Below are 212,393 nucleotides of genomic sequence, written 5' to 3' on the forward strand. Positions count from 1 at the left end.
ATTAATGACATTGCCGGCTTGCCTAAAAGTAAATACTCAGTACACCAGACAACACATGATTCATACGATCATCCGCAGCGGTGCGGATGTATTGATTCAGGTAGCCCCACTCTGTCTTCACACTGGCAGAAAACTCATGGGATATACCCAGAAACAACCGGTTCTGATCAAAGCCACTGCGAGCGCCCCAATCAGTATGGTTGGTATTGATAAACACCTCGTCCCACGCCACGGCACCCCATTTCCCGCCCAGAGGATGCGTGATGCGCACCATTTGCCGCAGGCGGTAGCCGGTATCCTCAAACTGTTCAACACGCCGCTCTTCCAGGCGAGTACGGGCAGACACCGCCGTAGAACCGACAGGCTCAAACGCATAGAGAAGCTGTTGCCACAAGCGATGCTCGTCGCGAATATCCCCGCTATCCAGATAGTTCCTGACATAGCCGTAGCCCAGCCAGACACTCAGGTTTTTGGATACCTTGTAGTTGATGGCAGGGCGTAGCAGCAGACTGTCCATCTGCTCGGCATTCTCACGCAATCGCGGTTGAATCTCAGCATACCAGCGCCAGCCGTCTGCAGGCAGACTGCCCTGCATGGTCAAGTTGAGCCATAGCCGGTTGTCTTCATCGGTAGCGGCAGCCGCCAGGCTGGTAAAGCCGAGGCTGCCGATAACGAACAGATAGCGCAGGAAAATGCGGGGCATCATCATGCCTGCACCAGCTCGGCCATCTCATCCACCGACAAGACCTGGTTGACATTGAGGATGATCACAAATTTCTGATCAACCTTGCCCATGCCATCAATAAAGTCGGTGCGTATTTTTGCCCCGAACGATGGCACTGGCTCTATCTGGTCGCTGGCGATTTCCAGGACTTCATTGACGGCATCCACCATCACGCCGATCACCTGCTGCATCTCTTCGTGGTCCACTTCAATGATCACGATGCACGACTTTCTCGAGATGGCCGCCTCGCCACGCGAGAAGCGAGCCGCCAGATCTATCACCGGCACCACGGCTCCGCGCAGATTGATCACTCCGCGGATAAACGACGGCATCTTGGGCACAATGGTGAGATTGCCGTATTCGATAATCTCCTTGATGCTGAGGATATTGATGGCAAACACCTCTGCCCCCAGCACAAACGTCAGGTACTGCTGCTGATCTTCCAGCGCGCGCCCAGCGGGAACGAGACTCTGTCCGCTGGTCACTTCATGCTTGACTGTTTCCGCCATGATGGGCTCCTTAGAATTTCACAAACTCAGAGTCCTCGGCATCATCCATACTCGCTGAAGCGTGAGGGGCTGGCGCAACGTAAGCACCTTTCGACTTGGCCACTTTTTTGGGGGCGGCACGCTGGAAGGAGGAGCCCGTGTCGCGAATATTGAAGAAGGCGATCAACTGTTGCAGCTGCTCGGCCTGGCCGCTCATTTCCTCGGCGGTCGCGGCCAGCTCTTCACTGCTGCTGGCGTTCTGCTGGGTGATCTGGCTCATCTGGTTCATTGCCACATTGATCTGCGCAGCGCCACTGCTTTGCTCCTGGCTGGCGGCGGTGATTTCCTGCACCAGATCACTGGTCTTGTTGATGTTGGGCACCATTTCTTCCAGGAGCTTGCCGGCTTTTTCCGCCGTGCCTACGCTGTTGGATGCCAGCTCGCCGATTTCCTGTGCGGCCACCTGGCTACGCTCAGCGAGCTTGCGTACTTCCGCCGCTACCACGGCAAAGCCCTTGCCATGCTCACCGGCGCGTGCCGCTTCAATGGCGGCATTCAGTGCCAGCAGATTGGTCTGGTACGCGATGTCGTCAATGATGCTGATTTTGTTGGCGATGCTCTTCATGGCTTCCACGGTCTGCACCACGGCGGTACCACCTTCATTGGCATCGGTAGAGGCTTTGGCCGAGATGCCTTCGGTAACTTTGGCGTTCTCGGTGTTCTGATTGATGGAAGCGCTCATTTCCTCTACTGAAGCACTGGTTTGCTCCACACTGGCCGCTTGTTCGTTGGTGGCTTGCGACAAGCTCTGAGCAGTGGAGCTCACCTGCTCGGATGCACTGGCAATACCATCGGCAGCACTGCGCACCTCACTGACGATGCCGGAGAGTTTTTCCACCATGGCCTTCATCGCCGCCAGCATGCTGGTAGTGTCACCAGGCTTGGTTTCCACCTGCATGGAAAGATCGCCCGCTGCCACTCTGCCAGCAACTTCCGCTGCATAGTTTGGCTCGCCCCCCAGTTGCTTGAGCAAGTCGCGAGTAATCAGAACACCGATAACGGCCACCACAATCAGCACAACGACGGTAATGATCATCGAATTGAGAACGGCCGTACGCTGAATCGCCATGGCTTCTGCAGAGGCGTTATTCCCGATTTCGACGTTGTATCCACGGGCACCATTGATCGCGTCGTACACCTTGGCAAACACATCTTTGGAGGCAAATGTGAGCTTGCGTGCATCCTCGATTTTATTGGCCCGCGACAAGCCAAGAAGCTGCTCTCTGGTCGTGTCGTATTCTTTCAGGGTGACGCGAATATCCTTGATCAGCGAAGCATCTTTGGCATCGGTGATATTGTTTTTTTTCGTAGGTGTCCAACCCCTCATTCATCTTGGCTCTATGCTCCAGGATGGTTTTATCCAGCTGCGTCATGACCGAATCATCGGTATTGATAATGTGCTGATACACCGTTTCCTGCATATCCGAGTAGGCTTTGCTGACGTCGTCCAGTATCACGATACTGGGTACGGTATTGATCGTCACATAATTGGTTTTCTCAAAAACCTGATTGATGTAGTACTGCCCGCTCACGGCAAGAATAATCAAGCCAAGAATGGCAATTGAGAGCAATACGATCATTTTTTTCGCAACTGTGAGTTTCATTTTGGTCTCCAGAGACTAGAGTTTTTAAGATTAAATAGCCGTTGCTAAAATGTTTATTCAGTTGGCATCAGAAATTTGTGCGTTCGCTGCATGCTCAGCCTCCTGCATCATGCTTGGCACATCCACAATCAGGGCAACGCGACCGTTGCCAAGAATGGTGAAGCCACCAATTCCCCTGATTTTGTTGAGCACCTTGCCAAGCGGCTTGATCACGGTCTGTAATTCCCCCATTAATTGATCTACGACTATCCCCATTTTGCGATCACCAAACTGGACCACGACCACATTCTCCCGGCGAGGCGGCTCGCCAGTTATCTCAAAGTGCTTGCGCAAGCGCAGGTAAGGCAGCACTTCGCCACGCAGATTAATGAAGTCGGCATCGTTTTCCGCGTTGTGGCCGGCCTGGGTGACTGGCAATTCAATGCATTCAATCACCATATCCAGTGGCACAACGTAAGAAGAGTCACCAACCTCTACCAGGAAGCCATCAATAATGGCGAGTGTGAGTGGCAAACGTATGCGCATGGTGGCGCCTTCGCCCAGCACCGACCGGATCTCGACCGTGCCACGCAAGGCTTCGATATTGCGACGCACCACATCCATGCCCACACCGCGACCGGAAAGATTGCTGACCGCATCGGCGGTTGAAAAACCGGGCTCGAATATCAGGTTGTAAATTTCATTTTCACTAAGAATCTGGTCCGGCTTGATCAGCCCTCGCTCCACAGCCTTGGCAAAAATCTTGTCTTTGTTAAGGCCGCCACCATCGTCACTGACTTCGATGATGATATTGCCCGAGTCGTGATAGGCATCGAGCTTGAGGGTGCCCACCACGGGCTTGCCGCGGGCAAGGCGCACTTCGGCGGGCTCGATGCCATGGTCCATGGAGTTGCGGACCAGGTGGGTCAGCGGGTCGCCGATTTTTTCCACCACGGTTTTATCGAGCTCGGTTTCTTCACCGCTTATTTCCAGCTGAATATCCTTGCCCAGCTCGGCCGATACATCGCGCACCACGCGCTTGAACTTGCTGAAGGTGCCACCAATCGGCACCATGCGCAGTGAAAGTGCGGAGTCACGTATGGTTTCCACCAGACGCGAAATGGTGGAGGTGGATTCCAGCAAATGGGGCAGGGCTTCTTTCTGGGCGATGAGGCTGGCTCCCGAGCTGGCAATGATCAGCTCGCCCACCAGATTGATGAGTTGATCCAGTTTGTTGGCATCCACGCGTATCAGGCTGGCTTCTGCCGTTTTCACGTCCTTGACGGCTTTTTGCTTGTCGAGGGCGGCAGCCACCACCACTGGCTGCACCACATTCTGCTCGATCAGCACCTCGCCGATCGGCTTGGCTTGATCAGGGGACTCGACCTCCCGCTGGCTGGCAAGACCATCTTCCAGCTCCTGGCGGGTGAGGGTGCCGCATTTGATCAGCAGCTCGCCCAGACGCATATCGTCGGCGGGCATGCTTTGTATCAGCTCTATGTATTCGGAGATCTTGCTGCGTGGCGGCAGGATATGGATCAGGCTGCCTTCGCGCACGAAATCAAATACGCTTTCAATCTCGGCTTTGTCGGCGTTGGAACTGAAGCTGATCTCGAAACCGAGATAGCACGTTTCAGGGTCCATGGCGTCCAGCGGCGGCAGGGTATCGGTCAGGGTGATGATGCTGACCACTTTGCCCAGCGTGCCCAGATAGCGGATGAAAGAGAGCGGATCCATGCCATTGCGCAAGACATCCTGATTGAAGCGCAGCGACAGGTGCCAGTTATCGGTTTCTACCGGCGTGCCGCCTTCGGATTCATACGGGGCATCGTGCTCGACCGGCAGCGTGGAGGCGCTGGGCGGCGGGGTATCACTGAGGTAGATGGAGAGGCCGGCTTGCAGGATGGCGGAGCCTTCGAGCAGATCGTTGTCGGGTTCCTTCAGCTGCTCCAGATAGCTCACCAGCAGGCCGATGTGATCACAGACCTGCAGCATGAGGGCAACCAGTGGCGGGTCCAGCGGGATTTCGTTATTGCGTACCTTGTCCAGCACGCTTTCGGCCACGTGGACAAAAGACACGATGTGGTCGAGACCAAATAACCCGGCAGAGCCCTTGATAGTGTGAGCCGCGCGAAAAATGGCGTTGATCGCTTCTTCGCTGGCCGGGGCTTCTTCTGCCGACAACAAGGCAGCTTCCATGCTTTCAAGCAGCTCGCGACATTCAATGATGAATGTCTGCATTGCATCATCTAAACTCATTACAACCCCCAAAAACTATCGTTATTATTCGCTTGCAGTCAGTACAACCTGATCGCCGAAAAAGCCTGCCAGGTCGGTCGCGTCCAGCACTTGCTGCACTGTCTCGCTATGGCCGGTAATGCTTAATGTGGACCCGGTTTGCTGCGATCTCAGCTTGGCCGAGACCAGCAACTGCAAACCCGATGTATCAATTTCCGTGACATTGGTGAGGTCGAGTTCCAGCGTGTGGCACTGGGTGACCGGCGGCAGGAGGGCGGCGTGGTATTCGGCTGCCTCGAAAATCGTCATTTCACCTTCAATGACGACATGGCCCATGGCTCCATTAATGTGGACAGTTATCGTCATGGCATCGCTTTCGTAAGTATCGAAGCCTGAGAAATGCTCAGGGCATGATGAGCTTGGAAACCGCCATGAGCAGCTGCGCAGGCTGGAATGGCTTGACCACCCATGCCTTGGCGCCAGCAGCCTGGCCTTCCAGCTTTTTGCTTTCCCCGGCTTCGGTGGTCAGCATGATCACCGGTGTGAATTTGTAAGCAGGCAACTGCTTGACGGCCTTCACAAAGGTAATGCCATCCATATTCGGCATATTCACATCACTGACAATGAGGTGCACTTTCTGACCGGTAAGCTTGGACAAAGCGTCCTTGCCATCTGCACCTTCCAGCACGCTGTATCCCGCGCCTTCCAATGCCAGTCGTACCACTTGCCGCAGCGTCGTTGAGTCATCGACGATCATGACTGTTTTGGACATTTACTTCCCCTCTTTGAACATGGACTAAAAATGGGCTAAAAAAACGTGATTTCGTTGTCTGCATCGTTATTCGGCAATGCGGCAACCGAAGCATGACCACTGTGGATATTGGTCTGCTCGGGCATGGTGTAACTGTTCTGCATGCGGCCCAGCCAGGATTGCGGATCAATGTAAGCGGTGCCGGAGGCCACCTCCTGATGCAGCATGTTCAGCTGCTCTGACACATTGGCCAGAATCTGGCTTACCCGATCCTGAAACTGCAGCGACACCAGCACTTGCGCAATCTCGCCGCCGATGTGCTTGCTTTCGCTGCGGGCGGTCTCGGCAGATGCCGTCAGCTCATCGGCCTGATGCTTGAACTTGCCCAGCACATCGTTGATGGCAGTTTCGGCGTTTTGCACCATGAGCTGGTCGTTTTCGGAGTACTGCTTGGACATGGCCAGGGTTTCGGCGATACCGCCATTCACGCTCTGTACCTTGTCGGCAATGTTTTTGCCTACGCGGGCCGAGTTGCTGGAAAGCTTGCGCACTTCATCCGCCACCACGGCAAAGCCACGGCCGAGCTCACCGGCGTGAGCCGCTTCAATGGCGGCATTGATCGCCACCATATTGGTCTGCTTGGCGATCTGGCCTACCGTATTGGCCAGCTCCTGCAACTCGCGGGTCACACTGGCTAGCTGCTGCACGGTATTGAGCAGGATTTTTTTTTCTTCGAGGGAGTTACGCAGGCTGGTGGTGATGTCGTTCAGTTGGGACTGGCTATCGCGCAGCAGGCTGACGATGCCATGTTCACTGTCATTGCCCTGCGAGGACTTGATGGCGTTATTGATGCGCTGTGAGAGATTGGAGAAACGACTGACGAGCTGGCCGACCTCCTCCTCGGTATGTTGCCGGGCAAACTCCACCTGCCCCGACCATATCGGCAAAGCACTGTAGCAAAGATCTGAAAGCCCTACGATTTCAGTCTGCCCTGCCTCCTGCATGGCATCTTGCGCGGAGGTCATACTGTTGTCGTTTCCACTCACAATTAAATCCTTATTTATCAGGCAGCATAAAAGACTGCTCTTGTCGGGTGACAGGGTGTCAACCGTCTTAATGAGGATTTTCCCGGTATTTCCACAATGCAATCCATTGATCAACAACAGGAAAAGAGTGCAGTTTGCTCAATCAGCACCACCAGCCTGGCGATGCTGAACGCTGTATTTGAATCCCCAGATATCAAAGTCACCAGCACCCGTATTATCTTCGCGCACTGTGTCAGCAGCGTTTAACTCAGATTACGGTCAGCGATTGCGATTCTTTAAAAAGATTTTGATTTAATTGGAAAATTTAGCTGCCAAACTGCCCGAAAAACGTGGAAAAACCCATAAGATACAATTTGTTACAAATTTATTGGCACCCCAGCCAAACAAGGTTGAATCGTTATTAGTTATTCAACCTTGAATAGCATGGACATTTATTTTGCATAATCTCGCAGACCATGCGAGATAGAGAAGTGCTTACTTGCGGATGAAAGCCATGGAAGCTGGCTAGTGACCACCGAGGGCTTTATACAGGTTGATCTTGTTGACCAATCCCAGCTGTTTCAGCTTTACCAGCTGCTGATCGGACTCAAACAGGCTGCGTTGTGCATCCAGCAGCTCCAGGTAATTCGCCACCCCGCGCTCGTAGCGACGCGTGGCAAGTCGCAGGCGCTCGCGGTCCGCCTCGGCGATGCGGGATTGCAGGGCGATCTCGTCATCAATCTGGCGGCTGACTACCAGCACATCGGCCACTTCACGAAATGCGGTTTGTATGGCTTTTTCGTACTCGGCCACGGCCACATCCTTGCGCACCACGGCCAGATCAAGACTGGCCTGGTTACGGCCGGCATTGAAAATCGGCAACACCAGTTGCGGGGTAAAACTCCACACGCGATCACTACCACCGCCAAACAGGCCCAGCAGATCATCGTTGACCAGCCCGGCGCTGGTGGTGAGTTGAATGCGCGGGAAGAAAGCCGCCCGTGCGGCGCCGATATTGGCATTGGCCGCGATCAGCCGGTGCTCGGCGGCACGAATATCCGCGCGCTGCTCCAGCAGTTGCGAAGGCAAGCCGGGAGCCACGGTTTCCACCTGCACGCTGTGGAGCGGCTTGGGCGGCATGGCGCTGGCAGGAGCCTTGTCGCCCGTCAACAGGTGCAAGGCATTGATCGCCAGCGCTTGCTCGCGCGCCAGTGCCGAAACACTGGCCTCGGCGCTACTGGCCTGAATCTCGGCCGTTTTCAGTTCAATGGCATTATCCAGTCCGCCTTCATGGCGCCGCTTGATTCTGCTCAGCGAAGCCCGGCGCGATTGCAAGGTGTCTTGTGCCAGCGTCAACCGTTCGTTCAGCGCCAGCAGATTCACATAAGCCGTCGCCAGCTCGGTGACCAGGCTGGTTTGCACGCTCTCACGAGCATCCTGCATGGAATAAAACTGCTCCAGCGCGGCGCTGGAAAGATTCTTCACCCGCCCAAAAAAGTCGAGCTCGAAATCGGTGACATTGACGCCCGCGCGGTAGTAATCCGTATCGAATTTCTGGCCCTGCGTCAGCACACTACGGCTGCGTTCATAACCCAGCGTGCCGTTGATGGTGGGCAGGCGGTCGGCTTTCTGAATGCCATATTGCGCACGCGCCTCTTCAATGCGCAACACGGCAATGCGCAAGTCGCGATTGTTTTCCAGCGCCAGCTTGATCAGCGCCTGCAGGTCGGGATCCTGAAAGTAATGCACCCAGTCCAGGGCAAACTCGGCGGCTTGGGGCTCTGTCGCCACCGGATAGGCTTCAGGCACAGGCAATGCAGGCCGCGCATACTGAGGCGCCAGCGAGCAGGCGCCCAGACTCAGTGAAACCAGCACGGCGATAAGCCACGGCAAGCTTGTTCTCATACGGATGCTGCGTCCTTGTTGGTCGGTTGAGACAGTGGTGGGCGTTTGATATAGCGTCCGAGCAATACAAAGAAAAGCGGAACCAGGAAGATTGCCAGCACCGTGGCAGAGATAATCCCCCCCAGCACACTGGTGCCGATAGCCGACTGCGCGCCAGAGGCAGCACCTGTCGCCAGTGCCAGCGGCAATACGCCTACGCCGAACGCCAGCGACGTCATCACGATAGGACGCAAGCGCTGACGCGAGGCTTCGAGGGTGGCGTCGATGATATTCATGCCGCCTGCATACAGATCCTTGGCAAATTCCACAATCAGGATGGCGTTCTTGGCCGACAGGCCTATGGTCGCAATCAGGCCCACCTTGAAGTAGATATCGTTCGGCATGTCGCGCAAGGTGACGCCGAGCAACGCCCCCAGCACGCCGAGCGGCACCACCAGGATGACCGATAGCGGAATCAGCCAGCTTTCATACAAGGCCGCCAATGCCAGGAATACAATGAGGATGGACACCGCAAACAGCATGGTGGCCTGACTGCCGGAGAGCTGTTCTTCATACGACTGGCCGGCCCATTGAAAGCCGATGCCCTGGCCCAGTTGTCGGCTCAGGCGTTCCATTTCATTCATGGCCTCCCCACTGCTGCGGCCGGGGGCAGCGCTGCCATTGATGGTAAATGAGGGGTAGCCATTAAAGCGCGTAAGTTGGGGTGCGCCCGTAGTCCAGGTCATGGTGACAAACGAAGATAGCGCGACAAACTCGCCTTTGGCGTTTCGTACCCGAAGATTATTGAGGTCATCCAGGCTCTGGCGACTATGGCCTTGTGCTTGCACGATGACCCGCCTGATCTGGTTACCATAGACAAAATCGCCGATGTAATTGGAACCGAACATGGTGGCCAGCGTATCGTTGATCTCATCCATGCTCACGCCGAGTGCGCTCGCCTTGCGGCGGTCGATATCCAGCCGCACCAGTGGCGCATCCGGCATGCCGGCAAACATGAGGTTGGTCAACGCCTCATTCTTGGCGCCATTCGCCAGCAGCTTGTCGCGCGCTTCGGCCAGCGCCTGCATCCCGATATTGCCCCTGTCCTGCAAGCGCATGTCAAAGCCGCTGGTTGAGCCAAGCTCAGGCAGAGGCGGTGCATTCAGGGCAAAAATGGTCTGGTTGGGCCGCCCGTAAAACTGCATGTTCACCCGTTCCACTATCGCTTTCACCTGCTGCTCGACGGCGGTACGTTCCTTCCAGTCACGCAATGTCACGAACAACATGCCGCTGCTGGTGCCCGTACCGTAAATGCTGAAGCCACCGACTTCAAACACATATTCAATCGGCTCAGTTTTTTGCAGATGCTGGCTGATTTCACTCAGCACGGCGTCGGTCTCCGCCATGGTAGCGCCCTGCGGCAGCATGACCACCACCATGAAGTTACCCTGGTCTTCATCCGGCAGAAATGCCGTCGGCAAGCGCACAAACAACAGCGCGACCACCGCCAGGAGGCTGCCGTAGACCACCATCCAGCGTATGGGCTTTTGCAGGATTTTTTTGGTGCGCCCCTGGTAATGTTCGGTCAGCCAGGCAAAGCGGCGGTTAAACCAGCCGAAGAAGCCACGATGGCCATGCGAGCCGCCTTGGGGAATCGGTTTCAGCAAGGTGGCGCAGAGCGCAGGCGTCAGCGACAGTGCGAGGAAAGCGGAAAAGGCGATGGACACCGACAGCGATAAAGAGAACTGCCGGTAGATATTGCCGACCGCACCGCTGAAAAATGCCATGGGGATGAACACCGACACCAGCACGACCGTAATGCCGACAATGGCACCGCTGATCTGCGACATCGCCTTGACGGTGGCTTCATAAGGCGAGAGTCCCTCTTCTGCCATCAGGCGCTCGACGTTCTCCACCACCACAATCGCATCGTCCACCACGATACCAATCGCCAGCACCATGCCAAACATGGTCAGCACATTGATGGAAAAGCCCAGCGCATACATGACGCTGAAAGTGCCCATGAGCGCTATCGGCACCACCACGGTAGGAATCAGCGTGGCACGGAAATTCTGCATGAAGAGATACATCACCAGAAACACCAGGACAATAGCCTCGATCAGGGTGTGCAGCACTTTTTCAATCGAGATACTGACAAAGGCCGAGGTGTCGTACGAAATCTGATAAGTCACGCCATGCGGGAAGTACAGCTGCAGTTCATCCAGCGCCGCGCGTATGCGTTTGACCGTGGCCACGGCGTTGGAGCCAGGGGCCATCTTGATCGCCATGCCCGCTGCGTTTTTGCCATTCACCTTGGATGAGAACGAGTAATCGCTACTGCCCAGCTCCACCCTGGCGATATCTTTGACCAGCAAGGCCGAACCATCGGCATTGGTGCGCAGTTGCACATTGCCAAAGTCTTCTGGCGTGGCAAGCACGGCTTCAGACTCGATGGAGGCGCTGATGGGGGCGTTCTCCGGTACGCCATTGGCGCCGATCTGACCGATAGTGACGCGCGCATTGTAGCTGCGGATGGCCGAGGCAATATCCGAGGCCGTCACGTTGAGCGCCGCCATTTTTGTCGGGTCGGGCCAGATACGCATGGCGTATTCCGGACTGAAGGACTGCACCTTGCCCACGCCCTGTACGCGCCGCAGCGTCTGGATCACATTGGCCGAGGCGAGCTCGCCCAGGTCTACCTCGCTGGTTGCCGGGTCATCCGCCGTCAGAGAGACGATCAGCTGAAAACTGTCCGCCGACTTTTCCACGGAAATCCCATTGCGGCGCACAATTTCCGGCAGCCGCACTTCGATGGTTTTCAGGCGGTTCTGCACATCCACTGCGGCGAGGTCAGGGTTCACACCCTGCTTGAAAGTAAGACTGAGCCCGGCCGAGCTCTGGCTGCTGGTGGCCGAGATATACATCAGGCCTTGCACCCCGTTCATTTCACGCTCGATTACCGAGGTGACGGTTTCTTCCACCACCCGTGCAGAAGCGCCAGGATACGTCGCACTGATGTTCACCACGGGCGGCGCAATATCCGGATACTGGGCAATCGGCAGCCCGCGTATTGCCAATATGCCGGAGAGGATGATCAACAGTGCGATCACCCAGGCGAACACCGGGCGGTCAATAAAAAATCTAGCCATAAATTTGCCTTGGGTTCTTCAAGCGGAGTGCATCAGGGAGTCTGGCCTGCGGCCGGGGTGACGTTTACCTTCGCCCCCGGTGCCAGTGTCGCCACGTTGGTGGTCACCACGCGATCGCCTGCTTTCAGCCCCTTGACCACGATCCACTCGCGCCCCTGCATGCCGCTGGTTTGCACTTCCACCGGCACCACCTTGTCATCCTTGTCCAGCGTCATCACCTGAGCCGATTGTGCGGTTCTGATCAGGGCATCCCGCGGAATCAGGATGGCATGTGGATTCACGGCCTGATCCAGCTTCACCTGCACATAGGCGCCGGGGAAAAGCTCGCGGTCCGGATTGTCAAACAGGGCGCGCATGGCGACCGAATCCGTCGTGCTGTTGACCGCAAGGTCAGAGAAGTAGAGCTTGCCCTTGTGGGTATACTCCGTGCCATCCGGCAGGATCAGACGCACGGTAACCTGCCCCTGTTTCTTGCCTTGCACCTGGCCGGCGCGCATCGCGCGTTGCAGCGCCATGACATCCGCCGCCGGTTGCGAGAAATTCACGTAGATCGGGTCGATCTGGTCTATGGTGGTCAGCGGGGTAGGACTATCCTGCCCGACCAGCGCGCCCTCAGTCACCAGTGCACGCCGGGCAATGCCATCAATCGGCGCCGTCACCCGCGCATACCCCAGATCCAGATTGGCCCGGTTGAGCCTGGCTTTGGCAGACAGCAGGGCAGCGCGTGCCGCCAGCTCTTCCGAAGCGGCCACCTTGTAATCGCGCTGACTCACCGACTGGTCGCTGACCAGATCCTTGTAGCGTTCCAGCTTGTCCAGGGCATTGAGATGATTGGCTTCGGCCTGCGCCAGTGCGCCCGCCGCATCCTCACGCGCCGCCGATAGCAGTTCGGGGTTGATCAGGAACAGCCGCGTGCCTTTTTTGACCTCCTGGCCTTCCTGATAAACACGTTCAGTGACAATGCCCGCCACACGGGCCCGCACTTCCGCTTGCCGATATGCTTCCAGACGGCCAGGAATCTCGGCCTCCATGGTCACTGGCGTTTCCGTCACCTGGATGACCTGCACTTCCACCGGGGCAGCGCCAGCCGATGCCGCCTGGTCGCCAGAAGAGCATGCGCTCATCAGCCCAAGCACCGACACCGTGAAAAATACTCTCCGCCACCCTGCTGGAGAAACACCCATATTTGAAAATTCCAACTGAAAAGAATGGGGCATCATAGCCCAGCGCCGATAATCAATCAATCGTGACTGATTAATTATCGGTGTATACTACGCGCTTCGATTCCTGCGAGTTCATGCCTTGGCACGCAAAACAAAAGAAGACTCCCAGCGCACCCGCGACCTGATCCTGGACGCTGCCGAACATGTCATTTACGAGCGCGGCATGAGTCTCACCACCATGGCCAATATTGCGGATGCAGCCCATGTGTCACGCGGTGCCGTCTATGGGCATTACAAGGGCAAAGTGGAGTTGGCGATTGCCATGGCCGAGCGCGCCATCCATCACGCCCCTTCAGTGGAGCGGGGCCCGGAAGAGCCCGCGCTGGTGTACCTGAAACGCTACTGCCTGCACGAAGTGCACTCCTACATCGACGCCAGTTCGCTGCAGCGCGTGCTGTTCATTCTCTACGTGCGCATAGACGACACACCTGAACTGGTCAGCATACGCGAGCGCTGGGAACAAAAACGCGCCGCCGTCATTGCGCAGTGCCTGCAAGCCGCCATACAGGAAGGCAGCCTCGCCGCCGATAGCGATGTCGCGCTTTATACGCTGTATGTCCAAGCGCAGATTGAAGGCATCTTCAGCATTCTTTTTTTCAATCACGACACCACGACAGATAAATGGGATATCGCCGAGCGCCTCTGCTCCATGGGGCTGGAGCGGCTTACCCTGTCGGCAAGACCCTAGCGCTTGCAGCATTCCACCCTGGCGGCGTGCAGCGTCGCGTTGCCACACCCATCAGCCCAGTAGGGCGACAAACTGCTCCAGCGGCAAGGGCTTGCTGAACAGGTAGCCTTGCGCTTGCGGGCAACCCATCTTATGCAGGTAATCGGCCTGCTCCAGGGTTTCAACCCCTTCTGCCACCACGTTTTTATTCAGGTTGCTTGCCAGTGAGACGATGGCCTGCACGATCAGCGCGCGTTCCGCGTTGTCCGTAATATCGCTGGTAAATGAGCGGTCGATTTTCAGTTCGCGCACCGGAAAGCGATGCAGATAGCTCAGGGCAGAATAGCCGGTGCCAAAATCATCAATCGAGATACACAAGCCCATGGCACTGAGACTTTGCAGCATGTGCTGGATGTTGTCGGTGTTTTCCAGCAGCAGGCTTTCGGTGATTTCCAGCTTGATCCAGTCGGTATGACAGCCTGTCTCGGTGAGAATGGTTTGTATGGAAGATACCAGGTCATTGTGCAGGAACTGGCGGGTGGATAAATTGACTGCGACGGTCACCGGCTCCCTGCGACCGCTATTCAGCGCTACCGCGACCTGACAGGCAGAACGGAGCACCCATTCACCTATCGGGATAATCAGCCCGGTCTCTTCGGCGATACCAATGAACTTGTCTGGCATGATGAGTTTGCCCGACTCAGGCTGCCAGCGCAGCAAGGCTTCGGCACCAATGATCTCGCGTGTGGCAAGGTCAACCAGCGGCTGGTAATGCAGCAAAAACTCTTCTTTTTTGAGCGCAAAGCGCAGATTGGTTTCCACCTCGCGCCGCTCGGCGGCCTTGATCGTCAGATCTGTCGAGTAGAACTGAAAATTGTTGCGCCCCAGATGCTTGGCATGAAACAGCGCCGAGTCGGCGTACTTGAGCAAGTCGTCCACGGCGTGACTGTCCGAAGGGTAAGCCGCAAGGCCCAGGCTGGCCGTGACAAAGACATCATGACCCTCTACCAGAAAGGGCTGGTCAAACGCCTGCAACACCTTGTCAGCCACGCGGGTGATGTTTTCCGGCACACGCATTTCAGAGACCAGAATACCGAACTCGTCACCGCCCAGGCGGGCGACCGTATCATAAGGCCGCACGCATTTTTCCAGGCGGTTGGCGACTTCACATAACAGCACATCGCCCAGCGCGTGACCCAGGGTATCGTTGATTTCCTTGAAGCGATCCAGATCAAGCATGATGAGCCCGAATGGATAAGCATGGCGCTCGGCTTCAGCGATGGTCTGCCCGATGCGGTCGATCAGCAGCGCACGATTGGGCAGTTTGGTCAGCGTATCGAAATACGCCAGGTGGTGTATGCGTTCCTGATATTCGTAAGTTTCGGTGACATCCTGCCCCATGCCGATCACGGCAATCGGCGCACCGGCCGCGTCCAGCTCGGCGGCCAACCAGATATGGATGATCTTGCGCGCGCCATCCTGCGCATGCCAGTGCATATCCATCGCCGCTGCCCGACCTGTGCGAAACACCTCGCTCACTGCCTTTTCATAGCCATAAGCCGAATCGCCACCGGGAAACTCGCTGGGCGTTTTCCCCAGCAGCATGGATTCATTTACGCCATAAAAACTGACGGTTTTCTGGTTAACAAAGGTGCGCCTGCCATGGGCATCAAAACGCACGATGAGGTTGGGAGAGTTTTCGATCAGGGAGTGGTATTCGCGTTCACGGCGGATGGCGTCGGTCACATCCCGCGCATATCCCAGCGTGCCTTCGACTTTGCCATCAATGACCAGACGGGATTTATAGGATTCGATCCAGATATCCTGGCCATCGGCGGTACGCAGCCGGTTGAGGGTGCCCACGGGCTCTTCACTGGCCATGGCATGCCGGTCGCCTTCCACATACTCCTGTGCCAGCGCCGGATCAAAAAAGTCATAATCCGTTTTACCTTCCAGCTCACGCGGCGAAGAAACGCCGGCGACACGTGCGTATTCACGATTGACGGCCAACAGGCGACTGTTCGTGTCTTTCAGCCAGACCATGAATGGAAAGTTATCCAGCAAGGTGCGCAGATATTTTTCTCTAGCCGTTATTTTTTCTTGCGCACTATCCAGCATCAAGGACCCTTTTCAGCAAATTCAACAGCAATAAAAGAGGACAAGCCTGTGATGAACATCACTAAATTGTTAGCAATGTAATACGTTATCGGGCATGAAGTGAATAACTTTTATGGAGGTCTGCATAAATATTTGCACACCTGATATGGCACAAGATAACTTCATATAGCGGAACGGCTTTATTTCATAAGCTCAGCCGGGATGAATGCCAGAACCAACATTTTCAGGTGTGGGGCCAGCCCTCATCCGGCCTGTCGCCGCGCATCATTGACAAGGGTCTGGGCGGTCCTGCACCGGGGTGATCCATACATAATCATATTGGCGACGCAACTCATCGCGCCGGGTGTTCAGCCCGGGAGTCTCCTCAACGAAGCCGACCACGCGCAACTGGCGCTCAGGCAACAGGGCCCGAAACATGACGGGGATTCCATAATCGCGCCGCACATGGTTATTGCCCGCCACCAGCACCGCCATGCCAGAACCCGCGTCGCGCAGGGCACTGAACATGGCGGCATCACGTGCGCGTTGCGCGAGCAGCATGGCAGGCAAATGCTGCGGCGGCAGCTGACCACAATGCCCATCGAGCAGATCCTGATTCAGCGTCGCCACCGCAGGCGGCGACAGGGGTGCCTGCTGGAGAATGCCTGCCAGCGTCGTCGGCACGGCAGACGCGCCCTGCCGCGCAATACTTCTGGCTTGCTCGGGTGCCAGATTGCCACCAGTGAGCGATATCCCGGCCTCGCGCATGGCGGCAAACAAGCCCTCATGCGCGGGCCACTGCCAGCTTTTTGCATTGAATCCGGCGCGCTCCAGATCGGTCAGCAATGGGCCATCCCACTGCACCGTCTGCCCGGATGGCAGATGTTCGGCGACAACGTGGACCATGGGTTTATAACCCTTGAGCTGCTTCAGCAGTTCGCCACGCCGCTGATGCTGCAGCGCATTGTCATGGACTTCGCCCAGCAACAGCACATCCTGCTGCGCGAGATCAGCGGCCAGCTGGACGGTCGACACCTCCTCCCCGTTCGTCAGGTTGATAATCCGCTCGGCAGCCACTGCAGGCATCGCGCTGAAAAGCCCCATCATCAGCCAGTTGAACAAAACCGCACCTTGCCACATCGCCCTCTCCTCACTCCATTTTCACTATTGCCACTCAACCTGACGCACGCCAGGCCTGATGGTTCAGTCAGTGCAATGCATACATAAGTTATGCAGGCTGCTCACACGGAACCGGCCATGGATACTCGCCCCTAAGCAGACAAGATAAGCAGGCCCTCATGGAGGGCGCAACAGGAGAATCTCATGGATCAGGAAATAGCCGGCAAGCTGGATGACATCAATACCACCCTAAAGCATATCCATCAGCATATGCTGTGGGTGTTCTGGCTGGTTGCCGTGTTTGCGCTGTTGTACTTCGGGCTGTTGATATACCTGCTGGCCTAAGCTGGCGCCACATCATCGTGATGGATCAGCCCATCCCCATAACCACATTAACGAGAGCCCATCATGACCACACTACCGATTCCTGACGAACAAGCCGCGCTGGCAGCCTTGTTGCGCCAGCAGCAAGCTGCGGGGGGAACCGAATCGCTATCGACAGAAACACTGGGGCAGTACATCTGCTTTTGCAAACTTCGCGGGTTCTGCGCGGACAAAAACGCCGAGAGCTGTCTGCGCGAGCGCAATCTGTATCAGGCGTTTGTTGACGCCGGGCGTTGAGCAACGCTTGAAAGGGGAGGTAGCGATTACTCGGACGCCACAATGCGTTCCACCAGCCGGCCGACCAGGGGCGCCACCAGCAAAATGGCCAGAAAAACCACAGGCCATGCGGTGCAGAAGGCATGCCACCACTCTCGCATGAAACCGGCATGCCAGCCCAAATGCCGCAGTGTGAGCGTGCCGGAAACCAGCATGACACTGAAAGCGGACATCACTGCGGCAAACACAATCGGCCGAAAACGGCGCGGTACTTTCCAGGACATGAGCTACCCCTCAAGCAATATCAACATGCACATGAAAAAACATGGACTCGGGAGCGTGCCCGAGCCCATGCTGTTCAGCAGGATTACTGACGCACGGCTTGCAGATAGCGGGCGGCCGGTTGTTTGTGCGAAAGATTGGGGCGCAGATGATTGCGCGCATCCACCAGGCGTGTCCAGTCGGACGCTTCGGGCAAGGAAGGAATAGTCACCACTTCGCCCAGATCAAGCCCGACCAGCGCTGCATCGACCATGGTTTCGGCTGGCATAACGATCTCTTGTGGCAAATGATTGACAGAGAAACCGGCACGATCCCACAACTCGGTATGTGTGGCGCCCGGCAGTACGGCCTGCACACGCACGCCCTTGCCGGACAACTCGTGATGCATGGATTCGCTGAGATTCAATACATAGGCCTTGCTGCCGCTATAGCTGCCATTCAGCATGTCCGGCGCCAGCGCCACAATCGATGCGATATTGATGATGGTGCCATTGCCGCGCTTGACGAAACTGGTGGCAGCCGCTGCAGCCAGATGTGTCAGCGCGGTGACGTTGAGCGAAATCATGGTGTCGATCTGGTCCAGGTTGGAATCCAGCAGCGAGGTCACCGCGGCACTACCCGCATTATTCACCAGCACGCTGATGTCGCTATCGGCGAGCAGCTTTTGCTTTACCTGCTCCAGGTCCTGTTTGCGCGTCAGGTCAGCGCCCAGGATTTCTACCTGACGCCCCGTGGCGGCGTGCAATTTGTCGGCCAGTGCTTGCAGACGGGTGGTATCACGCGCTACCAGCACCAGATCGTAACCGCGTCTGGCCAGGCGATCTGCATAAACAGCGCCGATGCCGGAAGATGAACCCGTAATGAGTGCCTTGCCTTGAGTAGACGTCGTCATGTGTTTCTCCTTGATAAATAAATTCAAGTGGGTGTTTGAATAAGCCATTGACGAGAGTCAGTATATGCACGTAATCTATGACTTAAATGTCATTTAACCCACCTTTTGAGACATCATGATGCGTATCGGATTTGTGGTATTCCCCGGCTTTCAGATTCTGGATCTGGCAGCCATGACCGTCTTTGAAATGGCCAACATGGTCAGCCAGCAGCCAGTGTATGAGCTGCATCTGCTATCCGAACACGGCGGTGCCGTGACCAGTTCAGCCGGGGTTGCAGTGCATACGGAAGCATTCGATGCGCATGCATACGATACCGTCATCATGATGGGCAGCATCGGCATCCATTCGGCCAGCCCAGGCCTGCTCGGCTATCTGCAACAGGCACACAGCGGCAGTCGCCGCATTGCCAGCATATGCACCGGCGCTTTCATCCTGGCTGAAGCGGGCCTGCTGGACGGGCTGCGCGCCAGCACCCACTGGCGCCATGCGCGTGAATTGCAGCGCCGTTACCCCAAAGTCAAGGTGGAAGAAGATCGCATCTTCATCCGCGAGGGCAAGGTATGGACCTCGGCAGGCATGACGGCCTGCATAGATTTATCGCTGGCACTGGTAGAGGCCGACATCGGGCTGGATGCTTCGCGCACCATTGCCCAGCGCATGGTGGTGTACCACCGGCGCACGGGTGGCCAATCGCAGTTCTCGGCACTGCTGACGCTGGAACCCAAGTCCGACCGCATCCAGACCGCCCTGACCTACGCCCGTAGCAACCTGCACAAGCCTTTGTCCGTGGAAGACCTGGCCGATGTCGCCCACCTGAGCCCGCGCCAGTTCAGCCGGGCTTTTCGCGCCGAGACCGGGCAATCACCCGCCAAAGCCATTGAAAACCTGCGCGTGGAAGCGGCCAAATCCATGATAGAAACCGCGCGGCACCCGATAGACGTGGTGGCACGGGAAACCGGTTTTGCCGACCCCGAGCGCATGCGCCGGGCCTTCATCCGCACGCTGGGGCATCCACCTCAGGCCATCAAACGCATGGCTCGCTTGCAAATCCATTGAGCGCAGACACGCTCCCTGCAGTAGGGCAGATATCACTCCAGCTACCCGGCGATACGCTGCATATTTGGTCTAAAATATGAACACAAGCCCATGACACAGGACAAGGCGTCACCCGCCACTATGAGTAACCCGGTAAAACCCCTTGAAGAAGACAGCACCGTCTATAAAACCCTGCTGGAATCCACCAAAGCGATTCCCTGGAAAATAGACTGGCGCACCATGACATTCAGCTACATCGGTCCGCAGATCGAAACGCTGCTGGGATGGGCCCCTGAGAGCTGGGTGAGCGCAGGCGACTGGGCAGCGCGTATGCATCCCGAAGACCGTGAATGGGTAGTGGATTATTGCGTGTCGCAATCGCGCTCCGGGATTGATCACGAAGCAGACTATCGTGCGCTGACCAAGGATGGCGAATACATATGGATCCGCGATGTGGTGCATGTGCTGCGCAATGCGGATGGCGAAGTCGAAGCGCTGATCGGCTTCATGTTTGATATCAGCGAGCGCAAGAAAACGGAAGAGAAACTGCTGCAATTGCAGAAAGAGCTGGAAGAGCTGTCATTTCAGGATGGCCTGACACGTGTCGCCAATCGCCGCATGTTCGATTCCATCATTCAGGTGGAGTGGACCAATGCCAGGCGCAACAGCCAGCCGCTGTCACTCATCATGCTGGATATTGATTACTTCAAGCAGTACAACGACCACTACGGACATATTCAGGGCGATGACTGCCTGAAGCAGGTGGCGGAAATACTGAGCAGTGCGGGTACACGTGCGAACGACTTTTTTGCGCGCTTTGGCGGAGAGGAGTTTGTCCTGGTGCTGCCGCAGACCGATAGCGACGCTGCCAAAAAAATTGCCGAACGCTGCCGCAAGCTGATTTTCAAGGCGCAAATTCCGCATGCCAAATCCCTGATCGGCCCCGTACTTACCATCAGCGTGGGTGTGGGCACCGTGATCCCTGGCTACCAGGATGAGTCTTTGGACTTTATCAACACGGTGGACCAGCGGCTCTATCAGGCCAAGCAGCTGGGCCGTAACTGCATCATCAGCGGCAACTAATTCTCAAGGCGCGCTTCTGGGCTCCCACAGTGGCTCGCCGCCGGCATCAAGATAGGTCAGGTACACCCGCAAGTCGAACTCCAGCTGGTGGTACTGCGGCTCCATGTAGCAGCATAACTGGTAAAACGCCTTGTCGTGGTCGCGCTCCTTGAAATGCGCCAGCTCGTGTACCACGATCATGCGCAAAAAGGCTTCCGGCATGCTGCGAAAAAGCCCCGACACATGCAGTTCGCGCTTGGCTTTGAGCTTGCCGCCCTGCACCCGTGAAATGGCCGTATGCGTACCCAGTGCATGACGCACGATATGCAGTTTGCTGTCGTATGCCACCCGGCTGAGTTGACCACTATTGCGCAGGTACTCGTCTTTTATCTTCACCACAAAATCGTACAGGCCCCTGTCGGTACGGATGGCATGCGGCTCAGGGTATTTCGCCAGAAAAATCTCCGCGAGTTTTCCCTGGCGGATAACATCCAGTGCCTGTGTGACAAGGCTGGCCGGATAAGCGGCAAGATAATGGCTGGTAGGCGTCAAAGGCGGCATGATGGACAGGTAAAAAGGGCTGCTGCATTTTACACCGCCCCATGCTGATCGCAGACTATTGCACATCCCCGGCAAGTTGTTTAGGCTTGCAGTTCACGCACCCGAAGGGCCTAACAATAATAAGCAGGGCATGGGGTTTGCTCACGTCAGGCGACCGATAGCGTCGCCCCATCCCTCTTGAAATATTGGCACAACCACATTGCGCGCCGCTCTCGACATCAGCCATAAAAGCTTCGCCACCGGTGCATTAAACCGCGTAGTGGCAGGCTGGCTGTGGCTTCAAGCCAAGCGCATTTTCATGGTGCGCATGATGCTATTTGCCCTGCTGGGGCTGCCCGCCATATCAGCCTATACCCAGCCGCAAACCTTGCGCGTCGTTACTGATGACAATTATCCACCCTACCTGTTTCGCGATGCCAGCGGTCATCTTGAAGGTTACCAGATGGATATCTGGAAACGCTGGGAGCAGGAAACCGGCATCAAGGTTGAGCTGATCGCCACCCACTGGGATCAGGCCCAGCAAGCGTTGCTCAACGGAGAGGCGGATGTCATCGACATGATCTTCCGCACGCCGGAGCGCGATGCGATCTATGATTTTTCACAGCCTTACGCAAATCTCCCCGTCGCCATCTACAGCCATGCCAGCATTCCCGGCATTGCCTCCGCGCATGACCTGCGTGGGTTTCTGATTGGTGTGCAGGCAGGCGATGCCTGTATTGAACGACTGCGGGCGGACTCCGTGACCAATTTCAAGCTTTATCCGGATTACACATCCCTGATCAAAGGCGCGCTGGATGAGCAGGTCAAGCTGTTCTGCATGGATGAGTACCCAGCCAATTACTACCTTTACAAACTGGACCCTACGCAACAATACCGCAAAGCCTTCCAGCTGTATCAGGGGCAGTTTCATTATGCGGTGAAAAAGGGCGCCACCGACACACTGCAGCTGATTGAAAGCGGCATGGCGCGGATTCCGCGTGAAGACAAGATCGAAATGTTCCAGAAATGGGTGGGGCAATCGCCGGTACTGCTGCCTTATAGCCGCTATATCGCGCCAGCACTGGGCTTGTTGAGCCTGGTGGGGGCGATCGTCCTGCTATGGATTTTCCTGTTGCGCAGAAGCGTTAAAACCAAAACCGCCGAGCTTGCCAATCAGCACCAGCGATTACAGCAAATTATTGATGGCACGGCGGCTGGGACCTGGGAGTGGGATATACGGCGCGGCGACTGTATCGTCAATGCGCGCTGGGCGGAGATGCTGGGCTATACGCCAGATGAGCTGGAGCCTTGCACCGCTGACAGTTGCCGTGCGCTCTGCCACCCGGATGATCTTGAACAGCTGGTACAGGCATTGGAAGCGCATCTCAGGGGTGAGACCGATTACTTTGCCAGCGAATCCCGCCGTCGCCATAAGAACGGGCACTGGATCTGGGTGGCAGATCGCGGACGGGTTACTCATCGATCAGTGCAGGGTGAAGCGCTGACCATGAGTGGTACGCGGCTCGAGATCACCAAGCTCAAGCACGCCGAAACGGCGCTAAAACAGGCGGTGGAACAACAAAAAACCTTTATCCGGCAGGCGCCGATCTGTGTCGCCATGTTTGATCGAGATATGCGCTACCTCGCCTGCAGCAACCAGTGGCAACAGGAGTTTGGTTGCCCCAATGGCAGCCTGCTTGGCTTGAACCACTATGAAGCACACCCCGACATACCCGAAAAATGGCGCCTGGCGCATCGACGCGCCCTGGCGGGTGAGCGGCTGGAAGAGGAAGAGGATTTGTGGGTACGAGCGGATGGCCAGCATTTATGGACACGCTGGATGATCACGCCCTGGCTGGATGACCACCAGACCATACAGGGCATCATCATCGCCTCCGAAAACATTTCTGCGCGCAAACAAGCCGAAGAAGAGCTGCGCCTGGCGCATACGGTATTCGAGCACAGCAGCGAAGCCATGCTGGTGACCGATGCCGATAACAACATCATCACCATCAACCCGGCGTTTAGCGAAATGACGGGGTACTCGCTGGAAGAAGTCATCGGCAAAAACCCCAAACTCCTGAGCTCAGGACGGCAAGGCAAAGAGTTTTACCAGGAGCTGTGGAATACCCTGGAAACCGCCGGAGAATGGAGTGGTGAGATCTGGAATCGCCGCAAGAGTGGGGAAGAATATGCCGAATGGCTGACCATCAATAATATTTACGGCGAAGACGGCAAGCTGTTCCGCCGGGTGGCGCTGTTTTCGGATATTACCGAGAAAAAACGCGCCGATGCATTGATCTGGAATCAGGCCAATTATGACCTGTTGACGCAACTGCCCAACCGCCGTCTGTTCAGCGACCGCCTGCAGCAAGAGATCAAAAAATCGCAGCACGACCATAGCCAGTTTGCGCTGCTGTTCATTGATCTGGATCGCTTCAAGGAAGTGAACGATACCTTGGGCCACAGTCACGGTGATTATCTGCTGATCGAAGCATCGCATCGCATTCAGCGGCACCTGAAAGAAACCGATACCGTCGGGCGGCTGGGTGGCGATGAATTTACCGTGATCATTGCCAACCTGCCTGACCCCAGCGTGATGACACTGATCGCGCAACGCGTGCTGGACGCCCTTGCCGCGCCCTACGATCTGGAAGGTGAAATCGTCTATCTCTCTGCCAGCATTGGCATTACGGTGTTCCCTGAAGATGCGACCACGAGCGCCGAGTTACTGAAAAATGCGGATCAGGCCATGTATGAAGCGAAAAAGAATGGCCGCAACCGCTTCAGTTTCTTCACCCCCATGATGCAGGCGATGGCGCAGGCCCGCATGCGCATGATGCGCGATCTGCGCAATGCGCTGGGTTTGAACCAGTTCACGGTCTATTTCCAGCCGATTGTGGATCTCACCAGCCAGCGCATCCACAAGGCAGAAGCGCTGATCCGCTGGCAACACCCGGAACTGGGCTTTATCAGCCCCGCTGAATTCATTCCCCTGGCCGAAGAAACCGGCCTGATACACGAGATAGGCGACTGGGTGTTCCAGCAATCAGCGCAGCTGGTCAAACAATGCATTCCGATGGCGGGTGACAATTTCCAGGTGAGCGTGAATAAATCCCCAGTGCAGTTCCGCGATCGCACCCAGGCGCATCAGGACTGGATGGAATACCTGAGCAGGCTTGGGCTAAGCGGTCACAATATCGTAGTAGAGATTACCGAGGGCCTGCTGCTCAATGCCGACAGCGGCATCTCGGACAAACTGCTGCATTTCCGGGATGCTGGCATGCAGGTGGCCATTGATGACTTCGGCACGGGCTACTCGTCACTGTCCTATCTCAAGAAGTTTGATATTGATTACCTCAAGATAGACCAGTCATTCGTGCGCAACCTGTCAGGAGAGGGCGAGGATCTGGCCTTGTGCGAAGCGATCGCCACCATGGCGCACAAGCTGGATTTGCGCGTGATCGCCGAGGGCGTGGAAACCACCACACAACGCGATCTGCTTGCCCAGATCGGGTGCGATTACGGGCAAGGCTACCTGTTCTCAAAACCCGTACCGGCCGATGAATTCATGCAATTGCTGGAACGATCCACCGCCTGATCATGCCTAACAGACATATACTGCACATCGGCAGCCTGCCTGAATAAAAACGACAACAAGAGAAGGGAGACACCATGCCTTACAAGTTTTTGATGTTTTACTTTATCTCTCTCGGCATTTGCTCGCTGTCCACCATCTACAAAACCAGCTGTTTCAAGAACATGCTGTGCCGCCAGATACTGGGCAATATGTTCTGGAGCCTGATCCCCATCGCCAACACCTTCAAGGCCGTGTTGTGGATTTATTCCATGATCGTCGATGCCTGGCGGCGACGCCATGGAGCAACGCCACCAGGCTGATAGCGGCATTTATCAGGTAAATCTGCGTAAACGCTTAGGCCGCCATGTAGGCATGCACTTTTTGCGTCAGCCATTCCATGAATGCCAATAAACGCCGCGACAAGTGACGTCGGTGCGGATATAGCAGTGACACCGGCATAGGCTCTGGCTTGAATTCCGGAAGCAGTTCTAACAGTTCGCCCCGCTGCAGATAAGTCCGAACCGCCACGAGCGGCACCTGGATAATACCAAGCCCGGCCAGACAGGCCATGCTGTAGGCGGCGGAATTATTGACCGTCACCCGCGCAGGAACCAGGCAATGCCGGCTCACCCCCGCTTCCAGATATTCGAACGCGGAAGGCTTGGCGCCTAGCACCGAAACATAGTGCACCATGTAGTGAGCGGCGAGGTCTTCCAGGGCCATCGGCATTCCGTATTGGCGAATATAGGCGGGGCTGGCGCAATTCACCATCTCTAAGGTGCCTAGATGCCTTGCGACCAGCCCCGACTCCGTTAGCACTCCCACCCTTACCACACAGTCAAAACCTTCACTGATCGGGTCTACTCGCCGATCCGTACTGCTGAGTTCGATTTCAATGCCAGGATGGCGCTGCATGAATTCCGGTAGCTGGGGTATTACCAGGTTATGGGCCATGTTCAGCGGCATATCCACCCGCAAGCGGCCGCGTAGCAGGGTTTCTGTTTGCTGGAAAAGACTCTCTACTTCGTCCACCTCGGCCAGCAAATCCTTGCAGCGCTCATAAAACCGCTGACCATCCTGCGTAAGTTGCACTTTGCGCGTCGTTCTATGCAAAAGCCTCGCCCCCAGGCGAGCCTCCAGCTGGGTTACTGCATTTGAAATGCTGCCTTTGGGTAATCCCAGGCTATCAGCCGCCTGAGTAAAACTCGCCAGCTCAGCTACCCGTATAAATACCTGCATGGCATCCAGCTTGTCCATACACGCCCCATTAGCATGAAATTTTGAACAGTATAACTACTTGGCGGCCGTTTATTCTCGCCAAAGATGGCAATAGACTGTTCACCAGCACGATTCATCACCCACATTTCAAAGGAGCATCATCATGACAAGCAAGATCGCGATAGTGACGGGAAGCAGCCGCGGGCTGGGTAAAAGCATGGCACTCTGCATCGCCGCCAAGGGTCAGGACGTCATCCTGACCTATCGCAGCCAGCGCGCGGAAGCAGAAGCTGTGGTCAGCAGCATTGAGGCCATGGGCAGAAAAGCGGTGGCACTGCAGCTGGATGTAGGCGACAGCGCTTCTTTTGCTCAATTTGCCCAGGAGGTGAAACAGGTGCTGCAGTCCCACTGGCAGCGCGATACCTTTGATTTTCTGGTCAACAACGCGGGTATCGGCATCCATGTCCCGTTCACCGAAACGACAGAAGAAGCCTTTGATACGCTGGTGAATATCCATTTCAAAGGCGTATTTTTCCTGACGCAGAAGCTGCTGGGGCTGATGGCAGATCAAGGGCGCATCATCAACATCTCCAGCGGTCTGGCACGCTTTTCCTTGCCTGGTTATTCGGCCTACGCTGCCATGAAAGGCGCCGTGGAAGTCTTGACGCGTTATCTGGCAAAAGAGCTGGGGCCACGCGGCATTACCGTGAATGTGGTGGCGCCTGGCGCCATTGAAACTGACTTTGGGGGTGGCACGGTACGCGATAACGCCGAGGTCAATCAATTCGTGGCCAGCCAGACTGCCCTGGGGCGCGTGGGCTTGCCCGACGATATCGGCCCCATGGTGGCATCGTTATTGTCGGATGAGAATCGCTGGGTAAATGCCCAGCGTATTGAAGTCTCAGGCGGGATGTTTGTGTAGCCAGCCCTGCGTATTGCTCAAGGCTCTATCTTGAAACCGGCATCGACCCAGGCATCGATGCCGCCCTTGAGTGGCCGCACCTTGTGATAACCCCGCTTGATGAGCAGCTTGGCCATTTTGGCCGCGGTCACGTCATTGGGGCAGGAACAGTAGAGCACGATATCCGTATCGATATCGGTATCAATAAACACGCTATCAATGGTGTCCTCGGTCATGCTGAGCGCGCCTGGAATACGGCCATCGCCTTGCAGGTGTGCGGGCCGGGCATCCACAATCACCGGACGCGAGCCGCTTTTCAGCATGGTGTCCAGTTCATCCACCGAAATGCGCGCCATGCGCAACGACTTGATAAAGCGGTGCCGCTCCCACCATTTGTTGAGAATAAAGGCCACCAAGGCAATACCCAGCAACAGGGCACCCCATTTGCCCATCTCGCTCAGAATATCCAGCAACTCATCAATGGCACTGCTGAACAAGGTGCCAAGCACAATAGCCGAACCTGCCCAGATGGCAGCCCCCAGGCTGTCAAAAATGATAAAGGTCGTGGCCCGTGTACCGACGGTACCGGCCAATGCGCTGGACACCGACGCAAAGCCAGGAATGAATTTGCAGAACAGCAGCGCAGGTGGCCCTATGCGCAGATACACCGATTCCGTCTGCCGCACACAGGAATCGGGCGACAGGGAAATGCGGCATAGCTTGCTCATGACCCGGCGGCCAAAACGGCGGCCGGCAAAATACCAGGCCAAGTCTGCCAGTAGCGAGGCGATGACCGCGGTCAGCAACAATTGCGCCGGGCTATATTGGCCTTGGGTCAGCATAGCGCCCGTCACCAGCAAGGTGGGGTAGGCAGGAATAGGTAAGCCGATCTGCTCAAGAAACACATTGGCAAACACAATCAGCAAGCCGTATTGCTGAAGCAGATCAAGCAAATGCTGCATGGATTACCTCGACTTCAATGCGTCAGCGATCTTCTGGTCGGTCTTGTACTGGCTGAGCGCGTACACCGCCCAGAGGGTGGCGGGCAGCCAACCGATGAGCGTGACTTGCAGAATCAGACAGACGATGCCTGCGATGGGACGGCCAATGGTGAAAAATGTCAGCCAGGGCAGAATAAGGGCAATCAGTAAACGCATGTCAGCAACCTATATGAAATGTTAACGCCCCCTATATTAACAGCCTCTACCAGCTTGCGGACCCGTAGCTGGACAAGATCGCACACGCAATGCCATGCCGCTTTGACCTTATAACCCATGTCGGACGCGCACCCTATGCTCACCCTGGCGCTGATCATGCATACAAGCGTCAGGGAAATCAGGATAATGCTAGCGCTCGCAAGATAACCCTCGCTATGGAAGGAGCCCTCTGTGGAAGCCTGGCAAAACATCAACCTCCTGTCGCTACTCGATACCCTGATCAGCCTTAGCACGGCATTTGTACTGGGCAGCCTGATTGGCTTTGAGCGCCAGTATCGGCAGCGAACAGCAGGGCTACGCACCAATGTGCTGGTGGCGGTGGGTGCCGCCATCTTTGTCGACATGGCGAACCGACTGACCGGGCATGAAGGGTCGGTGCATGTGGTGGCATATGTCGTGTCGGGGATAGGTTTTCTCGGGGCAGGCGTCATCATGCGCGAACAGGGCAATGTGCGTGGCCTGAACACCGCGGCCACCTTGTGGGGCTCCGCGGCGGTGGGTGCCTGCGCTGGCGCTGATCTTCTGCTGGAATCCCTGCTGGGTGCGCTGTTTGTCCTGGCCGCCAATACCCTGTTGCGGCCCGTGGTCAACCGTATCAACCGCCAGCCCATGGACACCCCGGCCGTGGAGCTGACCAATACGGTTTATGTCATCGCGGCGCGCACGCATCAGAAAGAAGCCATGTACCTGCTGGAGCAGGCGCTGGAGCAAACCGGCTATCCGCTGCAAGCGCTGGTCATGCATGCCTTTGGTGAAAACGAAATTGAAATTGAAGCGACGCTGGCGGCCACCTCCGTCGATGGTCCGGTGCTGGATCAGCTGATCGACCAACTGAAGCAGAGCCCGCATGTTGGGCAGGCGTTCTGGAGCCCCAGCACCACGGATTAAGTGAGCGTCTGCTATCGTGAAAACCAGCGACTGGCATAGAGCGCCAGGCCACTAGCCACGCCGCCGTGCATATTGCCGGTCACCAGCGGCATGTCGTCACCCATCACGTTGCGGATTGCCTGCTGTATGACGGGAGAGACGGCCGAGCCCCCAGTCAGATAGGTTTTATCAATGTGGACGCCAGCACCAGCGCGTGCTTCTTCGATCACCTTGCGAATTTTTTCTGTAGATTGCGTAATCGCCTGCTGCATCTGCTCGCGATTCATGCCGAGCTGCAACTCAGGCGCCACAAAATCCACATTGATATTCGTCTCAGCCGCATCCGTCAGGCGGATTTTGGCCTGCTCGGCGCTGCGTACCAGACTGTGGGTCAGGCGTTCGCGCCAGACCTTGTACAAGCGGCGGCGCGCTTCATCCGGCTCGCCATGTACCGGCATTTCAAACCGGTTGTAAAAGGCATGCTGACTGGGAATGCTGTTGACGGAAATGGCATCAAACGCCTTGTGATGCAACTCGCCATCCTTGCCAAAGGAGGGCATGATCTGGTGCCAGCCGATGTGAATATCGAGATCGGTACCGCCGATGCGGGTACCGGCATATGACAACAGGTCAGCACTACGATCCGCGCTCGCCCGCGCATCCGGCCCCACGCGCACCACGGAGCAATCGGTGGTACCACCGCCCACATCCACCACCAGCAACACTTCGTCATTCACCAGGCCGTTTTCGTAATCCAGCGCTGCGGCCAGCGGCTCATACATGAAGATCACATCCTGCAAGCCCGCTGCCTGCGCGGCTTCGCGCATAATAGTGAGCGCCTGCTCATCCCCGCGTTCGCCGTATACGCCATGATAACGAATGGGACGGCCTATCACGGCCTGCTGCAAGGGCATGCCGCTCGCGACCCGCGCCTGTTGCATCAGCCGCTCCAGCATGCGGCTGATGATGACGGTGAAAAAATCCAGCTGGTCGCGGCTGAGATCGCTGCCCAGAAATACCTTGGGGGACTTCACATACAGCCCGTCGGTGGGACCTTCGGTATGCGCTTGAATGGCGGCACGGCCAAACAGCAAGTCGCGGGCATCGCCCAGCTGCTGGCGCAGCGTCATGCGCGCATCGTCGTCTTCATCCAGATGGTCCGGGCGCTGGCGATAGACCGCCGAGGGCAGATAAACACTCTCGCCCTCCAGCGGCAACAAGGTCACCACGCCATTCTGCGCCACCCCCACTGAAGAGTTGGACGTTCCGTAATCGATCCCGCAATGCATGCGCGGCCCCATCTGACAAAAGAGCAGGATTCTACCATTTGTGCTGCCATCAACGTCGCCTTAGACCAGCATCTGAGCTTGCTTAAAGTTGCCTGAGTGCGCATCTCCCTAGCGTCATTCGGCCAGCCTGGCAAGCAATCAATTTTTAAGGTGGGTGGTCATGAAGCCACGGGAAGAACAGGTGACTGGGGTAAAATTCTCTGTTTTTGAGTACGCACCATGTGGTTCAAAAACCTCCAGATTTATCGCATCTCCCAATGGAACACCCCAGCTGAAGCACTGGAAGAACATCTCGCACGTCACGCCCTGCCAGACACACCCACTTCTGAAATGCAGCAGGCTGGCTGGATTGCGCCTGCCGGCCCCGGCAAGCCATTTGTGCATGTGCAAGGTCAGCAAGTGCTTATTGCGCTGTGTGTGGAAAAGAAAATCCTGCCTGCCAGCGTCATCAATCAATATGCCAAGGCACGCGCGCTGGAGCTGGAAGAACAGCAAGGCTACAAACCCGGGCGCAAGCAGATGAAGGAGCTGAAGGAAGCGATTGCCGATGAGCTAAGGCCACGGGCATTTTCATTGCGTCGCACTATTTATGCGTGGCTGGATCTTGCCAATGGCTGGTTTGTGGTGGATGCCGCCAGCGCCGCCCTGGCGGATACCTTGTTGGAGCAATTGCACAAATCTGTGGATGGTTTTTCCTTGCGCCTGATCAAGACCAACCTTTCGCCGACCAGCGCCATGACAGGATGGCTGGCGGGGAATGAAGCCCCTTATGGTTTCAGTGTGGATCGTGATTGCGAATTGCGTGCGCTGGGCGACGACAAGGCTACTGTGCGTTATGTGCGCCATGACCTCGAAGCCGAGGAAATCCGTAAACATATTCAGGGCGGCAAGCAGGTGACACGGCTAGCCATGACCTGGCGTGATCGCATCGCTTTTGTATTGAATGACGTACTGCAGATTAAACGACTGGAAGTGCTGGATGTACTGAAAGAAGCGGCGGCGGATGTCGCTGCCGAAGAAATGTTCGACAGCGACTTTGTCATGATGAGTGGTGAGCTGAGTCAGCTCTTGCCCGAACTATTGTCAGCGCTGGGCGGTGAAGTCGACACAACACCCAAACCTCAGGCGGCTGCCGCCTAACGTCTCAGGCATCTGTAGAAACCGCCTGATCGCTGTGTTGAGGCAGCACGATCCCGGACGCCGGGTCCTGCAAGGCCTCAATCTCGATCAGCGGTGCCCAGGAGTTAATCGCGCCGAATACCGTGGCGAAGGATACATCGGCAGCATCGCGACCCGTGCCAAGTCGTATCAAGCCCAGGCGCGGCGAGATGCCCGTTGGTTCAAACACGTACCAGCGATCGCCCAGATACACCTCAACATAGGCATGAAAATCATGCGGACCACTCGCCGGGTCTGAACCGTAATCCACGCCCGTCACAAAGCGAGCAGGCATATTCAAAGCGCGGCACAACGCAATCATCGCATGGGAAAAGTCACGGCATACCCCGGCTTTCTGCTCGATGACATCGGTCGCCGCGCTCATGCTGTTGGTGCTTCCCGGCAGATAGGCCAGGTTGCCATGCACCCAGTCACATACCGCCTTTACACGCGCATACCCGCGCGGCAGATGGCCGAACTGCTGGTTGGCAAAGGCTTGCAATAGATCAGACTGGCAATAGCGGCTGGGGTAAAGGTAGCGCAGATATTGAATGGGGATGTCAGTAATCGCCACTTCTTGCAAGGTGTCGGGAGCTTCCAGTTGATGGTCGACTTCCACCGTCGCGGAATAATGCACCTCCAGTGGCCCGGCCTCGGCCTGACAACGCACATAGCGCGTGCCATAGAACGTATCTTCGTAGAGTTCGTATCGCAATGGCTGGCTGAAAGTCAGGCGCTCGTTCATGACAGACTGATTCGCTGTCTGCGCAGCATGCACATTGAGGATGAAATCGGTCCTGGGGTCCAGCACTTCGTATTTGAGGCTGATGGCCAATTGCATTTTGATCATGATGGTATCTTGAAATAGGGATACCCCATGATACGTTAGTACTTACTCAGGGAGCATCGGCATTTCGCCGATAAATGTATCCGTGCCATCCTACAAAACTGGCAGGAAATAGGGAAAGGTCAGGCAGTAGTATTGATGTTCTGGCCGAGATGATCAGGCAGATTTTGTACTGGTGGCAAAGAGTTAATCAGACCCATCGCCGCAGACTCCTGGGCATCCAATGCCTTTTTAAGCACATTCATGGTGACGGCCTGTCCGACCCGTGTCTCTGCCATGCTTGCTGCTACGGTAGCGCTGCCAACTGAATCCATACAATTCTCCTCATCTACACTACTGTATCGGCAGGCTTTGTACGTTCTTTAGGGCTGTCATGAAAAAAACTTGCTCAAGCCCGGCAAAACTTGTTTTTGTACTGGTGGTCTTTTGATTGCAGGGCCTGATTCATCGCGAGCTTCTGCTAGACTTCGTAAGAAAGCACGGCCAGTCATGGGTACTCCACAGGCTGGCAATGCATTCAACTAACGCCACCGCCCAATAACCCCTATATCCAAGGTCATGATGCTGTCATTCGATAATCGCCTGCTAAACGAACTCCCCGGTGACCCGATACAAGGCGCCCAGCTACGCCAGGTGCATGGCGCCCTCTGGTCGCGGGTGGATGCCACGCCGGTAAGCGCCCCCCGGATGCTGGCGTGGTCACCCGAAATGGCGACCACGTTAGGACTCACTGCGGCGGATATGCAATCAGATGCCATGCTGCAGGCCCTGTCCGGCAATGGCTTGTTGCCCGGCATGCAGCATTACGCCACCTGTTATGGCGGCCATCAGTTTGGTAACTGGGCCGGGCAGCTGGGCGATGGCCGCGCCATTTTTCTGGGGGAAACCGTGAATGCGGCTGGCGAACGCTGGGAGCTGCAACTGAAGGGCGCAGGAGCCACGCCGTATTCTCGTCGCGCCGATGGTCGGGCGGTATTGCGTTCTTCCTTGCGCGAATTCTTATGCAGCGAAGCCATGTTCCACCTGGGCATCCCCACCACGCGAGCACTGAGCCTGGTGGCGACAGGCGATAGCGTGATTCGCGACATGTTTTACGATGGTCACCCGGAACGCGAGCCAGGCGCCATCGTCTGCCGCGTTGCACCTTCGTTCATACGCTTTGGGCATTTTGAGCTGCCTGCATCGCGCGGGGATATTGATCTGCTGCGCCGCCTGACCGAATTCACCATGCAACGCGACTTTGCCGACATGGCTTTCCCCGTCGATATGCCGCTGCATGAGCGCGTGCCCATCTGGTTTGGCGAGGTGTGCCGGCGCACGGCCCTGCTGATGGCGGAGTGGATGCGTGTAGGGTTTGTACATGGCGTCATGAACACGGACAACATGTCCATCCTGGGGCTCACTATTGATTACGGCCCCTATGGCTGGATAGACAATTTTGATCCCGGCTGGACACCCAATACCACCGACGCCTCTGGCCGACGCTACTGCTTTGGCCGTCAACCCGATATCGCACGCTGGAACCTGGAACGGCTGGCAGAAGCGCTGGCGCTTTTGTTGCCCGAGCCTGCACCCATTGCCGAGGGCCTCGGCATATTTGACAGCACCTATGGTCAGGCATGGAGCCAGGGCCTGGCCGCCAAATTCGGGCTGCGCGACTGGCAGGACGATGATGCCGCCTTGATGAGCGAAATTTTCGAATTGATGACCCGGGCGGAAGTCGACATGACCATGTTCTTCCGCCTGCTGGGCGATATGGATATGCAAGCACCCAAAGCCGAAGCGCTACGCCCAGCGTTTTATCGCGAAGAATTGTGGCAGGATTTCCACCCGCCCCTCTACTCCTGGCTGCAACGCTACGGCGAGCGGCTAAAACACGACAACCTGTCCCAGACAGCACGACGAACCGCCATGCACAAAGTGAACCCACGCTTTGTGCTGCGCAATTATCTGGCCCAGCAGGCGATTGACCTGGCCACCGAGGGCGACACCACCATGCTGCAGCAACTGTTCAGCGCCATGCGGCAACCCTACGATGAGCTTCCGCAGCATGATGCGCTTTATGCCTTGCGGCCAGATTGGGCGCGGCAGAAAGCCGGTTGCTCCATGCTCTCTTGCAGCTCATGAAGGGCTGGCCTACATCCACATTTTCTGTGGATAAGTATGTGGGCTCGCTGCGGAAGGTGACGCCAAGTACATGATGCAATAGCGAAGCCTCGGCATTGGTCACAATTGTGTCATCTCATGCCAGCGTGCAGCCACGATAATGCTGGGTCTGACAGGTTCGTGCCAGAGCTTGGGCCTTAGCCAGCTGCTCCGGTGTCATCTTGGCTTCGAGATACATGAGTATTTTCTTGCGCTTGGCGCTACGCCCATGGGCATCCTGCGGATTTTCAGCTGCGAGCCAGATCCACATATACCCATTCACCATACTGGCCGGCACGCCTTCCCCTTCCAGATACATATTGCCGAGATTGAACTGGGCGTCGCCATCCCCTTGCTCGGCCGCCAGGGTGAACCATTTCAGTGCTTCCGGGATGTCCTGCGGGACAACATCCCCTCGCAAGTAAACAATGCCCAGATTAAGCTGCGAACGCACATGGCCTTGCTCGGCGGCCTTGCGATACCACTTGATCGCCTCGTCGTAATCCATGGCAACCCCGCCATCACGACGGAAATAAATTACGCCCAGCGCATATTGCGCTTCGGCAAAGCCTTGCTCCGCGGACTGTCGATACCACTTCACCGCTTCCTGTGGACTTTCCGGAACGCCGTCGCCCCGGGCATACATCAGCGCAAGGTTGTACTGGGCTTTGGCATCACCCGCCGCCGCCAATTCACGGTACATAGCCGCCGCCTGCGCAAACTTGCCCGCGTCTACCGCCGCCTTGGCTTCGTCCAGGCTGGCCGCTACAACGGTGACGGGCAATAGCAAGGCCACACATACGAGATACCCCAATAAACGTTTCACCATCGCCTCCTGGCAGCTTATAAGTCATTTTTAGCCACCACAAACCCACTTGGCCGGATGGCAGTCTTGTATACAGCTCTGTATGGGCAAGCCATCTTGCCCAATAGTTCCGCCATCGGGATCCGCAACGAAGCTCAGCGAACAGGTCTGTGGCATGCAAGCCGCGCCAGTGCTTAAGTAGGCGCAGTCACCGCTTTTAATGGATAATCTGTACTGTGCCTGTTTGCACAATTTTCCTGCACCACTGCCATTGATACAGGAACCCCGTTCCCGAAAGCCAACGCGACATGCTGACCGATGTATTACTGATTATTTTTGCCGGATTGCTGGTGTTGTTAAACGGATTTTTTGTGGCCGCAGAGTTCGGCCTCGTCAAACTCCGTGCAACCCGCGTGCGCGCCATGGCCAAGACCTATGGCTGGCGCGGCCGCATACTTACTCGCGTGCATGGGCAGCTGGATGCCTATCTCTCGGCATGTCAGCTGGGCATCACCCTGGCCTCGCTGGGACTGGGCTGGGTAGGCGAACCAGCGTTTGCCGAGCTGCTTACGCCATTGCTGCAGGCAGCAGGCATTGAGAGCCCGCGTATTGTCCATCTGGTGGCATTCTCGCTGGCGTTCTTCATTATTTCCTTCCTGCATATCGTGGTGGGCGAGCTGGTGCCCAAATCACTGGCGATTCGCTCTGCCGAAAAGATCGGTCTGTGGACGGCACCTGCGCTGTATGGGTTTTACTGGGTCATGTACCCCGCAATCTGGATACTCAACCACAGCGCCAATCTGGTATTGGGTGTGCTGGGGCTGCAAAGCGCAACCTCGCACGACTCGCATTACTCGGCGGATGAGCTCAAGGTCATCCTGCGCAGCTCGCGCGCTGACGATAAATTCAGCCGTAGCGAGTGGCGCGTGCTGGCACAGGCCATCGACTTCCGCGAGCTGGATGTCGCGGATGTAATGCGCCCGTTCCACGAAGCCGTGGTATTGCATGAAGGCGACAGCCTGGAGACCAATCTGCAAAAAATCGTGCAACAGCGCTACAGCCGCTACCCCTACATGGAAACCTCCGGTGAGGTCATCGGCATCATCCACCTGAAAGACCTGTTTGTCGCCCAGCACAAAGGCCGCCTGGACGATATAGAAGACCTGGTACGGCCGATTGCCATGGTGTCACCAGAACTGCCGGCGACGGAGCTTTTCAGACGCTTTCAGCAGGGCGCACCGCACTTTACCGTGGTAGGTTATGAGGGCAGCCCGCCGGTCGGCTTTGTCACGCTGGACAACCTGCTCAGTGCACTGGTCGGCGAAATACGCGATGAATTCAGGCAATCGCTCAGCGAGTGGACAAAACTCGATGATGGCTCGTTACTGGGCAAAGCCAGCCTGCCGATTCCAACGCTGGAACGTACGCTGGGGATTGATATAGATTCCAACGCGGCGGATAGCGTCGGCGGACTCATCCTGTGGAAACTTGGGGATTTGCCCGAGGAAGGACAAAAGATCGAGTTCGACCAGTTCAGCATTGTGGTCAAAAAGATGGTGGGGCCACGCATATTGCTGGTGCGGGTGTACCCCAAATTTGATGATGAGCTGGGACTGGGTGGCTAACGGGAATAAGCTTTGGAAACAGCTGTCAAAACTTTGGCGTGACAAACAGCAGGCAATAAAAAACGGAGCACTAGGCTCCGTTTTTCACATCAAACCTAATACAGGATTAGGCTTTTTGAATGTTCGATGCTTGCTTGCCTTTAGGGCCATCGATGACTTCGAAAGAAACGCGATCGTTGTCTTTCAGGCTCTTATAGCCGGTGTCGGCAATTGCCGAGTAGTGCGCGAACAGATCGCTGCCACCGTCATCGGGAGTAATAAAGCCGAAGCCTTTAGAATCATTGAACCACTTCACAATACCTGTTGCCATTTTGATACTTTCTAACTAAAAGGGAGGCTCCCCGAAAGTTTGAATAAAAACCATATAAAACAAATTATTAATTCTTAATTACAAACGCCTGAAAAAGGTTTTACGCAGTAATCAGCACCCTGTCAATCAATATTTAAATTTATTTGCTTGGGCGCGAATCAAAAACAGCTCAATAAGTACGACGGCGGGGCACGAATGCACCACGGTTTTCAATGTGGCGAAAGGTGATACGGCCCTTGCTGACGTCATAAGGCGACAGCTCCAGCGTGACCTTATCGCCTGCCAGAATGCGGATATTGTTCTTGCGCATCTTGCCGGCAGTGTAGGCCACCAGTTTGTGACCATTTTCCAGAGTGACCAGGAAACGGGAATCCGGCAGGATTTCGGCAACTACGCCGCTCATTTCAATTAGTTCTTCTTTTGCCATCGCTGACCCATCCTTTTAGTAAATTAAAGTTCGTGTTGTGAAAATGTTGTCGACCGATACAACATCCGGGACAAACACGCGAGGCAAGAAAGCGAAGACATGTGCACCAGAAATGGCAACGCACAAGGAAGACTATTTTTTACCAAGTGCAGCACTATGCGCCAAGTTGACTACTTAAGCAATGAAAAAAGCCATGACAGCCTCCAATAATCAGCAGCTTAGCCGCATAAACCCTAGATGGGCATGGGGTTTACAGTCAGCTTGCGCTAGAATGACGGCTGGATTATTTGCCGGGCTGATTTCCGGCGTTCACTTGAATAAATGATGCCTGCCATGCGAAAAGAAACCTTTATCTTCCTGTCCAGTTCGGCCGTGGTCCTGATTATCATCGGCATCATGCTGGAGCTGGGTGTTGCTCAGCAACGCGCATCCATTATCACCACACGCTACGCCCACTGCGAAGAAGCGCCTTCACTTCCGGGCACGCCCTCGAGCGAGGGTTGCCAGCTTCATGTTAAGGACTACACCAAGAATGGCGATCTGCTGGTTTTTCTGGACCAGAACAACCAGCAGGGCATGTTGCCCATCACTGCCGTCAAGTCCATTGTGGCGCAAGCTGCACCACCATTCAGCATTTTCCGCAACATCTACCTGCTGATCGGCTTGCTATTGCTGCCCCTCAGCCTCGTGCTATACCGTCTGAGCAAACGTTCCCAGCCCATCGCCTGATACCCTTAAGAGCATGGAGGACGGCACTCCTGCCGTATCAGGCCTTCTCATTTCTCCCACTGCAAAACAGCTTTAACCTGGTTGTCATCAATCTGGCACAAAGTCTGCTTATGATTCAAGTGTCATCCACGTTTAAGCAATGTTCAGTTAGGAAGGAGTGATCATGATTATTACCCACACCTATAACGGCTACGAACTAAGCGCTACGTTTTACCAGAAAGCCGAACGTTACTACCCCTCTGTCAGCATCATCGCACTGCACGACGACAAGCGCAGCTCTGTCATGGCCCCCCCATGCCCAGGCAACGGCTTTGGCAACAAGGACGACGCCTTGATGCTGGGCATCGGTTTTGCACGCGATGCGGTCGATGGCAAGATCAAGAACTTTTGCATGGAAAGTCTGCAATTCAAAAAATCTGCCTGATTACCGATCTTCGCCCTTTTCCTTGCGACACCTCCGTCGCTGGCTAACGACGGCCACAATAAAATCTCAACTCGCTGGCTGCCTAGGGCAGTCTTTATTTTTTCACTTTAACGATCACGCCTAAGTTAGCATTTTGTAACATTTTTACACACGCTCGAAAAAACTCTTACAAAGCGTTACACCGCTGTCATCGTTAAGCAATAACCACCCGCTATGATGCATACATGGTTTCTGCTGGTTAAGCATCCAGCAGAAACTGGCTGATCTGGCTACGTCATCCAAACTGACTACAGATCACCCTGATTGCTTATCTCTCTCTTCAAGTTGTTTGTTCCACGCCTCCGCCCGGGTTCCCGGGCATTTTTTTGCCTGTCGTTCGCGGAACGAGCCAGGTTCACAATGAAGTTCACATCCTTAAATGGGTCTGTTTATAATTAATGCCGTTCATCACCCTGGATTCCCATCATCAGCTCGCTCCCCGATCACATTTGGAAGACTCTGGCACTCAGTGCGGACCCCGATACTTCTGATCGGCCAGTAGTCGCTCTCAGCGTCAATCACGCCAAAGGGCAGCATGTGGAAACGCATTCCCACGAGCGCGGGCAATTGATGTTCGTTGTCTCGGGCAGTATGCGTATTACGACAAACGAAGGGGCATGGATTACCCCACCGGGGCGGGCATTCTGGGTTCCAGCAGGTATTCTGCACAGTGTGGTTTACCCGCAACCCGCCCGTCTGCACACGGCCTATATCCGCCATGATCTGCTGGAAAGCCTGCCCGCCAGCTGTCGGGTGCTCAAGCTTTCGCCCTTATTGCGCGAACTGGTAATCCGGGCCGCGGCTTCGGGATGGGAATATACGGACGACAGCCCACAGGCTCGGATGATGCAGGTGCTGATAGACCAGATCGCTCAGGAAAAAGAAGCGCCGCTGTTTTTACCGGAAGCACGCGATCATCGCGTACGCCGTGTCACACAGGCCTTGCATGAAAACCCGGGCGACACGCGCCCTCTTGAGCAATGGTGTCATCTGGCCGGGGCCAGCTCGCGCACGCTGTCACGCCTCTTCATGCAAGATACCGGCATGACCTTCACGGCCTGGCGCCAGCAGCTATGCCTGATCAGTGCGGTTGAGCTGCTGATGGAAGGGCAGAGCGTCACCCAGATTGCACTGCGACTTGGCTACGCAAGCACTGGCAGCTTTACCAGCATGTTCAGCCGTGTCATGGGCACCCCACCCACGGCTTACCTCAATCGCTGGGAACAGGCCTAGCCCGCTTTCTTTTCGGATGCAGCTGCATCCTGCTTGATCAGCACCTTGGTGCCATCAGCAATGCCATCCGGCGGGTTATCGATGATACGGTCTGTCGCCGATATGCCATCACTGAGTTCCAACGCACTGCCTAAATCACGGGCGACGGTAATCGCTTTGCGCTTAACGGTGCCATCGTCACCTACCACAGCGACCTGCATGCCTTTTGCATCAAAAATCAGGGCACTCGCGGGGATACTGAGCCGGGATGCCTGACCTTGCAGGTTAAAGCTGACGCGGGCATAACTGCCCGGCAACAGCTTGCCGTCGGCGTTGTTCAGGCTGAGTTGCATCAGACTGGTGCCAGAGCTGGCATCCACTGATTGTGAAGCAGACACCACTTTTGCCTGAAATACCTGGCCTGGCTGCTCCGGCACCGTAACATCGGCAGAATCACCCGGCTTTATACTGCCAAGATAAGCCTGCGGCACACTGACATACAGGCGCAGGCGACGATTGTCAGACACCACAAACAACGCAGGCCCGGTGCCGCTTCCGACATTGATCAGTGCGCCGGTATCGGTATTCCGCGAGGTCACCACACCATCAAACGGGGCCACAATCCGCGCAAATGCCTTGGTCGCCACCAGGCGATCGAGATTGGCCTGTGCCGATTGCAACAGCGCCTGTTTGGCGGCGTAGTCACCTACCTTTTCGTCGACTTCCTGATGCGATACCGAATTGGTATCAAGCAAGGATTGCAGTCGCTTGGCCGTAATCGCTGCAAGGTCAACATTCGCCTTGGCGGTTGCCACTTCTGCACGCGCCTGCAGCAACTGCTGATCCAGATCCGGCGTTTCAATTTCCGCAATCAGTTGCCCGGTCTTCACGGGAGTGCCTATATCGGCCTTCCATGATTTGAGATAACCACTGACACGCGCATACAGCGGTGCTGTAGCAAAAGCCTCAAACCGTCCGGGCAATTCCAGAGGCTTGCCTCCCGTGATTTCGGTAGCGTTAATCACGCTGACTGAAATCGCCGCCTGCTGCTCGGTCCAGCTCTTGAGCGTGCGTGTGTTCTGGGCACGGGCGGTAATTCCAACGATTAATACGCCCAGCAATACGACGCCGACAATGACGGCGCCTATGCGTAATGAGGGTGGCGTCTTATGAGTTTCAGATGACATGCGGCTCTCCATTTACATGTGCCTGGGACGCAGCAGGTTTAAAGCGTGCGTGCACCATGCTAAATACGACAGGTACAAAAATCAGTGTGGTGACCGTGGCAAACAGCAGCCCACCAATCACGGCACGGCCCAGCGGCGCATTCTGCTCGCCGCCTTCTCCAAGGCCCAGGGCCATGGGGGCCATGCCTATCATCATCGCCAATGCGGTCATCAGCACCGGACGGAATCGTACAAAACCTGCCTCCAGGGCCGCTGCCGTGGCATCGCCCAGCACCTCCAGGCGCTCGCGGGCAAAGCTGATCACCAGCACACTATTGGCCGTGGCGACCCCCATGCACATGATCGCCCCAGTCAGCGCCGGAACAGACAAGGGCGTAAAGGTCGCAAACAGCATCCAGATAATGCCGGCGATCGCCGCTGGCAAAGCGCTGACAATCACGAATGGATCGCTCCACGACTGGAAGTTGACCACGATCAGCAGATAAATCAGCACGATAGCGCCCAACAGACCGAACAGCAGCCCGTTGAATGAGCGCTCCATGGTCTGCACCTGGCCCATCAGCGCCACGGTGCTGCCTTTGGGCACATCCTGCGCGGTCTCATCCAATATCTTGCGGATATCGGCGGCCACGGCGCCCAGGTCTCTATCCTGTGTGCTGGCATGCACCTGGATCATGGGCTGGATATCGTACTGGCTGACGATGGCATTGGCCCGATCGCGGGTAAAGGTGGCTACACCGCCCAATATCGGCGTGACTTCACTCGCACTGCCGCTCATGGGCAGGTTTTCCAGCTTGGAAAGCGAATTCATCTGGTACTGCGGCGTCTGCATCACAATCGGGTACGACACGCCATTGGCAGGATTAAGCCAATAGGTAGGCGCCACCTGGCTGCTGCCGGCCAGATTGACGATGACGTTATTGGTGACATCGCGCGTGGTCAATCCAAGCTCTTGCGCTCGCGTGCGGTCCACATCAATCTTGAACACCGGACTGCTACGTGACTGCTGAATGCGCGCATCGGCAATGCCAGGCACCTGACGTATGCGCTCCAGCAGCTTGTTGGCATAGTCAAAATTGGCTTCGCGGTTGGCCCCGCGAATCTGGATATCCACTGGTGCTGGCGAACCAAAATTCAGGATCTGGCTGACGATGTCGGCAGGCGGGAAGGAAAAGGTGGTGCCCGGGAATTGCCGTGGCAAGCGCTCACGCAAGGCTTTCACATAGTCCGCCGTTGGCTGGTGGCCTTCTGCCAGCGCAATCTGGATATCACCATCCTGCGCGCCAATGATGCCGGTGTTGTTGTAGGTCAGGTTGATCGAGCTGATCGGCTGGCCAATGTTATCCACCATGGTCACAATCTCGTGCGCGGGAATCACCTCGCGGATCGCCGCCTGAATCTCTGCAAACTGCGCAGCGGTTTCCTCCAGACGTGTGCCGACAGGCACGCGCACATGCATCAGTATCTGCCCGCCGTCTACCGCTGGAAAGAAGTTGCGGCCGAGGAAAGGCACCAGCGCAAATGACAGCATGACAAAAGCCATAAAGCCAATGACGAACTTCTTGCGGTTACGCATGGCAACATGCAACCAGCCGTGATAGCCCTCGCGCACGCGCTCGAAGCGCTCCTCAAAACCACGCTGAAACCTGACCAGCGGATTGCGGGATGGTGGCATGGTGGCATGCGTACCGTGCAAATCTGTATGGGGCGCATGCGGCTTGAGCAGGTACTTGGCCATGGTGGGCACCAGCGTACGTGACAAGATGAACGAGCTGACCATGGCAAAAATCACCGCCTCAGCCATGGGCACGAACAGGAAGCGTGACACCCCTTCCAGCAGGAACATCGGCACGAAAACGATACAGATACAAAGCAGCGACACGAACGCCGGTGTCACGATCTGCGCCGCCCCATCAAGAATGGCCGGCTCCACCTGCTTGCCTTGCTCCAGATGCCAGTTGATGTTCTCGATGGTCACCGTCGCATCGTCCACCAGAATACCTACCGCCAGCGCCAGACCGCCCAGTGTCATGATATTGAGTGTCTCGCCAAAGGCATTCAGCGCAAAAATGGCGCCCAGAATGGAGAGCGGAATAGACACCGCAATAATCACGGTAGAGCGCCAGCTGCCCAGGAACAGCAGAATCATCAGGCTGGTCAGCACCGCCGCAATCGCACCTTCAAACGCCACACCCTTGACCGCAGCGCGTACAAAGATGGACTGGTCATTGATAGGCACCGCTTCGAGATTATCCGGCAAGGTCGGTTTGATTTCCTGCAAGCGGGCCTTGACCCCGGAGACAATATCCAGCGTGGACGTCGCGCCGTTTTTCAGCACCGACATCAGCACGGATTTAGCGCCATCCACGTGCACGATATTGCTTTGCGGCGGGTTACCATCGCGCACGGAGGCTACATCACGAATATACACTGTGGCACCATTAACCACTTTGATCGGAAAGTTGCCAATATCATCCATGGACCCCGCGGCATTATTCAGCTGCAAGGTGTATTCCTGCACACCGATTTTCTGCGTACCGACTGGCAAAATCAGGTTCTGGGCAGCCAGGGCATTGGCAACATCCTGCGCGGCCAGGCCACGGGCCTGCAAGGCCGTCGGATTCAAGTCGATTTGCACCTGCCGCGTCTTGCCCCCAAAGGGGTAAGGCACCGCAGCCCCCGGTACGGTCACCAGCCGCGTACGTATGGTATTCAGGCCAAGATCGCCCAGTTGCTGCTCGGACAAGCCTTTACCGGAGAGCGCAATTTGCAGGATGGGCACCGTAGAGGCGCTGTAATTGAGGATCAGCGGTGGCGTCACGCCGGAGGGCATCTGTCGCAGAATCACCTGCGATACGGCGGTCACCTGGGCATTGGCCGTGGCGATGTTCACCCCGGGCTGGAAGAAAATCTTGACGATGCCAAAGCCGTTATACGAGTTGGCTTCGATGTGCTCAATGTCATTCACTGTCGTGGTGAGTACGCGCTGATACACCGTGGCGATGCGCCCTGCCATCTGATCTGGCGGCATGCCAGTGTATTGCCAGGCCACCGCAATCACCGGAATGCGAATCTCCGGGAAAATATCCGTCGGCATGCGCAGCGCAGACAGAATGCCCAGTATCAGCAGCAGGATAGCCATCACGACAAACGTATAGGGGCGCTTAAGTGCAATCTGAACAATGCTGAACATACGAACTTTCAAAACGCCTTGCGGCGTCTACACAAGTGATCAATAGGAAATACCACGAGGATAATGCCAGGATTCCATGACAGGATAAGCATTACCGCAGCTGAACATTATGCGCAGTCAGCCCGTCTCGTGCTTGGGCAATCCTGCCATATTATTCAACTTTTACGCTAACTATTATCGTTACGCGCAGAATTCTTAGGAATGCTTATTGTGCGAGACCCGCTTCTTGTGGAGCAATCTCTTGCGCCATATCGGGCGCCAGAGCCTGCAATTGGCTGAGCAATGTCAGCATACGGTTAGACTCTCCCTGCTGGCGCGCAATGTGTGCTTCTGCCAACAGGCTGGCACTATGCCGCGGATTGGCCTGCAATACCTGCCGGTACAAGGCATCTGCCGCGGCAATATTGCCAAGACGCTCTTCCGCCAACGCCTTGTAGTAAACCGCCTCCACGGTATGCGGCTCCTGCAGTGCCCATTCGGTGGCTATTCTCAGCACATCGTCCCATTCCTCGTTTTGCATGGGGATCACCACCCGCATCAGGTAAGGGCGCTGATTTTCTGGCGCATCCCATAACGGCCTGCCGTTCTGGCTCACATGCTCGGCCTCGGGTGCCTGCAGCAACGCCTTGATCCACTTCGCCGGCATGCTGTAGTAGTAGCTATGCCGCCCAGGGCTTTTAAAGGTATTGAGTCCGATCAGCTTGCCTTCGCTGTCAAACAGCGCACTGCCGCTGGCGCCCAGTACAAAGGAGGAGGACGTACGAATAATGGCAGCATCATCCAATGGATAGAGTGCCTTGATGGTACCGAAGGTGGTTTGCGGTTTGGGCGGCCCGCCAGGAAATCCGATGGCAAACACATCCTGCTCGTATTGCAATGGTTCGTCATCGCCCAGTACCACCGGTTTTAATGGCAAATATTCCACGCGCAACACGCAGATATCGTGACGCCAATCTTCACGCACGGCCACTGGCGCATAGGTTTCACCTCGCGCCGCCACGTTGATGCCATTCGCATCTGCCAGCACATGGCAATTGGTCGCCACCAGATTTTCTGCAACGACTACGCCAGAACCTATGCCATGACCGCCACTTTTGGTCACAGTATGTATTTTGACGATGGATCCTTTGAGCGCAAAAATCAGCTCGGCGGGAGGCTCGGCGTCCGCCCAGGATGGCAGGCTGACGAGCGTTAAAAGCACGCACAGGGATTGGTAAATTCGCATGGTCGCTCTCCAGCCATACTACGCATTTCAGGGCATGCACGCCGCTCAACTGGGAGAGCGTGGTTGCAGTCTAAGGGATTATGGTTATGTTATGAGGCCGCCCCATCCTGCAATCAACGCATGAGATGAGGCGGCCTTGAAGCCGCTGACCGCAGAACCGGGGAGACCGCAGCTAGCGACTACATAGTGATGGACTACCTGCTGACGCCCAGGTTCAATTTAAGCGGCACCTGTCCACCATCCCCGCTCACTGCATCGGTAGCACTTTGTGCAAGCCGCGACGGCGCCAGCCCTGCTGATTGCTGCAAATATTGTTGCACACTGGCGGCACGTGCATTCGCCAGGTCTTGCAGGGCACTATCTGGAATATTCACGCCATCTTTCAGTTGCTGCAGCATGCTGTCATACGCCGCTGGGTCTTCCGGTTTGGCGATTTCCAGATAATCCTTGAGCTTACCCAGCACGCCGCGCTTTTTGGCATCCGGACCGCGCTCTTGTGCCAATTGGAATACCGCCGACTGCACGTTGGGATTATGCAGATCGACCGGGCCCGGCTGCTCATTCGGCGCCAGTTTCAGCCCCATGCGCTGCGCCACATCCCGGCGGATCGCCTGCTCCTGCAACGCCTTCCTGTCCACTGCCGCGTCATAGGCCGGTGTCACGGTCAGCGTCAATGCCGGACGTTTTGCCATGGCATTTGCCACCAGCTGCAATTTTTCCTGCTCGGGGGGTGCCAGCGCTGCACTGGCAGGATCAAACACCACCGCCTCCAGTTTGTCGGATTGGATGCCCAGCAAATTGCCAAGCGCGCGGAAGGGGGCCGTCGCGATTTTGCCAAGTACGTTCACAAATGCTTTCCAGACGATCTTGCCGTAGCTGAATTGCGGATCATCCAGGCTGCCCGATACAGGCAAGTTGAGATCAATGATGCCATCGCTGTCTTCCAGCAAGGCAATCGCCAGATCGAGGGGCAGATTGACCGCATCCGGACTATCCACATGCTCCCCCAGCCGCAATTTGTTGATGACAAATTTGTTTTCCCCGGTCATCTGCCGCTGTTTGATCTTGTATTCCAGATCCACCGACAGCTTGCCCGATTCAATGCGGCGCCCGGCAAACTTGCCGGAATACGGCGTCAGGCGGTTCATTTCAAGGTTGCGGAATGTCAGCTTGAGATCGGTAAAGTCGGTCGCCTTGAATGGTTGCAAGGAGCCACGAATGCGGGCCGAGCCATACTCATCCACCTTGCCGTCCAGCTCCACCTGTGCGGTGGTATTGGGGTCCGTCGACAAGCCATTGATCACGCCTGACAGGCTGTTGATATAGGTACCAAACTGTGGCTTGAGCGAGTAATCCGCAAACTCCAGACGTGCGCGATCTATGCGTACCCGCGAAATGCTGACCGGGAAGGTGGATGAATCCTTGGCACCAGCTGACGCCGTTTTGCTTGTGGCCTTGGCTGGCGCTTTACTTATGGTGGCTGGGGGCGTATTCGCTTTTGCCGCCGCAGGCGGATTCACAGGCTGGCTACGCATCATGCGCTGCACATTCAGCGTTTTGTCTTCATGAATAATGAACTTGCCCTGCGGCTCCACAATGCGCAGCTCGTCCATATGCAAGCGGTCAGGACCCAGGCTGAGCTTAAGGCTATCGCTACCCAGGGTTTTCCAGGCCAGGAAGGTCGCGCCGCCATTTTCTTCAGCAATCGCCAGCCTGTCCACGGCAAAGCCGCCTTTGAACTGCGCATTGAATGCCTGGTCAGCCTTGAGGCCGAGCTGGCCATTCAGCCTGACAGCACCGTCATTCAGCCGCAACAGGGCGAACTGATTGATGTAAGGCGCCAGCGGCTTCAGCGACAAGGCATCCAGCGCCAGTTTGAGGTCTGCCTTGAATGGTGACAGTGTGAGCTTGCCATCCGCACTGAACTGCCCGCCCTGCTTGATCTTGAAGCCAGCCTTGACGGGAATGCTACGGCCAAGATCCAGCGAAACATCCTTCAGCTCTATCCCAGCATGCTCGATATCCAGCACCACCGGCTTGCCTGGCGTGCTATCTTCCACGTGCACACTGGCATCTTCCAATGCCAGCCTGGGCAGACTCAACTTCCAGGCCGGGCTTGATTTTGCTGCAGAGCTTGCATGGCTGGAGGGTTTCCCGGCGGGCGATGAAGCGGCAGCTTGTCCACTGGCAGCTCCGCTTCGTGTTTCCAGCATGGCCTGCCAGTTCAGCGGCTGACTGGCGGAGCGCAACACCTGGGCCTGCAAACCACTGAGCACCACCGCGCCAAGACTGAGCGATTGCGCGTCCACATCCACGGCGCCATCCTGCACCTGCAGACTGGACAATGTGGCTGCTGGCTGAGGATAGAGCGCGGATTGAAGCAGCACCGGGCCAACCCGGCTTTGAATATCACGCAACTGCAGCTTGCCTTCGGTATTGCCCAACCCAAGCTCCAGATTGAAGTCTTTGAGCGCCACATCCATGGGGTGAACAAAACTGGCATCGTGATATTCCGCCCGCCAATCCGCCAGATGCAAGTGGGCAATATCGAACGTAAATGCCTGCCTGGCAGCAGCGGCCTCGGGAGCGGGGCTGCCTGTTTGCGCGGGCTCACTGGAGGCAGGTGGTATCAGCGATTGCCAGTCCAGACTGCCATTATTGCTGCGGGCGGCCTTGATATGCCCTGCTTGCAAGACGGCATCTGCCACCAGCAAATGCTGGTGCGCAAGGTCATAATTGATGCCTTGTATATCTATCGCATCGAGTTGAAACAGCGTTGTTTTTGCCTGCTGCAGTGCCAGTTCCTGCATGCCCAGACGCATGTTCTTGAATGTCAGCTCCGTGCCTTTACGCATGGAAAAATCCAGGCGTGGCATGGCCACGGATAGCTGTTTCAGATGCAATTGCGCTGGGCCGTGCTGGCCTTGCACTTCAGCTGCCACATTATCCAGTGCGAGCTTGAGGTCCTGCACGATGGCTTCTGGTGTCGGGTCTTGCTGCTCGGCGCTTTTCACCATGGCAAAGCTGTAGGTCAGCTGGCTTTGCAATTCGCCCTGCGTCAGGCGCACAGGCAAGGCCTGATGTTTGACGATCTGCATCAAGGGGGCCAGCTTGATCCCTTGCAGTTCCAGCACGCCTTGTGACACCAGCGGATTAAGTCCGATATCACCCTTCCATTTCAAGCTACCGCCGTCGGCGGGCAATTTCGCCACGATCAGATAATCGCCTCTATCTTCAGGCAGGGTAGACAAGCCATCCAGCTCCAGACCCAGCGGCTGCAATGCCAGCTCGAAAGGCTGGGGACGGTTGCGTTCCACATAGGCGACATTTCCGCCTTCGATCAAAATATGATCAATCAGCAAGCGCGGCATGCTGGTGGATGGCGTGTCATCCTTGTCTTCATTTAGCTTGGCAATGAGATCGGCCCAATTCAGCCGTCCATCGGTGCCAATCTCGACATCCACATGTGGTGCGCTCAGGCGAATATCCTTGATACGCCACGCAAAGCGAAACAGCCCGCTGGTTTCAAGATTGACATACAGGCGGTCAAAGCTCGCCAGTGGGGCGCCATTTTTCTGGTTCAGCTTGAGTTGATCTATCGTCAGGATCAGACGCAAAGGGTCAAACCTGACATGCTCGACACTGGCCTGACTGGCCAGTTTGTTCTCGGCTACCCAAGGCAGAATGCGGCGCGCCAGAGGGTCTACCGCAAAATAGGCAAACAGCAGATAGGCTGCAACGAGGCCTGCAAAAATCTTGAATGGGGTGGTGAGCAGTAGCGCCCTGATTCTGCTTAACATGGCAGTCTCCTTCTTTTTCGGCAGTATAGAACATGCACCGGTCTGGGGCGACCTTGCTTTTTGCGAAGTGTAATACGCAACTTGAACACTCAGCCGGACGACTGAAAGCGTTGACGCGGTATGCTGACAACCATAAAATGAGAACCATTCTCATTAAAACAACATGCGCATGTCCGCTCAACACTATGCCGTTGTGCACGCACTTTATCGTGACCATCATGGCTGGCTTTCCCATTGGTTGCGAAACAAGCTGGGCTGCACCCAGCAAGCAGCTGACCTCGCCCAGAACACCTTCATCCGCGTGCTGCAATCGCGGCAACTCATGCAATTGCAGGAACCTCGCGCATTTCTTACCGTATTGGCCAAGCGCGAACTTTATACCTTCTGGAGACGACGCGAACTGGAGCAAGCCTATCTGGAAGCGCTTGCACAGCAACCTCAGGCCAACCAGCCTTCTCCTGAAGACATGCTGCTCATACGCGAAGCCATAGCCGCGCTCGATCAGTTGTTGAATGGCCTTCCCCCCAAGATCAGGCAAGCTTTTTTGCTGAGTCGGCTGGATGGGCTAACCCATGTGCAGATTGCGGACTCGATGGGCAAATCCGTCGCCACCATTGAGCGCTACATGAAGCAGGCTTTGCTGCACTGCTATCTGGCGGCCCGATGAAAAATACAAACCCGATTGCCAGTGAGGCGATAGATCCTGTGGTACTGACCGCCATCGACTGGATGGTCAGGCTGGACAATGGCCATGCCTCGGCAGATGTAAAAGCTGGGTTTGACCACTGGATAGCGGCGAACGACCGCCATCGCCAGGCCTGGCAGGAGATGACGCGCGCCTTGCAACCAGCCAGTCAGTTGCAATCCGCCCAGCATCAGTCGCCTGCACAGCTTTCTGTCATTCGTGAGGTATTAAGCGCGCCACCATCGCCTCAGCGCCGACGCCTGCTGAATGGGATGGCCCTGGTGTTTGTCGGCCTGGGAACCGCCTATCTGCTCAAGCGTTCGCCAACCGGCATGGCACTGAGTGCCGATATCACGACAAGCACTGCAGAACGTAAAACCGTCATTCTGGCGGATGGCAGCCAATTGACGCTGGATGCCGAGTCTTCCATCGACCTCCATTTCAGCGCAGGCAAGCGATTGCTGACATTACATTCCGGCGCTTGCATCGTTCAAGTGGCAACAGATCCCACTCGCCCTTTCACCGTCGCCACAGCCCACGGTTCCGTCACGGCTCTGGGCACCCGCTTTATGGTACGCCGCCAGCCAGACCGCAGTCTCGCGTTGGTACTGCAACACAGCGTTATGCTGGCCGCTGGCGAGCAACAGCAACCCTTGTCGGAGAACGAGTCCGCGTGGTTCGACAGTAAAGGGATATCGCCCGAGCGCGAGGACATGCATTCTTATGCGGCATGGGAAGATGGCGTACTTGATGTGCGCAACCAATCTCTGGGCGAAGTCGTGGAAGCGCTACGTGCCTATCGTAAAGACTATCTTCGCGTGTCGCCCGCGGCGGCTCAACTGCGGGTGTTCGGGGTATTTCAGTTGGACGATGCAGAACGCAGCCTGCGAACGCTGGCGCAAGCCCTCCCTATACGCATCACGCACTATGGACCTTGGCTTACGCTCATTGATAGCCGTTGATTGCAAAATCCTGATGCATTTTTGAGGGGTTTTCCCTGACTCGCTGGACATGGTGTTTGTAAATCCAAATCACCAATCGCTTCAGGGAGCTATAACATGACATTACCTATTTTCAAGCCCAGGCTTATCAGCCTGGCCATTTCGCTGGCTCTCACCGGACTGCCAGCCTGGGCCGAGCCTTTCACCACGAATCTGACCGCAGGCGCCCATGCCACGCACAATTACGACCTGCCAGCGGACAAGCTGGATGAAACGCTTATCCGCATTGCCCGTCAGAGTGGAAAGTCGATCGCCGCCGATCCGGCGTTGTTAAGAGGGAAGTTGGCCCCTGCCATTCACGGCTCACTGACCGCCGAGCAAGCGCTGGAGAAAGCGCTCTCCGGTAGCGGATTGCAAGCAGTGACAACAGAAGCCGGCTTTAGCCTGAAATCCGTGGCGGTCGATTCAGGCGCCGCTGTCGAAACCTTGCCGGAAGTGTCGGTGCGAGCGGCTGCGGAGCAAACTGCCACCACCGAAAACAGCCACGCCTACACGTCCAACGTGGTGTCCATCGGTAAAGGTGAACAACGCCTGCGGGATATTCCGCAGTCGCTGAGCATTGTGACGCGCCAACGCATGGACGATCAGAACATGACTACCGTGGCAGATGCGATGCAACAAACCACTGCGATGACGGTAGTGAATTACGGCAGTAATACCGCGGGCATTTCCGTACGGGGTTATGGGCTGGACGTGATTCAAATTGATGGGATCCCGGTGCAGGATAGCCAAGGCGCATGGGGAACCAGTTCGCTGGACCTGACAACTTACGATCGTATTGAAGTATTGAGAGGTCCGGCAGGAATGCTACAAGGAACCGGCGAGCCTGGCGGTACGGTGAATCTGGTACGCAAACGTGCGATGGCAGATTACGCGATCAAAACCAGCTTACAAGGCGGCTCCTGGGATAATTATCGCGGTGAATTTGACGTGACGGGTGCGCTCGATAGCGAAGGCAAAGTGCGTGGGCGCGTGGTTGCCATGTATCAGGACAAGAAGTCGTTTGTTGATCATGATTACGCGCGCAAACCCCTTATATACGGCACACTGGAATTCGACCTGACACCGAGAACCACACTATCCATTGGCGCCACCATTACCAGCATGGATTCACGTCCCACCTTTGGTCTTCCCACGTATGCGGATGGACGTGTGGCCGATATCAGCCGTTCTACCTATATCGGCTCCGGCTGGGATAACAAACACGAGAACAGCAACAGTTACTTCCTGGAGGCCGAGCATAAACTCAACAGCGGCGGAGAACTCAAGCTACGCGCCAGCGCTCTGGAACGTCGTTACGATCTGGAAACAAGTGCGTTTGGTGACTCCTATATTGATGCCGCGGGTAATTTTGATCGTGTTCTGCTGGCCAGCAAAGGCAAAACCAGCGATTACGGCCTGGATGCATATCTCACCCAGCCATTCACTGCGCTAGGGAAAGAACATAACATTCTCATTGGTTTGAACTCGCGCGTGTTTAACTCCAACACCGCCTATGCGCAGGTATATGGCTCCACACAAAACATCTTTACGCCGACGCGCACGGTGGCAAAACCCGATTTCATCTACGAACCCGCCGATATTTACCAAACCACCCAGACGGGTGTGTATGGCCAAACCCGACTGCAAGTACTCGACAACACCAAACTGATACTGGGCGGACGTCTGAGTAACTGGAAAAACGAAAGCAAAAGTTCTGCAGATGGGGATGCCAGCATCACGCATGAGTTCACCCCCTATGCCGGGCTGGTCTTTGATATCAGCAAGCAATACTCGCTGTATGGCAGCTATAGCGATATCTTTCAGCCGCAAACCGTGTTGAGTGCCGATAAAAAAATCCTGAAACCGCGCACAGGTAAACAATATGAAGTCGGCATCAAGGGGGAACTGCAGGATGGCAAGATCAACCTGCACGCGGCGCTGTTTCGCATCAACGACGAAAACCGTGCCATGACAGACCCTAACAATCCGAATTACTCCATTTCCGCAGGAGAAGTCCGCAGTCAAGGCTTTGAGTCCGAGATCAGCGGTCGCCTGCGCTCAAACTGGGATGTCATGGCAGGCTATGCCTATACCGAAACCAAATACCTGAAAGCGGAAGAAGCTAACCAAGGCCTGGTATTTTCCACCTCGACACCCAAACATAACGTCAAGCTCTGGAATAAATACCGGCTTTCTGAAGCATGGGCCATTGGCAGCGGATTGAATATCAGTAGTGGCGTTTATGCATATGACGGCACCACGAAATGGGAGCAGGGTGGATATGTACTGGCCTCAGCCCAGGTCAGCTATCGCATTGACCCGCATTGGGAGCTAAGCCTGACGGGGAACAACTTGTTCGACAAAGCCTATTATTCACGCATGGAGGGCTGGGCGCGCCAGAGCTATTTTGGCGACCCGCGAAATGTCATGTTGACCTTGCGTGGCAATTTCTAGGGCTTGATATCTGCAAATCACAAGGGAGGAAGTGAATGGCCATTCATCCTGGAGTAGAGAATTTTTCACAACCACCACTACTCAATTGACAATCATTCTCAATTGGATCATGATGAATTCACCAAGACATCATCTCCCGTCAAGGTACGTCAGAAACTGGCTGGTGACCCTTAAACGCCAGCCAGCTTTCTGATTCCCAACCTGCCCCATGTCCCTCCACCAAAGGGCAATATTCCTTTCAAGCCACATGAAACGCCTCTATTTACTCTCATGAAAATCATGAGCCGAGTTTCATGAGTTTGGCGCTTAAACGAACACATCGCTACACCGCATAATGGTTTCGTCAAACGCCCAAGCGTTTAACTCTCCAAAGTTTTGAATTTCAACGGTTACAAGGGCTATTACTATGTGGATCAAACCAGAAGTAACAGAAATGCGTTTTGGCTTTGAAGTGACCATGTACGTTTGCAATCGCTAATCTGCCAGAGAGCAGGGACATAACTGGCATAGTGTTGCCAGCGTGAAACAGGAGCCTAGGCTCCTGTTTTTTTATCTGAAATACGCCATTCGCACGCATTTTAATTTTCCGAAAACCTCTCCCGGCAAGCTAAAATAAAGAACATTACATTAAAAAACCGTTTCATTACTTTAGCTGGAGGATTCTCATGCTGATTCAAAGCCACATTGTTGACCTGCCGACACCCACCGGTGTCATGCGTACCTATGTACACCGCCCAAAAAGCGAAGGTCGTTTCCCGGCTATCCTGTTTTATTCAGAAATTTTCCAGCAAACTGGCCCGATTGAACGCGCGGCGAAAATCATGGCAGGCCATGGCTATGCCGTGTTGGTACCCGAAGTATTTCATGAGCTTAATCCGATTGGAACGGTCCTGGCTTATGACGATGCAGGTCGTGACAAAGGCAATGCAGACAAGTCAGCCAAGGATGTCCAAGGCTACGATACCGATAACGAAGCGATGATCACCTACCTCAAGCAACAAGCGTGGTGTAGCGGCGACATTGGCGCGATGGGTTTCTGCATTGGCGGCCATCTGGCATTCCGTGCAGCACTCCAGCCTGAGATCAAGGCAACCGCCTGCTTCTACGCCACGGATCTGCATACAGCGGTGATCCCTAACAAACCAGGCCAGCACAGCATGGAGCGTCTGGCGGATATCAAGGGTGAACTGCTGATGATCTGGGGCAAGCAGGACAACCATATTCCTACCGCAGGTCGCGCCGACGTTTATCAAAAACTGACGGAAGCAAATCTTTCCTTTACCTGGCATGAGTTTAATGGCCAGCATGCTTTCATGCGCGATGAAGGGGAACGCTACGACCCTCAGCTTGCCAATACCGGCTATCAGCTTGCCTTGCAACTGTTCGGCAATACGCTGAAAAAAGGCTGATGTTAAGAAAATCTTGGCACTGGTACCATTTAAGTGTCTGGAGCTGAACAAAAAAGGCTGGAAACCTGTGGTGGTTTCCAGCCTTTTTCATATTCAAAATAGCAATGTGACATTTTTTGACCATCCCCCTTTTTTTATTAATTTCACCTTGAGGCAACACGTCAACTTTCTTGAGTCAAAATCCACAGGCTGAAAAATTCAATAGAAATCATTTATTTAATAAATACTTATGCAAAAGCAAGCAATAATCTCTCCTTGCATAAGTATTAAAGACAAGTTGCCAACCCTTTGCAAAAATATTCAATGTGCACAATCACAGAATATTTTAAAAAAATTTGTATTTGAAGTGCCGCAAAGCTTGCCAGACTAGGTTAAGATAGGCGCTCCATCCAACAACCTTGATTGAAAACACTATGAACAAACAAGAATTGATTGAAGAAATTGCAACAAGCGCTGGTATTAGCAAGGCTGCCGCTGGCAAGGTGATTGATGCATTCACCAGCAGTGTTACTGGCGCTTTGAAGAAGGGTGACTCCGTAACCCTGATCGGCTTCGGTACCTTCGCAGTTTCGGAACGCGCTGCCCGTACTGGCCGCAATCCGCAAACCGGTAAAGAAATCAAGATTGCTGCACGCAAGGCTCCAGCCTTCCGCGCTGGCAAGGCTTTGAAGGATGCCCTGAACTAAGCTGAACCACGGTTCTTCAGTCAGGTAAAAACGCCAGCAAATGCTGGCGTTTTTTTATGCCCCTCAGACGTTAATCAGAGCTTGCCTGTGGGCTTTGTACACTTCTCTGTTTTCTCGCTTTCGATTTCTTTCGCCAGCCCATTCTTGTGTTCAACCTCCACACAAGCTCCAATGGCAAGCGGGCCATGGTCATCTTCGAGTTTGGTTTTTTCATTTACCTGTATCTGCTGATCACCGATCACCCATACACCCAGGTTGTTATCCGGCTTGCTCTGGACGGTGCCATAGAACTCGGTATCCGCCATGGCGGCCATAGGCAAGGCCAACAACGCTGCTGTCACAAGACACGCTTTCATCATGATCTCTCTCCTTTATTGATACATAGGTATCTGTAGGTGTAGGCGCTGAGGAATTAAGTTCCGCCCGGCTGCCCTTGCTCGTTAAGAGGTTTAATGAAAATCATGAGGCGTGAATCATGAATGGCAGCAGGGTCTTAATAAAACCGTGGGCGCATACTGCAGTCATACGAATACAGCAAGTTATCGCTGATGCATTACCCGGACGACTTAACCAAACCAATGAGGAGAACTACCATGTGGACCAAACCAGAAGCTACCGAAATGCGTTTTGGCTTTGAAGTAACGATGTACGTTTGCAATCGCTAAACGTCATTGACCTTTAGGCGCCCGCTAGTGAGCGCCTGTTGAGAAATAAAAAACGGAGGGTTTCCTCCGTTTTTTTATGGGCACGAGCCATGTGAAGCAAGCGCTAGGATTGCACAAACCGATTCAGAATATGCTTGGTCATGCCTTTTGCCAGTTCCTCCTCCCCATAGAACACCGTTCCTACGCCATCCTTCCTGAGCAGGGTGGACTCCTCTTCATTGTGGGTGCGTACCACAATTTCAATACTGGGTTGCAGTGTGGAAGCCGCCTCAGACATTTTGCGAAAATCGATGGTTTCCGGCGTCGCAATCACCAACATGGACGCATTCTGAATATGCGCTTGCACGAGGACGGCAGGATCGGCGGCGTTGCCTGACACGGCAGCGATGCCTTTTTTGCGCAGCCCCTCCACAATCTCGCGGTTTTGCTCGGCAATCACAAATGGGATGCCTTGCTCCGTCAACGCCTGGGCAATACGCCGACCAACACGACCATACCCCACCAGCACTACCTGGCCTTCAAGCAGCTTGCGCTCAGTGCTCATGGGCAGCTCGGCAAACGGATCGGTACGTCGATCGAGGTGGCGCGCCAGCTTGGAGAAGCTCAACAGCCACTTTTCTATCGGCTTCGCGAGAGAAAATACCAGGGGATTAAGCGCAATCGAAATCAGCGCCCCAGCCAACACCAGGCTCATGCCCTCGGCGGGCAGGATACCCAGGCTCATGCCGAGCCCGGCGAGAATAAAGGAAAACTCGCCAATTTGCGCCAGGCTTGCGGCTACCGTCAGCGCCGTGTTGAGAGGGTAGCGGAACGCCAGCACAATCGCCATGGCGGCAATGGATTTCCCCACGATGATAATCGCGACCACCGCCAGCACACTGAACGGCTCCGTCACCAGAATAGCCGGGTCAAACAGCATGCCGACCGACACAAAAAACAGCACGGCAAACGAGTCGCGCAAGGGCAGGGATTCCTCGGCTGCGCGATGGCTGAACTCGGATTCGCGCATCACCATGCCCGCAAAGAAGGCCCCCAGAGCAAAGGACACACTGAACAGTTTGGCAGCACCAAAGGCAATGCTGATGGCAGCGGCAATCACGGCCAGGGTGAATAACTCGCGCGAGCCGGTCTTTGCCACATGCCACAGCAGCCAGGGCAACAAGCGCTTGCCAGCCACCAGCATGAATGCAATAAAAAATGAAACCTGCAACAGGGTAAAGCCTATGGTTTGCCATAGCGGTGCCGCACTTTCCACTTGGGCAGTACCACCCAATATGCCTGCCAGCGGTGGCATCAATACCAGCACCAGAACCGTGGCTAGGTCTTCTACCACCAGCCAGCCCACGGCGATTTTGCCGTTCATGCTGTCGACGATGCCACGTGCCTCCAGCGCCTTTAACAGCACCACCGTACTCGCACATGACAAGGCCAGACCAAAAATCAGCCCCTCGCCCAAGGTCCAGCCCCACCAATAGGCCACACTCGCGCCCAGCACGGTCGCCAGCGTCATTTGCACCACCGCGCCGGGCAGGGCAATCCGTTTGACGGACATGAGATCTGCAATCGAAAAATGCAGGCCCACGCCAAACATGAGCAGCATGACACCAATTTCAGAGAGCTGGGAGGCGATGCCGGTATCGGCAACAAAGCCGGGGGTGGACGGACCGATCAGAATACCTGCCAGCAGATAGCCCACCAGAGCGGGCAACTTGATTTTTTCGGCAATAAAGCCGAAGACCAGCGCCAGGCCGAAGCCCGCCGCGATGGTGGAGATGAGAGTGATGTTATGGTCCATAGCGCAGTTTTTTGTGAAAATTGTTTTGAACATCACTGCATTGAAAGTCAGCTACAGTGCGGTAAGCGGGGCCGCAATTCATCGGTGCAGGGTTCCTGATGACGACAGGTACGCAATAGCTACTATCCATGCAAAAGCATGCAGAGCATGCATAACCCCTGCTGCTTTATTCCGAATTTTTATGGACGTCTAACTTAATGAATAGTGATTCCCCACCATAAGGGAGTCTCATCATTAAAAATGGTTCGCATCCGTGAATGAAGAATACAAAGATAGACTACCACTGGAAATCTTTGATCAGGAAATCTTCCAAGCCATCATTGTCTTGGGGACGTGCAGACAAAGTCACCACACGCCCGAGACGCTTGGACTCCCAGGTAAAATCCCCTTTGTAATCACGACGGATAATCTCGATCATGCGCTTGACCACCGCCCGACGAATATCACCATCTGCTGGCGCCTCGACCTCGATATATTCTGTACGGGGGTTACTGAAATAGCGCCAGCCACGGAATACGAATTTGGCCCCGCGAGAGCTCATCTGAGTAATCTGGAACACACCGCCACCCGCTTCCTTCAAGTTGCGCTGAATATTTGCCTCGCGAATCTCGTCCGCCGTCGGCCCGCGATCCTTGGCAGCCGCATCTTCATTCAGAATGGAAGGATCGCCCTGCGCACGCCGTCTGTCTTGCTGCTGTTTCACGTAACTCATCATGTCGGTCGGTGGAGGCGACATATCTGGCTCAGGCGCAGGCTGGGGCGGAACGCGCCGATCCAGCGGAGTCGGGGCTTGATCGCGTGCAGGCGGCTGGGCTGCCATGACCGGTGGCGATGTCGACTTGCTTGGTTTGGGCACCGGTTTGCTGACAGCCTTGGGGGGAGCTTTGGGCGCAGGGGCGGGTTCGGGCTCGGCCTGAGCACTTGGTTGCGGCGTCTCTGCAGCTTTGGGGGCGGTCTTGGGAGCAAGCTGCATCACAATCTGGCTGGACTCTGCCGGCTCCGCTTCCGGGCCCGAATCCATGGGATGAATAATGACGGTAAACAGCAGAATCGCGTGTAACAGCAGCGAAATCACAATCGCGATCAGCGTGTTACGGCTGATGCGAATCTGCAGCATGCGATCTCCCCGGGAACGTTGATCCCAGAGAAAAGGAGCCGCAGCAGAGGTAGGCAATTGCGAAGAGGGCTGTTTGTTAGTCAACACGGGTTCTTGTGAGCTTGATGCTGGTGTAAATCGCCATATTGGAGCCACGCAACCCGAGATGGTTGCATGAACGACCATAAGCTTAACATCAAGCGTAATCGCGTAATGTTAAAAAAAGTAATCATCACTTCACTGCAGATGGCGTCATATTCCTTTGTCAGGATGGGCTAGTGCTGGCCGCTTTTAAAATTAATCGAAACTTTGCCGCCGAAAAGACTACTAAAAGGTAACAGGGGAAGCTTACAACACCCTGACCATCCCACCTTGTCAGGAGTGGCTGAATGCAGATTATCTTTTAAAAACAACAGCAAAAGGGAACTCCATTGCAATTACAACCTCACCATAAAGACATGGGCTCATGCGTTGCCTTGTTTGGCGAAGTATTAGCCGATGTTTTTCCTGATGGCCATATTCTCGGCGGCGCGCCTTTCAATGTCGCGCGCCATTTGCAGGGATTTGGTCTTAACCCCGTCATGATCTCACGCACGGGGAATGATGCCCTGCGTGAAGAACTGCTGGCCGAGATGAACGCACGCGGCATGGACACCTCCGGCATCCAGTGCGATCCCCAATATCCTACTGGCCAGGTCACCGTACATATGGATGCAACGGGCCATCGCTTTGAAATCCTGCCCTACCAGGCGTATGACTATATCCACGCGGGCGTGACTCACATGCTGACCATGTCCATCAAACCAGACCTGGTCTATTTTGGCACCCTGGCCCAGCGCAACATGGAGTCGCGTCTGGCGCTGGACAACTTTCTCAATGATGCCCGCAGCCCGCGCTTTCTTGATCTCAATCTGCGTGCGCCCTGGTATGACAAGCATACAGTGCGACGTTCATTGCTGCGTGCCGATATCGTCAAAATGAACGAAGACGAGCTGGGTGCGCTGGCCGTTTTGCTGCGCCTGCCCGGAAAATCGTTGCCCGAGCTGGCAATGGCGATGCTCAAGCGCTTCAATCTCAAGCTGGTGGTGATCACGCGCGGCGAGCAGGGCGCATGGCAGCTGAATGCCAGCGGCGAGTTGCAGGAAACCGGGCCACAAGCCATGGCGCAGCCTTTGCAGGATACGGTAGGCGCAGGCGATGCCTTTGCCGCCGTTTATATATTGGGCCATCTGCGGGGATGGGAAGCCAGTGTCACCCTTACCCGTGCCAACCAGTTTGCCAGCGCGCTGTGTGCCATACGTGGCGCTGCACCGGATGATCCCGCGTTTTACCAGCCCTTTGTGCAGGAGTGGCTATCATGATCACCGCCAGCGATAGCCCGCTGTATGTATTGATGATCAGCCTGCATGGTTTGATAAGAGGTTACGATCTGGAGCTGGGTCGCGATGCCGACACTGGCGGCCAGATTACGTATGTCGTGGAGCTCGCGCGCACGCTTGCCGCCCATCCCGAGATCGGCAAGGTGGATCTGTTGACGCGGGCCATCCCTGACCCGTCGGTGTCACCAGACTACAGCCAGCCTGAAGAGGCACTCTCGGCAGGAGCGCGTATTATTCGTCTGCCATTTGGCCCCAAGCGCTATCTGCGCAAGGAGCTCATGTGGCCATATCTGGATGAACTGGTGGATCGTTGCCTGCATTATCTGCGGCAACAAGGCCGCCTGCCTGACTTGATACACACACATTATGCCGATGCAGGTTATGTCGGTCTGCAGTTGTCCTTGTTGCTGGGGATTCCACAAGTGCATACCGGCCATTCGCTGGGCCGTACCAAACGGGAACGCCTGCTGGCGAGCGGGCGCAAGCAGCAGGCGATTGAGAGGCAGTTCAATCTGGACCGCCGCATTGCCGTTGAGGAAGACATCCTCAAGCATGCCGCCTTTGTAGTAACAAGCACGCGTCAGGAGATCGACTCGCAGTACGGCATCTATCACAATTTTGCCCAGCAACGTTATGTGGTGATTCCCCCGGGCACCGATACCAAACGTTTCTCCCCACCTGGCAGGCGCAAGATTCAGTCTGACCCGCAGCAACAGATAGACCGCTTTCTCAGCGATCCGGACAAGCCCGTCATTCTGGCCATCTGTCGCCCGGACCTGCGCAAGAACCTGAAAGGGCTGGTGAATGCCTATGGGCAATCGCCGGAGTTGCAGGAAAAAGCCAATCTGGTCATCGTCGCCGGCACGCGCGAGGATATTCGCGCCATGGAAGAATCGCAGCAGCAGGTCATGCAGAATCTGTTACTTGATATCGACAAGTATGATCTGTGGGGCAAGGTCGCCATTCCCAAGCAGATATCGCAGGACGCCATTCCCGAGCTTTACCGGCTGGCCGCCAGAAGGCGCGGTGTATTTGTGAACTCTGCGCTGACCGAGCCGTTTGGCCTGACCTTGATTGAAGCCGCCGCCAGCGGCCTGCCTTTTGTGGCACCGGATGACGGCGGCCCACGCGATATCGTGCGCAATTGCCGCAACGGTCTGTTAGCCAACACGTTGGAATGCGAGGCGATAGGGCAAGCACTCACCAGCGCCCTGGCAGATCGCAAGCAGTGGCGCACCTGGTCGGCCAATGGCCTGCTGGGAGTCAAGCGCCACTATAGTTGGGACGCGCATGTCACCAAATACATGAAGGAAATGCGTCAGGTGCTGCGCCGCAACCGCAAAGTGGTACGCCGTCATCACGCACTGCTGCTGGATTCGGGCAAATCGCAGATGCCACTGGTCGAGCGCACGCTGATCAGCGATATCGACAATACCCTGCTGGGCGAACGTGCCTCGCTGCAGCAGCTGATGCAGTGGTTGAGCCGCAACAAGGGCAAGCTCGCATTTGGCATTGCAACCGGGCGGCCAGTGGAAAGCGCGATTGCTATATTGAAGAAATGGCAGGTACCGCAACCGGAAATCCTGATTACCTCAGTCGGCAGCGAGATTCATTATGGCGCCAAGCTGATTCCCGATATGGGCTGGGCCAACCATATCCGCCACATGTGGCGCCGTGATGATCTGCAACAGGCCCTCACCGGTATCCCCGGGCTCACCTTGCAAGCGCCGGAAAACCAGCGCGAATTCAAGCTGAGCTATATCGTGGACCCAGATCGCATGCCGACTATCAAGGAGCTGTACCGCCTGCTGGGGGAGCGCAAGTTGCGGGCGCAATTAATCTATTCGCATCAGGAGTTTCTCGACATTTTGCCTATTCGTGCTTCCAAAGGGCATGCCATCCGCTACCTGGCCTACAAGTGGGGCTTGCCGCTGGAAAACTTCCTGGTCGCAGGTGACTCCGGCAATGATCAGGATATGCTGGTCGGCAATACCCAGGCCATCGTGGTCGGCAATTACAGCCCCGAACTGCAGGCGCTGAAAGGCATGCATAGCGTGTATTTTGCCTCCCGGCATTTTGCCGCTGGCATCCTGGAAGGGCTGCGTCATTACGGCCTGCTGGAAGTCCCGGTCAGCACCGAACCGCAAATGCCGGACGCAGCTGAGAGTGAGGTGCCCCATGTATGAGCAGGTATCGCACTCTCTGCTGAATGACATCCTGATCGGCCTGAAGCCCGAGATCAAGAAACACAATCTGCAGCATTTCTATATCCGCTTGGGCGCCAATTTTTATGCCATTTATTCGCTATTTCATACCTTGTATGGCGAACGACCGGATTACAAGCAGCAATTGGGCAAGCTGGTAGAAACCCTGACGCGGCAATATCTGAATCGTGCGCCGCATCTGCGCGAGCAGGATCTGGCGCGGGAAAAAGACCATACCTGGTTCCTCAGCCAGAAGTGGGTGGGCTTCGCCATGTATTGTCAGGAATTCGCTGGTGATTTGCAGGGCGTACAACGTCACCTGCATTTCCTGCAGGATCTGGGCATCAATCTGCTGCACATCATGCCCATCATGGATTGTCCACGCGGCAAGAGCGATGGCGGCTATGCTGTGCGCGACTTTCGCAACATTGATCCGCGCTACGGCACACTTGCCGACCTTGATGCGCTGATCGGCAACCTGAAAAAACGCGACATGCTGCTGGCGCTGGATGTGGTGGTCAACCACACGTCGGACGAGCACGAGTGGGCCGTCAAGGCACGGCAGGGCGATCCCAAGTATCAGGATTACTACTACATGTTCGACAACCGCGAGTTGCCGGATTTGTATGAAGAATCGATGCTGGAGGTGTTCCCTGAAACGGCGCCCGGCAATTTCACCTGGAATGCCGAAGCCAATAAATGGGTGATGACGGTATTCAACCAGTTCCAGTGGGACTTGAACTACCGCAACCCGGCAGTGCTGATCGAGATGATCGACATCATTCTCTACTGGGCCAATCATGGCGTGGATATTTTGCGGCTGGACGCCGTGGCCTTCTTGTGGAAAAAAATCGGCAGCAGTTGCCAGAATGAGCGTGAGGCCCATCTGATTCTGCAACTGATGAAGGATTGCTGCCAGGTGACGGCTCCCGGCGTCTTGTTCATCGCCGAAGCGATTGTGGCACCGCCTGAGGTGATCAAGTACTTTGGCGAAGACGCCATCAATGCCAAGGAATGCGAAATTGCCTATAACGCCACCTTGATGGCGCTGCTGTGGGAAGGCGTTGCCACCAAAAAGGCCTCGCTGTTGAACAAGGGCATACGCAATATTCCGAACAAGCTGGAACGCGCTACTTGGCTCAATTATCTGCGTTGCCACGATGATATCGGGCTGGGCTTTGATGATAACGATATCCGTCAGGCGGGTTATGAACCGTGGGCCCACCGGCAATTTCTGATCGACTATTACACCGGCAATCGCGACGACTCCACCGCCCGTGGCGTAGCGTTTGGCCGTAATGATAAAACCGGCGATGCCCGCATTTCCGGCTCTCTCGCTTCCCTGGCCGGTTTGGAAACTGCCCTAAACCGTCAGGATGAGGCCGCGATTGATACCAGCATACGCACCATCCTGCTGCTGCATAGCATCATCCTGTCTTTTGGCGGCATTCCATTGCTGTATTACGCCGACCCCTTGGGTGCGCTCAACGATACCTCGTACCTGGAAGACGAGCTCAAATACAACGACAGTCGCTGGGTACACCGGCCCCGCATGAACTGGGAAAAGGCCGAGCTGCGTCAGCAACCGGGCACGGTGGAATACCGCATTTTCAATGGCCTGAAGAAGTTGATTGCGCTGCGCAAAGAACTGCCTGCGCTGGCCGACCTGAACAATCGCGAACTGTTTGAGCTGGAAAACCCGCATCTGCTGGTGTATTCGCGCTTTGATCCCCTGAACAGCCAGGCTCGCGTGCTGGTGGTCAACAACTTTGACCATCACACCCAGGCCATGCCGCTGGAGCAGCTGAGGCGCGCCGGTTTTTTCACCCACGGCACCGTACAGGAAACGATCTCGGCAGACAGCTATTCATGCAGCGAAGACAGCTTGCTCATTCCGCCACTCACCGCGTGCTGGTTCAAGACCTGAACCAGCCAGTCCGGCGGGTCCGCTGATCGCACATCATGCTGATCAAACTGGCTCGCCACCCATGTAACAGGAGACCCCATGGAACACTATCTCATTCAGCTTGGCATCGAAGACATCCAGAAATTCTGGGACATCGCCAAGGTCTTTCTCAAAATAGTGCTGATACTGGCCATCGCCTGGCTGGCCATGCGCATTTTCAACCGCATGCTGCTGGCACTGAAAACGCATCTGCTCACACATGCGCAGGATAACCCCGAAGAAATCAAGCGCGTGCAAACCCTGGGGCGCGTCTTCGGCTACATCGCCACCGTGCTGGTCTCCGTGATTACCATCATGGAGATACTGAACGAACTGGGCGTATCCATTGCGCCCATCCTGGCAGCGGCCGGGGTGGTAGGGGTGGCGGTAGGCTTTGGTGCACAAAGCCTGATCAAGGATTATTTCACCGGATTTTTCCTGCTGCTGGAAAACCAGATCCGCCAGGGGGATGTGGTGGATGCCGGCGGCAAAAGCGGCTTTGTGGAAGAAGTGACCCTGCGCTATATCAAGCTGCGTGATTATGATGGCAATGTGCACTTCATTCCGAATGGCGTCATTTCCACCGTGACCAACATGAGCCGCAGCTTTGCTTATTCCGTGATTGATGTGCGCGTGGCGTTCCGCGAGAACGTGGAAACCGTAATGACGCTGATGCGCGAAGTCGCGGATGACCTCAAAGCAGATGAGGTATTCAATCAGAAAATACTGGATGACCTGGAGATGGCCGGGGTGGATCGCTGGGATGATTCAGCGGTGATCATCAAGTGCCGCTTCAAGGTGCTGCCACTGGAGCAGTGGACCGTGCGCCGTGAATACCTGAAACGCCTGAAGCATGCCTTTGATCATGTGGGCATTGAGATTCCGTATCCTCACCTGACCATTTCGGCAGGCCAGATGCGGGGCGAAAACAGCCCTGCCATGGATAGCATGAATTAAAAAGCAGGGATGTCAGAAACGTACTGGGCTTATTGCAGAATGAGGAGTTGCCGCGCCTTGATACCCGGCAAAACCACACACTCAGCGCAAAAACGTCAGACGCAATCGCCGCTGGCAAGCGTCATCTTGACGATTTCGCGGCGCAGCTCAAGCTCGCGTTGCTGGGTTTTATAAAGCGTGGTCTGCGTGAAGCGGTCGGGGACTTCCAGCACATTCAGGTACTCCGGCTGAAACGCAGGAGCGGGGATCAGATAGTCAAAACTTGCGGCATGCATGTCAATTCCTTGTGGGATATCGGGTTAATACTCGGGCTGAAATTGTGTTTCAGCGCCATTAAGAGCACACGAAGATCAAAAGATTCCCGCGCGCTCGCAGTTTATTTGGTATTTGCGGATAGCAAACCGCCAAACTACCCTGATATCGTCCCCTAATTTGATTACTTTAGGGTTAGTACAGAATATTTCTGCCTGGATGGATAAATTCCACAGATCTTAATGCAACTCGTGCAAGTGCAGCCGACGCAAACGCGGCGCCAGACGAGCCGTCGCCGCGACTACTGCCAGCGTCATGGTGCCGCCAAAAATCACCGAGGGCACCAGCCCCATCAGTCTGGCACTGACCCCGGACTCAAAAGCCCCTAGCTCATTGGATGAACCAATGAAGATGCCGTTAATGGCCGAGACGCGTCCACGCATGGCATCCGGCGTCATCAATTGCATGATGGTGGTGCGCAGCACTACTGAAATACCATCAAATACTCCCGAGACAGCCAGCAAAAAAGCCGCCAGCCAGAAATGCGCGGTCAGGCCAAACAGGATAATGCTGATACCAAATCCTGCCACCGCCAGCAGCAGGTATTTGCCCGCGTGCCGATTCAGCGGGTGACGCGCCAGCACGATACCGATGATCACCGCACCCACGGCCGGCGCCGCCCGCAGTATGCCCAGTCCCTCTGGGCCGTGATGATATACATCATGGATAAACGCGGGCAGCATGGCGACCGCACCGCCGAACAGCACCGCAAACATGTCCAGCGCCTGCGCACCCAGCACAATCTGGTTGCTGAAAACAAAGCGCAAGCCTTGCCCGATGCTGGTAAACACCGGCACGCTTTCGGCCGGGGGCGGCTCCACCACCCGTATGCTCAGAATGGCGATAGCGGCCATGATGGCGAACCCGGCTGACACCAGATACGCCACACTCACATTGGTCCAACCCACCAATATGCCGCCCAGGGCCGGTCCCATGACCAGGCCTATCTGGAATATGGAACTTCCCACCCCGGCAGCACGACCGAATTCGCTACGCGATACTACCAGCGCAAACAGGGCGCTGAAGGATGGGCCAATGAAGGCGCGCGCAAAGCCGACGCAAACAATGGAACCATAAATCCAGTACGTCGGATTCCCCGGCACATAGCCAGCGGACACGGCGGCCAGGGTCAGGGCATTCAGCATCAGCACCCCGCCTGCCATGGCCCCAAAAAAGCGTCTGGAGTGATGATCCACCGCATATCCAGCAAATAGCGCTGTGCAGATATAAGGCACCACTTCGGCCAAACCGATCAAGCCCAGTGAAAGCGGGTCACGCGTAAGCTGATAGATATGCCACCCCACCACCACCGCCACAATCTGATACGAGAAAATCACTGACAGGCGAAATGCCAGCAATTTCAGAAATGAAGGATTCTTGAGCAACTGCAAGTTGGGGGAGTCAATAGAAGGGGTCATGAGGCGTGTTCGATCTAAAAACATATTTTACGGGAAATATGGACCGAAATATGCTTTGAAATTCATAGTTACTTGCCGATGGCCGATGTAGGTTCGCGCCGCTTGGCGCGCAAGCTATGCACATGAAAACAGATGCAAGCAAGCAATTGGTTTACATCCGTTAACAATTTGGGGTTAAATGATGCAACAGCATAATTATAAAAAGAACTTGATCATGTCCAGGAATGCAATCGGGGTGCTTTTTGGTGCAGTGACGGTGGTGATACTGACCATCATCGGTTCTTTTTTTGCCCCTTCAGCTTGGTTGCCCTGGCTGGACAATATTCACTGGACGGCGAGTAGTGGCGCAGCCACCCTGCTGGCATGGATGGGCTATCGGCAGGCGTATCCCGAGCAACGCGAACCCCGACGCTGGTTTTTACTGGGGATAGCATCCTATTTTACAGGTCAGCTATGCTGGGACATTCAATCGGCTCTCGGCTGGAATCCCTTCCCGGCTCCCGCCGATCTGTTCTATCTCTTGCTGGGTCCTTGTTGCATTCTCGGCTTGTTAAGCGTCCTTAAACTCCATTTATCCCACGCAAAACTCACTGCCGCCAAACTTGACATGGCGGTCATGACCATCGCCGTCATTGGCCTGATTCTACTGATTTACCTTTCGCACCAGACAGATAGCAACCCGTTGCAATTACTGGTTCTGGTATTTTATCCAGCGGGCTTGCTCAGCGCCGCCTGTTTTGCCCTCTTGCTAGTGCCGTTTTTGCGCCTGCGCATGCAGTGGGGCTGGCTATTGTTGCTCGGCGGGCTGGCATTGGAAGGTGGCATCTGGATGCAGTGGAATCTGAATGTGATCGACAAGGTGAACATAGACGGCTCGCTGCTCAATCATGTTTTCTCCGCTTCAGATTTATTGCTGGGCCTGGGGGCCATGCACTGGATGGCAACGCCATCAGGCAATCGCACATATGTTCGAATATGCCAGTGGATACAGCGCGCCATCCCGATTACGGCCATGTTGATCGCCATCAGCACCATCTATCTGATGATGACGGATACCGCCACCCCGATCGCAAAATCCATTGCACTGGCCTCTTGCCTCAGCATCATTGCGCTGGCAATGGTCAGGCAAAGCATACTGCTGGCCGAAAGCGAGCGTCTGCTCACAGCCGAACAACTGATAGAAGAAGGACAATTGCGCTACCAGCATCTGGCCCATCATGACATTCTGACCGGCCTGCCCAATCGCCTGCTTTTTCAGGACAGGCTGACCCATGCACTGGCATTGAGTGCGCGCAACAATAACCGGGTTGGCATGCTGTTTATTGATATCGACCACTTCAAGAATATCAATGACAGTCTCGGTCATGTGATAGGGGATGAGCTATTGGTCGCCATCGTGGAACGATTGAAACTACGCATACGTGAACAGGATACGTTCGCGCGCCTGGGCGGTGATGAGTTCGTGCTGCTGATCGAGCAATTACAAAATGCCAGCGAAGCCGCCACCATTGCGAGCAATCTGCTGGAAGCACTCAAGGCTCCTTTTCATCTCAGCGGCAATTGCGAAGTTGTCATCAGTGCCAGCATCGGCATCAGTGTATGCCCGGAAGATACTCAGGATGCCACCCAGCTTATCCGCAATGCCGACTCCGCCATGTACCGCGCCAAGGACACCGGACGCAACCGTTATCAGTTTTACACCGAGGAGTTGACCAAGCGTGCCCAGGAAAGGCTGATGACAGAAAGCCGCCTGCGGCAGGCAATTCGGGAAAAAGCATTTGTGCTGCATTACCAGCCGATATACGCCAAATCAGAAGAGGGCGACATGCCACAAATTTCCAGTTGCGAATGCCTGATACGCTGGCAGCAGGAAGATGGCAGCCTCATTTATCCAGACCACTTTATTCCGTGCGCAGAAGAAACCGGCTTGATTATCCCCATAGGAGAGTGGGTGCTGGATCATGCTTGTGGGCAGCTGGCCGAGTGGGATAACCGGTTCCCGGACAATACGCTCAGCATGGCAGTGAATATCTCAGCACGTCATTTTTGTGACACGAATTTTGTCATGACTGTGCATGAAGTATTGAAACGCCATGGCATTGCGCCTGGTCGGCTGACCATCGAGATTACGGAAAACGCCGTCATGGATAGAATGGACATCGCCATTCCCACATTGCAAACACTGGTTCGAACCGGCGTACATATCGCGCTCGACGATTTTGGCACCGGCCAATCATCGTTGGCCAAGCTGAAAACCCTGCCCATACATGCGCTCAAAATTGATCGTGAGTTCGTCAAGGATATTCCCGACAGCACCGATGACATGCAGCTTGCCGCCAGTATTATCCGCATGGCGCAGGGCCTGCATCTGGAAACGGTAGCGGAAGGCGTCGAAACACAGGAACAATATGACTTTCTGGCACAGGCAGGCTGCGACAAGTTTCAGGGTTACCTGCTCTCACGCCCGGTTACGGCAGATAAAATCTACGCGCTGCTCACCACATCCCCCGAACTCGCAACCGCTTGATACTACCCTGTCATTGATGACATTGATGAGGCAGGATCTGAATCCTCAGGGATTCCCCAGATCCTGGGCTGACAACGGCCCATACACCAGCTCATCCATGCCCCAGAAACCACCCGCGGCATCCAGATAATACGCGCCATCCTCTTCATCCTTGTATAGGGTGAACACGTACACTTTGCTGTTGTAATACTTGCCAGGCTCCTGATAAATCTGATGCAAGGCTTTTTTCTCACGCATGCGCTTCCATTCCTGCTTGTCGATGGCAGGGAGGGGAAGCAGCGATGTACTGTCTGGCCCAAAAAATGTCTGATAGCGCTGATTGAATGCCGACTGAATCGCTTCAGATTCCACCGCCTGAACGCTCATGGCAGCCGTTGCCAGAGAGGCATACAACAGGCAGGCTGCCAAACGTTTAATTGCCATCGTTCTCTTGCGCACTGGCATCGGTAATTTCGCGAATCTCGGGTTCCTCCAGCAGGCCTTCGGCGCCGATCACCTGGTTGCGCCCGCTATGCTTGGCTTTGTAAAGGGCGGCATCGGCTCTTGGCACGATAGTATCCGGGCCTTCGCCAGGCAGCCGTTCGGCTACCCCGGCGCTAAAGGTGATCAACACACGTTCGTTGCGGTGCATGAAGAAGTTTTTGGTGAGATCCCGCTGTACGCGCTTGATGATGTCCATGGCCTCTTCCTGCTTGGTACTGGGCAGTATGATGATGAACTCTTCGCCGCCATACCGGGCCAGCACGTCGGTATTGCGCAGGGAGTACTTGATGATGCGCACCAGGTGTATCAAAGCCTGATCACCCGTGGCATGGCCCAGGTTATCGTTGAGCTGCTTGAAGTGGTCAATATCCATCATGGCAATGCTGAGCGGCGTACCATGCCGGTCGGCACGGGCAAATTCGCGCTCCATCGCTTCATCCATGCCGCGCCGGTTGAGTGTACCGGTCAGGTAGTCTTCATGCGCCACTTCACTGATATGGTCCAGCCGTCGCGTCAGTTCATCAATGAGCTTTTCTGCCTCATCAGCGCGTTGCTGCGCGTCCACCAGCGCGTCCTTTGAACGCTGTATGCTCAGACCTATGCTGCGCGTATCGTTCAGCAGGCTGTCAATCACCGAGTTGAGTTCCACCAGGTCTTCGGTTGAGGTGATGCGATCGCGATAGCCATTCAGCTTGTTCTGGTATTCACCGGTATCGGTGTCCATTTCCGCCAGTCTATCCACGAAAATCTCGGCCATTTTCTTCAGCGAGTCCTTGGCCTCAATCAGCCGCGGCTTGATCTGACCCTGCTTGTACAGCATCTCCTTGAGACTGCTTTCAGCGTCATAAAGGCGGGTAAGGTCCAGCGGTTTTTCAAGGATATCCTGCACGATCTTGGTCTGCCCATGCAGCCATTTATCCTCCAGTACCAGTTCACCCATGCTGCTATTCAGCAGTCGCAAGAGTTGCAACAAGGCTTCGTGCAGCCGGTTCTGCTGATCCCCATGCATTTCCAGGGTAAACAGTACACCTTTCAACTCTTCGGCAATGCGCTTGATCTGGGTTTCATTGGTAGCCGCATTGATATCCTTGACCAGTTGTTTGGCCTTGGCTTCCGGTTCGGGCAGGGAATGCAGTTGTGGAATCAGCACCAGTTCCATGGTGCGCACCAGCATCTCGCGCCAATATTCGGCGGGCTTTTTGCCATACAGCGACTTGCTGGGAGCAGGGGTTGGCGTTTCACCTATGGTTTCCGCTTCGCCTTCCAGCACCTGCGGTCCATCGCCCGGTACATGATCGGCCACTGAGCCTTGCCCCCATGAATTGACCAGGGATTGAATCTTTTGCGGCAAGACATCGGGATCACTGCCAAAATTGGTAAGTACCCGGTTAAGGCCTTCTTTCTTGCGGGTAAGGGTAACCCCCTTGTGACTCACCTCAAGCTGCTTGAGCAGATTGCGGATCACCACGGGCCAGCTGGTTTCATCGCCGCCCGCTGCGCCCAGCGGCAACAACTTGATCAGCTGGTCCTCCAATCTGGACCAATCCTTTTTTTCGATCAGGGTGGCGATGGATTGAGCGGCGGCGATGTACTTGGGGCGTTGCTTGCCCGCGTCGTGCAACACTTTGTCCAGCACATGGGCAAGTTCCAGTGTTTCATTCGTGGAAACGACGCCTGCAATCTCGTCGTACACCGTGCGGAAGTTATCCGGCGTAGGCGGGACTTTGCGTGAGGCAAGCTGCATCAGTGCCTGCCTGGCAATCTCGATGGGGGTAGGTTTTTCTTGCATACTGGCTCGCGCTTAGCTCCATAACCGATGCATAGCACCGGAGTTTCAAACAGCGTTCTGGCTCTTGTCAGCATACGCTACCACAACTGTATTACATGGCGTAAAAAGGGCCGCCATTTAAGGCTATTTCAGCTCTTTACGGCTTATTTGGCGCGGAACGTCACCACCAGCACGTCACGATAGGCAGGATGCGCCGGATCGATCTGCTCCACCGGTGTCACACCATGCATGCAGCGTCTGTCATTGACGATGGCGCTATCCAGCGGCTTGGTCAGGGTAAAGCTGTCCAGGGTTTTGTGCTCAAGATCGTGCATGGTGGTGGTGCCACTGGAAATATTCACGCGCTTCACCATCATCACCAGCACAAAATCAACGCCATCGCGGTGTATGCCTTCGGGGGTTGGTTTGCCGTGCAGCTCGGCACTGGCTTCAATGCGAAATTGATGGCACTCGATATGCCACGCCTTGTCAGGCAACATGCGGCTGAACATCTTGCGACAGAAGCGCAGGATGTTGCGCATACTGTTACCCTGCATGATGTCTGCGGGTATGGGCTCAAACTCACGCGCCACGCCACCATTGAGCGGGTTGTAATCCAGGCTCTGATAATGCGGCTGATGCGGCTCGAGCACAATGTCACCGCCTTGCGCAGGTGCACTTAGCGTGGCGTAGCGACGGCGGCGATAACGCCCGCCATCGGCCATGTATTGATCCAGCGGCATGGCTTCCCAGCTGGCAGCAAAGGAGGGCCAGTCGCTCAGCGCATCTTCGGCCTGCGCCAGTAACCACGCCTGCATGGCCTCGCCTGCCACAAAACTGAAGCCCGCCCGGGCTATATTGTCCAACAGTTCGGATTGTCGCAGTAAAGGGGCCACGCCGGATCGCTATCTATGAAATCATGAAAGATAAGCATCTTAGCCGCTTGGAGAGGCAATCTCAATGTTTAGCAGGCGCGGATTGTCGTGGTTTGAACAAGATGCTTGACCAATATAACTAAATAACTAATTATTTAGTTATGAAACCCATCTTGCAGATTCCATCCGAATGGACGGATACCTCCAAACTGTTTATCGCCCTGGGCGACGAGCAACGCCAGCGCATTTTGCTGGCCTTTGAGCCCGAAGAGCGCCTTAATATCGGCCAGATCGTGGCCGCCTCAACCTTAAGCCGCACGGCCGTCAGTCATCACCTGCGGGTATTGCGCGAAGCAGGCGCTCTGCAAAGCGAAAAAAGAGGCAAGGAAGTGTTTTTCCATATCAACAAAACAATGATGACGGAGGCGCTCGAGGCCGTGCTGTCTTACATCAAGCACAATATCTGAAGGAGAAACCATGCTGGCAACGCTTTTAAAACTGGTTTGTGGATTGCTGTTTCGCGTTGAGGTCAGGGGCAGGCAACACTTGCCATTGCGAGGCCGTGAACAGCACAAGCTGCTGATTGTGGCCAACCACGAATCGTTTCTGGATGGCTTGCTGCTCGGGCTGTTTTTGCCATTACGGGCAACCTTCGTGGTGCACACTACCGTCCTGCAACGCCCGCTGTTCCGCCTGATCCTGCGCATGGTGCCGCATCTGGCCGTGGACCCCAGCAATCCGCTGGCGATGAAAAAGATCATCCGTCTGCTGGAGGCAGGGGAGAATGTCGTGATTTTCCCCGAAGGCCGCATCACGCTGACGGGTAGCCTGATGAAAGTGTATGACGGCCCAGGCTTCGTCGCTGCCAAAACCGGCGCGACCATCTTGCCCGTGCGGGTGGATGGCGCAGTCCGCAGTTATTTCAGCCGTCTTTCCGGTGGCAATTATCCACGCGAACTTTTCCCCAAGGTGTCGTTGACGATTTTGCCAACCACGCATCTTCCGATGCCAGAAGCGGCCAACGCCAGGGCCCGTCGCAAGCTGGCAGGAGAGGGCATGCGCGACATCATGCAGGATATGCTGTTCAAGTCGCGGCCGGTCAAGACATTGTTTGGCTCCCTGCTGGACGCGATTGCCATTCATGGTCGCCGTAATCGGCTGGTAGAGGACATGCAACAGATCGAAGAGTCGTATGGCGATCTCTTGAAAAAGAGCCTGGCGCTGGGGCGTCTCAGCGCCAAGATTACCAGGCCTGGCGAAAGCGTCGGCGTACTGATGCCCAACGTCACCAATACCATCTGCCTCATTTTCGGCATGAGCGCCTTCACGCGTATCCCCGCCATGCTGAATTACACAGCGGGCACTTCGGGACTACAGAATGCCATCATCGCTGGCAATATCCGCACCGTCATCTCGTCGCGCAAATTTATCACCGCCGCCAAGCTGGATGAAACGGTAGAGGGCCTGAAAAACGTCAACCTGGTCTATCTGGAGGACTTGCTACCCAGCCTGAGCGGCTGGGACAAGCTGTGGCTGATCGGCTTTGCGCTATGGTTACCGCGCCTGGCCGTACCGCATGCCAATCCGCATGACCCAGCCGTGGTGCTGTTCACTTCCGGTTCCGAAGGCAAGCCCAAGGGCGTGGTGCATTCGCATCACAGCATCCTGTCCAATATCGCCCAGATTGCCGCGATTATCGATTTCTCGCCTGCGGATAAATTCATGATGGCGTTGCCGCTGTTCCATGCCTTTGGCTTTACCTGCGGTGCCATCATGCCGCTGGTGACTGGCAGCAAGCTGTTCGTTTATCCTTCACCATTGCATTACCGGGTGATCCCCGAAGTGATTTACGACCGTGGCTGCACGGTGCTGTTCGGCACCAGTACCTTCCTTGGCAACTATGCCAAATTCGCGCATCCCTATGATTTCTACCGTCTGCGTTATGTGGTCGCCGGCGCGGAAAAACTGAGTGAAGAAGTGCGCAAGGTCTGGGCAGATAAATTCGGCATTCGCATTCTGGAAGGGTATGGCGCCACCGAGTGCGCCCCCGTGCTGGCGGTCAATACGCCGATGGCAAACCAGACCGGTAGCGTGGGCCGCATGCTGCCCGGCATGGAAACCCGGCTGGAAAGCATTCCCGGCATAGAGCAAGGCGGACGTTTGCTGGTGCGCGGCCCCAACGTCATGATGGGGTATTACCTGTATGACCAGCCAGGCGTACTGCAAGCACCTGCGGATGGCTGGTATGACACCGGCGATGTGGTGGATATCGACGCCCAGGGCTTTATCCGCATTCTGGGCCGGGTAAAGCGCTTTGCCAAAATTGCCGGTGAGATGGTGTCGCTGGAAACGGTGGAGACCCTGGCACATGCAGCCTCTCCCGAGCATCAACATGCCGCCAGTACCCAGCCGGATGCCCAGCGTGGTGAAAACATCGTGCTGTTCAGCACCGACGCCAGCCTGAGCCGCGATAGCCTGCAGGCTGCAGCCCGCAAGCTGGGGAGTCCGGATCTGGCGGTGCCGAAAAAAATCATCCCCTTGGAAGCACTGCCTTTGCTGGGGACGGGCAAAACCGATTATGTGACGCTGCGTAGCATGGCAGCGGAAGCATAATCCGGATGAATCTGCGAGCCGCCATCAAGCCCCATCACGTCTCGATGCAGCCTTAAGCCACCAACCAACCATTCAAGCCAACCATAAAAATCAGGGAGTTTGCATGCATTCCACCTCCACCCCATCGGCGATTCCTGCGCGCGGCATGACCGCCGTCCTCATCGCGCAGTTCATTTCCGCCCTGGCGGATAACGCTTTGCTGTTCGCCGCGATTGCCCTGCTCAAATCGCAATCAGCCCCCGGCTGGCAGCTGCCCTTGCTGCAGGAGTTTTTTGTGGTGGCTTTTATCGTGCTCGCGCCTTTCGTTGGTCCTCTGGCCGATGCGCTGCCCAAAGGCCGCGTGATGCTGATTGCCAATGGCATGAAGTTTATCGGTGCCGCTGCCATGCTGTGCGGTCTTCATCCCCTGCTGGCTTACGGCATGGTAGGGCTGGGTGCTGCCGCCTATTCCCCAGCCAAATACGGCATCCTGAGCGAGTTGGTCGGACCACAACATCTGGTCAAAGCCAACAGCATGATGGAAGGCTCCACCATAGTCGCCATTCTGCTGGGCGCAGTATTGGGCGGCTGGCTGGCAGATCATTCGGTCACTGGCGCCCTCGCCGCCATCGCAGGCTGTTACCTGGTTGCGGCCGTCGCCAATGTGTTTATTCCACGCCTGCCCGTCGCCAATGCCTTAAGCCGGGTATCGTTGCCGGCATTAGTCAGGGATTTTGTCATCGCCACCAGCACCTTGCTGAAAAACCCGGACGCGCGCTTCTCGCTGATGGGTACCAGCATTTTCTGGGGGGCAGGCAGCACCTTGCGCTTTCTGCTGGTGGCATGGGTGCCGATTGCGCTGGGCATCGCCGATCTCAGCACCCCCGCCAACCTGAGCGGCGGTGTTGCCATCGGCATTGCGCTGGGCGCATTTGCTGCTGCCCGCTATGTACAACTGCATTCGGTGAACCGCGCCTTGCCAGCCGGCGTGATGATCGGCTTGCTGATCGTAGGCTTTGCCTATATTTCCAATCTTTACTGGGCGATTGCCGCCTTGATTGTGATTGGCGCCTGCGGGGGATTTTATGTCGTACCGCTGAATGCCTTGCTGCAGGAGCGCGGTCACGCCAGTGTAGGTGCGGGGCATGCCATTGCCGTGCAAAACCTGTTTGAAAATATCAGCATGCTATTGATGGTGGGTTTGTATACCGTGCTGGAAAAGCAAGGCATGCCGGTCATCCACTCCACGGTAGCCGTCGGCCTGGTGGTTTTTGTGGCGATTGGCTTATTGGCAGCGCAACGTCTATGGGCAAAAAAGTAGGCGCTGTCTGACAGTGATTTCAGCCACGCACTGAATGTTGAATGGCAGGGGTCCCGTTACATTGAGCGGGTATAAATACCCCTTAATTTGCGACTGGAGATACATCATGAAAAATAAAATCATAAGCATCCTTTGCCTGTGCTCATTCATGCTGCTGACCGCCTGTAACACCATGAGCGGCGCCGGCAAGGATATTCAGAAGGGCGGCGAAGCCCTGGAAAATTCTGCAGACAAGAATAAAGGCTACTAAAAAATCAAGGCATCCTGGTACGTGGCCGGGATGCCCTGAAACATAGCGGAATCGTTTGGTCAGACGAGACTGAAATAGCTATCGCCATTGTCATCCGTGTGCAATGCCGCGATATTGAATTTCTCCAGCATGGATTCTCCGACCCCTTTCAACAACAGGCTTCCACCGCTATAGAAGGAAAATAGCAGGCCACTATCGTCCGCAGCCAGCCCCACACTGTAATCATCCCCATCAAACACCGTATCCTGATCATAGTCATGGCCGCTGATATAGAGCTTGTCCTCGACGATGGTCGTGATCCCCTTGCTGGTACTGCTGCTGTAGAAAAAATCACTGATGATGTCGTGATCCGTTCCGTCCGCAATAATGAAGATGTCGCTGCCTGCCCCGCCTTTAAGCAAATCATTGCCTGCTCCGCCCAGCAGAGTGTCGTTACCCGCACCACCATCCAGCTTGTCATTCGCATCACCACCATCCAGGCTGTCATTTCCAGCACCACCTGACAGTGTATCGCGACCCAATCCACCCGCCAGCGTATCATTGCCAGCGCCGCCGCTCAGCACGTTGGCACCATCATCGCCGGTCATCTGGTTTGCCATGGCATTGCCTGTTGCTTTCAGCTTCGTGCTGGCACTTCCCTGCAGGACAACCTCCTCGAGGTAGGACGCCATGGTATAGCTGACACTGGAATACACCACATCACTGCCCCCATCTGCCTTTTCCGAGATCACATCCTTGCTGCTGTTGATGTAGTAAACGTCATCGCCAAGGCCGCCTGTCAGGGTATCACTGCCCAGTCCGCCATCCAGTGTGTCATTCCCGCCACCAGCGCTTATCTTGTCATTGCCACTCAAGCCATAGATCATATTGTCGGCATCGTTACCCGTCACCGTATCGCTGCCTAGCGTCGCATTCAGATTTTCAATGACGGTGTCCTGAGCGATGGCAAAATTCTTTTTGTAGCCATTGATACTGGAAAAACCGCCTGCCCGCATGTCAATCACTGAGCCTCTGCTGACATTGCTGAAATCCATCGTATCTGTGCCGTCACTATCCGAAATGGTGCGGGCAAAACCAGCGTAGGAGCCCATGTCGCTGGTACCTCCCAGCACAGTTTCACCAAGGCCATACAACGTATCGCCCGTGTTCGTTGCCAGACTGCCATACAGCAGGCGAATAGCCGCAATATCCGCCATCATGGGAGAGAGCAGGAAAAGATTGCTGGCTCCACCATAATTGGACTGATCGAAATACGACATGATGGAGTACTGATTGGTATCAATGGCAAAAATGGCATCTTTCGCATACGTACCATTCACATTGTATGGCCCGCCATGTCCCAGCCCCAGCGTGTGGCCAATCTCATGAATAAAGGTTTGCACCCCATAGCTGCCGACGCTCCACTGCTCATCCGCAGGAAAGCCATCCATCCAGTTTTCGGAAACATTGACGTAGCGGGCGTTATTCTCTTCATAGGCATAGGCCCCTGCGCCCTGTTCGTCATCATTGCCGATATAAATATCCGCACTGCCGCTGGTCACAATAGTGAAGGTCAGCCCCGTCGCATCTTCCCATGCTTCCAGGGCAAGTCGTGCTGCTGATTCCTGCTGACTGTTGTCCATAAGGCCGGCCAGACTGACAGTGATTGTGGTCTTGCCCAGACTGCCACTGGCAGTATCGTTTTTATTCGTATCAATAAGATAGGTCACGTAATCATCAAAACTGGTGCTTTTTGCCATGTATATCCCCTTTGGAACGATTGCTTTCTTTCTCATCTACGGCATGGGCCGAGCATGACTGTAATGGATTCTCATGAAAATCATGAGCTGCATTTCATGACTAACACAATGCAAGTCAACCCCTGAACGCGTAAAGTCTGTCTCACGTTAGAAGCATGTGAGTGCATCGGACGAAACTTAACGAAAGGAGAAACGACTATGTGGACCAAGCCAGAAGCTACCGAAATGCGTTTCGGTTTTGAAGTGACCATGTACGTTTGCAATCGTTAATATTAACGTTGCGACAACATGAACGGGAGCCCAGCGCTCCCGTTTTCATTTGAACTTGCCTACGCCGTAATCCTTCGCCCGCGGGCGCCTGCCGGGAAATCATCACTGCGTCATCCTGAATCACCCCCCCTCCGCTCTTTGCCGCTAAAATGCCAAGGCAGCGTCCCTCAATTTCAGGAGATTAAAGCATGAACCCTTGCAACCGTTGGCTCACCTTTGCTGGAAGAGTATTGTTATCACTGATCTTCATCATTAGTGGCCTTGGCAAAGTGGCTGCGCCGGATGCCACCATAGGCTACATCAGCAGCGTAGGTGCGCCCTTTCCCGAAGTGGCTTATGCCATCGCCTTGCTGGTAGAACTGGGGCTGGGGCTGGCATTGCTGCTCGGCTTCAAGGCAAAATTTGCCGCGGCAGGTATCGCGATTTTTACGCTGGCGGCGGCGTTCATGTTCCATACGGATTTCAGCAATCAGATACAGCTGGTGATGTTCATGAAAAACTTCACCATCATCGGCGGTTTGTTGCTGATTGTGGCCCATGGGGCAGGTGGCTTCAGCCTGGATAATCGCAAGTAAATCGCACCTCATCTTCAGAATGCAGCCTGGCAGGACACGGTAATGACGACGCTTTTTATTTCACATGGTGCGCCTACCCTGGCGATGGAGCCAGGGAAAACCGGTGAGATGTTGCATCAGCTAGGCTTGTCATTGCCGCGTCCGCGGGCCATTCTGGTGGTATCTGCGCATTGGGATACGCCTGAACCTCGCGTCAGCTTTGTGCCGCAACCGGATACCCTGCATGACTTCAGCGGCTTTCCCAAAGCCATGTATGACATGCACTACCCGGCACCCGGCTGCCCGGAACTAGCAGGGAAGGTAGTAGCGCTACTGACGGATGCCCAATTCAACATCCAGCGCGACCCCAAGCGCGGACTCGACCATGGCGCATGGGTGCCCTTGATGATGATGTATCCCGATGCTGATATTCCGGTGACACAGCTTTCGATCCAGGGTCACCGCGATCCCGCCAGCCACTATCGCATGGGGCAGGCGCTGGCATCGCTGCAGGACAGTGGCGTCATGCTGCTGTGCTCAGGTGCCATTACCCACAACCTGCGTCACCTGTTCGAAGTGCAACGCACCACCAGCTCGTTGGCGTACGTCACGGAGTTTGCCAACTGGGTGGGGGATAAAATTTTGGACAAGAACGACGAGGCACTACTGAATTACCGTACGCAGTCTATCAATGGTGTACTGGCTCACCCGGAAGAAGATCACATCCTGCCACTATTTGTAGCGCTAGGGGCAGCGCGAGGCCCCGCAGTGCGTTATCAACCCGAGCACACCTATGGGTTTCTGGCGATGGATGCTTATGCCTGGGCGGCGTAGCCAGACAACAAGCGCCAAAAAAAAAACAAAGCCGCTTAAAAGCGGCTTTTTGATCCATCCAAAAAATTAAGGTGCAGGTACTGGTGCTGGAGCCGCCGTTGGCAATGGAAAGCCATGCGGCAGCAATACCCAGATCTTGCCCCGCTGTTTCATGGCACCCGCCTGCCGACCCGCATCATTGCCCGCCCCCCAGAAAAAGTCAGCACGTACGCCACCTTTGATGGCCCCGCCTGTATCTTGCGCCATCATCAGGCGATTAAGCGGCTTGCTGCTGTTGGGGTAAGTGGTAGACAGGAATACCGGCGCGCCCAGTGGCACAAAGCGCGGATCTATCGCTACCGCACGCTCCGCCAGAATAGGCACACCCAATGCGCCCAGCGGCCCTGGCAGGCCGGGCGGCAATTCACGGAAAAAGACATAACTGGGGTTGCTGTTCAACAACTCGCGCAACTTGTCAGGATTATTGCTTGCCCAGTTTTTGATGCCCTGCATGGACGCCTTGTCCGCCGTCAATTCCCCACGTTGTATCAATAGCTTGCCAATGGACTGATAGGGGAAACCATTCTGGTCGGCATAGCCCACATGCACCTGCTCGCCATTCTCGAGGCGTACTACCCCTGAACCCTGAATCTGCAGGAAAAACAGCTCGACAATATCATCCACCCAGAACAGCTCGCGTCCCCGCAATGGCCCTTGCGGCGACTCAATCTCGCCCCGGTCGTAGTAGGGAATCAGCTTGGTACCCACCACGCGGCCGCGTACCCGCTTGTTGGCAAGCTCGGGGAACAGGCTGGTCAGCTCCACGGTAATCAGGTCATCCGGCCGACTATAGAGCGGATAGCGGTAGGTGGCTGTGGGCAGACGGCTACCGCGCAACAAGGGCTGGTAGTAGCCGGTAATCAGGCCTTCGTCGGTGCCATCCGCATTTGTAGCCTGGTACACATCAAAGTAGGTTTGCAGATAACTGCGGATGCTGGCCTGATCGGGATTGACCATGTTCTGGGCAGCGGCGCAGGCGTCCTGCCAGGGTTGGCGGGTTTTCAGGGTAGAGCAGCTCTGCAGCAAGGCGGGCCAGGCCTGCGCGAGATTGTCCTGATCAAGCGCACTTAGTGCATCCCAACTGGAAGGCTTCAGCAGGCCATAGTCCGGAATCTTGGGCGCCGTTGGTTTTTCCGGAGCGGGCTTGGGCTCTTCCGGCAAAGGTATCGGCAATGCCGGGCACTCGCACGCTGGCTTGGGGCTGGGCTGAGTGGGCTTTTGCGGCTGGCTGCCACAGGCGGTCAGCAATAAAGCCAGTAAAACAATCAAACGAGCATGCATGCGTAAACCTTAATGCAGAACGCGGGGGGTGGAAAGGGTAAAGGCGGGAATCTCGGCCTCAAATTCGGTGCCATCTTCCGCCACCAGTTGATAGCTGCCCCGCATGAATCCGACCGAAGTCCGCAACACGGTACCGCTGGTGTACTGGAATTGCTGACCAGGCTTCAGCGTCGGTTGTTCCCCCACCACGCCCGGGCCACGCACTTCCTGCACGGATGCATCGGCATCGGTAATGATCCAGTGCCGGCTGATGAGCTGGGCGGTTTCGGTACCGGTATTGATGATGGTCACGGTGTAGGCAAAGGCATAGCGCGGCTCGGCTTCATCAGACTGATCCGGCAAGTAGGCACTCACCACGTTGACGGTAAACTGGTAACGACGGGATGACTCCACGCTTATCCAATCATGCCGGTGGTGGGCGAGCTGGGGGTGGCTGAATAAAGTTTTTTCGGCATGCGCCCGGCCAGATAGGCTTCACGCCCGGCTTCCACGGCTTTTTTCATGGCACTCGCCATCAATACCGGGTTATGCGCACCGGCAATGGCGGTGTTCATCAGGATACCCTGACAACCCAGCTCCATGGCAATCGCTGCGTCCGATGCCGTACCCACGCCAGCATCCACCAGCACAGGCACCTTGGCGTTTTCGATGATGATCTGCAGATTCCATGGATTGAGAATCCCCATACCAGAGCCAATCAGCGATGCCAGTGGCATCACGGCACAGCAGCCGATGTCTTCCAGCTGCTTGGCAATAATGGGGTCATCCGAGGTGTAAACCATGACATCAAAGCCTTCTTTTACCAGGGTCTCGGCGGCCTTGAGGGTTTCAACAACATTGGGATACAGCGTAGTCGGGTCGCCCAGCACTTCCAGCTTGACCAGTTTGTGGCCGTCCAGCAGCTCGCGCGCCAGACGCAGGGTACGCACCGCATCGTCTGCCGAGTAACAGCCCGCGGTATTCGGCAGGTAGGTAAATTCTTCCGGCGGCAAGTATTCCAGCAGCGAAGGCTCGCCAGCATGCTGGCCGATATTGGTACGGCGGATCGCCACGGTGATGATTTCGGCACCGCTGGCATCAATCGCCGCGCGGGTTTCGGTAAAGTCCTTGTACTTGCCTGTGCCCACCAGCAGTCGTGACTGATAAGCCTTGCCAGCAATAGTAAGTGTATCCATAACGCGTTATCCGCCTCCTACAGCGCCTACGATTTCAAGTTTATCCCCGTCATTCAGGGCTGTTTCAGCAAACAGGCCGCGTGGCACGATGTCGCCATTACGCTCCATCGCCAGACGCTTGCCCGTGAGGCCCAGGGTTTCTACCAGCTCAGCCACCGTGAGGGTTGCCACATCGAACTGCCGGGGATTACCGTTGATCGTCAGATGAATCAATTGAATTACAGCCTAATCGTTTTAGAGAAGCCAGGAATATGGGACCGCAGTTTCAAGAACTGCGAGGAAAGGTATTTTACGTAGGTTAGCAGGCAATTAGCAAATCATCTCCCACGCTTCGCAAGGATTAGCGATACCTTGAATAACGGGACTTTTACCCGATTGATACGCTCTTTACAGTTGTTAGTTTCCTATTAAGCTGGGCGACAATGTGTATTGCCATACACGAGCAATTGGCTTGACGCTATATCCCCTAGGATATAGGCTTCGCCAGAGTCGGAACCATACAGGCGTTCCGGATTACAACAGACCAAGGCCCCGTTTATAGTGTCTCAATCGCCCTCTTCGAAGTCTGCCGCATTATTCCAGGAAGCGCTCAAAGCGGAAGCGGAGCAGGACTATTTTGAGGCCTTGAGCAAATACACCGCCTCGCTGTCCCTCGAGGGCGATCAGGTGCCAACCTGGATCCGTATTGGCAAGATCTTCCTGCGTACCATGAAATATCAGCAGGCGCGCGAAACCATGGAATTTGTGCTGGGCATGGACCCGCACAATGTCGATGCCATTTACGGCCTGGCGATTTCGTATTTTTACCTGGGCAAGCTGGATGAAGCCCGAGCCTTTATTGATCAGGCCGTAGAGATGCAACCGGATAACGCGACCTATGCGATAGACCGCGCCAATATCCACTCCATCAGCCAGCCAGATCCCGCACGCAAACTGCAGCTTTACCAGGCATGGGGGCAACGCTTTGCCGACCCGCTGGCCCGCCAGAGCCCGCCATTACTGAACAATCGCAACCCGGATCGCGTGCTGAAAGTAGGTTATGTGTCCGGCGACATGCGTGACCATGCCATCGCCTTTTTCCTGGAGCCCGTGTTCAGGCATCATGACCCGGCACAAGTCGAAGTGCATGTGTTCTCTACCGCGATGCAGGAGGACGACACCACCGCCCACCTGAAATCCCTGGTGCCACACTGGCATGATGTGTCCAAACTGGACGACGAAGCCTTGTTCAAACGGATACGGGCCCTGCAGATTGATGTGCTGGTCGACCTCTCCGGCCATACCTACGGTCACCGCCTGTATGTATTCGCCCGTCGCGCCGCGCCTGTACAGGCGACATGGCTGGGCTACATGGGCGGCACGCTGGGCATGCAAGCCATGGATTACCGGCTGACCGATTACGGCGCAGACCCGGCTGGCCACGAGGCCCATTACCTGGAAAAGCTGTATCGCCTGGAATGCATGGCCAGCTATATTCCGCCCGCCCATTCGCCCCTGGTAGAAACCCCGCCCATGCTGCAGGGCAACCCGCCTACCATCGGCTGCCTCAACAGCTCGCGCAAGGTGACTGACCGCATGTTGCTGCTGTGGAAACGCATCATGGAGCAGCGCAGCGATATCCAGCTATTGCTGCAAGTGCAGGAAAACTCCATAGACGACGCCATCCATACCATAGAGCCACGTCTGGTCGAGCTGGATATGCCGCTGGATCGCATCATCGTTTCGCCCATGGTGCCGCTGGCAGAGTTCATGGAGCGCGGAGCTTTGGTGGATGTAGCGCTGGATACTTCGCCAGTCTCTGGCGGAACGACCACCCTGCATACTTTGTGGATGGGCTTGCCGGTGGTCACCCTGGATGCGGATGAAGCGGTATCTTCCACCACCGCGCGCACACTGGCAGGACTTGGCTACAGCGAATGGGTGGCCAGCGACGAAGATGCGTATATCAATATTGTGTTGCGCTTGCTGGATAACCCCGATCAGCTGACAAGCTTGCGCAGGGATATCCGGACCCGCATGCAAAACAGCTGGGTAATGGCTTACCAGACCCGTTGTGCCGAGCTGGAAAAAGCCTATCGGCGGCTGTGGTTCAATCATTTGCTGGGGGAACCCTTGTTTCTGGATTTCCTGCCGTTTACCGCTGAACAAAAAGCCAAGGTCACCGCCTTGCGTGAAAAATACCATCAGGGCTAGGCATGCAAACATCGTCCGGTATTCCACTGCTGACACCGCAACTGCCTGACCGGGCTGCCTTGCAGCCTTATCTTGAGCGCATAGACCACACTCGCCACTACTCCAACTTTGGTCCTCTTGTGCTAGAACTGGAGAGCCGTCTGGCCAGCCGTTTTTCTGACCAGGGTAAGCAACCACTCGAAGTGGTCACCGTCAGCAGTGCCACTGCCGGACTTGAGCTGGCCCTGACCAGCCTGGATCTGCCACCCGGCTCGCGCGTGCTGGTACCTGCATTGACCTTCGTCGCCAGCCTCACCGCCATATTGCGCGCCGGGCACCTGCCGGTTATCTGTGATATAGACCCGCACAGCTGGCTGCTCACGCCTGATATTGCAGAAGCCTGCATCGCCAGCAGTGATGCCAAGGCGATTATTGCCGTCGCCACCTTCGGCCAGGCGCAGGACACCTTGCGCTGGCAAGCGCTGCAGCAGAAAACCGGCGTCAAGGTCGTGATTGATGCCGCCGCCGCCTTTGGCAGCCAGTGGCTGCTCACGCCGGACATTCCCGTCGTCTTCAGCATGCATGCCACCAAATCGCTGGCAGCGGGAGAAGGCGGATTTGTCGTCACTGGCAACAGCGAGCAGCGGCAGATGATCAAGGAGCTGAGCAATTTCGGCATCAATCTCAACCCGGATACCCAGCATCCGGTCGGCCATCTCAGCTATGCGGGCACCAATGCCAAGCTGTCGGAATATCATGCGGCAGTGGGACTGGCCAGCCTTGACACCTGGCAGCAGCAGGCCGATGCCAGACAGGCGATCTACCATCGCTATCAGCATTTGCTGCAATCCATGTGTGGAGAAACGCTGGTCTGGCAGCACGGACCATTGCCCGCGGCCCCCACAACGTTCAGTGTGCGCGTAGGTTCAGATGCACGGCGAATTAAACTTGAGCAATTATGTGCCGTACAAGGTATAGGCACGCGACGCTGGTATCAGCCGCTACTACACCGGCATGCGGCCAAGGTAGGGCCTATCCTGCACTTGCCGACACCCGTGGCTGAAGCCGTAAGCTCAGACTTGATCGGCCTGCCGTTTTCACCCTTTTTGCAGGATGGACAAATGCAGGAAGTGGCTGCTAATGTGCTGGCCGCAGTAAGCGACTGATACAACGTATAACAATATAACTTAGGGAATATTATGGACAGCATCGAAGACTTCATCGAAAAATTCAATGGCGCGGTGGACTTTCAGGAGCCAGTGGAGATTACCGCCAGCACCCAGCTACACACCTTGCCAGAGTGGGATTCACTGGCTGCACTCGGCGTGATCGTCATGTTCAGCATGGAATACAACAAGACCATCAGTGGCGAAAACCTGAAAAACTGCAACACCATCGCCGACTTGCACGCGCTCAGCGCCTAACCTCTTCACGCTCAGGATCCTGTTATGGCCCAGTCCACCTTGCACAATGTCCGTATTGCCGGTGTCGCTTCCTGCGTACCCCGACAGACTGTCTCCAACCTGGACTGCCCGCCAGAGCAAGTCTCCATGCGTGAACGCCTGGTACGGAATATCGGCATTGCATCACGCCGACAGTCGCCAGCCGGGTTGTGTTTCTCCGATCTGGCACAGCATGCCGCAGAAAAGCTGATACAGGATCTGGGCTGGAACAAAGACGACATTGATGCGCTGATTGTGGTGACCCAATCGCCTGATTATCCTTACCCCGGTAGCGCCGTTATCCTGCAGGACCGCTTGGGCCTGCCCAATAGCTGTCTGGCATTCGATATCAATCTGGGATGCTCCGGCTACCCTTATGGCCTCTATGTCGTGGGCAGCATGATCTCGGCAGGCAAGCTGAAAAAAGCCCTGCTGCTGGTCGGTGACAAATCCACCAACCCCAACTCGCAGGATCAGGGCTTTGCCGTGCTGTTCAGCGACGCGGGCACCGCCACCGCGCTGGAGTATGACGAATCCGCTCCACCAGCCTATTTCGACCTTTACTCGGATGGCTCGGGTTACAAAGCCATTTATTGCCCTGCTGGCGGTAACCGCAACCCCTTGCTTCCCGAGTATCTGGAACCCAAGGCAGGCGAAGACGGTGTCATTCGTCGCCAGGTTGATATCGTGCTGGATGGCCCGGCCATCCTGAATTTTTCCACCACCCGCGTGCCACCGGCAGTGGATGCCTTGCTGGCGCAGGCCGGCTTGGGCAAGGAGGATGTGGACTGGTACCTGTTTCACCAGGCCAACAAAATGATCAACGAAACCATACGCAAAAAACTGGGCCTGCCGCCTGAGCGTGTTCCTTCCACCCTGTACGACTTTGGCAATACCAGTTCCGCCTCCATTCCGCTGACCCTGACCATGCACGCGCGTGAAACCATGCTGCAAAAACCGCAGCGCCTGCTGATGAGTGGGTTTGGCGTGGGGCTATCCTGGGCCAGTTGCATCCTGCAAATAGAGGGCGCCGTATTGCCGGAGCTGATTGAAGTATGAGCACCACGGCTTACAACCCCTTTAGCCTGAGCGGCAAACGCATTCTGGTTACCGGTGCCAGTTCCGGCCTGGGGCTGGCAACCGCCATTGCCTGCGCCCGCATGGGAGCAGAAGTGATTGGCGTGGGGCGCGACCCCGAGCGTCTGCAATCTGCCTTGCAGGCACTGCAGGCCATCTCCCCATTGCAACATCAGATGCTGTCCGCCGAACTGACGGACGGCGCTGCCCGCGATGCCCTGTTGGCCCAGATCACGACGCCGCTCAATGGTGTTGTGCATGGTGCTGGCATCTCGCGCCTGAGCCCGGTACGCATGATCACCGAAGCGCATCTGCGTGAAGTGCAGGCCGTGAACGTCGAAGCCCCCACCTTGCTGACCCAGGGTTTGTTGCGCAAAAACCTGATCGCGCAGGAAGGCTCCATCGTCTTTATCTCCTCGATTGCGGCCCATATCGGCGTCGCTGGTGTCGCCGCCTACTCCGGCACCAAGGCCGCCCTGATCGCCATTACACGCTGCCTGGCCATGGAGGTGATCAAGCGTCGCATCCGCGCCAACTGCCTGTCACCCGCGCTGGTGGAAACCCCGTTGCTGGATGCCACTGCCGCCATTACCGGCACCATCGAGCAAGAGCGCAATAATTATCCTCTGGGGTTCGGCAAGCCGGATGATGTCGCCCATGCGGCGATTTTCCTGCTATCGGATGCCAGCCGCTGGATCACCGGCACCACCATGGTGATGGATGGCGGACTCACCATCAGCTGACCATGAGCCATCAGCGCCATCGCAATCTGCTCATCGTAGGGGCTCGCGGCTTTGGCCGTGAAGTGCTCAATTACATCGAGAATGACAATCCGCTGTTCACGGTAAAAGGCTTTCTGGACCAGAACGTGAATGCGCTGGCGGGCTATGACCGCGATGTCGGTGTCGTTGGCGATCCCTTCACCTATCAGCCGCTGGAAAATGAAGCCTTTATCGCTGCTCTGGGCGATCCTCAGCAGCGCTTCAAATACACCGCCACCTTGCGCGATGTGCATCATGTCGATTTTGCGACCGTGGTACACCCGCGCGCCAATGTCGCCGCCCACAGCCGCATGCGACATGGCTGCATCATTGCGCCCAATGTCGGCATTTCATGCGATGTGGAGATAGGCGAGTTCACGCATATTCAGGAATACACCGTCATCGGCCACGATGCCCGCATCGGCAACTGGTGCCAGATCAACTCGCATTGCACCATCGCAGGTGGTGCCCAGATCGGGCATTTCGTCACCATACATCCCAATTGCGTGATCACCGCCAACGCCAGAATTGGCGATGGGGTAACCGTAGGGGCAGGCAGTGTCGTTATTGGGAAAATTCCCGAAGGTGTCACCATATTAGGCAATCCCGCCAGACGATTTACATTTACTTCTGGATAACCTCATGTTTCCATTTCTTCACGAACAAACACTTAAGAATGAGCTACTTCAACTTGGAAGCTCATTAGCCAATCCCGCCGCCCGGTTGCCCCAATGGCTGGACAAATCTCCGCAGAGCTTACTGAAAGAAAGCAAATTCATCGTCTGTGGCTCCGGTTGCCGTTCAGAAATCCGGGTGCTGGCGCAGCAAGCGAATGTGATTGCCATTGTCGATGATTTCCTTAAGCAACCAACTGTGTTCGGCATTCCGGTCATCCGTTCTGATGAGTGGATACAGCGTTGCCGCGAAGACCGGGCTATTGTTTCATGCATCCTTACGCCAAATGGCCGGGCGTTCCAGCACTTCACCAAACTGGCGACTCAGTGGGAATTGCGCACCCTGCTTCCCCTGCAGTTTCTGCATATGCTGGAAGAGTGCAACATCGACAGAAAAGGGGAAACCGGGCGTTTTTTCTGGTATGGCTATGAATTTTTTACTTACACCCTGGAACACCTGGATCGCCTGCTGGAGATACCAGCACTGTTTGAGGATAGTTATTCCAGGATCTCATGGCTATCCATCCTGCTTTATCGCATGACACTGAATCCCTTTTACCTGGAAGGCTGCGCTGTAGGCAGCGGCGGTGGGCAATATGTGTTGAACGGCTATGGCGTCAACAAGCAGTTTTTCAAATTTTCAGATGATGAAGTCTATGTGGATGGCGGTGCTTTTACTGGCGACACCATTGCCTCGTTTCTCAATGCCTGCAATGGAAAATTCAAGCACATTCACTCGTTTGAGCCTTCGCATGACCACAATGTGCAAATCAGAAACCGCTTGCGAACTCTGCAGCATGAATATCTTAAACCGCTGGCCAGCAGCATTACCTTGCACGAAGCCGGGCTCTGGGATAGCAAAACCACACTGGAATTCAACCCCAGCCAAATCGTTGATGACTTCGATATCACCAATCATGTGCAATCCAAATCCGCCCATATGGTGGACTCAGGCATCATCAATCACATCTATGATGACCACGTGGAAAGAAACGCCGCCATTCAAGTGCCCGTAGTCACCATAGACGAGGCCACCCATGGCGAAGCGACTTATCTGAAATTTGAAATTGAAGGGTCTGAATTAAAGGCCCTGCATGGCGCGGCAGAAACCATAGCACGCAATCGCCCTAAAATGGCGGTGTCCATTTATCACAAGCCTGAAGACTTGATCACGCTGACTGAGTATGTCATTGCCACCGGCCAAAATTACAAACTTGGCTTCAGGCAGCACAACTCTCTGGCTCCAGATGGTATGGTGCTTTATTGCTATTGATATCCAGATGACTACCGGCCTCATACTTCCCGATTTTTACCGCAATCCTGCGCACCTGGCTCATGAGTACAACGCGCTGTTCAAGGCCGCGTGGAACTTCGTCGGCATGCGCTTCGAACTGGAGGGCGGCCTGCATCGCGGCATAAAAGTGGCTGATACCGACTTGCTCATCCAGCTGGATAAATCAGGCAAGCCTCGCGCGTATCGTAATGTATGCTCCCACCGTCATGCCCAGCTTTGTGATCAGGGTTTGCACCATGGCCCCGTACGCTGCCCCTACCATAGCTGGACTTACGACCGCGAAGGCATACCGGTCGGCATTCCGCAGCAGCAAGCTTTTCCAGAGGTGGTTGCGAACCCGGCGGCTTATCGCCTGCAGGAATTTGCCTGTGAAGTAGCGGGCCAGTTCATATTTGTGCGATTAAGCGAAAACGGCCCCAGCCTGCAGGATTATCTGGGGGAGGAATTTGACTTTCTCTGCCGTGCATCCACCGGCATGACCAGCGTGCATGACGAGTTTCGCCAGGAGGTAGAAGCCAACTGGAAAGTGGTGATCGAAAACTCGCTGGAGGGCTACCATGTCCCCGCCGTGCACAACAAAACCTTCATGCAGGTGGAGGGCATGCAGCGCGGTTATGAAGCGCCGGTAGATCACCTTGAACATCCCTTGCACTCGCACATCGTCCATCCCGCCGATCCGGAATGGCTGGCCAGCTTTGAGCGCCGGGTGGAACCCAAGCTGGGAAAATGGCATTGGCGCTTTGCCAATTACACGCACCACCTGATTTTCCCCAACCTGACCGTCACCTCATTCATGGGCTATAGCTATCACGTACAGCGCTTTGAACCGACAGCCGTTGACCGCACCACCGTGCATTCACGATCCGTTGGTGTCGGTTTTGAAGGGCAGTCCGCAGTTGGTGCAAAAATGCTGGAACAAATCTACAGCGACAGCAAACATTTTACTGAGCGCGTGTTTGGGGAAGACGGCGACATTTGCAAAGCGGTACAGCTCGGCCTCAACAGCGCGGTCAATCCAGCCGTTATCGGCAATGGCATCGAATCGCGTGTCGCCCATTTCCATCGCGCCTATCAAGCCATGCTTCACGCAGAGGCCGCATAACATCTTGATTTCGAATATCCAGTTTTTACCCGACTTGCTGCGCAACACGCGCGCCTTCGCCGAAGGTTTTTATGACCTGGTGCGTGAACCCATCCTGCAAGGTTGCGGCATCCAGGCCGGGGCCTCTCCCGAAAGCCGTTTTGCTCACTGGCTGAAACCGGGGTTTTCTGTTGAGACTTTTCGCGAGCTCAGCGGCTGGGACGAGTCGGATATTGAAAACAGCTGGCTACGCCATTACTTTGCCCTGCCCACCAGCGCGGCTGACTATCTGCTCGCGCATTTGCCGGCAGATACGCTGATTCTCTCGTTTGAAATGCCGCCCTGGCTGTCTGATCTACTGGATCGCCAGCAGATCCCGTATCTCGATATCCGCGTGTCACCACTGCGCTTCGGGCGCGACCTCTATATTGCCTTGCGCACCCATCAGGGTAACCTCCGTCAGCGGCTACAGGCTTATGTGGTGAGTGCGGAAGAACTCAGACTGGAGGCGGCAGCCCTGGCGGCGTCCGTGCGCATGCATCAGCAGCGGCTGGAGGAATCTGGCCGCTACCCGCTGGATCTCGACAATACTCTCGTCTACATCGGGCAAGCGCCTTACGATGCATCGCTGTTATCCGACAAGCATTCCACCGCCCTGCGCTGCACCGACTTCGCCGACCAGCTGCGCGAGCTGGCCCAGGGGCGGCGCCTGCTGCACAAAGCCCATCCGTTTGCAGCGGATTTTGCGAAGGAAGAACAACGTGCGCTTGCCGAGATCACCGGCCAGGCGGTCGGCACCTGCTACCAGAATGCCTATCAGCTCCTGAGTTGCGCCCACGATGTGGAACTGGTGGGCATTTCGTCGGGCATGCTGCAGGAGGCCAGCTGGTTTGGCAAACAGGCCCATACGCTGTTCCGGCCTGTGGTGCCGCTTCCATTGGCGGATACGCCCCTTTCTACTCAGGATTTCCTGCAAGTCCATTTCGAAGAGTGGCTGTCGCCAGGCTTCTGGCATGCCGTACTGACGCCTGAAAAGCCCGCTCCACGCCTGCTCAAGCTGCCGACCGTACAACATCACCATGCCCGCCAATCGCTGGATCAGTGGTGGGACTACGCCAAGGTGATGACCTGGGAAAAATCACTGCCCATCGAATCTTTTGAACGCACAGGCGGCATCTTGCTGCGGCAACGCATTGAGGCGCTGGAGCAGGGGCTGCTGCAAAATCGCAGCATGGTGGTGGATTGCGATGAAGGCAACGAGGTGTATTGGCCATCCTCTGCCAGAATGCGCGGCAAAATCACCATACGCGGCCGTGGTAACCGGGTCATCATTGATGAGCAGGTGGACTTTGACGCGACCATCGACATTACGGGCGACCATAACGGCATCGTAGTGGATAGAGACGTACGCATCGCGGGCAAGATCTACGCTTCGGGTTCTGGTGGCATGCTCCGGCTGGGTGCGGGCTCGACCTTTACCCGTGTCATTATCAAGTGTCATGAGGGCAGAAACATTCTCATCGGCAGGGACTGCATGTTTTCCAATGAGATTGAGCTGCGCACCACCGATGGCCATGCCATCGTTGATCCTGAAACCGGCATGCGGCTGAATCCTGCGCAAGACATCGTCATTGGCGACCATGTGTGGGTGGGGAAGGGCGTCACCATCCTCAAGGGCGGGCAGATTCCGGGCAATACCATTGTGGGGGCCGACTCCCTCGTCAATGGCATTTACACCCAAAGCCAGACCCTGCTGGCTGGCAAGCCAGCCCGTATCATCAAAGAGCATGTCACCTGGCAGCGCGAACTGAAAAACAGCTTTAGTCAGGCCGAGCTGGAGGCATGGAAACGGACACCAGCGCCAGCAGAGGCAACGTCTCCGACGCTGGTTAACGATGACTGGGAACGCGCCAAACAGCTTGCCCTGGAAAAATTCGCCCAACAGCCTCAAGCCTTTGGCCGCGGGCAACTTTATCAAGGCCATGAGGCATGGGCGTTAGCTGGGCAACGCCCAACACTCTCACGTTTGCAGGCGTATGGGCTTGACCCGTATCTCTTGCCTGAGCACAAGGTGCTGGATATTGGCTGCAATCTTGGGCTGATGGGCATGGCCTTATCTCCCAGGATCGCGCGCTACCATGGCATAGACAGTAACCCGGCATTGATTGAAATCGCGAGAATTCTGGCGGCAGGCCGCGGCATCAAGAACTGTGAATTTCAGCATTGTTCATTCAACGACCTGATGCAAACATCGCCAGAGCCTTACGACATGGTGCTGTCCTTTGCAGTCCATGTCTGGATAGGCTTGCCGATGGCGCAATACGCTGCCCAACTCAAAACACTGCTCAAGCCGGGTGGCACGCTGATTATCGAAAGCAATAATCTGGCGAGCAATGATCAATCCTTTTTCTCCGATATTCAGGTCTTTCTGGATCATGGCTATATCCTGCAGAAACAGGGCATGCTCAAGGATGACGGCATCATAGAGCGTGGCTTCTGCATTTTCCGATGTGGGCAATGAGCAAGGCACCCACCATCCCCCAACTTGAATCAGGTGACGAAGCGGCATTACTGGCCCAGCTTGCCGCCCGCTACAGCTTGTTCGGGACGCTTCATGAAGCAGAAACCCACTGGCAGCAAGCCCTCGCGCTGGACCCATCTCCGAGCAGCTGGTGGCTGGAGTTGGCCAGACTGCAACGCGCCCATGTTCCGGAGCTGGCCCGCGAAAGCTATGCCCAAGCGATTGCCCGGGGCTGCCCGCATGCCCGTGTTGAGGCCATGCCGCTCAGCCCTGATATCAACATACAGTATCGCAACAGCCTGGATATCTGGACGGGCAATCGTCTCGATATCGCCGTCAAATTACTGTATGCGCTGAATTTTCTGGGCCAAGCGCAAGACGATGCGCTGTGCGTGCGCAGCCTGTATCGCGAGCATATCCAGCAGCGCACATCGGGAAGAGAGCCCGGCTCGCACAGCAAGCTCAGCGTGGAGGATTATGAGCGCAGCTTTCAGCAGCTGATCCGCCAAATGCAGACGCAGGGATTCCATGCCCATGCGGCGATCCCCGTCTCTGCTACCGGCCGCATCCTGAATGGGGCACACCGCCTCGCCGCTGCGCTGGCGCTGGGTATCCAGAATGTACCCACCTTTGTAGTGGAACATGAAACGGTTTACGACTGGGATATGCGCTGGTTCTTACAGCATGGTTTTCAGCCACCCGCGCTTAATGCCATGCTCAAATGCTGGCTGGAGACCAAACAGCACAAGGCAGCCGGATGGCTTCTGCTAGAAATGCCACCACGTCAGCCGACAAGCCTGACCACCATCATGCAATCCCGCGTAATCGCATGGCGCGAACTATGGCTGCAGGATAGCCATGCCCTGTCCGGTGCAGGCTTTACTGGCAAGCACACTGGCGATGCCGGGCTGACCCTGCGCTTCTTTCTGCTGGAAGGGGAGCAGGCTGATCGCACACACCTGCTCAATACGCTGCAACAGGCAGGGGAACATGCCATGATTTCCAGCAGTGAGGATCAGGCAGGTATCCTCACCAGCCTGCTGCTGGATGAATCGCAGATTGATCGCCTGCATGGTCATGCTTCCGTGCCGGATAAACGCATGGCATGGGCCACTAAAAATATGCCCTTGGCGAGCTTGAAGGCAGCTGTACCTGCTCCCGCGGCAAAATGGGAAAACCTTCGTCTGCTGGAGGGGATAAACACGGTGATTGATGTAGGCGTTGCGTATGGCACTCCCGCCCTCTATCGCCACTTCCCGCGGGCCCATGTCGTTCTGATAGAACCCGTGCCGCATTTCCGGGAACCAATTGCTGCCTTGCGCAAGACGCTGGCGAGTAGTGACTATATTGAGCTTGGCCTGGGCAGCGCGCCTGCCACGGCAACGATCAACTATCGCCACGATGCGCCAATCTTAACCTCGCTACTGGAAAGCAGCGCCCTCCGTGACAACGGTCATGAAGAGATAGAACCCATCACCATCCAGCTGACGACCCTGGATCTTTTGCTTCCTGGCCTGCCCCATCTGCCGTCGGACATTCTGCTCAAGATAGATAGTGAGGGCTACGAGCTTGAGATTCTCAAGGGTGGCATCGAGGTCTTGCCTACGATCAAATATCTGATGCTGGAGGTTTCCGTTATCAAGCGTTTTGAAGCTTCCTATAGCTGCACCGAACTTATGCAGTTTCTTCAACAGCAGGGGTTTGTTCTGTTTACCTGCCTGTCTGCCAGCGTTGACACTGAAGGCTATTGTCGGGTGATAGATGCCATTTTCATCAATAGCCGATACCTCGACACCACTACCGCCGCCTGATACGTCGCGTTAATTTTCACTGACACGGTTTTTGGCGGTTGACTGACTGCCAGCCCACATTCATCGCTCTATGATTTATTCGTGTTCATTCATTCCAACATGGATTAAAGGAGATCAGCATGAACTGGGACCAAGTAGAAGGTAACTGGAAACAACTCAAGGGCAAGGTGCGTCAGCAGTGGGGCAAGCTCACCGACGACCAGTTTGATCAGATCAAGGGTAACCGTGAAATGCTGTCAGGCAAGTTGCAGGAGCTCTACGGCATTTCCAAGGAAGAAGCCGAAAAACAGATTGAAAGCTTCAACCGCGACTGTACCCGGCATTAAGCTTGAAGGAGCATGCATGCAGATTCAGCATCTGATTCGTCATGCCAGCCTGCTCCTGTTGCTGATGGGCTCGGTCGCCAACGCGGCCCCCATCAGCAAACCCAACTATGAAGCGGGCAAGGTACGCGTGCAGGAGACCTATCAGCAGGCAAAAGCCCTATGTGACCATGTGAGCGGCAATGACAGCGAAGTATGTCTTGAGCAGGCACGCGCCAACCGCAATATCGGGCTGGCAGAACTGGAAGCGCAGTTCAAAGGCAGCCAGGCAGCCTGGATTGAAGCCGAGCAGGAAAAAGCCGAGTCCAATTACAACGTGGCCAAGCAAACCTGCCAGGGCATGATAGAAGAGGACACCAAGCGCGTATGCATCAGCAAGGCCAGGGGTGAGCGCGACAGTGCATTTAACGCCATCGCCGCGGAACGCATGCCCGACAACCGCGCCGAAGCCCAGCTGGATGATGCTCTCAAGAAATGTTCAGCCTTGAATGGCAATGAGCAGAATGCCTGTCGCGAACAGGCAAAAAAGCGCTACGGCAAAAGCTGAGGCCGTACCCTCGAATCCAAACCAGGCGTGAGCCCGCCGAATAAATATGCAGGATTCGTTTGCAACGACACCAGCCCGCCATTTAGAATACGACCCCATGCGGGCGTAGTTCAATGGTAGAACGCTAGCTTCCCAAGCTCGATACGCGGGTTCGATTCCCGTCGCCCGCTCCAGTTTTTGTGCATGCCTGCAAGATCAGCCGGCTGCTACCCCACCCAACATTCCCTCTCTACTACACGCTGGAAGAAACCATGGTTGTGCCTGTGACCAGGCATTTGATATGGGCACTGGCTTTGGCGAGCTCCCTCAGCAGAAGCTTGTAAGTATCCAGATCAAACATCAGATCGGCCCTCGCGCTGGCGAGGCTGTGCAGGCTGGCTTCATCGTCAACGCTACCCAGCGCACACCAATGTTCAAACACATGCAGCTGGCTTTGTCCGGTGAGGGGATTTCGCTCCTGAATACCGATCTTGCCCGGGTAGGGCCAGGTTTTCATGCGGTGGGCGGCGAGCGCCTGCTGCAGGCGCAGGTAATGCAATTCTGCCGCTTCCTTGCCTGCGCATACCCCTTTGCATTTGCGGAGTTGGTGGGCAAAGCAGGGACCTTTGCCGCTTTCCAGACCCAGCACTTTGGGGCAAAGGGCATGGTTCTCGGCAATCTGCCGCAAGACCTCCACCGCTTGGCGCTTGCTGCGAAAGGTACCAAACAGTTGCCCCAATTCTGCCGGGTTGATTTCGTCTTCACGCACCAGCGTAAGCAGGGGTCTGGCGTCATGACTGGCCGCCAGTCGCCAGGAGCATAACTGACGCTCGCGCCGCAACTGGCGGTTGTAGATGGGCTGGCGTTCTTTTACCAGACGTGACTCCAGCATCAGGGCGCCAAATTCACCTGCGGTTTCTATCCACTCAATATGCTTGACCTCTTGCGAGATACGCATCTCCTTGGTGGAGGCATGGTCGCCACTGAAATGCGACAGCACACGACTACGGATATTGATGCTTTTGCCTATGTACAAAGGCAGCTGGTTATCGCCATAAAACAGATAAACGCCGGGGCCTTCGGGAATATCGTCCAGGATGCTGGCGTCGATCCCGCTGGGCAGGGTATGGCCTTTGAGCAATTCACGGGCGGCTTGCGCAATGGCTACAGGACCCAGCTCCACTTCCGCTGAATGCAGAAAATCTACCAACGCCACGACATCGCCCATGGCGCGGTGGCGGGCGCCGCATTGCAGGGCGTGGCGCTGGATGATGCTATCCAGACTGTGGCTGCGATGTTGCGGATAGAGTTTGCGCGAGAGCTTTACCGTGCACAGCACTTTTTGTCGCAGGTCTATGCCGATACGCTTGAATTCATTTTTAAGGAAACCGTGATCAAAGCGGACATTGTGTGCACACAGCACAGCCCCTTCGAGATGATCGAGCAGCTCACCTGCAACCTCCCTGAAGCGGGGGGCGCTTGCCACCATGCCATCGTCTATGCCGGTCAAGCGCTGGATAAACGGGGGAATGGCGGTCTCGGGATTCACCAGCGTTTGCCAGCGGCTGACTTCCTGACCGTTTTCAAAGCGGATCAGGGCGATTTCAGTGATACGGTCTACCAGCGGCGTGGCGCCGGTGGTTTCCAGGTCGAGCAATACGTAAGCAGGTAACATCCGGGCGAGCTACTCTTTCCTTATTCAATACGGTCGGCAGAGGTTTCGGGCAGCCCCAGCTCCTGGCAGGCCAGCCGTTTGGCGGTTTTGATCATCGAATCTGAAAACATCGTGATGTCGGCATCCGCCAGCGCAATTTGCTGGTATTTCTGCAAGGCCAGTTCAAACGGCGCCTGGTTGATCATCTCAATCAGCTGCATGTAGCGGTCACGTTGCCTGGTATCTTTGCTGCCCGTTATCTGCAGGTGGATGTTTTCCAGATGCATGGAAAAATAAGCCACAAACTCCAGCTGAAAACTGTTTTGAATATCGGTCATGAGAGATAGCGCAGATGCTCAACCACGACTAGCGTAGCGACTGGTGAAGAAGGGTAGCAATGAGATTTCACCAGCGCAGGCAAGTTCAGCATGCTCAGATTTCGATCATTTCGAAGTCTTCCTTGCGGGCGCCGCATTCCGGGCAAGTCCAGTTGGGGGGCACGTCTTCCCAGCGCGTGCCAGGCGGAATGCCATCTTCAGGACAGCCTTTTTCTTCTTCGTACAGCCAGCCGCAAATATTGCACATCCATGTTTTCATGGGCTTTTCTCCTCGTTTATTGTTAGCGGGTAATTTAAGTTAAAATAGCATTCTTGATAGCAGAACCAGCGCTCTGTCAGCGCCTCTAAGCATCTCACCGCCCACCTTGATACGGTCAACACCCGGAACCAACACCATGAACCTGATGCCCCCTACCGTGATGACCTTTGCCGCAACCGATCCCAGCAGTGGCGCAGGCTTGCAGGCGGACCTGCTGACCTTGGCCAGCATAGGCTGCCACCCGCTTTCTGTTGTGACAGCAATTACTGTACAGGATACCGTGGGCGTCGAAAATGTCATGATGTTTGATGCCGACTGGGTCAATGACCAGGCGCGTACCATCCTCGAAGACATGCAGGTTTCTGCCTTTAAAATCGGCATGCTGGGTAGCGTGGAAAATGTCGCTGTTATTGCTGAAATCGTCGCAGATTACCCAGATGTCCCACTGCTGATCGACCCTATCTTATCCTCTGGCCGCGGCGATGAACTGGCAAATGAAGAAATGCAAGCGGCCATGATAGACCTGCTGTTCCCCCAAGCCACCATCATTACGCCGAATAGCCTGGAAGCCCGTCGGCTGGCGTTTCACGACGATGATTCCGATGCCATCGAACATGCCTCGCTGGACGAAAGCGCTGACCGCTTGCTGGGCATGGGCTGCGAATATGTGCTGATCACCGGCACCCACGAACGCTCACAGGAAGTCATCAATACGCTGTATGGCGAAAGCGGCCTGATCAAAGCCTATAACTGGGAACGCCTGCCAGGCAGCTACCATGGCTCTGGCTGCACCCTGACTTCCGCCATTGCCGCCTGCATTGCACACGGGTTGTCCATAGAGGAAGCGATTCTTGAAGCGCAGGAATACACCTGGAAAACCCTGAAATACGGGTTCCGTCCGGGCATGGGCCAATACATTCCTGATCGCATGTTCTGGGCAAGGGATGAAGAGGATGACGCCAATTAAAGGGCTGTACGCTGTCACCCCGGACCTGGACGATACGGAGCGGCTTTGCGAGATGGTTACGGAGGCTATTCTTGGCGGTGCGACGCTGGTGCAATACCGCAACAAAGAAGCCGGGCACGTGCTGCGCATTGCGCAGGCGCAAGCCTTGCTCGCCATCTGCAGGCAACATGGCGTACCGCTGATCATCAATGATCATGTGAAACTATGCTTGGCGCTGGATGCCGATGGGGTGCACATCGGCGGTACCGATGGCGATATTGCGGCCACGCGCCAGCGCATCGGCAACAAGCTGCTGGGCGCCTCCTGTTACAACCGCATCGACCTTGCCCTGCAAGCACAAGCCGCTGGCGCCGACTATGTCGCGTTTGGTGCCTGTTTCAGTTCGCAAACTAAACCGCAGGCACCTGAAGCGGCGCTCAGCCTGTTCAATATGAATCCGGCATTGACCGTGCCCAAAGTCGCCATCGGCGGCATCACGCTGGACAACGCGCCTCAGGCCGTTGCCGCCGGTGCCGACATGCTGGCGGTGATTGGCAGCCTGTGGGGATCCTCCGATATCCGCCATACCGCCCAACAATTTTCCCGACTTTACAATGGACCGAGCTCATCATGACCTCTCGTAACCAGCAACTCTTCGAACAATCCCAAAAACTCATTCCCGGCGGCGTCAATTCGCCCGTTCGTGCCTTTCGCTCTGTCGGCGGTACGCCAGTGTTTTTCAAGCGTGGCGCTGGCGCCTGGCTGTGGGACGAAGATGACAAAGCTTATGTGGACTATGTGGGCTCCTGGGGGCCTATGGTGCTGGGCCACGCCCACCCGGAGGTGATCGAGGCCGTGCGCACAGCTGCGGGCGACAGCCTGTCGTTTGGTGCACCGACCGCGCGCGAGCTGGACATGGCCGAGCTGGTAAGCAAGCTGGTCCCCAGCATGGAACAGTTACGGCTGGTCAGCTCCGGCACCGAAGCCACCATGAGCGCCATTCGCCTGGCGCGGGGCTTCACTGGTCGCAGCAAGATCCTCAAGTTCGAAGGCTGCTACCACGGCCATGCCGATGCCCTGCTGGTGAAGGCAGGCTCCGGCCTGTTGACCTTTGGCACGCCAAGCTCGGCAGGCGTGCCTCCTGAAGTCGCCGCGCATACGCTGACGCTGGAATACAACAACATCGCCGCCGTGGAACAGCTGTTTGCGGAGATTGGCAACGAAATTGCTTGTGTGATTGTAGAGCCGGTCGCGGGCAACATGAATCTGATCGCTCCGGCAGCCGGTTTTCTGGAGGCGTTGCGTGCGCAATGCACCCAGCACGGTGCGGTGTTGATTTTTGACGAAGTCATGACCGGTTTCCGCGTGGCGCTAGGTGGCGCTCAGGCGCGCTATGGCATTACCCCGGACCTGACAACACTGGGCAAAGTCATAGGCGGAGGCCTGCCAGTAGGGGCTTTCGGCGGTCGGCGCGACATCATGCAGTGTCTTGCGCCCGTTGGCCCGGTCTACCAGGCAGGCACCTTATCTGGCAATCCGGTAGCTGTCGCCGCTGGTATGGCCACGCTGAAGCTGATACAGGCACCTGGCTTCCACGCAGCGCTGGAAGCCAGCACCCAGCGCTTTGTGCAAGGCCTTGCAAATGCAGCAAAAGCGCACGATATTGAATTTAGTGCACAAAGTGTGGGCGGAATGTTCGGCATTTATTTCAGCGCCGAGGTGCCGCAAAGTTATGCGGATGTCATGCAGTCTGACAAAGAAGCCTTTAACCGCTTCTTCCATGCCATGCTGGATGAGGGCGTCTATCTTGCACCTTCGGCGTTTGAGGCGGGGTTTGTATCGGCAGCGCATGGCGACAAGGAAATCGACCTCAGCATCGCCGCGGCAGAAAAGATTTTTGCCAACTGGAAAAAGTAAGCCGCTTTAACTGCATAGGGTTTCATGCTTTTTTAGCCCTATGTGATTGAACTTATAACCCTTTAACGGTAACATTGAAGGTTCCGCTAAATATTTTATGGCCCAGCGATAATTTCGGCCACGCAGGACAGCAAGCACCAATAAAAAACTCCACGAAACCCCTCGATTAGCGCGACGGGATGAGGGAAGAACAAGGCGCCCGGTTCTAGTTAGTGCCTTTAAAGATGCAGTGTCGAAAGATGAGATGGAGACATGAGTTTGGTAACGCGAGTGAATACGCCAATGAATGAAACAGCAACAGTGACGAACCCTGAAATGCAGGGCCTTTACAATCCGGGCAATGAACATGACGCCTGTGGCGTCGGCATGATCGCGCACATCAAGGGCAAAAAGAGCCACAAGATCGTGGAGCAGGGCTTGCAGATTCTGGCTAACCTGACCCACCGTGGCGCTACCGGATACGACCCCAAGCTGGGCGATGGTGCCGGTATCCTGATTCAGTTGCCCGACGCCTTCCTGCGCAAGGAAGCCGCCAAGCTGAGCATCAACCTGCCAGCCGAGGGCGAGTACGCCTGTGGCATCGTGTTTCTGCCCCAATCGCAAAACGGTCGCGAAGCCTGCGAGTCGATCATTGCCCGCATCGTGCACGAAGAAGCGCAGACCCTGTTGGGCTGGCGTGATGTGCCACGCGACAACAGCAATATCGCCGATGCTGCCCGTGCGGTTGAGCCTGTCATGCGTCAGGTATTCATTGCGCGCGGCCCGGCCACAGCCGACCAGAACGCCTTCGAGCGCAAGCTGTTCGTTATTCGCAAACGTGTTGAACATGCCGTTCGCGCACTGAAGCTGGAAGACGGCAACCAGTTCTACATTCCTTCCTTGTCCTCACGCACCCTGGTTTACAAGGGCATGCTGCTGGCAAATGAAGTTGGCGTGTATTACCAGGACCTGCAGGACGAGACCATGGTGTCCGCCCTGGCACTGGTACACCAGCGCTTCTCTACCAATACCTTCCCAGCCTGGGATCTGGCGCACCCATTCCGCATGATTGCCCACAATGGTGAAATCAACACCATGCAGGGTAACGTCAACTGGATGGCTGCCCGCCACGAATCCATGCGCTCCGCCCTGATGGGTGAAGACCTGGAAAAACTGTGGCCGCTGATCGTGGAAGGCCAGTCCGACTCCGCTGCATTCGACAATGCGCTGGAACTGCTGGTCGCTGGCGGCTACTCATTGCCGCACGCCATGATGATGCTGATTCCGGAAGCTTGGTCCAGCAACACGCTGATGGACGAAGACCGTCGTGCTTTCTACGAATACCACGCTGCGCTGATGGAGCCATGGGATGGCCCTGCCGCCGTGGCCTTTACCGATGGCCGCATGATAGGCGCCACGCTGGATCGTAATGGCCTGCGTCCCGCCCGTTATCTGATTACCGATGATGACCACGTCATGCTGGCATCTGAAATGGGTGTGCTGACCTTCCCGGAAGAAAAAATCGTCAAGAAATGGCGTTTGCAACCCGGCAAGATGTTCCTGATCGACATGGAACAAGGCCGCATTATCGACGACGCTGAAGTCAAGCAAAGCCTGGCACAAGCCAAGCCATACCGTGAGTGGATTGAAAAATCCCGTTACTTCCTGGGCGATCTGCCCAAGGTAGAAACCAAGCTGGAGCTGAATGCCAACCTGCTCGACCTGCAACAAGCCTTCGGCTACACGCAGGAAGACCTCAAGTTTGTATTGCAACCCATGATCACCAATGGTGAAGAGGGTGCGGGCTCCATGGGTAACGATAGCGCCCTGCCGGTGCTGTCCAACAAACCCAAGCCGCTGTATACCTACTTCAAGCAGCTGTTTGCGCAGGTGACCAATCCGCCTATCGACCCGATCCGCGAAGAGCTGGTCATGTCGCTGGTCACCTTCATCGGTCCCAAGCCTAACCTGCTGGGTATTGATGAAACCAATCCACCTATCCGCCTGGAAGCAAGTCAGCCTGTATTGACGCTGGACGAGCTCGAACAGCTGAAAGCCATCGACAGCCTGACCCAGGGCCGTTACCGCACGCTGACACTGGACATCACCTATGCTGCCGCACAAGGCAAGCAAGGCATGGCTGCCGCGATTGAATCCCTATGCAAAGCTGCGGCTGATGCCGTGCACAATGGCTTCAACCTGCTGATCCTGTCTGACCGTCAGGTAAGTCCTGACCGTATCGCCATTCCGGCCTTGCTGGCCTGTTCTGCCACCCACCAGTCCCTGGTACGCGCAGGCTTGCGCACCAATACCGGCCTGGTTATCGACACCGGCTCTGCCCGCGAAGTGCATCATTTCGCGCTGCTGGGCGGTTATGGCGCCGAAGCGATCTGCCCATGGCTTGCGTTTGAAACCATCAGCAACATGATGACCACAGAAGGCAAGGGCGGCGACATCAAGGAAGGTCACAAGAAATTCGTCAAGGCGATTGGCAAGGGCCTGCACAAGGTCATGTCCAAGATGGGCATTTCCACTTACCAATCCTACTGTGGCGCGCAGATTTTCGAAGCCATCGGCCTCAATAGTCCATTTATTGCCAAATACTTCACCGGCACGGCCACTACCATTGAAGGCATAGGCCTGAATGAAGTGGCGGAAGAAAGCCTGCGCCAGCATCAATCCGCGTTTGGTAACGATCCGGTTCTGAGCAATGCGCTGGAAGCGGGCGGCGAGTATGCCTTCCGTGTACGCGGTGAAGAGCATATGTGGACGCCTGATTCCATTGCCAAGCTGCAACATGCCACCCGCACCAATAGTGCCAGCACTTACAAGGAATACGCCAAGCTGATCAACGACCAGACCCGCCGTCACATGACGCTGCGCGGCCTGTTCGATATCAAGTCAGCCGGCGCACCTGTGCCGCTGGAAGAAGTGGAACCCGCCAAGGAAATCGTCAAGCGCTTTGCCACTGGCGCCATGTCGCTGGGCTCCATCTCCACCGAGGCCCATGCCACGCTGGCTATCGCCATGAACCGTATTGGCGGCCGTTCCAACACCGGCGAAGGTGGTGAAGATCCCAAGCGCTTCATCCCGGTGGCCAAGGCCAGCTCGCTGGCAGAAGTGCTGGGCAAGGATCGCATTGAGAAAGATGTGCCCATGCTGGCAGGTGACTCCCTGCGCTCCAGCATCAAGCAGGTGGCGTCTGGTCGTTTCGGTGTTACCGCTGAATACCTGGCAAATGCCGATCAGATTCAAATCAAGATGGCGCAAGGCGCCAAGCCAGGTGAAGGCGGTCAGCTGCCAGGTCACAAGGTGAGCTCTTATATCGCCCAGTTGCGCTTCTCGGTGCCGGGTGTTGGTCTGATTTCGCCACCACCGCACCATGATATTTACTCGATTGAAGATCTGGCTCAACTGATCCATGACCTCAAGAATGCCAATCCCAAGGCTTCGGTATCCGTCAAACTGGTATCGGAAACCGGTATCGGCACCGTTGCCGCCGGTGTGGCAAAAGCGAAGTCCGACCATATTGTGGTGGCAGGTCATGACGGTGGGACCGGTGCATCGCCGATTTCCTCCATCAAGCATGCCGGCACGCCATGGGAACTGGGCCTGGCCGAAACACAGCAGACGCTGGTGCTGAACCAGTTGCGCGGCCGCGTGGTTGTTCAGGTGGATGGCCAGATGAAAACCGGTCGCGACGTCATGATAGGCGCGCTGCTGGGTGCCGATGAGTTCGGCTTTGCCACGGCGCCGCTGGTGGTTGAGGGCTGTATCATGATGCGCAAGTGTCACCTCAACACTTGCCCGGTCGGTGTGGCCACCCAGGATCCGGTCCTGCGCCAGAAATTTACCGGTCAGCCAGAGCACGTCGTGAATTACTTCTTCTTCGTTGCTGAAGAAGTACGCGAACTGATGGCCAACATGGGTATCCGCAAGTTTGAAGACCTGATCGGCCGCGCTGATCTGCTCGACATGCAAGCGGGCATTGACCACTGGAAAGCCAGTGGCCTGGATTTCACCAAGGTATTCCACCAGCCCAAGGTTGATGAAACCGTGTCTCGTCGCAACAACGAGACGCAAGATCACGGCCTGGTAAAGGCGCTGGACAACAAGCTGATTGCCCAGGCAGGCAACGCGGTGGAAAAGGGCGAGAAGACCGTCATCGAGACGCCTATCGTCAATACCAACCGTACCGTGGGCACCATGCTTTCGCATGAAATTGCCCGCCGTTATGGCCGTGCCGGCTTGCCTGACGACACCATCACCGTAAAGCTGAGCGGCACCGCAGGGCAGAGTTTTGCTGCCTTCCTGACGCAAGGCATCACCTTCGAACTGACAGGCGAAGGCAACGATTACGTGGGCAAGGGCCTCTGTGGCGGCCGCATAGTAATCAAGCCGCCCAAGGCGTTCCGTGGCATACCGGAAGACAACATCATCGCGGGTAATACCGTGATGTATGGCGCCACCTCCGGCCAGAGCTATTTCAATGGCGTGGCAGGCGAGCGTTTCTGTGTGCGTAACTCGGGTGCCACCGCGGTGGTCGAAGGCGTGGGTAACCATGGCTGTGAATACATGACAGGCGGCACAGTCGTTGTGCTCGGTCAAACTGGCCTCAACTTTGCAGCCGGTATGTCGGGTGGCGTGGCTTATGTGTACGACATCGATGGCATGTTCGCCAAGCGTTGCAACATGAGCATGGTCAGCCTGGAAGCCGTTGAAGCGGCTGGTCACGCGCCTGCTGGTGCCGGTCACCACATGGGTCAGCACGACGAAGCCACGCTGAAATCGCTGATTGAAAAGCACGCCGAATACACCGGTAGCAGCCGCGCGAAGGCAATACTGGCAGATTGGGATCAGGCACGCGCCAAGTTCATCAAGGTGCTGCCAAATGAATACAAGCGCGTTCTGAATGAACTGGCTGCTGCAGAAAAGAAGGAAGCCGCATAAATGGGCAAAGTAACAGGATTTATGGAATATGGCCGTCTGTCCGAGGCCAACCTGCCAGTCAATGACCGGGTCAAGAATTACAAGGAATTCGTTCTTCACCTGAGCGATGACCAGGCCAAGACCCAGGGTGCTCGTTGCATGGATTGCGGCATTCCGTTCTGTATGAGCGGCTGCCCGATCAACAACATCATTCCTGACTGGAATGACCTGGTGTATCGCCAGGACTGGCGCAATGCGATTGACGTGCTGCACTCCACCAATAACTTCCCCGAGTTTACCGGCCGTATCTGCCCGGCACCCTGTGAAGCGGCCTGTACGCTGAACATCAACGCTGATGCCGTTGGCATCAAGTCGATTGAGCACGCCATCATCGACAAGGCTTGGGAAAACGACTGGGTGAAGCCTCAGGTTCCTGCCAGCAAAACCGGCAAGAAAGTCGCCATCGTTGGCTCCGGCCCGGCAGGCCTGGCAGCGGCACAACAACTGGCCCGCGTAGGCCACGACGTGGTGGTGCTGGAAAAGGAAAGCCGCATTGGTGGCCTGTTGCGCTATGGCATCCCTGACTTCAAGATGGAAAAAAGCCATATTGATCGCCGCATGGAGCAAATGCGCGCGGAAGGCGTTGAATTCCGTACTGGCCAGCATGTGGGCGAAAACGTCAGCGCTGAACAGCTGACCAAGGAATTTGATGCGGTCATTCTGGCCGGCGGCGCCGAATATCCTCGTGACTTGCCCGTGCCTGGCCGTGCGCTGGACGGTGTGCATTTCGCCATGGATTTCCTGACACCACAAAACAAAGTCGTCGCTGGTGATACGATTCCCAACCAGATCATGGCAACCGGCAAGCATGTGGTTGTGATTGGTGGCGGTGATACCGGTTCCGATTGCGTAGGGACTTCCAACCGTCATGGTGCGGCCTCCATCACGCAGTTTGAACTGATGCCGCAACCGCCTGAAAAGGAAAACAAGGAACTGGTATGGCCGAACTGGCCACTCAAGATGCGCACTTCCAGCTCTCATGAAGAGGGCTGTGATCGCGACTGGTCGATCACTACCAAGGAATTGATTGGTGAAAACGGCAAAGTCGTCGCACTCAAGGGCGCACGTGTAGAGTGGAAAGAGGGCAAGATGGTCGAGATTCCAGGTTCCGAATTCACCATCAAGGCTGATCTGGTGCTGCTGGCCATGGGCTTTGTCAGCCCGGTACAAAAGGTACTGGACGCATTTGGCGTTGAAAAGGATGCGCGCGGCAATGCCAAGGCAACCACCGATGGCGAAGGCTGCTATGCCACCTCCTCTGCCAAGGTATTTGCTGCTGGCGACATGCGCCGCGGTCAATCTCTAGTGGTATGGGCCATCCGCGAAGGGCGCCAATGCGCGCGCGCCGTCGATGAGTTCCTGATGGGATCATCCACCCTGCCAAGATAAGGCTAACTAGGCATGACACAAGGGGATACCGCTGGTATCCCCTCATTTTTTTGAAAAGCCCCCACCATGACAGCACTCAAGAACGACACCTTCTTACGCGCACTTCTGCGGCAGCCTACTGATTACACCCCTGTCTGGATGATGCGCCAGGCCGGGCGCTATCTGCCGGAATACCGTGCCACGCGCAAGAATGCCGGCAACTTCCTGAGCCTGTGCAAAAACACCGACTTTGCCACCGAAGTCACCATGCAGCCATTGGACCGTTATCCGCTGGATGCCGCCATCCTGTTTTCCGATATCCTGACAGTCCCCGATGCGATGGGGCTGGGGCTGTATTTCGTGGAAGGCGAAGGCCCGAAGTTTGAACGCCCGGTGCGCGACGCAGCCGCGATTCACAAGCTGCATGTGCCGGACATCGCTGCTGATCTCGGCTATGTCACGGATGCGGTCAGTCAGATACGCAAAACGCTGGATGGCCGCGTACCCCTCATAGGTTTCTCCGGCAGCCCCTGGACGCTCGCCACCTATATGGTCGAAGGCCAGGGCGGCACCGATTTCCTCACTATCAAGAAAATGGCATATGCCGAGCCTGCGGTGCTGCATCATTTGCTGGACATCACCGCGCAAACCGTCACGCTATACCTCAATGCCCAGATTGAAGCAGGTGCACAGGCCGTGATGATTTTTGATTCATGGGGCGGCGCGCTTTCGCATAATGCATATCGCGAATTCTCCCTGGCCTACATGGAAAAAATCGTGGCGGGCCTGATCAAGCAACGCGACGGCAAGCCAGTCCCCAGCATCGTCTTTACCAAAGGCGGCGCCCTGTGGCTGGAAGCGCAGGCGTCCATAGGCGCAGATGCATTGGGATTGGACTGGACGGTGGATATTGGCGAGGCCAGAAAGCGCGTTGGCGGGCAAGTGGCGCTGCAAGGCAATATGGACCCGGCGATCCTGCTCTCGACCCCGGAAGCGATTGAAAAGGAAGTCGCCAGCATACTGGCGAGTTATGGTCATGGTCACGGCCATGTATTCAACCTCGGCCATGGCATCACGCAACATACCCCCCCAGAAAATGCGGAAGCCATGATCAAGGCCGTGAAAGCCCTAAGTCCGCAGTACCACATTTAAATCAAGAAGACGCCCTGGGTTCCTGCTAGCGCGGCGGTGCAGTGACAAACAAGCACTAGAATTCCAGGGGGTCTACATCGACCGTCCAGCGCAGCTTGCTGGCTAATGGATGGGCACGCAACTGCGGCACCAGCTGTCGCAATAATTGCTGAATCTGCAAACGGCTCTCGCCCTGCATAAGCAGATAAGCCCGCTCCATGCCCTTCAGCTTTTCCATCTGAGGCCGCACCGGATCATACGTAAGCACATGCTCACTTAGCTGCCTTGCCAATACCAACGCATCATTCAAAAAATCCTGCACTAGTGAATACTGATTGGCCTCAGCACGCAGCAGGGCTAGAAAAGCATAGGGCGGAAATTGCGCCAGCTGCCGTTCCTGCAGCTGTGAATCTGCGTATGCCACATAATCGTGCTTACGCAAGGCATTGAACAGATTGTGCTCGGGGAAGGTGGTCTGAATCAGCACTTCACCTGGTTTGTCAGCCCGACCCGCCCGGCCAGAGACCTGCATCAATTGGGCAAAAAGGCGCTCAGCCGCCCGAAAGTCCGGGCTGAATAGTGCACTATCGGTATCGACCACCCCCACCAGCGTCAGATTGGGAAAGTCATGGCCTTTGGCCAGCATCTGGGTGCCCACCAGAATATCAATCTCATCGGCATGCACCGCCTGCAGGATATCTGCCAGGGCTTCCTTGCGCCGCGTACTGTCGCGGTCCACGCGTTGAATGCGTGCCGTGGGGAACAGGCGCGCCAGGGTTTCTTCCAGACGCTGCGTACCATGGCCAGTAGGGTGCAAATCGGCATTGCCACAGCTTGGGCACTGCCGCACGATCTTCTGCTCATGTCCGCAGTGATGGCATCGCAAGCGACTCTGCCGCAGATGGACCACCAGTCGGCTGCTACAGCGGGTGCATGAGGCAATCCAATGACAGGCATTGCACAGCAGCACCGGCGAGTAGCCTCGCCGATTGATGAACAGCAGGCTTTGCTCCTTGCGCTCCAGGCGTTGGCGCAGTGCTTCGATCAGGGCTGGGGAGAGCCCATCCTGCAATTCAACGCGATTGGTATCGATGCAAGCGATACGGGGCAACTGCGATTTGGCAACAGCCCGGTTTTGTAGCGTCAGCAAGCCATATTTGCCGGTTTGCGCGTTATGCCAGGTTTCCAGGGATGGCGTTGCCGAGCCCAGCAGGATGGGCACTTTCGCCCGTTGCGCCCGCACCATGGCCAGATCGCGTGCATGGTAGCGCATGCTGTCCTGTTGCTTGTAAGAGCCATCGTGCTCTTCATCCACAATCACCAGCCGCAGCCTGGGCAGTGGAGTAAATACCGACAGGCGGGTGCCCACCACGATACGGGCAATGCCGGACTGGGCCAGACGCCAGTTCTGCAAGCGCTCGGCCTCGCCCAGGTTGCTATGCAGGGCCACCATGGGCAGATGCGGCAAGCGGCTGCGAAAACGCGCCTCCAGCTGCGGGGTCAGATTGATTTCCGGCACCAGCACCAGCGCCTGACCATCATTGTTCGCCAGCATAAGTTGCAGCCACTGCATGTAAACCTCGGTTTTGCCACTGCCGGTGATGCCATGCAGCAGCCATGCCTTGAATCCCTCGCTGGCCTGCATACGCTGCAGGGCAGCGGTCTGGTCTTCGTTTAATGGCGGCGGCGGTACGGCGGCTGACACCGAAGCCGACAACCCTGCCAGCACCTCATCCGCTTCTACCCAGCCAGACTCCTGCAAGCCCTGCATGGCGCCGCGCCAACTGGCAGAAATCTCTGGCAACGCGCTTTCATGCAGTACGCCATGCTCACGCAAGGCGGCATATAGCTTGCGCTGGATAAGCTTGCGCCGGGGTAATTGCTCAATATCGGCGGCCAGGCCCACGGCAGACAGGCGAAAAGCATATTGCTTGCGCGACACCGCAGGCTCGGTCTGGCGTAAACGCCCAGGCAAACTGGCCAGCAGAGCCTGCCCCAGCGGGTATTGATAATAATCCGCACAAAAGCGCAACAGGGCAAAGGTATCCGGATCCAGCGGCGGTTCATCAACAAACGCTGTTTCGATCGCCTTCAGTTTGGCGGAAGGCACCTCGCTGACCGCGCTCTTGCCCACCACAATGCCGATTTGCCGCCGACGGCCGAAAGGCACTACCACGCGCTGCCCCACGGCGACATCAAAGCCGCCATCCAGGTAATCAAACAGGCTGTCGATAGGAACATCCAGTGCCACTTGCAGGATGCCCATGGGAGATGGGGTAGGGATCATTGAAACAGATATTGAATCGGGTGGTGAGCGTTGTTGGTCAATGGGTTAGAATAGCGACTTTCGTCATATTGTATAGACTTCACTCTCTTGAAAGCACATCTTACCGAATTACTGACCCAGGCCGCAAAAAGCCTGGGGGTCGATAGCGCAAGTCTTTCGATTCAGCTGGAACGCCCGAAGTCTGCCGACCACGGCGATTTTGCCACCAATCTGGCCATGATGCTGGCCAAACCCTTGCGCCAGAACCCACGTGCCATTGCCGAGAGCCTGATTCAGGCACTTCCTGCCTCTGAGTATGTTGCCAAGGTGGAAATCGCAGGGGCTGGCTTTATCAATTTCTTCCTGAATGGTCAGGCACGCCATGGCGTGATTGCACAGATACGCGAGCAGGGTGACCAGTTCGGCCACAATAGTGCTGGTCAGCGCCGCAAGGTACAAGTGGAATTTGTCTCCGCCAACCCCACGGGGCCACTGCATGTGGGCCACGGCCGGGGTGCAGCAGTCGGCGACTGCCTGGCACGGCTGCTGGCAGCCAATGGCTGGGATGTCACGCGCGAGTTCTATTACAACGATGCAGGCGCCCAGATCGACAATCTGACCAAGTCCGTCCATGCGCGTGCGCAAGGGCTCACCCCTGAGCATCCGACCTTCCCTGAAGAAGGCTATCGCGGTGAATACATCATCGATATTGCCAAGGCTTACCTGGCAGGCGAAACCGTCGTGGCGGACGATCAGCAGGTGACTGCCAGTGGTGACGTCAATGATCTGGAATCCATACGCCGCTTTGCCGTGGCCTATCTGCGACATGAGCAGGATCTTGATCTGCAGGCATTCCAGATCAAGTTTGATGTGTTCTCACTGGAATCCAGCCTTTATACCGAAGGCAAGGTGGAAAGTACGGTACAAGCCCTGATCAATAGCGGCCATACCTATGAGCAGGACGACGCGCTCTGGCTCAAGACCACCGACTTTGGCGATGACAAAGACCGTGTGATGCGCAAGCGCGAAGGCGGTTACACCTATTTTGTGCCTGATGTGGCCTACCACGTGGAAAAGTGGAAGCGTGGTTTTGAACGCGTGATCAATGAGCAGGGCGCCGATCATCACAGCACCATTACCCGTGTGCGCGCAGGCTTGCAGGCAATCGATATCGGCATTCCGCCAGGCTGGCCAGATTATGTGCTGCATCAGATGGTAACGGTGATGCGAGGTGGCGAGGAAGTCAAACTCTCCAAGCGCGCGGGTAGCTATGTCACCCTGCGCGACCTCATCGAAGAGGTGGGCTGCGATGCCACGCGCTATTTCCTGGCTGCGCGTCGGGCGGATTCGCAACTGGTGTTCGACATTGATCTGGCACGAGCACAAACCAACGACAATCCGGTGTATTACATCCAGTATGCGCATGCCCGTATCTGCAGCGTGCTGGGGCAATGGGGTGGCGATGAAAGCACCTTGGCCAGTGCTGACCTCAGTCGTCTGGATGCCCCGCACGAGGCTGCGTTGCTGCAGCGTCTGGATGAGTTCACGGATGTTGTCAAAAATGCGGCAGATGAACTGGCACCGCATATGATCGCCAATTACCTGAAAGAGCTGGCCAGCGACCTGCACAGCTATTACAACGCACAGCAATTCCTGGTAGAAGATAGCGCACTCAAGCTGGCCCGCATGGCCCTGATCAGCGCTACACGCCAGGTATTAAAAAATGGCCTTGATCTCCTGGGCGTCAGCGCCCCGGAAAAAATGTAGGCCAGATAAAAGCGAAAGCAAGGAGATATTGTGAGCAGAGATTACAAACCCCGCAGCGCCTCATCGAGCAAAGGCAGTAGCAAGTCCAAGGGTAGCCCGTTCTTTTCCGGACTGCTGGTTGGGCTGGTCTTGGGTGTTGGCCTGTCGGTCGCGGTAGCCATCATGGTGAAAGGCAGCGACAGTCCATTTGTCAGCCGTGCCCCCGGCAAAGCCGCTCAGGAAACCGCCAAGGCGGATACCAGCGCCTTGCCCAAGCCTGAAAAGAATGCCGATACCCCGGAAAAACCACGTTTTGATTTCTATACTATCCTGCCCGGCAGCGAAACCCAGGTAACGGAACAAGAGATCAAGCAGAAACAGGCCGCACCAGAAGCCGCCAAAGTGCAGGAAAGCTACTTCCTGCAAGTCGGGGCTTTTCAGACCGAGCAGGAAGCCGACAACATGAAGGCCAAGCTGGCACTGCTGGGGCTGGAAGCCATCGTGCAAACTGCCACCATCCCTAACAAAGGGGTATGGCACCGTGTGCGAGTTGGCCCGTTTGCCAATGTCGACCAAATAAATAAATCCCGCGAAGAGCTGGTACAGAACGGATTTAAGGTTGACCTGATCAAAGTAAACAGCAGTACGCCTGGATAAAGCCTGTCAGCCGCAACCAGCTTAATGCGTTAGTCGATTACAACTTACCTCAAGAAGGATCAGTATCATGAAAAAATTCCTGGCGGCTTTGCTGCTTCTGGTTTCCACCCATGTCATGGCAGCAGACCCGCAAGCCGGCACCGATTACAACCTGACCGTGCAGAGTATTCCCAGCGATAGCAATGGCAAGCTCGAAGTCATTGAACTGTTCTGGTATGGCTGCCCCCACTGCTATCAGATGGAGCCTGCCATCAACGCCTGGGTAAAGAAGCTGCCGGCCGATGTGGTGTTCAAGCGTATCCCCGGCGTGCCTCGTCCTGACTGGGCGCCGATGGCCAAAGCGTATTACGCCATGGAATCGCTGGGCGTGCTGGAAAAGCTGCATGGTCCTTTGTTCGAAGCCATCCACAAGCAGCGTGCTTTCCGTCCTGATGACGAAAAGGCTTTTGTAGACTGGCTGGTCAAGCAAAGCGGCCTGGATCGCAAGAAGGTAGAAGAGGCCTACAACTCCTTCTCGAGCAATACCAAAATCATGCGCGCCATCCAAGTGTTCCGTGCTTCGGGCGCAACAGGCGTTCCCACCCTGATTGTGGATGGCAAATATATCACCTCCAGCAGCATGGCCGGTGGTAATGACCAGGCGCTGAAAGTCGCGGATTTCCTGATCGCCAAGGCCAAGCAGGAACGCGGCGGCAAGTAATCAGACCCGTGAGTTCCACGCGACCTTCCCAGCCCGCCACGGCCCATGCCCGGCGGGCTGATACATTAAAAGTCTTCATTACCGGCGCTTCCAGCGGCATAGGTATGGCACTGGCGCAGCACTATGTGGGGCTGGGAGCAACACTGGGGCTGGCTGCACGTCGCGCAGAGCCCTTAATCGCACTCCGCCAGCAATACGCCGGGGCTTGTGAAACTTATGCGCTGGATGTGCGCGATGCCAAGGCCCTTGCGCAAGCAGCTGCCGACTTCATGAGCAAACACGGGGTGCCGGATATTGTGATTGGCAATGCTGGTGTCAGTCGAGGCACGCTTACTGCCATCAAGGAAGATAGCACGGCATTTGCTGCGGTCATGGCCATTAATGTGCAAGGTCTGGTGCATACCTTTCAGCCGTTTATCGCGGCCATGCAGCAAGCTGGGCAGGGCCAGCTGGTGGGCATTGCCAGTGTAGCTGGAATACGGGGCCTACCGGGTGCAGGCGCTTACAGTGCCTCCAAAGCGGCAGCGATTGCTTATCTGGAAAGCCTGCGCATCGAGATGCTGCCACATGGTATTGCTGTCACCACCATTGCCCCTGGTTACATCCGTACACCCATGACGGATGTGAATACCTATCCCATGCCGTTTTTGATGGATGTGGATGTGGCCGCCAGCAAATTCGCTCAGGCGATTGCCGCCAAGAAGCGCTTTGTGGTGATTCCCTGGCAGATGGGCTGGGTAGCTCGCTTGCTAAGAATATTGCCGTGTTGGCTATGGGATGGCTTGATGCGGCGTGCTCCGCACAAAGCACGTATCGACGTGGAATAACAACGGAGGGCGCAGCCTGTTCTCTTCATGCAGGGCATGATAATCAAGCGTTGCTCAGCATCTCCGGCTTAAGTTGCTCCAACTCTTCCAGTAGCATGGGCTTGCCAAGGAAGAACCCCTGCGCCATGGTGCAGCCCTTTTCGCGCAAAAATTTCAGCTGGCTGGCGCTTTCCACGCCTTCTGCGACCAGCTCCAGATGCAAGGCCTGGGCAATACGGATGATCGCATTCACCAGCTCGGCCCTATCCTGTTGCTGCACGACATCCTGCATGAATAGTCGATCAATCTTGACCTGGCGCACCGGGAACTGACCAAGATAGCTGAGTGCTGAATAGCCCGTGCAGAAATCATCAATCGCGATAGTAATGCCCATGGCCTTGAACGCATTGAGTACAGCCATGACTTCGTTATTTTCCTCCAGCAGCAGACTTTCCCGGATTTCCAGCTTCACCCATCCGGGCAGGCATCCGGTTTGCTCCAGCAGGCGTGTAACGGCCGCCAGCAAATCGTTATATAGAAACTGACGGGCAGAAAGATTAATGGCGATGGTCAGTTTGTCATGACGCTCCTGATTCAACTCGACGATGGCTTTGAATGCATTCTCCAGTACCCATTCGCCTATCTCGACGATCAGACCGCTTTCTTCCGCCACGCCAATAAAGTCAGCAGGTTGCAACATGCCACGTAGCGGATGGTTCCAGCGTAGCAGGGCCTCTGCCCCCAGTAGCTTGCCGGTCAAAAGATCAATCTGTGGCTGAAAATGCAGGACAAACTCATTATTCCGCAAGGCATGCCGCAAGGAAGTGCCAATCGCAATATATTCCGATGCTTTTGAGCCTAGATCATGGCTGTAAAACTGATAGTTGCTGCGCCCCATGCTCTTGGCGTGATACATGGCTGCATCGGCGCATTTGTACAAGGCTTCCTGGTCTTCGCCATCAAGCGGATAAGTCGCTATGCCGACGCTGGTTGAGATAAACAGCTCCTTGCCCTGAATATGGAAAGGCTGCGCAATCACCTGCACGATTTTGCTGGCAATCGTTGCCAGATCGTCCGGTTTGCGGATATCCGGCAGCAGAATGGCAAACTCATCCCCCCCCATGCGCGCTACCGTGTCATAGGTGCGGATAGCCATCTGCAAGCGATCCGCGGTAGCACATAACAATTCGTCGCCAACCAGATGCCCGAGGCTATCGTTGATGCTCTTGAAATGATCGAGATCCAGCACCATCACACCAAACTTCTGCTTGCTCCACTCGGCTTCCATCAGCACCTGACTGATGCGGTCATTGAACAAGGTACGATTGGGCAGGTTGGTCAATGAATCATAGTAAGCAAGATAGTAGACACGCTCACGGTAGGCGACCAGCTCGGTAATATCCCGTTCGACAGCCAGAATTTGCTGTACCCGGCCTTGCTCATCCAGCTCGGGCACGATACGGATGTGCGAATGCCAGCTTTCGCCTTCCGGAGTGCTGCCCGACATTTCCATGAAGCCAGGCTGGCGGGTAGAGATAACATCGAGTATTTTTTGCTCGTATTCAGCAAAGAGCGGGCCTCCGGGGAATTCGGATGGTGTTTTGCCTAGGACCGCGCTACGCTCTACGCCCAGCTTTTCCAACTTGCGATTATTGACGAAGATACGTCTTGCCTCGAGATCAAAGCGGGTAATGGCATCGGGCGTGTTATCAATCAAGGTGCGCAGCTCGATTTCCCGACGCATGATCTCCAGCTCGTTAAGCTTTGCTTCGGTAACATCCCGGGCATAACCCACAATCCCTTTGAGTTCGTCATTCACCCGTACTGGAGATTTGTATATCTCCATCCAGCGTGGGCGGCCATGCTTGTCTGTCACCTGGTCCACGGCATGCCATGGTTTGCCACTATCCAGTACGACCTGATCACTGGCGATATGGGCTTTGGCAATCTCTTCAGGGAAGAGATCAAAGTCTGTTTTGCCGTCAACATCCCGGGGCGACGACGCTTGCGCCCACTCTGCATACGCAGCATTGGCCGCCAGTAAATGGCTTTGCCGATCTTTCAGCCAGACCATGAAGGGGAAATTGTCGATAAGCGCACGCTGGTATTCATCCCGCAACCGCAATGCATTCTCCGCAGCCCGCCGTTGGGAAATATCCCGGGTAATGCTCAGTACGCTGACAACATCACCTTGCGCATCAAACTCTGGGGCGACCTGCAAAGACTTGCATACGTATTGCCCATCTGCCGTTACCCACTGCAGCTCAATATTGCCCGGTTTGCGCGAACGCATGATCTGCTGCAGCTGGTTTTCGTATTCCTCTGGGGCCATCCATGCCTTGCCCCACACCTCTGTCGGCTTTTTCCCCAGGACATTTTCCAAGGGTATGCCGTATACCGTTTCGTAGGCCTGACTGATAAAAATGCGACGGCAGTCGCGATCGTATCTGATGAAAATATCCGGTGCATGCTCGACCAGATCGCGAAACTTGGCCTCACTGGCTTCCAGTTGATCCTGCAAGTGCTTGCGCGTTGAAATGTCCCTCACCAGCGCCAGGTTGTAGGCTGTGCCCGCGTATTCCACATAATTGGCATTGATTTCGACAGGCAAAAGCTTGCCTTGATGAGTACGGTGCCGACTCTCGAAGGTAAGCGAGATTTTGCCGGTGAGTTCCTGCCAGTGTTGGTCCCATGCAGCTTGATCCACGCCTGGATCAATGTCTGCCACTCGCATGGCCAGCAGTTCCTGCTCACTATAGCCCAGAGTCCGGCAACATTCCTGATTGACATAGCGAATACGGGAAGAGGGATCAATCAGAAAAATGGATTCCGTCACCTTATTGAGGGCAAAGCTCAATATGGCGGGAATATCCACCGTGTCCCCTGCATCCGTATGTATATCAAGCCTGCTCATGTTTAGTGCGCCACTTGCCCTGATTTTCGTTCTGCTGGCGCTTGCGCTAGCACTCTTTTTGGGCCAATCCCAATAACACGATATTCCTGCACTTTGGTCTGGCAAACGGCAATCACCGGGGTGAATCCATGCCTGATCCTGAAGATAGCGATACAAAGCCTATTCTGCTGCAGAATGCTTGGCAATACGCTTGCCAGGCATGGACGAGCTTTAAACTAAGATGCATCGTTTAAAGTCGTCCATATCTTATTCACCAAGCAATCTGCGTGCCGTGGGATTTCATGAATATCAGGATAAAACGTGGATCCAAGAAGAAAGCGAGGCAGATCAAAGTCTAGCCAGCAGTCCTAGGCTGGCCTTTGCCTGACTTCGATCCAATATGAAATGTGTAGATGGGATAACAGAAATGGGGGCTTATTCCACCGTTACCGATTTAGCCAGATTTCTTGGCTTATCAACATCCGTGCCCTTGAGCAGGGCGGCATGATAGGCCAGCAGCTGTACCGGAATAGTGTGCAGAATGGGAGATAGCACACCCACATGACGCGGGGTGCGAATAACATGTACCCCCTCACTCTCGGTGAAGTGGCTGTCAGCGTCGGCAAACACAAACAACTCGCCCCCACGCGCTTTCACTTCCTGCATATTGGATTTCACTTTTTCCAACAACACATCATTGGGGGCAATCACCACAACCGGCATATCACGGTCTACCAAGGCCAGAGGGCCATGTTTCAATTCGCCCGCAGGGTAGGCTTCAGCGTGGATATAAGAAATCTCCTTGAGCTTGAGTGCGCCTTCCAGAGCAATGGGGTAGTGGATGCCACGCCCCAAGAATAAGGCATGCTGTTTGTTGGCAAACAAGGTGGCCCATTCCCGAATCTGCGGCTCAAGGTTCAGCGCATACTGAACGCTGCCGGGCAGGTGACGCAAAGCATCCAGATAATCCTGCTCCTGGCCTTCTGCCAGACGCCCATGCTGTTTGGCCAGCGTAACAGCCAAGGTGAACAAAGCAACCAACTGGGTAGTGAATGCCTTGGTGGAAGCCACGCCAATTTCAGCCCCGGCCCGTGTATACAGGATCAGGCGCGATGCGCGTGGAATAGCACTTTCCTGCACATTGCATATAGCCAATGTCAATGTGTGTCCCAGGCTTTTGGCGTGCTTCAGTGCTTCCATGGTATCCAGCGTTTCCCCTGACTGTGAAATGGTCACAATCAGTTGCTTGGGATTAGGCACGGATCGACGGTAGCGATATTCACTGGCGATTTCTACCGATGTGGGAACCTGTGCGATACTTTCCAGCCAGTACTTGGCTGTGAGCCCGGCATAATAGCTGGTCCCTGCCGCGAGTATCAGTACACTCTCCACCTCAGCGAATACTTCTTCCGCTCCCTGACCAAACAAAGCGGGCGAAAAGCTGGCATCGTCAATCAGCGCTTCTATCGTATCTGTGAGTGCGCGGGGTTGTTCGTGTATCTCCTTTTGCATGAAATGCGAGAAGGGGCCAAGCTCCATGGAGGCCAGAGAGACATCGCTCATGTGTACTGTGCGCTCCACAACTTGCCCATTGCCATCGTAGATGCTAACGCCATCCTCACGGATTTCCCCAACATCGCCGTCTTCAAGATAGATCACGCTACGGGTTACCGACAATACGGCCGAGACATCTGAAGCTATGAAGTTTTCACCCTGGCCAAGACCAATCAACAGCGGGCAGCCCTGACGGGCGCAAATCATTAATTCCGGGGCATTGATGGAGATGACGCTGATCGCAAAAGCACCCGTCAACTCCTTTACGGCAGCCTGCACTGACGATAGTAAAGACTTACCTTGCGTATGATGATAATGCACCAGATGCGCAATGACCTCGGTATCGGTTTGCGACTCAAACAAATAGCCCAATGCGCTCAGGCGCTGGCGCTGTTCATCGTGGTTTTCAATAATGCCATTGTGCACGACGGCGATTTCGCCCTTGGATACATGTGGGTGAGCATTGGATTCAGTCACACCACCATGCGTGGCCCAGCGTGTGTGCCCGATACCCACAAAGCCGCTGAGCTGTTGCGCGTTGGCTTTGTTCTGCATTTCACTCACACGGCCCACGGCTCGCACGCGCTGTATGCCCTGATTCAACACGGCGATACCTGCCGAGTCATAACCGCGATATTCAAGCCGACTCAGGCCTTCAATCAATATTGGCACTACATTGCGTTTGGCTACTGCACCTACGATACCGCACATGACTTGCTTTCCTTGTGGTGGGTTACTTCTTGATTTTTTCCGGACGTTTCCAGCCGGTGACTGTCACCTGGCGACCGCGCGCGACTGTGAGCTCGCCCGCTGGGGCATCCTTGCTGATGGTAGAGCCTGCCCCTATGGTAGCGCCTGCTCCAATGGTGACGGGCGCAATCAATTGCGAATCAGAGCCAATGAACGCATTGTCGCCAATCACGGTACGGAATTTGTTCACACCATCGTAATTGCAGGTAATGGTACCGGCGCCGATATTCACCTGTTTACCTACGGTAGTATCGCCTACATAGCTGAGATGATTGATTTTGCTACCCACATCGACCTGGGCATTTTTGAGTTCGACAAAATTGCCAACATGCGTGTCATCCTGCAAGACCGTGCCAGGGCGAAGCCGCGCGTATGGGCCAATTTTGGCTTGCTTACCGACCTCTGCATCATCGATATGGGTAAACGCCGCGATAGTGGTGCCAACGCCGATGCTGGCATTACGGATGACGCAGTACGGTCCAATCCGCACGCCATCGGCCAGGGTTACATCACCTTCAAACACGCAACCCACATCGATGCTGACATCACGCCCAACGGTCAACTTGCCGCGTATATCAATCCTGGCCGGATCGCTTAGGGTAACCCCTTGCTGGAGTAATTGCGCAGCTTGCTGCTGTTGAAAGCAACGCTCAATCGCCGCCAGATCGGACTTACTGTTTATGCCTGTTATTTCAGACTCATTAGGTGCCAGTACACCACCGACAGCGATGCCATGCTGACTTGCCATGCCGACAATATCGGTCAGGTAGTATTCGCCCTGAGCATTGTCATTACCGAGGTTTTTCAACCATTCCGACAATGCATGATTGTCCACGGCCATGATCCCAGTATTGATTTCATTGATTTGGCGCTGCTCTTCGCTGGCATCTTTGTGTTCTACAATCGCCACTACCTCGTCCTGCGCATTCCTCACGATACGACCGTAACCTGAAGGATTGGCCTTGGCAAAGGTCAGTAAAGTCAGCTTAGCTTGACTCTTCAGGAGTTCCTGACAAGTCTGCACGCTGATTAATGGCACATCGCCCAGCATGATCAAGGTACTGGCTTCGGGGTCAAGGAAAGGCAAAGCCTGCATCACAGCATGCCCCGTGCCCAATTGCTCTGCCTGCTGTACCCACTGAATGTTTTCATGACGGAACTGAATAGGCACTGCATCGCCGCCAAATCCATACACAACCAGAATCTTGCTGGGGGAAAGTTGCTTGGCGGTTTCAATGACATGCGCAAGCATCGGTTTGCCAGCGACGGGATGCAAGACTTTAGGCAAGTCGCTATGCATGCGGGTGCCCTTACCCGCGGCCAGTATGAGTATATTCAGCATGGTGGAGTGTGATTTCTGATGTTTCAAGTATAAACAAAAAAGGCAGCCAGAGGCTGCCTTTCCGTGAGCTACTCTCGCTGCTCTTTAATGCGACTTCTTGCGCAGACGTTCAATGGCGTGGAGCTGTGCCATCGCTTCTGACAGTTCAGCCTGGGCGCGGGCATAATCGATTTCAGAAGCATTGTTTTTCATTGCTTCTTCTGCTGCGGCCTTGGCTTCAGCGGCCTTGGCTTCGTCCAGATCATGACCACGAATCGCAGTGTCAGCAAGGACAGTAATAATGCCAGGCTGCACTTCCAGCATGCCGCCAGAAATATAAATCGCCTGCTCTTCAGCCTCGTTTGCCACCTTGACGCGCAACACGCCAGGTTTGATCGTCGTAATCAGCGGAGTGTGGTTGGGATAAATACCAACCTCACCCAGCTTGGCAGGAGCCACCACGAATTCGGCTTCACCCGAAAAAATGGAAGCTTCTGCGCTAACGACGTCTAGATGTATTGTGGATGCCATATTTAAGTTTCCTTAAGACTAGCTTAGTTTAAGGTTTTTGCCTTTTCTACGGCTTCTTCAATCGCGCCTACCATGTAGAACGCTTGTTCTGGCAGGTGATCGTACTCACCATCCACAATCGCCTTGAAGCCCTTGATGGTGTCTTTCAGCGTAACGTACTTGCCTGGAGAACCCGTAAACACTTCAGCTACGTGGAAAGGCTGCGACAGGAAGCGCTGAATCTTACGTGCACGGGCTACAGCCAGCTTGTCTTCAGGAGACAGTTCGTCCATACCCAGAATCGCGATAATGTCACGTAGTTCCTTGTAACGCTGCAGGGTTGATTGCACAGCACGTGCCACGTTGTAGTGCTCTTCGCCCACGATCAATGGATCGAGCTGACGTGAGGTGGAGTCCAGCGGATCAACAGCAGGGTAGATACCCAGCGCTGCAATATCACGGGACAACACAACAGTGGAATCCAAGTGCAAGAAGGTGGTGGCTGGGGATGGGTCAGTCAAGTCATCCGCAGGTACGTAAACGGCCTGGATGGAAGTAATGGAACCCACCTTGGTGGAGGTAATACGCTCTTGCAAACGACCCATTTCTTCAGCCAGAGTAGGTTGGTAACCTACAGCAGAAGGCATACGGCCCAGCAGCGCGGATACTTCGGTACCAGCCAGGGTATAACGGTAAATATTGTCAACGAAGAACAGAATGTCACGGCCTTCGTCACGGAAACGCTCAGCCATGGTCAGACCGGTCAGCGCTACACGCAGACGGTTGCCTGGTGGTTCGTTCATCTGACCGAACACCATGCCTACCTTGTCCAGAACGTTGGAATCCTTCATTTCGTGGTAGAAGTCGTTACCTTCACGGGTACGCTCACCTACACCGGCGAAGACAGACAGACCGGCGTGTTGCTTGGCGATGTTGTTGATCAGTTCCATCATGTTCACGGTCTTGCCTACACCAGCGCCGCCGAACAGACCAACCTTACCACCCTTGGCAAACGGGCATACCAGGTCAATCACCTTGATACCGGTTTCCAGCAAATCAACAGAAGGGGAGAGCTCTTCAAAGGTAGGGGCCTTCTGGTGAATGGAGCGGCGCTCATCACACTCAATCGGACCTGCTTCATCGATAGGGCGACCCAGAACGTCCATGATACGACCCAAAGTACCGTGACCAACCGGAACCTGAATCTGGTTGCCGGTGCTCTTTACCTTCATGCCGCGGGACAGGCCATCGCTGGAACCCATGGCAATGGTACGAACCACGCCATCACCCAGTTGTTGCTGAACTTCCAGCGTCAGACCAGCTTCTGCTGTGGAGTTCTCTTCATCTAAAACAAGTGCCTCATATACCTTAGGCATTTGGTCGCGTGGGAATTCAACGTCAACCACCGCACCAATACACTGAACAACTTTACCTTGACTCATCTTGGTATCCTCAATCTTTATCTTAATTCGTTACACCGCTGCTGCCTTAAACGGCAGCCGCACCACCGACAATTTCTGAAATTTCTTTGGTAATCGCAGCTTGGCGGGCCTTGTTGTAAACCAGTTTCAGCTCGCCGATGACGTTCTTGGCGTTGTCGGATGCGGCCTTCATCGCTACCATCCGGGCACTTTGCTCGGATGCCATGTTTTCGGTAACAGCGTGATATACCAGCGACTCGATGTAACGCGTCAGCAACTCATCAATGACTTCACGTGCTTCAGGCTCGTAGATGTAGTCCCAGTGGCCTTGTGCTGTTCCCATCTGCTCACCGTTCAATGGCAGCAGTTGCTCCATGACCGGTTCCTGTTTCATCGTATTGATGAAACGGGTGAAGCAGATATGCAACTGGTCGATTTCACCAGCTACATACGCGTCCAGCATGACCTTGATCGTACCGATCAGCTTTTCCAGATGGGGAACATCACCCAAGCCAGTGATATGCGATTTCACGTTGGCACCTACGCGGTTCATGAAGCCGAACCCCTTGTTGCCAATCGCGCTTACCGCAATACCCTTGCCAGCCGATTCCCATGCTTTCATCTGATTCAGCGACAAACGCAATACGTTGGTATTCAAACCACCGCACAAGCCCTTGTCCGAGCTGACCACAATCAGGCCCACATTCTTGACTTCAGCGCGCTGAATCAGGAAAGGGTGCTTGTACTCAGAGTTTGCATGAGAAAGGTGAGCCGCCACATTGCGGATCTTTTCAGCATAAGGACGGCCCGACCGCATCCGCTCCTGCGCTTTGCGCATTTTGGATGCGGCGACCATTTCCATCGCCTTGGTGATCTTGCGTGTATTTTCAACACTCTTGATCTTGGTACGAATTTCTTTGCTACCGGCCATTGTCTCGTCTGCCTGTCTCGTGAATACTTAAATCGCCAAAGGCTTAATAAGCATTCGTTGCTTTGAAGTCTTTAATTGCGGCTTCCACAGCCTTCTCGTCGTCACCGCCAAGATCCTGGGTAGTTTCAATCTTATCCAGCAGGTTCTTGTACTTGGACTTCAGGAAAGCATGCAAGGCGGATTCGAATGCCAGTGCACGGGCAACCGGCACGTCATCGAAATAACCCTTGTTGGCTGCCAGCAAGGTCACGGCCATGTCAGAGATGTTGAGCGGGGCATATTGAGCCTGCTTCATCAACTCGGTCACCAGGCGACCACGTTCCAGCTGCTTGCGAGTGGTTTCATCCAGATCGGAGGCAAACTGCGCAAACGCAGCCAGTTCACGATACTGAGCCAGTGCCAGACGAATACCGCCGCCCAGCTTCTTGATAACCTTGGTCTGCGCTGCACCACCTACGCGAGATACCGAAATACCAGCGTTGATAGCAGGACGGATACCGGCGTTGAACAGATCAGTTTCCAGGAAGATCTGACCATCGGTAATCGAAATCACGTTGGTAGGAACGAACGCGGAAACGTCACCTGCGGCAGTTTCAATGATAGGCAGGGCGGTCAGGGAACCTGTCTTGCCCTTGACTTCACCGTTGGTGAACTTCTCTACATAATCTTCGTTCACGCGAGCTGCACGCTCAAGCAGACGGGAGTGGATGTAGAACACATCACCTGGATAAGCTTCACGGCCTGGTGGACGACGCAGCAGCAGGGAAATCTGACGATAAGCCCAAGCTTGCTTGGTCAAGTCATCATACACAATCAGTGCATCCTGGCCGCGGTCACGGAAGTATTCACCCATGGTGCAACCTGCGTATGGTGCCAGGAATTGCAAGGCGGCAGAGTCAGAAGCAGAAGCGGCTACGACAATGGTGTATTCCATAGCGCCGTGCTCTTCCAGCTTGCGTACCACGTTGGCGATAGTGGAAGCCTTTTGGCCAATCGCAACGTAGATACAGGTCATGTTCTGACCCTTTTGATTGATGATGGCATCAACGGCTACAGCGGTCTTGCCTGTCTGACGATCGCCAATGATCAGCTCGCGCTGACCACGACCAACTGGCACCATGGAGTCGATAGACTTCAGACCGGTTTGTACTGGCTGCGAAACCGACTTACGGGCAATAACGCCAGGAGCAACCTTTTCAATCTTGTCTGTCAGCTTGGCATTGATAGGGCCCTTGCCATCAATAGGCTGGCCCAGTGCATTCACCACGCGACCAACCAGTTCAGGACCTACTGGCACTTCCAGAATGCGACCTGTGCATTTGCAGATGTCGCCTTCGGTAATCTTTTCGTAGTCACCCAGAACCACGGCACCCACAGAATCACGCTCCAGGTTCAAAGCCAGACCGTATGTGTTGCCAGGGAATTCGATCATTTCACCGGCCATCACATTGGAAAGGCCATGAATACGAACGATACCATCAGTCACCGAAATAACCGTACCTTGAGTACGCGCTTCGGCACTGGTGGAGAAATTCTCTAACCTGCTCTTAATCAGCTCACTGATTTCTGATGTAGATAACTGCATAATTCTCTCCTAACCTTTCAGCGTGTAGGCCAACTGTTGTAATTGGCCACGTACGGATGCGTCTATTACCGTATCGCCGACTACAATCTTGATGCCGCCTAATAATTCCGGATCCACTTTAACGCTTGCTTCGACCTTCTTACCAAACTTGGCTTCCAGACGCTTCACCACGCCGGCAATATCGGCGTCGCTAGGTTGGGATGCGGCGGTAATTTCAGCTTCAAGCACGCCTTCATCTTGCGCTTTCAGTTCATCAAACGCAGCGGCGATGTCTGGCATGACAGCCAGGCGACGATACTCCACCAGCAACTTGATCAGGTTGGTCACCTGGTCATCAATTTTGCCGCTGGCCACGGTCAGTACAGCCTTTTCAATATCAGCTGCATTGACCTTGGGATCATCGATATAAGCCTTCATCTGCTCATTCGCTACGACTTGCGCAACGAAATTCAGCATGTCAGACCAGTTCGCGAGTGCGTTCTTTTCCTTTGCCAAGCGGAAAGCCGCTACGGCATAAGGTCTTGCAATGGTTATCGCTTCAGCCATGATCTTCCTACAGCTCGTTAGCGATGGTGTTCAGCATGTCTGCGTGAACCTTGGCATCGATTTCCTTGCGCAGGATTTTTTCCGCACCGGCAACAGCTAATGCTGAAACCTGAGCGCGCAAACCTTCCTTCGCACGGTTAACTTCCTGATCGATTTCTGCCTTGGCACCAGCAAGGATGCGATCACCCTCAGCTTTAGCGTTGTTTTTCGCTTCTTCGATGATGTCAGTTGCACGCTTTTCAGCCTGCGCGATGATCGAAGATGCCTTCAGCTTTGCCTCTTCAACAGCAGCAGTCGAACGCTGCGTTGCGGCTTCAAGCTCTTGTTTACCACGTTCACCTGCAGCCAGACCATCCGCGATGGTCTTTTGACGCGTCTCAATAGCCTTCAAAAGAGGAGGCCAGACAAACTTCACTGTGAACCAGATCAGAATGGCAAAGGAGACGGCCTGCGCAAATAGTGTCAGGTTGATGTTCATATTTGCTCCCGAGCTGTTAGTTCAATCCGCTTATTAACTATCAAACGTTATTGAGCAACAACGGCAAGGAGTGGGTTTGCGAAAGCAAACATCATAGCCAGACCAACACCGATAATGAAAGAAGCGTCAATCAGACCCAGCAGCAGGAACACTTTACCCTGCAGAGCTGGGATCATTTCTGGCTGGCGAGCTGCACCTTCCAGGAAGCTAGCACACATGATACCGATACCTACGCAAGCGCCAGCTGCGCCAAGACCAATGATCAGACCGATACCAACACCGGTGTATGCTTGAATCATGGCTAAAAGTTGCAAGTTCTCCATTTAATTTCCTTTCGGCTTTCGAGAGTTGTAGTTGATTAAAACGTTTAAATACTTAGTGACTTTCATGCGCCATCGAAATGTAGACAACGGTCAGCATCATGAAGATAAATGCCTGCAGCACAACGATCAGAATGTGAAAGATCGCCCAGCCAGCGCCCAGCAATGCACCAAAGAAGGTACCTGCCAAGCCCGTTGCCGCCCACATACCCAGCAGCAAGAAAATGATTTCACCTGCGTACATGTTACCGAACAGACGCAGTGAGTGAGAAAGAGGTTTGGAAATGTATTCAATCAGGTTGAACGCCAGATTGGCTGGCCAGATCAAGGGGTTGGTACCAAAAGGGGAACAGAAGAGTTCGTGTATCCAGCCGCCCAGGCCTTTGACTTTGATACTGAAGAAAATCATCAGCACCCATACGGACAAAGCAAGTGCAAATGTTGCATTGATGTCTGAAGTAGGGACGCTACGCCAGTGCTCAAGGCCGATAATATGGTAAAACTTGGCCATAATGTCGACGGGCAGGAAGTCCATGGCATTCATGAACAGCACCCATACAAACACCGTCAGTGCCAGCGGAGCCAGAAACACATGGCGGTTGCCGTGAAAAATGCTCTTGACCTGATCATCAACAAACTCAACAGCAAGCTCAACAAACGCCTGACGCTTGCTAGGCACGCCAGAAGTAGCGCCGCGCACTACCCACCACAGGAAGCCAAACACGACCACACCCAAGATGGCTGACATGATCAGGGTATCGTAATGCAATACCCAGAAGCTGCCGTCGCCAACGGACTTGGCATTGAATGACAGATGGTGACCGATATATTCTGATGGAGTAAGTTTTTCTGCAGCCATTGCGTCAACCTAAAGGTTATTCTTTTCGTTTAAAGTAAAAATTGCTGCTCCCGACATGATGGCCGCTGAGCCCAGACCAAAAATCAAGGCCAACGGTATCAAATTTCGGTAGAGCGTGAATACAAGCAACAGTGCGATGGCAATCACCGCGATTTTGATGACTTCTGCCACCAGTAAATTAGCTAATGCTGAACCTGGCGTATTTTTAGCAGCGCTGGATTGCAGTTTTTTTGCAGCCGCCAAACTACCTAGTATGGCGGCACCACCACCGGCTAACGCCGAAAGGGCACCATGTAAACCGATAAGCAAATAAGCTATCAGTGCAACCAGAGCAGTCGCCAACACCTGCCTTTTTATCATCTGACTGAGCACTGCATCCATACAACGTAACCCTGCATTAGCATCTTATGTGCCAGACACGCTGCGCCTGACCATAAAAACCCAAGATTTTCTTGTTTAATCAGCTGCAAGTCAAGCTAAATTACGACTGGCCTGCTTTCAGGCGTTTTAGAAAATCGTCTAGCTGATCCAGATTGGCATAATGGATTTTCACAAATCCAGCGCCTTTTTTGCTCGCTTTGATTTCAACCTGTGCACCAAGCGATTGCGAAACTTCCTCTTGTAGTGCCAGCACGTCTCGATCTACCGTTTTTTCAAGCTTGGCTTTTGGCTCAGTCAGCATCTGCTTTACCAGCCTCTCGGCTTCTCGCACCGAGAGGCTTTTCTGAGCAATATGTTCGGCTACCGTAATTTGTTTAACCTCAGGCAGTGTGAGGAGCGCTCGCGCATGCCCCATATCCAACTTGCCTATCATCAGCATCTCCTGCACATTGCTATGCAGATTTTGCAAACGCAACAGATTGGTGACAGCACTGCGTGACCGGCCAACGGCTTGGGCGGCGGCTTCATGCGTCATGCTGAACTCTTCAATCAGACGCTTTATACCGTTGGATTCCTCAAGAGGATTGAGATCTTCGCGCTGAATATTCTCAATCAGGGCCATTGCCAGAGCAGCTTCATCCGCAATTTCACGCACAAGCACCGGCACTTCTTCTAAGCCCGCCAACTGAGCGGCACGCCAACGACGTTCACCAGCAATAATCTCGTAATGCTCATCGCTTAACAAACGCACCACGATAGGCTGCATGATGCCCTGAGCCTTGATAGAGTCAGCAAGACTGGATAGCGACTCTTGATCCATATGCGTGCGTGGTTGATATTTGCCAGGCTGCAACTGACCAACCTTAAGAGACCTTAAAGTATCGGCATCGCGTACCGTTTCCATATCACCTGACAATAATGCATCCAGGCCGCGACCCAGACCTTTGAGTTTTACCATGGGAGTTCCTTAACTGACGGCCTGACTGGCGGTCGGCTTTCGATTGATGATTTCACCCGCGAGGGCGAGGTATGCTTTTGCCCCTTTTGAGGCTTTATCATAAAAGAGCACAGGGACACCATAACTAGGAGCCTCAGCCAACCTGACATTACGAGGAATCACCGTTCTATAGACTTTGTCACCAAAGTGCTTGGCGAGCTCGGCAGACACTTGCTGGGCCAACATATTCCGGTTATCGAACAAGGTACGTAGCAACCCCTCAATTTCAAGCGTTGGATTTAGATATGCACGTACTTTTTTGATGGTGTTGACCAGGTCAGACAATCCTTCAAGCGCGTAGTACTCGCACTGCATGGGAATCATGACCGCATGTGCGGCAGTCAGTGCATTCACGGTTGTAAGACTCAGGGAAGGAGGGCAATCTATCAATACATAATCGTATTCGCCATCCAGCAATGCCAGTGCATTCTTGAGACGAACTTCCCGGGCAATTTCGCTGACCAGTTCTACCTCGGCACCCGCCAGGTCGCGATTTGCAGGCGCCACATCAAAACCGCCTTTTTCCGAACGCTGTATCACGTCTTTCAAGGATTTCTGACCGATCAGCACATGGTATACAGTACTTTTTAAAGCCGACTTATCAATGCCACTGCCTGTCGTCGCATTCCCCTGAGGATCCAAGTCGATCAGCAGCACACGCCGCTTGGTGGCTGCCAAACTAGCTGCCAGATTGACGGAGGTCGTGGTTTTCCCTACGCCACCTTTTTGATTGGTTATCGCTAAAATTCGCATGGTTACGCCATTCTGCTAACAGGTGTGAACATCAATTCGTGGGAAGGTAATGTAACCAGATGCCGTTGCGCGTCCAGGCCAGGCACATGCAAAACAGCCACCTTGGCTTCTGGCATACCTATCGCGTCCAACTCTTCCACAGGATTAACACCCTTCATTGCGAGCCAATTCCCATCTTTTGCGATTAAATGGCGCGTCAATTTGATAAAAAGGGCTATTTCCGAAAATGCACGTGAAATCACGACGTCGTAGGCTTGCGAAGGCTGATGATGCTCGACCCGACCAGCAATAACCTCCAGATTGGGAATGCCAAGCTCAGCCTTGGCTTGCCGCATGAAACTGGCTTTTTTCTGCACCGCATCAATCGTGGTCACCTGCAGATCCGGCATACATAGCGCGAGTATGATGCCTGGCAGTCCAGCACCACTCCCCACATCCAAGAGCCGTAATGGCGATAGCGCTTGAACATGAGGCAATACGGATAGGCTATCGAGCAAGTGCAAGGTAACCATCTCATCTGGATCACGCACCGCTGTGAGGTTATGTACCTTGTTCCATTTTTGCAAAAGGGCAAGGTAAGCAAGTAACTTTTGTTGAGTTGCTTGTGATACCGCCCAACCTGCATTTGCTATGCCTGAGGCTAATATTCCCGCCTGACTCATGCGGCGACGTCCGATTTTTTGCTGCGGTTACGGCGCTTTAGATGCACTATCAATAATGAAATGGCCGCTGGCGTAATCCCCGAAATGCGACTGGCTTGCCCAACTGTTTCGGGCTTCTGTGCATTAAGCTTTTGCTGGGCCTCAATAGACAGTCCATGCACTTCGCGATAATCCATATCCTCAGGCAGACGTGTACCCTCCTGGCCACGCTGACGTTCAATTTCATCCGCCTGACGGTCTATATATCCCTGATATTTCGCTGCTATTTCAATTTGCTGACGCACTTGCTCGTCCTGCTCACCGTCACCCTCAGCTAGCGTAAGCAAAGCCTCGTAACTCACTTCCGGGCGGCGCAAAAGCTCAAACATCGAATATTCTCTATCGATTTGCTTGCCCAGGACGTTTTCCATGACATCAGCACTCACCTGACCCGGATGTATATACGTCTTCCGCAAACGCTCTTGCTCACGGAGTATGGCTTCCTGCTTGCGGGAAAATGCCTCCCAACGGGCATCATCTACCAACCCGATTTTGCGACCAGCTTCAGTCAAACGCATATCAGCATTGTCTTCGCGCAACATCAATCGATATTCCGCCCGGCTGGTAAACATCCGGTAGGGCTCACTCACTCCCCGAGTAATCAGGTCATCCACCAACACCCCCAGATAGGCTTGATCACGTGCTGGGCACCAACTATCTTTTTCCTGTGCATGAAGAGCCGCATTTACCCCCGCCAACAGCCCTTGGGCGGCTGCTTCTTCATATCCCGTTGTGCCATTAATCTGACCAGCAAAGAACAAGCCTTGGACAGCCTTGGTTTCCAGAGAATTTTTTAAACCACGCGGGTCGTAATAATCGTATTCAATGGCATAGCCAGGCCTCAAAATGTGCGCATTTTCCAGGCCTTTTATGGACCTAACCAATTGATATTGAATATCAAAAGGTAAGCTTGTCGATATACCGTTTGGATAGATCTCGTTGGTAGTCAATCCCTCAGGCTCCAGGAAAATCTGGTGAGATTCCTTATCGGCAAATCGATGGATTTTATCTTCTACGGAAGGGCAGTATCGCGGACCCACCCCTTCAATAACCCCCGTGTACATCGGTGAACGATCCAGACCACTACGTATGATGTCGTGCGTGCGTTCATTCGTGCTGGTAATCCAGCAAGGCAATTGAGCTGGGTGTTGGCTGGCGTCCCCCAAGAAGGAAAACACAGGGACTGGATTATCGCCAGGCTGCTCAAGCATCACACTGTAGTCGATGGTACGGCCATCAATCCGCGGCGGAGTTCCTGTTTTCAAGCGTCCAGCCGGCAAACCAATTTCGCGCAACCTGGCTGCCAGAGAAACTGCGGGAGGATCCCCGGCACGTCCGGCCTGATAGTTAGCCAATCCCACATGCACCAGGCCAGCCAGAAATGTACCTGCAGTCAATACAACGGCTTTCGATTCAAATCGCAAGCCGAGTTGGGTGACCACCCCCGCAGCTCGGGTTCCATCCAGAATAATGTCGTCAACAGCTTGTTGAAATAGCCAAAGATTAGCTTGATTTTCCAGTCGACGCCGAATGGCCGCCTTATATAACACTCGATCAGCCTGCGCACGGGTAGCCCTGACAGCAGGACCCTTGCTTGAGTTAAGGATGCGAAACTGAATACCACCTTCATCTGTGGCAGCCGCCATAGCGCCGCCCAGCGCATCGACTTCCTTTACCAAATGACCCTTGCCTATGCCGCCAATGGAGGGGTTGCATGACATTTGGCCCAAGGTTTCGATATTGTGGGTCAGAAGCAATGTTTTTTGCCCCATGCGTGCGCTCGCCAATGCAGCTTCAGTGCCAGCATGACCGCCACCAACCACGATAACATCAAATTTTTCAGGGAATTGCATGAGAATCCGAGAGTTGCAAATATGCTGGCAATGATACCGCATTAGCACTTGCAATGTCAGGATGTTTCACGTGAAACACAAATGAATCATTTGTGAATGAGATATATCACCATGATACTAAAGAATTTTTTTGTTTTTGTTAGAAAAAGTCTACTTGCCTATGCAGAATCGACTGAAAATCTCTCCCAAAAGATCATCCGGTGTGAATTCACCCGTAATTGAGCTTAAGGCCTGCTGAGCAAGGCGTAACTCCTCAGCTAACAATTCTGGCTGCTCTAAAAATGCAACCGCATCTTTCAAATGTGCCTGCACCACTTCCAAGGCTTGCAAGTGACGAGTACGTGCCATAAAAATGCTTTCACCTGCAGGCTGCCAACCAGCGATCTTCAGCAAATGGGCTTTTAGAGCGTCAAGCCCCAAACCCAGCTTTGCCGAGATATACAGATGCTCTTCCCCGTGATGCTCGTGCTGACGGGGCTCTTCAGATTGCAAATCAATTTTATTATGAACCCATATTTTGGGTAAATTCGCCGGCAATCGCTCTAGAATCGATTTTTCCGTCTCGGTAATACCATGAGCTGCGTCAACCAATAATAATGCGGCATTCGCGTTTTCTAGAGCTCGCCATGTGCGCGCAATTCCTTGCTTTTCGACTTCGTCATCTGTTTCGCGGAGTCCGGCAGTATCAATGAGGTGCAGCGGAACACCGTCAATCTGCACCACATTCCGTATGGTGTCACGGGTCGTACCAGCAATCGGGGTAACAATTGCGACCTCTTCCCCTGCCAGCTGATTCATCAAACTGGATTTACCGACATTTGGCTGACCGACGAGTACTACCTGTATTCCTTCGCGAAGCAGATTCCCTTGGCGTGCCCCTTTGAAAACCAGCGCAAGTGCATCGGCAATGTTTTGCAATTTTTCGGCAACACGCCCCTGGCTTATAAAGTCGATATCTTCCTCAGGGAAGTCCAGGCAGGCTTCTACGTACATGCGCAGATTAATGAGAGATTCAAGAAGATCGTGGATATACCGTGAAAATTCCCCAGAAAGGGAGCGAACAGCACTTCGTGCTGCCTCAGCCGTAGCTGCATTGATCACGTCAGCAACCGCTTCAGCTTGCGCCAGATCAAGCTTGTCATTCAGGAATGCGCGCCGGGTAAACTCGCCAGGCTCAGCCTGACGTGCACCCAACTGCAAGCACCGCAGCAGCAGAAGCTGCATGAGCGCTGGGCCTCCATGTGCCTGCAACTCAAGCACATCCTCTCCCGTGTAGGAGTGAGGCCCTGCGTAAAAAATAGCGATGCCGCTATCGATTAACTGGCCATCGGCTTCTTTAAAGGGGAGGTAGGCTGCATGCCGGGGTGGAGGGCAGTGGCCCAGCACCGCAATAGCAATCTCTGCGGAGGCTGGACCAGATATACGAACCACGCCTATGCCCCCGGAACCAGGGGCGGTGGCAATGGCGGCTATCGTATCAACGACGGCCATGTCCTTTTTTCTTCAGTGCAGTAGCACGCTCCGTACTACGATTGATATGCCATTGTTGGGCAATCGACAATACGTTATTTACCAGCCAGTACAACACCAGACCTGCCGGGAAGAAGAAAAAGAATACGCTGAATACGATAGGCATGATCATCATGACCTTGGCCTGTACCGGATCGGTAGGTGTAGGGTTCAAGCGCGTCTGGATGATCATGGTAGCACCCATCAGGATAGGCAGCACATAGTAAGGATCAATGGCGGAGAGATCATGTATCCACAACATGAAAGGGGCATGCCGCATTTCCACACTGCCTAACAGTACCCAGTAGAGCGAGATGAACACAGGAATTTGCACCAGGATAGGCAAGCAACCACCCATCGGATTGATTTTCTCTGTTTTGTACAGCTCCATCATGGCAACTTGCATCTTTTGCCGATCATCACCGTATTGCTCTTTCAGGCGTTGCAAGCGAGGCGCAAGCTCACGCATATGCGCCATGGAGCGATAGCTGGCCGCAGAGAGTGGATAGAATGCGAGCTTGATCATAACGGTAAGCAGGATAATCGCTACACCCCAGTTGTGTACCACACCTTCAATCTTGGACAAGATCCAGAATAGCGGGGATGCAATAATGGTAAGCCAACCATAATCCACCGTGTACTCAAGACCTGGCGCCACCTGCTTCATGACTTCCTGATTTTGCGGACCGGCGTAATAACGGGCTTCAACCTCGGCGTTAGCTCCAGGAGCAATCACACCAATATCACTTTTGGTACCAATAGAATAGATATTGTCAGCCAGCTTTTTGCTATAAAACTGACGAGTCACACCTTCCTTGGGTATCCAGGCACTAACGAAATAGTGCTGCAGCAACCCAACCCAGCCGTCACTGGTGGTCTTGGACAAGTCATTCTTGCCCATGTCCTTGAAGGAAAGCTTTTTGAATTTGTCAGCTTGGGTGAAATAAGCGCCACCGGTGAAAGTAGGCATCATATGCGAACCCTGATTGGACTCAGTGTCATGCACCACCTGGTAGTAAACCGTAGGATCAATCGGGCTGGCGCTGGCGTTATGAATTTCATAACGCAGGTTGATGACATAGCTGTCACGATGGAACGTATAGATTTTGTCGACCTTGACACCATCGGCATTCGTCGCCGTCAACCGTACCTCAAGAGTATCGCTACCCGCTGCAAGCTGGTAATTGCTAGCTTCCGTTGAGAATACTGTCTTGTGATTGGGCAACCCTTGGCCAATCAAACCACTTTGCGCCACATACACCATTGGTGCGGCACGATCATCCAGCAGCACAAAGTTTTCCGTCGTGGAATTATCGGCACGGTGCTTCAACAACTCGAGACGACGCAAGTCACCGCCAGTGGTGTCAATAACGGCTTTATAAACGTCCGTTTCAACTTGGATGCGATCCGCCGTCTGCAATCGGAAACCAGACTCCTTGGGCATATCTGCTGCAGCTTTGGTGCCAGGTAGTTTTTCAGCATGCGGAACGCTATCGTCGCTAGATGCTGAAGCGGAAACTGCCTCAGGGGTGGGCATATGTTCACGTTGCCATGCATCCCATAACATCAGGATAGAGAAAGAGAAAATAACAAATAAAATCAAACGCTTGGTATCCATAACTCGCTTATCTTAATGTTGAAATGCATGATATTGAATGGCGCGATTACTGCACGCATCAAGGCACAGGATCATGCCCACCAGGATGCCAAGGATGGCATTTTCCGATACGACGAACACCATAGGCTAATCCAGCAAAAGCCCCATGTTTGTTAATGGCGTCTATCGTATATTGAGAACACGTCGGACTGAACCGACACTGTTGCCCAAAATAGGGACTTAACGCTAACTGGTATAGCCGAATCATTGTTACCAACGACTTCGCCAGTAATCTCATGATACTGATTTCCGTTTTTCGAGCTGTTTTCCCAGCTTGCGCAGTAACTCACAAAACTCCCCAGCAAGACGAGAGTAGTCGCTTGGCCCATAGATACGCTGGACTCGCACAACGAGATCCAAGGGGGCAATATCGTGCTGATGCACTCGAAATAGCTCACGCAGGACACGCTTCATGTAATTTCTGTCCACAGCTCGTTTGGCTATTTTCTTTCCCACAATCAGACCCAGCCTTGGCGTGCCCAGGGAATTATATTGGTAATGTATGGCGAGATAATGACCGGAAATACGTTTGCGGAAATTAAAAACGGATGAAAAATCATCCGTTTTAATAATTCTAACTCGGCTAGGAAAACCAAACTTTGGCAAGGCCAAAACTGGATTAACCGATATCGTCACACACTTATACTGCTAGACGAGCACGGCCCTTGGCACGACGCGCTGCAATTACTGCACGACCGCCACGGGTTTTCATGCGCACCAGGAAACCATGAGTGCGAGCGCGACGAACTTTCGAAGGCTGGTATGTACGTTTCATTATGAATCTCCGACTTCTGTGCGTTTCTAAACAAAGGGCGTAATTTAACCTGATATAACAGTATCCTGTCAATGTTTATTTCAAGTTATTCCTTATCCACATCCGCTTATGGATTGCTTGTGGATAAGTTTAATTAAACCCGCTAGAATGAACCCCTTGCCGTCACCTGTACTCGCCGTCTCCAATCCGGCGCCAATGGCGGCTCTGGTGCTCGAAAACAATAATACAAGCATTCGGGCAAACTCCATATTTGCTATCAGTTGAGGAATCGGGCAACCGATGGAAAATTTCTGGTCTATCTGTCTGGGCCGCTTTGAGCAAGAACTGTCTGCTCAGCAATTCAATACCTGGATCAAACCGCTGCATTTTGAGACGCATAACCATACTTTGCGGCTATTTGCGCCGAATCGTTTCGTTCAACAATGGGTAAAGGATCGCTTCTTACCTCGCATCCAGAATCTCGCTGAGGAATTGATACAGCATCCGGTTGAAATCGAGCTTGGCCTGCAAGACCCCTCGATGAAGAAACAAATGGTAGTCCCCGTCGTGAAAACAAGCCCCGCCAACCTCAAGGGAGAAGAAGCTGCGCCGCCTTCCCTTCAGGAGCTTCCTGCTAAAAAATCTGTTGCAAAAGCAGTCGAACCCAAGAAAAACAAACCTCACGGCAATCCTAGCGGTCTTAACAGCGCATTCAATTTTGATAATTTTGTAACAGGTCGTGCTAACCAGTTAGCACGTGCAGCCGCCCTGCAGGTGGCTGAAAACCCAGGAACTGCCTATAACCCATTATTTATCTACGGGGGCGTAGGGCTGGGCAAAACACATTTGCTTCAAGCGATCGGTAATCATCTTAAAATGAACCGTCCTGATGCCAAGATTCGTTATCTGCATGCAGAGCGTTATGTTTCAGATGTAGTCAAAGCCTATGAACTGAAAGCGTTTGACGAATTCAAACGTCAGTATCATTCACTTGATTTGCTTTTGATTGACGACATTCAGTTTTTTGCCAAGAAAAGCCGTACCCAGGAAGAATTCTTCTATGCATTCAACTCCCTGATTGAAGCCAAAAAACAGATCATCATCACATGCGATACCTATCCAAAAGAAATCGTCGATGTAGATGAACGCTTACGTACACGCTTCAGCTGGGGTCTCACCGTCGCAGTGGAACCTCCTGAGCTGGAAATGCGGGTGGCAATTCTGCTGAAAAAGGCAGAAGAGGCTAGGTTTGTACTTGATGAAGATGTCGCGTTCTTTATCGCCAAGCAGGTTCGCTCAAGTGTTCGAGAGTTGGAAGGCGCATTGAACCGGATTGTGGCAATGGCGAATTTTACGGGTAACCCGATTGATGTCCACTTGGCTAAAGATGCCCTGAAAGACCTGATTGCTGTACGTGGGCGTCAGATCACAATGGAAAACATACAAAAAACAGTGGCTGACTATTACAAGATTAAAGTCGCCGAAATGTATAGCAAGAAACGTTCACGCAATTTCGCGCGGCCGCGGCAGATTGCTATGGCATTAGCCCGTGAGCTGACCAACCACAGTTTTCCAGAAATAGGGGAGGCTTTTGGCAGCCGTCATCACACGACAGTGATGCATGCCTGTGAAGAAATCGAGCAATTGCGCCAGAATGATCCGAATGTAGCCCGAGATATCGCCTTCCTCACGCAGGTTATTCGGGATTAGCGCAATACCAAAGTAAGTCAAATAGCGGTGTTAAGCCGTGGATAAGTTGTGAACGTAAATGCAGGTTAGGCGCGATTTTAATAAAAGGGTAGAATAAGCAACATTTTATCCACAGCAGACCGTCTGGTTTTACGCAGACATAAAAGTTAAATAATAATTTGATTTAATTTAAAAAAAACGAGTTACCCACAGAATCCCACATCATTATTGTTATTACTACAGAATTTATTATTTAGATTGTTATAAAACATGAACATCAAAATAAATCGCGATACCTTGTTAAAACCCCTGTCTTCTGTGACAAGTATTGTAGAAAGAAGACACACATTGCCTATACTTTCCAACCTTTTGTTGGAAGCAAAGGACGAAAAGATCGTACTGACAGCGACAGATCTTGAAATGCAAATATCGCTTGCATTACAAACTCCAGTAGGGGGAGAACTCTCCACTACGATTTCAGCTAAGAAACTATTGGATATTTGCCGTTCGTTACCAGAAAACGCAGAAATAACCATGGCAACGGCAGAAAGTCGTATTCAGGTAAAAACCGGGAAAAGCCGATTTAACCTGCAAACGCTTCCTGCAGCTGATTATCCTGTCATGACGAAAGCTACAGGTACCACGTATACCGTAGTAAGCATCGATCAGAAATCTCTGAAGCGCTTGTTCAAACAAGTCGAATTTGCCATGGCGCAGCAAGATATACGTTACTATCTGAATGGCTTGCTGTTTGAAGTAAACGGTAATCGACTGAATGTAGTGGGAACAGATGGTCATCGCTTAAGCTTTACGTCGACAGAACTGGCACAAACTTATGAAAAACAAGAGCTTATACTGCCTCGCAAGACGGTAATTGAATTAATCAAATTGCTGGATGACAGTGAAGAAGAGGTCACGATTGAAATTGCCAGTGGGCAGGTGAATTTCTCGTTTGGCGATATCAAGCTCATTTCAAAAGTGATTGATGGCAAGTTCCCTGATTACACCCGTGTTATCCCGGTAGGCCACAAAAACAGCTTCAATGTAGATCGCATGACAATATTGTTAGCGATGCAACGCGCCTCGATCCTGTCGAATGAAAAATATCGCGGCATTCGCATGGTGCTTGGTAGCGACAGTTTGCGTTTGATTAGTACCAACAGTGAGCAAGAAGAAGCAGAAGAGGAATTGGAAATCGCTTACGGTGGCGATTCGCTGGATATCGGCTTCAATGTGACTTATATGATTGACGTGCTGAATAACGTGAATTGCGATACCGTGACCTTCTCATTTGCGGATGCAAATAGCAGCTGCCTGGTAACGGTCGCTGATGACGAAACCTATAAATACGTCGTAATGCCGATGCGAATTTAAATTATCGGTTTAAAAACGTACGACTAATTTCATTAGATTTAAGTGTTTCACGTGAAACTTTGAAAAGACAAAAGCATGACAGACTACGATTCATCCAGTATTAAGATTCTTGAAGGCTTGGACGCAGTACGCAAGCGCCCTGGCATGTACATTGGTGACACCTCCGATGGGAGTGGCTTGCATCACATGGTATTCGAGGTGCTGGATAATGCGATCGACGAAGCATTGGCAGGCCATTGTGATGACATCAAAGTGATTATTCATCCTGATAACTCTGTCAGTGTTTCCGATAACGGCCGTGGTATTCCGACCGATATCAAACACGATGACATCAAGGCGGTAAAGCGATCGGCTGCTGAAATTGTAATGACCGAGCTGCATGCAGGTGGTAAGTTCGATCAAAACTCTTATAAAGTCTCTGGTGGTTTGCACGGCGTGGGTGTTTCCGTCGTGAATGCCTTGTCTGACTGGCTCAAACTCAAAATTTATCGCAATGGGCAAGTGCACCAGATGGAATTTCGTCGTGGCGAAGCTGTTGCCCCCTTGGCGATTACTGGTACCACGGAACGCAAAGGGACTGAAGTTCACTTCCTGGCTTCTATCGAAACGTTTGGCCTTGTCGAGTTTCATTTTGAAATTCTAGCTAAGCGTATTCGTGAGCTGTCTTTCCTGAATAACGGCGTCAAGATCGAGCTTATTGATCAACGCAATGGCAAATCTGAAAACTTTGCGCATTCTGGTGGGGTACGTGGATTTGTGGAATACATGAACCGCAGCAAGACGGTGCTGCACCCCAAGCCTTTCTACGCTGTTGGCGAAAAAGATGGCATGACAATTGAAGTTTCCATGCAGTGGAACGACTCTTATGCAGAAACCGTACAATGTTTTACCAATAATATTCCGCAACGCGATGGTGGTACCCATCTGACTGGTTTGCGCACGGCCATGACACGTACGCTCAATAACTACATCGAGCAGAACGAGTTGGCAAAAAAGGCCAAAATTGAAACCACAGGCGATGACATGCGCGAAGGCCTTACTTGTGTGCTGTCCGTCAAAGTACCTGAGCCTAAGTTTTCATCTCAGACTAAGGATAAGCTGGTGTCAGGCGAAGTGCAGCCTGTCGTACAGGAAGTGGTGGCCGCCAAGCTTGCCGAGTTTTTGCTGGAAAACCCTGTCGATGCAAAAGTGATCTGTAACAAGATCATTGATGCTGCCCGCGCGCGCGATGCTGCGCGCAAGGCACGTGAGATGACACGCCGCAAAGGTGCAATGGATACTATGGGTCTGCCGGGCAAGCTGGCCGACTGTCAGGAACGTGACCCGACCAAATGTGAACTGTATCTGGTGGAGGGCGACTCTGCCGGTGGTTCCGCCAAACAAGGCCGGGATCGTAAATTCCAGGCTATTCTGCCTCTGAAGGGTAAGATCCTGAATGTGGAAAAAGCCCGCTTCGACAAGCTCTTGTCTTCACAGGAAATTGCCACATTGATTACTGCCATGGGTACAGGCATAGGCAAAGACGACTTCAGCGCTGACAAGCTGCGCTATCACCGTATCATCATCATGACCGATGCGGACGTCGACGGTGCCCATATTCGTACTCTGTTGCTTACCTTCTTCTACCGTCAAATGACGGAACTGGTTGAACGCGGCCACATTTACATTGCCCAGCCACCACTCTACAAGGTCAAGCAGGGTAAGGATGAACGTTACCTCAAGGATCAGCAGGAGCTGGATCAGTACCTGCTGCAATCCTCCCTAAAGGGTGCCGAACTATTGACACGCGAAGGTGGAGAAACACTGGCAGGCGAGCAGCTGGCCGAGATTGCGAAGCAAATGGTGCTCACTGAAGCCGTTATCCGCCGCTTGGCCTCGCTTTACGATGAAAGCGTGCTACGCGCCCTGCAAAATGTAGAAGGTACCGTAGAACTTGATACTGAAGCGAATGCTAACGCAGTGGCTGAGAAGTTGCGCCCCTTGCTGGGTCACACCGGCTCAGAGGTCATCGTGGCACAAGACCTTGAGACCGGTACCTACCGCCTGGAGGTCAACAAATACGTGCACGGTAATCTGCAATCCTGTGTTGTCGATACCGACTTCCTGGCGAGCGGTGATTATCGCCAAATCAGCAAGATGTCTGTCATGCTACAAGGATTGCTGGGTGAAGGTGCCAGTATCAAGCGCGGCGAAAAATCGCAGCCCGTCAGCAATTTCAAGGCAGCGCTCGACTGGTTGCTGGAAGAAGCCAAGCACAACCTCAATATCCAACGCTATAAAGGCCTGGGCGAAATGAACCCGGAACAGCTCTGGGAAACTACCATGGATCCTACCGTACGCCGCTTGTTAAAAGTGCAGATCGACGATGCGATTGCCGCAGACGAGATTTTCACTACCTTGATGGGCGATCAGGTAGAACCGCGTCGCGCCTTTATCGAAAGTAATGCACTTGGTGTAAATAACCTTGATATTTAAGTAGTTAACTTTACTTCAATGTAAAAAAAGCGGCCTATAGGCCGCTTTTTTTATTGCTGTCTTTGATAAAAATGAAATTTATTGCGACAGCTTGTCTTGCAATCGTTCCAGTACTGAAGCTTCCCCGCATATCTGGAAGAATGTTCCTTGCTCATCCGAGCGTTCGCCACGTACCTGGCAGGTCGCATAGATTTCACCTAAGAGTTGTTGCTTGGCCCATGGTACGAAAATCTCCACTTCAATCAGATCACGCTGAAAAAACTCCATGATCATCTTGTGCAGCTTGGCAACATCGTCCGGGCGGCGGGCGCTCATGACTACACAATCAGGATATTGGGCTTTTAGGGCGGCTTCGCGCTCGGCCTGTGCTGCAGCATCGCCTACATGGTCGATTTTATTAAAGATGCGGATACGTGGTACGTCATCGGCGTTGATTTCCTCAAGCACCTTGTCCGTCACTTCCAGTTGGCGCTCAAAACCGGGATCGCTGGCGTCGATCACATGTAGCAGCAGGGCGGCATCCAGTGCTTCATCCAGAGTGGATTTGAAAGAAGCGACCAGACCGTGGGGCAGGTTTTTGATGAAGCCCACCGTATCGCTGACCAGCACGCGCGGCACGCTCTCCGGATAGAGTGTGCGTACGGTGGTGTCCAGTGTGGCAAAAAGTTTGTTGGCCACCAGCACTTCGCTGCCGGTAAGGGCACGCATCAGGGTGGATTTGCCGGCATTGGTATAGCCAACCAGCGCAACACTGGTCAGCCCCTGACGTTGCTGCCTCCTCGCGCGCTGTGTTTTGCGCTCAGCCTCCATCGCCAATATTTCCAGTTGTAGCTCGGCGATGCGGTCACGTATCTTGCGGCGGTCCAACTCAGTAGAGGATTCCCCCGCACCGCGGCCACCCACACCGCTACGCTGGCGACCTTGTGGCCCAGCAAGCTTGGCGGCTTCCCGCAGTCTGGGTGCCATATATCCCAGGCGTGCAATCTCTACCTGAGCTTTGGCCGCCCGTGAGCGGGCATTACGGTGAAAGATTTCCAGGATCACCATCGTGCGATCCATGACTTCACAGCCTGTTTCTTTTTCCAGGTTGCGCGCTTGGGAGGGCGAGATCTCATGGTCAACCAGAATGGCCTCGATAAGATGGCTATCTGCGGGAGCGTCTTCCTGTTCGGCAATTTCGTTTTCATGGCTGACCCAGGCCTGGATCTCCTGACGTTTGCCGATGCCGAGATAAGCCGTGGTATCAAAACTGCCGCGCTTTTGCACAAAGGTATGGACGACATGGTAGCCCAGCGTTTTGGCAAGTTCCCGCAGTTCGGTGAGAGATGCCTCAAACTCAATGTCGCTGACATTGGGTAATTGCACGGAGGCGACAATGGCGTACTTTGGAGCGTCTTTTACTTCTGTTTGCATGGGTAGGGTTAGGGTACCTTGAAAAAATCGCCTGAGCGATCAGAAATGCGTATTGGTGGAAAATACTATTTAAGTATGTTGCGGTCGGCTTTTAGGTGTGGGTGTTTCTGTGGTGCGAGCCTGTTTTTTTTCTTCATCCCTGCGCACATCCTCTATCACCCGCAGCACGCTCTTTAAATCTACAGGGGTGGCCTCTGGCGCCACATATCCGGTGAGTTTGGATTCGGTGGTCAGGTCGCCGTGAGCATACAGGGCCCAGATCTCCTTGCCGTATTGTGTGCCGAGCAATGAAGGGGCAAAGCGGCCGAAATAACCGGCCAGATTATCCACATCGCGCTCCAGCATGCTGCTGGCGTGGTTGTTACCCGCGGCGTTAACGGCCTGCGGCAGATCAATGATGACGGGGCCATGAGCTCCCAAAAGGATATTGAACTCGGAAAGATCACCATGCACGATACCTGCATTCAGCATGCGAATGACATCCACCAGCAGGCTTTGGTGATGCTGCAGCGCTTCCTGCTCGGTGAATTCAACATCATTGAGGCGAGGGGCGGCGTGGCCCGCGGCATCTGTTACCAGCTCCATCAGAAGCACGCCTTCGTAGAAATTATATGGCTGGGGCACACGCACACCGGCCGCGGCCAGACGGTAAAGTGCATCAACTTCGGCACTCTGCCAGGCCTCTTCCTGCAGCTTGCGCCCATAGCGCGAACCCTTGCCCATAGCACGCGCCTGGCGGCTACTTTTGACTTTACGGCCTTCGGTGTAATCCACACTTTGGCGAAAGCTGCGCTTGTCGGCTTCCTTGTAAACCTTGGCACATCGAACATCATCGCCGCATCGCACCACATAGACGGTGGCTTCCTTGCCACTCATGAGCTGGCGCAGCACTTCATCAATCAGCCCATCTTCAATCAGGGGCTCCAGGCGTTTGGGAGGTTTCATGGGCCCCATCATACGGGGGTGCAGGTCCTCCGGCAAACTTGCTGATGCGGGGTTAGCCTGTTGTGCCGAATTCGACCGGAATTTTAACGTAAAACAGGGACAGGGCATGCCGCGTAATAAGGGCAAAAAGCTGGTCTGCCTCACTGGCTTGCACGATCATGATGACTTGTACAGGTTGATCTGCCAACTCAAAAAAATGCGCGGCATGTAAAACGCCATCGTGGCCGTAACCCTGGCTAGCGGGAATAATAGTTGCACCTTTTATGCCCAACTTGCGCGCTTCATCCAGCAGCCAGTCATGAATAGGGCGTTGTTCATGGTGGCGGTTTTGTGCTGTGTAAAACGTAAGCTGAAATCCTTGCATCACAGGCTCCTCTTTATTTAAAGCGATTTGATCGCGTTGATGGTGGCAAATCCAAGCAGCGTCATGCTGATGGAGCCGACCACATGCAGCAGAATGGCAGCGCCCGCCCAGCTGAGACGGCCTTGCTGCAGTAAAGACGTTACCTCGGCAGAAAAAGTCGAGAATGTCGTGAGTCCACCTAAAAAGCCGGTAATGGCAAACAAGCGCCACTCAGGAGACAGCTGTGGCAGGCTGGCAAACAAAGCCAGCAGCAGACCGATCAGATAGCCACCAATAAGGTTGGCGGCCAGCGTACCAGGCGGTATGGTCGGAAACAGGGCATTGAGTGTCGATCCCATCCACCAGCGGGATACAGCGCCCAGGGCGGCACCGAGGCCGATAACGAAGATAGAGTTAAGCATGAAACTGTCCTTGAAGATAGGCTGAATGCAAAGCCGGGACAGGGAGCGTGTACCTACGCACCCTGGCCAGGGTGTTCTCGTAGGCATCATCAGCTGCAGGGCAGCGGTTAAGGGAGGAATGCCATCTCCACTGTTTGTAGTATAGCCGCCAGCTGAAAAAAAATCTAACCGTCGATCGGAGATGAGCCAGCCCCCGCAGCAAGGTTTAAAAACCATAAATTTCTACATAAGCTTATGATTTATAGGTGGATTGTTTACACAACTTTACACGCGAAGCCAGAACCGCATAACTAGGCATCCAGTCTTATCAGTAACCCGTATTTCGACGGGTAGACAGGAATAACAACATGCATGGCTTTAAAAAAATCATTTTGGCTGTCAGCGTTGCTGCAGGTTTGCTGGTTAGCGGAGTGGCATTGGCAGACCGTGGACACTTCCATGGCAATGTCGGTGTGTATGTAGGACCAGGTTTTGGTCCCGGTTGGGGCCCTGGTTGGGGGCCGTATTATCCACGCCCGTATTATTACGACCCTTATTACTATGGCTATCCAGTACCACCGCCCATCATTGTGCGCCCGGCACCGCAGCCAGAAGTTTATGTTGAGCAACCAGCGCAGGCGCGGGTGGCTCCGGCAACCAGCACAGCTCCAGCAACCGATAATTACTGGTATCACTGCACGCAACCTGAGGGCTACTACCCTTATGTGAAGGAATGCCCACAAGGCTGGCAAAAGGTGGCTCCACAACCACCCGCACCATCCAAGTAGGGAGAGAACATCATGAAGATTCCATTATGTTTATTGTTGGGCGGTAGCCTGGTGGTCAGTGGTTGCGTCACCGTACCGGATGGTCCTAGCCGCATGGCGTTGCCAGGGAGTACAAAAACTTTTGATCAGTTTCGTGTTGATGATGCAAGTTGTCGTCAATATGGACTGGAGCAAAGCGGAGCTTCAGCCAAGCAGGCTGGAAACGATAGCATGGTGAAAAGTGCGGCCGTTGGCACCGCAGTGGGTGCAGTACTCGGTGCAGCCATCGGTGGGCATGGGGCAACAGCTGTCGGTGCAGGTACCGGCTTGCTGGTAGGAACAGCAGCTGGCGCGGATGCTGCACAGGCCTCATCCTATACAGTCCAGCAACGCTACGATAATGCGTATTTGCAATGTATGTATGCCAAGGGAAATAAGGTGCCTATGGCAGCCAGCGAAGCAAATCCACGTCCCGTGGTACAGAGCTACAGCCCGCCACAACCTGCTTACTATCCACCGCCACCCCCTCCACCAGGGTATTACTGAACAGATTTATCCCATACCTAGAAGTCTCCCAGGCTGCATGTTTTGCTAAACATGCAGCCTTTTCACGCCTAGCCTGTGCCAAGCAGGCCGGGTCCCAAGCAGTTATAATAACGCCGCTATTCATTATGCAATGGACGAATGCGCGTCAAGCGCGCTTGGGGAGAAACGTGGCAGACAGGCAGGTTGATATTTTGTTGGTAGGTGGTGGCGTCATGAGCGCAACCTTGGGCAGCATGCTGCAACAGTTGGATCCTGCCTTGACCATCCTGATGGTGGAACGCCTGCCGCAGGTTGCTGCCGAGAGCTCGGACGGCTGGAATAACGCTGGTACCGGCCATGCCGGCTATTGTGAGCTTAATTACACCCCTCAGTTGCCTGACGGCAAAATTGAGATCAAGCGTGCCCTGGGCATTAACGCTGCGTTTGAAGTCTCATTGCAATTCTGGTCCTGGTTGGTAGAAAACGGTTTATTGCCCGAGCCTCAGCAGTTTATTCGTCCTACCCCTCATGAAAGTTTTGTCTGGGGCGCTGAGAACGTTGAGTTTTTGCGTCAGCGTCATGCAGCGCTCAGCCAGCACCCTTTGTTCAAGGATATGGAGTTCAGTGAGGATCCCCAGGTAATTGCCGAATGGATGCCGCTGGTCATGCGTGATCGTCCCGCCTCGCAGCCGGTAGCAGCTACGCGCGTAGCCTATGGCAGCGATATTGATTTTGGCGCATTGACGCGCCAGCTGGTGCAGTCCCTGCAACAGGGTACAGGATTTGAGCTCAAGACCCATACCAGCGTAAAAAGTCTGCGTCAGCGACATGATGGCCGCTGGCGCGTGCAACTGAAAGGCAAGCAAGCCGCCGATAAACAGGTTGTTGAGGCAGGCTTTGTATTTCTTGGCGCAGGCGGCGGAGCGCTGCCTTTGCTGCAAAAGTCGGGCATTCCTGAAGCGCGCGGCTATGGTGGCTTTCCGGTCAGTGGCTTGTGGCTGGTGTGCAACAAGCCGGAAATCATCCGTCAGCATCAGGCCAAGGTTTATGGCAAGGCCCCGCTGGGCGCTCCGCCCATGTCGGTGCCGCATCTGGACACTCGCTATATTGATGGCAAGCCCGCCTTGCTGTTTGGCCCTTATGCCGGGTTTACTACCAAGTTTCTCAAACAAGGCTCATGGCTTAACCTGCCTGCCTCCGTGAAGCCACGCAATCTCAAATCCATGTTGGGTGCTGGTCGGCACAATCTTGATCTGACGCGCTATCTGATCGGCGAGGTTTTTCAGTCGCACAGCAAGCGCGTAGAGGCTTTGCGCCAATTTTATCCGCAAGCCCGTGATGAGGACTGGACACTTGCCAAGGCAGGGCAACGGGTGCAGATTATCAAGCGCTGCGATGATAAAGGCGGCAAACTTGAGTTCGGCACGGAAATTGTCGCCTCAGCCGATGGTACGCTGGCAGCATTGCTGGGAGCGTCTCCCGGAGCATCCACCTCGGTACAGGCCATGCTGGATGTATTACAGCGCTGTTTCAAGGCACGCTTGCAAGAGCCAGCATGGCAAGAGCAATTGAAGGCCATGGTGCCTTCCTGGGGAGAGTGTTTGATTGAAGATGCGGCACTGCTCAAGCGAGTGCGTGCTCGCACATTGCATACCCTCAAGCTTAAAGCCTGATCAGGCTAGGTCAGTTTTGTTGTTCAAGGCGTGACGCTAAACCGATAACGGTTGCTCCCAAGCCGCTTGCCCTGGCTGTCGTGTAATTCGGCCTGTAATTCGTACTGCCCGGGGTTGGCTTGTTCCAACCGGTAGTCTTCCAGTTTTTTGCCGCTATCTGCGGCCACATCCAGCATCCACTCGCGTTGATCCACCGCCTGTCCATCCCGTAACAGCTTAATGGTGTACTTCGCCTCCGGATAGGGTTGCCAAAGATCGTTGATTGCCCATAAGCCGATGAGGATGGTTTCACCACTTGCGTATTGGTCTTTCACCCATTGCAGGCTGGGTAGCACTGGCTGAAAGGCCATACGCAAGGCGTCGTAGCCGGGCTTGGGCTGGCGCCAATAATCCACTACTCCCCAATTGATGGATGGCCAGTTTTCCACAAACATGAACTGAAAAATAGCGGATACCGGTGCATACCGCTGGCGTCTATAGTTTTCGGCAGCAAACTGAATCAAGCGCGATTGATAAGCCTGCGTGTTTTCCATCAGTTCCTGCACGTTGTTGCCGCGCGGCACATGGGCAATATTGAAGGTCTCATGCGGCTGAAAGTTATGGAATTGCCATTTTTCCCACTGCGGTTCGGTTTGCGGCCACATCTCGGCTTCGCTGAACAAACGCTTGAGGCTGCTCATCACTGGCAGGGCCTGCGCACCAAATTCAGTAATCCAAGGGTTGGGGGCGGGGCGGGCAAACGCATGCCAATTATCAGAATACCAGCCTAGCCATTCATGCTCCTTGGTGCCGGATTCACGGCGTGCAATGCGGGTATCATCAAGGGCCCGTACATCCTGGTAAAGCGCATTATCCAGCGCGAGATTCTGATCTGCGCGGTAGTCCGGGTACTTGCTGACCATCCATGGTGAATCCCATGGCGGCTCGTTGTGCATAGTCCAGGAGACGACAGAGGGATGGTGGTATAAAGTCCGCACCATGTCAGCAGCCTGAGCCCGCGCGGTACGATGGAAAGCCTCGTCATCGCTGTATCCCCACAGCAGCGGGAAATCCTGCATGACCAGCATTCCGTTGCGATCGCAAGCCGCATAAAACGCCGCCGATGCGATATGGGCATGCACCCTGATCGCGTTCACATGCGCGTCGCGCATCATGCGGATATCGCGCTCATAGCGCTCAGGCGTCATTTCTGCCAGCCACTGGCTGCCAATATAGTTGGTGCCGCGCATAAACATACGATGATTGTTGATATACCACTGCTGGGTCGTTTCATCGACACGGACCTCGCGCAAACCGATTATCTGTTCGCGTGTATCCAACACTCGACCATTGTTGGTGATGCGCAACTTGAATCTGTATAGATTGGGTTTGCCATAGTCCGCAGGCCACCAAAGCTCAGGCTGGGTGAGTGCATACTGCAAAGGGAAGGTCTGGCTACCCGGCTTTAATTTGAGCGGCTGGTTAAAACGATAGCTGCGCCCTTCGAAGTTTTCGGGTACCAGTTCTGCTTCAACTTGTACTAAGGTTTCATGTGAAACATCGCTGGCAACGGCGACTTCTCCATCGAGGCGCCAGGCATTGCCATGGCGTCGCGGCGTCAGCTTGAGGTTCTGTACCGCTAGCTGATCGCTGAAGGCAATACTGACCGGAGCCCAGATGCCGCCGGTATTCTGTTCCTGTCCGCGCACTGACCAAGCGCCGCCCGGGCGGGTGTCATGGTGGCTGAAAATCCCCTTGACTAGCCGTTTGTGCAGCGACCAGTCTTCGGGTTTTTCCAGCGGGCTATCCACCAGTACGGTAATGACATTATCGCCATCATGCAGATGTTGGGTGATATCAAATGAGAATGGCTGGAAGTAACCTTCATGGTGGCCAAGGTAATGACCATTGACCCAGATATCCGCCAGATAATCCACGCCTTCAAATTTCAGTTCGGCATGTTTGCCGCGGGTGCTGTCATCCAATCGGAAGCGTGTGCTATACCAGGCTTGGCCTGAGATATCCTGGCCTTGCCTGAACCAGTTGTCTGGCACATTGATCGTTTTCCAGCCTTCTGCAGGCGGCGTCATGGCTGGCGTGACGGGGGTGCGGTTGATGGGCATGAATTGCCAACTGCCGGATAAATCCAGCACTTGGGGACCGGTGGATGGCGCAGCCTGCGCAAGCCTGGGAGTCATTGCCAGCCAACAAGCCGCCATCAGCATCAGAAATAAGGTGGCAGGCCCAAGCGGGCGCCCGTTGTGAATGTTCTTTATCAACGTGTATCCCACTTGAGCCTGTTAATGTGAATCGATAATTCAGGTAAAACGGACAGGGGCTAGCCCCTGATAACACAGGCGCCCCATGCGTGCAGGCGCCTGATACTTCATGCAGCAAGCTTATTCTGCAATTTTTGCCGGCTCACGATGCAGGTAAGACTTTGCAACACGCTTAACGATATAACCAACCACCAAAGTCTTGATCAACAATCTCATGATGCTCTCCTTGTGATGAGTGACGAAGTCGGGAAAAACCAACATAACGTCTGAGTACATTCTTGCGAGTAAGTTGCCGCTATCTGATCCATGCAGCAACAATGAAAGTTAAGTCTAAAGGCCAGGGTTTGGCCTGGCTATCAGCTCTGGTCTGACATGACTGTCGGACTAGTGCTTTATTTAATGGCTTCCCAGGCATTCAGCTTCTCGGCTTCCAGCTGCTGGCTGTGACGATAATAACGTTGACCAGCCAGCCATAAGATGAGCCCGATCAAACTGAACCCCAGCTGCCCTGCCGCCAGCCATAATACGGAGTGAGACAACACAGGCGCCAGCGCACCAGCGACTACGGCCGACAACATGGTTTGCGTAAAGGATTGGCAGGAGGCCACGGTGCCGCGGATGGCAGGAAACAGGTCCAGCACAAACAGGGTGATACCCGGAGCCGCCATCGACATTCCTATGGTATAGAAAAATAGCGGCATGACCGACCACGGCAGAGCAGGCGGGAAAACAGCATGGTAAAGCACGTTGGCTAAGCCGGCGCCCACCATGAAGATAAAGCCGATGTGAACCTGACGTTGCACGGGCAATTTCCCAGCCATGCGATTGGCAGCCAGGGCTCCCAGAAAAATACCCGACACGGCAGGAATAAACTGCCAGCCAAATTGATCTGGCCCCAGATGTAAATGCTGGGTGAGAAACACTGGCGCTGCGGCCACATATAAAAACAGACCGGCAAAATTGAATGCCAGCGTGCCGGATTTGAGCTGAAAAAGGGGCGAACGGAAAACCTGCTTGTAGCTGGCCCATAAAAAATGCGGATTGAATGGTTGGCGCTTGGCTAGTGGCAAGGTTTCTGGCAACAACTTGTAGCAAGCCCAGAACAGGAGAACGGTATAGACAAATAAAACCAGAAAGATAGTGCGCCAATCAAACCATTTCACAATCCAGCCGCCGAGGATGGGGGCGATTGCAGGAGCAATGGAAAAGATCATGGTCACCAGGGATAAAAGACGGGCAGCAGGCACATCATCGTAGCGATCGCGAATAATGGCGCGGCCTACCACCACGCCCGCACCAGCGGAAACTCCCTGCAAAATGCGAAACGCCCACAGGTATTCCACGCTGTGTGCGGCAGCGCAGCCAAGCGAACCAATGGCAAATACCGCAAGTGCCACCAGCACGATATTGCGCCGCCCAAAAGCATCGGATAGTGCACCGTGCCAGAGGATCATGACAGCGAAGGAAAACATATAAGCCGTCAGTGTTTGTTGCACTTCGATCGGTGTGGCATTGATGGAGGCCTGAATGGCCGGAAAGGCGGGTAGATAGGTATCCACCGAAAAAGGCCCCAACATGGCAAGTGCAGCGAGAAGTATGGCCAGGGTGGTCGAGCTGGAAAACAGTTTGTTGCGCGGAATCAGTGGCATATATCCATGGCAGGGGCGATTGCCCGGTTAGGTTATTGTTAGCAAATTGGATGTCTGGGCAAGGCCGGGCACATGCTGGGTTGGTCAATTTATACCAGAAAAAGTTTACACCTTAACGCGTACTGAAGCCTTGAATGGAATCAGGTCAGCATGGGTGTCATCGCTGGTCATTTTACCTCGCCCAGCGCGTATTTAAATTGGACACTCGCCAGCAATTGGGATAGTTTTATAAGGGGTTATTTGCATAATAAATTCTTGCGTCATGAAGATCGCGTAATAGGGGGTTATATTCCAGCGGTTTCATGACCATGAGAATAATGGGAAGAACACATCGCCATGATGACCACATATCTTCTTGACGCCCAGAAGGCACTGGCAGAGAGCAAGCATTTGCTTGCCATGGCGGGTGAACTGGCGGCAATCAGCATGGCGATCGTTGATACAGATGGTCACTGGCTGGGCGCCAATGGCCCATGCTGCCAGCAGCTGGGCTACGATGAATCCGAATTGCTCAAGACCAGTTACTGCGAACTGGTGCACCCTGAAGACTGGCAAGCGGAAAAACTGACGTGGCGCGAGGTGTTGGCTGCCTGTTGCGCACAACCGCTGGAGCACAGGTTCAAACATCGTTCCGGCCGTCACGTCTGGCTCAGCAGCTCCTTCTCCCCCATACGTTCCCAAGACAATACCCTTCTGTTTTATCTCCTTCGCATTGAAAATATCACCGATCGCAAACTGGGCGAACAGCACTGCGTATTGATGAACTTCGCCCTCAATCAGGTAAGTGAGGCCGCCTACCTGCTTGATGAAAATGAACACCTGACCTATGTGAATGATGCCGCCTGCCATGCCCTGGGCTATAGCCGTGAAGAGCTGTTGCAAATGGACATGGGAGAGATACATAGAGACGGCTGGGAGGAGATAACCAGCGCGGCCCGTGACAATACCTTGCCAAACCTTGTGATCGAGGCCATGCATACATGCAAGGATGGCAGCCAGTTTCCGGTGGAAATTCATGCCAGCCTGTTTGAATATGAGGGCGTGCCCTACCGGCTGGTCATGGTGCGTGATATTACTGAACGCAAAGAAGCCGAGCAGCAATTACGCAGTCAGGAGAAGCTTTATCACACGCTGGTGGATCATTTGCCTGACCCCGTCATTCGCTACGACAGTGAAGCCAGGCGCATATTTTTGAATCCGGTGGCCGAGAACTTGTTACAACGCCCCAGTGCCGAGTTGCTGGGTAAAACCAGTCTGGAGCTAAATCCAGCCTCGCAGGCGTTGCAGGATTATGTCGCTCGGGTAAAGCAGGTGATCGCCAGCGGTCAGGAATGCGACTTTGATTTTTTCATGGACAGACAACCTAGTGATGCTCAGGTGCACAACAAGGTGATTGCCGTGCGCATGGTGCCGGAGCATGATGCTTCAGGCCATATATCCGGTGTGCTGGCGGTGGGGCGTGACGTGAGTCTGTTGAACGAGGCCAAGCGCAAGCTGAGCATGTTATTGGAAAATATTCCGGATTTGATCGCCCGCTTTGATCTGGAGGGGCGCTATCTGTATGCGAATCCGGTTTTTTGCGAGACATTTCACACCAGTTCCGCCGATTTGATAGGACGGCAGAGCGTGAAGTGGCCGGGGGCTGAGGGACAGGATGCTTCCATCCTGAAGTCGATTCAGGAGGTTGCCCAACGCGAAGAAAGCACCACCGTCGCGCTGGATATCGTCATGAATGGCAAACCTAGCTATCTGGAGTGGCGCCTCATTCCGGAAAGTGATCAGCAGGGGCGCGTGATCAGCGTGCTGGCGGTGGGGCGCGACATGACGCAGCTGCGCATGCATGAGCGTCTCGAGCAGATGCGTTTGCTGATTCTGGAATCGCTTGCGCATGGTGACGCTTTCTCCAGCGTGCTGGATCTGGTCACACGCTACATGGAACAAGCAAAACCGGGCTTTTTATGCAGCATCATGCTGTTGGATAACACAGGCACACGGTTGTTTTGCACGCATGCGCCCAGCTTGCCTGCCGAGTTTGTTGCCGCGGTAGATGGGGTTGCCATCGGCATGGGCGTAGGTTCTTGCGGAACGGCTGCTGCATTGCAAGAACGTGTGCTGGTAAATGATATACGCACCCATCCTTACTGGGCACCGTATAAAGAAATCGCCTTGTCCGCCAATTTGCTCGCATGCTGGTCTGAGCCGATTTTTGATTCCGTCCATCACATGCTGGGTACCTTTGCCATTTATCGTCGGGAGGCAGGGGCGCCCAGTGCAGAAGACCTCAATTTCATTCATCAGGCCAGCCATCTGGTAGCCATCGCGATTGAGCGGCATCGCTCGGATACGCAGTTGCAGGAGCGGGAACGCGAGCTCCGCTCATTGCTGGATAACTCCCCCGATACCATCACCCGTTATGATGCCAATTGCAGGCGCCTATATGTGAATCAGCGCATGCTGGAATACTTTGATACCACCCCGGAAGTCGTCCTGCATACCACGCCAAGTGACTTTCCCGGTGGCACCGTTACCGTGGAATATGAGGCACGTATCCGCCAGGCGTTTCTGACTGGCCAGCCAGATGAGCTTGAGCTTCCGCTGAAAGCGTCGAATGGAAAGCTATTGGTTCGGCATATCAGAATGATGCCGGAGTTTAATCCAGATGGCACCGTGGCCAGTGTGCTGGCGGTGGGACGCGATATTACGGAAATTGTGGAATACAGACAGCGTATTCACGACATGGCATTTTATGATGCGCTGACCCGACTTCCCAATCGGGCCATGTTATTGGAGCAGATGCGTAACCGGATTCTGGCTGCAGCAGAAACGGAACAGGTGTTTGGCTTGATGGTGCTGGATCTGGACCGGTTCAAGCAGATCAACGAAACCCTGGGGCATAGCACTGGCGATTTATTATTATGCGAGGCGGCGGCGCGCTTGCAAGAACATCTGCGCGAAGGTGACATGATTGCCCGCATGGGTGGCGATGAGTTTGTGCTGCTGTTGCGGCCTGGCGATACTGAGCCTGAGTTGATTGCCATCGCACAGATCTTGATCCAGGCTTTCCGTGAGCCATTTCTGGTGGCGGGCAGGGAGCTATTTGTATCAACCAGCGTGGGCATAGCCCGCTACCCAGCGGACAGCCAGGATGCCGATACCTTGCTGAAATTTGCCGATACGGCCATGTACCATGCGAAGGCGCAGGGACGTAACAACTTCCAGTTTTATGTCAGTGCGCTAACCGAGGTTTCGTCTGCCCGGATTGAGCTTGAAACCATGATGCGCCGTGCCATTCAGCAGCAAGAGCTGGAACTTTATTACCAGCCGCAATGGGATTTGCTGGAAAACCGAATTGTGGGAGTAGAGGCGCTTTTACGCTGGAACCAGTCCGAGCATGGCCTCATGATGCCGAATGTATTTATTCCGGTGGCCGAAGAAACCGGGCTCATTATCGAGATTGGAGAGTGGGTGCTCACAACGGCTTGCAGGCAAGCGGTGCAATGGAATAACGACAAGGACATTCCACTGAAGATAGCGGTCAATCTTTCTACCCGGCAGTTTATTCAGAACCCTCTGCTTGCCACCGTTATCCGCATCTTGCATGAAACAGGCTGCAGACCTGAATGGATCAAACTGGAAATCACCGAAAGCCTGTTGCTGGAAAGCAACCTTGATATTCTCAATACCCTGAATGCCTTTGATGCCATGGGACTGGTCATCTCGATCGATGATTTCGGTACCGGGTATTCTGCGTTGAGCTATCTCAATCGTTTCCCAGTCAAGCAAATCAAGATTGATCGCAGCTTCGTCAAAGATGTGCCCCTCGACACGCACAAGTCAGAGCTGGTGAAAGCGATGATCTCGATCGCCCATGTGCTGAATCTTGATGTGGTAGCGGAGGGCGTGGAAACCCAGGTGCAATCCGACTATCTCAAGGCGTCAGGTTGCCGTGCCGTGCAGGGTTATTTTTATGGCAGGCCCATGCCGCTGGCTGCGCTGGAAGCGGTATTACATGAGCAGGCGCTGAACCACAAGTCTGCCGACACATAAAAAAGGCCGGGTAAACCTGTTTACCCGGCCAACGCTATGGATATGCCAAATGGAGATAAGGCATAAACTTACTACAGCAAATCGTTAATGCTTGACGGCGTTGCTGCGCAGAAATGCAACTACTTTCAATACTTCATCTGGCGACAGGCCTTGGGTCGGATCATCCGGTACCATGGCGCCAGCGCCTTTTGCTCCCATGCCACCAGCAGTGCCAGCCCAGATGGTTTCAAAAATACCCTGATCGTTGGCATTCTTGGCGTAGTTCCATTTGTCGTCGATCAGGTTGGGGCCGACAGCGCCTTCGCCTTTGGCGCCATGGCAGGCTGTGCAGCTATACATCTGAAAAATCTTCTTGCCGGTCTTGATGGCATCGGCATTGCCCAGATAGGCATTTTTGCCGGAACTCATGAATTCCTTGGCGGCAGGGGTATCAAACATCGCGCCGGGAATTGCCAGCGGTTTGTTGTCGATGGTGGATACCAGGCTGATGCCAGCGTTACCTGCGTAAGGCAGGGCAATAGCCAACAAGGCGATATAGCGTAATTTCATCATGTTGCTCTCCTCACGGGGAGACCCGGTTAGACGGGCCTCCCACCGTTTTTATGGTTTAAAGACTGAACACATTCATGGCACCGCCACCAGGCGCTGCGTTCCACTTGGTCAGCTCCTTGTAGCCACCGGCTGCACCCAGGCCATCGGTTTCATTGGTGAGGCCCAGATTCATCGCCACACCTGCCCAGCCACCAATACCCGACAGAACGCCCACGTATTGCTTGCCCTTGTGGCTATAGGTAATGGCATTGCCAACTACACCGGAACCTACCTGGAATTTCCAGAGCTCCTTGCCGGTTTGTGCATCCACAGCCTTGAACCAGCGGTCCAGGGTGCCGTAAAACACGATGTCGCTGGACGTTACCAATGCGCCACCCCAGGCAGAGAATTTCTCCTTGTTGTACCAGGCTGATTTGCCCTTGAGGCCGTCCCAGGCCATGAAGCCACCCATGACGCCGTCAGGACCAGCGAACATGGTCAGGGTTGCGCCTACCCATGGCTGGCCAGCGATGTATTTGGACTCTACGGGTTCATATGTCATGCACACATGGTTGAGTGGAACGTAGAACATGCCGGTCTTGGGCGAGAAAGCAGAAGGTTGCTCATCCTTCACACCCAGCGCCGATGGGCAAATACCCTTGGCGTTGTAATCCTGGTGTGTCGAGAACTTGGGATCCTTTACCGGCACGCCTGATTTCAGGTCTACCTTGGTGGCCCAGTTAACGAAAGGATTCATCTTTTCAGCGACCAGCAAGGTGCCGTTGGTGCGGTCAAAGGTGTAGCCAAAGCCGTTACGGTCAAAGTGTGTCGCCAGTTTCTTGCCCTTGGCTTCCCACAACACGATCTCGTTCATGCCGTCGTAATCCCACTCGTCATGCGGCGTCATCTGATAACCCCAGCGTGCCATGCCGGTATCCACATCGCGTGCGAAAATCGTCATGGACCACTTGTTGTCACCAGGGCGTACATCGGGGTTCCAGGTGCCTGGGTTACCGGTACCGTAGTACATCAGGTTCAGCGCAGGATCAAACGAGTACCAGCCCCAGGTAGGGCCGCCGCCATGTTCATAGCCGTTCTTGATGGCCTGAGGCTTGAGCCAGGTACGGGTGCCCAGTTCCTTTTCCGGGAACTTCATCTGATCCTTGGTCAAGGCCTTGAACGAGCCGCCTTCCTTGTTGCCACCATTCACGTCCTCGTAAACCGACAGCGCGCTGTAATGCGGGTTATCCTTGTTGAAACCCTCGCCAATCAGCGTTTCGCTGTCTGGGCCGGTGCTGTATGCACGCCATGCCAGGGAGCCATCCTTGATGTTATAGGCGGAAATATAGCAACGTACGCCATATTCGCCACCGGAACAGCCGGTAATGACCTTGTCCTTGATGACATGTGGCGCATTGGTATTAGATGCTCCGGTTTTGGTATCCACTACCTTAACGTCCCACAACTTGTTGCCGTTTTTCGCATCCAGGGCTACCAGAGTGCCGTCATTCTGTTGCAGGAAAATCTTGCCATCACCATAGCCCAGGCCGCGGTTAACGTTGTCGCAGCACAGCAATGCCTGAACCGATGGATCCTGCTTGGGGAAGTAAGACCAGATGATCTTCTGGTTATCGTTCAGGTCCAGTGCATACACGTTGTTGGGGAATGCTGTATGTACGTACATGACATCATTGATTACCAGCGGGGCGCCTTCGTGGCCGCGGTTCACGCCAGTAGCAAACGACCAGGCCATTTTCAGGTTACGCACGTTGCCTTTGTTGATCTGGCTCAGGCGGCTGTAGCCGGTGTTGGCATAGTCTTTACGAGGATGCGCCCACTGGCTGTCGTCCTTCATCAGGTTTTCAAGTTCAGTCGCGGCAAGGCTGCTCAAGCTACTGAGACCCAGTACGCCAGCTAATGCGAGTTTCAAGGTTGTTGTCTTCACGCTAAATCTCCATAGTTAATTTGTTTTAACAGCATGTGAGTGACTAGCCACCAGTTCCGGCGGGGGATCCAGAAGCCGGTGGCAGTAATGCCTTAATTGCAATCGCTGTGCCAGCCATGAAGCCGAGATGGGATGATTGCCTGGATGCCGCGCGGAATAAGGCTCGCAGGCGAGATGTGAAAATCATGACCGGAGGGGGAATGCCGCTAGCGGCAGGCGTGTGGTTGTCACGAAAATGAACAGGTGTTACATTCAGTGACAGATCATTTTCCCTGCATTTCCCCCAGCCATATACTGATAGCTAACCATGCAATATTCCATTCCCGATGAGGCACACCAGATCAGATATGCGCGTTCGCAATTTCTGGTCAGCGGTCAGGTGCAGCAAGGCGCCGTGGCGGAAGAAATCGCCCGCTCCTGGCAGCGTTGCCTTGCTAACGGCATGGATAGCGCCGGGGCTGTGGATAATCAAATACTGACGCAATATGAATTGCGCCAGCGCCAGGAGCAGTATCATCTGCTGCTGTCGCATGCCCGTCCCGAAATGACCACGCTCAATGAGCAGATTGCGCATACGCGCAGCATGGTGATCCTGACCGATGATCAGGGCGTGATTTTGCATAGCCTGGGGGACAATGCGTTTTTATCAGAGGCGCAGCAACTTGCGCTTAATCCTGGCAGCTCATGGCATGAGGCGGACCGTGGCACCAATGCCATTGGCACGGCCCTGATCGAGCAATCCGCCCTCACCGTGCGGGGCGCCGAGCACTTCATGGAACGTAACCAGATTCTCAGCTGCTCTGCTGTGCCGATATTCGGGGCCCACAATAATCTGTTGGGAACACTGGATGTTTCCAATGATTTGATGATGCCGCAACAGCACACGCTGGCTTTGGTAAAAATGGCGGCGCAAATGATTGAAAACCGCCTTTTCCGTGCCAGCCATCAGGCCGAGATGGTGCTACATTTTCATGCCCGGCCAGAATTCATCGGTACGCTGTGGGAAGGTATCGCCATGTTTGGGGCTGATGGCCGTTTGGTCGCGCTCAATCGTAGCGGACAGTTTCAGTTAGGGGTGGCCCCTACCGAGTTGCCGCAGGGGGGCGTCTATTTCCATCAGCTTTTTGAAAGTGACCTGGGCAAGCTCGAAGCCGCGAGCGCCAGCACATTGGTATTCCCTCTGCGCCTTACAAATGGGGCGCGCCTGTTTGCCCGTGCAGAAGCCCGCAGCAACGGCCCTACACGCTCCGTAACGACAATAGAGCCTCAAAAGCGCGATGCCGCGGCCAATCTGGGCATGCTGAATACGGGCGATCCACAGGTCGCGCGGGCGATCAGCCAGGTAACCCTGGTATTGAACCAGCAGATCCCTATTCTGATTGAAGGTGAAACTGGCGCTGGCAAGGAGCTATTTGCCCGGGCGATTCATGAAGCCAGTGCTCGGTATCAGGGCCCATGGGTCGCTGTTAACTGTGCTGCTTTGCCAGAAGGCCTGATTGAAGCCGAACTGTTTGGCTATGAAGATGGCGCTTTTACCGGTGCGCGCCGCAAAGGTAGCACTGGCAAGCTGGAGCAGGCCAACGGCGGGACTCTGTTTCTGGATGAAATTGGCGATATGCCATTAGGTCTGCAAGCGCGATTGTTGCGGGTATTGCAAGAACGCAGCGTTACGCCATTGGGCAGCAGCAAGTCCAAGCCACTGGACTTCATGCTGGTGAGTGCGACCAACCAGAAACTGCGCGAGAAAGTGGAGAAGGGCGAGTTCAGACGTGATCTTTACTATCGGTTGAATGGTCTCAGTGTGAGTTTGCCATCGTTGCGTCAACGCACGGATCTGGCCGCGCTGGTGCAGTTGATATTACAAACTGAAAATGCCGAAACCACACCGATCGACGTTGAAGTCATGCAATTGTTTGAATGCCATCCTTGGCCCGGTAATATTCGCCAACTACATAACGTAGTCAAAACGGCACTCGCCCTATCCGGGGGTGGCAAGATTCAATCCGTGCACTTGATGCAGGACTTTTTGGATGAGCTTGAGCAGGGGGCAGGCGCACCAGAGCGTGCTCAGGAATCTCCCCAGGTTTCCCTGGATGCCGTGACCACGGATGCTGTTCGCAATGCCTGGCAGCAACACGCAGGCAATGTATCTGCCGTGGCACGCCAGCTTGGTATCAGCAGAAACACCCTGTATCGCAAGCTCAAGGCCTTACAGCTTATCTAGCCTTTCCATCGTATCCCACGCGACTTTCCGTTAGTCCTACATCTAAATCGGACCACGCCTATAGAGTCAATGTTTGCTCTCCCGTATGGTAAAGAGCTGATCATTGGATATAAACAGGAGGTCATCATGGACCATTATCAACATCGCGTCGCAGGCGTATACGTATATCCGCAAGAGGCGGAAAACACCCTGCAAAAACTCCGCGAAGGCGGTCTGCAGCCGGAACAATTGCATCTGCTGACTTCCGATCGCCACGCTACACACGAGCAAGAGGGTAGTCGTGATGTATTGAAAGACGTCATCAAAGATACGGCTATTGGCACAGTGGTGGGCGGCGGCGTGGGCGCCCTTGGTCAAGCAGCCATCGTGGCCGCCAATGTCAGCCTGTTTGTTGCCAGTCCTTTATTGGCACCGTTGGCCATGGTGGGATGGGGCGCGGCAGTCGGTGCCATTGCCGGGGCTGGTGCGGGTATTGCGCAAAAATCAGGCGATTTCAGTAATTTTGTGATTGATGCCATCAATAATGGCTACGTAGTATTGCTGGCTTACACCCGTTCAGGGGATGAAACCGAGCTGGCGCGAGAGATAATCGCTGCTTCGGGCAAGGAGCAGCATGAGATGCAAGTTGTTAAATTGTAGAGGCGGCCACATATACCACAACCAGCTAAAATTGCTATAGTCGATATGTATCATTCCAATTGACGCATGTTTTGATATATTTGCTTTATCAGTAAAGTTGGGATGGTCATGACCCTTAGTGAACTTCGTTTCATCGTGGCAGTGGCCCGAGAGCGTAATTTCAGACGCGCTGCCGAAAAAAGTTTTGTCAGCCAGCCAGCGCTCAGCCTCGCAGTCAAAAAGCTCGAGGATGAGCTTGGCGTGATGCTGTTTGAGCGCAGTCGTAGCGATGTCAGCATGACGCCGGTTGGGGAGCGTATTGTCGAACAAGCCATACGCACGCTGGAAGAGGCTGGTCGCATCAAAGAGCTTGCCAAACAAGGCAACAATCAGCTGATCGGTACCTTCAAGCTTGGGGTGATCTATTCCGTCGGCCCCTACCTCCTGCCTGAAATCATTCCACCTTTGCGCAAAAGCGCTCCGGAGATGCCATTAGAGGTGGAAGAAAACCTTACCGCCAATCTAGAAACCCAATTGCGCAATGGAAATATAGACGCTGCCATTATTGCACTTCCATTCGATATTCCTGGTATCAAGCTTCAATTGCTCTACGAAGAAGAGTTTGTCGTGGTAGTGCCGGCGGATCATGCGTGGGCCAGCCGTAAGAGCATCAGTCCGGAAGATCTGGCTGAAGAAAAAGTGTTATTGCTGAATACGGGTCACTGTTTCAGTAATCAGGTATTGTTGGCATGCCCTGACCTTTCCCGTAAGGGAGAAATGCTGCAAGGCAACTCTCTTGAAACCATACGCAATATGGTGGCCTCCAATCTGGGCATTACCGTGCTACCCGCCAGTGCTGCGGTTGAGCGCTATCAGAATCCCCTTATCAAAGTCGTGCCTTTCGAGGCTCCGGTGCCTAAGCGGCAAATTGCCTTGGCATGGCGTAAGAGCTATGGTCGCGAAAAAGCGGTGGATGAAATTGCCCAGGCCATACGAGGTATTCAATCCGAGTGCATACAGGTCAATAACCCGCATTAAAAAAGGAGGCAATGGCCTCCTTTTTTAATGCGGGATGTGGGTAAACCCACACCTCCTGTTGCTAATGAATTAACGATTGCAAACGTACATCGTTACTTCAAAGCCGAAACGCATTTCAGTAGCTTCTGGTTTGGTCCACATGGTGATCTCCTTGGTAGTCAATGGATGTTGCATGAAGAACATCATAAGCTTGCGGAGAATAAGCTGCATGCGCAGCTTCATGAAAGAACACTCATGAAAATCATGAGTGCCTGATTAATAGTTCACAAACAATCGGTAACCCGACACAGTCTGATGATCGGCTGTGATGAGCAATTTGATCGGGAGTTCTTTGCCTGCGGCGATGCCACTAGCCGCCACAATATTGGCTGGCAGATACTCTGCCGGTGCAAATGTGCGTCGCAGTACTGCCTGGTCGTTCGCATCGGTCAAGGTCAATTCCAGCCGAGGGTAAGCTTGAACATGGGTGGCCTGGTTAACCAAGGTGCTGGTCAAGATGAGGAGGCCTTCATATTCGCCATCTTCCACCAAGTTGGCATCATCAATGACCAGCTTGTTGGCATCCTTTGGTAATTCAATGGTGCATTTCAACATTCCACAGGCCAGCTGCAGATAAGGTTTGCTACTTGGCCAGGCCAGTGCAAGTGTATTGCGCTGAAAATACGCGAATTGCAGTATAAGCGTGATGAACAGAAGCAATGCAACTGAACCACTCAGCCAAGGGAAATTTCGGGGTTGAATAGTGACTGTTTGTAGCTTGGATTTTGGTGCTGCATCACGCCAAGCTGGCTGAGCTGGAATATAAGGTGGCGTTTGAGGTGGTACATGCATCTCAACAGCCTCAGGTGTAACAGCCTCAGGTGTAACAGCCTCAGGTGCAACAACCTCGGGGGCAGCAACCTCGGGGGCAGCAACCTCGGGGGCAGCAACCTCAGGGGCAGCAACCTCGGGGGCAGCAACCTCGGGGGCAGCAACCTCAGGGGCAGCAACCTCAGGGGCAGCAACCTCAGGGGCAGCAACCTCGGCCTCATGCAAATGATCCAGCGCATTAAAAACATGCTGGCATTCGCCGCATCGTACCGTGCCTCGCCGTAGCGATAACTGCTCCGGCTTCACGTGAAACACGGTGGAACACGCGGGGCAGGAGGTGATCAGACTCATCTTTTACGACCGGTGAGTAGCACCCAGCTATCCATGAATTGCGGGGCATCCATATCAAACCATTCGGCATAGATCGCAGAGACTTGTTCCTGCTGCTCACGCAAGATGCCAGAAAGCGCAATGCGGCCTTGAGGCTTGCAGGCCGCTGCAAGTGCTGGCGCCAGTACCATCAATGCACTGGAGAGAATATTGGCAACCACCAAGTCGGCGAAGCTGTCAGGGAGTTGCTTGGGAAGGTAAAACTCTGCTTCCACACCATTATTCTCGGCATTGAATACACTGGACTGTATGGCTTGCGGATCAATATCCACGCCGATGACTTTACCCGCGCCTAATTTGCTGGCTGCAATTGCCAGAATTCCGGAGCCACAGCCGTAATCCAGTACGGTGAGGTCTGCGCTGACCTGATCTGCCAGCCATGCCAGACACAAGTGCGTGGTGGGGTGGCTCCCCGTGCCAAATGCCAGACCAGGATCCAGGACGATGTTCAAAGCATCCGGATTAGGAGCGTCATGCCATGAGGGGACTATCCAAAGGTCATCTCGAATCCGGATCGGGTCGAATTGCGACTGTGTAGCACGTACCCAGTCCTGCTCGGCAATGTGTTCCGTGGTGTAGGGCAGGGCGCCGAGACCGGTGGTTGTAGCCAACTCCGCCATTAACACGGGAATGTCGGTAGATTCTGCCAGCAGGGCACTGACAATGTTGTGTTGCCAGATGCCAGGAGGTGGGTCCCCTGGTTCACCAAAAATCGGTTGTTCATCAGGGGTTTCGGCATTGGCATCTTCAATGCTGGCGGACAACGCCCCCAGTTCCATCAGGGTGTCACTGATGAGGTCGGCGGTGTTGTCTCTGGCTTCTATTTTCAGCGATAACCAGGCCATGCTACTTGCTGCTGATGCCCAGCTTGTGTTCGAGATAGTGAATGCTGGTTTCACCCAGGTGGAATGCAGCATCGTTCATCAAATCACTGTGCAGTGGCACGTTGGTCTTAATGCCTTCGACTACCATTTCCGATAAGGCGATACGCATGCGGGCAATCGCCTGCTGACGTGTATCGCCATAAGCAATCAGTTTGCCAATCATGGAATCATAGTGTGGTGGAACCAGATAGTTCTGATAGGCGTGGGTATCAACCCGAATGCCAGGACCGCCAGGCATGTGGAAAGTGTTGATACGGCCAGGTGATGGGACAAAGTTGTAGGGGTCTTCCGCATTGATACGGCACTCAATGGCGTGACCACGCAGTACGATGTCGCTCTGCTTGAAAGAGAGCTTTTCGCCTGCTGCAATTAGTATCTGCTGCTGAACGATATCAATGCCCGTGATCATTTCGGTGACCGGATGTTCAACCTGTACCCGGGTATTCATTTCAATGAAGTAGAACTCGCCGTTTTCATACAGGAACTCAAAGGTACCCGCACCGCGGTAATTGATGCGACGGCAGGCATCGGCACAACGCTCGCCGATTTTTTCGCGCATTTTCTGGGTGATGCCAGGGGCGGGGGCTTCTTCCAGTACCTTTTGGTGACGGCGTTGCATTGAACAATCGCGTTCGCCCAGATACACGGCATTGCCATGTTCGTCCGACAGCACCTGAATCTCAATGTGGCGCGGCTGTTCGAGGAATTTTTCCATGTAGACGGTTGGGTTGCCAAAGGCTGCACCTGCTTCGGCTTTGGTCATGCTTACTGAATTCAGCAAGGCCGCCTCCGTATGCACGACGCGCATGCCGCGACCACCACCTCCACCAGCCGCCTTGATGATGACAGGGTAGCCGATTTCCTTGGCGGTACGCATGATGACGTCAGGATCATCCGGTAATGCACCCTCGGAGCCTGGCACGCATGGTACGCCCGCCGCTTTCATCGCATCCTTGGCGCTGACCTTGTCGCCCATCAGGCGTATGGTCTCAGCACGCGGGCCGATAAATACAAAACCACTTTGTTCTACACGTTCTGCGAAGTCCGCGTTTTCGGATAAAAAGCCATAACCGGGGTGTATGGCTTCAGCATCGGTGACTTCTGCCGCACTGATCACGGCTGGAATATTCAGATAACTTTGACTGGAGGGCGCAGGGCCAATGCAGACGGATTCATCTGCGAGTTTGACGTACTTGGCTTCACGGTCGGCTTCGGAATGCACCGCAACCGTCTTGATGCCAAGCTCGCGACATGCGCGCTGTATGCGCAGCGCAATTTCGCCGCGGTTGGCAATGAGGACTTTTTCAAACATGGAAACCTCGTTAGCCAATAATAAAGAGTGGTTCGCCGTATTCTACCGGCTGACCGTTTTCAACAAGTATCGCCTTGATCACACCGGTGTGATCCGCTTCGATTTCGTTGAGTAGTTTCATGGCTTCAATAATGCAAAGTGTGCTGCCTGCGGTGATGCTGCTGCCCACTTCAACGAAAGGCTTGGCATCAGGGGAAGGGGAGCGATAGAACGTACCGACCATCGGGGATTTCACCACATGGCCTTCAATGACAGGCGCAGCGGCTGCTTCAGCAACAGCTGGAGCAGCAGCCTGCGGGGCAGGAGCTGCCTGGATATACTGTGGAGCGAACTGCATGCCGGCATGGGCATTGGGCAGGTTGCGACTGATACGGACTTTTTCTTCACCTTCGGTCAATTCCAGCTCGGAGATGCCGGACTCTTCGACCAGGTCGATCAGTTTCTTCAGTTTGCGTAAATCCATGTTGAACCTCTAAATGATTAAAGCGCATGTGACATGCGGTTATGTTGGTAGTTAATGTTGTAAACGGCGGATGGCGTAATCCAGCGCCAGAGAATAACCATGAGCGCCAAGCCCGCTGATGACCCCGACTGCGATATCCGAAAAATACGAATGATGGCGGAAGGATTCACGGGCATGTACGTTGGAAAGATGAACTTCGATAAAGGGTACTTTAACGGCGGACAAGGCGTCGCGCAGAGCAACCGAAGTATGGGTGAAGGCGGCCGGGTTGATGATCACAAAATCCGCAGGATGTCTGGCGAGATCGTGCACACGCGCAATCAACTCCGCCTCGGCATTGCTCTGAAACGTTGTCAGGACCACGCCATGCGCCTCCGCTTGCTCTTGCAGGCGCTGGTTGATTGCCTGCAGCGTATCGCTGCCGTAATGGTCAGGCTCGCGCAACCCCAGCATATTGAGGTTGGGGCCATGCAATACGAGTATGGAGGGAGTCGTATCAGCAACCATGGCAGTGGGATTCGGGGGACCGGAGACGCGCTTTCATGGCAGCAAGTTTGCCGTAAATTGGGGGATATTGTCCAGTGAATTGACGATATTTACAGAATTTACATGTTTTTGAAAACTTCTATGGGGCGTTGCTGGCTTGCAGCAAGGGCTTGACGCTTTGTTCCAGAAGATGGCGTGTAATCCGGCCAAAGTAACTTTTGACAATATGGCCGTCGCGATCAATGACAACGGTGTAAGGCAACACGCTGCGGTGGTTGCCCAGGCTGTAACTCAGGGGGCCTGCTTCAGTATCTGCTGCGAAAAGAGGATAGCCTACCGGGGCCTCCCTAGCAAACTGATTTACACTTTCCTGGTCCTCGGCGGCAATACCCACCACGACTAAGCCTTCTTTCTTGTATAGCGCCTGCAGTTCGCTTAGCTCAGGCATTTCTTCGCGGCAGGGAGGGCACCAGGTTGCCCAGAAATTAACCACCAGAATCTGTCCACGTAACTCGGACATGGGCTGCATGAAGCCATTTACATCGGGCAATATCACGGCAAAAAAGCGGGATGTGCTGGCGGCTGGATGATCTTCGCTGAAGCCGCCATGTTGCCAGCGGCTGACAAGCGAATAGACACCAGTGGCAATCAGCAGCAAGGCAAGGATGAATAAGGCGCGGCGGGAAAGCATCATGTCAGCAATAGGCAATGCCGGTTTCGCAGCCCAGTGTATGGCGGGCACGCAAAAACTGCTCGCTATTCTGATAGCCGATCAGTTTGAGTTTTGGGTCACGTTGATCCTGCCCATGGAAAAACAGGATGGCAGGTGGGCCAAACAGCTGGAAACGTTGCAGCAATGCGGCATCTGCCGGAGTGTTCTGAGTAACATCTGCTTGCAGCAAAACTACATTTTCCAGAGATTGCTGTACGCGCGGGTCACTAAAGGTGAACTGTTCCAGCTCCTTGCAGGCAACACACCAATCTGCATAAAAATCCAGCATCACGATTTTGCCTTTGGCATCGGCCAGGGATTGCTGCAGCTCTTCCAGACTATGGATGCGTTTGAAAGGCAATGCAGTGGCTGTGGAGGCTTTTTGCAAATTGGCAGTGTTAAAGCCAGAGAGAGGTTGCAACGGAGATTTTGCGCCGCTGAATGCGCCTATCAGCATCATTACTCCCAGCAGGAACAGGATAATGCCCAGACCCTTCCATACACGTTGCCATCCGGTGGCGGTTTCAGGCAAGCGATCAAGCGCATGCAGAAAGATGGCAGGGACAATCAACAGGGCCGCCCAGAGGGCCATTTGTACCGGCAGTGGGATCACCGGGCTGATCAGTAACAGGGCGACATAGAGCATGACCACGCCAAACAGCTGCCGTATACGCTCCATCCATGGCCCCGCCTTGGGCAGGAGGCTGCCTGCCGAGGCACCGATCAGCAGGAGGGGCAGGCCCATGCCCAGGGATAGCGCAAACAAGGCGCTGCCTCCCAGCCAGACATCGCGCGTCTGGCTGATATACAGCAGAGCTCCAGCCAATGGGGCTGCCACACAAGGGCTCACGATCAGCGCGGACACTACACCCATCAGAAATACTCCGGCGAAATGACCGCCACGGATACGGCTGTTGGTACCGGTCAGGCGATCTGCCAGCGACTGCGGCAGGCGGATTTCATAAAAGCCAAACATGGATAGTGCAAGCAGCACAAAGAGAAGTGCCGTGGCTCCCAGTACCCACGGTGTTTGCAAGGCGTTGCTCAGCAGTTGCCCAGATAAGCCGGCAGCGATACCTGCCAATGTGTAACTGAGCGACATGCCGAACACGTAAGCGGCGGACAGCAGGATGGCGTGGCCTTTACTCCCGTGGCCATGTGACTTGCTGCCGACAATAATGCCTGACAGGATAGGGATCATGGGCAACATGCAGGGGGTGAAAGCGAGGAGCAGGCCGATGCCAAAAAAGCCGCTCAGTATCAGCCATAGTTTGCCGCTACCCAACAGGCCTGCTATACGGTCCTGCTCGGGTGGAGGAGTTGTGGAGGATTGTTCGGTGGCGTCTCCCCCCAAGCTGACATCCAGTATTTTATGGATAGGGGGGTAGCACAGGCCTTTTTCGCTGCACCCCTGATAAGTGGCGTTAAGCTTGAGAATGGCAGGGACATCACCGCTGAAGGCCAGTTGTATTTTGGCTTCGGTTTCACGGTGAAAAACATAGGTAGTACCAAAGCTGGGATCTTTTTTTGATTCGCCGGGCGGCATGCTGATATCGGTGACCGTTACGCCAGGTGTTGCGCTGGAAAACTTGATGCGATCCCGGTAAAGGTAATGACCGGGAGCAATCTGGAAAACGGCTTGCAAGGTATCCTGTCGTATTGAGCCCACTTCCAGCTTGAACGCTTCATCGGGTGGCAGAATGCCGTCGTCGTCGCTGGTAAACAGTGCCAGCTTGCTGCTGAGCGGCGCGGCGGTTGCAGGGGCGCTGGACAGGGCGGGGAGCAGACTGCATAACATCAGCAGCACATTCAAAAGATATTTCATGGGGTCAGGCCGTCGTTTCCTCGTTAAGCCACGCCAGGTAAGCGGGCAATCCAGTGCTGATTGGGACACAGAGGATTTCGGGAAGTTCGTAGGGATGCTGCTGCACAATCGCTTGCTGCAAGGCGGCATATTGCGTGCGGCATGTCTTGATCAATAGCGGGATTTCATTGGCGGTTTCGACTTTACCCTGCCAGCGATACACGGATGTGCAAGGCGCCAGTATATTGACGCAGGCAGCCAGCCGGGCATTGACCAGATAATCGGCCAGTTGCGTGGCCGAGTCCTGGTCTGGCAGATTGGTCACGACCAGAATCGCCTCGCTGGCTGTCATTGTGTTCGATAAGGTGTCATGTGACATGATGTCAGCATCCCCGACTTGAAATATCCATGTAAGGCTTCATTTACAAGGGAACAAGGTGGCTCACATGACGTCAGACCCTTGCTTCGCTATTTTTTAAAGTACTGCTTATATGCCTTTACCCTTGCTGCTGCTGATTTTACTCGCATTCCCCGTTGTCGAGATATGGTTATTGATAGAACTGGCCGCGCGCTATGGCGTTTGGGTACTGGTTTACCTGGTGGTGGTCGCCATTCTGGGCTGGCGTTTGATTCAGGACGAAAAGCTCATGATGCTGGGGCGCATGACCCAAACCCTGAGCCAGGGAGGAGCTCCTGCCCGCGCCTTGTTCAGCGGCGCTAAAAACATGCTGGCTGGCATTTTGCTGATTATTCCTGGGGTGGTGACCGACGCCATTGCCGTGATTCTGCTGCTATTGCCTTCGGCCAAGCCGGAGGTGTTTGATGAAACCGTGCAAGCTGAGCCCCGCCAGAGCCGCAGGCCAGCAGCGGCGAACGATGATGTTATTGAGGGTGAATATACGCGCGAAGATTGAACATGGTCATGCAGAGCTCTGGGGCTATGCAAGGTCTGTTTGCAGGTCGGCATACAGCTTGATCCAAGGCTTGTGTTAAACTCGCGCCTCACCTAATGGATTGTTTTTGTGCACATTAATTCTTCGCAGCCTCATGGCCGATCCGGCTTGATGCCACTTTCATCATTGTAGAATCAGGAATTGAACGCATGTCTCACCAAGTAACCGTCAAGCCTAGCGGCCATCGCTTTGTTGTTGAGGGCGATGCCACCGTATTGAGCGCCGCCATTGATGCAGGCCTGGGCTTGCCCTATGGTTGCCGTAACGGCGCCTGTGGCGCGTGCAAAGGCAAAGTGCTACAAGGAGAGGTGAGCCATCACGATCATCAGGCCTCCGCCCTGACTGACACCGACAAGGCCAATGGCCTGGCATTGCTGTGCTGTGCGGTTCCGCAAACTGATCTGGTCATTGAATGCCGCGAAGCCACAGGCAGTAATGGCATACGCCCACGTATCATGCCGGTCCGCGTGCAGAAAATGGAAAAGCTGTCACACGATGTAATGGCGCTGTATTTGAAGCTGCCCAGCAATGAGCGCATGCAGTTTCTGGCAGGCCAATATATAGAATTTCTGCTTAAAGACGGCAAGCGCCGCGCTTTTTCGCTGGCGAATGCGCCACACCATGATGAATTACTTGAATTGCATCTGCGCCTGATTCCTGGCGGCACTTTTACCGAATACGTCTTCAACGAAATGCAGGAAAAAGCCATTTTGCGCCTGGAAGGGCCGTTTGGCAGTTTTTACCTGCGTGAAGACCATGACAAGCCCATCATTTTCGTCGCGGGTGGGACGGGTTTTGCGCCGATTAAAGGCATTATCGAGCATATCCTGCATCAAAAAACGCCTCGCAAGATGGTGCTTTACTGGGGGGCGCGTTCGCTAGAAGACCTTTACATGCCGGAGCTGCCCATGCGCTGGCTGGAGGAATCCAATCTTTTCAGCTATGTGCCGGTATTATCCGAACCCAAGGACGAAGACGCCTGGCAAGGGCGGCGCGGACTGGTGCATGAAGCCGTGCTGGAAGACTTTGCCGATCTGAGTGCTTATCAGGTGTATTGCTGTGGTGCGCCGCAGATGGTGGATGTTGCGCATCAGGCCTTCCAGCTGAAGGGCTTGCCAGAAGACGAGTTCTTTTCGGATGCGTTTACGTTTTCCAATCCACCACCCAAGCCTGCGGCGTTATGATCGTGAGGCGAAAGCCTTAATTCAACGGGCAGGCGCCCGAGTGGCGCTGCCCTTATTCGAATCCCGAACAGAATTGGGTGCTCAGGCGGAATTGATGATTGGCCGCTTCCGTCTCGCCGCGCTCGTCCAACAGGCGAGCCAGTGCCAGATGCGTGGCGGCACTCGGCTTCACGCTAAGGCTGGCCTCAAAATAGCTCTGCGCCTTGCCCCATAAACTCAGGCGTACGCACAAATTTCCCAGAGAGCGTAGCAGGTCAGCGTCATTTTCATGGCTGAGCAACCAATGTTCGGCCTGTTGCAGCTGTTTTTGCGGTTGCGATGACAGGCAGTCGCCCAGCATCCCCGCAAGCTTGCTGTCCCAGCCTTTGGTCAGGCTCATTTCTACAATTTCCGCTGCCTGGTCGCCTGCCCCGGCCTGGATAAAGGTTTGCGCTGCAATGCACGCAATACGGTTATTCAGACGATCTTCTTCCGGCATTTTTTTCCAGTAGGCATTCAGCTTGTCCAGATCATCTGCCAGACGTTGCAAGAGGTGGGTATGGGCTTGCTGGCGTAGTTCGCGCAAATGCCAGCTTTCGATCGCATCATGCTTTTCCAGGCGGCGCAGGGTCACCAGCACCTGCTCCCAGTTTTTCAGGTGTACCTGGGCTTTCAGCTCCAGCCGCAAAGCAGGAGGATATTTGGATTCCAGTTTGTCCAGCTTATGCAGTACATTCAATGCTTCGTTGTAACGGCGGTCATCCAGCATGAATTCGGCCTGGATGAGCAAACGCGCGATAGCTGCATCCGGGGCGATGCGTTCAGCCTCGGCCAGATAATAATCGCGCTGCGATTTGTTCTTGAGCTTGTGCGCAGCCCGGGCGGCTACCAGCGTGGACAAGCCCGGATTTTCTTCCAATGACAGGGCTTTGTTTGCCGCTTTTTCAGCCAGCAGATAGCGCCCTTCGGCCAGTGATTGCAAACCTTCACTCAAGGCGGCACGTCCCTGACGAATGCGGCGCTCTTCCTTATAGCTGCGAACGCTGGCGGGCAAATGGCGCGTGTATTGAATCAGCCTGAGCAGGAGGTGCAGGCTGATAAAGCCGCCCACGATCATCACCAGCAGCAGATTGAGTGAGAGCTCCATGCGGTAGGGCGGACGCACGATCAGCACATAGCCCTGATTGTTCACTGCCAGCAGCGAAATGCCTACCGCCAGCCCCAGAATCAGCAATATCCAGAACAGCCAACGCACTATTTACGCTCCGTGTTGCTTTTTACTGGTGTGCTCAAGCGCTCCAGCGAAAGTTTGTACTTGCTAACCAATGACAGGCTTTCGTTGACATCGGGCAGGTTGATGACGATTTCCTTTGCCGAAAGCTCTTTCAAGGTATTCAAGGCAAGCTTGGTACCGCTGTCGCGAGGGTCGAAATGACTCTTCAACCATTTTTCTGCGGCAGCGAGGTCAGCACGGTAGGTGGCTTCGTCATGCTGCAGCAGCGCAATCCGGGCTGTCAGCAGATGCAGCTTGATGTTTTCACGCAGGAAGAAATTCTGCTCGGGCGCCAGCAATGGCGGTTCAGGTCGGTCAATCCGCTCCAGGCGGATCATGGTGCGCAGGTCCTGCCACACCTCCTGTGCCAGGCGCCGCCATGGATTGCTGTCCCATTCGGGGGCCAGGGCAGGCGCAGATTGCGGATGGCGTTCGCTTACCAATGGCAACGAGCCGACGGATTCCGCCAGATTTTCCAGTTTAAGGCTGATGCCTACCGTGTCCACTTGCGGCATGTTTTGCAGGCGCTGAATATCCTGGCCTATGGATTTGCGCAACTGAACAACCTGACCGCTATCAAGATGCTGCAAGCGGGTATCTGCGGTTTGCAGGGCCAGCAGTGCGGGCTTGATATTGCCAGCCAGCTGCAATTGTTGGTTGGCAATAATGATCAACTGCTCAACCTCGGCGATCGTGCGCTCTTCGCGATTGTTGGCAAGCTCTACATACAGTGACTGCAGGGCTTCGGCCTGATCGCGTGATTCGGCCAATTGTTGCTCAAACAGTGAGGCGCGTGCGCTGACTTCGGTGCTGCGTTCATCGGCATTGCGTGCAAGGGCGAGGGCTTGCTGATTGACGCCATTGAATTGCTCGAGCTTTTGCGAGAGCTCCTGCTCCAGTACGGCAAAACGGTGGCGCGCGTGATACCACTGCCAGGCCATGGCGATTGCCGCTGCCAGCGCGATGACAAGCGCAAGCTGGGTGAGCCAGCTGTTGCTGCCTGCAGAGGTGGCAGTCTCTTCCTGCAAGACCTCTGGTGCAGGCACATTGGAGGTCGCGATGGCGGGCGTTTCAGCTGGCTGGGAAGGCGTGGGTTGTTCGCTCATATTCAGTGTCGTTGTTGTTTCAAGAGGGCTACAGTATTCAGGCATTGCAGCATGGCATCATCTCCCGGCGCCTCGGCGATCCTGACGTGCAATCCAAGATCAAGTGGCAGTTCGGCAATGCGTGCATGATTCACACACAGCGTCACATCCCGTATCCACGGCTGCTGCGCATTATTCGTCATGGCCAGCAAATGGCGCATGGCTTCGCTACTGGTGACCACAACGGCATCCAGTTGCTGTTGTTGCCAGAGTTGCGCCAACGGCTCTGCACTGGTTTGCGGGTTGATACGGCGGTAGCATTCGGCAAAATCTACAGTAGCACCGCGTGAACGCAGACTCTCTGCCAGTAGTTCCCGGCCACCAACCCCACGAAAAATCAAAAACCGCTTGCCCTTTACCTGCTGCATCTCGGGGAGTGCCAGTAGCGATTCACTATCATACCTGCCTTGTGGCGTTAGCACTGGCGCGATGCCCAGGCTGGTCAGTTCAGTAGCGGTGACCGGGCCGATGGCAGCATGCCGTAATGTGGCTGGGGGCTTGCCGACCAGATTCAGCATCCTTGGTATGCCATTCTGAACCGCATTGCTACTGATAAAAATAGTCCAATCGTACTTGTCGAGCTCATTTAGCTGGGCATCAAATGTGCTGTAATCTGCCAGCGGAGCGATTTCAATCAGCGGAAAGGCATGGGGCTGGCCCCCTGCTTCCACGATCATGCGCGATAAACGCTTAGCCTGGTCTGACGGCCGTGTAATGGCAACGCCTAGGCCTGTCAGGGGCTGATCAACCATGCGTGCTTTGTTCAGCCAGCGCTTGCAGAATGCCATCCGCTCCCTGCGCAATCAGGGATTGGGCTAGTTGCTGGCCCAATAGTTCAGGTTCGGCTGCATTTCCTTGTGCCTCGGCACGCAGCATCTGCTTGCCGTCCACACTGGCGACGAAGCCATGGATGGTGATGTTGTCGCCTTGTTTGGTGGCATAAGCCCCCAGCGGTACCGTACAGCTGCCAGCAAGCGCCCGGCTCATGCCGCGTTCAGCCTCTACGCAAGCGGCCGTATCGGCATGGTTAAGCGGGGCTAATACCGTTAACAGATCGGTACGCGCCGCATTGATTTCAATGCCCAGCGCACCTTGCCCAACGGCGGGAATACTGTCTTCCGGTGCAATGGTCTGCGCTATGCGGTTACCCAGGCCCAGGCGGATCAGACCGGCGGCTGCCAGAATGATGGCGGCATATTGGCCTTCATCGAGTTTACGCAGGCGGGTCTGCAGATTGCCGCGCAAGGACTCAATGACCAGGTGAGGAAAACGCGCTTGCAACTGACTCTGACGGCGCAGGCTGGATGTGCCGACGATGCTGCCCGCAGGCAAGGCTTCCAGCGAGGCGTAATGATTGGATACAAAGGCATCGCGCGGGTCTTCGCGTTCGCCAATCGCGGCCATGGCAAAGCCTTCGGGCAGATGCATGGGTACATCTTTCATCGAGTGTACTGCCAGATCCGCGCGACCATCGGCCAATGCCTGCTCCAGCTCCTTCACAAACAGCCCCTTGCCGCCAATGCGTGCCAGCGGGGAATCCAGAATCTGGTCACCAGTGGTGGTCATGCCCAGAATTTCCACCTCGGTGTCTGGGTACAGCGCCTGCAGGCGGGCCTGGATATGGCGGGCCTGCCACATGGCCAGCGCACTCTCACGCGAGGCAATGACAAGTTTTTTGGGGATGCTGCTGGGAGGAGTCGAAGTCATAGTGGGCTGGCAGGGCGCAACGCCCGAAAAATCGAATAAAACGCTATTTTAACATACGGATGATGACGGCTTTGTGCGGGTGGTTAGCCTGCCAGGTTTTTAAGCAGATGCAATTGCCGCCGACTGACGGCCACGCTTTCCGGAATGCCTTTCAGCAGCGCCACCCATTGATGTTCCCCCTCCGTCATTTTCTGATAACCCAGCAGGTAGTGCGGATTGACCAGGCAGTTGCGATGCAGCCGCAGAAAGCGTTCGCCAAATTCCTGCTCTATGCTGTTGAGGCTGTCTTCTATCAGATATGCATGTTGTGCAGTGCGCAAAGTGGTGTATTTCAGCTCTGCACGCAGATAGATCACCTCGTTCACCGGAACCAGCAGGACACGTCCGCGCTCACTGATGCTGAAATGGCTGCGCTGAGGCTGCATGGGGCGAATCGCCGCCAGTTGGGCTGGCAGCAAGGCGCGGGCCTTGTTGATGGCGGTGAGCAGACGTTCGCGCCGGATAGGCTTCAGCAGGTAATCGACAGCGTTCATGTCAAATGCCTGCAGTGCGTAAGCATCATAAGCCGTGGTGAAGATAATCGCAGGCGGGGAGGCCAGCTTCTGCAAATGGCTGGCGGCTTCTATGCCGTCCATTTGCGGCATGCGGATATCCAGAAGCACCAGGCTTGCCCCGCTTTGCTGGGCAAGCTCAATGGCTTCGGCACCATGACGTGCTTCTCCGGCAATGCTGACGTCGGGGATATCCGCCAGCAGCTCGCGCAGGCGATTGCGTGCAGGCGCTTCGTCGTCGGCGATGATGAGTGTGACGGATTGATCAGCCATAGTATTGATAAACCATAGTTCAGTGGCACATCCTCGGTCGGTTCAATGGGTGAGTCATCGCGTGACTTGCCAAGGCTTGGCTTCAGCTAAGCCGATGTCGTTGATAAGGCAGCACGATATGCACTTCATAACGGCCATCGCGTGCAGAACTGGAGAGTGTGGCGGCGACATCGAAGTGCAAGGCCAGGCGTTCACGGATATTGGCCAGCGCCATTTTGTTGCCCGAGGTGCGGGGCTGCTCGCCAGTCAATGGGTTGGATAGCAGCAGGTGCACTTCATTGTGTACCGTGTAAATCTTGATGAGGATCTCGCCGCCTTCGCTCAGTGGCTCTATGCCGTGGTAAACCGCATTTTCCAGTAATGGCTGCAACACCAGCGGCGGCACCAGGGCATCGGGTGGCATGTTGTCCATTTGCCATATGACGAGCAGGCGCTCGTCCAGCCGCAGTTTCTCCAGTGCCAGGTATTGGCGGCACAGACTGATTTCCTGCGCCAATGGCACCAGTTCGCGGTTGTCCGCCATTAGCACACGGAACAGTTCCGCCAAGTCTTCCAATGCGGCTTCTGCCCGCTGCGGCTGACTGCGCACCAGGGATAGCACCGCATTCAGGCTGTTGAACAGAAAGTGTGGGCGTATGCGTGCCTGCAATGCCTGCAGGCGCGCCTCGGCCATGGCGGGCGACATCGAGCGGTAACGCAGATGCAGGTAGTGCGCGGTGATCAGGCAAGCACTCAGGCTCAGCAGCCAGATTCTGGCCAAAGGCGGCAGGGCATCCATGCCCAGCATCTGCGTGCCGGCGATATAAAGCAGGGTTACCACCAGCATGGCGCATCCTCCCGCCAGCACCATCGCCAGGCTGTATCGCAGCCGTAACAGCCATGGGTATGCCAGATAAAGCACGAGCAAGCTCAGCAACAACGCTGGCTGACCAAACGCGGACTGCTCGGTGAAGTGGCTGAGCGTTGCCGATAAGCTGGTGCTTTGCACGGCGGCGGAGAGCAGTATGAGCAGATTGACCAGTAACAGGATGCGCAAGGCGATGCCGGGATTACGAAAATCCGGCAGTTTTTGCAGCGCTCCCGCCGCGGTCGCAGTGAGCGTAAGGCCGGGCTTTTGCTTTATACTTGTCATAAGCTCATTATTCTTAACGAAAACGTCTCATGCAAGAACAATCCCGCACCCCCAATTCACTTGATGCCAAAGACAAAGCCTGGTCCGGCCGGTTTAACGAGCCTGTCGCCGAGCTGGTCAAGCGCTACACGGCATCGGTGGATTTCGACAAACGCCTGGCCGAGTTTGATATTCAGGGGTCGCTCGCCCACGCACGCATGCTGGGCAAGCAGGGCATTATCAGCCATGAGGATGTCAGCGCTATCGAGCAGGGGCTGGCTGCGATCCTGCAGGAGATTCGCGCTGGCGAGTTCGAGTGGCTGCTCGACCTGGAGGATGTGCATCTGAACATCGAAAAGCGCCTGACCGACAAGATAGGCGATGCAGGCAAGCGTCTGCACACCGGCCGTTCACGCAATGACCAGGTGGCCACCGATGTGCGCCTGTGGCTGCGCGCCACCACCGATGACGTGATGGCCGGCATTCGTGGCCTGCAGGCTTCGCTGCTGGATCTTGCTGAAGCGCACAGTGATACCGTGATGCCTGGCTTTACCCATTTGCAGGTGGCTCAGCCGGTGACTTTTGGTCACCATCTGCTGGCATATTTTGAGATGTTGCAGCGCGATGCCGAGCGTTTTGCCGATGCGCGCAAGCGTATCAATCGCCTGCCGCTGGGCGCCGCCGCGCTGGCGGGCACCAGTTACCCGATAGATCGCGAATTTGTCGCGCAGCAACTAGGGTTTGATGCGGTATGCCAGAACTCGCTGGATGCGGTATCTGACCGCGATTTCGCCATTGAATTTACCGCCGCCGCTGCCTTGCTGATGACGCATCTGTCGCGCTTCTCAGAAGAGCTGATCCTGTGGTCCAGTCCACGCTTTGGCTTTATTGATATTGCTGATCGTTTCTGTACTGGTTCCAGCATCATGCCGCAGAAAAAAAATCCTGACGTGCCCGAGCTGGTGCGTGGCAAGACCGGGCGGGTGAATGGTCATCTGGTGGCACTGCTCACCCTGATGAAAAGCCAGCCGCTGGCGTACAACAAGGATAATCAGGAAGACAAGGAACCCTTGTTCGACACGGCAGACACCATTCTGGTGACCTTGCAGATTTATGCCGACATGCTGCGTGGCATCAAGGTCGACAAGGCCGCCATGCGGGCGGCGGCCAGCGAAGGCTTTGCGACCGCGACCGATCTTGCTGATTATCTGGTGAAAAAGGGCACCCCTTTCCGCGATGCCCATGAAGTGGTGGCGTTGGCGGTGCGTTATGCCGTGGAAAAAGGCTGCGACCTGTCAGACCTGCCCCTGGCCGAGCTGCAGAAATTCAGTACCCAGATCAGCGAGGATGTCTATGCTGTGCTGACGCTGGAAGGCTCGCTGGCCAGCCGCAATCATATCGGGGGAACTGCTCCGGAGCAGGTCCGGCTTGCCATCGGCCGCGCGCGTCAGGCTCTGGCCTGATCGCTTCACATTTTCTGCATGCCGGTCGGTTTCCACACATTCAGCGTGTCAGATGCTGCACAGCATCTGACCTTTCCCATTCTTGCTTTTTATCCCGCCACCCAAGCTCCACAGCCACACACGATCGGCCCTTACAGCATGGAGGTGGCGCTTGATGCCCCTGTGGCACCTGGCCCTCATCCGCTGGTCGTGATTTCACATGGCAGTGGTGGGGCGCCTATTTTGTATCGCACTATCGCCATGACCTTGGCGGCGCGCGGCTATGTGGTCGTGTTGCTGGAGCATCCAGGCAATAATCGGCTCGATAACAGCCTCAAGGGCACCTTGCAAAATCTGCAGAATCGTCCGCGCCATGTCTCGCTTACCATCGACCATCTGGTCTCGCACCCTGTGTATTCTCGCTATCTAGATTTCACCCGCATTGCCGTGATTGGCCATTCGCTGGGAGCATATACCGCGCTTGCCCTGGCTGGCGGGCAGCCCTGGACTCAGGCGCGGGAGGCCGTGCCGGTGGAGGCTGACGATCGCATCTCCGCGCTGGTGCTGCTGGCGCCCGCCACGGCCTACTATATGCCCGAAGGCGCCTTGAGCGCCGTTAATCTTCCCATCCTCATCCTCACTGGCGAACACGATGATATTACCCCGCAATGGCATGCCGATCTGGTGATCAGGGGCGTGCAGCAGCCGGCAAGTGTAAGCTGGCACGAAGTGAAGAATGCCGGGCATTTTTCTTTCCTGAGCCCATTCCCACAGGCGATGCAGCGGCCTGGCCTGGCCCCGGCGCTTGACCCTCCAGGCTTTGACCGCGTCGCCTTTCATCAGGTCATGCCTATGCAAGTCGCCACGTTTCTTGACCAGCATCTGGGGCATGTTTGAGTCGGGCTGGCAAGAAACCCCGATTGCTGAGGGCTCTGTTTCAGCGCCAGTCATGCATGTTGGTTGCCTTGGCTGCACTATTCAGGGGAGTTTTTTTCATTCCACGGTGAAATGAACAGGGGGCGTGAGAGGGAGAGGTAAATTAATAAAGCGTCTTAGTCTATGATTTTATGGAGATTTACAAGTTATAGCATAGCGTAAAAAAGCGGACGGAACGGGAGTTGCTAGTTATCCTGCTTGAGTCTTGCGCAAGCTTTCGCTATCTATACTGCGAGGGTGGGCTTGATGATAAAGTGGCATGCGGTTGGGGCAGGCAATGCCAGCCGCGTCAGATGAGGATCAGGGGATCATCTGTGAACATGAGAATTAAAAGAAAAAACGCATGAAACCAAAGACGTTGTTCCCATTTTTCAATGAGGATCCGAAGAGCCAGTCGCTCTCCATCGGCTGGCTGTTGCTGGGGTTTGCCAGCCTGTTGATGTACCTCTTGAAGGTATCCATTGATGTCTTTGATCTTCAGCGTCAGCTCATGCTGTCCTGGGGCGTGTTTGTCATTCTGGCGTGCATGTACAAATGGCAAGTTACCAAGCGACCGCCATGGCGGTTTTTGTTTATCCTGCTTTCCGGCTTTCTGGCCTTGCGATACCTGATCTGGCGCAGTACCGAAACCCTGATCTACACGGGGCCGCTGGATTTTATTGCCATGACGCTGCTGTACTTGGCAGAAGTATATTCCCTGACGATCTACATGCTGGGGATATTGCTGAATCTCTGGCCCCTGCGCAACCGGCCGCTCAAATTGCCGCCCAACCTGGCGGACTATCCCACCGTCGATGTGTTTATTCCGACTTACGATGAGTCGGACGATATCATCCGCATCACGACCATCGCCGCCAGTCAGATTGACTATCCCAAAGACAAACTGCGCATTCATATCTGCGACGATGGCAGCACCATAAACAAACGAAACAATCCGGCCACCGCCGAGGTCGCCTGGGCACGCTATTACCGCCTGCGCAGATTAGCGCAGGATTTGGGCGCGAACTACATCACCCGCGAAACCAATGTTGCCGCCAAGGCGGGCAATCTTAACCATGCCCTGCATCAGACACACGGCGAACTTTTTCTTGTGCTGGATTGCGACCACGTGCCCACCCATGACATCCTGCGTCGCACCGTTGGGTTCTTTTCGGCTGACCCCAAGCTGTTCCTGGTGCAGACACCGCACTTCTTCATTAATCCCACGCCCGTCGAGAAGAATCTTATCGGCGTGGGTAACCCTAATCGTGAAAACGACATGTTTTACAAGGAAATCCATCGTTCGCTGGATTTCTGGAATTCCAGTTACTTCTGTGGGTCGGCCGCGCTATTACGGCGGCGGTATGTCATGGAAGTGGGTGGGATTGCCGGTAAAACCATTACCGAGGATGCCGAAACATCGTTTCACTTGCACAGCCTGGGCTATAACAGCATTTATCTTGATCGTCCCATGGTATGCGGGCTATCGCCGGAGAGTTACAAGGATTACATCCTGCAACGCACCCGCTGGGCGCAGGGCATGGTGCAGCTGTTCCTGCTGAGCAATCCGCTGATGGCCAAAGGGCTGAGCTTCCACCAGCGCTTGTGCTATTTCAACTTCTGCTTTTACTGGTTCTTTGGGCTGGCGCGCGTGATGTTTTTCATTGCACCAGCCTTGTTCCTGTTGCTCAGCCTCAAGATTTATTTTGCGTCCTTCACGCAAGTCATCAGTTATGCCGTGCCATATATCTTTTCTACTTTCATGCTCATGGATTTTTTCTATGGCCGGGCACGCCAGCCGTTTTTCTCGGAAATTTACGAGAGTGTGCAGTCGATATTCCTGGCACCGGCGGTGATTGCGGTGCTATTCAATCCGCACAAGCCATCGTTCAAGGTCACGCCCAAGGGCAACACGCAGGAACAGGACTTCCTGAACCCCTTGGCCGCTATCTTTTTCGTCATCATCCTGATCAATATTCTGGCCATTGGTGCCGGCGTGATCAGCTGGTTTACGGATCCCATTCTGAGGGACACCCTGTCGGTCACCGCCGTCTGGTGCACCTACAATGTCGTGCTGGCAATCATCTCACTAGGCGCTTTCTGGGAGCGCAAACAGTTGCGGCAGTTCCACCGTATCAATGTAGAGGAACCCATCAGGATCAGATTGGCAGGTGCGGATGCCGAGTACGTGGGAGAGACGCTGGATCTTTCCATGACCGGGCTGGGATTCAAGGTGAAGCTGCCCAAGCCACCAGCCGTTTCGGAGCCAGTGATGCTGGAAACCACCAGCAGCGATGGCAGGACGTTTGTCTTTAACGCGGTATTCAAGCGGGTGATTGAGCGTAACGGCGTGTTTTATTGCGGCACGGAATTTGTGCTGGACAAGCAGAGTTACGCCCAGGCCGTGGCTTATTTGTATGGCGATAGCGGGCGCTGGACGCGTTTCTGGGCCAAGAAAACCCGCAATGAGAAGACATTCAGAATGCTGGGTCACCTGTTTGTATCTGGCATCAAAGGCATGGCGGAAAGCTTCGGAATCATGACGTCATCAGGTGTGCAGTACCTGGTGGCCTTGCAAAGAAAATACGCAAAAAAATAAACCAATCAATCATGGGGAAGTTCGGGGGTCGTATGAAAGTATGGATGTATGTCGTTTTATGGATGTTTCCGCTATTGGGCTATGCCAATACCCAGCAGGTCGAGCTAGACAAGCTGATGGCGGCGCCTACGCTCACCTTGAAATGTACCGGGGATGAGCAGGGGCTGGATATTCCGCTGGCGCATCGCTGGAATGTGAAGAAGGTCACGCTGAACCTGCATTATGTGTCCTCGATCAACCTGATTACCAGCCAATCCCAGCTGGTGGTCAAGCTGAACGGCATGCCGATTGCCCAGACCAAGCTCGATGCCTTGAGCCCGGATGTGCTGGTGCAGCTTAATCTGCCTGTGCAGTATCTGAGCGCCGGCTATAACAAACTCTCGTTTGCCGTGGCCCAGCATAGTGAAAGTAAAGGCTGCGAAAAGGGCTGCTCGCCCGATATGTGGACGACCATAGACCTCAAGCGCTCGGTACTGGCGATCGACTACGAAAACAAAGCCGTCCCTGTTGCATTGTCCAGTGTGGGCACCCTGCTGTTTGATCCGAAAGTCTTCCCGCAGGCGGAAGTGCATCTCGTCACGGATACCCAGGACGCCGAATTGCTCAACCCCTTGTCGATTGTGGCCTCCGGTGTGGCGCATCATTTCGATTATCGGCAGGTCAGCTTCACGGTTTCCAGCAAGTTGAAGCCTGGCGTGGATAACATCCTCGTGGGCAAGCATGTGTTTGTCCAAGGCCTGCTGGGCGAGGCGAAACTCGCCTTGGTTGACCACGAGCAGGGGGGCTATGTCAGCATGCTACCCCTGCCGCAGGCGGGAGGCGGGCAGGATGCCGGGCATGCGCTGCTGGTGGTGACGGGCAAGCAGGTCGATGATGTCAAGCTCGCGGCCGAAACCTTTGCCAGCATGTCGACCTTTCCTGGCACGTCTAGTCTGAGTGCTTATGAATTCAAGTTGCCCAAGCTCAAGGAATACAGCGGCCGTGAGCTGATTGAGCCTGGCAAGGAATACACGCTCAAGGCACTGAATTTCCCGACAGCGACCTTTCAAGGCGGCAACGCCAACAGCAAGGATATCAATTTCCGCTTGCCGTCAGATTTCATGATCCGGCCCAACCTGTCGGCCAAGCTCACCCTGCACTTTGCTTACGGTGCCGGCATGCGTGACACCTCGGCCATGAATATCGTGGTGAATGGCAAGATCGTGAAAGGTATCCATCTGGGCAATACGGATGGAGCATCCTTCCAGAATTACATGATTGAGATCCCCACACGTCTGTTCCAGCCGGGGAGCAATCGCATTTCCTTCAATACCGAGTTGCATCCGCCCTTGAAGGAATGCGATCTGATGCTGACCGGCAATATGTTCCTCACCGTGTTTGATGACACTACCTTCAGCTTTCCCGACATGCCGCACTTTGTCGAGTTGCCGAGGCTGGAACTCTTCATGCTGAGCGGCTTTCCCTTTACGCGCTGGGCAGATGGTTACGAAAGCAAGGTGGTGTTGACCCAGACCGATGACAACACGCTGTCCGCTGCCATGAATCTGATCGGTTTGATGACGCAGAAAAGCGGTTTCCCCTTGTATGCCATCCAGCTGGATAAAGCCCTGGCCAATCCATGGAAGGGCGACTTTATTCTGCTGGGGTCGCCAGACAGCATTTCTGCCGCGCTAGGCGGCAAGGACTTGCCTTTCACCAAGGGTAAATCTGCCGTGCCATATGCACTGGTGCGGGATTGGGCATCCGATCCGGTGTTGGTCAGCAGTGTGCAATCGAGCCAGCTGGGTGAGGGCCAAGGCTATCTCATGCAGTTTGAGTCGCCTTATGAGTCGGGCCGCACTGGCATGGTATTCGCGGCGCGCGATTCAAAAAACCTGCTCAGCCTGAGCGAAGCCTTGCTTAAGTCCGAGGTGCAGGCGCAGACCGAGGGAGAGCTGACCATGCTGGATATTGCCTCGCAGGAAGACAAGCCTATCGTAAAAAGCTTCAAGCCTGAGGTCACATATACCACGGGTAAATCCGGCAAGAAATCGTTCTGGCAGTCTTACCTGTATACCCATCCCTACGTGTATTACGGGCTGGTGATTTTGCTGACTATCGGTTTTGCCATCACGCTGTTTGTCGTGCTCCGCCGCTACCGCAAGAAGCGTGTGGCAGGGCGGCCGGTTTAACGCGGCGTTATTCCAGCTGGTGATCGATGGTGCGCGTGCCATCCAGTGAACTTAAGCCTTGCTGCAATGGTTCGCGCCAGGTGTAAGCGAGCACCAGCAGAAACGGGATCAGGCAAATGAGGATGACCTTGATGAAAAAGCCAACAGAAGGTGCGCCTTGATGGTGAGTGGGGCTGGCGAGCTCAAATTCCTGCATCTTCCAGATCGCTTTGTAAGCGGTGGTGCTGGCATGGTCTGCCGGTCTGAATTGGATGGGTTGATCGTGGTGGATGGCGCGGTATGCGCTTTCTGACAGGTGAATTTGCCCTGGGCGCAGAAAAGCCGTCGGGGGCGGTGGAAAATCCGCGGTCATATTTTCATCGCATGCGATATGAATACCCAACAGTATGGGCGGGTGGCTGCCGTTATCGAAATTGAAGAGGTCGGTGGCGCGCTGTATGGCGATGGCGGCATCCAGACACTCATCGGTATTGCCAAAGCGGGCGATCCAATGTCGCTCCCCCAGGGTGATGGTGCCGGTGTGTTCCGTCACGCTGTCTTGTGCCAGCTGACGAATTTTTTGCAGAGCCTCGTCGCTGTGGCTGAAGACCTGGATAGTCATCCACACCGCTTGTGCCGGATTAACATGTTGTAATTGCGCGGAGCCAGTCATCGTTACCCTGTCAGTCATTTTGAGAGACGTTATGTTTAAAACGGATAGGCCTTTATCTTACTTTAAGGCGCTCCTCGTGGGTTTCCTATTTCATGTTGGCAGTGCTTCCGCCGTGGCGGGCCAGGCCGATTGGATGGAATTCAAGCAGCGCTTTGTGCTGGCCGAGGGCCGCGTGGTAGATGTCGGCAATGGTGGCATCAGCCATTCGGAAGGCCAGGGCGTTACCATGCTGCTGGCTGTGCATTACAACGATCAGAAGACATTTGATCGGTTGTGGCAGTGGACGCAAAGCGCGCTTCAGGTGCGCAAGGATCATCTGCTGGCCTGGCGCTGGACCACCAAAAATGGTGTCGATGACTTCAACAATGCCACGGATGGTGACTTGTATGTGGCATGGGCCCTGTTGCGCGCCTCGGATAAATGGCATGTGCCCGCCTATAAAACAGCGGCAGAGGCTATCCTCAATGATGTGAAGCGACTCCTGGTCAAGCCGAGCAAATGGGGCCCTGTCATTTTGCCGGGCACTACCGGATTTGAAAAACCGGCAGGCCAGATCGTCAATTTGTCTTATTGGGTTTTCCCGGCCCTGAATGATTTCAGTCGCTATGCGTCCGACCCTGTGTGGGATCAGCTGAGCCAGAGCGGTATCACCCTGATCGGGGAAAGCCATTTTGGCAAATGGCAGCTACCCACCGACTGGGTACAGCTTGGTAATAAGGTGATTCCTGCTCCGGGATTCCCGGCACAATTTGGTTATGACGCGGTGCGCGTGCCGTTTTTCATCATGTGGGGCAAGAAAGCCAGCGCCAATGTGCTGGCGCCGTTCCAGGCGTTCTGGGGGCATTACCAGAAAACCCCCTATCTGCCACCTACCGTCAGTATTGAAAACGACACAGTGGCTCCTTATGGCGCTGCGCCCGGTATCCTCAACATCGCGGATCTGACATGCCGTTATCCTGCTTTGCCGGCAAGGCGTGACTATCCGATCAACACGCAGGATTACTACTCGGCCACGCTGTTGCTGCTGGCCGATATGATGGTGGAGGAGCAGTCGCGGTGAAATACAAGACCTTGGTGGTCATGCTGTCACTGGCCGGACTGGCCGAATGCCCTGTTATCGTTTGTGCTGAGGAGGCCTCTGGCAATCTGCGGGCAATGACGGCCACCCCATCTGCATGGACGGTTGTCGCAGAGCAGGAATCAAATGCATCGCAGGCAACAATCAAGGCCTTGCCGTCTAATGTCATCAGCGAGCCCAAAGCGGTGTCCGATGCCATCGAATCGCAATCGCCCGACAAGAATGGTCGGGTGCAGAGCCAGCCACTGATTAACAATGTGCCGCTTTCCAGTTTTCTGACGCCTGCAAAAAAAGCGCCGGCTGCGGTAGCTGCCAAGCAAGACGCCGCACCCAACGCGCCTGATACCCGCCCCCTGTGGAAGCTATTCAACCAGCATGCGTATGACCGTGTGGAGCAGGGCATTGCCAAGCTGCAGAGTCAGTATCCGGACTGGAAAGCGCCGCCTGAGCTGGTGGCGCTGCTGACGCAAAAGCGACGCGAACAACGCCTGGAGCAGGTCATCCGCGAGCAGGATACCGAGGCGCTGGTGAAACTGGGTGAGCAATACCCGGAAGCCTTCTCCTGCGCAGCCATCGACAAGGCATGGGCACTGGCCGCTGCCCGCGCGACGCTGGGGCAGCGCGAATCCTTGCAAGCTCAGCTGCAGCATCTGGTTACCCAGTGCGAAAAAGAAGAAGACAGGCTCGCCACTCTGTACAAAGCCGAACACTGGCTTAGCCGTAAGGAATGGGAGGCCTTGATTGCGTTTGGCACTGCTACCCCGCGCACGGCGCGCGGCGAGGTGCTTTTTCAGCAACTGGTATACCAGAACGGGGTAGAGGATCTGGCGCTTGCCATCAAGCAGCATGACAATGCCAGGGTGGATAGCCTGTTTGAGCAGTTGCAGCCAGAGATCGTGGCCCGAAAAGATATCAGCCAGCTATTGCTGGTGGCCTGGCATGACTTCAAGCTGGAGCGACTGGCCGCAGCGCAGGATTTGTTTGCGACAGCACTGGCGATGGAGCCGCAGAATGACAATGCACGCTATGGCCTCGCCTTGGTCTTCGCGCGCGAGCAAAATCACGAACAAGCGATTACGGTGGCCCAAGGCTTGCCGGCGGGCGATGCCGGGCGCAATGATCTGCTGCTGAATGCCTATCTGGCGCTGGCAAAACAGGCCTACGGGCAACAGGATAGTCAGCAGACGCTGAACTACTTGCAGGAGGCAAAGCAGGCTGGGGCCTTGCCTCGCTATGCCTCGCTGATGGAGGCCTGGTCCCAGTTTGGGCTGGGGAATACCACACAAGCTGCCGAGGTGTTTGCCAGCCTTTACCGGGCGCAGCCGGATGAAGAAAGCGCCGCGGGCGTCATGGCGGGTTATCTCAAGCTGGAACGGGCAGATGATATAGCTCTGCTGGCGACCACGGAGCCGCTTGCCAGCCAATACCAGCATCATGTGGCGGCGGGCTTGTTTGGGCAGAAGCGCTTTTTTGAAGCGCGCGCGCTGGATGCTGACACCTATGGCGATGCCGGTGGCATAGCCGCGCCACAGGCCGGTGCCGGCGTCGCGTTGCGCGACAAGAGTGGCACGCAAGGCTTATCGCAGTTGAGCATACGTCAGGTACCGGTGCTGGAGGCCAGCATGCCGACGGGTAGCCATGGCGAGCTGAATGTGGCATTGCGCGAGGTCCGTCTGGATAGCGGCACATTGTCACGCGATGCGCTGGTGGGCTCTGGCAGTTCCGGTGCCTGGCGCTATTCCCCAACGACCTCTACCACCGGCCTGGAGCCGCGAGTCAGCTGGCGCGACGATGTGTGGGATATTGCCTTGGGCGTGACCCCGGATAACGGCGAGGTCAGCAGTCGCCCCACCGGTTATGTGGCATACCAGAGCATAGGCAAGTTGGCGAATCTCACCAGCAGTTTGTATGTAGAGCCAGTGCGCGAATCCATCCTGTCGTATACCGGTATGCGTGACCCCTATACCGGCAAGCAATGGGGGCGCGTGCTACGCAAAGGTGTTCGCTTCAATAGCCTGCAACAGCTGGGGAATAACTGGTCCGTCAGCGCTACCCTTAACCTGGAATATCTGGACGGCGAGAGTGTGGAGACGAATCGTCATGCGGGTGTGTTTGCCAGTGTGGGCAAAAACCTCGACTTGCCCGCCTTTTCATATGCGGTGGTGGGGCTGGGGTTCAATTATGACCATTATGAAAAAAATCTCAGTCATTTCACGCTGGGACATGGGGGATATTTCAGCCCGGAACGCTTTGTCAGCATAGGCCCGGCGCTGGACTTTTTAACCCGTGAAAACCAGCAGTTTATCGTGAAGGGGCGTTTGGCGTTTGCCACCGTGTCCATCGCCGAAGCGGCCTCACCCTGGTTTCCCGGCAATGACGATGGCAATAGCTATGCCTCCAGCAAAAATAATGGCATGAGCTATACCGCCGAAGCGACTGGCGTATGGCGTATCAACGACAGGCTGCAGATCGGCGGTGCGCTCTCCGAGCGCAATGCACCCCAGTACAAGGACGAAACGGGCATGCTGTTTTTAAGGGTGTTGTTTGAATCTCGGCAATCCGTGTTAAGTACGGACTTACCTACCAGAACCTTCAACGGGCTTTATTAAGCCGGGCTGGTGGGTCGACTGTCGTCTGCCGGGAAGCCATACTCGCTTAATCTGCGGCGAGGATGGGACTTCTGGCGAGATCTGTGCGTTGTTTACTCTTCCAGAAAGAGTTGCAACAGCTCATTCAAAAAGCGCTGCCCCAGCGCAGTAGGAGCAATCAGCTCAGGCGTGCGGGTGATGAGCCCGCGTTGCTCGGCTTGCTGCAGGGCCGGTTCCACCGTGCTCAGGGTTTGCCCGGTCATGGTGGTAAATAGCATAGGGTCAAAGCCTTCCGTCAGGCGCAGGGCATTCATCATGAACTCAAAGCCGAGGTCAGCCCGGTCCAGCAGACGTTCTTCCTCAATGTGGCCGGTTTCCGCCACGGCTTTCATGTAGGCGTTGGGTTGCTTGATGCGGGACTGCCGCAGAATGCGGTCATGAAAGCTCAGCTTGCTGTGAGCGCCCGCTCCTATGCCCAGATAATCCCCAAATACCCAGTAATTCAGGTTATGCCGACAACGCTTGCCCGCTTTGCCGAATGCGGAGGTTTCGTAATGACCATACCCGTGCTCTGCCAGCAGATGCTCGATGGCTTCTTGCATGGTGGCGCTGGTGTCATCGTCGGGCAGCGCTGGTGGCTTGTAGTAAAACGGGGTGTTAGGTTCCAGGGTCAGGTGATAAGCGGAGATATGCGTGGGGCCTAGCGCAATGGCGGTGCGCATATCCTGCAGCGCCTCTTCCAGCGTTTGTTCCGGCAGTGCATACATCAGGTCCAGATTGACGTTGCCAAAAATCCGGATGGCGTGCTCGGCGGCGTATTGCGCCTCTTCGCTGTTGTGTATGCGTCCTAGTGCCTGCAAATGACGCGGATTAAAACTTTGTATGCCGATGGAAATGCGGTTGACCCCAGCATCACGGTAGCCTGCAAAGCGTTCCGCTTCAAAAGTACCGGGGTTGGCTTCCAGCGTGATTTCCGCTTCGTATTCCAGTGGTGTGAGCATGCGCACATGGCTGAGGATGCGGTCTATGGATTCCGCGCTGAACAGGCTGGGCGTGCCGCCACCAAAAAATATGCTGCGTACCTTGCGGCCCCATACCAGCGGAGTGGCCTGCTCAAGATCAGCGATCAAGGCATCGACATAGGCGCTTTCGGGGATGGGGTTGCGCGATTCATGCGAGTTGAAATCGCAATAAGGGCATTTGCGCACGCACCAGGGGATATGGATATACAGGCTGAGTGGCGGCGGATTGCGCAGGCCACTGCTGGTGAGCTGGCCGACCAGCGGATTTTCAGTCACCGGGGCAGGCGCAATCGGAATGATCGGTATCATGCGGCGCGGATATGCGCTAGGCTTTGTTGTACGGGTTGATCAGGCTGTCGACCAGCTGGTGCAGGGCATCGCGCATCTGCTGCTCGGAGACTTCCATCAAGAGGCCGTCTTCGAGCGCATCCTGCGCAATCTGTTTCAGCTCGTCAAAATTCTCGGTCATGACCTTCACTTTTTCGGTGCAGGAGACCACGCTGTTGTCATCGCGTACCCATTTGGGCCAGTCGTTGCTACTCATGTTGCCAATCTCTCCAGCCGATGCAGCAAGCGGGCCATGGCCTGGCCTCGGTGGCTGATACGGCTCTTAATATCCAGGGGTAATTCGGCGACGGTCTTGCCGGTTTTGGCATCCAGAAACAGGGGGTCATAGCCGAAGCCATCCTCGCCGCGCAATGTGTCCAGTATCTCGCCTTGCCACACGCCTTCGGCAATCAGCGGTTCCGGATCGTCAGCATGCCGCACCAGCACGATCACGCAATAAAAATGTGCCTGCCGCTGGGTGAGACCCTGCATGACCTCCAGCAGTTTCGCATTATTACGAGCATCCGATTTTGGTTCACCGGCATAACGTGCCGACAGCACGCCAGGCGCGCCCTGCAGGGCATCCACGCATAAGCCGGAATCATCAGCCAGCGCGGGCAATCCGGTATGGCGGCTGGCATGGCGCGCCTTGGTCAACGCATTTTCAATAAACGTACAGTAAGGCTCCTCGGCTTCCGGCACATTCAGGGCGGATTGCGGGATGATTTCCAGGTCGAGCGGCGCCAGCAGATGGCGGATTTCACGCAACTTGCCAGCGTTGCCGCTGGCGATCACCAGTTGGTTGAAGGGCAGCGCCATGTTACAAGCCCAGCGCCTTGGCTTGCAGGCTGGTCAGCTCACGTATGCCTGCGGCGGCGAGATCCAGCATGCGATCCATATCGGCACGCTGAAATGGCACCCCTTCTGCCGTGCCCTGGATTTCCACATAACCACCGCTGCCGGTCATCACGACATTCATGTCGGTATCGCAGTCGGAGTCTTCAATATAGTCGAGGTCCAGCACCGGTGTGCCCTGGTAAACGCCTACCGACACGGCGGCGACGGAATCGCGCAAAGGCGATTCGGTGATCAGGCCCTGCGCCAGCAAACGGCTGATGGCATCATGTAGGGCAACATAGGCGCCGGTGATGCTGGCGGTGCGGGTGCCGCCGTCAGCCTGAATCACATCACAGTCAATCTGTATGCTGCGCTCGCCCAGCTTTTCCAGATCGATGATGGCACGCAGGGAGCGGCCAATCAGGCGCTGAATCTCTTGTGTGCGCCCACTCTGCTTGCCGCGTGCCGCTTCGCGGTCCATGCGGCTGCCGGTAGAGCGGGGCAGCATGCCGTACTCTGCTGTCACCCAGCCCTGATTTTTGCCGCGCAAAAACCCGGGTACTTTTTCGTCGACGCTGGCGGTGCACAGCACATGGGTATCGCCAAACCTGATCAGTACCGAGCCCTCGGCATGCTTGGTATAGTGCCGGATGATTTCAATGGGGCGTAGCTGGTGGGTTTCTCGCTGGCTGGGGCGCATGATGGTTTCGCTCTGTCAAAACCCTGATTATAAGCCAGTCGTGTTGAATTCAATAATGCCGGGTTCCACGTGAAACGGCTGCTGCACTGCAGGCTAGCTGCGCGTTTTGGCAATGGCGGCCTGTATCTCGGCAATGGCCAGGTCGATCTGCGCTTCGCTCAGCTCGACATCTTCGGTCTGGCTTGAATTTTCGGTGACGGGATTCAGGATGGTGGTAATCGCTCCCATCGCCATGTCATTGGAGGACAGCATCAGCTCGGCTTGGCCCAGACGCAGCCCGATGGCACTGGCGTTGTCTCCTTCACTGCCGTTTTGCTCCTCGGCAGTTTCCAGCATCTTGGGAATGGCGATGTCGACCGGATGCTGGTAAATCATCTCGGCCATCTGTTCTTCGCTCAAGCCTGACCACAGGCCATCCGAGCATAGCAACAGGATATCGCCATCCATCAGCTTGCGCGGGGGCGTCAGCTCGATTTTGGGCGCATGGCTGCTGCCCAGGCAGTTATAGATTTTGTGACGCTCAGGATGACGCGCCATCTCATCGCGATGCAGCAGGCCCTGGCGAAACATCTTTTGCACCACGGAGTGATCTTCCGTGTGGTAAATGCTGCGCCCGCTGCGGAAATGATAGAGGCGGGAGTCACCCACATGGGCGGTATACAGGCGGTGTTGCTGAATAATGGCGGCAACGATGGTGGTGCACGGTGCCTCGAGCATATGTTGGGTGTGCTTGAGCTGATGCAGGGCCTGATGAATGATCTGGATTTGCTCCATCAGGTAACGACCTGGGTGGGGTAAAAGGTCAACCGCTCTTTTTTTGAAATCTTCGGTCAGGGTTTTGACGGCTAGGCGAGCGGCCACTTCCCCGTGGCGATGGCCGCCCATGCCATCGGCCAGCACCATCAGCACGGCATCGCGGCTGTAAGCATAAGCTAGCCTGTCCTGATTATGCGCGCGCGGCCCTTTGCGACTGCTTTGGTAAATACTGAATTTCATGTGTCTGGTCGCAAGTACTGGCGTAGCTTGTCCATCAGCCCGGCTTTAGCAGGTGGTGCGCTGGGAATATTCTCCGCCAGCATTTTTTGCAGGGTCAGCACACTTTGCGGACGCTGCATGTGGTCTATCGCCAGGCAACGATCAATAATCTCCAGCAGTGCCGGCGAGTAATGGGCTTTGCCAAGGCGGACGGCGGGGATGAGTTTGTCTTCCTTGCGGCGGGCATCAGCTGCGGGCGGCGTGCCGCGACTGATACAGGCATACATGCTGGCACCCACACTGTAGATGTCGCTCCATGGCCCGAGAAGGGTTTTATCGAAGTATTGCTCGGGCGAGGCAAACCCGGGTGTATAGCTGGGCGGCAGGCTGGGCTGGGTGGCGGATAATGTTTGCCGGGCCGAGCCGAAATCGAGTAGCACAGGGGAGCCATCGAGCCGGATGTAGATGTTGGCGGGCTTGATGTCCAGATGCAACAGCTTGCGGGCATGTACTTCACGCAAGCCATTCAGCAGTTCGCAGAAGACACGGCGGATGAAATTCTCTCCCAATGGCTGCGGCTGGTTGAGGATGGAGGCTTGCAAGCTTTTGCCACGCTCGTATTGCATGACCATGTAAACGGTATCGTTGGCACGGAAAAAATTCACAACCCGCACAATATTGCGGTGTTCAATGGTAGCGAGTGCTCGCCCTTCCTCAAAAAAACATTTGAGGCCGTGCTTGAAATTGGTAGAGGCAGCGGCGGAGTTGATCTGCACTTTGCTGCCTTCGCTGCGCAAGGCGAGACCGGTAGGAAGATACTCCTTGATGGCGACGGTATTCTTGCTGGCATCCTCGGCCAGATAGACCACGCTGAAGCCACCCGCGCTCAGAACCTTCTTGATGACATAGTCCTGTAGCGGGTGTCCAATGGGAAGAGACTGGTTTTGCGTTGCCTGCATACTGAACGATACATCCCAAGAGTCGACCGAGACATGAATGAAAAATGCGCAACATCCGCATCAATAAACCATGCGCCGCCGCGGCGAGGCACCAGCTTATTTTGGCATGAATCCGGCGGGATTTGATACCATGCCCCAACTTTAAAATCTTCATTTCCCCCAGGAATTTTCCATGACATTCAGTATGACCGGATTTGCCTCGCTGGAGCGCGAGGTCAGCGGCGGCACTCTCATTATCGAGTTGCGCTCTGTCAATCATCGCTATCTTGAATTGCACATGAAGCTGGATGACAGCCTGCGTAGCTTTGAACCCATGGCACGCGAACTGATCGCAGCCCATCTCGGGCGTGGCAAGGTGGAATGCCGAATGAGCCTGATGCGCAGTCAGGATGCTGCCAAAAAAGCCGAGCTTGATGTCAGCATTGTGCAGCAGCTGGCCAAACTCTCTGCAGATGTACAGCAGCACATGCCGGCTAGCGCGCCTTTGACGGTGGCTGACATTCTGCGTTGGCCCGGCGTGGTGATGAGCGATGGCATCGATACGGCTGCACTGGGTGATCAGGTCAAGGCGATTCTGGAGCAGGTGTTGCAGGACATGAGCGCCGCGCGGGCGCGTGAAGGTGCCAAACTGGCCGGGGTGATCCACGAGCGCCTGGCCGAGATGGAGCGCGAAGTTGCCAAGGTGAAGCCGCTGCTGCCATTGCAGATCAAGGCTTATCAGGAGCGCCTGACGGCCAAGCTGCAGGATGCCCTGAAATCGGTGGACGAAGAGCGCGTGCGGCAGGAGCTGGTGCTGTTTGCGCAACGCGTGGATGTGGACGAAGAGCTCACACGCCTCACCGCGCATATTGAAGAGGTGAAGCGCATTCTTGGTGCCAAGGGCGCGGCCGGCAAGCGTCTGGATTTTTTGATGCAGGAGCTGAACCGCGAAGCGAATACGCTGGGTTCCAAGTCGGTTTCAACCGAAGTATCGCAAACTGCGATGGCGCTCAAAGTATTGATTGAACAGATGCGTGAACAGATTCAAAATATCGAGTAATCACATTTGAAAGGGCGGCGCGGAAGCGGGCAGCCCATCTTGCAATCGCCGCCAACCGGCGCAGACCATTTAAAAGAAATCACAAGCATGACAGGCAATCTATTTATCATCACCGCGGCATCTGGCGCGGGTAAAACCAGTCTGGTGCGCGAATTGCTGGCGTCAGACAGCCAGATTCAGCTGTCGGTGTCGTACACCACCCGCAAGCCGCGACCAGGCGAGGTGGACGGGGTGCACTATCACTTTGTGGAAGAGGCTGAATTCATGCGCATGCTGGAAGCCAGCGACTTTCTGGAAAGTGCGCATGTGCATGGTGCGCGCTATGGAACATCGCAAAGCCGGGTGGAAAGCGTGTTGAAGCAAGGCAATGACCTGATTCTGGAGATTGACTGGCAGGGCGCTGCCCAGGTGCGCAGTCTTTATCCGCAGGCCATCAGCATTTTTATTCTGCCGCCATCGCTGGAGGCGCTGGAACAGCGCCTGCACGGGCGTGGGCAGGATAGCGCCGAGGTGATCGCCCGTCGGCTGGCGGCTGCGCGCGATGAGATGCGCCATGTGGTCGAGTTCGACTATGTTACAATTAACGACGATTTTGAGGTGGCGCTAAATGATCTGCGCGCCATCATCCGCACCCAGCGTTTGCAGCGCGAAAAGCAGTTGCTGCGACACCAGGATCTGCTGGAAAAACTCATATAGATCATACGGAGGAATAACACATGGCTCGCATGACAGTAGATGATTGTCTCGAAAAAATCCCTAATCGCTTTCAACTGACGCTGGTAGCAGCGTACCGTTCACGCCAATTGGCCAACGGCTCGGAACCTTTGGTCAATACCCATGGCCAGAAGGACAAGCCTACTGTGCTGGCATTGCGCGAGATCGCATCCGGCAAGGTCGGTCTGGAAGTGCTGAACCGCGGCCAAGCCTAAGTTCAACATACGGTGCTAGATGCACCGAAGATCAAGCAAGGCGCTGTTTGAAGGCATTATGTGTGTTCAATCGGTGCCTTTTTTTTTGGTAAAACCCTTTAAAAGCTTAATGGATCGTCACAGGTGGTTGAGTCAGCATGCCTAAATTGGTAGCCAAACGTCCGGCAGAGTCGCTGAAACATGTGGCAGCCCCCCTATTGCCCGCCGATAGCGAAGATTCGCTACTGACGCAGCGCTTGCGGGTTTACCTCAAGCCTGAAGAGATTGAACAGGTCTGGGCGGCATATCGCTTCAGCGATATGGCGCATACCGGCCAGCTGCGCAAGAGCGGCGAGCCCTATATCACGCATCCAGTATCGGTGGCCTGCATCCTGGCCGAACTGCACATGGATGTGCCCACGCTGGTGGCCGCCCTGTTGCACGATGTGGTGGAAGATACCGGCGTCACCACCCAGGAGGTGAGCGAGCGCTTTGGCAAGCAGGTGGCCGAGCTGGTAGATGGGCTCTCCAAGCTCGACAAGATCAAGTTCAGCACCGAGACCGAAGCCCAGGCGGAAAACTTCCGCAAGATGCTGCTGGCGATGTCGCAGGATGTGCGAGTCATTCTGGTCAAGCTCGCTGACCGCTTACACAACATGAGTACGCTCGGGGTGATGAACCCGGAAAAGCGTCGTCGCACCGCGCGCGAAACCCTGGAAATTTACGCTCCCATCGCCAATCGCCTGGGGCTGAATGCCATCTACCAGGAGCTGGAAGATCTCAGCTTCAAGCATTTGTACCCCATGCGCTATTCGGTCATCTCCAAGGCGATCCTGGCTGCGCGCGGCAATCGCAAGGAAGTGGTGGGCAAGATCCTGGATGCCATACGCGAGCGCCTTGGCGAGATGCATATCGAAGCCGAGGTGACGGGGCGTGAAAAGCATCTTTACAGTATTTACCGCAAGATGACCGGTAAAACCGTGACCTTTTCGCAGATCTACGACATTTACGGTTTTCGCATCATCGTCAAGGATCTGTCCAGCTGCTATCTGGCGCTGGGAGTATTGCACGGTTTGTATAAGCCTATCCCGGGCAAGTTCAAGGATTACATCGCGATCCCCAAGGCCAATGGCTACCAGTCGCTGCACACCACGCTGTTCGGCCCGTTTGGCACACCGATTGAAGTGCAGATACGCAGTCGCGAGATGCATAACATTGCTGATGCGGGCGTAGCGGCCCACTGGCTGTACAAGACGACTGACGCCCATCTGACCGAACTGCAGCAGCAGACCCACCAATGGCTGCAGCGTTTGCTGGATATCCAGAGCGAAAGCACGGACTCCCTGGAGTTTCTCGAGCACTTCAAGGTCGACCTGTTCCCGGATGAGGTATATGTGTTTACGCCCAAGGGCAAGATCATGGCGCTGCCCAAAGGCGCAACGGCGGTGGACTTTGCCTACGCCGTGCATACGGATATCGGTAACCGCTGCGTAGCCGTCAAGATCAACCAGGAACTGGCGCCGCTGCGTACCGAGCTGCATAACGGCGACCATGTGGAAATCATCACGGCCGCCCATGCGCACCCCAACCCGGCCTGGCTCAATTATGTCGCCACCGGCAAGGCGCGGGCGCATATCCGCCACTTCCTCAAGTCCTTGCAGACGACCGAATCTGCCCACTTGGGTGAGCGCTTGCTGAACCAGGCCTTGCGCGCGCTGCACGCCGATGTCGCCAAGATCGACGACACGCATTGGCAGAAGCTGCTGCGTGACTACGGCGCCAAGAACAAGGAAGAGATACTGACCGATATCGGCCTGGGCAAGCGCTTGAATGTCATGGTCGCGCATCAACTGCTGGCGATGAGCGAAGAGCAGGGCGAGCGCCATGCCAAGCATACCAACAAACCTCTGGGCACCATCACCATACGCGGCTCCGAGGGCATGGCGGTGCAGTTTGCCCAATGCTGCCGTCCGATTCCTGGCGACCCCATCCTTGGTTTTATCAACAAGGATAAGGGGCTGGTCATTCATACGCATGATTGCCCGGCCATTCGCAAATTCCGTGTCGACCCTGAAAAATGGCTGGATGTCGAATGGGATCCGGATGGCAAGCGCCTGTTCAATGTGAATCTGAAGCTGGTGGTCGCCAACCAGCGCGGCATGCTGGCGCAGATCGCGTCTACCATTGCCGAGGCGGGCTCCAATATTGATCACGTCAGCATGGAAGAGTCAGACAGCAGTGCTTACACCAATATGCATTTCACCGTACAGGTAGAAAATCGCGTCCACCTGGCCGAGCTGATGCGGCGTATCCGCAAGATTCCTGACGTGGTGCGCATCAATCGCGTCAAGGGAGCTGGCACCGAGCAGCGCATACAGTAAGGCTCGGGCGCGCACCGCAACCCAATATCTTAAAAACCAAGACCTGAGGAAAACCATGGCAAAAAAGATCATACATACCGACCACGCCCCCAAAGCGATCGGCACTTATTCACAGGCAGTGGCGGTCAATGGTACCGTTTACCTGTCAGGGCAAATTGGCCTGGACCCTGCCAGCATGGAACTGGTAGAGGGTATCGAGGCACAGGTGCATCGTGTATTCACCAACCTCAAGGCTGTGGCTGAAGCGGCTGGTGGCTCTCTGGCGGATGTCGTGAAGTTGAATATTTTTCTGACGGACCTCGGTCACTTTGCCCTGGTGAACTCCATCATGGCCGAGTATTTCAGTGAGCCTTATCCTGCGCGAGCGGCAGTCGGTGTCGCGACACTGCCACGCAGTGCGCTGGTGGAAGCCGATGCCGTTATGGTGCTCGCCTGAGTCTTTAACCTCTCCGCTGGCAAGGATAGTCTCTGAAACCGCTGCAAGACCTCAAGGGCATCACGCAGCCGGTGCTAAGCGGGCTGCGCAAGCTGGGCATTCATAGCATTGAAGACCTGGTCCTGCATTTGCCTTTGCGCTATGTGGATGAAACGCGTGTATCGCCGATTCGCGACCTGCGGCTTGGCGAGCAGGCGCAGGTCGAAGGCGAGATTATTCATGCCGAAGTTCAGTACAAACCCCGTAAGGCCCTGATTGCAAGATTGCAGGATGCGAGCGGCATCCTGACCTTGCGCTTTCTCAATTTTTACCCCAGTCAGATAGCGGCGCTGAAAGAGGGCAACCGCTTGCGTGCGCTGGGTGAAGTGAGGAATGGCTTTTTCGGGTATGAAATGGTGCACCCGCAGTGCAAGCCGGTGCGAGAGGGGGCTGCGGTCAAGCAGACCCTGACGCCGGTCTATCCGACCACGGCAGGCTTGTCACAGTCTTCGCTGCGGAAATGGATAGGGCGGGCCCTGGAGACGAGCAGTCATGATGAACTCCTGCCGGCCAAGGTGTATCAGGGCAAGGTCTGGCCTGATTTTCAGCAAAGCTTGCTGCAGTTGCACTATCCGCCACCCGATGCGGACCAGCATGCCCTGCAGGAAAAAACGACACCGGCTTGGCAACGTCTTGCATTTGACGAGCTGCTGGCTCAGCAGATTTCCATGCGCAAGCATTACGCCCGTCGTCGTGGTCTGGGCGCGCCTGCCATGCCGCCTTCCAAAAAGCTGGTCTCGGCGCTATTGAAATCCCTGCCGTTTGGCCTGACGGCAGCGCAGCAGCATGTATTTACCGATATTCAGCACGATCTAGGCCGTTCTTATCCCATGCAGCGCCTGTTGCAAGGCGATGTCGGTAGCGGCAAGACCATCGTGGCTGCCATGGCCGCCTTGCAGGCGATTGAGCATGGCTGGCAAGCGGCCATCATGGCGCCCACCGAGATTCTCGCCGAGCAGCATTTCAATAAACTAACTGCCTGGCTACAAAATCTGGCGGCTGGCGTGGCCCCAGTGCGCGTGGTCTGGGTGGCCGGCAGCCAGGGTAAAAAAGCAAGAGCAGAGGCGCTGGCCGCGATTGCCAGTGGCGAGGCGCAACTGGTGATCGGGACCCATGCCGTGTTTCAGGACCAGGTGCAGTTTGCCAAGCTCGGCCTCGTGGTGGTGGATGAGCAGCATCGTTTTGGTGTGCAGCAACGTCTGGCGCTGCGGCAGAAGGGGGCACAGCCGCATCAGCTGATGATGAGTGCCACGCCAATACCGCGTACGCTTTCCATGAGCTATTTTGCTGACCTGGATGTGTCGGTGATTGATGAGCTGCCGCCCGGGAGAACCCCGGTGGTGACCAAGCTGGTATCCGACGCGCGCCGTGAAGAAGTGTTCGAGCGGGTGCGTGCCGCTTGCAGTCAGGGCAGGCAGGCCTATTGGGTTTGCCCCTTGATCGAAGAAAGCGAAGCCTTGCAGCTGCAAACTGCCGTGGATACCCATATGGCATTGCAAGAGGCGTTTCCCGAGTTGCAGGTGGGGTTGGTGCATGGCCGCATGAAACCGGCCGACAAGCAGGCCGTCATGCAAGCGTTCGCCGTCAATCAAATTCACTTGCTGGTGGCAACGACGGTGATTGAAGTCGGGGTGGATGTACCGAATGCCAGCCTGATGGTGATTGAGCACGCGGAGCGCATGGGGCTTTCGCAACTGCATCAGCTGCGGGGTCGGGTGGGGCGAGGGGCTGCCAGTAGTGCCTGCATTCTGCTTTACCAGACGCCGCTGTCCGAAACGGCGCGTGCGCGACTCAAGATTATTTATGAATCGAGTGATGGGTTCGAAATTGCCCAGGCGGACTTGCATTTGCGGGGCCCTGGCGAGTTCATGGGAATACGCCAGAGTGGCACCCCCATGCTCAAGATTGCCGATCTGGAACGGGATGCAGGGTTGCTGGAAGAAGCTCAGGCCATGGCAGACTGGTTATTGCAAAAGCACCCGCAGGCAGCCGAAGCGCATTTGCAGCGGTGGCTGCATCAGGCGCAAGAATTGGTCAAAGTGTGATTGAGCCTGCGATAATAGCGCCGTGAGAATTGTCCGCACCTTCCCCCATCAACGCCAGCACTGGTTGCGCCAACCGGTGGGTAGCGGACCCTATCGGTCGTGGCTAGTCGAGACGGCATCTCTGACGCAACGCTTGCAATCACGTTCCACAAGATTCGCTGTCCATACGCTTGGCCTGAAGCAGGCACTGCCTGCTCTGGAAGATGCCGTGTTGCTCGGTATCTCTTCACGGCATCCTTCCCTGATGCGAAACGTGCATTTGCTGTGCAATGGCGAGCCAGCAGTCTATGCGTCCAGTGTGTTGCCGCAATCCAGTTTGCGTGGCGCCTGGCGTAGCCTCGGACGATTGGGGAACCGTTCGCTGGGCTCCATGCTGTTTTCCAATCCGCGGGTGAGTCGTGCGCCATTAAGCTATCGCAAGTTGACGGCCCAGCATGCGCTATACAGGCAAGCCGTGGCGCATTTGCACAATAAGCCGGCATACGTGTGGGCAAGGCGCTCGGTCTTTCACCTTGAGTGCTCCGCCATTTTGGTCACGGAAGTTTTTTTACCCTCGGTTTTAACATTATGAACTGGCTAATGAAGAAGAGTAGCGCCTACTGGCGATTGACGCGCATGGATAAACCCATCGGTATCCTGCTGCTGCTGTGGCCCACGCTGTGGGCGCTGTGGCTCGCCAGTGCCGGCAAACCAGATGTGAAAGTATTAGCGGTGTTTGTCTTGGGTACGGTGTTGATGCGCGCCGCTGGCTGTGTCATGAACGATATGGCGGATCGCAATTTTGACGGGCATGTCGCCCGCACCCGTCATCGTCCGTTGGCGACGGGGGAGGTCAGCGTCAAGGAAGCATTATTGCTGGCGATGATATTAAGTCTGGTTGCTTTCGCTTTGGTCATGCAATTAAACAAGCTGACCGTGCTGTTGTCTTTTCCCGCCTTGTTTCTGGCGGCCAGCTACCCGTTGACCAAGCGTGTGATTGCGATTCCTCAGGCTTATCTCGGAGTGGCGTTCGGCTTTGGCATTCCCATGGCATATGCGGCACAGACTGGCAGCATTCCTGGTATTGCCTGGCTTTTGCTACTGGGAAACGTGTTCTGGGCCATCGCCTACGATACGGAATACGCCATGGTGGATCGGGCGGATGACTTGAAAATCGGTATCCGCTCATCTGCCATTTTTTTTGGTTCTAGGGATGTGGCGGCCATTATGCTATCGTACGGGGTCTTACTCGGAATATTGCTCCTTGCAGGCCGTCACTATGGTCTGAACTGGCCTTATTATCTTGGTTTGACCATTGCCGCCATGCTCGCGGTATACCACTACCTGCTCATTCGTGAGCGTCAGCCAGCACGCTGCTTCAAGGCGTTTTTGCACAATAACTGGTTAGGTGCGGTGGTGTTTTTCGGGCTGGCAGCAAGTTATGCTCTTAATTTTTCGTCATAAAACCGCTAGCAAACGCAATATATCGTTTGACAAGCGTTACTTGCGTGACATAAAATCCGCCTCTTAATTTTTTCAGCGATTAATGGTTGTCCGATGAAGACCTTTTCTGCAAAAGCGCATGAAGTAAAGCGCGACTGGTTCGTGGTAGATGCCACGGATCTGGTGCTGGGCCGACTGGCCAGCGAGATTGCCCACCGTCTGCGTGGCAAGCATAAAACGATTTACACTCCGCACGTGGATACGGGCGATTACATTGTCGTGGTTAACGCCGACAAGATCAAAGTAACCGGCAACAAGGCAGGCGACAAGCTGTACCATCGCCACTCTGGTTACCCAGGCGGTATTTCCACCACGACCTTTGCCAAGATGCAAGACCGCTTTCCTGGCCGTGCGCTGGAAAAGGCTGTTAAGGGCATGCTGCCCAAGGGTCCTCTGGGCTACGCCATGTTCCGCAAGCTGAAGGTGTATGCTGGTCCTAAGCATGACCACGCGGCACAACAGCCACAACCTTTGACTATTCAAAGCCAAGCGTAAGGATAAACGATGATTGGTAAATATAACTACGGTACTGGCCGCCGCAAAAGCTCGGTAGCTCGTGTCTTCATTAAGTCCGGCAGCGGCAATATCGTTGTTAACGACAAGCCTGTTGACCAGTATTTCTCCCGCGTGACTTCACGCATGATCGTGCGTCAGCCACTGGAGTTGACCGATAACGTTGCCAGCTTTGACATCATGGTCAATGTGGATGGCGGCGGTGAGTCTGGTCAGGCCGGTGCAGTTCGCCACGGCATTACCCGTGCACTGGTGGATTACGATGCAGCGCTGAAGAGCGCCCTGTCCAAGGCAGGTTTCGTGACTCGCGATGCACGTGAAGTTGAGCGTAAGAAAGTCGGCTTCCGTAAAGCACGTCGTCGTAAACAGTTCTCCAAGCGTTAAGCAGGACTGCTTTACCATGTACAAAAAGCCGCACTTGTGCGGCTTTTTGCTTTTCGCACACTTAATCGGTTTGGTGAGCCTAGTAAGCTTTGATACCATAAGCGCAACAAAGCCAGCTTAAGCTGGCGTTTTATTCATAGAAATCAGGTCATGCAAACATCTAAAATCAAGGTAGGCATTGTAGGCGGCACCGGCTACACCGGTGTTGAGTTGCTCAGAATACTGGCGATCCACCCATCGGTGGAGTTGAGTGTGATTACTTCGCGTGGGGAAGCCGGTTTGCCTGTGGCTGACATGTTTCCTAGCTTGCGTGGCTATATCGACTTGAGCTTTAGTGATCCGGCTAAATCAGATCTGGCTAGCTGTGATCTCGTCTTTTTTGCGACGCCGAATGGCATTGCCATGCAGCAAACCAGGGAGTTGCTTGCAGCGGGGGTGCGCATTATCGACCTCGCCGCAGATTTCCGCATTCAGGATGTGGCCACCTGGGAAAAATGGTATGGCATGACCCATGCCTGTCCGGAGCTTCTGTCACAGGCGGTGTATGGTTTGCCGGAGATGAATCGTGAGCAAATCAAGGGTGCGCAGCTGGTAGCTAACCCTGGATGTTATCCAACGGCTGTGCAGCTTGGATTTATGCCACTACTTGAGGCGGGTCTGGTCGATCCGCAGTATTTGATTGCTGATACCAAATCCGGTGTGAGTGGCGCGGGCCGCAAAGCAGAAACCCATATTCTGTTTGCTGAAGCGGGTGACAATTTCAAGGCTTATGGTGTAGCGGGACATCGTCACTTGCCGGAAATCAGCCAGGGCCTGAGCAATATGGCAGGTGAGCCAGTGGGGTTGACCTTTGTTCCGCATCTGACGCCTTTGATACGGGGTATTCATGCCACCCTTTATGCCCGGCTGAGTAAAGACGTTGATTTGCAAAGTCTGTTTGAGCAACGCTATGTCAATGAGCGCTTTGTGGATGTCCTGCCCAAGGGAGCCCATCCGGAGACTCGGTCGGTGAGAGGCTCCAACCAGTGCCGGCTTGCAGTGCATAGGCCTCAGAATGGAGATACTGTGGTGGTGTTATCCGTCATCGATAACCTTGTGAAGGGCGCAGCTGGGCAGGCTGTGCAAAACATGAACATCATGTTTGGCTTCGCAGAGAACATGGGGCTGGAAATCGTCCCTTTGCTGCCTTAACAATGCGATCAGTCAAGCGCAGATTACGTCGACATTTTGGCGCGACAGCGCATCGTGTTGCTGTACGCGCGCATTTTGCCTGGTATTGGTTACCGTTAGCTGCTTTTTTCGCCCTTCTTCTGGGCTATGGTGCGGCTTATATGCAATTTTCTGGCAGTCAGTTGCGCGGTATGCATCAAAAAATAGCGAATGTAGATGCGCGCAATCAAGTTGTGCAGTTCAAACTCGTGCAGGCGGAGCGACAATTGCAGGTAGAGAGAGCTGCCCAAATGAATTTGTCGCGTGAGTTGGAGAGAGTGCAGACAGAGACTATGCGGCTCAAGGAAGATATTGCTTTTTATCAAAATATCTTTAATGAACGCAAGGGCTTGCGTGAGATACGGCTCCATACGTTCAAGGTGAATAAAGCCTTGGGCAATAGTGATTATGACTATCACATTCTGATTATGCAGGCAGGTAACCATGATAAAGTCACAGACGGTAATCTGACGCTTACCCTATACGGTATTCCTGTGGGTGAGGTTCAGCCTCAACCTGTCGCGATACAGGGCAGTGCCAATCTTAAACAGGATCTGAGTTTTAAATATTATCAGCAAGTAGACGGTAAATTTTCTTTACCTGTGGATGTCAAACCTGCATATTTATTGCTGGAGTTTGTTGAAAAAGGTACAGGTCGTACCAACATAAGCGAAAAGGTAGAGATTCCTGCTCAATAGCGAATACTCAGCCATGAAAGGGTCATGATGTTTTCCAGAAACAAGAATAAGCCGCAAAGCCGAATTGATACCTTGATCGGAGTAGAGTCCAGTATCGAGGGTAATATCACATTTAATGGGGGCCTGCGCGTTGATGGAAAAGTCAAAGGTGATGTCACCGAAGCAGATGCCAGCGCTTGTACCTTGGTCTTAAGCGAGCATGGCAGTGTTGAGGGATCTATTACGGTGTCGCATGCTGTTCTGAATGGCAAGGTGAGTGGTCCTGTTCATGCCAGCCACTATTTGGAATTGCAGAGTAAATCGCGGATTGTGGGTGATGTGCACTATCAGACCCTTGAAATGCATACCGGTGCCGTGATTGAAGGCAAGCTTGTGTATTTGGGTGATGCCAATGCATCCAAGGTAGAAAACAATAAAACGCTGGATGATTGACCTGTCAGCAAGTCAGCAGGATAATGATTTTATTAAGAATTTAAGGAGTGTGAAAAATGAATGCGATTACTGAAATGCCAAGCCCATTGGTCTTCACGGACAACGCTGCCAAGAAAGTGAAGGAGTTGATTGAAGAGGAGGGCTCGCCAGACCTCAAGCTGCGCGTTTTTGTTAGTGGCGGCGGCTGCTCTGGTTTCCAGTATGGTTTTACTTTTGAAGATACGGTGAACGAAGACGACACCCAGGTTCAGAAAGATACCGTGACACTGCTAATCGATCCTATGAGTCTGCAATATCTGACCGGTGCCGAGATTGATTATCAGGATAGCCTGCAGGGTTCACAGTTCGTCATTCGCAATCCGAATGCGACGACTACTTGCGGTTGCGGTTCGTCTTTCTCGGTATAAATGAAAGTTGATTAACTGGACCAAGCCACAAGCCAGATAATCTTCAATCAATAAAAAAAGGAGCCATCGGCTCCTTTTTTTATTGGGTGCTACTATCAGTTAACGCTGGTCAATGGGCACAAAATCGCGACGGGTTGAGCCTGTGTAAAGTTGACGTGGCCGCCCGATCTTGGCTTCCGGATCCGACATCATCTCGTTCCATTGCGATACCCAGCCAGCGGTACGAGCCAAGGCAAAAATCGCGGTGAACATGGAGTTTGGAATGCCCATGGCGCGCATGACGATACCGGAATAGAAGTCCACATTGGGATAAAGTCGACGGCTGACAAAATACTCATCTTCCAGCGCGATTTGTTCCAGCTTGAGTGCCAGTTTGAACATCGGATCATCATGCAGGCCAAGTTCATCCAGCACTTGATGGCAGGTTTCACGCATGATGGCCGCACGTGGATCCATATTGCGATAGACGCGATGACCAAAACCCATTAGTCGGAAAGAATCCGATTTATCCTTGGCACGGTTGATGAATTCACCAATCCGGCTTACATCGCCAATTTCTTCCAGCATATTCAAGGTGGCTTCGTTTGCGCCGCCATGCGCGGGTCCCCAGAGCGATGCAATCCCTGCAGCAATACAAGCGAACGGATTGGCTCCGCTGGAGCCTGCCAAGCGCACTGTGGAGGTTGAGGCGTTCTGTTCATGATCCGCATGCAGAATCAGGATGCGATCAAATGCTTTTGCGAGAATTGGGTTCGGTTCATAGGTCTCACATGGGGTTGCAAACATCATGTGCATGAAATTTTCCGCAAAATTGAAGCGATTTTGCGGATACATGAAAGGTTCACCTATATTGTACTTGTAGCTCCAGGCGGCGATGGTGGGCACCTTGGATAACAGGCGATAGGCAGAAATTTTACGGCTGTGCGGGTCTTTGACATCCATGGCGTCGTGGTAAAACGCGGACATGGAACCAACGACACCGACCATTACGGCCATCGGGTGGGCATCACGACGGAAACCGCGGAAAACGTTGGTCAGCTGGTCATGCAGCATGGTGTGTTGCGCAATACTGTCAGTAAATGATTTTTTCTGCGCGGCATCGGGTAATTCCCCATGCATGAGTAGATAAGACACTTCAAGAAAATCGCAATTTTTTGCCAGTTGCTCGATGGGGTAACCGCGATAGTAGAGCAGGCCTTCATCGCCATCAATAAAGGTGATATTTGAACTGCAAGAGGCTGTCGATAAAAAGCCCGGGTCGTAAGTGAAAATACCGTGCTTGCCAAGATTGCGAATATCAATGACGTCGCTACCAAGATTGCCTGATACTACGGGCAATTCAATTGGAGGTGTGCCATTGTCAAAAGTGAGTGTTACTTTGGTGGGCTTTGTCATAGTCATTTTTGTATTTTAGTGAATGCGGCGGTGAATGCCAAATTACCTAGCATAAATCGCGCCCAGAATACGCGCGCCCTTGGCTCCTGTTACTGATGGTAGATTGGCGGGCTTGCCTTCCACACATTGCTGTGCAAGCCAGGCAAAGGCCGCTGCCTCAACCCAGTTCACGCCGATTCCCAAGCTATCACTCAGACGGATCTTGATGGCGGGTAGGAGGCCCTGCAGGCGTTCCAGCAGAAGGCTGTTGTGCGCTCCGCCTCCACATAAATAAGCCTCATCCACGTTGTCACAAAATTCGGTAACGGCCGTTGCAATGCTCTGTGCGGTTAATTCAAGCAGAGTGCGCTGTACATCCTCCGGCGCATATCCTTTCTCCAGATGTTGCTCTAGCCAGGCCATATTAAAGCTGTCTCTGCCAGTGCTTTTGGGAGGCGATGCACTAAAATAGGGATACTGTAGCCATTGGTGGAGCAGTTTTTCGATAACTACACCTGTTGATGCCCATCGACCTTCTGCGTCATATCGTTTATTTTGATGTCTCTCTATCCAGGCATCCATCAGCATATTGCCGGGACCTGAGTCGAAGCCTCTTACCACGCCTGCGCTTGGCAGATCAGTGATATTCGCAATGCCACCAATATTAATCACGGCGCGATTGGCTTGTGGATGTGCAAACACGGCTTGATGAAATGCCGGTACTAAAGGTGCCCCTTGCCCTCCTGCGGCAACATCACGGCTCCGAAAGTCGGCAATGACCGTCATATCCAGTAACTCAGCCAGCAAGGCGGCGTTGCCCAGTTGCAGGGTAAACCCCAATTCAGGACGATGGCGAATGGTTTGGCCATGACATCCAATCGCACGGATTCGCGATTTATCGACGTAGGCACTCGCCAGCAAGGCCCGCACCGTCTCCGCGTAAAGATGCGCTAGCCGATTGGCTGCGCTTGCTGCCAGTTCCAACTCATTGTGTGCAGGACTATGTAAATTCAGTAACTCGGCCCGTAGTTCTGCGGAGTACGGAATGGAGTAGGTGTGCCGGACATGGCAGCTCTTTTCATCAAGCTCCGCAATAACGGCATCGACGCCGTCCATGCTGGTGCCGGACATCATGCCGATATAAAGCTCGGTTGACATAGAACTAGAAGATGCTCAAGTGAATATCGTATTCACTTGAGCCTGTGCGATGGTGATCCATTAAAGAGATTACTCGAGAGATGCAAGGTTGCTTCTGATCAGAAGCTGTAACTGGGCAACCAGTTTGCTGCTGTTTGCTATAAAGTCAGCCTTGTATTTTGGGGCAATGGGAACCGCGTTGGGTAAAGCCACTGTTAGCGGATCACGGTGCTGACCGTTCAGTAGAAATTCATAGTGTAGGTGCGGGCCTGTTGCCAAGCCTGTCATGCCGACATAGGCAATGATGTCGCCTTGACTAACCTTGCTGCCACGGTGCAGGCCTGTGGCGAATCGCGATAAATGACCATACACCGTGCTGATGCCATTCTGATGGCGCAGCACGACAACATTGCCATAGCCATTCTTAACACCAACAAAATCCACTACAGCATCAGCGGAAGCCTTGACACGGGTGCCAATGGGGGCCGCGTAATCCACTCCTTTATGCGCACGCATTTTTTGGAGAATAGGATGGAAACGACCGAGGCTGAAACCAGAACTGATGCGGCTGAACTCTAATGGAGAACGCAGGAAGGACTTGTGCAGGCTTTTGCCTTCAGGAGTGTAGTAACTGACCTGACCTTCGGGGGTGCGATACCTCACGGCACGATATGTTTTGCCGTTATTGATGAATTCAGCAGCCAGGACTTGGCCGGTGCGCGCCAGTTCTCCATTCCAGTAGCTCGCTTCGTACACTACAACAAAGCGGTCACCGCGGCGCAGATCACTGTGAAAGTCGATGTCAGAGGAAAATATCTCGGCCAGCTGAATGGCAATAGCATCAGGAATCCCAGCTTCATCTGTAGCGCCGAACAGCGAGCTTTTAATTTCGGCTGATTTGAGGACAGAATGAGTTTCCATCACTGTTTCAGCGACATGAGCTTCATAGCCGTTGGCGGTTAGTTCTACATGCAGGGTCGAGTTGTTGTCAGTCTGGTATTGCAGCTTTAATAGCTGACCATCCTGATTAGTTTGTGCCTGAATGGATCTGCCTGGGCGCAGTTGTGTTGCCAAGGCTCTGGCATCAGGGTTGCGTTTGAGGAATTCAATGGCATCATCATTTGTGATATTGAGCCGAGAAAGCAGGCTGGCGAGGGTGTCGTCGCGCCGGATCTGGTCTGCTTGCCAGAATGAACTGTTTTGCGCATCGACTTGCACCAGTGGCGCAATTGTCTCGGGAAGCTCAATATTCTCGACCACGGTATGGATGTTGATGTCTTGCACCGAGGTTTGTGGAGCGATACCGAATGCCGTGAAAATGCCGAATAGAGGAAGGCTTGAAAAGGCCAATAACCAGCGGAGGCGTAGCTTTCGTTCTTTAAATCTGCGGTTTTGCGATAAAATGCCGGGTTTGGAGCTAGGTTCGCTTCGCTGCACTGGAGCTACCTCAAATACATGATAGGGATAGGGGATGCTAACAGAAAACCTATTCCTGGTGAAGGCAAAATGCCAAAGGCATGAAAGATAACAAAGAATGCGTGCTTTAAATGAAGATTTGGCGCTGATCAAGCGCGGATGCGATGAATTGTTGATTGAGCAGGAGTTGGTAGAAAAGCTCAAGCTGGGTCGACCTTTGCGGATAAAGGCAGGGTTTGACCCGACCGCGCCCGATTTGCATCTCGGGCATACGGTCTTGCTTAACAAATTGCGTCAGTTGCAAGAGCTTGGGCATCACGTGCTCTTCTTGATAGGCGATTTCACTGGAATGATTGGCGACCCTACCGGTAAGAGCGCTACCCGCCCACCGCTGACGGCTGAGCAGGTTCAGGAAAATGCCAAATCGTATGAAGCACAGGTTTTCAAGATATTAAAGCCGGAGCAAACCGAAGTAGTGTTTAACTCTGCCTGGATCAGTCAGCTAGGGGCTGCCGGCATGTTAAAGCTGGCGGCGACACATACTGTTGCCCGCATGCTGGAGCGCGATGATTTCAGCAAGCGATATAAGAATAATCAGCCCATCGCTATTCATGAGTTCCTCTATCCTTTATTGCAGGGATATGACTCGGTGGAGCTGAAAGCGGATCTGGAGCTCGGCGGTACGGATCAGAAATTCAACCTGCTAATGGGGCGTGAATTGCAAAAGCATTATGGCCAGTCGCCGCAATGCGTGTTGACCATGCCTTTGCTGGAGGGGCTTGATGGCGTCAATAAAATGTCCAAGTCACTCGGCAACTATATAGGTATAGCTGAGCCAGCAAACGACATCTTCAGTAAATTGATGTCCATATCCGATACCTTGATGTGGCGTTATATAGAGTTGCTGTCGTTTGAGTCCATGGAAACCATTGCATCCTGGAAGCAGTCGGTAGAAGCGGGTGAAAATCCTCGCAATATAAAGGTAAGGTTTGCCCAGGAGCTGGTCACCCGTTTCCATTCTGCCGAAGCAGCAGAGCAGGCGTTGGCAGATTTCTCTTTGCGCTCCAAAGGTGGAATACCCGATGATGTACCTGAGGTCAGTATCGTTCTCGAGCAAGATAATATAAGTATTGCTGCCTTGCTGAAGCAGGCTGGCCTAGTCTCAAGCACCTCCGAGGCTTTGCGCATGATCGAGCAGGGGGGGGTTAAGCTAGATAGCGAGAAGGTTGAAGATAAGGCTCTACAACTGGGGGCTGGCGTAACGGTGGTTGCGCAAGTCGGTAAGCGAAAATTCGCCCGCATTACAATTAATCGCGGGTAATTGTAAATAATTTGTAATAATCGCTGATGGGGTATTGACGCCTCTCGGCTAATCCGTAGAATGCGCGGCTCGCTTCAACGGCGACGTCGGGCAGGAAATTAAGCGGTAGAAAATTTCCCTTGACCAAATAAATTTGGTCTGTAGAATGCGCGGCTCGCTTGAGAAAGCGGCAGTGCAAAACAGGGTGAAACAAAAGATTTTATGTTTCGCTTGACCAAGTAAAAACGGTCTGTATAATGCGCGGCTCGCTAGTAACAGCGCGGTGTGCAGAGAAGTTAGCAATAAAATTTCTCTTGACTGAATTAAAACGGTCTGTATAATGCGCACCTCTCAACGGAAACGTTGATGAGTGAAAGCGAAGTAAGAAGTACCTGCTCTTTAACAAACTGAACAATCGATAGGTGTGAGTGCTTGTGGTTTTGTGAAGTCG

188 protein-coding genes, 1 tRNA gene, 2 pseudogenes and 1 riboswitch are annotated in these 212,393 nt (G+C 54.7%); of the genes and pseudogenes, 91 read left to right on the forward strand and 100 right to left on the reverse strand.

Going from position 1 to position 212,393, the window contains the following annotated elements; all coding sequences use genetic code 11:
* Positions 1-22: 22 nt before the first annotated feature.
* From LG203_RS13330 to LG203_RS13365, 8 genes and pseudogenes are all read right to left on the reverse strand, one after another.
* Positions 23-709 (reverse strand): DUF2490 domain-containing protein, encoded by a 687-nt coding sequence (locus tag LG203_RS13330; protein WP_230346207.1) that lies wholly within the window; start codon positions 707-709, stop codon positions 23-25.
* Positions 706-1,233, reverse strand: coding sequence for a chemotaxis protein CheW (locus LG203_RS13335; protein WP_230346208.1), 528 nt, complete (start codon positions 1,231-1,233; stop codon positions 706-708). The genes LG203_RS13330 and LG203_RS13335 overlap by 4 nt, the downstream gene beginning before the upstream one ends.
* Positions 1,234-1,243: 10 nt before the next feature.
* Positions 1,244-2,110 (reverse strand): annotated as a pseudogene (locus tag LG203_RS14495) (methyl-accepting chemotaxis protein); the annotation flags it as partial.
* Positions 2,111-2,462: 352 nt separating this feature from the next.
* Positions 2,463-2,876: an MCP four helix bundle domain-containing protein gene (locus tag LG203_RS14500; protein ID WP_230346209.1), complete on the reverse strand. Its 414-nt coding sequence runs from the start codon at positions 2,874-2,876 to the stop codon at positions 2,463-2,465.
* Between the two features lie 57 nt (positions 2,877-2,933).
* Complete coding sequence (locus LG203_RS13350; RefSeq protein WP_230346210.1) at positions 2,934-5,096, reverse strand: chemotaxis protein CheA; 2,163 nt, start codon at positions 5,094-5,096, stop codon at positions 2,934-2,936.
* Positions 5,097-5,138: 42 nt separating this feature from the next.
* Positions 5,139-5,459, reverse strand: coding sequence for an STAS domain-containing protein (locus LG203_RS13355; protein ID WP_230346211.1), 321 nt, complete (start codon positions 5,457-5,459; stop codon positions 5,139-5,141).
* 37 nt (positions 5,460-5,496) lie between these two features.
* The gene (locus LG203_RS13360; protein ID WP_013443418.1) at positions 5,497-5,865 is read right to left on the reverse strand and encodes a response regulator; all 369 of its coding nucleotides are present in this window, start codon (positions 5,863-5,865) and stop codon (positions 5,497-5,499) included.
* 35 nt (positions 5,866-5,900) lie between these two features.
* A complete protein-coding gene (locus LG203_RS13365) occupies positions 5,901-6,869 on the reverse strand; it encodes a methyl-accepting chemotaxis protein (protein WP_230346212.1) in 969 nt (322 codons plus the stop codon).
* A gap of 117 nt (positions 6,870-6,986) precedes the next feature.
* Here LG203_RS13365 and LG203_RS13370 point away from each other — a divergent pair, with 117 nt between their 5' ends.
* Positions 6,987-7,136, forward strand: a complete 150-nt coding sequence (locus LG203_RS13370) for a hypothetical protein (RefSeq protein ID WP_230346213.1) — start codon at positions 6,987-6,989, stop codon at positions 7,134-7,136.
* A 258-nt stretch (positions 7,137-7,394) separates the two neighbouring features.
* Here the strand turns inward: LG203_RS13370 and LG203_RS13375 are convergent, their stop codons facing one another.
* Genes LG203_RS13375 through LG203_RS13385 form a run of 3 tightly spaced genes read right to left on the reverse strand, consistent with a single transcriptional unit; the run spans position 7,395 to position 13,086 of the window.
* Positions 7,395-8,774, reverse strand: coding sequence for an efflux transporter outer membrane subunit (locus LG203_RS13375; RefSeq protein ID WP_230346214.1), 1,380 nt, complete (start codon positions 8,772-8,774; stop codon positions 7,395-7,397).
* Complete coding sequence (locus tag LG203_RS13380) at positions 8,771-11,902, reverse strand: multidrug efflux RND transporter permease subunit (protein WP_230346215.1); 3,132 nt, start codon at positions 11,900-11,902, stop codon at positions 8,771-8,773. The genes LG203_RS13375 and LG203_RS13380 overlap by 4 nt, the downstream gene beginning before the upstream one ends.
* Before the next feature lie 32 nt (positions 11,903-11,934).
* Positions 11,935-13,086: a MexX/AxyX family multidrug efflux RND transporter periplasmic adaptor subunit gene (locus LG203_RS13385; protein ID WP_268867403.1), complete on the reverse strand. Its 1,152-nt coding sequence runs from the start codon at positions 13,084-13,086 to the stop codon at positions 11,935-11,937.
* 118 nt (positions 13,087-13,204) lie between these two features.
* Between LG203_RS13385 and LG203_RS13390 the strand changes: the two genes are divergently transcribed.
* The gene (locus LG203_RS13390) at positions 13,205-13,813 is read left to right on the forward strand and encodes a TetR family transcriptional regulator (RefSeq protein ID WP_230346217.1); all 609 of its coding nucleotides are present in this window, start codon (positions 13,205-13,207) and stop codon (positions 13,811-13,813) included.
* A gap of 51 nt (positions 13,814-13,864) precedes the next feature.
* Here the strand turns inward: LG203_RS13390 and LG203_RS14390 are convergent, their stop codons facing one another.
* Together LG203_RS14390 and LG203_RS13410 are read right to left on the reverse strand one after the other, a co-directional pair.
* Positions 13,865-15,910: a putative bifunctional diguanylate cyclase/phosphodiesterase gene (locus LG203_RS14390; RefSeq protein WP_268867404.1), complete on the reverse strand. Its 2,046-nt coding sequence runs from the start codon at positions 15,908-15,910 to the stop codon at positions 13,865-13,867.
* A 264-nt stretch (positions 15,911-16,174) separates the two neighbouring features.
* A complete protein-coding gene (locus tag LG203_RS13410) occupies positions 16,175-17,029 on the reverse strand; it encodes a ChaN family lipoprotein (RefSeq protein ID WP_230346218.1) in 855 nt (284 codons plus the stop codon).
* 183 nt (positions 17,030-17,212) lie between these two features.
* On the opposite strand from LG203_RS13410, the gene LG203_RS13415 reads away from it, so the two are divergent.
* Together LG203_RS13415 and LG203_RS13420 are read left to right on the forward strand one after the other, a co-directional pair.
* Entirely contained in the window at positions 17,213-17,353 is a 141-nt protein-coding gene (locus LG203_RS13415; RefSeq protein ID WP_230346219.1) for a hypothetical protein, read from the forward strand.
* A 63-nt stretch (positions 17,354-17,416) separates the two neighbouring features.
* Positions 17,417-17,629 carry a hypothetical protein gene (locus tag LG203_RS13420; RefSeq protein ID WP_230346220.1) on the forward strand — a complete coding sequence of 71 codons (213 nt, stop codon included), beginning with the start codon at positions 17,417-17,419 and terminating at the stop codon, positions 17,627-17,629.
* A 26-nt stretch (positions 17,630-17,655) separates the two neighbouring features.
* On the opposite strand, the gene LG203_RS13425 is transcribed toward LG203_RS13420, so the two are convergent.
* The gene (locus LG203_RS13425; RefSeq protein ID WP_230346221.1) at positions 17,656-17,892 is read right to left on the reverse strand and encodes a DUF2798 domain-containing protein; all 237 of its coding nucleotides are present in this window, start codon (positions 17,890-17,892) and stop codon (positions 17,656-17,658) included.
* Positions 17,893-17,975: 83 nt separating this feature from the next.
* Positions 17,976-18,782 (reverse strand): SDR family NAD(P)-dependent oxidoreductase, encoded by an 807-nt coding sequence (locus LG203_RS13430; protein ID WP_230346222.1) that lies wholly within the window; start codon positions 18,780-18,782, stop codon positions 17,976-17,978.
* Between the two features lie 115 nt (positions 18,783-18,897).
* On the opposite strand from LG203_RS13430, the gene LG203_RS13435 reads away from it, so the two are divergent.
* Positions 18,898-19,839: a GlxA family transcriptional regulator gene (locus tag LG203_RS13435; RefSeq protein ID WP_230346223.1), complete on the forward strand. Its 942-nt coding sequence runs from the start codon at positions 18,898-18,900 to the stop codon at positions 19,837-19,839.
* 90 nt (positions 19,840-19,929) lie between these two features.
* The gene (locus tag LG203_RS13440) at positions 19,930-20,901 is read left to right on the forward strand and encodes a sensor domain-containing diguanylate cyclase (RefSeq protein ID WP_230346224.1); all 972 of its coding nucleotides are present in this window, start codon (positions 19,930-19,932) and stop codon (positions 20,899-20,901) included.
* A gap of 3 nt (positions 20,902-20,904) precedes the next feature.
* Here the strand turns inward: LG203_RS13440 and LG203_RS13445 are convergent, their stop codons facing one another.
* A complete protein-coding gene (locus LG203_RS13445) occupies positions 20,905-21,441 on the reverse strand; it encodes a YgjP-like metallopeptidase domain-containing protein (RefSeq protein ID WP_230346225.1) in 537 nt (178 codons plus the stop codon).
* A gap of 199 nt (positions 21,442-21,640) precedes the next feature.
* Between LG203_RS13445 and LG203_RS13450 the strand changes: the two genes are divergently transcribed.
* Positions 21,641-25,021 carry an EAL domain-containing protein gene (locus tag LG203_RS13450; protein WP_230346226.1) on the forward strand — a complete coding sequence of 1,127 codons (3,381 nt, stop codon included), beginning with the start codon at positions 21,641-21,643 and terminating at the stop codon, positions 25,019-25,021.
* A gap of 74 nt (positions 25,022-25,095) precedes the next feature.
* On the forward strand, positions 25,096-25,320 hold the full coding sequence (locus LG203_RS13455; protein ID WP_230346227.1) for a hypothetical protein: 225 nt from the start codon (positions 25,096-25,098) through the stop codon (positions 25,318-25,320).
* A 34-nt stretch (positions 25,321-25,354) separates the two neighbouring features.
* Here LG203_RS13455 and LG203_RS13460 read toward each other — a convergent pair whose 3' ends face one another.
* Positions 25,355-26,257, reverse strand: a complete 903-nt coding sequence (locus LG203_RS13460; protein WP_230346228.1) for a LysR family transcriptional regulator — start codon at positions 26,255-26,257, stop codon at positions 25,355-25,357.
* A gap of 124 nt (positions 26,258-26,381) precedes the next feature.
* Here LG203_RS13460 and LG203_RS13465 point away from each other — a divergent pair, with 124 nt between their 5' ends.
* Positions 26,382-27,140, forward strand: coding sequence for an SDR family NAD(P)-dependent oxidoreductase (locus tag LG203_RS13465; protein WP_230346229.1), 759 nt, complete (start codon positions 26,382-26,384; stop codon positions 27,138-27,140).
* 17 nt (positions 27,141-27,157) lie between these two features.
* Here LG203_RS13465 and LG203_RS13470 read toward each other — a convergent pair whose 3' ends face one another.
* Positions 27,158-28,081, reverse strand: coding sequence for a DedA family protein/thiosulfate sulfurtransferase GlpE (locus tag LG203_RS13470; RefSeq protein WP_013443436.1), 924 nt, complete (start codon positions 28,079-28,081; stop codon positions 27,158-27,160).
* Between the two features lie 3 nt (positions 28,082-28,084).
* Entirely contained in the window at positions 28,085-28,276 is a 192-nt protein-coding gene (locus LG203_RS13475; RefSeq protein WP_230346230.1) for a YqaE/Pmp3 family membrane protein, read from the reverse strand.
* 231 nt (positions 28,277-28,507) lie between these two features.
* Between LG203_RS13475 and LG203_RS13480 the strand changes: the two genes are divergently transcribed.
* Positions 28,508-29,224 carry an MgtC/SapB family protein gene (locus LG203_RS13480; protein WP_230346231.1) on the forward strand — a complete coding sequence of 239 codons (717 nt, stop codon included), beginning with the start codon at positions 28,508-28,510 and terminating at the stop codon, positions 29,222-29,224.
* Positions 29,225-29,235: 11 nt separating this feature from the next.
* Here LG203_RS13480 and yegD read toward each other — a convergent pair whose 3' ends face one another.
* On the reverse strand, positions 29,236-30,492 hold the full coding sequence (yegD, locus tag LG203_RS13485) for a molecular chaperone (RefSeq protein WP_230346232.1): 1,257 nt from the start codon (positions 30,490-30,492) through the stop codon (positions 29,236-29,238).
* 219 nt (positions 30,493-30,711) lie between these two features.
* On the opposite strand from yegD, the gene LG203_RS13490 reads away from it, so the two are divergent.
* On the forward strand, positions 30,712-31,632 hold the full coding sequence (locus tag LG203_RS13490; RefSeq protein WP_230346233.1) for a recombination-associated protein RdgC: 921 nt from the start codon (positions 30,712-30,714) through the stop codon (positions 31,630-31,632).
* Positions 31,633-31,636: 4 nt separating this feature from the next.
* On the opposite strand, the gene LG203_RS13495 is transcribed toward LG203_RS13490, so the two are convergent.
* Both LG203_RS13495 and LG203_RS13500 read right to left on the reverse strand, forming a co-directional pair.
* Positions 31,637-32,500 carry a transglutaminase-like domain-containing protein gene (locus tag LG203_RS13495; protein ID WP_230346234.1) on the reverse strand — a complete coding sequence of 288 codons (864 nt, stop codon included), beginning with the start codon at positions 32,498-32,500 and terminating at the stop codon, positions 31,637-31,639.
* A 119-nt stretch (positions 32,501-32,619) separates the two neighbouring features.
* Positions 32,620-32,811 carry a YjfB family protein gene (locus LG203_RS13500; RefSeq protein WP_230346235.1) on the reverse strand — a complete coding sequence of 64 codons (192 nt, stop codon included), beginning with the start codon at positions 32,809-32,811 and terminating at the stop codon, positions 32,620-32,622.
* A gap of 247 nt (positions 32,812-33,058) precedes the next feature.
* Here LG203_RS13500 and LG203_RS13505 point away from each other — a divergent pair, with 247 nt between their 5' ends.
* The gene (locus LG203_RS13505; protein WP_407665413.1) at positions 33,059-34,624 is read left to right on the forward strand and encodes a protein adenylyltransferase SelO; all 1,566 of its coding nucleotides are present in this window, start codon (positions 33,059-33,061) and stop codon (positions 34,622-34,624) included.
* A 115-nt stretch (positions 34,625-34,739) separates the two neighbouring features.
* Here LG203_RS13505 and LG203_RS13510 read toward each other — a convergent pair whose 3' ends face one another.
* On the reverse strand, positions 34,740-35,471 hold the full coding sequence (locus LG203_RS13510) for a tetratricopeptide repeat protein (RefSeq protein WP_230346237.1): 732 nt from the start codon (positions 35,469-35,471) through the stop codon (positions 34,740-34,742).
* Between the two features lie 284 nt (positions 35,472-35,755).
* Between LG203_RS13510 and LG203_RS13515 the strand changes: the two genes are divergently transcribed.
* Positions 35,756-37,072, forward strand: a complete 1,317-nt coding sequence (locus LG203_RS13515) for a hemolysin family protein (protein ID WP_230346238.1) — start codon at positions 35,756-35,758, stop codon at positions 37,070-37,072.
* Between the two features lie 106 nt (positions 37,073-37,178).
* On the opposite strand, the gene LG203_RS13520 is transcribed toward LG203_RS13515, so the two are convergent.
* A complete protein-coding gene (locus LG203_RS13520) occupies positions 37,179-37,382 on the reverse strand; it encodes a cold-shock protein (protein ID WP_013443447.1) in 204 nt (67 codons plus the stop codon).
* A 169-nt stretch (positions 37,383-37,551) separates the two neighbouring features.
* Entirely contained in the window at positions 37,552-37,809 is a 258-nt protein-coding gene (infA, locus tag LG203_RS13525) for a translation initiation factor IF-1 (protein WP_013443448.1), read from the reverse strand.
* Positions 37,810-38,142: 333 nt separating this feature from the next.
* Here infA and LG203_RS13530 point away from each other — a divergent pair, with 333 nt between their 5' ends.
* The 3 genes from LG203_RS13530 to LG203_RS13540 all read left to right on the forward strand — a co-directional run bounded on the left by LG203_RS13530 (position 38,143) and on the right by LG203_RS13540 (position 40,234).
* The gene (locus tag LG203_RS13530; RefSeq protein ID WP_230346239.1) at positions 38,143-38,538 is read left to right on the forward strand and encodes a hypothetical protein; all 396 of its coding nucleotides are present in this window, start codon (positions 38,143-38,145) and stop codon (positions 38,536-38,538) included.
* Positions 38,539-38,701: 163 nt separating this feature from the next.
* Positions 38,702-38,962 carry a hypothetical protein gene (locus LG203_RS13535; RefSeq protein ID WP_230346240.1) on the forward strand — a complete coding sequence of 87 codons (261 nt, stop codon included), beginning with the start codon at positions 38,702-38,704 and terminating at the stop codon, positions 38,960-38,962.
* 498 nt (positions 38,963-39,460) lie between these two features.
* Positions 39,461-40,234 (forward strand): AraC family transcriptional regulator, encoded by a 774-nt coding sequence (locus LG203_RS13540; protein WP_268867430.1) that lies wholly within the window; start codon positions 39,461-39,463, stop codon positions 40,232-40,234.
* Here the strand turns inward: LG203_RS13540 and LG203_RS13545 are convergent.
* The 4 genes from LG203_RS13545 to LG203_RS13560 all read right to left on the reverse strand — a co-directional run bounded on the left by LG203_RS13545 (position 40,231) and on the right by LG203_RS13560 (position 49,618).
* Complete coding sequence (locus LG203_RS13545; protein ID WP_230346242.1) at positions 40,231-41,400, reverse strand: efflux RND transporter periplasmic adaptor subunit; 1,170 nt, start codon at positions 41,398-41,400, stop codon at positions 40,231-40,233. The genes LG203_RS13540 and LG203_RS13545 overlap by 4 nt on opposite strands.
* On the reverse strand, positions 41,390-44,593 hold the full coding sequence (locus tag LG203_RS13550; protein WP_230346243.1) for an efflux RND transporter permease subunit: 3,204 nt from the start codon (positions 44,591-44,593) through the stop codon (positions 41,390-41,392). Before LG203_RS13550 ends, LG203_RS13545 begins: the two co-directional genes overlap by 11 nt.
* A 205-nt stretch (positions 44,594-44,798) precedes the next feature.
* Complete coding sequence (locus tag LG203_RS13555) at positions 44,799-45,818, reverse strand: S1 family peptidase (protein WP_230346244.1); 1,020 nt, start codon at positions 45,816-45,818, stop codon at positions 44,799-44,801.
* A gap of 194 nt (positions 45,819-46,012) precedes the next feature.
* Positions 46,013-49,618 carry a DUF748 domain-containing protein gene (locus LG203_RS13560; protein ID WP_230346245.1) on the reverse strand — a complete coding sequence of 1,202 codons (3,606 nt, stop codon included), beginning with the start codon at positions 49,616-49,618 and terminating at the stop codon, positions 46,013-46,015.
* Positions 49,619-49,787: 169 nt separating this feature from the next.
* Here LG203_RS13560 and LG203_RS13565 point away from each other — a divergent pair, with 169 nt between their 5' ends.
* The 6 genes and pseudogenes from LG203_RS13565 to LG203_RS13590 form a co-directional block, all read left to right on the forward strand.
* Positions 49,788-50,285 (forward strand): sigma-70 family RNA polymerase sigma factor, encoded by a 498-nt coding sequence (locus tag LG203_RS13565; protein ID WP_230346246.1) that lies wholly within the window; start codon positions 49,788-49,790, stop codon positions 50,283-50,285.
* The gene (locus LG203_RS13570; RefSeq protein WP_230346247.1) at positions 50,282-51,265 is read left to right on the forward strand and encodes a FecR family protein; all 984 of its coding nucleotides are present in this window, start codon (positions 50,282-50,284) and stop codon (positions 51,263-51,265) included. The genes LG203_RS13565 and LG203_RS13570 overlap by 4 nt, the downstream gene beginning before the upstream one ends.
* Positions 51,266-51,361: 96 nt before the next feature.
* The gene (locus LG203_RS13575; RefSeq protein ID WP_230346248.1) at positions 51,362-53,740 is read left to right on the forward strand and encodes a TonB-dependent siderophore receptor; all 2,379 of its coding nucleotides are present in this window, start codon (positions 51,362-51,364) and stop codon (positions 53,738-53,740) included.
* 406 nt (positions 53,741-54,146) lie between these two features.
* The gene (gene pqqA, locus LG203_RS13580; protein ID WP_013443459.1) at positions 54,147-54,218 is read left to right on the forward strand and encodes a pyrroloquinoline quinone precursor peptide PqqA; all 72 of its coding nucleotides are present in this window, start codon (positions 54,147-54,149) and stop codon (positions 54,216-54,218) included.
* Between the two features lie 187 nt (positions 54,219-54,405).
* Complete coding sequence (locus tag LG203_RS13585; RefSeq protein WP_230346249.1) at positions 54,406-55,149, forward strand: dienelactone hydrolase family protein; 744 nt, start codon at positions 54,406-54,408, stop codon at positions 55,147-55,149.
* Between the two features lie 395 nt (positions 55,150-55,544).
* Positions 55,545-55,835: pseudogene (locus tag LG203_RS13590) on the forward strand (HU family DNA-binding protein); the annotation flags it as partial.
* Positions 55,836-55,909: 74 nt separating this feature from the next.
* On the opposite strand, the gene LG203_RS13595 reads toward LG203_RS13590, so the two are convergent.
* Positions 55,910-56,194, reverse strand: a complete 285-nt coding sequence (locus tag LG203_RS13595; protein WP_230346250.1) for a DUF5666 domain-containing protein — start codon at positions 56,192-56,194, stop codon at positions 55,910-55,912.
* A gap of 234 nt (positions 56,195-56,428) precedes the next feature.
* Here LG203_RS13595 and pqqA (LG203_RS13600) point away from each other — a divergent pair, with 234 nt between their 5' ends.
* Positions 56,429-56,500 (forward strand): pyrroloquinoline quinone precursor peptide PqqA, encoded by a 72-nt coding sequence (pqqA, locus tag LG203_RS13600; protein ID WP_013440845.1) that lies wholly within the window; start codon positions 56,429-56,431, stop codon positions 56,498-56,500.
* 103 nt (positions 56,501-56,603) lie between these two features.
* Here pqqA (LG203_RS13600) and ybaL read toward each other — a convergent pair whose 3' ends face one another.
* Together ybaL and LG203_RS13610 are read right to left on the reverse strand one after the other, a co-directional pair.
* Complete coding sequence (ybaL, locus tag LG203_RS13605; protein ID WP_230346251.1) at positions 56,604-58,295, reverse strand: YbaL family putative K(+) efflux transporter; 1,692 nt, start codon at positions 58,293-58,295, stop codon at positions 56,604-56,606.
* A 277-nt stretch (positions 58,296-58,572) separates the two neighbouring features.
* A complete protein-coding gene (locus tag LG203_RS13610) occupies positions 58,573-59,412 on the reverse strand; it encodes a hypothetical protein (protein ID WP_230346252.1) in 840 nt (279 codons plus the stop codon).
* Positions 59,413-59,849: 437 nt separating this feature from the next.
* Between LG203_RS13610 and LG203_RS13615 the strand changes: the two genes are divergently transcribed.
* The 4 genes from LG203_RS13615 (at position 59,850) to LG203_RS13630 (ending at position 65,876) form a co-directional block, all read left to right on the forward strand.
* Positions 59,850-60,752: a carbohydrate kinase family protein gene (locus LG203_RS13615; RefSeq protein WP_230346386.1), complete on the forward strand. Its 903-nt coding sequence runs from the start codon at positions 59,850-59,852 to the stop codon at positions 60,750-60,752.
* Positions 60,749-62,956: an HAD-IIB family hydrolase gene (locus LG203_RS13620; protein ID WP_230346253.1), complete on the forward strand. Its 2,208-nt coding sequence runs from the start codon at positions 60,749-60,751 to the stop codon at positions 62,954-62,956. The genes LG203_RS13615 and LG203_RS13620 overlap by 4 nt, the downstream gene beginning before the upstream one ends.
* A complete protein-coding gene (locus LG203_RS13625; RefSeq protein ID WP_230346254.1) occupies positions 62,949-64,901 on the forward strand; it encodes an alpha-amylase family protein in 1,953 nt (650 codons plus the stop codon). The genes LG203_RS13620 and LG203_RS13625 overlap by 8 nt, the downstream gene beginning before the upstream one ends.
* Positions 64,902-64,979: 78 nt before the next feature.
* On the forward strand, positions 64,980-65,876 hold the full coding sequence (locus tag LG203_RS13630) for a mechanosensitive ion channel family protein (protein WP_230346255.1): 897 nt from the start codon (positions 64,980-64,982) through the stop codon (positions 65,874-65,876).
* A gap of 95 nt (positions 65,877-65,971) precedes the next feature.
* Here the strand turns inward: LG203_RS13630 and LG203_RS13635 are convergent, their stop codons facing one another.
* Together LG203_RS13635 and LG203_RS13640 are read right to left on the reverse strand one after the other, a co-directional pair.
* On the reverse strand, positions 65,972-66,151 hold the full coding sequence (locus LG203_RS13635) for a hypothetical protein (protein WP_230346256.1): 180 nt from the start codon (positions 66,149-66,151) through the stop codon (positions 65,972-65,974).
* 216 nt (positions 66,152-66,367) lie between these two features.
* A complete protein-coding gene (locus LG203_RS13640) occupies positions 66,368-67,606 on the reverse strand; it encodes an MFS transporter (protein ID WP_230346257.1) in 1,239 nt (412 codons plus the stop codon).
* A 214-nt stretch (positions 67,607-67,820) separates the two neighbouring features.
* Between LG203_RS13640 and LG203_RS13645 the strand changes: the two genes are divergently transcribed.
* Complete coding sequence (locus LG203_RS13645; protein WP_230346258.1) at positions 67,821-70,133, forward strand: putative bifunctional diguanylate cyclase/phosphodiesterase; 2,313 nt, start codon at positions 67,821-67,823, stop codon at positions 70,131-70,133.
* Positions 70,134-70,178: 45 nt separating this feature from the next.
* Here the strand turns inward: LG203_RS13645 and LG203_RS13650 are convergent, their stop codons facing one another.
* From LG203_RS13650 to LG203_RS13660, 3 genes are all read right to left on the reverse strand, one after another.
* Positions 70,179-70,556 (reverse strand): hypothetical protein, encoded by a 378-nt coding sequence (locus LG203_RS13650; protein WP_230346259.1) that lies wholly within the window; start codon positions 70,554-70,556, stop codon positions 70,179-70,181.
* Entirely contained in the window at positions 70,546-72,405 is a 1,860-nt protein-coding gene (locus LG203_RS13655) for a GGDEF domain-containing protein (protein WP_230346260.1), read from the reverse strand. The genes LG203_RS13650 and LG203_RS13655 overlap by 11 nt, the downstream gene beginning before the upstream one ends.
* Before the next feature lie 143 nt (positions 72,406-72,548).
* Positions 72,549-73,280 (reverse strand): 2OG-Fe dioxygenase family protein, encoded by a 732-nt coding sequence (locus LG203_RS13660; RefSeq protein ID WP_230346261.1) that lies wholly within the window; start codon positions 73,278-73,280, stop codon positions 72,549-72,551.
* Between the two features lie 140 nt (positions 73,281-73,420).
* Here LG203_RS13660 and LG203_RS13665 point away from each other — a divergent pair, with 140 nt between their 5' ends.
* The 4 genes from LG203_RS13665 to LG203_RS13680 all read left to right on the forward strand — a co-directional run bounded on the left by LG203_RS13665 (position 73,421) and on the right by LG203_RS13680 (position 77,422).
* Positions 73,421-73,726: an ArsR/SmtB family transcription factor gene (locus LG203_RS13665; protein WP_230346262.1), complete on the forward strand. Its 306-nt coding sequence runs from the start codon at positions 73,421-73,423 to the stop codon at positions 73,724-73,726.
* Positions 73,727-73,736: 10 nt separating this feature from the next.
* On the forward strand, positions 73,737-75,872 hold the full coding sequence (gene aas / locus LG203_RS13670; protein WP_230346263.1) for a bifunctional acyl-ACP--phospholipid O-acyltransferase/long-chain-fatty-acid--ACP ligase: 2,136 nt from the start codon (positions 73,737-73,739) through the stop codon (positions 75,870-75,872).
* Between the two features lie 103 nt (positions 75,873-75,975).
* Positions 75,976-77,172 (forward strand): lysophospholipid transporter LplT, encoded by a 1,197-nt coding sequence (gene lplT, locus LG203_RS13675; protein WP_230346264.1) that lies wholly within the window; start codon positions 75,976-75,978, stop codon positions 77,170-77,172.
* 106 nt (positions 77,173-77,278) lie between these two features.
* Positions 77,279-77,422, forward strand: a complete 144-nt coding sequence (locus LG203_RS13680) for an entericidin A/B family lipoprotein (RefSeq protein ID WP_230346265.1) — start codon at positions 77,279-77,281, stop codon at positions 77,420-77,422.
* A 59-nt stretch (positions 77,423-77,481) separates the two neighbouring features.
* On the opposite strand, the gene LG203_RS13685 is transcribed toward LG203_RS13680, so the two are convergent.
* The gene (locus LG203_RS13685) at positions 77,482-79,161 is read right to left on the reverse strand and encodes a matrixin family metalloprotease (RefSeq protein WP_230346266.1); all 1,680 of its coding nucleotides are present in this window, start codon (positions 79,159-79,161) and stop codon (positions 77,482-77,484) included.
* A 198-nt stretch (positions 79,162-79,359) separates the two neighbouring features.
* Here LG203_RS13685 and pqqA (LG203_RS13690) point away from each other — a divergent pair, with 198 nt between their 5' ends.
* From pqqA (LG203_RS13690) to LG203_RS13700, 3 genes are all read left to right on the forward strand, one after another.
* Complete coding sequence (pqqA, locus tag LG203_RS13690; protein WP_013440845.1) at positions 79,360-79,431, forward strand: pyrroloquinoline quinone precursor peptide PqqA; 72 nt, start codon at positions 79,360-79,362, stop codon at positions 79,429-79,431.
* A gap of 188 nt (positions 79,432-79,619) precedes the next feature.
* A complete protein-coding gene (locus LG203_RS13695; RefSeq protein WP_230346267.1) occupies positions 79,620-80,006 on the forward strand; it encodes a DoxX family protein in 387 nt (128 codons plus the stop codon).
* A 42-nt stretch (positions 80,007-80,048) separates the two neighbouring features.
* Positions 80,049-80,819: a DODA-type extradiol aromatic ring-opening family dioxygenase gene (locus LG203_RS13700; RefSeq protein ID WP_230346268.1), complete on the forward strand. Its 771-nt coding sequence runs from the start codon at positions 80,049-80,051 to the stop codon at positions 80,817-80,819.
* A 66-nt stretch (positions 80,820-80,885) separates the two neighbouring features.
* Here the strand turns inward: LG203_RS13700 and LG203_RS13705 are convergent, their stop codons facing one another.
* The 4 genes from LG203_RS13705 to thiS are packed head-to-tail and all read right to left on the reverse strand — an operon-like array spanning position 80,886 to position 83,527.
* Positions 80,886-82,139: a murein transglycosylase A gene (locus LG203_RS13705; protein WP_230346269.1), complete on the reverse strand. Its 1,254-nt coding sequence runs from the start codon at positions 82,137-82,139 to the stop codon at positions 80,886-80,888.
* 9 nt (positions 82,140-82,148) lie between these two features.
* A complete protein-coding gene (gene apaG, locus LG203_RS13710) occupies positions 82,149-82,532 on the reverse strand; it encodes a Co2+/Mg2+ efflux protein ApaG (RefSeq protein ID WP_230346270.1) in 384 nt (127 codons plus the stop codon).
* Positions 82,533-82,534: 2 nt separating this feature from the next.
* The gene (locus LG203_RS13715) at positions 82,535-83,314 is read right to left on the reverse strand and encodes a thiazole synthase (RefSeq protein ID WP_230346271.1); all 780 of its coding nucleotides are present in this window, start codon (positions 83,312-83,314) and stop codon (positions 82,535-82,537) included.
* Between the two features lie 6 nt (positions 83,315-83,320).
* Complete coding sequence (gene thiS / locus LG203_RS13720) at positions 83,321-83,527, reverse strand: sulfur carrier protein ThiS (RefSeq protein WP_230346272.1); 207 nt, start codon at positions 83,525-83,527, stop codon at positions 83,321-83,323.
* 327 nt (positions 83,528-83,854) lie between these two features.
* Between thiS and LG203_RS13725 the strand changes: the two genes are divergently transcribed.
* The 13 genes from LG203_RS13725 to LG203_RS13785 all read left to right on the forward strand — a co-directional run bounded on the left by LG203_RS13725 (position 83,855) and on the right by LG203_RS13785 (position 97,190).
* Positions 83,855-85,507, forward strand: coding sequence for an O-linked N-acetylglucosamine transferase, SPINDLY family protein (locus LG203_RS13725; protein WP_230346273.1), 1,653 nt, complete (start codon positions 83,855-83,857; stop codon positions 85,505-85,507).
* Positions 85,508-85,509: 2 nt separating this feature from the next.
* A complete protein-coding gene (locus LG203_RS13730; RefSeq protein WP_230346274.1) occupies positions 85,510-86,652 on the forward strand; it encodes a DegT/DnrJ/EryC1/StrS family aminotransferase in 1,143 nt (380 codons plus the stop codon).
* Positions 86,653-86,685: 33 nt separating this feature from the next.
* On the forward strand, positions 86,686-86,910 hold the full coding sequence (locus LG203_RS13735) for an acyl carrier protein (RefSeq protein WP_230346275.1): 225 nt from the start codon (positions 86,686-86,688) through the stop codon (positions 86,908-86,910).
* Between the two features lie 24 nt (positions 86,911-86,934).
* Positions 86,935-87,987, forward strand: a complete 1,053-nt coding sequence (locus LG203_RS13740) for a ketoacyl-ACP synthase III (RefSeq protein ID WP_230346276.1) — start codon at positions 86,935-86,937, stop codon at positions 87,985-87,987.
* Entirely contained in the window at positions 87,984-88,748 is a 765-nt protein-coding gene (locus LG203_RS13745; RefSeq protein ID WP_230346277.1) for an SDR family NAD(P)-dependent oxidoreductase, read from the forward strand. Before LG203_RS13740 ends, LG203_RS13745 begins: the two co-directional genes overlap by 4 nt.
* Before the next feature lie 2 nt (positions 88,749-88,750).
* Positions 88,751-89,404: a NeuD/PglB/VioB family sugar acetyltransferase gene (locus LG203_RS13750; protein ID WP_230346278.1), complete on the forward strand. Its 654-nt coding sequence runs from the start codon at positions 88,751-88,753 to the stop codon at positions 89,402-89,404.
* A gap of 4 nt (positions 89,405-89,408) precedes the next feature.
* Entirely contained in the window at positions 89,409-90,713 is a 1,305-nt protein-coding gene (locus LG203_RS13755) for an FkbM family methyltransferase (protein ID WP_230346279.1), read from the forward strand.
* A 7-nt stretch (positions 90,714-90,720) separates the two neighbouring features.
* Positions 90,721-91,836: an aromatic ring-hydroxylating oxygenase subunit alpha gene (locus LG203_RS13760; RefSeq protein WP_230346280.1), complete on the forward strand. Its 1,116-nt coding sequence runs from the start codon at positions 90,721-90,723 to the stop codon at positions 91,834-91,836.
* A gap of 4 nt (positions 91,837-91,840) precedes the next feature.
* Positions 91,841-94,336, forward strand: a complete 2,496-nt coding sequence (locus LG203_RS13765; protein ID WP_230346281.1) for a methyltransferase domain-containing protein — start codon at positions 91,841-91,843, stop codon at positions 94,334-94,336.
* Positions 94,333-96,147: an FkbM family methyltransferase gene (locus LG203_RS13770; protein WP_230346282.1), complete on the forward strand. Its 1,815-nt coding sequence runs from the start codon at positions 94,333-94,335 to the stop codon at positions 96,145-96,147. The genes LG203_RS13765 and LG203_RS13770 overlap by 4 nt, the downstream gene beginning before the upstream one ends.
* A gap of 119 nt (positions 96,148-96,266) precedes the next feature.
* Entirely contained in the window at positions 96,267-96,473 is a 207-nt protein-coding gene (locus tag LG203_RS13775) for a CsbD family protein (protein WP_230346283.1), read from the forward strand.
* Between the two features lie 16 nt (positions 96,474-96,489).
* Positions 96,490-97,017, forward strand: coding sequence for a hypothetical protein (locus tag LG203_RS13780; RefSeq protein ID WP_230346284.1), 528 nt, complete (start codon positions 96,490-96,492; stop codon positions 97,015-97,017).
* 99 nt (positions 97,018-97,116) lie between these two features.
* Positions 97,117-97,190, forward strand: a tRNA-Gly gene (locus tag LG203_RS13785).
* 59 nt (positions 97,191-97,249) lie between these two features.
* Here the strand turns inward: LG203_RS13785 and LG203_RS13790 are convergent.
* The 3 genes from LG203_RS13790 to LG203_RS13800 all read right to left on the reverse strand — a co-directional run bounded on the left by LG203_RS13790 (position 97,250) and on the right by LG203_RS13800 (position 99,247).
* Entirely contained in the window at positions 97,250-98,671 is a 1,422-nt protein-coding gene (locus LG203_RS13790; protein WP_230346285.1) for an exonuclease domain-containing protein, read from the reverse strand.
* A 20-nt stretch (positions 98,672-98,691) separates the two neighbouring features.
* Entirely contained in the window at positions 98,692-98,988 is a 297-nt protein-coding gene (locus tag LG203_RS13795) for a hypothetical protein (RefSeq protein ID WP_230346286.1), read from the reverse strand.
* Positions 98,989-99,082: 94 nt separating this feature from the next.
* Positions 99,083-99,247 (reverse strand): rubredoxin, encoded by a 165-nt coding sequence (locus tag LG203_RS13800; protein ID WP_230335709.1) that lies wholly within the window; start codon positions 99,245-99,247, stop codon positions 99,083-99,085.
* A 136-nt stretch (positions 99,248-99,383) separates the two neighbouring features.
* Between LG203_RS13800 and thiD the strand changes: the two genes are divergently transcribed.
* From thiD to hemE, 6 genes are all read left to right on the forward strand, one after another.
* Positions 99,384-100,214: a bifunctional hydroxymethylpyrimidine kinase/phosphomethylpyrimidine kinase gene (gene thiD / locus LG203_RS13805; protein WP_230346287.1), complete on the forward strand. Its 831-nt coding sequence runs from the start codon at positions 99,384-99,386 to the stop codon at positions 100,212-100,214.
* Positions 100,201-100,827, forward strand: coding sequence for a thiamine phosphate synthase (gene thiE / locus LG203_RS13810; protein ID WP_230346288.1), 627 nt, complete (start codon positions 100,201-100,203; stop codon positions 100,825-100,827). The genes thiD and thiE overlap by 14 nt, the downstream gene beginning before the upstream one ends.
* Positions 100,824-102,110 carry a glutamate-1-semialdehyde 2,1-aminomutase gene (hemL, locus tag LG203_RS13815; protein WP_230346289.1) on the forward strand — a complete coding sequence of 429 codons (1,287 nt, stop codon included), beginning with the start codon at positions 100,824-100,826 and terminating at the stop codon, positions 102,108-102,110. Before thiE ends, hemL begins: the two co-directional genes overlap by 4 nt.
* Before the next feature lie 252 nt (positions 102,111-102,362).
* The gene (locus LG203_RS13820) at positions 102,363-107,039 is read left to right on the forward strand and encodes a glutamate synthase-related protein (RefSeq protein WP_407665409.1); all 4,677 of its coding nucleotides are present in this window, start codon (positions 102,363-102,365) and stop codon (positions 107,037-107,039) included.
* Positions 107,040-108,467, forward strand: a complete 1,428-nt coding sequence (locus LG203_RS13825) for a glutamate synthase subunit beta (protein ID WP_230346291.1) — start codon at positions 107,040-107,042, stop codon at positions 108,465-108,467.
* Positions 108,468-108,533: 66 nt separating this feature from the next.
* Positions 108,534-109,598 carry a uroporphyrinogen decarboxylase gene (gene hemE / locus LG203_RS13830; protein WP_230346292.1) on the forward strand — a complete coding sequence of 355 codons (1,065 nt, stop codon included), beginning with the start codon at positions 108,534-108,536 and terminating at the stop codon, positions 109,596-109,598.
* A 55-nt stretch (positions 109,599-109,653) separates the two neighbouring features.
* Here hemE and LG203_RS13835 read toward each other — a convergent pair whose 3' ends face one another.
* Positions 109,654-111,864, reverse strand: a complete 2,211-nt coding sequence (locus tag LG203_RS13835; RefSeq protein ID WP_230346293.1) for a primosomal protein N' — start codon at positions 111,862-111,864, stop codon at positions 109,654-109,656.
* 87 nt (positions 111,865-111,951) lie between these two features.
* Here LG203_RS13835 and argS point away from each other — a divergent pair, with 87 nt between their 5' ends.
* The 4 genes from argS (at position 111,952) to LG203_RS13855 (ending at position 115,773) form a co-directional block, all read left to right on the forward strand.
* Positions 111,952-113,610, forward strand: coding sequence for an arginine--tRNA ligase (gene argS, locus LG203_RS13840; protein ID WP_230346294.1), 1,659 nt, complete (start codon positions 111,952-111,954; stop codon positions 113,608-113,610).
* A 30-nt stretch (positions 113,611-113,640) separates the two neighbouring features.
* Positions 113,641-114,246: an SPOR domain-containing protein gene (locus LG203_RS13845; RefSeq protein ID WP_230346295.1), complete on the forward strand. Its 606-nt coding sequence runs from the start codon at positions 113,641-113,643 to the stop codon at positions 114,244-114,246.
* 67 nt (positions 114,247-114,313) lie between these two features.
* Positions 114,314-114,946: a thiol:disulfide interchange protein DsbA/DsbL gene (locus tag LG203_RS13850; protein WP_230346296.1), complete on the forward strand. Its 633-nt coding sequence runs from the start codon at positions 114,314-114,316 to the stop codon at positions 114,944-114,946.
* Between the two features lie 8 nt (positions 114,947-114,954).
* Entirely contained in the window at positions 114,955-115,773 is an 819-nt protein-coding gene (locus tag LG203_RS13855) for an SDR family oxidoreductase (RefSeq protein ID WP_230346297.1), read from the forward strand.
* 43 nt (positions 115,774-115,816) lie between these two features.
* On the opposite strand, the gene LG203_RS13860 is transcribed toward LG203_RS13855, so the two are convergent.
* From LG203_RS13860 to rpmH, 21 genes are all read right to left on the reverse strand, one after another.
* A complete protein-coding gene (locus tag LG203_RS13860; protein ID WP_230346298.1) occupies positions 115,817-118,666 on the reverse strand; it encodes a bifunctional diguanylate cyclase/phosphodiesterase in 2,850 nt (949 codons plus the stop codon).
* A 414-nt stretch (positions 118,667-119,080) separates the two neighbouring features.
* A complete protein-coding gene (glmS, locus tag LG203_RS13865) occupies positions 119,081-120,910 on the reverse strand; it encodes a glutamine--fructose-6-phosphate transaminase (isomerizing) (RefSeq protein WP_230346299.1) in 1,830 nt (609 codons plus the stop codon).
* Between the two features lie 22 nt (positions 120,911-120,932).
* Positions 120,933-122,291: a bifunctional UDP-N-acetylglucosamine diphosphorylase/glucosamine-1-phosphate N-acetyltransferase GlmU gene (gene glmU, locus LG203_RS13870; RefSeq protein ID WP_230346300.1), complete on the reverse strand. Its 1,359-nt coding sequence runs from the start codon at positions 122,289-122,291 to the stop codon at positions 120,933-120,935.
* An 84-nt stretch (positions 122,292-122,375) separates the two neighbouring features.
* A complete protein-coding gene (locus LG203_RS13875) occupies positions 122,376-122,801 on the reverse strand; it encodes a F0F1 ATP synthase subunit epsilon (RefSeq protein WP_013443516.1) in 426 nt (141 codons plus the stop codon).
* 23 nt (positions 122,802-122,824) lie between these two features.
* Positions 122,825-124,222: a F0F1 ATP synthase subunit beta gene (gene atpD / locus LG203_RS13880; protein ID WP_230346301.1), complete on the reverse strand. Its 1,398-nt coding sequence runs from the start codon at positions 124,220-124,222 to the stop codon at positions 122,825-122,827.
* Positions 124,223-124,268: 46 nt separating this feature from the next.
* Positions 124,269-125,132, reverse strand: coding sequence for a F0F1 ATP synthase subunit gamma (gene atpG, locus LG203_RS13885; protein ID WP_230346302.1), 864 nt, complete (start codon positions 125,130-125,132; stop codon positions 124,269-124,271).
* Between the two features lie 43 nt (positions 125,133-125,175).
* Positions 125,176-126,717 (reverse strand): F0F1 ATP synthase subunit alpha, encoded by a 1,542-nt coding sequence (atpA, locus tag LG203_RS13890; RefSeq protein WP_013443519.1) that lies wholly within the window; start codon positions 126,715-126,717, stop codon positions 125,176-125,178.
* Between the two features lie 9 nt (positions 126,718-126,726).
* A complete protein-coding gene (locus tag LG203_RS13895; protein ID WP_013443520.1) occupies positions 126,727-127,263 on the reverse strand; it encodes a F0F1 ATP synthase subunit delta in 537 nt (178 codons plus the stop codon).
* Between the two features lie 7 nt (positions 127,264-127,270).
* Positions 127,271-127,741, reverse strand: coding sequence for a F0F1 ATP synthase subunit B (locus tag LG203_RS13900; protein WP_013443521.1), 471 nt, complete (start codon positions 127,739-127,741; stop codon positions 127,271-127,273).
* 47 nt (positions 127,742-127,788) lie between these two features.
* On the reverse strand, positions 127,789-128,064 hold the full coding sequence (atpE, locus tag LG203_RS13905) for a F0F1 ATP synthase subunit C (protein ID WP_015831243.1): 276 nt from the start codon (positions 128,062-128,064) through the stop codon (positions 127,789-127,791).
* Between the two features lie 52 nt (positions 128,065-128,116).
* Positions 128,117-128,920, reverse strand: coding sequence for a F0F1 ATP synthase subunit A (atpB, locus tag LG203_RS13910; protein ID WP_230346303.1), 804 nt, complete (start codon positions 128,918-128,920; stop codon positions 128,117-128,119).
* A 9-nt stretch (positions 128,921-128,929) separates the two neighbouring features.
* Positions 128,930-129,301 carry an ATP synthase subunit I gene (locus tag LG203_RS13915; RefSeq protein ID WP_230346304.1) on the reverse strand — a complete coding sequence of 124 codons (372 nt, stop codon included), beginning with the start codon at positions 129,299-129,301 and terminating at the stop codon, positions 128,930-128,932.
* A gap of 100 nt (positions 129,302-129,401) precedes the next feature.
* The gene (locus tag LG203_RS13920) at positions 129,402-130,259 is read right to left on the reverse strand and encodes a ParB/RepB/Spo0J family partition protein (protein ID WP_230346305.1); all 858 of its coding nucleotides are present in this window, start codon (positions 130,257-130,259) and stop codon (positions 129,402-129,404) included.
* A gap of 9 nt (positions 130,260-130,268) precedes the next feature.
* Entirely contained in the window at positions 130,269-131,051 is a 783-nt protein-coding gene (locus LG203_RS13925) for a ParA family protein (RefSeq protein WP_230346306.1), read from the reverse strand.
* 2 nt (positions 131,052-131,053) lie between these two features.
* Positions 131,054-131,713 carry a 16S rRNA (guanine(527)-N(7))-methyltransferase RsmG gene (rsmG, locus tag LG203_RS13930; RefSeq protein WP_230346307.1) on the reverse strand — a complete coding sequence of 220 codons (660 nt, stop codon included), beginning with the start codon at positions 131,711-131,713 and terminating at the stop codon, positions 131,054-131,056.
* On the reverse strand, positions 131,710-133,605 hold the full coding sequence (gene mnmG / locus LG203_RS13935) for a tRNA uridine-5-carboxymethylaminomethyl(34) synthesis enzyme MnmG (RefSeq protein ID WP_230346308.1): 1,896 nt from the start codon (positions 133,603-133,605) through the stop codon (positions 131,710-131,712). The genes rsmG and mnmG overlap by 4 nt, the downstream gene beginning before the upstream one ends.
* Before the next feature lie 150 nt (positions 133,606-133,755).
* Positions 133,756-135,096 carry a tRNA uridine-5-carboxymethylaminomethyl(34) synthesis GTPase MnmE gene (mnmE, locus tag LG203_RS13940; RefSeq protein WP_230346309.1) on the reverse strand — a complete coding sequence of 447 codons (1,341 nt, stop codon included), beginning with the start codon at positions 135,094-135,096 and terminating at the stop codon, positions 133,756-133,758.
* A complete protein-coding gene (yidC, locus tag LG203_RS13945; RefSeq protein WP_230346310.1) occupies positions 135,083-136,732 on the reverse strand; it encodes a membrane protein insertase YidC in 1,650 nt (549 codons plus the stop codon). Before yidC ends, mnmE begins: the two co-directional genes overlap by 14 nt.
* A gap of 58 nt (positions 136,733-136,790) precedes the next feature.
* Complete coding sequence (yidD, locus tag LG203_RS13950; protein WP_230346311.1) at positions 136,791-137,009, reverse strand: membrane protein insertion efficiency factor YidD; 219 nt, start codon at positions 137,007-137,009, stop codon at positions 136,791-136,793.
* Positions 137,006-137,407 (reverse strand): ribonuclease P protein component, encoded by a 402-nt coding sequence (rnpA, locus tag LG203_RS13955; protein WP_230346312.1) that lies wholly within the window; start codon positions 137,405-137,407, stop codon positions 137,006-137,008. The genes yidD and rnpA overlap by 4 nt, the downstream gene beginning before the upstream one ends.
* A 4-nt stretch (positions 137,408-137,411) precedes the next feature.
* The gene (gene rpmH, locus LG203_RS13960) at positions 137,412-137,546 is read right to left on the reverse strand and encodes a 50S ribosomal protein L34 (RefSeq protein ID WP_045751845.1); all 135 of its coding nucleotides are present in this window, start codon (positions 137,544-137,546) and stop codon (positions 137,412-137,414) included.
* Between the two features lie 279 nt (positions 137,547-137,825).
* On the opposite strand from rpmH, the gene dnaA reads away from it, so the two are divergent.
* The 3 genes from dnaA to gyrB all read left to right on the forward strand — a co-directional run bounded on the left by dnaA (position 137,826) and on the right by gyrB (position 143,063).
* Entirely contained in the window at positions 137,826-139,235 is a 1,410-nt protein-coding gene (dnaA, locus tag LG203_RS13965; RefSeq protein ID WP_230346313.1) for a chromosomal replication initiator protein DnaA, read from the forward strand.
* Positions 139,236-139,484: 249 nt separating this feature from the next.
* Positions 139,485-140,588 carry a DNA polymerase III subunit beta gene (dnaN, locus tag LG203_RS13970; protein WP_230346314.1) on the forward strand — a complete coding sequence of 368 codons (1,104 nt, stop codon included), beginning with the start codon at positions 139,485-139,487 and terminating at the stop codon, positions 140,586-140,588.
* A 75-nt stretch (positions 140,589-140,663) separates the two neighbouring features.
* Positions 140,664-143,063 carry a DNA topoisomerase (ATP-hydrolyzing) subunit B gene (gene gyrB, locus LG203_RS13975; RefSeq protein WP_015829058.1) on the forward strand — a complete coding sequence of 800 codons (2,400 nt, stop codon included), beginning with the start codon at positions 140,664-140,666 and terminating at the stop codon, positions 143,061-143,063.
* A gap of 78 nt (positions 143,064-143,141) precedes the next feature.
* Here gyrB and hflX read toward each other — a convergent pair whose 3' ends face one another.
* From hflX to crcB, 4 genes are all read right to left on the reverse strand, one after another.
* Positions 143,142-144,476 (reverse strand): GTPase HflX, encoded by a 1,335-nt coding sequence (hflX, locus tag LG203_RS13980; RefSeq protein WP_230346315.1) that lies wholly within the window; start codon positions 144,474-144,476, stop codon positions 143,142-143,144.
* A gap of 69 nt (positions 144,477-144,545) precedes the next feature.
* Positions 144,546-145,421 carry a PA4780 family RIO1-like protein kinase gene (locus LG203_RS13985; RefSeq protein WP_230346316.1) on the reverse strand — a complete coding sequence of 292 codons (876 nt, stop codon included), beginning with the start codon at positions 145,419-145,421 and terminating at the stop codon, positions 144,546-144,548.
* 52 nt (positions 145,422-145,473) lie between these two features.
* Positions 145,474-145,785: a DUF190 domain-containing protein gene (locus LG203_RS13990; protein WP_230346317.1), complete on the reverse strand. Its 312-nt coding sequence runs from the start codon at positions 145,783-145,785 to the stop codon at positions 145,474-145,476.
* Positions 145,786-145,802: 17 nt separating this feature from the next.
* Positions 145,803-146,186 (reverse strand): fluoride efflux transporter CrcB, encoded by a 384-nt coding sequence (gene crcB / locus LG203_RS13995; RefSeq protein ID WP_230346318.1) that lies wholly within the window; start codon positions 146,184-146,186, stop codon positions 145,803-145,805.
* A 73-nt stretch (positions 146,187-146,259) separates the two neighbouring features.
* A riboswitch (Fluoride riboswitch) is annotated at positions 146,260-146,324 on the reverse strand.
* Between the two features lie 209 nt (positions 146,325-146,533).
* Here crcB and LG203_RS14000 point away from each other — a divergent pair.
* From LG203_RS14000 to mqo, 3 genes are all read left to right on the forward strand, one after another.
* Entirely contained in the window at positions 146,534-146,953 is a 420-nt protein-coding gene (locus LG203_RS14000; protein ID WP_230346319.1) for a hypothetical protein, read from the forward strand.
* A 12-nt stretch (positions 146,954-146,965) separates the two neighbouring features.
* A complete protein-coding gene (locus tag LG203_RS14005) occupies positions 146,966-147,478 on the forward strand; it encodes a glycine zipper family protein (RefSeq protein ID WP_230346320.1) in 513 nt (170 codons plus the stop codon).
* Between the two features lie 125 nt (positions 147,479-147,603).
* Positions 147,604-149,130: a malate dehydrogenase (quinone) gene (gene mqo, locus LG203_RS14010; RefSeq protein ID WP_230346321.1), complete on the forward strand. Its 1,527-nt coding sequence runs from the start codon at positions 147,604-147,606 to the stop codon at positions 149,128-149,130.
* Positions 149,131-149,153: 23 nt separating this feature from the next.
* Here the strand turns inward: mqo and LG203_RS14015 are convergent, their stop codons facing one another.
* Together LG203_RS14015 and LG203_RS14020 are read right to left on the reverse strand one after the other, a co-directional pair.
* The gene (locus LG203_RS14015; RefSeq protein ID WP_230346322.1) at positions 149,154-151,307 is read right to left on the reverse strand and encodes a glycoside hydrolase family 2 protein; all 2,154 of its coding nucleotides are present in this window, start codon (positions 151,305-151,307) and stop codon (positions 149,154-149,156) included.
* 473 nt (positions 151,308-151,780) lie between these two features.
* Positions 151,781-153,037 carry a multidrug effflux MFS transporter gene (locus tag LG203_RS14020; protein ID WP_230346323.1) on the reverse strand — a complete coding sequence of 419 codons (1,257 nt, stop codon included), beginning with the start codon at positions 153,035-153,037 and terminating at the stop codon, positions 151,781-151,783.
* Positions 153,038-153,373: 336 nt separating this feature from the next.
* Between LG203_RS14020 and LG203_RS14025 the strand changes: the two genes are divergently transcribed.
* Positions 153,374-157,084 carry an EAL domain-containing protein gene (locus LG203_RS14025; protein ID WP_230346324.1) on the forward strand — a complete coding sequence of 1,237 codons (3,711 nt, stop codon included), beginning with the start codon at positions 153,374-153,376 and terminating at the stop codon, positions 157,082-157,084.
* A gap of 84 nt (positions 157,085-157,168) precedes the next feature.
* On the opposite strand, the gene LG203_RS14030 is transcribed toward LG203_RS14025, so the two are convergent.
* Both LG203_RS14030 and LG203_RS14035 read right to left on the reverse strand, forming a co-directional pair.
* Positions 157,169-157,636: a c-type cytochrome gene (locus tag LG203_RS14030; protein WP_230346325.1), complete on the reverse strand. Its 468-nt coding sequence runs from the start codon at positions 157,634-157,636 to the stop codon at positions 157,169-157,171.
* A gap of 55 nt (positions 157,637-157,691) precedes the next feature.
* Positions 157,692-159,560 (reverse strand): methanol/ethanol family PQQ-dependent dehydrogenase, encoded by a 1,869-nt coding sequence (locus LG203_RS14035; RefSeq protein WP_230346326.1) that lies wholly within the window; start codon positions 159,558-159,560, stop codon positions 157,692-157,694.
* A 307-nt stretch (positions 159,561-159,867) separates the two neighbouring features.
* Between LG203_RS14035 and LG203_RS14040 the strand changes: the two genes are divergently transcribed.
* From LG203_RS14040 to LG203_RS14050, 3 genes are all read left to right on the forward strand, one after another.
* Positions 159,868-161,784, forward strand: coding sequence for a sigma-54-dependent Fis family transcriptional regulator (locus LG203_RS14040; RefSeq protein ID WP_230346327.1), 1,917 nt, complete (start codon positions 159,868-159,870; stop codon positions 161,782-161,784).
* A 126-nt stretch (positions 161,785-161,910) separates the two neighbouring features.
* Complete coding sequence (locus LG203_RS14045; protein ID WP_230346328.1) at positions 161,911-162,423, forward strand: hypothetical protein; 513 nt, start codon at positions 161,911-161,913, stop codon at positions 162,421-162,423.
* A 108-nt stretch (positions 162,424-162,531) separates the two neighbouring features.
* Positions 162,532-163,440 (forward strand): hydrogen peroxide-inducible genes activator, encoded by a 909-nt coding sequence (locus LG203_RS14050; protein ID WP_230346329.1) that lies wholly within the window; start codon positions 162,532-162,534, stop codon positions 163,438-163,440.
* Between the two features lie 69 nt (positions 163,441-163,509).
* On the opposite strand, the gene pqqA (LG203_RS14395) is transcribed toward LG203_RS14050, so the two are convergent.
* The 9 genes from pqqA (LG203_RS14395) to cutA form a co-directional block, all read right to left on the reverse strand.
* The gene (gene pqqA / locus LG203_RS14395; RefSeq protein ID WP_013440845.1) at positions 163,510-163,581 is read right to left on the reverse strand and encodes a pyrroloquinoline quinone precursor peptide PqqA; all 72 of its coding nucleotides are present in this window, start codon (positions 163,579-163,581) and stop codon (positions 163,510-163,512) included.
* Between the two features lie 114 nt (positions 163,582-163,695).
* Positions 163,696-164,601 carry a DUF3426 domain-containing protein gene (locus LG203_RS14525; RefSeq protein WP_230346331.1) on the reverse strand — a complete coding sequence of 302 codons (906 nt, stop codon included), beginning with the start codon at positions 164,599-164,601 and terminating at the stop codon, positions 163,696-163,698.
* A complete protein-coding gene (gene prmA / locus LG203_RS14065; protein ID WP_230346332.1) occupies positions 164,598-165,485 on the reverse strand; it encodes a 50S ribosomal protein L11 methyltransferase in 888 nt (295 codons plus the stop codon). The genes LG203_RS14525 and prmA overlap by 4 nt, the downstream gene beginning before the upstream one ends.
* Before the next feature lies 1 nt (position 165,486).
* A complete protein-coding gene (gene accC, locus LG203_RS14070; RefSeq protein WP_230346333.1) occupies positions 165,487-166,836 on the reverse strand; it encodes an acetyl-CoA carboxylase biotin carboxylase subunit in 1,350 nt (449 codons plus the stop codon).
* Between the two features lie 10 nt (positions 166,837-166,846).
* Positions 166,847-167,299, reverse strand: a complete 453-nt coding sequence (gene accB / locus LG203_RS14075) for an acetyl-CoA carboxylase biotin carboxyl carrier protein (RefSeq protein WP_013440849.1) — start codon at positions 167,297-167,299, stop codon at positions 166,847-166,849.
* Positions 167,300-167,350: 51 nt separating this feature from the next.
* Entirely contained in the window at positions 167,351-167,806 is a 456-nt protein-coding gene (aroQ, locus tag LG203_RS14080; protein ID WP_230346334.1) for a type II 3-dehydroquinate dehydratase, read from the reverse strand.
* A 118-nt stretch (positions 167,807-167,924) separates the two neighbouring features.
* Positions 167,925-168,479: a TlpA family protein disulfide reductase gene (locus LG203_RS14085; protein ID WP_230346335.1), complete on the reverse strand. Its 555-nt coding sequence runs from the start codon at positions 168,477-168,479 to the stop codon at positions 167,925-167,927.
* 1 nt (position 168,480) lies between these two features.
* Complete coding sequence (dsbD, locus tag LG203_RS14090; RefSeq protein ID WP_230346336.1) at positions 168,481-170,322, reverse strand: protein-disulfide reductase DsbD; 1,842 nt, start codon at positions 170,320-170,322, stop codon at positions 168,481-168,483.
* 4 nt (positions 170,323-170,326) lie between these two features.
* Positions 170,327-170,680 (reverse strand): divalent-cation tolerance protein CutA, encoded by a 354-nt coding sequence (cutA, locus tag LG203_RS14095; RefSeq protein ID WP_230346337.1) that lies wholly within the window; start codon positions 170,678-170,680, stop codon positions 170,327-170,329.
* Positions 170,681-170,792: 112 nt separating this feature from the next.
* On the opposite strand from cutA, the gene LG203_RS14100 reads away from it, so the two are divergent.
* Together LG203_RS14100 and LG203_RS14105 are read left to right on the forward strand one after the other, a co-directional pair.
* On the forward strand, positions 170,793-171,215 hold the full coding sequence (locus tag LG203_RS14100) for an FxsA family protein (RefSeq protein WP_230346338.1): 423 nt from the start codon (positions 170,793-170,795) through the stop codon (positions 171,213-171,215).
* A 188-nt stretch (positions 171,216-171,403) separates the two neighbouring features.
* Positions 171,404-172,438: a CDP-6-deoxy-delta-3,4-glucoseen reductase gene (locus tag LG203_RS14105; RefSeq protein ID WP_230346339.1), complete on the forward strand. Its 1,035-nt coding sequence runs from the start codon at positions 171,404-171,406 to the stop codon at positions 172,436-172,438.
* Between the two features lie 52 nt (positions 172,439-172,490).
* Here LG203_RS14105 and LG203_RS14110 read toward each other — a convergent pair whose 3' ends face one another.
* From LG203_RS14110 to LG203_RS14135, 6 genes are all read right to left on the reverse strand, one after another.
* Positions 172,491-173,672, reverse strand: a complete 1,182-nt coding sequence (locus tag LG203_RS14110) for a heme biosynthesis protein HemY (protein ID WP_230346340.1) — start codon at positions 173,670-173,672, stop codon at positions 172,491-172,493.
* Entirely contained in the window at positions 173,672-174,796 is a 1,125-nt protein-coding gene (locus LG203_RS14115; protein WP_230346341.1) for a uroporphyrinogen-III C-methyltransferase, read from the reverse strand. Before LG203_RS14115 ends, LG203_RS14110 begins: the two co-directional genes overlap by 1 nt.
* Positions 174,797-174,798: 2 nt before the next feature.
* A complete protein-coding gene (locus LG203_RS14120; protein WP_230346342.1) occupies positions 174,799-175,587 on the reverse strand; it encodes a uroporphyrinogen-III synthase in 789 nt (262 codons plus the stop codon).
* Positions 175,580-176,542, reverse strand: a complete 963-nt coding sequence (hemC, locus tag LG203_RS14125) for a hydroxymethylbilane synthase (protein WP_230346343.1) — start codon at positions 176,540-176,542, stop codon at positions 175,580-175,582. The genes LG203_RS14120 and hemC overlap by 8 nt, the downstream gene beginning before the upstream one ends.
* Before the next feature lie 83 nt (positions 176,543-176,625).
* On the reverse strand, positions 176,626-177,366 hold the full coding sequence (locus LG203_RS14130; RefSeq protein WP_230346344.1) for a LytR/AlgR family response regulator transcription factor: 741 nt from the start codon (positions 177,364-177,366) through the stop codon (positions 176,626-176,628).
* An 82-nt stretch (positions 177,367-177,448) separates the two neighbouring features.
* Positions 177,449-178,498 (reverse strand): sensor histidine kinase, encoded by a 1,050-nt coding sequence (locus tag LG203_RS14135; protein WP_230346345.1) that lies wholly within the window; start codon positions 178,496-178,498, stop codon positions 177,449-177,451.
* A gap of 29 nt (positions 178,499-178,527) precedes the next feature.
* Between LG203_RS14135 and argH the strand changes: the two genes are divergently transcribed.
* The 4 genes from argH to LG203_RS14155 all read left to right on the forward strand — a co-directional run bounded on the left by argH (position 178,528) and on the right by LG203_RS14155 (position 185,604).
* On the forward strand, positions 178,528-179,940 hold the full coding sequence (gene argH / locus LG203_RS14140) for an argininosuccinate lyase (protein ID WP_230346346.1): 1,413 nt from the start codon (positions 178,528-178,530) through the stop codon (positions 179,938-179,940).
* Positions 179,941-179,958: 18 nt separating this feature from the next.
* Positions 179,959-180,816: an alpha/beta hydrolase family protein gene (locus LG203_RS14145; RefSeq protein WP_230346347.1), complete on the forward strand. Its 858-nt coding sequence runs from the start codon at positions 179,959-179,961 to the stop codon at positions 180,814-180,816.
* 382 nt (positions 180,817-181,198) lie between these two features.
* Positions 181,199-183,433 carry a UDP-forming cellulose synthase catalytic subunit gene (gene bcsA, locus LG203_RS14150; RefSeq protein ID WP_230346348.1) on the forward strand — a complete coding sequence of 745 codons (2,235 nt, stop codon included), beginning with the start codon at positions 181,199-181,201 and terminating at the stop codon, positions 183,431-183,433.
* Between the two features lie 32 nt (positions 183,434-183,465).
* Entirely contained in the window at positions 183,466-185,604 is a 2,139-nt protein-coding gene (locus tag LG203_RS14155; protein WP_230346349.1) for a cellulose biosynthesis cyclic di-GMP-binding regulatory protein BcsB, read from the forward strand.
* 7 nt (positions 185,605-185,611) lie between these two features.
* Here LG203_RS14155 and LG203_RS14160 read toward each other — a convergent pair whose 3' ends face one another.
* Positions 185,612-186,205, reverse strand: coding sequence for a hypothetical protein (locus LG203_RS14160; RefSeq protein WP_230346350.1), 594 nt, complete (start codon positions 186,203-186,205; stop codon positions 185,612-185,614).
* A gap of 127 nt (positions 186,206-186,332) precedes the next feature.
* Between LG203_RS14160 and LG203_RS14165 the strand changes: the two genes are divergently transcribed.
* On the forward strand, positions 186,333-187,316 hold the full coding sequence (locus LG203_RS14165) for a glycosyl hydrolase family 8 (protein WP_230346351.1): 984 nt from the start codon (positions 186,333-186,335) through the stop codon (positions 187,314-187,316).
* Positions 187,313-189,943 carry a cellulose synthase subunit BcsC-related outer membrane protein gene (locus tag LG203_RS14170; protein WP_230346352.1) on the forward strand — a complete coding sequence of 877 codons (2,631 nt, stop codon included), beginning with the start codon at positions 187,313-187,315 and terminating at the stop codon, positions 189,941-189,943. Before LG203_RS14165 ends, LG203_RS14170 begins: the two co-directional genes overlap by 4 nt.
* 92 nt (positions 189,944-190,035) lie before the next feature.
* On the opposite strand, the gene hemW is transcribed toward LG203_RS14170, so the two are convergent.
* The 6 genes from hemW to LG203_RS14200 all read right to left on the reverse strand — a co-directional run bounded on the left by hemW (position 190,036) and on the right by LG203_RS14200 (position 194,742).
* Positions 190,036-191,253 (reverse strand): radical SAM family heme chaperone HemW, encoded by a 1,218-nt coding sequence (hemW, locus tag LG203_RS14175; protein ID WP_230346353.1) that lies wholly within the window; start codon positions 191,251-191,253, stop codon positions 190,036-190,038.
* 16 nt (positions 191,254-191,269) lie between these two features.
* Entirely contained in the window at positions 191,270-191,488 is a 219-nt protein-coding gene (locus LG203_RS14180; RefSeq protein WP_013440870.1) for a hypothetical protein, read from the reverse strand.
* Complete coding sequence (gene rdgB, locus LG203_RS14185) at positions 191,485-192,090, reverse strand: RdgB/HAM1 family non-canonical purine NTP pyrophosphatase (protein ID WP_230346354.1); 606 nt, start codon at positions 192,088-192,090, stop codon at positions 191,485-191,487. The genes LG203_RS14180 and rdgB overlap by 4 nt, the downstream gene beginning before the upstream one ends.
* 1 nt (position 192,091) lies before the next feature.
* Entirely contained in the window at positions 192,092-192,808 is a 717-nt protein-coding gene (gene rph / locus LG203_RS14190) for a ribonuclease PH (RefSeq protein WP_230346355.1), read from the reverse strand.
* A gap of 93 nt (positions 192,809-192,901) precedes the next feature.
* The gene (locus LG203_RS14195) at positions 192,902-193,804 is read right to left on the reverse strand and encodes a PP2C family protein-serine/threonine phosphatase (protein ID WP_230346356.1); all 903 of its coding nucleotides are present in this window, start codon (positions 193,802-193,804) and stop codon (positions 192,902-192,904) included.
* On the reverse strand, positions 193,801-194,742 hold the full coding sequence (locus LG203_RS14200) for a serine/threonine protein kinase (RefSeq protein ID WP_230346357.1): 942 nt from the start codon (positions 194,740-194,742) through the stop codon (positions 193,801-193,803). The genes LG203_RS14195 and LG203_RS14200 overlap by 4 nt, the downstream gene beginning before the upstream one ends.
* A 172-nt stretch (positions 194,743-194,914) precedes the next feature.
* Between LG203_RS14200 and LG203_RS14205 the strand changes: the two genes are divergently transcribed.
* From LG203_RS14205 to erpA, 14 genes are all read left to right on the forward strand, one after another.
* Entirely contained in the window at positions 194,915-195,781 is an 867-nt protein-coding gene (locus LG203_RS14205; RefSeq protein ID WP_230346358.1) for a YicC/YloC family endoribonuclease, read from the forward strand.
* 87 nt (positions 195,782-195,868) lie between these two features.
* Entirely contained in the window at positions 195,869-196,477 is a 609-nt protein-coding gene (gmk, locus tag LG203_RS14210; protein ID WP_015829095.1) for a guanylate kinase, read from the forward strand.
* Positions 196,478-196,497: 20 nt separating this feature from the next.
* Complete coding sequence (gene rpoZ / locus LG203_RS14215; RefSeq protein ID WP_013440877.1) at positions 196,498-196,710, forward strand: DNA-directed RNA polymerase subunit omega; 213 nt, start codon at positions 196,498-196,500, stop codon at positions 196,708-196,710.
* A 137-nt stretch (positions 196,711-196,847) separates the two neighbouring features.
* Positions 196,848-199,070, forward strand: coding sequence for a RelA/SpoT family protein (locus LG203_RS14220; protein ID WP_230346359.1), 2,223 nt, complete (start codon positions 196,848-196,850; stop codon positions 199,068-199,070).
* Positions 199,071-199,125: 55 nt separating this feature from the next.
* Positions 199,126-199,506: a RidA family protein gene (locus tag LG203_RS14225; protein WP_230346360.1), complete on the forward strand. Its 381-nt coding sequence runs from the start codon at positions 199,126-199,128 to the stop codon at positions 199,504-199,506.
* Positions 199,507-199,538: 32 nt separating this feature from the next.
* Positions 199,539-201,590 (forward strand): ATP-dependent DNA helicase RecG, encoded by a 2,052-nt coding sequence (recG, locus tag LG203_RS14230; protein WP_230346387.1) that lies wholly within the window; start codon positions 199,539-199,541, stop codon positions 201,588-201,590.
* Between the two features lie 22 nt (positions 201,591-201,612).
* Positions 201,613-202,161 (forward strand): chorismate--pyruvate lyase family protein, encoded by a 549-nt coding sequence (locus LG203_RS14235; RefSeq protein ID WP_230346361.1) that lies wholly within the window; start codon positions 201,613-201,615, stop codon positions 202,159-202,161.
* The gene (gene ubiA, locus LG203_RS14240; RefSeq protein ID WP_230346362.1) at positions 202,158-203,033 is read left to right on the forward strand and encodes a 4-hydroxybenzoate octaprenyltransferase; all 876 of its coding nucleotides are present in this window, start codon (positions 202,158-202,160) and stop codon (positions 203,031-203,033) included. Before LG203_RS14235 ends, ubiA begins: the two co-directional genes overlap by 4 nt.
* Positions 203,034-203,126: 93 nt before the next feature.
* Entirely contained in the window at positions 203,127-203,567 is a 441-nt protein-coding gene (rplM, locus tag LG203_RS14245) for a 50S ribosomal protein L13 (protein WP_013440883.1), read from the forward strand.
* A 9-nt stretch (positions 203,568-203,576) separates the two neighbouring features.
* Positions 203,577-203,969 carry a 30S ribosomal protein S9 gene (gene rpsI, locus LG203_RS14250; protein WP_013440884.1) on the forward strand — a complete coding sequence of 131 codons (393 nt, stop codon included), beginning with the start codon at positions 203,577-203,579 and terminating at the stop codon, positions 203,967-203,969.
* A gap of 150 nt (positions 203,970-204,119) precedes the next feature.
* Positions 204,120-205,160, forward strand: coding sequence for an N-acetyl-gamma-glutamyl-phosphate reductase (gene argC, locus LG203_RS14255; protein ID WP_230346363.1), 1,041 nt, complete (start codon positions 204,120-204,122; stop codon positions 205,158-205,160).
* A gap of 2 nt (positions 205,161-205,162) precedes the next feature.
* Positions 205,163-205,876: a DUF6776 family protein gene (locus tag LG203_RS14260; protein ID WP_230346364.1), complete on the forward strand. Its 714-nt coding sequence runs from the start codon at positions 205,163-205,165 to the stop codon at positions 205,874-205,876.
* 27 nt (positions 205,877-205,903) lie between these two features.
* Positions 205,904-206,308, forward strand: coding sequence for a bactofilin family protein (locus LG203_RS14265; RefSeq protein WP_230346388.1), 405 nt, complete (start codon positions 205,904-205,906; stop codon positions 206,306-206,308).
* Between the two features lie 56 nt (positions 206,309-206,364).
* Positions 206,365-206,715 carry an iron-sulfur cluster insertion protein ErpA gene (erpA, locus tag LG203_RS14270; RefSeq protein ID WP_013440888.1) on the forward strand — a complete coding sequence of 117 codons (351 nt, stop codon included), beginning with the start codon at positions 206,365-206,367 and terminating at the stop codon, positions 206,713-206,715.
* A gap of 99 nt (positions 206,716-206,814) precedes the next feature.
* On the opposite strand, the gene gltA is transcribed toward erpA, so the two are convergent.
* The 3 genes from gltA to LG203_RS14285 form a co-directional block, all read right to left on the reverse strand.
* On the reverse strand, positions 206,815-208,110 hold the full coding sequence (gene gltA / locus LG203_RS14275; RefSeq protein ID WP_407665410.1) for a citrate synthase: 1,296 nt from the start codon (positions 208,108-208,110) through the stop codon (positions 206,815-206,817).
* A gap of 42 nt (positions 208,111-208,152) precedes the next feature.
* Entirely contained in the window at positions 208,153-209,247 is a 1,095-nt protein-coding gene (locus tag LG203_RS14280; protein ID WP_230346366.1) for an anhydro-N-acetylmuramic acid kinase, read from the reverse strand.
* Positions 209,248-209,316: 69 nt separating this feature from the next.
* Positions 209,317-210,663, reverse strand: coding sequence for an OapA family protein (locus LG203_RS14285; RefSeq protein ID WP_230346389.1), 1,347 nt, complete (start codon positions 210,661-210,663; stop codon positions 209,317-209,319).
* A 97-nt stretch (positions 210,664-210,760) separates the two neighbouring features.
* Here LG203_RS14285 and tyrS point away from each other — a divergent pair, with 97 nt between their 5' ends.
* Positions 210,761-211,963, forward strand: a complete 1,203-nt coding sequence (gene tyrS / locus LG203_RS14290) for a tyrosine--tRNA ligase (RefSeq protein WP_230346367.1) — start codon at positions 210,761-210,763, stop codon at positions 211,961-211,963.
* Positions 211,964-212,393 lie beyond the last annotated feature (430 nt).

Origin of the sequence: Methylovorus mays (genome assembly GCF_020531915.1) — a bacterium.
Classification (GTDB): Bacteria; Pseudomonadota; Gammaproteobacteria; order Burkholderiales; family Methylophilaceae; genus Methylovorus; species Methylovorus mays.

What these genes read in the sequence shown, in the direction of transcription:
- LG203_RS13715 (WP_230346271.1), bottom strand. Translation starts at nt 83,314, where the DNA reads ATGGATACACTTACTATTGCTGGCAAGGCTTATCAGTCACGACTGCTG.
- LG203_RS13915 (WP_230346304.1), bottom strand. Translation starts at nt 129,301, where the DNA reads ATGGATGCAGTGCTCAGTCAGATGATAAAAAGGCAGGTGTTGGCGACT.
- LG203_RS14085 (WP_230346335.1), bottom strand. Translation starts at nt 168,479, where the DNA reads ATGATGCTTTCCCGCCGCGCCTTATTCATCCTTGCCTTGCTGCTGATT.
- LG203_RS13920 (WP_230346305.1), bottom strand. Translation starts at nt 130,259, where the DNA reads ATGGTAAAACTCAAAGGTCTGGGTCGCGGCCTGGATGCATTATTGTCA.
- LG203_RS13575 (WP_230346248.1), top strand. Translation starts at nt 51,362, where the DNA reads ATGACATTACCTATTTTCAAGCCCAGGCTTATCAGCCTGGCCATTTCG.
- LG203_RS13790 (WP_230346285.1), bottom strand. Translation starts at nt 98,671, where the DNA reads ATGTTACCTGCTTACGTATTGCTCGACCTGGAAACCACCGGCGCCACG.
- LG203_RS13460 (WP_230346228.1), bottom strand. Translation starts at nt 26,257, where the DNA reads ATGGACAAGCTGGATGCCATGCAGGTATTTATACGGGTAGCTGAGCTG.
- yidC (WP_230346310.1), bottom strand. Translation starts at nt 136,732, where the DNA reads ATGGATACCAAGCGTTTGATTTTATTTGTTATTTTCTCTTTCTCTATC.
- LG203_RS14260 (WP_230346364.1), top strand. Translation starts at nt 205,163, where the DNA reads ATGCGATCAGTCAAGCGCAGATTACGTCGACATTTTGGCGCGACAGCG.
- LG203_RS13730 (WP_230346274.1), top strand. Translation starts at nt 85,510, where the DNA reads ATGCAAACATCGTCCGGTATTCCACTGCTGACACCGCAACTGCCTGAC.
- LG203_RS14015 (WP_230346322.1), bottom strand. Translation starts at nt 151,307, where the DNA reads ATGACTCCCAGGCTTGCGCAGGCTGCGCCATCCACCGGTCCCCAAGTG.
- glmU (WP_230346300.1), bottom strand. Translation starts at nt 122,291, where the DNA reads ATGCTGAATATACTCATACTGGCCGCGGGTAAGGGCACCCGCATGCAT.
- gltA (WP_407665410.1), bottom strand. Translation starts at nt 208,110, where the DNA reads ATGACAAAGCCCACCAAAGTAACACTCACTTTTGACAATGGCACACCT.
- LG203_RS14220 (WP_230346359.1), top strand. Translation starts at nt 196,848, where the DNA reads ATGCCTAAATTGGTAGCCAAACGTCCGGCAGAGTCGCTGAAACATGTG.
- LG203_RS13510 (WP_230346237.1), bottom strand. Translation starts at nt 35,471, where the DNA reads ATGGTGAAACGTTTATTGGGGTATCTCGTATGTGTGGCCTTGCTATTG.
- dnaA (WP_230346313.1), top strand. Translation starts at nt 137,826, where the DNA reads ATGGAAAATTTCTGGTCTATCTGTCTGGGCCGCTTTGAGCAAGAACTG.
- LG203_RS14000 (WP_230346319.1), top strand. Translation starts at nt 146,534, where the DNA reads ATGCATGGCTTTAAAAAAATCATTTTGGCTGTCAGCGTTGCTGCAGGT.
- LG203_RS13610 (WP_230346252.1), bottom strand. Translation starts at nt 59,412, where the DNA reads ATGCTGCAGATTCGCATCAGCCGTAACACGCTGATCGCGATTGTGATT.
- yidD (WP_230346311.1), bottom strand. Translation starts at nt 137,009, where the DNA reads ATGAGATTACTGGCGAAGTCGTTGGTAACAATGATTCGGCTATACCAG.
- LG203_RS13990 (WP_230346317.1), bottom strand. Translation starts at nt 145,785, where the DNA reads ATGCAAGGATTTCAGCTTACGTTTTACACAGCACAAAACCGCCACCAT.
- LG203_RS14525 (WP_230346331.1), bottom strand. Translation starts at nt 164,601, where the DNA reads ATGAGTCTGATCACCTCCTGCCCCGCGTGTTCCACCGTGTTTCACGTG.
- LG203_RS13595 (WP_230346250.1), bottom strand. Translation starts at nt 56,194, where the DNA reads ATGATGAAAGCGTGTCTTGTGACAGCAGCGTTGTTGGCCTTGCCTATG.
- LG203_RS13750 (WP_230346278.1), top strand. Translation starts at nt 88,751, where the DNA reads ATGAGCCATCAGCGCCATCGCAATCTGCTCATCGTAGGGGCTCGCGGC.
- yegD (WP_230346232.1), bottom strand. Translation starts at nt 30,492, where the DNA reads ATGCATTGCGGGATCGATTACGGAACGTCCAACTCTTCAGTGGGGGTG.
- LG203_RS13895 (WP_013443520.1), bottom strand. Translation starts at nt 127,263, where the DNA reads ATGGCTGAAGCGATAACCATTGCAAGACCTTATGCCGTAGCGGCTTTC.
- LG203_RS13365 (WP_230346212.1), bottom strand. Translation starts at nt 6,869, where the DNA reads ATGACCTCCGCGCAAGATGCCATGCAGGAGGCAGGGCAGACTGAAATC.
- LG203_RS13350 (WP_230346210.1), bottom strand. Translation starts at nt 5,096, where the DNA reads ATGCAGACATTCATCATTGAATGTCGCGAGCTGCTTGAAAGCATGGAA.
- LG203_RS14500 (WP_230346209.1), bottom strand. Translation starts at nt 2,876, where the DNA reads ATGAAACTCACAGTTGCGAAAAAAATGATCGTATTGCTCTCAATTGCC.
- LG203_RS13490 (WP_230346233.1), top strand. Translation starts at nt 30,712, where the DNA reads ATGTGGTTCAAAAACCTCCAGATTTATCGCATCTCCCAATGGAACACC.
- LG203_RS13735 (WP_230346275.1), top strand. Translation starts at nt 86,686, where the DNA reads ATGGACAGCATCGAAGACTTCATCGAAAAATTCAATGGCGCGGTGGAC.
- lplT (WP_230346264.1), top strand. Translation starts at nt 75,976, where the DNA reads ATGCATTCCACCTCCACCCCATCGGCGATTCCTGCGCGCGGCATGACC.
- LG203_RS13900 (WP_013443521.1), bottom strand. Translation starts at nt 127,741, where the DNA reads ATGAACATCAACCTGACACTATTTGCGCAGGCCGTCTCCTTTGCCATT.
- atpB (WP_230346303.1), bottom strand. Translation starts at nt 128,920, where the DNA reads ATGGCTGCAGAAAAACTTACTCCATCAGAATATATCGGTCACCATCTG.
- LG203_RS14200 (WP_230346357.1), bottom strand. Translation starts at nt 194,742, where the DNA reads ATGCAGGCAACGCAAAACCAGTCTCTTCCCATTGGACACCCGCTACAG.
- LG203_RS13330 (WP_230346207.1), bottom strand. Translation starts at nt 709, where the DNA reads ATGATGATGCCCCGCATTTTCCTGCGCTATCTGTTCGTTATCGGCAGC.
- LG203_RS14205 (WP_230346358.1), top strand. Translation starts at nt 194,915, where the DNA reads ATGACATTCAGTATGACCGGATTTGCCTCGCTGGAGCGCGAGGTCAGC.
- LG203_RS13795 (WP_230346286.1), bottom strand. Translation starts at nt 98,988, where the DNA reads ATGACCGATATTCAAAACAGTTTTCAGCTGGAGTTTGTGGCTTATTTT.
- aas (WP_230346263.1), top strand. Translation starts at nt 73,737, where the DNA reads ATGCTGGCAACGCTTTTAAAACTGGTTTGTGGATTGCTGTTTCGCGTT.
- LG203_RS13505 (WP_407665413.1), top strand. Translation starts at nt 33,059, where the DNA reads ATGCTGTCATTCGATAATCGCCTGCTAAACGAACTCCCCGGTGACCCG.
- LG203_RS13445 (WP_230346225.1), bottom strand. Translation starts at nt 21,441, where the DNA reads ATGCCGCCTTTGACGCCTACCAGCCATTATCTTGCCGCTTATCCGGCC.
- LG203_RS13650 (WP_230346259.1), bottom strand. Translation starts at nt 70,556, where the DNA reads ATGGCAATTAAACGTTTGGCAGCCTGCCTGTTGTATGCCTCTCTGGCA.
- LG203_RS13415 (WP_230346219.1), top strand. Translation starts at nt 17,213, where the DNA reads ATGGATCAGGAAATAGCCGGCAAGCTGGATGACATCAATACCACCCTA.
- rsmG (WP_230346307.1), bottom strand. Translation starts at nt 131,713, where the DNA reads ATGAGTCAGGCGGGAATATTAGCCTCAGGCATAGCAAATGCAGGTTGG.
- LG203_RS13825 (WP_230346291.1), top strand. Translation starts at nt 107,040, where the DNA reads ATGGGCAAAGTAACAGGATTTATGGAATATGGCCGTCTGTCCGAGGCC.
- LG203_RS14155 (WP_230346349.1), top strand. Translation starts at nt 183,466, where the DNA reads ATGAAAGTATGGATGTATGTCGTTTTATGGATGTTTCCGCTATTGGGC.
- LG203_RS14030 (WP_230346325.1), bottom strand. Translation starts at nt 157,636, where the DNA reads ATGATGAAATTACGCTATATCGCCTTGTTGGCTATTGCCCTGCCTTAC.
- LG203_RS14130 (WP_230346344.1), bottom strand. Translation starts at nt 177,366, where the DNA reads ATGGCTGATCAATCCGTCACACTCATCATCGCCGACGACGAAGCGCCT.
- LG203_RS14025 (WP_230346324.1), top strand. Translation starts at nt 153,374, where the DNA reads ATGATGACCACATATCTTCTTGACGCCCAGAAGGCACTGGCAGAGAGC.
- dnaN (WP_230346314.1), top strand. Translation starts at nt 139,485, where the DNA reads ATGAACATCAAAATAAATCGCGATACCTTGTTAAAACCCCTGTCTTCT.
- LG203_RS13695 (WP_230346267.1), top strand. Translation starts at nt 79,620, where the DNA reads ATGAACCCTTGCAACCGTTGGCTCACCTTTGCTGGAAGAGTATTGTTA.
- LG203_RS13360 (WP_013443418.1), bottom strand. Translation starts at nt 5,865, where the DNA reads ATGTCCAAAACAGTCATGATCGTCGATGACTCAACGACGCTGCGGCAA.
- LG203_RS13700 (WP_230346268.1), top strand. Translation starts at nt 80,049, where the DNA reads ATGACGACGCTTTTTATTTCACATGGTGCGCCTACCCTGGCGATGGAG.
- hemW (WP_230346353.1), bottom strand. Translation starts at nt 191,253, where the DNA reads ATGATACCGATCATTCCGATTGCGCCTGCCCCGGTGACTGAAAATCCG.
- LG203_RS13475 (WP_230346230.1), bottom strand. Translation starts at nt 28,276, where the DNA reads ATGCGTTTACTGATTGCCCTTATTCTGCCCTGGCTGACATTTTTCACC.
- LG203_RS13420 (WP_230346220.1), top strand. Translation starts at nt 17,417, where the DNA reads ATGACCACACTACCGATTCCTGACGAACAAGCCGCGCTGGCAGCCTTG.
- LG203_RS13535 (WP_230346240.1), top strand. Translation starts at nt 38,702, where the DNA reads ATGATTATTACCCACACCTATAACGGCTACGAACTAAGCGCTACGTTT.
- LG203_RS14120 (WP_230346342.1), bottom strand. Translation starts at nt 175,587, where the DNA reads ATGGTTGATCAGCCCCTGACAGGCCTAGGCGTTGCCATTACACGGCCG.
- LG203_RS14105 (WP_230346339.1), top strand. Translation starts at nt 171,404, where the DNA reads ATGTCTCACCAAGTAACCGTCAAGCCTAGCGGCCATCGCTTTGTTGTT.
- crcB (WP_230346318.1), bottom strand. Translation starts at nt 146,186, where the DNA reads ATGCTTAACTCTATCTTCGTTATCGGCCTCGGTGCCGCCCTGGGCGCT.
- atpA (WP_013443519.1), bottom strand. Translation starts at nt 126,717, where the DNA reads ATGCAGTTATCTACATCAGAAATCAGTGAGCTGATTAAGAGCAGGTTA.
- LG203_RS14050 (WP_230346329.1), top strand. Translation starts at nt 162,532, where the DNA reads ATGACCCTTAGTGAACTTCGTTTCATCGTGGCAGTGGCCCGAGAGCGT.
- LG203_RS13430 (WP_230346222.1), bottom strand. Translation starts at nt 18,782, where the DNA reads ATGACGACGTCTACTCAAGGCAAGGCACTCATTACGGGTTCATCTTCC.
- prmA (WP_230346332.1), bottom strand. Translation starts at nt 165,485, where the DNA reads ATGGCCTGGTTATCGCTGAAAATAGAAGCCAGAGACAACACCGCCGAC.
- LG203_RS13780 (WP_230346284.1), top strand. Translation starts at nt 96,490, where the DNA reads ATGCAGATTCAGCATCTGATTCGTCATGCCAGCCTGCTCCTGTTGCTG.
- ybaL (WP_230346251.1), bottom strand. Translation starts at nt 58,295, where the DNA reads ATGGACCATAACATCACTCTCATCTCCACCATCGCGGCGGGCTTCGGC.
- LG203_RS13355 (WP_230346211.1), bottom strand. Translation starts at nt 5,459, where the DNA reads ATGACGATAACTGTCCACATTAATGGAGCCATGGGCCATGTCGTCATT.
- LG203_RS13500 (WP_230346235.1), bottom strand. Translation starts at nt 32,811, where the DNA reads ATGGATTCAGTTGGCAGCGCTACCGTAGCAGCAAGCATGGCAGAGACA.
- LG203_RS13425 (WP_230346221.1), bottom strand. Translation starts at nt 17,892, where the DNA reads ATGTCCTGGAAAGTACCGCGCCGTTTTCGGCCGATTGTGTTTGCCGCA.
- LG203_RS13800 (WP_230335709.1), bottom strand. Translation starts at nt 99,247, where the DNA reads ATGAAAACATGGATGTGCAATATTTGCGGCTGGCTGTACGAAGAAGAA.
- LG203_RS13680 (WP_230346265.1), top strand. Translation starts at nt 77,279, where the DNA reads ATGAAAAATAAAATCATAAGCATCCTTTGCCTGTGCTCATTCATGCTG.
- LG203_RS13520 (WP_013443447.1), bottom strand. Translation starts at nt 37,382, where the DNA reads ATGGCAACAGGTATTGTGAAGTGGTTCAATGATTCTAAAGGCTTCGGC.
- rpmH (WP_045751845.1), bottom strand. Translation starts at nt 137,546, where the DNA reads ATGAAACGTACATACCAGCCTTCGAAAGTTCGTCGCGCTCGCACTCAT.
- aroQ (WP_230346334.1), bottom strand. Translation starts at nt 167,806, where the DNA reads ATGGTTGCTGATACGACTCCCTCCATACTCGTATTGCATGGCCCCAAC.
- hemC (WP_230346343.1), bottom strand. Translation starts at nt 176,542, where the DNA reads ATGACTTCGACTCCTCCCAGCAGCATCCCCAAAAAACTTGTCATTGCC.
- accB (WP_013440849.1), bottom strand. Translation starts at nt 167,299, where the DNA reads ATGGATTTACGCAAACTGAAGAAACTGATCGACCTGGTCGAAGAGTCC.
- LG203_RS13410 (WP_230346218.1), bottom strand. Translation starts at nt 17,029, where the DNA reads ATGTGGCAAGGTGCGGTTTTGTTCAACTGGCTGATGATGGGGCTTTTC.
- LG203_RS14195 (WP_230346356.1), bottom strand. Translation starts at nt 193,804, where the DNA reads ATGAAATTCAGTATTTACCAAAGCAGTCGCAAAGGGCCGCGCGCGCAT.
- LG203_RS13455 (WP_230346227.1), top strand. Translation starts at nt 25,096, where the DNA reads ATGCCTTACAAGTTTTTGATGTTTTACTTTATCTCTCTCGGCATTTGC.
- LG203_RS13645 (WP_230346258.1), top strand. Translation starts at nt 67,821, where the DNA reads ATGTCCAGGAATGCAATCGGGGTGCTTTTTGGTGCAGTGACGGTGGTG.
- LG203_RS13465 (WP_230346229.1), top strand. Translation starts at nt 26,382, where the DNA reads ATGACAAGCAAGATCGCGATAGTGACGGGAAGCAGCCGCGGGCTGGGT.
- LG203_RS13745 (WP_230346277.1), top strand. Translation starts at nt 87,984, where the DNA reads ATGAGCACCACGGCTTACAACCCCTTTAGCCTGAGCGGCAAACGCATT.
- LG203_RS13545 (WP_230346242.1), bottom strand. Translation starts at nt 41,400, where the DNA reads ATGTCATCTGAAACTCATAAGACGCCACCCTCATTACGCATAGGCGCC.
- LG203_RS14160 (WP_230346350.1), bottom strand. Translation starts at nt 186,205, where the DNA reads ATGACTATCCAGGTCTTCAGCCACAGCGACGAGGCTCTGCAAAAAATT.
- rpoZ (WP_013440877.1), top strand. Translation starts at nt 196,498, where the DNA reads ATGGCTCGCATGACAGTAGATGATTGTCTCGAAAAAATCCCTAATCGC.
- LG203_RS13775 (WP_230346283.1), top strand. Translation starts at nt 96,267, where the DNA reads ATGAACTGGGACCAAGTAGAAGGTAACTGGAAACAACTCAAGGGCAAG.
- LG203_RS13555 (WP_230346244.1), bottom strand. Translation starts at nt 45,818, where the DNA reads ATGCGAATTTACCAATCCCTGTGCGTGCTTTTAACGCTCGTCAGCCTG.
- gmk (WP_015829095.1), top strand. Translation starts at nt 195,869, where the DNA reads ATGACAGGCAATCTATTTATCATCACCGCGGCATCTGGCGCGGGTAAA.
- LG203_RS13550 (WP_230346243.1), bottom strand. Translation starts at nt 44,593, where the DNA reads ATGTTCAGCATTGTTCAGATTGCACTTAAGCGCCCCTATACGTTTGTC.
- atpE (WP_015831243.1), bottom strand. Translation starts at nt 128,064, where the DNA reads ATGGAGAACTTGCAACTTTTAGCCATGATTCAAGCATACACCGGTGTT.
- LG203_RS13530 (WP_230346239.1), top strand. Translation starts at nt 38,143, where the DNA reads ATGCGAAAAGAAACCTTTATCTTCCTGTCCAGTTCGGCCGTGGTCCTG.
- glmS (WP_230346299.1), bottom strand. Translation starts at nt 120,910, where the DNA reads ATGTGCGGTATCGTAGGTGCAGTAGCCAAACGCAATGTAGTGCCAATA.
- LG203_RS14180 (WP_013440870.1), bottom strand. Translation starts at nt 191,488, where the DNA reads ATGAGTAGCAACGACTGGCCCAAATGGGTACGCGATGACAACAGCGTG.
- ubiA (WP_230346362.1), top strand. Translation starts at nt 202,158, where the DNA reads ATGAACTGGCTAATGAAGAAGAGTAGCGCCTACTGGCGATTGACGCGC.
- LG203_RS14005 (WP_230346320.1), top strand. Translation starts at nt 146,966, where the DNA reads ATGAAGATTCCATTATGTTTATTGTTGGGCGGTAGCCTGGTGGTCAGT.
- atpG (WP_230346302.1), bottom strand. Translation starts at nt 125,132, where the DNA reads ATGGCCGGTAGCAAAGAAATTCGTACCAAGATCAAGAGTGTTGAAAAT.
- LG203_RS13850 (WP_230346296.1), top strand. Translation starts at nt 114,314, where the DNA reads ATGAAAAAATTCCTGGCGGCTTTGCTGCTTCTGGTTTCCACCCATGTC.
- LG203_RS13335 (WP_230346208.1), bottom strand. Translation starts at nt 1,233, where the DNA reads ATGGCGGAAACAGTCAAGCATGAAGTGACCAGCGGACAGAGTCTCGTT.
- hemL (WP_230346289.1), top strand. Translation starts at nt 100,824, where the DNA reads ATGACCTCTCGTAACCAGCAACTCTTCGAACAATCCCAAAAACTCATT.
- LG203_RS13380 (WP_230346215.1), bottom strand. Translation starts at nt 11,902, where the DNA reads ATGGCTAGATTTTTTATTGACCGCCCGGTGTTCGCCTGGGTGATCGCA.
- LG203_RS13630 (WP_230346255.1), top strand. Translation starts at nt 64,980, where the DNA reads ATGGAACACTATCTCATTCAGCTTGGCATCGAAGACATCCAGAAATTC.
- LG203_RS14280 (WP_230346366.1), bottom strand. Translation starts at nt 209,247, where the DNA reads ATGTCAACCGAGCTTTATATCGGCATGATGTCCGGCACCAGCATGGAC.
- thiD (WP_230346287.1), top strand. Translation starts at nt 99,384, where the DNA reads ATGAACCTGATGCCCCCTACCGTGATGACCTTTGCCGCAACCGATCCC.
- LG203_RS13615 (WP_230346386.1), top strand. Translation starts at nt 59,850, where the DNA reads ATGGGCTCATGCGTTGCCTTGTTTGGCGAAGTATTAGCCGATGTTTTT.
- LG203_RS13635 (WP_230346256.1), bottom strand. Translation starts at nt 66,151, where the DNA reads ATGCATGCCGCAAGTTTTGACTATCTGATCCCCGCTCCTGCGTTTCAG.
- LG203_RS13560 (WP_230346245.1), bottom strand. Translation starts at nt 49,618, where the DNA reads ATGTTAAGCAGAATCAGGGCGCTACTGCTCACCACCCCATTCAAGATT.
- LG203_RS13495 (WP_230346234.1), bottom strand. Translation starts at nt 32,500, where the DNA reads ATGATCAAAATGCAATTGGCCATCAGCCTCAAATACGAAGTGCTGGAC.
- LG203_RS14045 (WP_230346328.1), top strand. Translation starts at nt 161,911, where the DNA reads ATGGACCATTATCAACATCGCGTCGCAGGCGTATACGTATATCCGCAA.
- LG203_RS13570 (WP_230346247.1), top strand. Translation starts at nt 50,282, where the DNA reads ATGAAAAATACAAACCCGATTGCCAGTGAGGCGATAGATCCTGTGGTA.
- LG203_RS14265 (WP_230346388.1), top strand. Translation starts at nt 205,904, where the DNA reads ATGTTTTCCAGAAACAAGAATAAGCCGCAAAGCCGAATTGATACCTTG.
- LG203_RS13835 (WP_230346293.1), bottom strand. Translation starts at nt 111,864, where the DNA reads ATGATCCCTACCCCATCTCCCATGGGCATCCTGCAAGTGGCACTGGAT.
- LG203_RS13440 (WP_230346224.1), top strand. Translation starts at nt 19,930, where the DNA reads ATGACACAGGACAAGGCGTCACCCGCCACTATGAGTAACCCGGTAAAA.
- LG203_RS13470 (WP_013443436.1), bottom strand. Translation starts at nt 28,081, where the DNA reads ATGCAGCATTTGCTTGATCTGCTTCAGCAATACGGCTTGCTGATTGTG.
- LG203_RS13515 (WP_230346238.1), top strand. Translation starts at nt 35,756, where the DNA reads ATGCTGACCGATGTATTACTGATTATTTTTGCCGGATTGCTGGTGTTG.
- rpsI (WP_013440884.1), top strand. Translation starts at nt 203,577, where the DNA reads ATGATTGGTAAATATAACTACGGTACTGGCCGCCGCAAAAGCTCGGTA.
- LG203_RS14135 (WP_230346345.1), bottom strand. Translation starts at nt 178,498, where the DNA reads ATGACAAGTATAAAGCAAAAGCCCGGCCTTACGCTCACTGCGACCGCG.
- infA (WP_013443448.1), bottom strand. Translation starts at nt 37,809, where the DNA reads ATGGCAAAAGAAGAACTAATTGAAATGAGCGGCGTAGTTGCCGAAATC.
- thiE (WP_230346288.1), top strand. Translation starts at nt 100,201, where the DNA reads ATGACGCCAATTAAAGGGCTGTACGCTGTCACCCCGGACCTGGACGAT.
- LG203_RS14225 (WP_230346360.1), top strand. Translation starts at nt 199,126, where the DNA reads ATGGCAAAAAAGATCATACATACCGACCACGCCCCCAAAGCGATCGGC.
- LG203_RS13655 (WP_230346260.1), bottom strand. Translation starts at nt 72,405, where the DNA reads ATGCAAGAAAAACCTACCCCCATCGAGATTGCCAGGCAGGCACTGATG.
- LG203_RS13620 (WP_230346253.1), top strand. Translation starts at nt 60,749, where the DNA reads ATGATCACCGCCAGCGATAGCCCGCTGTATGTATTGATGATCAGCCTG.
- LG203_RS13375 (WP_230346214.1), bottom strand. Translation starts at nt 8,774, where the DNA reads ATGAGAACAAGCTTGCCGTGGCTTATCGCCGTGCTGGTTTCACTGAGT.
- LG203_RS13755 (WP_230346279.1), top strand. Translation starts at nt 89,409, where the DNA reads ATGTTTCCATTTCTTCACGAACAAACACTTAAGAATGAGCTACTTCAA.
- LG203_RS13435 (WP_230346223.1), top strand. Translation starts at nt 18,898, where the DNA reads ATGATGCGTATCGGATTTGTGGTATTCCCCGGCTTTCAGATTCTGGAT.
- mnmG (WP_230346308.1), bottom strand. Translation starts at nt 133,605, where the DNA reads ATGCAATTCCCTGAAAAATTTGATGTTATCGTGGTTGGTGGCGGTCAT.
- rplM (WP_013440883.1), top strand. Translation starts at nt 203,127, where the DNA reads ATGAAGACCTTTTCTGCAAAAGCGCATGAAGTAAAGCGCGACTGGTTC.
- LG203_RS13585 (WP_230346249.1), top strand. Translation starts at nt 54,406, where the DNA reads ATGCTGATTCAAAGCCACATTGTTGACCTGCCGACACCCACCGGTGTC.
- LG203_RS14040 (WP_230346327.1), top strand. Translation starts at nt 159,868, where the DNA reads ATGCAATATTCCATTCCCGATGAGGCACACCAGATCAGATATGCGCGT.
- LG203_RS13565 (WP_230346246.1), top strand. Translation starts at nt 49,788, where the DNA reads ATGTCCGCTCAACACTATGCCGTTGTGCACGCACTTTATCGTGACCAT.
- bcsA (WP_230346348.1), top strand. Translation starts at nt 181,199, where the DNA reads ATGAAACCAAAGACGTTGTTCCCATTTTTCAATGAGGATCCGAAGAGC.
- LG203_RS13860 (WP_230346298.1), bottom strand. Translation starts at nt 118,666, where the DNA reads ATGAGCAGGCTTGATATACATACGGATGCAGGGGACACGGTGGATATT.
- mqo (WP_230346321.1), top strand. Translation starts at nt 147,604, where the DNA reads ATGCAATGGACGAATGCGCGTCAAGCGCGCTTGGGGAGAAACGTGGCA.
- LG203_RS14020 (WP_230346323.1), bottom strand. Translation starts at nt 153,037, where the DNA reads ATGCCACTGATTCCGCGCAACAAACTGTTTTCCAGCTCGACCACCCTG.
- hflX (WP_230346315.1), bottom strand. Translation starts at nt 144,476, where the DNA reads ATGCAAACAGAAGTAAAAGACGCTCCAAAGTACGCCATTGTCGCCTCC.
- LG203_RS13760 (WP_230346280.1), top strand. Translation starts at nt 90,721, where the DNA reads ATGACTACCGGCCTCATACTTCCCGATTTTTACCGCAATCCTGCGCAC.
- rdgB (WP_230346354.1), bottom strand. Translation starts at nt 192,090, where the DNA reads ATGGCGCTGCCCTTCAACCAACTGGTGATCGCCAGCGGCAACGCTGGC.
- argH (WP_230346346.1), top strand. Translation starts at nt 178,528, where the DNA reads ATGCAAGAACAATCCCGCACCCCCAATTCACTTGATGCCAAAGACAAA.
- LG203_RS13625 (WP_230346254.1), top strand. Translation starts at nt 62,949, where the DNA reads ATGTATGAGCAGGTATCGCACTCTCTGCTGAATGACATCCTGATCGGC.
- LG203_RS14115 (WP_230346341.1), bottom strand. Translation starts at nt 174,796, where the DNA reads ATGAGCGAACAACCCACGCCTTCCCAGCCAGCTGAAACGCCCGCCATC.
- LG203_RS13770 (WP_230346282.1), top strand. Translation starts at nt 94,333, where the DNA reads ATGAGCAAGGCACCCACCATCCCCCAACTTGAATCAGGTGACGAAGCG.
- dsbD (WP_230346336.1), bottom strand. Translation starts at nt 170,322, where the DNA reads ATGAAATATCTTTTGAATGTGCTGCTGATGTTATGCAGTCTGCTCCCC.
- LG203_RS13705 (WP_230346269.1), bottom strand. Translation starts at nt 82,139, where the DNA reads ATGCATGCTCGTTTGATTGTTTTACTGGCTTTATTGCTGACCGCCTGT.
- LG203_RS13385 (WP_268867403.1), bottom strand. Translation starts at nt 13,086, where the DNA reads ATGGGTGTTTCTCCAGCAGGGTGGCGGAGAGTATTTTTCACGGTGTCG.
- LG203_RS13665 (WP_230346262.1), top strand. Translation starts at nt 73,421, where the DNA reads ATGAAACCCATCTTGCAGATTCCATCCGAATGGACGGATACCTCCAAA.
- cutA (WP_230346337.1), bottom strand. Translation starts at nt 170,680, where the DNA reads ATGTCACATGACACCTTATCGAACACAATGACAGCCAGCGAGGCGATT.
- LG203_RS13370 (WP_230346213.1), top strand. Translation starts at nt 6,987, where the DNA reads ATGCAATCCATTGATCAACAACAGGAAAAGAGTGCAGTTTGCTCAATC.
- LG203_RS14145 (WP_230346347.1), top strand. Translation starts at nt 179,959, where the DNA reads ATGCCGGTCGGTTTCCACACATTCAGCGTGTCAGATGCTGCACAGCAT.
- LG203_RS13985 (WP_230346316.1), bottom strand. Translation starts at nt 145,421, where the DNA reads ATGAAACCTCCCAAACGCCTGGAGCCCCTGATTGAAGATGGGCTGATT.
- LG203_RS13925 (WP_230346306.1), bottom strand. Translation starts at nt 131,051, where the DNA reads ATGCGAATTTTAGCGATAACCAATCAAAAAGGTGGCGTAGGGAAAACC.
- LG203_RS13875 (WP_013443516.1), bottom strand. Translation starts at nt 122,801, where the DNA reads ATGGCATCCACAATACATCTAGACGTCGTTAGCGCAGAAGCTTCCATT.
- LG203_RS13740 (WP_230346276.1), top strand. Translation starts at nt 86,935, where the DNA reads ATGGCCCAGTCCACCTTGCACAATGTCCGTATTGCCGGTGTCGCTTCC.
- LG203_RS14100 (WP_230346338.1), top strand. Translation starts at nt 170,793, where the DNA reads ATGCCTTTACCCTTGCTGCTGCTGATTTTACTCGCATTCCCCGTTGTC.
- LG203_RS13820 (WP_407665409.1), top strand. Translation starts at nt 102,363, where the DNA reads ATGAGTTTGGTAACGCGAGTGAATACGCCAATGAATGAAACAGCAACA.
- accC (WP_230346333.1), bottom strand. Translation starts at nt 166,836, where the DNA reads ATGTTTGAAAAAGTCCTCATTGCCAACCGCGGCGAAATTGCGCTGCGC.
- mnmE (WP_230346309.1), bottom strand. Translation starts at nt 135,096, where the DNA reads ATGGCCGTCGTTGATACGATAGCCGCCATTGCCACCGCCCCTGGTTCC.
- argC (WP_230346363.1), top strand. Translation starts at nt 204,120, where the DNA reads ATGCAAACATCTAAAATCAAGGTAGGCATTGTAGGCGGCACCGGCTAC.
- rph (WP_230346355.1), bottom strand. Translation starts at nt 192,808, where the DNA reads ATGCGCCCCAGCCAGCGAGAAACCCACCAGCTACGCCCCATTGAAATC.
- LG203_RS13685 (WP_230346266.1), bottom strand. Translation starts at nt 79,161, where the DNA reads ATGGCAAAAAGCACCAGTTTTGATGATTACGTGACCTATCTTATTGAT.
- tyrS (WP_230346367.1), top strand. Translation starts at nt 210,761, where the DNA reads ATGCGTGCTTTAAATGAAGATTTGGCGCTGATCAAGCGCGGATGCGAT.
- hemE (WP_230346292.1), top strand. Translation starts at nt 108,534, where the DNA reads ATGACAGCACTCAAGAACGACACCTTCTTACGCGCACTTCTGCGGCAG.
- erpA (WP_013440888.1), top strand. Translation starts at nt 206,365, where the DNA reads ATGAATGCGATTACTGAAATGCCAAGCCCATTGGTCTTCACGGACAAC.
- LG203_RS14390 (WP_268867404.1), bottom strand. Translation starts at nt 15,910, where the DNA reads ATGCTGGATAGTGCGCAAGAAAAAATAACGGCTAGAGAAAAATATCTG.
- gyrB (WP_015829058.1), top strand. Translation starts at nt 140,664, where the DNA reads ATGACAGACTACGATTCATCCAGTATTAAGATTCTTGAAGGCTTGGAC.
- atpD (WP_230346301.1), bottom strand. Translation starts at nt 124,222, where the DNA reads ATGAGTCAAGGTAAAGTTGTTCAGTGTATTGGTGCGGTGGTTGACGTT.
- LG203_RS13640 (WP_230346257.1), bottom strand. Translation starts at nt 67,606, where the DNA reads ATGACCCCTTCTATTGACTCCCCCAACTTGCAGTTGCTCAAGAATCCT.